This window comes from Streptomyces sp. ISL-10 (assembly GCF_018614575.1).
Taxonomy (GTDB): domain Bacteria; phylum Actinomycetota; class Actinomycetes; order Streptomycetales; family Streptomycetaceae; genus Streptomyces.
The window spans coordinates 1-224,114 of the sequence record NZ_JAGGOJ010000005.1 but is presented as its reverse complement, the minus strand read 5'-3'; the positions used below and the strand labels follow the sequence as shown (position 1 = coordinate 224,114).

The 224,114-nt window shown below is 72.1% G+C and carries 204 protein-coding genes, 1 tRNA gene, 5 pseudogenes and 1 riboswitch (1 of these 211 running past the window's edge); of the genes and pseudogenes, 115 read left to right on the top strand and 95 right to left on the bottom strand.

What is annotated here, in order from left to right; translation table 11 throughout:
• On the top strand, nt 1-517 hold the 3' portion of the coding sequence (locus J7E88_RS05915) for a folate-binding protein YgfZ (RefSeq protein WP_215178064.1). 449 nt of this gene lie to the left of the window's left edge; the window shows 517 of its 966 coding nt (coding positions 450-966); its start codon lies beyond the left edge, outside the window; its stop codon occupies nt 515-517.
• 21 nt (nt 518-538) lie between these two features.
• Here the strand turns inward: J7E88_RS05915 and dtd are convergent, their stop codons facing one another.
• Complete coding sequence (gene dtd, locus J7E88_RS05910; protein WP_215178062.1) at nt 539-976, bottom strand: D-aminoacyl-tRNA deacylase; 438 nt, start codon at nt 974-976, stop codon at nt 539-541.
• A 159-nt stretch (nt 977-1,135) separates the two neighbouring features.
• Here dtd and J7E88_RS35585 point away from each other — a divergent pair, with 159 nt between their 5' ends.
• The gene (locus J7E88_RS35585) at nt 1,136-1,774 is read left to right on the top strand and encodes an AmfC protein (protein ID WP_251022190.1); all 639 of its coding nucleotides are present in this window, start codon (nt 1,136-1,138) and stop codon (nt 1,772-1,774) included.
• A pseudogene (locus J7E88_RS35580) lies at nt 1,666-2,492 on the top strand (sterol carrier protein domain-containing protein); the annotation flags it as partial. The gene J7E88_RS35585 and the pseudogene J7E88_RS35580, both read left to right, overlap by 109 nt.
• A gap of 57 nt (nt 2,493-2,549) precedes the next feature.
• On the opposite strand, the gene J7E88_RS05900 reads toward J7E88_RS35580, so the two are convergent.
• Nucleotides 2,550-2,738, bottom strand: a complete 189-nt coding sequence (locus tag J7E88_RS05900) for a hypothetical protein (protein WP_215178054.1) — start codon at nt 2,736-2,738, stop codon at nt 2,550-2,552.
• Nucleotides 2,739-3,037: 299 nt separating this feature from the next.
• On the opposite strand from J7E88_RS05900, the gene J7E88_RS05895 reads away from it, so the two are divergent.
• From J7E88_RS05895 to J7E88_RS05875, 5 genes are all read left to right on the top strand, one after another.
• Entirely contained in the window at nt 3,038-3,934 is an 897-nt protein-coding gene (locus J7E88_RS05895; protein WP_215178052.1) for a winged helix-turn-helix domain-containing protein, read from the top strand.
• Between the two features lie 5 nt (nt 3,935-3,939).
• Entirely contained in the window at nt 3,940-4,674 is a 735-nt protein-coding gene (locus tag J7E88_RS05890; protein WP_215178050.1) for an HAD family hydrolase, read from the top strand.
• 153 nt (nt 4,675-4,827) lie between these two features.
• Nucleotides 4,828-5,928: an aminoglycoside phosphotransferase family protein gene (locus tag J7E88_RS05885; protein WP_215178048.1), complete on the top strand. Its 1,101-nt coding sequence runs from the start codon at nt 4,828-4,830 to the stop codon at nt 5,926-5,928.
• 110 nt (nt 5,929-6,038) lie between these two features.
• Nucleotides 6,039-6,665, top strand: a complete 627-nt coding sequence (locus tag J7E88_RS05880) for a TetR family transcriptional regulator (protein ID WP_215178047.1) — start codon at nt 6,039-6,041, stop codon at nt 6,663-6,665.
• A gap of 32 nt (nt 6,666-6,697) precedes the next feature.
• Nucleotides 6,698-8,767, top strand: coding sequence for an AAA family ATPase (locus J7E88_RS05875; protein ID WP_215178046.1), 2,070 nt, complete (start codon nt 6,698-6,700; stop codon nt 8,765-8,767).
• Nucleotides 8,768-8,833: 66 nt separating this feature from the next.
• On the opposite strand, the gene J7E88_RS05870 is transcribed toward J7E88_RS05875, so the two are convergent.
• Both J7E88_RS05870 and J7E88_RS05865 read right to left on the bottom strand, forming a co-directional pair.
• Complete coding sequence (locus J7E88_RS05870; RefSeq protein WP_215178045.1) at nt 8,834-9,256, bottom strand: hypothetical protein; 423 nt, start codon at nt 9,254-9,256, stop codon at nt 8,834-8,836.
• 102 nt (nt 9,257-9,358) lie between these two features.
• Nucleotides 9,359-9,799, bottom strand: a complete 441-nt coding sequence (locus tag J7E88_RS05865) for a GNAT family N-acetyltransferase (protein ID WP_215178043.1) — start codon at nt 9,797-9,799, stop codon at nt 9,359-9,361.
• Between the two features lie 533 nt (nt 9,800-10,332).
• On the opposite strand from J7E88_RS05865, the gene J7E88_RS05860 reads away from it, so the two are divergent.
• The 3 genes from J7E88_RS05860 (at nt 10,333) to J7E88_RS05850 (ending at nt 11,865) form a co-directional block, all read left to right on the top strand.
• Nucleotides 10,333-10,791: a helix-turn-helix domain-containing protein gene (locus J7E88_RS05860; RefSeq protein WP_215178041.1), complete on the top strand. Its 459-nt coding sequence runs from the start codon at nt 10,333-10,335 to the stop codon at nt 10,789-10,791.
• 35 nt (nt 10,792-10,826) lie between these two features.
• Nucleotides 10,827-11,399, top strand: coding sequence for a hypothetical protein (locus J7E88_RS05855; RefSeq protein ID WP_215178039.1), 573 nt, complete (start codon nt 10,827-10,829; stop codon nt 11,397-11,399).
• A 127-nt stretch (nt 11,400-11,526) separates the two neighbouring features.
• On the top strand, nt 11,527-11,865 hold the full coding sequence (locus tag J7E88_RS05850) for a DUF2516 family protein (RefSeq protein WP_215178037.1): 339 nt from the start codon (nt 11,527-11,529) through the stop codon (nt 11,863-11,865).
• Nucleotides 11,866-11,989: 124 nt separating this feature from the next.
• On the opposite strand, the gene J7E88_RS05845 is transcribed toward J7E88_RS05850, so the two are convergent.
• From J7E88_RS05845 to J7E88_RS05835, 3 genes are all read right to left on the bottom strand, one after another.
• Nucleotides 11,990-13,234 (bottom strand): PP2C family protein-serine/threonine phosphatase, encoded by a 1,245-nt coding sequence (locus J7E88_RS05845; RefSeq protein WP_215178031.1) that lies wholly within the window; start codon nt 13,232-13,234, stop codon nt 11,990-11,992.
• 461 nt (nt 13,235-13,695) lie between these two features.
• Nucleotides 13,696-14,787 (bottom strand): C40 family peptidase, encoded by a 1,092-nt coding sequence (locus tag J7E88_RS05840; protein ID WP_215178027.1) that lies wholly within the window; start codon nt 14,785-14,787, stop codon nt 13,696-13,698.
• Nucleotides 14,788-15,063: 276 nt separating this feature from the next.
• Nucleotides 15,064-15,849 (bottom strand): class I SAM-dependent methyltransferase, encoded by a 786-nt coding sequence (locus J7E88_RS05835; protein ID WP_215178018.1) that lies wholly within the window; start codon nt 15,847-15,849, stop codon nt 15,064-15,066.
• A gap of 547 nt (nt 15,850-16,396) precedes the next feature.
• Between J7E88_RS05835 and mshA the strand changes: the two genes are divergently transcribed.
• Together mshA and J7E88_RS05825 are read left to right on the top strand one after the other, a co-directional pair.
• Nucleotides 16,397-17,737 (top strand): D-inositol-3-phosphate glycosyltransferase, encoded by a 1,341-nt coding sequence (gene mshA, locus J7E88_RS05830; protein WP_215178016.1) that lies wholly within the window; start codon nt 16,397-16,399, stop codon nt 17,735-17,737.
• A 14-nt stretch (nt 17,738-17,751) separates the two neighbouring features.
• Nucleotides 17,752-18,252, top strand: coding sequence for a YbjN domain-containing protein (locus J7E88_RS05825; RefSeq protein ID WP_215178012.1), 501 nt, complete (start codon nt 17,752-17,754; stop codon nt 18,250-18,252).
• A 311-nt stretch (nt 18,253-18,563) separates the two neighbouring features.
• Here the strand turns inward: J7E88_RS05825 and J7E88_RS05820 are convergent, their stop codons facing one another.
• Complete coding sequence (locus tag J7E88_RS05820; RefSeq protein WP_215178010.1) at nt 18,564-19,913, bottom strand: MFS transporter; 1,350 nt, start codon at nt 19,911-19,913, stop codon at nt 18,564-18,566.
• 234 nt (nt 19,914-20,147) lie between these two features.
• Here J7E88_RS05820 and J7E88_RS05815 point away from each other — a divergent pair, with 234 nt between their 5' ends.
• Nucleotides 20,148-20,909, top strand: coding sequence for a phosphoglyceromutase (locus tag J7E88_RS05815; RefSeq protein WP_215178008.1), 762 nt, complete (start codon nt 20,148-20,150; stop codon nt 20,907-20,909).
• Nucleotides 20,910-21,678: 769 nt separating this feature from the next.
• Here J7E88_RS05815 and J7E88_RS05810 read toward each other — a convergent pair.
• Together J7E88_RS05810 and phoU are read right to left on the bottom strand one after the other, a co-directional pair.
• Nucleotides 21,679-21,831, bottom strand: a complete 153-nt coding sequence (locus J7E88_RS05810; protein ID WP_215178006.1) for a hypothetical protein — start codon at nt 21,829-21,831, stop codon at nt 21,679-21,681.
• Nucleotides 21,832-21,974: 143 nt separating this feature from the next.
• Nucleotides 21,975-22,652, bottom strand: coding sequence for a phosphate signaling complex protein PhoU (gene phoU, locus J7E88_RS05805; protein ID WP_215178004.1), 678 nt, complete (start codon nt 22,650-22,652; stop codon nt 21,975-21,977).
• A gap of 201 nt (nt 22,653-22,853) precedes the next feature.
• Between phoU and J7E88_RS05800 the strand changes: the two genes are divergently transcribed.
• Both J7E88_RS05800 and J7E88_RS05795 read left to right on the top strand, forming a co-directional pair.
• Nucleotides 22,854-24,110 carry a cell wall metabolism sensor histidine kinase WalK gene (locus J7E88_RS05800; protein ID WP_215178002.1) on the top strand — a complete coding sequence of 419 codons (1,257 nt, stop codon included), beginning with the start codon at nt 22,854-22,856 and terminating at the stop codon, nt 24,108-24,110.
• Nucleotides 24,107-24,787, top strand: coding sequence for a response regulator transcription factor (locus J7E88_RS05795; RefSeq protein WP_018847140.1), 681 nt, complete (start codon nt 24,107-24,109; stop codon nt 24,785-24,787). Before J7E88_RS05800 ends, J7E88_RS05795 begins: the two co-directional genes overlap by 4 nt.
• Before the next feature lie 142 nt (nt 24,788-24,929).
• Here J7E88_RS05795 and J7E88_RS05790 read toward each other — a convergent pair whose 3' ends face one another.
• Nucleotides 24,930-25,613 (bottom strand): DUF461 domain-containing protein, encoded by a 684-nt coding sequence (locus tag J7E88_RS05790; RefSeq protein ID WP_215178000.1) that lies wholly within the window; start codon nt 25,611-25,613, stop codon nt 24,930-24,932.
• Nucleotides 25,614-26,240: 627 nt separating this feature from the next.
• On the opposite strand from J7E88_RS05790, the gene J7E88_RS05785 reads away from it, so the two are divergent.
• From J7E88_RS05785 to J7E88_RS05760, 6 genes are all read left to right on the top strand, one after another.
• Nucleotides 26,241-26,723 carry a CarD family transcriptional regulator gene (locus tag J7E88_RS05785; protein WP_003953493.1) on the top strand — a complete coding sequence of 161 codons (483 nt, stop codon included), beginning with the start codon at nt 26,241-26,243 and terminating at the stop codon, nt 26,721-26,723.
• Between the two features lie 293 nt (nt 26,724-27,016).
• Nucleotides 27,017-27,754: a 2-C-methyl-D-erythritol 4-phosphate cytidylyltransferase gene (gene ispD / locus J7E88_RS05780; protein ID WP_215177998.1), complete on the top strand. Its 738-nt coding sequence runs from the start codon at nt 27,017-27,019 to the stop codon at nt 27,752-27,754.
• Nucleotides 27,744-28,241 carry a 2-C-methyl-D-erythritol 2,4-cyclodiphosphate synthase gene (gene ispF, locus J7E88_RS05775; protein ID WP_215177997.1) on the top strand — a complete coding sequence of 166 codons (498 nt, stop codon included), beginning with the start codon at nt 27,744-27,746 and terminating at the stop codon, nt 28,239-28,241. The genes ispD and ispF overlap by 11 nt, the downstream gene beginning before the upstream one ends.
• Before the next feature lie 105 nt (nt 28,242-28,346).
• Complete coding sequence (cysS, locus tag J7E88_RS05770; protein ID WP_215177996.1) at nt 28,347-29,747, top strand: cysteine--tRNA ligase; 1,401 nt, start codon at nt 28,347-28,349, stop codon at nt 29,745-29,747.
• Between the two features lie 94 nt (nt 29,748-29,841).
• Nucleotides 29,842-30,789 carry a 23S rRNA (guanosine(2251)-2'-O)-methyltransferase RlmB gene (gene rlmB, locus J7E88_RS05765; protein WP_215177995.1) on the top strand — a complete coding sequence of 316 codons (948 nt, stop codon included), beginning with the start codon at nt 29,842-29,844 and terminating at the stop codon, nt 30,787-30,789.
• A gap of 310 nt (nt 30,790-31,099) precedes the next feature.
• Nucleotides 31,100-32,716: a DoxX family membrane protein gene (locus tag J7E88_RS05760; protein WP_215177993.1), complete on the top strand. Its 1,617-nt coding sequence runs from the start codon at nt 31,100-31,102 to the stop codon at nt 32,714-32,716.
• Between the two features lie 98 nt (nt 32,717-32,814).
• On the opposite strand, the gene J7E88_RS05755 is transcribed toward J7E88_RS05760, so the two are convergent.
• From J7E88_RS05755 to J7E88_RS05745, 3 genes are all read right to left on the bottom strand, one after another.
• Nucleotides 32,815-33,537, bottom strand: coding sequence for a nucleotidyltransferase family protein (locus tag J7E88_RS05755; protein ID WP_215177990.1), 723 nt, complete (start codon nt 33,535-33,537; stop codon nt 32,815-32,817).
• A 157-nt stretch (nt 33,538-33,694) separates the two neighbouring features.
• Nucleotides 33,695-34,117, bottom strand: coding sequence for a hypothetical protein (locus J7E88_RS05750; RefSeq protein ID WP_215177988.1), 423 nt, complete (start codon nt 34,115-34,117; stop codon nt 33,695-33,697).
• Nucleotides 34,118-34,316: 199 nt separating this feature from the next.
• Nucleotides 34,317-35,444 (bottom strand): ABC transporter ATP-binding protein, encoded by a 1,128-nt coding sequence (locus J7E88_RS05745; protein ID WP_215177987.1) that lies wholly within the window; start codon nt 35,442-35,444, stop codon nt 34,317-34,319.
• A gap of 300 nt (nt 35,445-35,744) precedes the next feature.
• On the opposite strand from J7E88_RS05745, the gene J7E88_RS05740 reads away from it, so the two are divergent.
• Nucleotides 35,745-35,821, top strand: a tRNA-Thr gene (locus J7E88_RS05740).
• A 109-nt stretch (nt 35,822-35,930) separates the two neighbouring features.
• Here J7E88_RS05740 and J7E88_RS05735 read toward each other — a convergent pair.
• Nucleotides 35,931-37,322, bottom strand: a complete 1,392-nt coding sequence (locus tag J7E88_RS05735; RefSeq protein ID WP_215177985.1) for an FAD-binding oxidoreductase — start codon at nt 37,320-37,322, stop codon at nt 35,931-35,933.
• A gap of 225 nt (nt 37,323-37,547) precedes the next feature.
• Here J7E88_RS05735 and J7E88_RS05730 point away from each other — a divergent pair, with 225 nt between their 5' ends.
• Complete coding sequence (locus tag J7E88_RS05730; RefSeq protein ID WP_215177981.1) at nt 37,548-38,018, top strand: GNAT family N-acetyltransferase; 471 nt, start codon at nt 37,548-37,550, stop codon at nt 38,016-38,018.
• A gap of 42 nt (nt 38,019-38,060) precedes the next feature.
• On the opposite strand, the gene J7E88_RS05725 is transcribed toward J7E88_RS05730, so the two are convergent.
• The 5 genes from J7E88_RS05725 to J7E88_RS05705 form a co-directional block, all read right to left on the bottom strand.
• Nucleotides 38,061-39,053, bottom strand: coding sequence for a zinc-binding dehydrogenase (locus J7E88_RS05725; protein ID WP_215177980.1), 993 nt, complete (start codon nt 39,051-39,053; stop codon nt 38,061-38,063).
• Nucleotides 39,054-39,096: 43 nt separating this feature from the next.
• Nucleotides 39,097-40,281 carry an NAD(P)/FAD-dependent oxidoreductase gene (locus J7E88_RS05720; protein ID WP_215177979.1) on the bottom strand — a complete coding sequence of 395 codons (1,185 nt, stop codon included), beginning with the start codon at nt 40,279-40,281 and terminating at the stop codon, nt 39,097-39,099.
• 253 nt (nt 40,282-40,534) lie between these two features.
• Complete coding sequence (locus J7E88_RS05715) at nt 40,535-41,035, bottom strand: hypothetical protein (protein WP_215177977.1); 501 nt, start codon at nt 41,033-41,035, stop codon at nt 40,535-40,537.
• A 245-nt stretch (nt 41,036-41,280) separates the two neighbouring features.
• Complete coding sequence (locus J7E88_RS05710) at nt 41,281-41,901, bottom strand: response regulator transcription factor (protein ID WP_215177975.1); 621 nt, start codon at nt 41,899-41,901, stop codon at nt 41,281-41,283.
• Nucleotides 41,898-43,040, bottom strand: coding sequence for a sensor histidine kinase (locus J7E88_RS05705; protein ID WP_251022220.1), 1,143 nt, complete (start codon nt 43,038-43,040; stop codon nt 41,898-41,900). The genes J7E88_RS05710 and J7E88_RS05705 overlap by 4 nt, the downstream gene beginning before the upstream one ends.
• A gap of 321 nt (nt 43,041-43,361) precedes the next feature.
• On the opposite strand from J7E88_RS05705, the gene J7E88_RS05700 reads away from it, so the two are divergent.
• Nucleotides 43,362-43,901, top strand: a complete 540-nt coding sequence (locus J7E88_RS05700) for a heme-binding protein (protein ID WP_308307317.1) — start codon at nt 43,362-43,364, stop codon at nt 43,899-43,901.
• 189 nt (nt 43,902-44,090) lie between these two features.
• Complete coding sequence (locus J7E88_RS05695; RefSeq protein WP_215177964.1) at nt 44,091-45,476, top strand: M1 family metallopeptidase; 1,386 nt, start codon at nt 44,091-44,093, stop codon at nt 45,474-45,476.
• A 218-nt stretch (nt 45,477-45,694) separates the two neighbouring features.
• Here the strand turns inward: J7E88_RS05695 and J7E88_RS05690 are convergent, their stop codons facing one another.
• Nucleotides 45,695-46,270 carry a TerD family protein gene (locus tag J7E88_RS05690; protein WP_215177963.1) on the bottom strand — a complete coding sequence of 192 codons (576 nt, stop codon included), beginning with the start codon at nt 46,268-46,270 and terminating at the stop codon, nt 45,695-45,697.
• Between the two features lie 188 nt (nt 46,271-46,458).
• Between J7E88_RS05690 and arfB the strand changes: the two genes are divergently transcribed.
• Nucleotides 46,459-46,896 (top strand): alternative ribosome rescue aminoacyl-tRNA hydrolase ArfB, encoded by a 438-nt coding sequence (gene arfB, locus J7E88_RS05685; RefSeq protein ID WP_215177962.1) that lies wholly within the window; start codon nt 46,459-46,461, stop codon nt 46,894-46,896.
• Between the two features lie 165 nt (nt 46,897-47,061).
• On the opposite strand, the gene J7E88_RS05680 is transcribed toward arfB, so the two are convergent.
• Nucleotides 47,062-47,562, bottom strand: a complete 501-nt coding sequence (locus J7E88_RS05680) for a flavin reductase family protein (RefSeq protein ID WP_215177960.1) — start codon at nt 47,560-47,562, stop codon at nt 47,062-47,064.
• A 363-nt stretch (nt 47,563-47,925) separates the two neighbouring features.
• Here J7E88_RS05680 and cdgB point away from each other — a divergent pair, with 363 nt between their 5' ends.
• Both cdgB and J7E88_RS05670 read left to right on the top strand, forming a co-directional pair.
• Nucleotides 47,926-49,557, top strand: a complete 1,632-nt coding sequence (gene cdgB / locus J7E88_RS05675) for a diguanylate cyclase CdgB (RefSeq protein WP_215177952.1) — start codon at nt 47,926-47,928, stop codon at nt 49,555-49,557.
• 86 nt (nt 49,558-49,643) lie between these two features.
• Complete coding sequence (locus J7E88_RS05670) at nt 49,644-50,597, top strand: carbohydrate-binding protein (protein WP_215177949.1); 954 nt, start codon at nt 49,644-49,646, stop codon at nt 50,595-50,597.
• Nucleotides 50,598-50,786: 189 nt separating this feature from the next.
• Here the strand turns inward: J7E88_RS05670 and J7E88_RS05665 are convergent, their stop codons facing one another.
• The 3 genes from J7E88_RS05665 to J7E88_RS05655 form a co-directional block, all read right to left on the bottom strand.
• Nucleotides 50,787-51,707, bottom strand: coding sequence for a 1-phosphofructokinase family hexose kinase (locus J7E88_RS05665; protein ID WP_215177947.1), 921 nt, complete (start codon nt 51,705-51,707; stop codon nt 50,787-50,789).
• 170 nt (nt 51,708-51,877) lie between these two features.
• Nucleotides 51,878-53,059: an N-acetylglucosamine-6-phosphate deacetylase gene (nagA, locus tag J7E88_RS05660; RefSeq protein ID WP_215177946.1), complete on the bottom strand. Its 1,182-nt coding sequence runs from the start codon at nt 53,057-53,059 to the stop codon at nt 51,878-51,880.
• The gene (locus tag J7E88_RS05655) at nt 53,059-53,991 is read right to left on the bottom strand and encodes an ROK family protein (RefSeq protein WP_215177942.1); all 933 of its coding nucleotides are present in this window, start codon (nt 53,989-53,991) and stop codon (nt 53,059-53,061) included. Before J7E88_RS05655 ends, nagA begins: the two co-directional genes overlap by 1 nt.
• Before the next feature lie 287 nt (nt 53,992-54,278).
• Between J7E88_RS05655 and J7E88_RS05650 the strand changes: the two genes are divergently transcribed.
• From J7E88_RS05650 to otsB, 3 genes are all read left to right on the top strand, one after another.
• The gene (locus J7E88_RS05650; RefSeq protein ID WP_215178193.1) at nt 54,279-55,496 is read left to right on the top strand and encodes an extracellular solute-binding protein; all 1,218 of its coding nucleotides are present in this window, start codon (nt 54,279-54,281) and stop codon (nt 55,494-55,496) included.
• A 63-nt stretch (nt 55,497-55,559) separates the two neighbouring features.
• Nucleotides 55,560-55,796 carry a DUF3263 domain-containing protein gene (locus J7E88_RS05645; protein ID WP_215177941.1) on the top strand — a complete coding sequence of 79 codons (237 nt, stop codon included), beginning with the start codon at nt 55,560-55,562 and terminating at the stop codon, nt 55,794-55,796.
• 10 nt (nt 55,797-55,806) lie between these two features.
• Nucleotides 55,807-56,655 (top strand): trehalose-phosphatase, encoded by an 849-nt coding sequence (gene otsB, locus J7E88_RS05640; protein WP_215177937.1) that lies wholly within the window; start codon nt 55,807-55,809, stop codon nt 56,653-56,655.
• 801 nt (nt 56,656-57,456) lie between these two features.
• Here the strand turns inward: otsB and J7E88_RS05635 are convergent.
• Genes J7E88_RS05635 through J7E88_RS05625 form a run of 3 tightly spaced genes read right to left on the bottom strand, consistent with a single transcriptional unit; the run spans nt 57,457 to nt 60,146 of the window.
• Entirely contained in the window at nt 57,457-58,905 is a 1,449-nt protein-coding gene (locus tag J7E88_RS05635; protein WP_215177933.1) for a trehalose-6-phosphate synthase, read from the bottom strand.
• A gap of 57 nt (nt 58,906-58,962) precedes the next feature.
• Entirely contained in the window at nt 58,963-59,163 is a 201-nt protein-coding gene (locus tag J7E88_RS05630; RefSeq protein WP_215177924.1) for a hypothetical protein, read from the bottom strand.
• Nucleotides 59,164-59,201: 38 nt separating this feature from the next.
• Complete coding sequence (locus J7E88_RS05625; RefSeq protein ID WP_215177923.1) at nt 59,202-60,146, bottom strand: glucosyl-3-phosphoglycerate synthase; 945 nt, start codon at nt 60,144-60,146, stop codon at nt 59,202-59,204.
• Nucleotides 60,147-60,321: 175 nt separating this feature from the next.
• Nucleotides 60,322-60,449: riboswitch (SAM riboswitch) on the top strand.
• 17 nt (nt 60,450-60,466) lie between these two features.
• On the opposite strand from J7E88_RS05625, the gene thrC reads away from it, so the two are divergent.
• The 4 genes from thrC to groL all read left to right on the top strand — a co-directional run bounded on the left by thrC (nt 60,467) and on the right by groL (nt 64,696).
• Complete coding sequence (gene thrC / locus J7E88_RS05620; RefSeq protein WP_215177921.1) at nt 60,467-61,765, top strand: threonine synthase; 1,299 nt, start codon at nt 60,467-60,469, stop codon at nt 61,763-61,765.
• 51 nt (nt 61,766-61,816) lie between these two features.
• Nucleotides 61,817-62,092: a MoaD/ThiS family protein gene (locus J7E88_RS05615; RefSeq protein WP_215177920.1), complete on the top strand. Its 276-nt coding sequence runs from the start codon at nt 61,817-61,819 to the stop codon at nt 62,090-62,092.
• Nucleotides 62,093-62,500: 408 nt separating this feature from the next.
• Nucleotides 62,501-62,704, top strand: coding sequence for a cold-shock protein (locus J7E88_RS05610; protein ID WP_005315736.1), 204 nt, complete (start codon nt 62,501-62,503; stop codon nt 62,702-62,704).
• A gap of 369 nt (nt 62,705-63,073) precedes the next feature.
• Nucleotides 63,074-64,696 (top strand): chaperonin GroEL, encoded by a 1,623-nt coding sequence (groL, locus tag J7E88_RS05605; protein WP_215177918.1) that lies wholly within the window; start codon nt 63,074-63,076, stop codon nt 64,694-64,696.
• Nucleotides 64,697-64,726: 30 nt separating this feature from the next.
• On the opposite strand, the gene J7E88_RS05600 is transcribed toward groL, so the two are convergent.
• On the bottom strand, nt 64,727-65,473 hold the full coding sequence (locus J7E88_RS05600) for a 4'-phosphopantetheinyl transferase (RefSeq protein ID WP_215177916.1): 747 nt from the start codon (nt 65,471-65,473) through the stop codon (nt 64,727-64,729).
• Between the two features lie 135 nt (nt 65,474-65,608).
• Between J7E88_RS05600 and J7E88_RS05595 the strand changes: the two genes are divergently transcribed.
• Nucleotides 65,609-68,611, top strand: coding sequence for a BTAD domain-containing putative transcriptional regulator (locus J7E88_RS05595; protein ID WP_215177912.1), 3,003 nt, complete (start codon nt 65,609-65,611; stop codon nt 68,609-68,611).
• Between the two features lie 51 nt (nt 68,612-68,662).
• Here J7E88_RS05595 and J7E88_RS05590 read toward each other — a convergent pair whose 3' ends face one another.
• The gene (locus tag J7E88_RS05590; RefSeq protein WP_215177908.1) at nt 68,663-68,896 is read right to left on the bottom strand and encodes a hypothetical protein; all 234 of its coding nucleotides are present in this window, start codon (nt 68,894-68,896) and stop codon (nt 68,663-68,665) included.
• A gap of 205 nt (nt 68,897-69,101) precedes the next feature.
• Here J7E88_RS05590 and J7E88_RS05585 point away from each other — a divergent pair, with 205 nt between their 5' ends.
• The 17 genes from J7E88_RS05585 to J7E88_RS36965 all read left to right on the top strand — a co-directional run bounded on the left by J7E88_RS05585 (nt 69,102) and on the right by J7E88_RS36965 (nt 85,582).
• Nucleotides 69,102-70,139, top strand: coding sequence for a ParB/RepB/Spo0J family partition protein (locus J7E88_RS05585; protein WP_215177906.1), 1,038 nt, complete (start codon nt 69,102-69,104; stop codon nt 70,137-70,139).
• A gap of 90 nt (nt 70,140-70,229) precedes the next feature.
• On the top strand, nt 70,230-70,844 hold the full coding sequence (locus J7E88_RS05580; RefSeq protein WP_215177904.1) for a hypothetical protein: 615 nt from the start codon (nt 70,230-70,232) through the stop codon (nt 70,842-70,844).
• A 370-nt stretch (nt 70,845-71,214) separates the two neighbouring features.
• Nucleotides 71,215-72,231 carry a 3-oxoacyl-ACP synthase III family protein gene (locus tag J7E88_RS05575; protein WP_215177902.1) on the top strand — a complete coding sequence of 339 codons (1,017 nt, stop codon included), beginning with the start codon at nt 71,215-71,217 and terminating at the stop codon, nt 72,229-72,231.
• Nucleotides 72,232-72,236: 5 nt separating this feature from the next.
• Nucleotides 72,237-72,470: a hypothetical protein gene (locus tag J7E88_RS05570; protein WP_215177900.1), complete on the top strand. Its 234-nt coding sequence runs from the start codon at nt 72,237-72,239 to the stop codon at nt 72,468-72,470.
• 11 nt (nt 72,471-72,481) lie between these two features.
• Nucleotides 72,482-73,114, top strand: coding sequence for a GNAT family N-acetyltransferase (locus J7E88_RS05565; RefSeq protein WP_215177898.1), 633 nt, complete (start codon nt 72,482-72,484; stop codon nt 73,112-73,114).
• Nucleotides 73,111-73,872, top strand: a complete 762-nt coding sequence (locus J7E88_RS05560) for an SDR family NAD(P)-dependent oxidoreductase (RefSeq protein ID WP_215177896.1) — start codon at nt 73,111-73,113, stop codon at nt 73,870-73,872. The genes J7E88_RS05565 and J7E88_RS05560 overlap by 4 nt, the downstream gene beginning before the upstream one ends.
• Nucleotides 73,869-74,783, top strand: a complete 915-nt coding sequence (locus J7E88_RS05555; RefSeq protein ID WP_215177893.1) for a hypothetical protein — start codon at nt 73,869-73,871, stop codon at nt 74,781-74,783. Before J7E88_RS05560 ends, J7E88_RS05555 begins: the two co-directional genes overlap by 4 nt.
• Nucleotides 74,776-75,669 (top strand): hypothetical protein, encoded by an 894-nt coding sequence (locus J7E88_RS05550; protein WP_215177892.1) that lies wholly within the window; start codon nt 74,776-74,778, stop codon nt 75,667-75,669. Before J7E88_RS05555 ends, J7E88_RS05550 begins: the two co-directional genes overlap by 8 nt.
• Nucleotides 75,670-75,686: 17 nt before the next feature.
• Nucleotides 75,687-76,832: a glycine amidinotransferase gene (locus tag J7E88_RS05545; protein ID WP_215177890.1), complete on the top strand. Its 1,146-nt coding sequence runs from the start codon at nt 75,687-75,689 to the stop codon at nt 76,830-76,832.
• A 16-nt stretch (nt 76,833-76,848) separates the two neighbouring features.
• Entirely contained in the window at nt 76,849-78,729 is a 1,881-nt protein-coding gene (locus J7E88_RS05540; RefSeq protein WP_215177886.1) for an amino acid adenylation domain-containing protein, read from the top strand.
• Nucleotides 78,729-79,454, top strand: a complete 726-nt coding sequence (locus J7E88_RS05535; protein ID WP_215177885.1) for a thioesterase II family protein — start codon at nt 78,729-78,731, stop codon at nt 79,452-79,454. The genes J7E88_RS05540 and J7E88_RS05535 overlap by 1 nt, the downstream gene beginning before the upstream one ends.
• 45 nt (nt 79,455-79,499) lie before the next feature.
• On the top strand, nt 79,500-79,778 hold the full coding sequence (locus J7E88_RS05530) for a hypothetical protein (protein WP_215177884.1): 279 nt from the start codon (nt 79,500-79,502) through the stop codon (nt 79,776-79,778).
• Between the two features lie 8 nt (nt 79,779-79,786).
• Nucleotides 79,787-80,395, top strand: coding sequence for a flavoprotein (locus J7E88_RS05525; RefSeq protein WP_215177883.1), 609 nt, complete (start codon nt 79,787-79,789; stop codon nt 80,393-80,395).
• A gap of 10 nt (nt 80,396-80,405) precedes the next feature.
• Nucleotides 80,406-83,006 carry a class III lanthionine synthetase LanKC gene (gene lanKC / locus J7E88_RS05520; RefSeq protein WP_215177882.1) on the top strand — a complete coding sequence of 867 codons (2,601 nt, stop codon included), beginning with the start codon at nt 80,406-80,408 and terminating at the stop codon, nt 83,004-83,006.
• 37 nt (nt 83,007-83,043) lie between these two features.
• On the top strand, nt 83,044-83,754 hold the full coding sequence (locus tag J7E88_RS05515) for a GAP family protein (RefSeq protein ID WP_215177880.1): 711 nt from the start codon (nt 83,044-83,046) through the stop codon (nt 83,752-83,754).
• Nucleotides 83,755-83,787: 33 nt separating this feature from the next.
• Nucleotides 83,788-85,134 (top strand): MFS transporter, encoded by a 1,347-nt coding sequence (locus tag J7E88_RS05510; protein WP_215177873.1) that lies wholly within the window; start codon nt 83,788-83,790, stop codon nt 85,132-85,134.
• Nucleotides 85,103-85,582 carry an alpha/beta hydrolase gene (locus tag J7E88_RS36965; protein WP_215177871.1) on the top strand — a complete coding sequence of 160 codons (480 nt, stop codon included), beginning with the start codon at nt 85,103-85,105 and terminating at the stop codon, nt 85,580-85,582. The genes J7E88_RS05510 and J7E88_RS36965 overlap by 32 nt, the downstream gene beginning before the upstream one ends.
• Here J7E88_RS36965 and J7E88_RS05500 read toward each other — a convergent pair.
• The 5 genes from J7E88_RS05500 to J7E88_RS05480 form a co-directional block, all read right to left on the bottom strand.
• Nucleotides 85,526-86,986, bottom strand: a complete 1,461-nt coding sequence (locus tag J7E88_RS05500) for a glycosyltransferase family 39 protein (RefSeq protein WP_308307316.1) — start codon at nt 86,984-86,986, stop codon at nt 85,526-85,528. The two genes, J7E88_RS36965 and J7E88_RS05500, sit on opposite strands and share 57 nt — an antisense overlap.
• Before the next feature lie 229 nt (nt 86,987-87,215).
• Complete coding sequence (locus J7E88_RS05495) at nt 87,216-87,584, bottom strand: hypothetical protein (protein WP_215177867.1); 369 nt, start codon at nt 87,582-87,584, stop codon at nt 87,216-87,218.
• On the bottom strand, nt 87,581-88,441 hold the full coding sequence (locus J7E88_RS05490; protein ID WP_215177866.1) for a hypothetical protein: 861 nt from the start codon (nt 88,439-88,441) through the stop codon (nt 87,581-87,583). The genes J7E88_RS05495 and J7E88_RS05490 overlap by 4 nt, the downstream gene beginning before the upstream one ends.
• Before the next feature lie 224 nt (nt 88,442-88,665).
• Nucleotides 88,666-88,932, bottom strand: a complete 267-nt coding sequence (locus J7E88_RS05485) for a DUF397 domain-containing protein (RefSeq protein ID WP_215177865.1) — start codon at nt 88,930-88,932, stop codon at nt 88,666-88,668.
• A complete protein-coding gene (locus J7E88_RS05480; RefSeq protein ID WP_215178191.1) occupies nt 88,913-89,755 on the bottom strand; it encodes a helix-turn-helix transcriptional regulator in 843 nt (280 codons plus the stop codon). Before J7E88_RS05480 ends, J7E88_RS05485 begins: the two co-directional genes overlap by 20 nt.
• A 114-nt stretch (nt 89,756-89,869) precedes the next feature.
• Between J7E88_RS05480 and J7E88_RS05475 the strand changes: the two genes are divergently transcribed.
• Nucleotides 89,870-90,088 (top strand): hypothetical protein, encoded by a 219-nt coding sequence (locus tag J7E88_RS05475; RefSeq protein ID WP_215177864.1) that lies wholly within the window; start codon nt 89,870-89,872, stop codon nt 90,086-90,088.
• Nucleotides 90,089-90,314: 226 nt separating this feature from the next.
• On the opposite strand, the gene J7E88_RS05470 is transcribed toward J7E88_RS05475, so the two are convergent.
• Nucleotides 90,315-91,685: an MFS transporter gene (locus tag J7E88_RS05470; RefSeq protein WP_215177863.1), complete on the bottom strand. Its 1,371-nt coding sequence runs from the start codon at nt 91,683-91,685 to the stop codon at nt 90,315-90,317.
• Between the two features lie 294 nt (nt 91,686-91,979).
• On the opposite strand from J7E88_RS05470, the gene J7E88_RS05465 reads away from it, so the two are divergent.
• Nucleotides 91,980-92,948 carry a hypothetical protein gene (locus J7E88_RS05465; RefSeq protein WP_308307315.1) on the top strand — a complete coding sequence of 323 codons (969 nt, stop codon included), beginning with the start codon at nt 91,980-91,982 and terminating at the stop codon, nt 92,946-92,948.
• A 198-nt stretch (nt 92,949-93,146) separates the two neighbouring features.
• Here J7E88_RS05465 and J7E88_RS05460 read toward each other — a convergent pair whose 3' ends face one another.
• The 5 genes from J7E88_RS05460 to J7E88_RS05445 form a co-directional block, all read right to left on the bottom strand.
• Complete coding sequence (locus J7E88_RS05460) at nt 93,147-94,781, bottom strand: serine hydrolase (RefSeq protein WP_251022188.1); 1,635 nt, start codon at nt 94,779-94,781, stop codon at nt 93,147-93,149.
• Between the two features lie 9 nt (nt 94,782-94,790).
• Nucleotides 94,791-96,113 carry an MFS transporter gene (locus tag J7E88_RS05455; protein WP_215177860.1) on the bottom strand — a complete coding sequence of 441 codons (1,323 nt, stop codon included), beginning with the start codon at nt 96,111-96,113 and terminating at the stop codon, nt 94,791-94,793.
• Nucleotides 96,110-96,241 (bottom strand): hypothetical protein, encoded by a 132-nt coding sequence (locus tag J7E88_RS36715; RefSeq protein ID WP_285427514.1) that lies wholly within the window; start codon nt 96,239-96,241, stop codon nt 96,110-96,112. Before J7E88_RS36715 ends, J7E88_RS05455 begins: the two co-directional genes overlap by 4 nt.
• A gap of 237 nt (nt 96,242-96,478) precedes the next feature.
• Complete coding sequence (gene murQ / locus J7E88_RS05450) at nt 96,479-97,450, bottom strand: N-acetylmuramic acid 6-phosphate etherase (protein WP_215177857.1); 972 nt, start codon at nt 97,448-97,450, stop codon at nt 96,479-96,481.
• Between the two features lie 43 nt (nt 97,451-97,493).
• Complete coding sequence (locus tag J7E88_RS05445) at nt 97,494-98,444, bottom strand: MurR/RpiR family transcriptional regulator (protein WP_215177856.1); 951 nt, start codon at nt 98,442-98,444, stop codon at nt 97,494-97,496.
• A gap of 56 nt (nt 98,445-98,500) precedes the next feature.
• On the opposite strand from J7E88_RS05445, the gene J7E88_RS05440 reads away from it, so the two are divergent.
• The gene (locus tag J7E88_RS05440; protein WP_215177855.1) at nt 98,501-98,857 is read left to right on the top strand and encodes a hypothetical protein; all 357 of its coding nucleotides are present in this window, start codon (nt 98,501-98,503) and stop codon (nt 98,855-98,857) included.
• Nucleotides 98,854-99,123 carry a DUF4031 domain-containing protein gene (locus J7E88_RS05435; RefSeq protein WP_215177854.1) on the top strand — a complete coding sequence of 90 codons (270 nt, stop codon included), beginning with the start codon at nt 98,854-98,856 and terminating at the stop codon, nt 99,121-99,123. The genes J7E88_RS05440 and J7E88_RS05435 overlap by 4 nt, the downstream gene beginning before the upstream one ends.
• A gap of 42 nt (nt 99,124-99,165) precedes the next feature.
• Here J7E88_RS05435 and J7E88_RS05430 read toward each other — a convergent pair whose 3' ends face one another.
• The gene (locus tag J7E88_RS05430) at nt 99,166-99,816 is read right to left on the bottom strand and encodes an HD domain-containing protein (protein WP_215177850.1); all 651 of its coding nucleotides are present in this window, start codon (nt 99,814-99,816) and stop codon (nt 99,166-99,168) included.
• A 75-nt stretch (nt 99,817-99,891) separates the two neighbouring features.
• Nucleotides 99,892-102,162, bottom strand: coding sequence for a cation-translocating P-type ATPase (locus J7E88_RS05425; protein ID WP_215177843.1), 2,271 nt, complete (start codon nt 102,160-102,162; stop codon nt 99,892-99,894).
• Nucleotides 102,163-102,401: 239 nt separating this feature from the next.
• On the opposite strand from J7E88_RS05425, the gene J7E88_RS05420 reads away from it, so the two are divergent.
• On the top strand, nt 102,402-103,100 hold the full coding sequence (locus J7E88_RS05420) for a copper homeostasis protein CutC (protein ID WP_215177841.1): 699 nt from the start codon (nt 102,402-102,404) through the stop codon (nt 103,098-103,100).
• Nucleotides 103,101-103,557: 457 nt separating this feature from the next.
• On the opposite strand, the gene J7E88_RS05415 is transcribed toward J7E88_RS05420, so the two are convergent.
• The gene (locus tag J7E88_RS05415; RefSeq protein WP_308307314.1) at nt 103,558-105,630 is read right to left on the bottom strand and encodes a UvrD-helicase domain-containing protein; all 2,073 of its coding nucleotides are present in this window, start codon (nt 105,628-105,630) and stop codon (nt 103,558-103,560) included.
• Between the two features lie 272 nt (nt 105,631-105,902).
• On the opposite strand from J7E88_RS05415, the gene J7E88_RS05410 reads away from it, so the two are divergent.
• The gene (locus tag J7E88_RS05410) at nt 105,903-106,109 is read left to right on the top strand and encodes a hypothetical protein (protein WP_215177839.1); all 207 of its coding nucleotides are present in this window, start codon (nt 105,903-105,905) and stop codon (nt 106,107-106,109) included.
• Nucleotides 106,110-106,275: 166 nt separating this feature from the next.
• Here J7E88_RS05410 and J7E88_RS05405 read toward each other — a convergent pair whose 3' ends face one another.
• A complete protein-coding gene (locus J7E88_RS05405; RefSeq protein ID WP_215177835.1) occupies nt 106,276-107,946 on the bottom strand; it encodes a DNA repair helicase XPB in 1,671 nt (556 codons plus the stop codon).
• 246 nt (nt 107,947-108,192) lie between these two features.
• A complete protein-coding gene (locus tag J7E88_RS05400; RefSeq protein ID WP_215177834.1) occupies nt 108,193-110,847 on the bottom strand; it encodes a helicase C-terminal domain-containing protein in 2,655 nt (884 codons plus the stop codon).
• Nucleotides 110,848-110,949: 102 nt separating this feature from the next.
• Between J7E88_RS05400 and J7E88_RS05395 the strand changes: the two genes are divergently transcribed.
• Nucleotides 110,950-112,023 carry a hypothetical protein gene (locus J7E88_RS05395; protein WP_215177831.1) on the top strand — a complete coding sequence of 358 codons (1,074 nt, stop codon included), beginning with the start codon at nt 110,950-110,952 and terminating at the stop codon, nt 112,021-112,023.
• A gap of 62 nt (nt 112,024-112,085) precedes the next feature.
• On the opposite strand, the pseudogene J7E88_RS05390 reads toward J7E88_RS05395, so the two are convergent.
• From J7E88_RS05390 to J7E88_RS05375, 4 genes and pseudogenes are all read right to left on the bottom strand, one after another.
• Nucleotides 112,086-113,061: pseudogene (locus tag J7E88_RS05390) on the bottom strand (ABC transporter substrate-binding protein).
• Nucleotides 113,058-113,888: an ABC transporter ATP-binding protein gene (locus tag J7E88_RS05385; RefSeq protein WP_215177829.1), complete on the bottom strand. Its 831-nt coding sequence runs from the start codon at nt 113,886-113,888 to the stop codon at nt 113,058-113,060. The pseudogene J7E88_RS05390 and the gene J7E88_RS05385 overlap by 4 nt, the downstream one beginning before the upstream one ends.
• Nucleotides 113,885-114,955, bottom strand: a complete 1,071-nt coding sequence (locus J7E88_RS05380) for an iron chelate uptake ABC transporter family permease subunit (RefSeq protein WP_215177828.1) — start codon at nt 114,953-114,955, stop codon at nt 113,885-113,887. Before J7E88_RS05380 ends, J7E88_RS05385 begins: the two co-directional genes overlap by 4 nt.
• A gap of 51 nt (nt 114,956-115,006) precedes the next feature.
• Nucleotides 115,007-116,017: an iron ABC transporter permease gene (locus J7E88_RS05375; protein WP_215177827.1), complete on the bottom strand. Its 1,011-nt coding sequence runs from the start codon at nt 116,015-116,017 to the stop codon at nt 115,007-115,009.
• A gap of 578 nt (nt 116,018-116,595) precedes the next feature.
• Between J7E88_RS05375 and J7E88_RS05370 the strand changes: the two genes are divergently transcribed.
• The gene (locus J7E88_RS05370) at nt 116,596-117,225 is read left to right on the top strand and encodes an HAD family hydrolase (protein WP_215177824.1); all 630 of its coding nucleotides are present in this window, start codon (nt 116,596-116,598) and stop codon (nt 117,223-117,225) included.
• Nucleotides 117,226-117,274: 49 nt separating this feature from the next.
• On the opposite strand, the gene J7E88_RS05365 is transcribed toward J7E88_RS05370, so the two are convergent.
• Nucleotides 117,275-117,529: a hypothetical protein gene (locus J7E88_RS05365; RefSeq protein ID WP_215177822.1), complete on the bottom strand. Its 255-nt coding sequence runs from the start codon at nt 117,527-117,529 to the stop codon at nt 117,275-117,277.
• 181 nt (nt 117,530-117,710) lie between these two features.
• Here J7E88_RS05365 and J7E88_RS36710 point away from each other — a divergent pair, with 181 nt between their 5' ends.
• Nucleotides 117,711-118,094: a cold-shock protein gene (locus J7E88_RS36710; protein ID WP_215177820.1), complete on the top strand. Its 384-nt coding sequence runs from the start codon at nt 117,711-117,713 to the stop codon at nt 118,092-118,094.
• Nucleotides 118,095-118,189: 95 nt separating this feature from the next.
• On the opposite strand, the gene J7E88_RS05355 is transcribed toward J7E88_RS36710, so the two are convergent.
• The 4 genes from J7E88_RS05355 to J7E88_RS05340 all read right to left on the bottom strand — a co-directional run bounded on the left by J7E88_RS05355 (nt 118,190) and on the right by J7E88_RS05340 (nt 122,269).
• Nucleotides 118,190-119,056 (bottom strand): 1,4-dihydroxy-6-naphthoate synthase, encoded by an 867-nt coding sequence (locus J7E88_RS05355; protein ID WP_215177818.1) that lies wholly within the window; start codon nt 119,054-119,056, stop codon nt 118,190-118,192.
• Nucleotides 119,053-119,736, bottom strand: a complete 684-nt coding sequence (locus tag J7E88_RS05350) for a futalosine hydrolase (protein WP_215177816.1) — start codon at nt 119,734-119,736, stop codon at nt 119,053-119,055. Before J7E88_RS05350 ends, J7E88_RS05355 begins: the two co-directional genes overlap by 4 nt.
• A gap of 30 nt (nt 119,737-119,766) precedes the next feature.
• A complete protein-coding gene (locus J7E88_RS05345) occupies nt 119,767-120,249 on the bottom strand; it encodes a DUF2771 domain-containing protein (RefSeq protein WP_215177812.1) in 483 nt (160 codons plus the stop codon).
• A 670-nt stretch (nt 120,250-120,919) separates the two neighbouring features.
• Nucleotides 120,920-122,269 (bottom strand): MFS transporter, encoded by a 1,350-nt coding sequence (locus J7E88_RS05340; RefSeq protein ID WP_215177811.1) that lies wholly within the window; start codon nt 122,267-122,269, stop codon nt 120,920-120,922.
• Nucleotides 122,270-122,628: 359 nt separating this feature from the next.
• On the opposite strand from J7E88_RS05340, the gene J7E88_RS05335 reads away from it, so the two are divergent.
• From J7E88_RS05335 to J7E88_RS05325, 3 genes are all read left to right on the top strand, one after another.
• The gene (locus J7E88_RS05335) at nt 122,629-123,570 is read left to right on the top strand and encodes a DUF3027 domain-containing protein (RefSeq protein WP_308307313.1); all 942 of its coding nucleotides are present in this window, start codon (nt 122,629-122,631) and stop codon (nt 123,568-123,570) included.
• Between the two features lie 918 nt (nt 123,571-124,488).
• Nucleotides 124,489-127,632, top strand: coding sequence for a sacsin N-terminal ATP-binding-like domain-containing protein (locus tag J7E88_RS05330; protein ID WP_374196232.1), 3,144 nt, complete (start codon nt 124,489-124,491; stop codon nt 127,630-127,632).
• Nucleotides 127,633-127,699: 67 nt separating this feature from the next.
• On the top strand, nt 127,700-127,996 hold the full coding sequence (locus tag J7E88_RS05325) for a hypothetical protein (RefSeq protein WP_215177810.1): 297 nt from the start codon (nt 127,700-127,702) through the stop codon (nt 127,994-127,996).
• A gap of 421 nt (nt 127,997-128,417) precedes the next feature.
• On the opposite strand, the gene J7E88_RS05320 is transcribed toward J7E88_RS05325, so the two are convergent.
• Both J7E88_RS05320 and J7E88_RS05315 read right to left on the bottom strand, forming a co-directional pair.
• Complete coding sequence (locus tag J7E88_RS05320) at nt 128,418-128,546, bottom strand: DUF397 domain-containing protein (RefSeq protein WP_308307312.1); 129 nt, start codon at nt 128,544-128,546, stop codon at nt 128,418-128,420.
• A complete protein-coding gene (locus tag J7E88_RS05315; protein ID WP_215178185.1) occupies nt 128,509-129,423 on the bottom strand; it encodes a helix-turn-helix transcriptional regulator in 915 nt (304 codons plus the stop codon). Before J7E88_RS05315 ends, J7E88_RS05320 begins: the two co-directional genes overlap by 38 nt.
• Before the next feature lie 169 nt (nt 129,424-129,592).
• Between J7E88_RS05315 and J7E88_RS05310 the strand changes: the two genes are divergently transcribed.
• Nucleotides 129,593-130,090 carry an ATP-binding protein gene (locus J7E88_RS05310; protein ID WP_215177807.1) on the top strand — a complete coding sequence of 166 codons (498 nt, stop codon included), beginning with the start codon at nt 129,593-129,595 and terminating at the stop codon, nt 130,088-130,090.
• Nucleotides 130,091-130,172: 82 nt separating this feature from the next.
• On the opposite strand, the pseudogene J7E88_RS35565 reads toward J7E88_RS05310, so the two are convergent.
• Nucleotides 130,173-130,280, bottom strand: a pseudogene (locus J7E88_RS35565) (1,4-alpha-glucan branching protein); the annotation flags it as partial.
• 10 nt (nt 130,281-130,290) lie between these two features.
• Nucleotides 130,291-130,776: a hypothetical protein gene (locus J7E88_RS05305; RefSeq protein WP_215177805.1), complete on the bottom strand. Its 486-nt coding sequence runs from the start codon at nt 130,774-130,776 to the stop codon at nt 130,291-130,293.
• 882 nt (nt 130,777-131,658) lie between these two features.
• On the opposite strand from J7E88_RS05305, the gene J7E88_RS05300 reads away from it, so the two are divergent.
• Nucleotides 131,659-132,063, top strand: a complete 405-nt coding sequence (locus J7E88_RS05300; RefSeq protein ID WP_215178183.1) for a VOC family protein — start codon at nt 131,659-131,661, stop codon at nt 132,061-132,063.
• Nucleotides 132,064-132,121: 58 nt separating this feature from the next.
• On the opposite strand, the gene J7E88_RS05295 is transcribed toward J7E88_RS05300, so the two are convergent.
• Both J7E88_RS05295 and J7E88_RS05290 read right to left on the bottom strand, forming a co-directional pair.
• Entirely contained in the window at nt 132,122-134,575 is a 2,454-nt protein-coding gene (locus J7E88_RS05295) for an HAD-IC family P-type ATPase (protein ID WP_215177802.1), read from the bottom strand.
• Nucleotides 134,576-134,992: 417 nt separating this feature from the next.
• Nucleotides 134,993-135,280 carry a DUF2530 domain-containing protein gene (locus J7E88_RS05290; protein ID WP_215177800.1) on the bottom strand — a complete coding sequence of 96 codons (288 nt, stop codon included), beginning with the start codon at nt 135,278-135,280 and terminating at the stop codon, nt 134,993-134,995.
• Between the two features lie 190 nt (nt 135,281-135,470).
• Between J7E88_RS05290 and J7E88_RS05285 the strand changes: the two genes are divergently transcribed.
• Nucleotides 135,471-136,925: an NCS2 family permease gene (locus tag J7E88_RS05285; protein WP_215177797.1), complete on the top strand. Its 1,455-nt coding sequence runs from the start codon at nt 135,471-135,473 to the stop codon at nt 136,923-136,925.
• 10 nt (nt 136,926-136,935) lie between these two features.
• Here the strand turns inward: J7E88_RS05285 and J7E88_RS05280 are convergent, their stop codons facing one another.
• A complete protein-coding gene (locus tag J7E88_RS05280; protein WP_215177796.1) occupies nt 136,936-137,118 on the bottom strand; it encodes a BrnA antitoxin family protein in 183 nt (60 codons plus the stop codon).
• A gap of 168 nt (nt 137,119-137,286) precedes the next feature.
• On the opposite strand from J7E88_RS05280, the gene J7E88_RS05275 reads away from it, so the two are divergent.
• From J7E88_RS05275 to thpR, 3 genes are all read left to right on the top strand, one after another.
• Nucleotides 137,287-137,733, top strand: coding sequence for a MarR family winged helix-turn-helix transcriptional regulator (locus J7E88_RS05275; protein WP_215177792.1), 447 nt, complete (start codon nt 137,287-137,289; stop codon nt 137,731-137,733).
• A 27-nt stretch (nt 137,734-137,760) separates the two neighbouring features.
• On the top strand, nt 137,761-139,101 hold the full coding sequence (locus J7E88_RS05270; protein WP_215177791.1) for an MFS transporter: 1,341 nt from the start codon (nt 137,761-137,763) through the stop codon (nt 139,099-139,101).
• Between the two features lie 229 nt (nt 139,102-139,330).
• Nucleotides 139,331-139,900, top strand: coding sequence for an RNA 2',3'-cyclic phosphodiesterase (gene thpR, locus J7E88_RS05265; protein WP_215177790.1), 570 nt, complete (start codon nt 139,331-139,333; stop codon nt 139,898-139,900).
• A 131-nt stretch (nt 139,901-140,031) separates the two neighbouring features.
• Here thpR and J7E88_RS05260 read toward each other — a convergent pair whose 3' ends face one another.
• From J7E88_RS05260 to J7E88_RS05250, 4 genes and pseudogenes are all read right to left on the bottom strand, one after another.
• On the bottom strand, nt 140,032-141,021 hold the full coding sequence (locus tag J7E88_RS05260; protein ID WP_215177788.1) for an aldo/keto reductase: 990 nt from the start codon (nt 141,019-141,021) through the stop codon (nt 140,032-140,034).
• Nucleotides 141,022-141,076: 55 nt separating this feature from the next.
• Nucleotides 141,077-141,223, bottom strand: a complete 147-nt coding sequence (locus tag J7E88_RS05255) for a hypothetical protein (RefSeq protein ID WP_215177787.1) — start codon at nt 141,221-141,223, stop codon at nt 141,077-141,079.
• Between the two features lie 29 nt (nt 141,224-141,252).
• A pseudogene (locus J7E88_RS37320) lies at nt 141,253-141,452 on the bottom strand (Uma2 family endonuclease); the annotation flags it as partial.
• 89 nt (nt 141,453-141,541) lie between these two features.
• Nucleotides 141,542-142,066 (bottom strand): MarR family winged helix-turn-helix transcriptional regulator, encoded by a 525-nt coding sequence (locus J7E88_RS05250; protein WP_215177785.1) that lies wholly within the window; start codon nt 142,064-142,066, stop codon nt 141,542-141,544.
• A 23-nt stretch (nt 142,067-142,089) separates the two neighbouring features.
• Here J7E88_RS05250 and J7E88_RS05245 point away from each other — a divergent pair, with 23 nt between their 5' ends.
• The 3 genes from J7E88_RS05245 to J7E88_RS05235 all read left to right on the top strand — a co-directional run bounded on the left by J7E88_RS05245 (nt 142,090) and on the right by J7E88_RS05235 (nt 143,759).
• The gene (locus tag J7E88_RS05245; RefSeq protein WP_251022185.1) at nt 142,090-142,593 is read left to right on the top strand and encodes a carboxymuconolactone decarboxylase family protein; all 504 of its coding nucleotides are present in this window, start codon (nt 142,090-142,092) and stop codon (nt 142,591-142,593) included.
• Between the two features lie 147 nt (nt 142,594-142,740).
• Nucleotides 142,741-143,202: a hypothetical protein gene (locus J7E88_RS05240; RefSeq protein ID WP_215177784.1), complete on the top strand. Its 462-nt coding sequence runs from the start codon at nt 142,741-142,743 to the stop codon at nt 143,200-143,202.
• A 140-nt stretch (nt 143,203-143,342) separates the two neighbouring features.
• On the top strand, nt 143,343-143,759 hold the full coding sequence (locus tag J7E88_RS05235) for a thioesterase family protein (RefSeq protein WP_215177783.1): 417 nt from the start codon (nt 143,343-143,345) through the stop codon (nt 143,757-143,759).
• A 9-nt stretch (nt 143,760-143,768) separates the two neighbouring features.
• Here J7E88_RS05235 and J7E88_RS05230 read toward each other — a convergent pair whose 3' ends face one another.
• Together J7E88_RS05230 and J7E88_RS05225 are read right to left on the bottom strand one after the other, a co-directional pair.
• Nucleotides 143,769-144,452 carry a GDSL-type esterase/lipase family protein gene (locus J7E88_RS05230; protein WP_215177781.1) on the bottom strand — a complete coding sequence of 228 codons (684 nt, stop codon included), beginning with the start codon at nt 144,450-144,452 and terminating at the stop codon, nt 143,769-143,771.
• Between the two features lie 68 nt (nt 144,453-144,520).
• Nucleotides 144,521-145,108 carry a TetR/AcrR family transcriptional regulator gene (locus J7E88_RS05225; RefSeq protein WP_215177780.1) on the bottom strand — a complete coding sequence of 196 codons (588 nt, stop codon included), beginning with the start codon at nt 145,106-145,108 and terminating at the stop codon, nt 144,521-144,523.
• Between the two features lie 87 nt (nt 145,109-145,195).
• Here J7E88_RS05225 and J7E88_RS05220 point away from each other — a divergent pair, with 87 nt between their 5' ends.
• Entirely contained in the window at nt 145,196-146,038 is an 843-nt protein-coding gene (locus tag J7E88_RS05220; RefSeq protein ID WP_215177779.1) for a class I SAM-dependent methyltransferase, read from the top strand.
• 32 nt (nt 146,039-146,070) lie between these two features.
• Nucleotides 146,071-147,042 carry a WD40 repeat domain-containing protein gene (locus tag J7E88_RS05215; RefSeq protein WP_215177777.1) on the top strand — a complete coding sequence of 324 codons (972 nt, stop codon included), beginning with the start codon at nt 146,071-146,073 and terminating at the stop codon, nt 147,040-147,042.
• A 61-nt stretch (nt 147,043-147,103) separates the two neighbouring features.
• On the opposite strand, the gene J7E88_RS05210 is transcribed toward J7E88_RS05215, so the two are convergent.
• Complete coding sequence (locus J7E88_RS05210) at nt 147,104-147,868, bottom strand: TetR/AcrR family transcriptional regulator (RefSeq protein ID WP_215177775.1); 765 nt, start codon at nt 147,866-147,868, stop codon at nt 147,104-147,106.
• 94 nt (nt 147,869-147,962) lie between these two features.
• On the opposite strand from J7E88_RS05210, the gene J7E88_RS05205 reads away from it, so the two are divergent.
• From J7E88_RS05205 to J7E88_RS05195, 3 genes are all read left to right on the top strand, one after another.
• Complete coding sequence (locus tag J7E88_RS05205) at nt 147,963-148,931, top strand: ATP-binding cassette domain-containing protein (RefSeq protein WP_215177773.1); 969 nt, start codon at nt 147,963-147,965, stop codon at nt 148,929-148,931.
• Nucleotides 148,928-149,782 carry an ABC transporter permease gene (locus tag J7E88_RS05200; protein ID WP_251022184.1) on the top strand — a complete coding sequence of 285 codons (855 nt, stop codon included), beginning with the start codon at nt 148,928-148,930 and terminating at the stop codon, nt 149,780-149,782. Before J7E88_RS05205 ends, J7E88_RS05200 begins: the two co-directional genes overlap by 4 nt.
• Nucleotides 149,783-149,886: 104 nt before the next feature.
• Nucleotides 149,887-150,252 (top strand): hypothetical protein, encoded by a 366-nt coding sequence (locus tag J7E88_RS05195; protein ID WP_215177769.1) that lies wholly within the window; start codon nt 149,887-149,889, stop codon nt 150,250-150,252.
• A 265-nt stretch (nt 150,253-150,517) separates the two neighbouring features.
• Here J7E88_RS05195 and serC read toward each other — a convergent pair whose 3' ends face one another.
• A complete protein-coding gene (gene serC / locus J7E88_RS05190; RefSeq protein ID WP_215177768.1) occupies nt 150,518-151,636 on the bottom strand; it encodes a phosphoserine transaminase in 1,119 nt (372 codons plus the stop codon).
• Nucleotides 151,637-151,719: 83 nt separating this feature from the next.
• Nucleotides 151,720-152,256, bottom strand: a complete 537-nt coding sequence (locus J7E88_RS05185; RefSeq protein WP_251022183.1) for an ATP/GTP-binding protein — start codon at nt 152,254-152,256, stop codon at nt 151,720-151,722.
• A 255-nt stretch (nt 152,257-152,511) separates the two neighbouring features.
• Between J7E88_RS05185 and J7E88_RS05180 the strand changes: the two genes are divergently transcribed.
• Complete coding sequence (locus J7E88_RS05180) at nt 152,512-155,397, top strand: FAD-binding and (Fe-S)-binding domain-containing protein (RefSeq protein WP_215177763.1); 2,886 nt, start codon at nt 152,512-152,514, stop codon at nt 155,395-155,397.
• 233 nt (nt 155,398-155,630) lie between these two features.
• Here the strand turns inward: J7E88_RS05180 and J7E88_RS05175 are convergent, their stop codons facing one another.
• Nucleotides 155,631-156,491 (bottom strand): LysR family transcriptional regulator, encoded by an 861-nt coding sequence (locus J7E88_RS05175; protein ID WP_215177762.1) that lies wholly within the window; start codon nt 156,489-156,491, stop codon nt 155,631-155,633.
• Between the two features lie 188 nt (nt 156,492-156,679).
• Here J7E88_RS05175 and J7E88_RS05170 point away from each other — a divergent pair, with 188 nt between their 5' ends.
• The 9 genes from J7E88_RS05170 (at nt 156,680) to J7E88_RS05130 (ending at nt 168,159) form a co-directional block, all read left to right on the top strand.
• On the top strand, nt 156,680-157,624 hold the full coding sequence (locus J7E88_RS05170) for a DMT family transporter (RefSeq protein ID WP_215178179.1): 945 nt from the start codon (nt 156,680-156,682) through the stop codon (nt 157,622-157,624).
• Between the two features lie 85 nt (nt 157,625-157,709).
• Entirely contained in the window at nt 157,710-158,534 is an 825-nt protein-coding gene (locus tag J7E88_RS05165) for a TIGR03084 family metal-binding protein (RefSeq protein WP_215177759.1), read from the top strand.
• A 158-nt stretch (nt 158,535-158,692) separates the two neighbouring features.
• Nucleotides 158,693-160,495 carry an acyclic terpene utilization AtuA family protein gene (locus tag J7E88_RS05160; protein WP_251022203.1) on the top strand — a complete coding sequence of 601 codons (1,803 nt, stop codon included), beginning with the start codon at nt 158,693-158,695 and terminating at the stop codon, nt 160,493-160,495.
• Nucleotides 160,492-162,093, top strand: a complete 1,602-nt coding sequence (locus tag J7E88_RS05155) for an acyl-CoA carboxylase subunit beta (RefSeq protein ID WP_215177755.1) — start codon at nt 160,492-160,494, stop codon at nt 162,091-162,093. Before J7E88_RS05160 ends, J7E88_RS05155 begins: the two co-directional genes overlap by 4 nt.
• 10 nt (nt 162,094-162,103) lie before the next feature.
• Nucleotides 162,104-164,059, top strand: coding sequence for a biotin carboxylase N-terminal domain-containing protein (locus J7E88_RS05150; RefSeq protein ID WP_215177753.1), 1,956 nt, complete (start codon nt 162,104-162,106; stop codon nt 164,057-164,059).
• Complete coding sequence (locus J7E88_RS05145; protein WP_215177751.1) at nt 164,056-165,198, top strand: acyl-CoA dehydrogenase family protein; 1,143 nt, start codon at nt 164,056-164,058, stop codon at nt 165,196-165,198. Before J7E88_RS05150 ends, J7E88_RS05145 begins: the two co-directional genes overlap by 4 nt.
• 44 nt (nt 165,199-165,242) lie before the next feature.
• Nucleotides 165,243-166,835 (top strand): 4-coumarate--CoA ligase family protein, encoded by a 1,593-nt coding sequence (locus J7E88_RS05140; protein ID WP_215177750.1) that lies wholly within the window; start codon nt 165,243-165,245, stop codon nt 166,833-166,835.
• A gap of 5 nt (nt 166,836-166,840) precedes the next feature.
• A complete protein-coding gene (locus J7E88_RS05135; protein WP_215177747.1) occupies nt 166,841-167,572 on the top strand; it encodes an enoyl-CoA hydratase family protein in 732 nt (243 codons plus the stop codon).
• Nucleotides 167,560-168,159, top strand: coding sequence for a TetR/AcrR family transcriptional regulator (locus tag J7E88_RS05130; RefSeq protein WP_215177746.1), 600 nt, complete (start codon nt 167,560-167,562; stop codon nt 168,157-168,159). Before J7E88_RS05135 ends, J7E88_RS05130 begins: the two co-directional genes overlap by 13 nt.
• Before the next feature lie 197 nt (nt 168,160-168,356).
• Here J7E88_RS05130 and J7E88_RS05125 read toward each other — a convergent pair whose 3' ends face one another.
• Entirely contained in the window at nt 168,357-169,466 is a 1,110-nt protein-coding gene (locus tag J7E88_RS05125; protein ID WP_215177744.1) for a citrate synthase 2, read from the bottom strand.
• Nucleotides 169,467-169,896: 430 nt separating this feature from the next.
• Here J7E88_RS05125 and pdxH point away from each other — a divergent pair, with 430 nt between their 5' ends.
• Complete coding sequence (gene pdxH, locus J7E88_RS05120) at nt 169,897-170,520, top strand: pyridoxamine 5'-phosphate oxidase (protein WP_215178178.1); 624 nt, start codon at nt 169,897-169,899, stop codon at nt 170,518-170,520.
• 10 nt (nt 170,521-170,530) lie between these two features.
• Here pdxH and J7E88_RS05115 read toward each other — a convergent pair whose 3' ends face one another.
• Nucleotides 170,531-170,800, bottom strand: a complete 270-nt coding sequence (locus tag J7E88_RS05115) for a redoxin domain-containing protein (RefSeq protein WP_308307306.1) — start codon at nt 170,798-170,800, stop codon at nt 170,531-170,533.
• Nucleotides 170,801-171,415: 615 nt separating this feature from the next.
• On the opposite strand from J7E88_RS05115, the gene J7E88_RS05110 reads away from it, so the two are divergent.
• On the top strand, nt 171,416-172,807 hold the full coding sequence (locus J7E88_RS05110; protein WP_215177742.1) for a PAS domain-containing protein: 1,392 nt from the start codon (nt 171,416-171,418) through the stop codon (nt 172,805-172,807).
• A gap of 85 nt (nt 172,808-172,892) precedes the next feature.
• On the opposite strand, the gene J7E88_RS05105 is transcribed toward J7E88_RS05110, so the two are convergent.
• Nucleotides 172,893-173,648 carry an SIS domain-containing protein gene (locus J7E88_RS05105; RefSeq protein WP_215177741.1) on the bottom strand — a complete coding sequence of 252 codons (756 nt, stop codon included), beginning with the start codon at nt 173,646-173,648 and terminating at the stop codon, nt 172,893-172,895.
• Nucleotides 173,649-173,848: 200 nt separating this feature from the next.
• Between J7E88_RS05105 and J7E88_RS05100 the strand changes: the two genes are divergently transcribed.
• Nucleotides 173,849-174,541 (top strand): metal-dependent transcriptional regulator, encoded by a 693-nt coding sequence (locus tag J7E88_RS05100; protein ID WP_215177739.1) that lies wholly within the window; start codon nt 173,849-173,851, stop codon nt 174,539-174,541.
• 525 nt (nt 174,542-175,066) lie between these two features.
• A complete protein-coding gene (locus tag J7E88_RS05095; protein ID WP_215178175.1) occupies nt 175,067-175,930 on the top strand; it encodes an alpha/beta fold hydrolase in 864 nt (287 codons plus the stop codon).
• Nucleotides 175,931-176,267: 337 nt separating this feature from the next.
• On the opposite strand, the gene J7E88_RS05090 is transcribed toward J7E88_RS05095, so the two are convergent.
• From J7E88_RS05090 to J7E88_RS05075, 4 genes are all read right to left on the bottom strand, one after another.
• Entirely contained in the window at nt 176,268-178,673 is a 2,406-nt protein-coding gene (locus J7E88_RS05090) for a hypothetical protein (RefSeq protein WP_215177737.1), read from the bottom strand.
• A gap of 414 nt (nt 178,674-179,087) precedes the next feature.
• Nucleotides 179,088-180,704 carry a transporter gene (locus J7E88_RS05085; protein ID WP_215178174.1) on the bottom strand — a complete coding sequence of 539 codons (1,617 nt, stop codon included), beginning with the start codon at nt 180,702-180,704 and terminating at the stop codon, nt 179,088-179,090.
• Complete coding sequence (locus tag J7E88_RS05080; protein WP_215177735.1) at nt 180,680-181,492, bottom strand: ABC transporter ATP-binding protein; 813 nt, start codon at nt 181,490-181,492, stop codon at nt 180,680-180,682. Before J7E88_RS05080 ends, J7E88_RS05085 begins: the two co-directional genes overlap by 25 nt.
• Nucleotides 181,493-181,595: 103 nt before the next feature.
• Nucleotides 181,596-182,261 (bottom strand): bifunctional DNA primase/polymerase, encoded by a 666-nt coding sequence (locus J7E88_RS05075; protein ID WP_215177733.1) that lies wholly within the window; start codon nt 182,259-182,261, stop codon nt 181,596-181,598.
• 378 nt (nt 182,262-182,639) lie between these two features.
• On the opposite strand from J7E88_RS05075, the gene J7E88_RS05070 reads away from it, so the two are divergent.
• Nucleotides 182,640-184,022, top strand: a complete 1,383-nt coding sequence (locus J7E88_RS05070; RefSeq protein ID WP_215177732.1) for a transcriptional regulator — start codon at nt 182,640-182,642, stop codon at nt 184,020-184,022.
• Nucleotides 184,023-184,183: 161 nt separating this feature from the next.
• Entirely contained in the window at nt 184,184-186,082 is a 1,899-nt protein-coding gene (locus J7E88_RS05065; protein ID WP_215177731.1) for a hypothetical protein, read from the top strand.
• Nucleotides 186,083-186,203: 121 nt separating this feature from the next.
• On the opposite strand, the gene J7E88_RS05060 is transcribed toward J7E88_RS05065, so the two are convergent.
• Nucleotides 186,204-187,526, bottom strand: coding sequence for an ABC transporter substrate-binding protein (locus J7E88_RS05060; RefSeq protein ID WP_215177730.1), 1,323 nt, complete (start codon nt 187,524-187,526; stop codon nt 186,204-186,206).
• A 173-nt stretch (nt 187,527-187,699) separates the two neighbouring features.
• Between J7E88_RS05060 and J7E88_RS05055 the strand changes: the two genes are divergently transcribed.
• Together J7E88_RS05055 and purU are read left to right on the top strand one after the other, a co-directional pair.
• A complete protein-coding gene (locus tag J7E88_RS05055) occupies nt 187,700-188,146 on the top strand; it encodes a hypothetical protein (protein WP_215178173.1) in 447 nt (148 codons plus the stop codon).
• 94 nt (nt 188,147-188,240) lie between these two features.
• A complete protein-coding gene (gene purU, locus J7E88_RS05050) occupies nt 188,241-189,092 on the top strand; it encodes a formyltetrahydrofolate deformylase (RefSeq protein ID WP_215177729.1) in 852 nt (283 codons plus the stop codon).
• A gap of 58 nt (nt 189,093-189,150) precedes the next feature.
• Here the strand turns inward: purU and J7E88_RS05045 are convergent, their stop codons facing one another.
• The 3 genes from J7E88_RS05045 to J7E88_RS05035 are packed head-to-tail and all read right to left on the bottom strand — an operon-like array spanning nt 189,151 to nt 195,337.
• Nucleotides 189,151-190,461: an extracellular solute-binding protein gene (locus tag J7E88_RS05045; protein ID WP_215177724.1), complete on the bottom strand. Its 1,311-nt coding sequence runs from the start codon at nt 190,459-190,461 to the stop codon at nt 189,151-189,153.
• Complete coding sequence (locus J7E88_RS05040) at nt 190,458-191,609, bottom strand: hypothetical protein (protein ID WP_215177722.1); 1,152 nt, start codon at nt 191,607-191,609, stop codon at nt 190,458-190,460. The genes J7E88_RS05045 and J7E88_RS05040 overlap by 4 nt, the downstream gene beginning before the upstream one ends.
• A 56-nt stretch (nt 191,610-191,665) precedes the next feature.
• The gene (locus tag J7E88_RS05035) at nt 191,666-195,337 is read right to left on the bottom strand and encodes a tetratricopeptide repeat protein (RefSeq protein WP_215177720.1); all 3,672 of its coding nucleotides are present in this window, start codon (nt 195,335-195,337) and stop codon (nt 191,666-191,668) included.
• 36 nt (nt 195,338-195,373) lie between these two features.
• On the opposite strand from J7E88_RS05035, the gene J7E88_RS05030 reads away from it, so the two are divergent.
• Nucleotides 195,374-195,700, top strand: coding sequence for a trypco2 family protein (locus J7E88_RS05030; protein ID WP_215177719.1), 327 nt, complete (start codon nt 195,374-195,376; stop codon nt 195,698-195,700).
• Nucleotides 195,701-195,795: 95 nt separating this feature from the next.
• Here the strand turns inward: J7E88_RS05030 and J7E88_RS05025 are convergent, their stop codons facing one another.
• Entirely contained in the window at nt 195,796-197,403 is a 1,608-nt protein-coding gene (locus tag J7E88_RS05025) for a zf-HC2 domain-containing protein (RefSeq protein WP_215177718.1), read from the bottom strand.
• Nucleotides 197,400-197,981: a sigma-70 family RNA polymerase sigma factor gene (locus tag J7E88_RS05020; RefSeq protein ID WP_215177716.1), complete on the bottom strand. Its 582-nt coding sequence runs from the start codon at nt 197,979-197,981 to the stop codon at nt 197,400-197,402. The genes J7E88_RS05025 and J7E88_RS05020 overlap by 4 nt, the downstream gene beginning before the upstream one ends.
• Before the next feature lie 270 nt (nt 197,982-198,251).
• On the opposite strand from J7E88_RS05020, the gene J7E88_RS05015 reads away from it, so the two are divergent.
• Together J7E88_RS05015 and J7E88_RS05010 are read left to right on the top strand one after the other, a co-directional pair.
• Nucleotides 198,252-198,626: an STAS domain-containing protein gene (locus tag J7E88_RS05015; RefSeq protein WP_215178172.1), complete on the top strand. Its 375-nt coding sequence runs from the start codon at nt 198,252-198,254 to the stop codon at nt 198,624-198,626.
• A 116-nt stretch (nt 198,627-198,742) separates the two neighbouring features.
• On the top strand, nt 198,743-199,261 hold the full coding sequence (locus tag J7E88_RS05010) for an EF-hand domain-containing protein (RefSeq protein ID WP_215177714.1): 519 nt from the start codon (nt 198,743-198,745) through the stop codon (nt 199,259-199,261).
• Nucleotides 199,262-199,644: 383 nt separating this feature from the next.
• On the opposite strand, the gene J7E88_RS05005 is transcribed toward J7E88_RS05010, so the two are convergent.
• Complete coding sequence (locus tag J7E88_RS05005) at nt 199,645-201,135, bottom strand: class I adenylate-forming enzyme family protein (protein ID WP_215177712.1); 1,491 nt, start codon at nt 201,133-201,135, stop codon at nt 199,645-199,647.
• A gap of 141 nt (nt 201,136-201,276) precedes the next feature.
• Here J7E88_RS05005 and J7E88_RS05000 point away from each other — a divergent pair, with 141 nt between their 5' ends.
• The 4 genes from J7E88_RS05000 (at nt 201,277) to J7E88_RS04985 (ending at nt 205,362) form a co-directional block, all read left to right on the top strand.
• Nucleotides 201,277-202,470 (top strand): amidohydrolase family protein, encoded by a 1,194-nt coding sequence (locus tag J7E88_RS05000; RefSeq protein ID WP_215177710.1) that lies wholly within the window; start codon nt 201,277-201,279, stop codon nt 202,468-202,470.
• Nucleotides 202,470-203,603, top strand: a complete 1,134-nt coding sequence (locus tag J7E88_RS04995; protein WP_215177708.1) for an acyl-CoA dehydrogenase family protein — start codon at nt 202,470-202,472, stop codon at nt 203,601-203,603. Before J7E88_RS05000 ends, J7E88_RS04995 begins: the two co-directional genes overlap by 1 nt.
• Nucleotides 203,603-204,478, top strand: coding sequence for an acyl-CoA dehydrogenase family protein (locus J7E88_RS04990; RefSeq protein ID WP_215177706.1), 876 nt, complete (start codon nt 203,603-203,605; stop codon nt 204,476-204,478). The genes J7E88_RS04995 and J7E88_RS04990 overlap by 1 nt, the downstream gene beginning before the upstream one ends.
• 377 nt (nt 204,479-204,855) lie before the next feature.
• Nucleotides 204,856-205,362, top strand: coding sequence for an ATP-binding protein (locus J7E88_RS04985; RefSeq protein ID WP_308307299.1), 507 nt, complete (start codon nt 204,856-204,858; stop codon nt 205,360-205,362).
• 28 nt (nt 205,363-205,390) lie between these two features.
• Here J7E88_RS04985 and J7E88_RS04980 read toward each other — a convergent pair whose 3' ends face one another.
• Nucleotides 205,391-206,317 (bottom strand): cyclase family protein, encoded by a 927-nt coding sequence (locus tag J7E88_RS04980; RefSeq protein WP_215177704.1) that lies wholly within the window; start codon nt 206,315-206,317, stop codon nt 205,391-205,393.
• A gap of 82 nt (nt 206,318-206,399) precedes the next feature.
• Here J7E88_RS04980 and J7E88_RS04975 point away from each other — a divergent pair, with 82 nt between their 5' ends.
• Genes J7E88_RS04975 through J7E88_RS04965 form a run of 3 tightly spaced genes read left to right on the top strand, consistent with a single transcriptional unit; the run spans nt 206,400 to nt 209,574 of the window.
• The gene (locus tag J7E88_RS04975) at nt 206,400-207,314 is read left to right on the top strand and encodes an SDR family oxidoreductase (RefSeq protein ID WP_215177702.1); all 915 of its coding nucleotides are present in this window, start codon (nt 206,400-206,402) and stop codon (nt 207,312-207,314) included.
• 17 nt (nt 207,315-207,331) lie between these two features.
• Complete coding sequence (locus tag J7E88_RS04970; protein ID WP_215177700.1) at nt 207,332-208,528, top strand: acyl-CoA dehydrogenase family protein; 1,197 nt, start codon at nt 207,332-207,334, stop codon at nt 208,526-208,528.
• Complete coding sequence (locus tag J7E88_RS04965; RefSeq protein ID WP_215177698.1) at nt 208,525-209,574, top strand: Zn-dependent alcohol dehydrogenase; 1,050 nt, start codon at nt 208,525-208,527, stop codon at nt 209,572-209,574. The genes J7E88_RS04970 and J7E88_RS04965 overlap by 4 nt, the downstream gene beginning before the upstream one ends.
• Before the next feature lie 32 nt (nt 209,575-209,606).
• Here the strand turns inward: J7E88_RS04965 and J7E88_RS04960 are convergent, their stop codons facing one another.
• Nucleotides 209,607-210,605, bottom strand: coding sequence for a GlxA family transcriptional regulator (locus J7E88_RS04960; RefSeq protein WP_215177696.1), 999 nt, complete (start codon nt 210,603-210,605; stop codon nt 209,607-209,609).
• 62 nt (nt 210,606-210,667) lie between these two features.
• Here J7E88_RS04960 and J7E88_RS04955 point away from each other — a divergent pair, with 62 nt between their 5' ends.
• Nucleotides 210,668-211,984, top strand: coding sequence for an MFS transporter (locus tag J7E88_RS04955; protein WP_215178170.1), 1,317 nt, complete (start codon nt 210,668-210,670; stop codon nt 211,982-211,984).
• Between the two features lie 274 nt (nt 211,985-212,258).
• Nucleotides 212,259-212,729, top strand: a complete 471-nt coding sequence (locus tag J7E88_RS04950; protein WP_215177694.1) for a hypothetical protein — start codon at nt 212,259-212,261, stop codon at nt 212,727-212,729.
• 16 nt (nt 212,730-212,745) lie between these two features.
• Here the strand turns inward: J7E88_RS04950 and J7E88_RS04945 are convergent.
• The 5 genes and pseudogenes from J7E88_RS04945 to J7E88_RS04925 form a co-directional block, all read right to left on the bottom strand.
• Nucleotides 212,746-213,258, bottom strand: a pseudogene (locus tag J7E88_RS04945) (DUF1203 domain-containing protein); the annotation flags it as partial.
• A gap of 39 nt (nt 213,259-213,297) precedes the next feature.
• Complete coding sequence (locus tag J7E88_RS04940) at nt 213,298-213,906, bottom strand: flavin reductase family protein (protein WP_251022181.1); 609 nt, start codon at nt 213,904-213,906, stop codon at nt 213,298-213,300.
• Nucleotides 213,907-213,987: 81 nt separating this feature from the next.
• Entirely contained in the window at nt 213,988-214,779 is a 792-nt protein-coding gene (locus J7E88_RS04935) for an enoyl-CoA hydratase/isomerase family protein (protein ID WP_215177691.1), read from the bottom strand.
• On the bottom strand, nt 214,776-217,007 hold the full coding sequence (locus tag J7E88_RS04930; RefSeq protein WP_215177689.1) for an acetate--CoA ligase family protein: 2,232 nt from the start codon (nt 217,005-217,007) through the stop codon (nt 214,776-214,778). The genes J7E88_RS04935 and J7E88_RS04930 overlap by 4 nt, the downstream gene beginning before the upstream one ends.
• A gap of 320 nt (nt 217,008-217,327) precedes the next feature.
• Nucleotides 217,328-218,515: an NAD(P)/FAD-dependent oxidoreductase gene (locus J7E88_RS04925; protein ID WP_215177687.1), complete on the bottom strand. Its 1,188-nt coding sequence runs from the start codon at nt 218,513-218,515 to the stop codon at nt 217,328-217,330.
• Between the two features lie 152 nt (nt 218,516-218,667).
• Here J7E88_RS04925 and J7E88_RS04920 point away from each other — a divergent pair, with 152 nt between their 5' ends.
• Complete coding sequence (locus J7E88_RS04920; RefSeq protein ID WP_215177685.1) at nt 218,668-219,120, top strand: DoxX family protein; 453 nt, start codon at nt 218,668-218,670, stop codon at nt 219,118-219,120.
• Nucleotides 219,117-219,512, top strand: a complete 396-nt coding sequence (locus J7E88_RS04915; RefSeq protein WP_215177683.1) for a Zn-ribbon domain-containing OB-fold protein — start codon at nt 219,117-219,119, stop codon at nt 219,510-219,512. The genes J7E88_RS04920 and J7E88_RS04915 overlap by 4 nt, the downstream gene beginning before the upstream one ends.
• 111 nt (nt 219,513-219,623) lie before the next feature.
• Here the strand turns inward: J7E88_RS04915 and J7E88_RS04910 are convergent, their stop codons facing one another.
• Nucleotides 219,624-220,352 (bottom strand): pyridoxal 5'-phosphate synthase, encoded by a 729-nt coding sequence (locus J7E88_RS04910; protein WP_215177681.1) that lies wholly within the window; start codon nt 220,350-220,352, stop codon nt 219,624-219,626.
• A 73-nt stretch (nt 220,353-220,425) separates the two neighbouring features.
• Here J7E88_RS04910 and J7E88_RS04905 point away from each other — a divergent pair, with 73 nt between their 5' ends.
• A complete protein-coding gene (locus J7E88_RS04905; protein ID WP_215177679.1) occupies nt 220,426-221,007 on the top strand; it encodes a TetR/AcrR family transcriptional regulator in 582 nt (193 codons plus the stop codon).
• Between the two features lie 162 nt (nt 221,008-221,169).
• On the opposite strand, the gene J7E88_RS04900 is transcribed toward J7E88_RS04905, so the two are convergent.
• Nucleotides 221,170-222,378, bottom strand: a complete 1,209-nt coding sequence (locus tag J7E88_RS04900; RefSeq protein WP_215177677.1) for an acetyl-CoA acetyltransferase — start codon at nt 222,376-222,378, stop codon at nt 221,170-221,172.
• A 33-nt stretch (nt 222,379-222,411) separates the two neighbouring features.
• Here J7E88_RS04900 and J7E88_RS04895 point away from each other — a divergent pair, with 33 nt between their 5' ends.
• Together J7E88_RS04895 and J7E88_RS04890 are read left to right on the top strand one after the other, a co-directional pair.
• Nucleotides 222,412-222,783 carry an iron chaperone gene (locus tag J7E88_RS04895; protein WP_215177675.1) on the top strand — a complete coding sequence of 124 codons (372 nt, stop codon included), beginning with the start codon at nt 222,412-222,414 and terminating at the stop codon, nt 222,781-222,783.
• 87 nt (nt 222,784-222,870) lie between these two features.
• Nucleotides 222,871-224,085 carry an acyl-CoA dehydrogenase family protein gene (locus J7E88_RS04890; protein ID WP_215177672.1) on the top strand — a complete coding sequence of 405 codons (1,215 nt, stop codon included), beginning with the start codon at nt 222,871-222,873 and terminating at the stop codon, nt 224,083-224,085.
• Nucleotides 224,086-224,114 lie beyond the last annotated feature (29 nt).

Sequence of the window (224,114 nt, the reverse complement as noted above, 5' to 3'; positions counted from 1 at the left end):
GGACGGCGTGGTCGTGCGGGAGACGGCGTACGGCCGCGATCTGTTCCTGCCGCGCGCCGACCTGGAGGCGTACGCGGCGCAGAACGGCCCGCTCGCCGGGATCCTCGCCCACGAGGCGCTGCGGATCGAGCAGCACCGGCCGCGGGTCGGGTTCGAGACCGACCACCGCACCATCCCGCACGAGCTGGGCTGGATCGGCAGCGCGGTCCATCTGCAGAAGGGCTGCTACCGCGGCCAGGAGACCGTCGCGCGCGTCCACAACCTGGGGAAGCCGCCGCGCCGGCTGGTCTTCCTGCACCTGGACGGCAGCGAGGTGCACCTGCCCCCTCCCGGCACCCCGGTGCGGCTCGCCGCGGACGGAGCCGAGGGACGCCAGCTCGGCTTCGTCACCACGTCCGGTCGCCACCACGAGCTGGGGCCGATCGCGCTCGCGCTGGTGAAGCGGAACGTGCCGGTGGACGCGGAGCTGATGGCCGGCGACACGGCTGCCGCCCAGGAGACGGTCGTCGAGCCGTAGGCCGAGGTGCCGAGGGGCTGTTCAGATCTCGACGATGATCGTGAACGGGCCGTTGTTCGTCAGCGAGACCCGCATCTGCGCACCGAACCGGCCCGTCTCCACGTGCGCCCCCAGCTGCCGCAGCTGGGCGATCACCTCGTCCACCAGCGGCTCGGCGACGGGACCGGGCGCCGCCGCGTTCCAGGTGGGGCGGCGGCCCTTGCGGGCGTCCCCATAGAGGGTGAACTGTGAGATCACCAGGAGCGGCGCCCCCGTGTCCGAACAGGACTTCTCGCCCTCCAGCAGGCGTACGGACCAGAGCTTGCGGGCCAGTTGGGCCGCCTTCTCCCTCGTGTCCTCGTGGGTGACCCCCACCAGCACACACAGCCCCTCGCCGACGATCTCGCCGACCGTCTCCGGTCCCGACTCACCCGGCACGACGACGCTCGCGCCGTCCACCCTCTGCACCACTGCACGCATGCGGAGAAAACTACCTGGCCGCCATTCGGGGCCGAACAGGTGCAGACCGCCTGCGACCGGATGTATCGGAGTGGCACGATGCACCCAGGCGGTGCATCCCCAGGCCCTCCGGGCCCTGAAAGGCCGATGCACCGGTCGCGAGGGGACGGACAAACGCACATGAGCACATCTGGCGCCGGGCGGTCGCTCGGCCCCGTATCGGTTTCCGTGCCGGTCTCCGTGGCGGGTCCGCGGGCAGGGTCGGCCACGGATCCCGCCCCGGCCGCACGGCCACCCCAGCAACGATCCCGCGCCGAGGTGCCCGAGCTGCCCGACCATCCCCGGCACGATCTCGGCGCACTGCGGCTCCCCGAACTGCGCGCCCTGCGCAGGGACTCGCAGCGCGACGAGGCCGACCTGAGCTATGTGCGGCGGCTGGTGCAGGGCCGGATCGACATCCTGCGGGCCGAGCTGGAGCGCCGTGCCGACCCGGAGGCACCGGTGGTCGACCGGCTGTCGGAGATCCTTGCCGACGCCCCGTCGCGGCGCGGCTCGTCCGCCCGCCACCTGACGCTCTCGACGCCGCAAGGGGAGGAGTACCGCCGCCTGGCCTCCGACATGCTCGACGAGGTCGGCCTGTCCGACCTCGACGCCCGTACGGACGACGAACTGCATGCCGCGATGGGGCGGCTGCTCGCCTACGAACACCAGGTCTCGCGCCGCCGGCAGCAGCTCCAGCGGACCGCGGACGACTGCAGTGCAGAGATCACCCGCAGGTACCGGGAGGGCGAGGCGCAGGTCGACGATCTGCTCACCTGACGGGGAGGCAGCGGGGCCGGGGGCCGCCGGGCCGGCACGGCGTGGTCAGCCGCGACGAGCGGTGGTGGCAGGTCAATACGGGGCAGGCGGTGACCTCGGCGTTCCCGTGGACGGAGCCGTTCTATGTGGTGCACCGGTCGGCCTCGGGCGAGGTCGAGGGACTGCTATGTACGCGGCGGACGACAAGTGGGGCGACGGGAAGCAGCCGTTGAACACGGCCGCCGTGCGGGACCTGATCGCGGTGACGCCCGCCGCGGAGCGGGCGCTGTGGCACTTCCTGTGCTCGGCGGACTGCATCACCACCGTGCGGTCGGGGTATCGCGCTCCCGACGACCTGCTTCCTGATCTGCTGCCCGACCCGCGGGCGGCCCGGGTGGACTTCCTCCGGGTGCGGGTCCTGGACGTCGCCCGGGCGCTTCAGGTGCGGACGTACATGGTGTCGGCGTCCCTGATGCTGGAGGTCATCGACGCCGCCGGTCTCGCGGGCGGCCGTTTCGCCCTGAACGTGTCACCGGAGGGGGCGGCCTGTGCGCCGTCCGCGGCGGAGCCGGATCTGACGCTGGAGGTACGGGAGCTGGGTGCGCTGTACCTGGGGGACGCGTCGGCGGTGCGGCTGGCGGCGCTGGGCCGCGTGGAGGAGAACCGGCCGGGGGCGGTGGCGCTGGCGGAGTCGGTGTTCCGCACGGCGCGGCGGCCCTGGTGCCCGGACGTCTTCTGAGGGGTGGGCGGGGTCGGGGGCGCCGCGTGTGTCACCGGCGGGTCTCCGGCTCGGCGGTCACTGACCGGGGCCGGTCAGCAGCAGTACGAGGATGATCGAGCCGATGGCGGTGCAGGTCGCGTTCCTGGCCTTCACCCCGATGGTCAGCAGGGCCAGGCCCACCACGCCCATGGCGCCGAACTGCCATTGGATCAGCTGCTCGAAGCCGAGGGCGAAGACGGCGAGTACAAGGGCGAGCAGAGGCATGGGGGTCCCCTCCTTCACGATGGCGGGGAGCGCCGGTGCCCGCACGCCGTCGTACCTGCTGGGCGCCCCGTATGAGTCGGTCAAGAAGTCAAGTCGCAGACAAATCCGTCTGGTTGACCTGATTGTTGTCTTCCCTGTGTCGAGTGACCGGTAAACTTGTATGAGTATTTGATCGCCGACTTGACCGGAAAGGTGCGGTCAAGTGCAAGGTGGCCGGATGGTGTCGAACAGGGCGCTGTGATCTGTCCGATCTGACAAGGCAATTACGCACCGCGTTCGTCGGGTTGTACGGTGGTTGTGTGGCGGTACAGGGATCTGCAGGCGAAGACAGCACCAAGTACGAGTACGTCGCAGGCAAGTTGCGGGACGGCATCCTGGACGGTGTGTACGGAGTCGGAAAACTGCTGCCACCGCAGCGGGAGTTGATGGAGGAGTTCGACGTCTCCCGCGCGACCGTGACCAAGGCCCTGCATGTACTGCGCCAGGAAGGCCTGATCGCATCGCGGCAGGGGAGCGGGGCCCGCGTCCTGATCCCCGGCGGTCGGTTGCCGCGCACGTCGGAGCCCGCGTCGCCGCACATCGAGCCCCATCAGGCCCTGGAGACTCTTCAGCCCCACCTCCAGGCCGCCTTCGAGGCGGATGTCATCACCATGGATGTCTTCTCTCTGACGTCGGAGACGATGAACCGCCAGCTGGGCGCCCAGATCACCCGGATTCATGACGGCGAAATCCGGCCACAGAGCATCTCCCTGCGTCTGATGGTGCCGGACCCGGGCATCAAGCTCGCCTTCCCGGCGTCGCTGGACGACCCCGACGACGACCGGCCCCGCCGGCGTCACCGCGACACCCTGATCCGGTGCTCCGAGTCGCTGAAGGACGAATTGCGTACTCTCAGGCGACAGCGGCTGGTGCCCCAGGTCTCGGTCCGGATCAGGACCGTCGCCCTGACACCGATCAGCAAGATGTACCTGCTGAACAAGGACCTGCTCCTCGAGGGCTACTACACCCTGGAAGGAACGGATCCGCAGACCGCCGAGGGCGAGGAGCCGGAGGGCACAACCCTGAACTCGCTCGGCCTCGGTGCCACGCTCTTTCCGTACTCCAAGCCCGACCAGGCACTGAAGGTGGAGACAGCGCAAGCGTTCTTCGACTCCTACTGGGACCTCCTGGCCCGAGATGCGGACTTTGGCGACTGATCGTGTTGCTCACCTCCACCCCCTCCCCCGCCACGCGGCTGCGGGAGCTCTTCTCCCGTGCCCGGCTCGTCCTGCTGGACTTTGACGGACCGGTGTGCGACCTCTTCGCGGAGCGCAGCGCCGCCGAGATCGCCCGCCGGCTGTGCGAGCGCATCGGCCCCGACGGGCTGCGCCTTGCGGGCCTCGACCCGGGTGTCACCGACCCCCTCGAAGTGCTGCTGAGCACGCACCGCGCCGACCCCGGTGATGCGTCCGGCCTGGTCCTCGCCGTGCGCAAGCTGCTGGCCGAGGAGGAGACCCTGGCCGCCGCGACCGCCGTTCCCACGTCCGGGGCCGTGCCGCTCATGGAGAGCATGTCCAGGGGCGGCAAGCTGCTGGGCGTCGCGTCCAACAACTGCGCGCCCGCCATCCGTGCCCATCTCGGCCTGCACGGTCTGCTCGCGTACTTCACGGATCCGGCCCGTCCGGGCGACGGTCACCGTATCGTCGGCCGGCCCGAAGACCCCGACCTGATGAAGCCCCATCCGTACGCGCTGGAGCTGCTGCTCAAGGCGACTGGGACGGCCCCGGGTGACGGTGTGATGATCGGCGACTCGCCCAACGACGCGCTGGCGGCCGGCGAGGCGGGCGTGCGGTTCATCGGCGTCCACCCGGTCGCCGCCAAGCGCGACGCGCTGCGCGCCGCGGGTGCCGAGTACCTCGTCGCGTCCATGCACGAACTCGTGGCGGCCGCTGCCTGACGGCCGCCGCCGTCCGGCGGCCGACCTGACGAGCATTCAACTTTCCTCTTGCGCAGGTGGTTTGAGGCCACAGCTACTCTTGGGTATGAAGGTGATCGGCGGCCGGCGCGGCCCGCCCGTTGGTGCCTTCGGCCTCGAGAGCGCAGGACCCGCATGCCCGATGTAGCCCGTAGTGCCTCCGGACGTGTCGTGGACAGCTGGGAGTCGCTGTACCGAGCAGCCGGCGAGGGCACCCCTCTGGCCGGTTACTACCACCGCAACTACTGCGTGGAGCTGCCGTATCCCCTGGCGCGCTCTCTCGCGCTGCCCTCGGGCACGACCGTCAAGGTGCGGGCGCCGCTCACCGGCGCCGGGCAGTTCAACCTGCGGATCTGGCCCGAGGAGGAGCTGCTCGTGGCGATCGAGGGGTGGGTGCAGGGCAGCCCCCGCGTCCTCGCCGACCGGCCCGGTTTCACCGTGCACTCGTTCGCCGAGGGGGTGGCGCTGTCCGAGCGGCTGGCCCGGGGCGGGCGGCTGGACCGTGCGTACATCGACGCGCTCGGCGAGTTGTTCCGCCAGACGACCGCCGTGCCCGTACGGCTGCTGCCGCCCTGCCCCGAGGGCTGGCCGGCCGACGGCGACTGTCCCGGCTTCCTGCGGGCACTGATCGACTTCACCCGGAGCGAGGTGAAGGGGCGGCACGGCAGGGACTTCGGGCCGCTCTTCGACGAGCTGAAGGTGCCGGACGACGCTTTCGAGCGGCTCGCGCAGCGTGCCGACTCGCTCGGCAGTCGCCCCTTCGCGCTGCTCCACACCGACATCCACGGCGGAAACCTCATCGTCGGCGCGAACGGCGGCCTCTCGCTGATCGACTGGGAGCTCGCGCTGTTCGGGGACCCGGTGTACGAGATCGCCTCCCACCTGGCCCGTATGCGCTACGCCACGCGCGCGGAACGGAAGGCGGCGCTGCACGCCTGGGGCGCGGCCCTCGCCCGCAGCCGTCCCGACGCGCTGCCGGGGCATCGGCGGGCGCTGCGCATCTATCTGGACTTCGAACGGCTGCAGTCGGTCTACATCGACGTCATCCGGCTGACGCAGGGCTTCGCCCGCTGCCCGGACCGCGCCGGCCGGGAACGGGCCGCCGCGGGGATCGAGACGGTGCTGCGGGCGGCGCGCGGGCCGCTCGGGGCGCGCCGGACACCGCACCGGCGGCGTATAGAGGAGGCCCTGACACGCGCGGCGCCCCCGGTCCGGGGTGGCGGCCTCGGGGGGTGACGTGCCGGTCCGAGTGGCGCGGAGGCCCGCCCGTCAGGGGCGGGGTGATGTACTGGACGGGGCCCGCGGTGCCGGCCGGGGGCGCGCGGGTGTGAAGGAGAGGCGGCGGCATGAGCGGCGGGACGGGACTCCGCGAGCGCAAGAAGCGGCAGACGCACCGGGCGATCTCCGAGGCCGCCATCGCCCTCTTCCTGGAGAAGGGCTTCGACGCCGTGTCCGTGGCCGAGGTCGCGGCCGCCGCCGACGTGTCCAAGCCGACGCTGTTTCGCTACTTCCCCGCCAAGGAGGACCTTGCGCTGCACCGGTTCGCCGACCATGAGGACGAGGCCGCCCGGGTCGTCGTGGCCGCCCGCGCGGAAGGAGTTCCGCCGCTCGAGGCTCTGCACCGCCACTTCCTCGACGGCCTGGAGCGGCGCGACCCGGTGACGGGGCTGAACGGCGAGGCCGGCGTGCTCGCCTTCCACCGGCTGCTGTACGGGACGCCGAGTCTGGTGGCCCGGCTGTACGCGTACCAGGGCAGGTCGGAGCAGGCGCTCGCCGACGCACTGGGCGCGGCGGGTCCGGCCGGTCTCGCGGCACGGCTCGCGGCCGGGCAGGTCGTCGCCGTGCAGCGGATCCTGGCGGAGGAGAACTGGCGGCGGATCGCGGCGGGGGAGAGCGCGGACGAGGTCGCTCCGGATGCCGTGGCGGCCGCGGATCTGGCGTTCGCCCAGCTACGGAATGGCTTCCCGGGTTAAAAACGTTACCCAGTTGCGTTATTCTTACAGGAATGACGCCCCTCGACCCTGCCCGCGATCAGGAAGCCGCCCGCACCCCCGACCACGCCCGCACCTCTGCCCTGGCCCATGCCCTCGACCGTGAGCGGGCCTTCCACGACCGCTGCCGGGCCGCGATGGCCGCCATGGCCGACGACGCCGGCCACCGTGTCGCCATCGGCGCCGACGTATCGGCCTCCGGTGCGGACGCCGAAGCCCTCGGCTACGAACTGCGCAGCCATGCCAAGGAGTTGCGTGAGGAGCCTGCCGGCCCACTGTTCTTCGGGCGTATCGATCTCGAGGACGGCCGGCACCACCACATCGGGCGCCGCCGTATCAGCGAGCACCCCGCCGCCGCGCCCCTCGTCATCGACTGGCGCGCCCCCGTCGCGCGCACCTTCTACCAGGCGAGCGCCCGTGAGCCGCAGGGCGTCGCCGTACGCCGCCGCTTCGGCTGGGCGCCGTACAGCACGGGCGACGCGGTCGACCTGACGGGCCTGGAGGACGAGCACCTCGGCGACGGGGGCGGGCCGGCCGGGGCCGAGGTGCCCGGCGCGGGCAGCGCCATCGTCGCCGGCGAGATCGAACGGCCCCGCGTGGGGCCCATGCGCGACATCGCCGCCACCATCCAGCCCGAGCAGGACGACCTCGTGCGCGCGCCGCTCGCCGACACCGTGTGCGTGCAGGGCGCGCCCGGCACCGGCAAGACCGCCGTCGGGCTGCACCGGGCGGCGTACCTCCTCTACACCCACCCGCGGCGGATCAGCCGCGGCGGCCTGCTGATCCTCGGCCCCAACCGCACGTTCCTGTCCTACATCTCCGAGGTGCTGCCCGCTCTCGGCGAGATCGGCATCAGGCAGGCGACCGTCCAGGACGAGATCGCGCGCCACGAGGTGCGGGCCGAGGACACACCGGCCGCCGCGGCCGTCAAGCACGACATCCGCATGGCCGCCGTGCTGCACCGCGCCCTGTACGGGCGGGTCGGGCCGCCCGCCGAGCCGCTCGCCGTGCCCGACGGCTCCTACCGCTGGCGCGTGCCGCTCGACGAACTGGAGCGGATCGTCGCCGAGGTGCGCGAGGAGGCCGCGCCGTACGCCATCGGCCGCGAACGGGTGCGCAGCCGAGCCGTACGGGCCGTGCAGCTCCAGGCCGAGCGGCGGGCCGGGCCGATGACTGACACCTGGGTGCAGCGGCTCGGCAGATCCCGGGCCGTCACGGCGTTCTTGGACGGCGTCTGGCCGAAGGTGCGGCCGGAGGAGGTGCTTGCCGCGCTGTACACCGGTCCGTGCGACCCTCTGCTGACGCAGGCCGAGCAGGAGGCGATCCGGTGGGCGAGGCCGCCGCGTTCGTACCGCTCGGCGGCATGGTCGGCCGCCGATCTCGTCCTCCTCGACGAACTCGCCGGACTCCTCGAACGCCCCGACGGCTACGGGCACATCGTCATCGACGAGGCACAGGACCTGTCCCCCATGCAGTGCCGTGCCATCGCCCGCCGGGCCCGCTTCGGCTCGCTCACCGTGCTCGGCGACCTGGCTCAGGGCACGACGCCGTGGGCCGCCCGCGACTGGGCCGGCCAGCTCGCCCACCTGGGCAAGGAAGGCGCCTCGGTGGTCGCGCTCACCACCGGCTACCGTGTCCCGGCCGCCATTGTGGACCTCGCCAACCGGCTGGCCGGTGCGCTCGGCGTGGACGTGCCGGTGGCGCGTTCGCTGCGCCACGACGGCGAGCTGACGGTCCGCGCGGTCGACGACATCACGGCGGCGACCGTCGAGGCGGTGCGAGCGGCGCTCGAGTGCGAGGGGTCCGTCGGCGTCATCGCGGCGGAGGGCTTTCCGACCCGGTCCTTGCGCGCCGCGCTCCTTCCGTTGCTGGACGGCGAGGCCCGGGAGCGGGTGGCGGTGCTGCCCGCCACGCTCGCGAAGGGCCTTGAGTACGACCACGTGGTGGTCGCCGAACCGGCGGCGATCGCGGCCGCGGAGGAGCGTGGACTGCACCGGCTGTACGTGGTGCTCACACGGGCGGTCTCGCGGCTCGACATCCTGCACACGCGTCCGCTGCCGCCGCAGATGGCGGACGGCGCGTGAGCGTCACCGACTCCCGCGGACCCGCCCGGGTACCCTCGCGACCAGTCTGACCGGCATGAACTTCCTTCAGCTGAACGGCATGTCGACGGCTGCGACGACCAGGGCCCGCCGGACGGCCTGCCCGTCGTCCTCGTCCACTGCCCCCCGTTCAACCGCGGCATGCGTGACCTCCAGGCCGACGCGCTCGGCCGCGGGGGACCGGGCCGTCACCACGGACCTGCGCGGCCACGGCACGAGCGAGGTCGTGCCCGGCACGACGCCGTTCTCCGCCTTCGCGCAGGACACCGCCGCGCCGCTGCACCGGCTCGGCGTCGAGGGGGCGGTGATCGGCGGCCTGTCGATGGGCGGGCGACGCACGAGCTGCTGCCCAGCGCGACGCTCGCGGTCGTCGACCGGGCGGTCCACATGCCCGACCTGGTAGGTCCGGCGGACTTCAACGCCGCGGTGGGCGAGTTCCTCGGGCGCCTCGCACAATGAACGCGCGGGCACCCGCCCCTCGCGCCACCCGGTGGGGCCGGAGATTGAGCCGAGCAGCGGAACGGACCGGCAGGCGCATCAGGAGGGCCACGGGATTTCCGCGTACAGGAGGCGTCAGGCCAGGCTCAGGGTGATCCACGGCACGCTGTCGCCCGGCAGCAGGTACCGCTCGACCTCGACGAATCCGTGCTTCAGCGCGAACCGCAGCCCGTCGGCGTTGGACTCCAGGACGACGGTCTCGATCCTGTCCGCGCCGAGCTCCCGCGCCCGCGCACGCCCCCGCGCGTAGAGCTCCCCGCCGAATCCCTGCCTCCGGTGGTCGGCGAGCACCCGGGCGATGACGGTGGCCACCGGCGCGTCTCTGGTGGGCGGCCGCACCGTCGAGCAGCCCACGAGCATGTCCCCGAGGTACGCGACCTCCAGGTGGTAGCGCTCGGAGCGCTCGCGTATCTGGCCGAGTGACAGGACGGCGGTCGGGATGATCACGTTGTGGACGTACTGCCAGTCCCGCAGCCGGGCGTCGCCGTGCGCCTGCTCGACGCGGAGTTCAGTCATCGCAGCAGAAAATCGGGTGCATGACGGCGTGTCAACCGCGGCCCGGCGCGCTTTGCGCGGCTGCCCGCCTCGATCCTCAGCCGGCCGCAGGCCGCACCGTCGCTGATGCCGGTCCCTGCGCAGAACCGCCGGCCTCGACCCATCCCAGCTCGAACGACAGATGCGGGGACCGCGAGCGCAGGAACCCGGTCGCGTCGAAGGTCTCCCCCGCTGCAGCGACCTCTGGCCTCGTGACCTGTCCCGCGGGGATTTGTCGGACAACGATGCCCCGAGCGAAGGAGTTCGTCGGCGTCACGCCCGGAAAGGATCCGGGTCAACCTCCGCACCACGACCCTGCGCCGACACGTCGAACCACAGCGTGGGCGTGCCGCCGGATGCTTACCGGCGCACTTTCCGCCGCGCACGCTCCGCTGGCGTCGGCTGACGTGTCCTGCGGGAGGCTGTCCGGGCGCAGGAGGTCGGAGGCAGTGGCGCGGAACACTATTGCAAGCAGTTGCTTGCAATTGTTAGCACTCGTGGGGCACCATCGAGACATGGCATCGCTCAACGTCGGCAATCTCGGTGACTACCTGCGCGAGCAGCGGCGTAACGCGCAGCTCTCGTTGCGGCAGCTCGCCGACGCCGCCGGGGTGTCCAATCCGTATCTCAGCCAGATCGAGCGCGGCCTGCGCAAGCCGAGCGCGGAAGTGCTCCAGCAGGTCGCCAAGGCCCTGCGGATCTCCGCCGAGACCCTGTATGTCCGCGCGGGAATCCTCGACGAGCAGGAGCGGGACGAGCTGGAGACGCGTGCCGTCATCCTGGCCGACCCCTCGATCAACGAGCGGCAGAAGCAGGTGCTGCTGCAGATCTACGAGTCCTTCCGCAAGGAGAACGGGCTCGACAGCGTGAACGGATCCACCGGCGCCGACGGATCCGTGAGCACCTTCGAGGACACCACCGCTGACGGCCCCCGCACGGCCGGCGCGGGCGATGCCGATGAAAAGACCGAGTGAGACGTACCGATCTGCGTTCCGGGAGGACGACAGTCATGGCCATCACCGATGACCTGCGCAAGACCTTCAGCGACCCGACTCCCCTCTACTTCGCCGCCGGCACCGCGGATCTCGCCGTGCAGCAGGCCAAGAAGGTGCCGGCGCTGTTCGAGCAGCTCGCGGCCGAGGCGCCGGGCCGCATCGAGGCCGTGCGCAACACCGACCCCAAGGCCGTTCAGGAGAAGGTGACCGCGCAGGCCAAGGAGGCGCAGGCCACCGTGCAGGCCAAGGTCACCGAGGTGCTCGGCAGCATCGACACCGACCTGAAGAAGCTCGGCGAGAGCGCCCAGGACCTCGCGCTGCGCGGCGTGGGCGTCGCCGCCGAGTACGTCGTCAAGGCACGTGAGACGTACGAGAAGGTCGCCGAGCACGGCGAGCAGACCGTGAGGGCCTGGCGCGGCGAGGCGGCCGAGGAGATCACCGAGATCGCCGTGGCCGTCGAGCCGGAGCCGGCGAAGCCGGCCGCGAAGCCCGCCGAGGCCAAGACCGAGACGAAGAAGCCCGCCCCGGCCCGCAAGCCCGTCGCCCGCAAGCCAGCGGCCAAGAAGGCGACGCCGTCGGCCGAGTGACGACAAGAGCGCCGGGTGCCGCGGTGACGCGGCGCCCGGCGCCCCGGCACGCTCATCGCCTCAGGGGCGTCCTCGGAGGTACCTTGGCCGCGAGGCGACACAAACCACACACAAGGCGGTGTTGAGGATGTTGAGTGCCAACTTCGACTTCGGGCTCTGGATGATCGCCAGACTGCTCTTTCTTGTCACGTCCGTGACCGCCCTGGTCATGGCCGCCATCGCCCGCGAGGACGCTTACCGCGCAGCTGACAAGAAGACGAAGTCCTTCTGGTTGATCATCCTCGGCGTCGTGGTCGCGGTGAACCTCTTCATCCCGATGCTGTTCCTGTCCATCGCCGGGCTGATCGCATCGATCGTCTTCTTCGTCGACGTACGGCCCGCGCTCCAGCAGGTGTCGGGGGGTGGCCGCCGCCGCGGCGGGTCCAGCAGCGACGGACCGTACGGCCCCTACAACGGCGGCCGGTAGTCCGCACCGGGCGACGTCCCTCGGCCGGGCGCGCACCGGTCGGGCGGGGGACGCGTCGGGACGTGAGCCGTTCCGTCCCAGCGTTCGCGTCAGGACCGTGAGCCGTTCCGTCCCAGGGCCCGCGTCAGGACCGTGAGCCGTTCCGGCTCAGCAGCAGCACCGCCACGTCGTCCGTCAGCTCGCCGCCGTTCAGTTCCCGCACCTCGCCGACCGCCGCCTCCAGCAGCGACTCGCCGTCCAGGCCCGCCGCCAGCTGTCGATTGATCATCTCGACCATGCCGTCCTGGCCGAGGCGCTGCTTGGTGTCCGGGCCCTGGCGGCCCTCGATCAGCCCGTCCGTGTACATCATCAGGCTCCACGCGCCGCCGAGCTCCACCTGGCGGCGTGGCCAGCGGGCGCGCGGCAGCAGACCGAGCGCCGGGCCGCCGTCGTCGTACGGCAGCAACTGGGCGGCCCGGCCGTGCCGGGCGATCAGCGGGCTGGGGTGACCGGCCAGGCAGAGCCCGGCGCGCCGGCCGTCCGGTGCGATGTCCACCGTGCACAGTGTCGCGAAGATCTCGTCGCTCTCCCGCTCGTGCTCCAGGACCTGCTGGAGCGTGGACAGCAGCTCGTCGCCGCACAGCCCGGCGAACGTCAGGGCACGCCACGCGATACGCAGCTCCACACCGAGCGCCGCCTCGTCCGGACCGTGGCCGCAGACGTCGCCGATCATCGCGTGGACGGTGCCGTCCGGGGTGCGGACCGTGTCGTAGAAGTCGCCGCCGAGCAGCGCGCGTGAGCGCCCGGGGCGGTAGCGGGCCGCGAAACGCAGGTCCGAGCCCTCCAGCAGCGGGGTGGGCAGCAGACCGCGCTCCAGGCGGGCGTTCTCCTGGGCGCGCAGGCGGGACTCGGCGAGCTTCACCTGGGCGGTGTCGGCACGCTTGCGCTCCACGGCGTAGCGCACGGCGCGGCTCAGGAGCCGGCCGTCGAGCTCTTCGCGTACGAGGTGGTCCTGGGCACCTACGCGCACCGCCTCGGCGGCCAGCTCGCTGTCGCCCGACGCGGTCAGGGCCAGCACCGCGTGGCGGGGGGCCAGGCGCAGGACGTGCTTGAGGGGGCCCAGCTCGTCCTCCGGGGTGCGGCCGGGCAGCGCGAGGTCGACGAGGACACAGTGCACGTCGTCGGTGAGCAGTCGCTCCGCCTCGGTCAGGTTCCGGGCGGTGCGAATACGCACCCGGGTGCCGGCCGCGTCGCGCAGCTCCGGGACGCTGATGGTGCCCGCCGGGTCGTCCTCGATGATCAGGAGCGTGAGGTCGCCGCCGCTGGTCGTCCCGCCGGGGGCGGTCTCCGCGACGGGGACGTTCCTCTGTCGCGGTACGGGTACGGGCATCGGTTCTGTTTCCTTCCCTCCCCCCGAGGGCGGCAGGGCGACGATCGACGTCCCGCCAGACGGGGACCATAGCGGTAGGGGGTGGCCGAACGGAATGGCGATCAGCGAAGAGCCGTTGGCATATGCCGCGCATGGGGAGGTAGTTGCCCAGCGGGCCATGACGAACATCACGCCGCCATCGCCCGGTCGTCCCTTTCGCCCCATGTGCCGGGTGGCGCACGTCACTTGCGTCACAGAGCGCGCGCCCTGCACCCGGCGGAGCGGGCGCGGGCATGGGACGCACATCACTCGGCGGGCGGGCCCGGTGGGCAGGCCGGTGGGCAGGCCCGGTGGGCGGGCCTACCGGTCGGCCCACCGGGGAGGCGGTGGGCGGTGATGGCTCGGGGGCGGCCAGGCGTGGGGCCGCCGGTGCGCGGTGCCCCTCCCGACGGCCGGCCGGTGTGGCGCCCGACCGGCACGCCTCACTTGTCGGGGCGCACGACTCCCAGGATGCTCATCGACCCGGCGCCCGCGACAGTGACGTTCCTTCCCGGGCGCGGGGCGTGGATGATCGCGCCGTTGCCGACGTACATACCGACGTGGCTGGCGTCCGCGTGATAGATGATCAGGTCGCCGGGGCGCATGTCCTTGACGGCGATCCTGGGCAGCAGCCGCCACTGCTCCTGCGAGGTGCGCGGAATGCCGCGACCGGCGGCTGCCCAAGCCTGTGAGGTGAGCCCCGAGCAGTCGTACGAGCCCGGGCCCTCGGCACCCCACACGTACGGCTTGCCGAGCTGCGCGGTGGCGAACTCGACCGCCTTTCTGCCCTGTTCGCTCGCGCGGCCGTCGATCTCGTCGAGTATGCCCGAGTCGAGCCACTGGCTCTGGGCCCTGTACTGCGCCTGCTGCTCCAGCTGGAGAAGGTGCTGAAGCTCCTCCTTCTCCAGCTTGTCTTCGAGCTTCTTGGCCGCGGCGATCTTGGCCTTGATCTCCTTCTTGGCCTTCTCCTGTTTCAGCCGGCTCGCCTCCAGCCGCTCCCAGTGGGCGCTGGCGTCCTTGCTGTATGCGGCCAGGTCGGCCTGGGTCTGCGTCAGTTCGGCGATGAGGTCCTTGGTGGCCTTCTGGCCCTGCTGGATGCGGCCGACGCCGTCGAGGAACAACTGCGGGTCGTCGACGAGCGCCAGTTGCGCCTCGGGCGGCAGGCCGCCGGCGCGGTACTGGGCGCGGGCGGCGGCGCCCGCGCGGTTCTTCAGGTCCTCGATGCGGGCCTGGCCCTCGGCCATCTCCTGGGCCAGCTGCACGATTTCGGCGGACTGCTTCTCGGTCCGCTCCTTCGCCAGGTTGTATGCGTCCGTGGCGGACGCGGCCTGGCGGTAGAGGGCGTCTATCTGCTGACGCACCGCTTCGAGCGAACGGCTCGGCGGGGGAGGGGCCATCTCTCCGGGCACGGTGACCGAGGCGGGAGCCTGCGGGGGCGGCTCGGGGGCCGCGAGGGCTTGGCCCGCTACCGCCTGCACGGTCAGTGCGCAGACCAGGCTGATCGCTGCGGCAGTGGCACAGCGGCGTCGGTTCACGACTCCCCCTCCGGGCGAACGCCAGACGACAACAGGTGATTAACCGTCAGTAACTTACGGGTGACGTCGCAGATGGTGTCATGACGACCGCCAAAACGACAGGGTTGACCGGCAGTTCTCCCCCATGGATCCCCACCCCGGCGGTATCTGCTCCCTCGTCCCCACCGTCACTACGAGCGGCCGGGTCCCTGCGTTCCCCAGCCCGGGGCGCTTCACCCGTCACGGTGTCCCGTTCGGTGCAAACCGGGACGTCTTCACCCGTGTTGCTGGTTTGCCTCATGCCGTGGCGGGTGCGAGCGCCTCCCACACGACCGTGACCTCGCCCTGCCGCCACCGTCGACGGTCGTCCTTGACGGGCCATTCGCCCGCCAGGTCGCTCACCGCCCTGATCCAGCGCTGCCGCGCCCCGAGCGAGGCGTACGGCGCCGCCGCCGCCCAGGCGCGGTCGAAGTCGCGCAGGAACGCATGGACCGGCTCGCCCGGCACATTGCGGTGGATGAGTGCCTTCGGCAGCCGTTCCGCGAGGTCGGAGGGGCGCTCCAGTGAGCCGAGCCGGGTTGCGAACGTCACCGTCCGCGGCCCCTCGGGCCCGAGCGCCACCCATACGTGCCGCCGCCCGATCTCGTCGCAGGTGCCCTCGACGAGCAGGCCGCCGGGCGCCAGTCGGCCGCACAGCCGGGACCAGACCGCAGCGACCTCCTCCTCGTCGTACTGCCGCAGCACGTTGGCGGCCCTGATCAGTGCCGGCCGGTCCGCGGTCGGCACCTCGAACCCGCCGTGCCGGAAGGTGAGTCCGTCGCGCTCGTACGGCTTCGCGGCGGCGACGCGGGCGGGGTCGATCTCGATGCCGACGACCTCGCACCGCGGTGCGGCGGTGCGCAGCCGCTGCAGCAGTTCCACGGCGGTCCAGGGGGCCGCCCCGTACCCGAGGTCGACGGCGACGGGGGCCGTGGTGCCGCCGCGCAGGGCGGGGCCGTGTGTCGCGGCGATCCAGCGGTCCATGCGGCGCAGCCGGTTGGGGTTGGTCGTCCCGCGGGTCGCGGTCCCGACGGGGCGATTCATGTCACCGAGGGTAAGCGGTGTGGCCGTGTGGGCAGCCGGGGAGGCGGGCGCAGCGTGGCCCGGAAGGCACTGCCGGCGGCTGCACAGGGCGGATCCTCCTGTCGGGACGGCCGGCACGGCCGTGAAGGCCGGGTGAGGGCGGGAGGGCCGGGTGAGGGCGGCCACCGGTTGCGCACGGCGGAGCCGCCGCACCGAGGGCGCAGGGCCCCAGGAGGGCGGGCCCGGGGCTGAGCGGGTCGGCCTCGGGTTCCGAGGGTGGGCCCACGGGCTGAGCAGCCGCGTGCCTCGGGTTCCGAGAGTGCGCCCCACAAGCTGCGCGGGCTTCGGGTTCCGAGAGTGCGCCCCGCGGGCTGCGCACCCCGGGCCCTGAAGGGCGCGCAGGGGGCGCGGGCAACTGCGCCTCGCCGGTCGCCCGCCCCCGCCACAGGGTAATGATTTGGCAAAGTGCCAGGGGTGGGGAAATGGACGTGCCTGCTCCGCTGTTGTGCAGGCGTGCGGGAGCCCCGATCCCGCGTTTTGCCGTGCCCGCAGCGAGAGGACCGCCGACGTGAGCCAGTACGTCTCCCGCCTCGGCAGCAGCCGGATGGCGCCCCGCCTGCGGTTCCCCGGCGGTCACCGCAAGCCGCGCAGGGTCGCCATGCTCAGCGTCCACACCTCCCCGCTGCACCAGCCGGGCACGGGTGACGCGGGCGGTATGAACGTCTACATCGTCGAGCTCGCCAAGCGGCTCGCGGCCATCGGCGTCGAGATCGAGATCTTCACGCGTGCCACCGCCGGCGGCCTGCCGCCGGTCGTCGAGCTCGCCCCGGGTGTCACCGTCCGCCACATCGACGCCGGCCCTTACGAGGGCCTGGCCAAGGAGGACCTGCCGCCGCAGCTGTGCGCCTTCACGCACGGCGTGATGCAGGCGTGGGCGGGCCACCGGCCCGGGCACTACGACCTCGTCCACTCCCACTACTGGCTGTCGGGCCATGTCGGCTGGCTCGCCGCCGAACGCTGGGGCGTCCCCCTCGTCCACGCCATGCACACCATGGCCAAGGTCAAGAACGCCGCGCTCGCCGAGGGCGACACCCCCGAGCCGGCCTCCCGCGTCATCGGGGAGACCCAGATAGTCGACGCCGCCGACCGGCTGATCGCCAACACGGCGGAGGAGGCCGACGAACTCGCCCGCTTCTACGACGCCGACCCGGCGAAGGTCGCCGTCGTCCATCCCGGCGTCAACCTCGACGTCTTCCGTCCCGACGACGGACGCGGCGCGGCACGGGCCCGGCTCGGGCTGCCGCAGGACGCGTTCATCCCGCTCTTCGCGGGCCGCATCCAGCCGCTGAAGGCCCCCGACATCCTGCTGCGCGCCGTCGCGCTGCTGCTCGAACGCGATCCCTCGCTGCGTCACCGCATCCACGTGCCGGTCGTCGGCGGCCCCAGCGGCAGCGGGCTGGCCAAGCCCGAGGGCCTGCAGAAGCTCGCAGCCCGGCTCGGCATCGCGGACGTCGTCCACTTCCGGCCCCCGGTCGGGCAGGCGCAGCTCGCGGACTGGTTCAGGGCTGCGTCGGTACTGGTCATGCCCTCGTACAGCGAGTCGTTCGGGCTCGTGGCGATCGAGGCGCAGGCGGCCGGCACACCGGTGGTGGCCGCCGCGGTCGGCGGGCTCCCGGTGGCGGTGCGCGACGAGGAGACCGGCTTCCTCGTCCCCGGCCACGATCCGGCCCACTACGCGGACGTCCTGGCGAGCTTCGTACGCGACCCGTCGCTGACCGACCGCATGGGCGGGGCCGCCACCCGGCATGCCCAGTCCTTCGGATGGGGCACGGCGGCGTCGGCGACGGCTGACGTGTACACGGCCGCGATGTACGAGCACCGCCACCGCACGCGGGCCCACCACCTCTGACGTACGCTCCCTGCATGGTTGACGCAGAGCGCGTGAGGCAGGTCGTCGAGCAGACCCTGAAGGACGCCGAACTCGAATGGGAGAGGCCGGGCGACGGCAGTTATGTCGTCAAACTCCCCGGGACCCGCAAGCTGTCGACGACCTGTTCCCTCCTCGTCGGCAGGCACTCCCTCTCCGTCAACGCCTTCGTCATCCGCCACCCCGACGAGAACGACGCCGCGGTCCACCGCTGGCTGCTGGAGCGCAACCTCAAGCTGTACGGGGTCGGTTACGCGATCGACCGGCTCGGCGACATCTATCTCGTCGGCAAGCTCCCGCTGTCCGTGGTCACTCCCGAGGAACTGGACCGGCTGCTCGGCACGGTCCTGGAGGCGGCGGACGGCTCCTTCAACACGCTCCTCGAACTGGGCTTCGCGAGCGCGATCCGCCGGGAGTACGCGTGGCGAGTGTCGCGCGGTGAATCGACGCGCAACTTGGACGCGTTCACGAATCTGATCCAGCGCCCCGCGGACTGACCGCCGGGCGGGCCCTAGTCCCCTCGCAGTCCTACACGCACAGGCCCTTCGCTTCCTCGTGCACGGCTCTTCCGGTGCACCGGAGCGCCGTGGCATGTTCACCGCCGACGCGGACATGAACAGTGTTCAGGCGCGCGCGTCTTGTTCCACGGGAAGGCCGTCGCGCAGGGTGTCGCGTTCCTGTGCGCGCTGTGGCACCCGGGAACACGGGTCACCGCGGACGACACGGCTGCCGCGCACGGCGGGTCCACGGCGGCGAAAACCTGCTGACCGGCGACCCGCCTGCCCGGCGGGGCGCACGGAGGGGGACGTCAGCCGGAGAGGTGCGACGTGTTCGGCTTGCCCCGCGCGGCCTCCTCGGCGGCGGCCGCCACAGGCAGCACGGTGTCGTCCGCCGCCACCGCCACCGGCGCGATGCCCTTGTCGCCCGCCTCCGGTTCGCTGCCCTTCTCGGCCAGCGCCTGGCGCAGCAGGAGCGTGTAACCGGCCGCCGCGACGCAGCCCACGACCGCGCAGCCGATCCACAGGACGTCCGGGCCGGGCCCGTCGACCACCCAGCCGGCCAGGATCGGGGCGACGAAACCGGCAACCGCCCAGGACATGCCCATCACACCCTGGTACCGGCCGCGGGCGTGCTCGGGGGCCAGACGGGCCGTCGCGGCCGCGTTGGTCGGCACGTGGACCATCTCGCCGAGCGTCCACACCACCACGGTCGCCGCGAACAGCAAAGGCGTGCCGGCCAGCGCCGTGACTCCGGTACCGGCGGCGAAGAGCAGCGCGGACACGGTGAGCAGCGCGGCCGGGGAGCGCTTCTCGGTGATCCTGTTGACCAGCAGTTGCAGAGCGACGATCACCACACCGTTGACCGCGATGACCACGCCGTACGAATCGGCCGACAGGCCCTCGGCCGCCATGGTCAGCGGCAGGCCCACCCAGGGAGCGGTGAAGATCAGGCAGATGAGCAGGTTGAGCAGGACCAGCGTCCGGAAGGGGGCGTCCTTCAGCACGTCCAGGACGCTCAGCCGCTTCTCCTCGCTGGTTCCCGCGGCGGCGTCGGACCGCGATTCGGGGCGGGTCTCGGGCAGCCGCAGGAAGACGATCAGCGCACACAGGGCGGTGGCGACGGCGTCGGCCACGAACAGCGTGCGGTAGCCGAGAAAGATCGCGGCGCCGCCGCCCAGGGCGGCGATGGCGAAGCCGAGGTTGAGGGCCCAGTAGTTCAGCGCGAAGGCGCGGCGCAGTCCGGATTCGGGCACCAGGTCGGCGATGGTCGCGCTGATCGCGGGCCGTACGGCCTGCATCGCCACACCCATCAGCAGCACCACGACCGCGATGCCCAGGGCGCTGGTCACCACGGCCAGCGCGGCGGCGCACGCCCCTCCGGCCAGGTGCATCGAGATCATGGTGGGCCGCCGCCCCCACCGGTCGGTGAGCACGCCGCCCAGCGGCGACCCGGCCACTCCGCCCAGCCCGTGGAGCGCGACGACGAGGCCCGCGTACCAGGCGGAGTAGCCCAGTTCCTGGGTCAGATAGAGCGACAGGAACGTGAGGACGAAGGCGCCGGTGCGGTTCACCAGCGTCGAGGTCCACAGCCACCAGAAGCCCCCGGGCAGCCCCGAGACGGTCCCGCGCAGAGCGCGACTGAACGAGGCGATGGACATGCGAGCGACCCCCGGGGTATGTAAGCAGCTCAGGCTGCTTACGTAACTTACTGAGCCGCGTGTCCCGGCCGCCACCGAATTGACGGGGGCGGAGTCATTGCGCGCTGGGGCAGGGGCAGTTGACCCGTTGCTGTCCGGGGGTGGTTTCCACGGGCCCGGCGCGGCGATCGTCCATCGCGTCCGCTCTGCGGGCACCCGAGCCGGGTCGGCGCGGCGTCGATTAGGCTCGGGCCCATGGCCGACGCACCGTACAAGCTGATCCTCCTCCGCCACGGCGAGAGTGAATGGAACGCGAAGAACCTGTTCACCGGCTGGGTGGACGTCAACCTCACGGAGAAGGGCGAGAAGGAGGCAGTCCGCGGCGGTGAGCTGCTCAAGGACGCCGGCCTGCTCCCCGACGTGCTCCACACCTCGCTCCAGAAGCGCGCCATCCGCACCGCGCAGCTCGCGCTGGAGGCCGCGGACCGCCACTGGATCCCGGTCCACCGCACCTGGCGCCTGAACGAGCGCCACTACGGCGCCCTCCAGGGCAAGGACAAGGCCCAGACGCTGGCCGAGTTCGGCGAGGAGCAGTTCATGCTCTGGCGCCGCTCGTACGACACCCCGCCGCCGGTCCTCGCCGACGACAACGAGTTCTCCCAGGCCAACGACGCCCGCTACGCGACGATCCCGAGCGAGCTGCGCCCGCGCACCGAGTGCCTCAAGGACGTCGTCGAGCGCATGCTGCCGTACTGGTACGACGGCATCGTCCCCGACCTCCTGGCCGGCCGCACGGTCCTGATCGCGGCCCACGGCAACAGCCTGCGCGCCCTGGTCAAGCACCTGGACGGCATCTCCGACGCGGACATCGCGGGCCTGAACATCCCGACGGGCATCCCGCTGGTCTACGAGCTCGACGCCGACTTCAACCCGGTCATCCCGGGCGGCACCTACCTCGACCCGGACGCCGCGGCGGCGGCGATCGAGGCCGTGAAGAACCAGGGCAAGAAGAAGTAGGTTTCCTGATCATGCCCCTCGCCTGCGCATCCGGCGCAGGCGAGGGGCATTGTCATGTCCCGGGCCCTCTGGGCCCTCAGTGCGGCGGATCCTGCGGCCGGAGCGCCAGGCCGAGAGCCTTCCGAGCGCGGCCCCGACTGCTGGGTATCAGGTGCGCGTACATCCTCAGGGTCAGGCCGGGTCGCAGCAGTGTCGGTTTGAGAGGGCGTCCGCCCCAGCGGATGCCTTTCTCGCGTTGCTCGACCTTGCCCGCCGACCGCTGCGCGACTCACTCGCCCCGAAGGCACTCCGGCCCAAGGCAGCTCCGCCGACCTCAGCTACCCTCAGCAGGCTTGAGACTCCGACGCAGAGGCACGGGACACTGCCATGTCGATACGACAGACTTTCGCCAGGCTGTTCAAAGGCACGGCTGCGACGTCTGACGGCGACCCGTTCGCGGTTGAACGACTCTGCGCGTGCTCGCCGGAGTGGCCTGGCCTGGAGACGACGGCAAACGGACACGTGCTCCCGGCCGAGCCGGCCAGTCACTACAGCCTTCTCACCAACCCGGAGATCGGTCCATTCGTCGCGCGCTGCACTGGATGCGAGGCTCGCTATCCCCACCCATGGGTGATCCCACAGGGAGCACCCATGCCGTTCGACTGGGCTCGCGACTGACAGACGGACGGACCGGGGGACAGACCCGGGGGCTTCACCGGGTCTTCGTCGGGAAAGGCCCCGCCCCCCTCCCCCTGGGGACGGGGCCTGGTTCACGGGTGCCGGCGAGCCGCTAGCCGCAGCAGCCGCCGCACTGGCAGGGCGCCCCCGACTGGCAGCCGCAGCCGCAGCCCGAGCCGCAGCCGCAGGCGCCGAGGACGGGCAGGAAGACCACTTCGACGCCGGTCGCTTCCTGCGGGGAGTCGGTCATGGGGGACTCGGCCATGGGTGCCTCCTCAAGGGCGTGCACGGCACAGCGCACGCGTCACCGGCATACGGAAATGCCGCCTTCGCCCATTGCACGCCCGGCAGGCCCGGCGCATCAACGGCGCACGCGTGCAAGCGCCCCCAGTGCGCCGTCGTATGCCGCTACGCGCCCTCGACCGCCGTCGGCTGCTGGAGGTCGTCCGCGTACTCGCCCGTCACCAGGTACACCACCCGCTTGGCCACCGACACCGCGTGGTCGGCGAAACGCTCGTAGTAGCGGCCGAGCAGCGTCACGTCCACGGCCGTCTCGATGCCGTGCTTCCAGCGGTCGTCCATCAGGTGCTGGAAGAGCGTGCGGTGCAGCAGGTCCATCTCGTCGTCGTCCTGCTCCAGCTGGAGCGCCAGGTCGACGTCCTTCGTGATGATGACCTCCGCCGCCTTCGCCATCAGCCGCTGCGCCAGCTGACCCATCTGCAGAATCGTCGCGTGCAGGTCGTTGGGCACCGCACGGTCCGGGAAGCGCAGCCGCGCCAGCTTCGCGACATGCTGCGCGAGGTCGCCCGAGCGCTCCAGGTCCGCGCTCATCCGCAGCGAGGTCACCACGATCCGCAGATCCGTCGCGACCGGCTGCTGCCGGGCCAGCAGGGCGATCGCACGCGCCTCCAGGTCGTGCTGGAGGTCGTCGACCTTCTGGTCGGCGGCGATCACACTCTCGGCCAGCTTCAGGTCGGCGTCGAGCATGGCCGTCGTGGCGCGCCCGATCGCCGACCCGACCAGCCGGGCCATCTCGACCAGGCCCTCGCCGATCGAGTCCAGTTCCTCGTGGTACGCGTCCCGCATTGGGTGTCCCTCTCTTGATGCGACCGGGGTCCGGGTGGGGCCTTCGAACCCCCACGCTCCCACGTTCGGCCCCTTAGTGGTCCGAATGCTCCCCCGCAAATGAACCATCACTATCCCCTTGGTGAACTCTGAGCGACGACTGTTCGAGGCGCCACCCGTTTGGCTGGGAGAGTGTCCGGCACCCCGCATAACCTGGAGAGCATGGACGTGAACGCGGCGGTCGCCGCAGCAGCAGCGATCGCCGGTCTGTGCACCGGCGTCATCGCGGTGCTGGCGTTCCGCTGGAGCGAGCGGGAACAGAAGCGCCCCACCCGCACCTCGCTCCACACCGATGCCGTGCTCCCGCCCGGCGTCGACACCGTGCTGTCCGTGCTCCGCTCCTCCGCGGTCGTCCTCGACGAGTCCGACTCGGTCGTCAAGGCCAGCTCCGCGGCGTACGCGCTCGGCCTGGTCCGCGGCGGAAAGCTCGCCGTCGAACCGATGCTGCACATGGCCCGTGACACCCGGCGCGACGGCGAGATACGGCAGGTCGAGCTGGACCTGCCCCGGCGCGGCACCGGCCGCGGCGAAGCCCTGGCCGTCTCCGCCCGCGTCGCCCCGCTCGGCTCTCGCCTCGTCCTCCTCCTCGTCGAGGACCTCACCGAGGCCCGCCGCATAGAGGCGGTGCGGCGCGACTTCGTCGCCAATGTGAGCCATGAGCTCAAGACCCCGGTCGGCGCGCTCTCCCTGCTCTCCGAAGCGGTCATGGACGCCTCGGACGACCCCGAGGCGGTCATGCGCTTCGCCGGTCGTATGCAGATCGAGGCGACCCGGCTCACCAACCTCGTACAGGAGCTCATCGACCTCTCCCGGGTCCAGAACGACGACCCGCTCGAGGACTCCGAGCCTGTGCGCGTGGCCGAACTGGTCGCCGAGGCCATCGACCGCTCCCGGCACACCGCGTCCACCAAGCAGATCACCATGGCCTCGGGCGGCACCGCCGACCTCAGCATCTGGGGAAGCCGCGGCCAGCTCGCCGCCGCCCTCGGCAACCTCGTCGAGAACGCCGTCAACTATTCGCCGGCCCGTACGCGCGTCGGCATCTCCGCCCGCAGGGTCAGCGCACCCGGGGGCGACCTCATCGAGATCGCCGTCACCGACCAGGGCATCGGTATTTCCGAGAAGGACCGCGAGCGGATCTTCGAGCGGTTCTACCGTGTCGACCCCGCACGCTCCCGCGCCACCGGAGGCACCGGCCTCGGACTGGCCATCGTCAAGCACGTGGCCGCCTCGCACGGCGGGGAGGTCACGGTGTGGAGCTCCGAGGGACAGGGCTCCACGTTCACCCTGCGGCTGCCCGAGGCGGGCGCCGCACGGGACCGCTCCACCACCGGCCCGGATCGCGTCGACGAGGACGACGACCGGCCTTACGACACCGATCCGAACAGTGAAATTCCTGCCCCGGAGGTCCTTCCGTGACCCGAGTGCTCGTCGTCGAGGATGAGGAATCCTTCAGCGACGCCCTGTCCTACATGCTCCGCAAGGAGGGCTTCGAGGTCGCTGTGGCGACCACGGGTCCCGAGGGTCTCGACGAGTTCGAGCGCAACGGCGCCGACCTCGTCCTCCTCGACCTGATGCTGCCGGGCCTGCCCGGTACGGAGGTCTGCCGCCAACTGCGCGGCCGCTCGAACGTCCCGGTCATCATGGTGACCGCGAAGGACAGCGAGATCGACAAGGTCGTCGGGCTGGAAATAGGAGCCGACGACTACGTCACCAAGCCCTTCTCCTCGCGGGAGCTGGTCGCCCGCATCCGCGCGGTGCTGCGCCGCCGCGGCGAGCCGGAGGAGGTCACCCCCGCGGCCCTGGAGGCCGGCCCGGTCCGCATGGACGTGGACCGCCATGTCGTCACCGTCTCCGGCGGTAAGGTCGACCTCCCGCTGAAGGAGTTCGACCTGCTGGAGATGCTGCTGCGCAACGCGGGGCGAGTCCTGACCCGTATGCAGCTCATCGACCGGGTCTGGGGAGCGGACTACGTCGGCGACACCAAGACCCTCGACGTCCACGTCAAGCGCCTGCGAGCCAAGATCGAGCCGGACCCCGGCGCCCCGCGCTACCTGGTGACGGTCCGCGGTCTGGGCTACAAGTTCGAGCCGTAGGCCGCGTCGGCCCGGCGGGCGGCGTAGGACGCACAGGCCACGCGACACAGGCCGTACGACGCCGACACCCGCGCCACGCCCCGCATATACGACAAGGGCGCCCACCGGTCCCGGTGGGCGCCCTTGTCGTGAGTCCAGTGGGTCAGTGATCCGTGCCGTGCGACGCAGACGCCGACGCGGAGTCCGACGGGACCGCCGCCTCGCCGCCCGCGGCCTCCCGCCCGGCCTCGCCGGCCGGGGTGCCCGTCGGGGAACCGGAGGGCGAGCCCGACGGCGACTGGCCGGCCGGCTGCTCGGCCGTCGGCTTCGGCGACGAGCTCGGGCCGAAGCCCGCGTAGTAGCCGGTGGCCGGGACGACGAATGCCAGCATCTTCACGTTGCCGGTCTCGCTGAAGCGGAAGACGACCTCCTGTGTGCCGCCGTCGTTCACCGCCTCGCGGCCGCCCGCGATCACCGCCGACGCGTTGCCCTGGCCGCCGATGACGACCGAGCCGCCCGCGGGAACGGTGATCGGGCCCGAGCCCTGGGCCGGCTTGAGCTCGACCTTCGCGTCGGAGCCGGGCAGCGTGATGGAGTCGAGGGTCTGCTTCTGGGTGCCCTCGTTGAAGACCGTCACGGAGACGACCGCCGGGCCCTCGGCCTGGGCCTGGGCCTGCGTGATGACGGTCGCGTTCTGGAGCTTGAGGTTGTCGACGGCCGTCGCGGCATTGTCCGGCTTGACGCCGAGGGTCTGCGCGTCGTTGCCCGCACCGCAGGCGGAGAGCGAGGCGATCGAGAAGACGATGGCAGCGCCGGCGAGGGCACCGCGTCGAAGGCTGCTGCTCACGGCGGCGGCATCTCCTAGGACGTACGGACGGTTGGGCGGCTGTCACCGGCCAGTGGCGTCAGCTCGCGCTCAGGTTACCGAGCCGCCGCTCGCGCCCCGCACCCGACCCGCCCTTTGCCCGTACGGCAGGCGCACGGCACCCGTGACCGGCGACGGCGAGCGGTGCCCGTGCCGACAACCGTCACCGACAAGGCGGTGGGTTTTCGGACTTCGCACGGGCGTTCCGACCATGCGAAACGCGCGCCGTTCACATAACGCCGGTGATCAATTTTCTGCGCGGTCACGCTTTCCTTGCGAATAGCCCGGCGTGATCAATTCGGGAATCGCTGCCCCCGGGGGCCGTGTGAGTGACCGATCCTCGAACGGACTACAGGAACTCGGCCATCAGGAACCCGGCAAATCAGGACGTTCATCCCCTTGGAAGGGGGGTGCGCGATGTGTAACGTGTGCGTTTCTGTGTGCCCGCGCAGCGGCTCCGACCTGCGAATACCCCCCTCCGTCTGCCGTCCGCAGCACGATCGTGTCGCAGTTGTCAAGCCCCGAGATATGCCCTGACCTGCGAAAACGCCATTCAGAAGAAGCCGTATCCGTGTTACCCTGGATAGCCACGGAAGGGGTACCTGTCACATGACGTTCAAGGTTGGCGACACCGTGGTCTATCCCCATCACGGGGCCGCGCTGATCGAGGCCATCGAAACTCGCCAGATCAAAGGCGTGGACAAGACCTACTTGGTGCTCAAGGTCGCCCAGGGCGACCTGACGGTTCGCGTGCCGGCGGACAATGCGGAGTTCGTCGGTGTCCGCGATGTGGTCGGTCAGGACGGGCTCGACCGGGTCTTCGAGGTTCTTCGCGCACCCTACGCGGAGGAGCCGACGAACTGGTCCCGGCGCTACAAGGCAAATCTCGAGAAGCTCGCCTCCGGCGATGTCATCAAGGTCGCCGAAGTGGTGCGTGACCTGTGGCGTCGCGAGCGCGAGCGCGGGCTGTCCGCCGGTGAGAAGCGGATGCTCGCAAAGGCGCGCCAGATCCTGGTGAGCGAGCTCGCCCTCGCGGAGAACACCAACGAGGACAAGGCCGAGGCCCTGCTCGACGAGGTCCTCGCGTCCTGACGCACGGTTGATGCCGCGGTGCCCGCTGACATGCTGGGAGATCCAGCTGTCGCCGGGCGCTGCGGCATGTTCGTCCACGGAGTGTCCGTCGACTGCCCGCCGCGTCGCACATCGCCTCGCACACCGCACCGTGCGCTGTTGTGGTGTGCCGGGCCCGGGCGGCTGGCGCAGACCAGTGGTCACGGAAGGGTCCGGTCAAGGCGTCGCGCCCGGCACTCCCCCAACCTACGGCCGGGGGTATCCCAGGCCATACCCATGTCGGCCAAGGAAACAAACCTGCCGGAGTGCAACCGATGCCAGACCAACCGCGCCCCCACCGCACCGCAGCCGTGATCCCGGCCGCCGGCCGGGGCGTGCGCCTCGGACCGGGCGCCCCCAAGGCCCTGCGCGCGCTGAACGGCACGCCCATGCTGATCCACGCCGTCCGCGCCATGGCCGCATCCCGCTCGGTGTCCCTCGTCGTCGTCGTGGCGCCGCCCGACGGCGCACCCGAGGTCAAGCACCTCCTTGACGCCCACGCCCTGCCCGAGAGGACGGACTACCTCGTCGTCCCTGGTGGTGACACCCGCCAGGAATCCGTACGTCTCGGCCTCGCCGCGCTCCCTGAGGGCATCGACATCGTCCTCGTCCATGACGCCGCGCGCCCGCTCGTGCCCGTCGAGACCGTGGACGCCGTGATCGAGACCGTGCGCGACGGCGCGCCCGCCGTCGTACCGGCACTGCCGCTCGCCGACACCGTCAAGGAGGTCGAGCCGGTGCCGGAGGGCGAGCCCGAGCCGGTCGTCGCCACCCCCGACCGCGCCAGGCTGCGCGCCGTGCAGACCCCGCAGGGCTTCGACCACGACACGCTCGTGCGTGCGCACGCCACCATCACCGCCGACGTCACCGACGACGCCGGCATGGTCGAGCAGCTCGGCCTCAAGGTCGTCGTCGTCCCCGGCCACGAGGAGGCCTTCAAGGTGACCCGGCCGCTCGACCTCGTCCTCGCCGAAGCCGTACTCGCCCGCAGGAGGGTCAACGATGGCTTCTGAGCCGCTGAACCTTCCCCTCGTCGGCGTCGGTACCGATGTGCACGCCTTCGAGAAGGGCCGCGAACTGTGGTGCGCCGGGCTGCTCTGGGAGGACGCCGACGGATACGGACTCGCCGGCCACTCGGACGGCGACGTCGCCGCGCACGCGGCCTGCGACGCCCTGTTCTCCGCCGCCGGCATCGGCGACCTCGGCGCACACTTCGGCACCTCCCGGCCCGAGTGGTCCGGCGCCTCCGGCGTCAGCCTCCTCGCGGAGGCCGCGCGGATCGTGCGCGCCGAAGGGTTCGAGATCGGCAATGTCTCCGTTCAGGTGATCGGCGTACGGCCGAAGATCGGCAAGCGGCGCGACGAGGCACAGAAGGCGCTCTCGGCGGCCGCAGGGGCCCCCGTCTCCGTGTCCGGGACCACCACCGACGGGCTCGGCTTGACGGGACGGGCCGAAGGGCTGGCCGCCATCGCCACCGCGCTCATCGTGCGGACCTCCTGAATCCGCTTGTCCGGTGACCCCCGGTGACCCCCGGCGATATCACAAGTTGCCCCGCGAACCCCACAGGGGCGCGGGGCACTGCCATACGCCCACTACCCTTGATGCGTGACTATTCGCCTGTACGACACCAGCGCCCGGCAGATCCGTGACTTCACCCCCCTCGTACCGGGTTGTGTCTCGATCTACCTGTGTGGCGCCACCGTGCAGGCCGCACCGCACATCGGGCACATCCGGTCGGGCCTCAACTTCGACATCATGCGCCGCTGGTTCGAGTACCGCGGCTACGACGTGACGTTCATCCGCAACGTCACGGACATTGACGACAAGATCATCAACAAGTCGGCCGAGCAGAACCGGCCGTGGTGGTCGATCGGCTACGAGAACGAGCGCGCGTTCAACAACGGCTACGAGGCACTCGGCTGCCTCCCGCCCACCTACGAGCCGCGCGCCACCGGCCACGTCACCGAGATGGTCGAGATGATGCGCGGCCTCATCGAGCGCGGCCACGCGTACGAGGCCGACGGCAGCGTCTACTTCGACGTCCGCTCCTTCCCCGGCTACCTGGCGCTGTCCAACCAGGACATCGACGACCTGCGCCAGCCCACCGAGGAAGGCATCACCGGCAAGCGCGATCCGCGCGACTTCGCCATGTGGAAGGCGAGCAAGCCGGGCGAGCCCGACTGGGAGACGCCCTGGGGACGCGGCCGTCCCGGCTGGCACCTGGAGTGCTCGGCGATGGCCCACAAGTACCTGGGCTCCGCGTTCGACATCCACGGCGGCGGCCTCGACCTGATCTTCCCGCACCATGAGAACGAGATCGCCCAGGCCAAGGCCTTCGGCGACGACTTCGCCTCGTACTGGGTGCACAATGCCTGGGTCACCATGAGCGGCGAGAAGATGTCCAAGTCGCTCGGCAACTCGGTGCTGGTCAGCGAGATGGTCAAGCAGTGGCGCCCCATCGTCCTGCGCTACTACCTCGGCACCCCGCACTACCGCTCGACGATCGAGTACAGCGAGGAGGCGCTGCGCGAGGCCGAGTCCGCGTTCGCCCGCATCGAGGGCTTCGTGCAGCGCGTGGTCGAGAAGGCGGGGGGCGTCGTCGCGCCCGCCGTCGAGGTGCCGCTCGCGTTCGCCGAGGCCATGGACGACGACCTCGGGGTGCCGCAGGCGCTCGCGATCGTCCACACCACCGTCCGCCAGGGCAACTCCGCGCTGGCCGCCGACGACAAGGAAGCCGCAGTGGCCCGCCTCGCCGAGGTCCGTGCCATGCTCGGTGTCCTCGGCCTCGACCCGCTCGACGAACGCTGGGAGGGTGAGGGCGACCGCGGCGACGACCTCCATGGCGTGGTCGACTCCCTGGTGCGCCTCGTGCTCGAACAGCGCGAGGCCGCCCGGTCCCGCAAGGACTGGGCCACCGCAGACGCCATCCGCGACCAGCTCGGCCAGTCCGGGCTCGTCATCGAGGACAGCCCCGACGGCCCCCGATGGACCCTCGGTCCCCGCTGAGCCACCGGCGCGATGTGCCGCCCGGACCACCGGGCGGCACACTTCCTCACGTACACACTTTTGTTTGAGCGAGCTTTACAGAAACAGGTAGGTCATGGCCGGGAACAGCCAGCGCAGGAACCGCCGCACGTCCAACAAGAAGGGCGCGCAGGTCGGCAGCGGTGGCAAGCGGCGCCGCTCACTCGAGGGCAAGGGGCCGACGCCGCCCGCGTCCGCACGCAAGGGACACGTCAAGAACCGCCTCGCCAACGCCAAGGCCAAGCAGACACAGCGCCGTACCGTCGCGCGCCGCGGCGGCAAGGGCGCCTCGGAGATGGTCGTCGGCCGCAATCCGGTCTTCGAGGCGCTGCGTGACGGCGTGCCCGCCTCCACGCTCTACGTGCAGCAGTTCATCGACAACGACGAGCGCGTCCGCGAGGCCCTCCAGCTCGCGACCGGCCGCGGCAACATCAACATCATGGAGGCCCCGCGGCCCGAGCTCGACCGGATGACGAACGGGCTCAACCACCAGGGCCTGGTGCTCCAGGTCCCGCCGTACGAGTACGCGCACCCCGAGGACCTCGCGGCCGCCGCCTTCGACGACGGCGAGGACCCGCTGATCGTCGCCCTCGACGGCGTGACCGACCCGCGCAACCTGGGCGCGGTCGTCCGCTCCGTGTCCGCGTTCGGCGGCCACGGCGTCGTCGTGCCCGAGCGCCGGGCGGCCGGCATGACCGCGGGCGCCTGGAAGACCTCGGCCGGCACGGCCGCGCGCACGCCCGTCGCGCGCGCCACCAACCTGACCCGCGCCCTGGAGTCGTACCAGAAGGCCGGCCTCACCGTCGTCGGTCTCGCCGCCGACGGCGACACCGAAGTCGGCGACCTGGAGGCGCTCGGCGGCCCGGTCGTGATCGTGGTCGGCAGCGAGGGCAAGGGCCTGTCCCGCCTGGTCGGCGAGACCTGCGACTACCTGGTCCGCATCCCCATGCCGGGCGGCGCGGAGTCCCTGAACGCGGGCGTCGCGGCAGGTGTCGTGCTCTACGAGGCGGCCAAGCGCCGCTGAGGCGTATCGCCCGGCGGATCGGCACCGACCCGCCGGGCGCGGACTGACCAGGCGGGCGTGGACCGACCCGGCGGGGATGACCCCGGCCGGGCGTGGACGGACCCGGTGATCCCGGCCGGGCCCGACCGAGCCCGGCCGGGTGTGGATCGAACCACCGGGGAGTGCCGTAAGGGCAGCGAGCGCCAGAGTGTGCCGCGAGGTGGGCAGACCCGGTAGAGGACAGTCGAAAAGGCTCAAAAGGCGCTCTTGACGGGTCTCCGACAGATCGGGCGGGTCGGGGCCGTGCCCAAAACACACGTCACTCGGTTAGATGAGTGTGGACACCAGAACGCCCCGGTCCGGGTTCGATGATCAGCCTGCACTGAGCATGGTCAAGGTGAACTGCGATCCCTCGCAGGTCATCGTCAACCACGCCAGCTTCCGGGTGCAGCTCGCCCAGAGCCCGCGCCCCGCACGTGCCACGGCCGACACCGCACGGCTCGCCTTCGTCGGCGCGCAGGGCACCGCCGCGCGGCGCAGGGCACCCGTCGTATGGAGCGGCAGGTCCGCACCTGGGGACTCCGGCGCGACCGGACTCCTCCAGGCCGTGCGCAACACCACCCTGGAGCACGATCCGTACAACGCCGGCGCCACCCAGGTCATGCCGCGCGTCGACCTCGGCGACGACACCGTGCAGCACCCCGCGGTCACCGACGGCCGCCCCCTGCTGCCGCCCATGCGCCAGGCCGCCGGCGCCTACGACTCGTACGGCTCGTACGGCTCGCACGACTCCTACGGCTCGCACGACTCCTACGGCTCCTACGACTCCTACGGCCAGGACACCTACGCCCCCGAGCCGTACGCGGAGATCGCCCCGACCGCCGCCCAGGAGCACGTCGCCCGGCGGCCCGCCGGTGACCCCACACGGCACGCCTACTACCCCGGCCGCCGAATGAACCTCGGCGTGGTGCTCCTTCCGCTGCGCGTGCTCCTCGGCCTGATCTCCGTGTACGCCGGCATGGGCAAGCTCTGCGACCCCGTCTACTTCGACGGCGGCGACCGCGGTTCCCTGATCAAGTGGCTGGGCTCGCTCCACCCCTGGGCGCTGGCCGAGCCGATGCGCGACTTCGCGCTCGCGCACCCGATCGGCGCCGGACTCACCGTCGCCTTCCTCCAGGTCGTCGTCGGCGTCCTCACCGTCCTCGGCCTGTGGCAGCGCGTCGCCGCCGCCATCGGCGGCCTGCTGTCCGCCGCGCTGATCCTCACCGTCAGCTGGCGGACCGTTCCCGTCTACGACGCCCCCGACCTCATCTTCCTCGCCGCCTGGTCCCCGCTGATCATCGCCGGCGCCCCCGTCTACTCCATCGACGGCCACCTCGCCGGCGAGGCATGGCGCACCCTCGGCCCGCGCTCCGAGATCTGGGACCTGCGTCGCCGCGTACTGCGCCGCGGCGGGCTCGCCGCCGCCGTCGTCGTGGGTCTCACCATGCTCACCGGATCCATGCTCGGCGGCGCCGTCCGCTCCACCGAGGTCGTCACCGTGCCCGGCCCCGACCAGAACCCCAGCAACCACCTGCCCGGCGCCCCGATCCCGCTGGAACCCGGCATCGAACGCAGCCCGTCCGGCGCGCGCGAGGACCGGCCGTCCCCCTCGGCCAGCCGCTCCGGCACCCCCACGTCCAAGGCCTCCCCACCCGCCAAGGACAGCGTCCGCGAGACCGGCCAGGTGGGCGGCACCCCCAGCCACACCCAGGGCACCGGCCAGCAGGCCCCCACGGACTCGCAGCCGGCCCCGCCGCCGACCACGAGCTCCGGCCCCACCTCCAGCGGCGGCGCCGGCTCCGGGAGCACCTCCAGCGGCGGCGCCGGCTCGGGGGCCCCCAGTGGCGGCACGGGAGACTCCGGCGGCAGCTCCTCCGGGGGCGTCATCGGCGGCCTGCTGGGCTGAGCCGAGACCGTATACGCGTCAGGGCGGTCACCGCATACTTCCGGTGACCGCCCTGACGCGTGTCCACCACACCCGCGTCGGCTCAGCGGCTCAGCGGCTCAGCGCGTCTGCGCGGCGAGCTCCTTGGCGGCCTCGGTCAGATCCTTCGCCGTGTCGATCGCCCGCCAGTACGCCCCCTGCGGCAGGGGGAAACCCGCCAGGCGCCGCTCCCGGGCCAGCCGCGGGAACGTCGTGCGCTCATGGTCACCGACGTCCGGCAGCAGGCCCGTGAACGCGGCCGAGAACACATACACACCCGCGTTGATGAGATACGGCGACGGCGGCGACTCGATGAAGTCCGTGATGTGCCCGAACGTGTCCGTCTCCACCGCGCCCCACGGAATCCGGGGCCGGGCCAGTGCCAGCGTCGCCGTCGCGTCACGCTCCGAGTGGAACGCCGCCATCTCGCGCAGTGAGAAGCGCGTCCAGATGTCACCGTTCGTCGCGTACCACGGCCGGTCCGGATGCGGCAGACTCGCCGCCGCGTACTTCAGACCGCCGCCGCGGCCCAGCGGCTCCGTCTCCACCACCGTCGTGACCCGCAGCGGCAGTTCGGCGCTCTTCAGCCACTCCTGGAGCACCTCGGCGAGATGGCCGCACGAGACCACGGCATCGGTCACGCCTTCCGCCGCCAGCCAGGCCAGCTGATGTCCGATGATCGGCACCCCCGTGCCTGGGATCTCCACCATCGGCTTGGGGCGGTCGTCGGTGTACGGGCGCAGCCGCGAGCCCTGGCCACCCGCCAGGATCACGGCCTGCGTCGGATACGTAGGCGTCTGCATGCCGTGAACCCTATGCGCACCGCCGGACACGACACGGACCGGACCCGCGTCCGCGGGCCCGGTCCGTCAACCGGTCCATGAATCGGTGCTGCCGACCGCCTACGCGGCCGCGCCTGGCCCCTCAGGCGGTCCCTCCGGTCCGGCAGCAGGCGCGGCCTCAATGGCCGAGCACCTGCTGCTGGACGCCCGTGGCGAAGGAGGTGTCGCAGACGGGGCGCGAGAACCGCTGCGCGCGCGTCGGCCCGTAGCGGTCCACGGCGGCACGGCCCAGGGCGCGGGCGATCGACATGCAGTGCTGGGCGAGCGACGGACGCGCCTCCACCTCGCGCTGAAGATGCGTGAGCGCGACGCCCGGGTCCGTCGTCTGCAGCTGGGTGAGCAGCTTGTCGCGGAGAACGTCCTGCGGCGCACGGGACTTGGCGCGTACCGAGACGTGCTCGGAGGAGACGGTGAGCACGTGCGACTCGGTCGCCTGGCCCGCCCACGGGACGCTGGACACCGCGAGGGTTCCTGAGAGCACCAGGACGACAGGCAGAACGAGGGCGAGAGTGCGGCCGATTCGGCGGGCTGTGTGGGTCACGCGAGCGAGCGTAGCGGCCAGTGATGGTTTGGGGACATTCCGTCACTCGCTCGGGGGATGGTTCGAGGCTGCTTTTCGAATCGGGTGTTGACGCACCGGGGTGAAATGCCGATGTACAGCCTGGACTTGGTCGCCTGCATGAAAAAGCCGGGCTCCGCACGTCCCGTGCGGAGCCCGGCTCTGTGCCACCGAGAGCGCGTCAGTCGCTCAGACGCTCGCCCGTCGACGTCGAGAAGACGTGGATCTCGCCCGTACGCGGCACGACGTGCAGCTCGCTGCCCTTGTCCGGCACGCTGCGGCCGCCGACCCGGACGACCAGGTCCTTGTGCTCGCCGCCGACGTGGGCGGAGCCGTACACATAGCCGTCGGCGCCGAGCTCCTCGACGACGTTCACCGACACGGCGAGGCCGGCCGGCGCGTCCTTGGAGAGCGTCGCGGTCTGCGCACCGCCGTGCTCGACGACGTCGAAGTGCTCCGGGCGGACACCGACCGTCACGGTCGTGTCGCCCTTGCCGGCGGCGGCCGACAGGGCCTCGCGGGACACCGGGACGACGCTGTTGCCGAACTTCACACCGCCGTCGGTGATCGGGACCTCGACCAGGTTCATGGCCGGGGAGCCGATGAAGCCGGCGACGAAGAGGTTGGCCGGGCGGTCGTACATGTTGCGCGGCGAGTCCACCTGCTGGAGCAGACCGTCCTTGAGCACCGCCACACGGTCGCCCATGGTCATGGCCTCGACCTGGTCGTGCGTGACGTACACCGTGGTGATGCCGAGACGGCGCTGCAGCGACGCGATCTGCGTACGCGTGGAGACACGGAGCTTGGCGTCGAGGTTCGACAGCGGCTCGTCCATGAGGAAGACCTGCGGCTCGCGCACGATGGCCCGGCCCATGGCGACACGCTGACGCTGACCACCGGAGAGCGCCTTCGGCTTGCGGTCCAGGTACTCGGTGAGGTCGAGGATCTTCGCGGCCTCTTCGACCTTCTTGCGGATCTCGCTCTTGTTCACGCCCGCGATCTTGAGCGCGAAGCCCATGTTGTCGGCGACGCTCATGTGCGGGTAGAGCGCGTAGTTCTGGAACACCATGGCGATGTCCCGGTCCTTGGGCGGCAGGTGAGTGACGTCGCGCTCACCGATCCGGATGGACCCGCCGTTGACGTCTTCGAGCCCGGCGAGCATGCGCAGGGAGGTGGACTTGCCGCAGCCGGAGGGGCCGACGAGGACGAGGAACTCGCCGTCCTCGGTCTGGATGTCGAGCTGGTCGACGGCGGGCTTGTCGGAACCCGGATAGATCCGGGTCGCCTTGTCGAACGTGACAGTAGCCATGGTGAATGGCTCCCTTCACCGGCAGGAACGTGCCGGACGATCCGTTGTAGAGGGAGTGGTCCAGTCCACCCATGGGTGGACTTGCGGTGACGCTACCTGGCGATGTCGGATCTGTCAGCAGTCGGTGGCCGACGAAATTTTCAAAGGACCCCTCCCTGCTGTCCGGTCGGAACAGCACTTGAGCCCGTTCAGCGACCGTGTGACTGGTCGGTTACGCGAGGGGCAAACCTCTTGGCCGGTGATTCACGGCTCTGTGTAGAGTGGTGACGCCTTCACGCGCGGGTGACCCTGCGTGACGCTGCCTCCTTAGCTCAGTTGGCCAGAGCAACGCACTTGTAATGCGTAGGTCGTCGGTTCGAATCCGACAGGGGGCTCCACCGAACACGTGTCCCGGGCTTCTCAGGTCCGGGACACGTTCGTTTTGCGGGTGCGTATCGGCGGCAGCGGGAGCAGGGGGGCGGCCGGGGGCCGCCCGGTCCGGGGGCGTCAATGGCGGCCCGAGATCTTGTCCGCCAGTGCCGCCAGGCGATGCGTCGTAGCCGTGTGGGTGGTGGATTCGCGGCGGTCTGCCGCGCGGTAGGCCGCGTAGAGGGTGTGGACGCCCAGCCAGCGCAGGGGTTCGGGTTCCCAGTTGCGGACCTTGTGGTTCACCCAGGGAAGGGTCGTCAGGCCGGTCGGGCCGGACTGGCCGGAGTCCTGTTGGATCAGGTCACGCAGGGTACGGGCGGCGAGGTTGGCGGTGGCGACGCCGGAGCCGACGTAGCCGCCGGCCCAGCCGAGGCCGGTGGAGCGGTCGAGGGTGACGGTGGCGCACCAGTTGCGGGGGACACCGAGGACGCCGGACCAGGCGTGGGCGATGCCGGTGCCGGCGAGTTGGGGGAAGAAGCGGATGAGGATCTCGCGGAGGGCTTCGATGGTGGCGGGCTGGGTGCGGCCGTCATGGTCGGTGCGGGAGCCGTAGCGGTAGGGGACGCCCCGGCCGCCGATGGCGATGCGGTCGTCGGCGGTGCGCTGGGCGTACATGTAGGCGTGGGCCATGTCGCCGAGGGTTTCGCGTCCTGACCAGCCGATCTGGGACCAGAGGTGCTCGGGGAGGGGGTCCGTGACGATCATGGAGGAGTTCATGGGGAGCCAGGTGCGGCGGCGGCCCTTGAGCGAGGCGGTGAAGCCTTCGGTGCAGCGCAGGATGTAGGGGGCGCGGACCGTGCCGTAGGGGGTGACGGCGTGCTTGGGTCTGATCTCGGTGACCGGGGTGGACTCGTGGATGGTGACGCCGAGCGCCTCGACGGCGGCGGCGAGGCCCTTGACCAGCTTGCCGGGGTGGAGGCGGGCGCCGTGGGGAGTCCAGCTGGAGGCGACGGCGCCGGTGACGTGGATGCGTTCGGCGGTCTCGCGGGCGCCGAGGAGGAGGCGGTCCTTCTCGCCGAAGGCGATGTCGACGGAGTGGAAGGCTTTGAGCCGGGCGAGTTGGGCCGGGGTGTGGGCGATTTCGAGGACGCCGCCCTTGTGGATGTCGGCGTCGATGGCCTCCGCGTCGGCGGTGCGGATGACTTCGTCGACGGTCTCGTTCATGGCCTGTTGGAGGCGGACGGCGGCGTCGTGGCCGTGGAGGCGGGCGTAGCGGTCGCGTCCGGCGATGCCGTTGTAGAGCCAGCCGCCGTTGCGTCCGGAGGCGCCGTAGCCGCAGAACGCGGCTTCCAGGACGGTGATGTTGAGGAAGGGGACGGCCTTTTTGAGGTAGTACGCGGTCCACAGGCCGGTGTATCCGCCGCCGACGATGCAGATGTCGGCCGTGGTGTCGCCGGGCAGGGGTTCGCGAGGGGTGGGGATGCCGTCCTGTGCGTACCAGAACGATATGCCGCCGTTGACGGTGCTCATGTCGATTGCTGCTTCCCTGCCGGTGGACGCGTTCGTGTGGCGGAATTTACTGCTCCGGGCAGGGATTCGCGACGTACGGTCGCGGCCTGATCGACATTCCGATGAGCTGGTCGCCTCGCTGCTGCCGTACGGGGAGGAGTCGGGGCGGCGCTGGTGGAGGTGTTTGCGTGCCCATCGCTCGGACGCCGCCGGCACGGCAGGCGGGCGTCGGGGCAGGCTGTGCGCATGATTCGTACTGCTACGCCTGATGACGTGCCCGTGATCCACGAGATGGTGCGGGAACTCGCCCAATACGAGAAGGCTCTGCACGAGGCGAACGCGACCGAGGGGCAGTTGCGTGAGGCTCTGTTCGGGGAGCGGCCGGCCGCGTTCGCGCACATAGCGCAGACGGATGCCGGTGAGGTGGCCGGGTTCGCGTTGTGGTTCTTGAACTTCTCGACGTGGCGCGGGGTGCACGGGATCTATCTGGAGGATCTGTATGTGCGGCCGCAGTTGCGTGGTGGGGGCCATGGGAAGGCGTTGCTGACGGAGTTGGCGCGGATCTGTGTGGCGCGTGGCTACGAGCGTCTCGAGTGGTCGGTGCTGAATTGGAACGAGCCGTCGATCCGGTTCTACGAGTCGCTGGGTGCGAAGCCGCAGGACGAGTGGACGGTGTACCGGCTGACGGACGGGGCGCTGGCGACGCTGGGGTCGTAGGGCCCGGGGCCGGTGCGGGGGCGGTCTCCGGGCCCGTGGGGGTCAGGGGACGAGGACGACCTTGCCGATGGTGCCGCGGGTTTCGAGCGCGCGGTGGGCGGCGGCGGCCCGGTCGAGGGGGAAGCGGGTGACGGCGGGTCGCAGTCGGCCGGCGGCGGCTTCGGCGAGGGCGCGGGTCTCGAGTGCGCGCAGACCGCCGGCCCTGCCGAGCATGGCGGGGCCGAGGACGCTTTCCGAGGTGATGCCGCGTGCGGTGAGTTCGTCGTCGGTGAAGACGGGCGTGGCGTCCCCGAGGCCCTGGCTGGACCAGCCGAAGACGATGTGCCGTCCGCCCTTGCCGAGGAATGCGGCGGCGGTGCGGGCGGTGTCTCCGCCGACGGAGTCGTAGAGGACGGTGGCGCGGGCGTCGCCGAGGTGGGCACGGACGGTTTCGGGCCAGTCGGTGCGCAGGTAGTCGACGGCGAGGTCGGCGCCGTTCGCGAGGACGCGTGCGGTTTTGTCGGGGCCGCCGGCGAGGCCGATGACGGCGGCGCCGGCGTTCTTGGCGTATTGGACGATCAGGGTGCCGATGCCGCCGGCGGCGGCGGGGACGATGACGGTGTCGTGGGGGCCGAGGTCGGTGAACTGGAGGATGCCGAGGGCGGTGCGGCCGGTGCCGATCATGGCGACGGCCTCGGGCTCACCCAGGTCGTCGGGGATCGCGTGGAGGCGGTCGGCGTCGGTGACGGCGAGTTCGGCGTAGCCCCCGGGGTTCATGCCGAGGTGGGCGACGACGCGCTTGCCGAGCCAGGTGGCGTCGGTGCCTTCGCCGATCCGGTCGACGGTTCCGGCGACCTCGCGACCGGGCACGGTGGGCAGTTCGACGGGGGCGGTGTAGGGGCCCGGCATGCCCTGGCGCAGGGCCGCGTCGAGGAGGTGCACGCCGGCGGCGGCGACGGCGATCCGTACCTGGCCGGGACCGGGTACGGGGTCGGCGACGCTCTCGTGGGTGAGGTTCTCGGCGGGGCCGAAGGCGTGGAGGCGTACGGCGTGCATGGTGGGCTCCCTCGTTGTCGGTTTCGGGGCCCACTCTTCAACCTCAATTTTGCTTGAGGTCAAGAGGCGTCCGGGTGTCTGCGCACCGGCCGGCGCGCAGGGCGAGGGAGGCGGCTTCGAGGCCGCTGTTGAATGACACCTCGCTCAGGAGTCCGGGGGCGGCCACCTGGTCGCCGGCGAGGTAGACGCCGTCGCCCCGGTCGATGGCGGGCCGGTCGCGCCAGCTGGTGCCGGGCAGGTCGACGGCGCCGGTACGGCCGCCTGCCAGCGCCTCGCGGCGCCAGGTGGTGCGGTCGCGCCAGCCGGGGAAGCCGAGGTCGAGGAGGGCGTCGGCGTGGGCGGCGCCGTCGGCCTTGGACGCCTCGGGGCCGATGGGCAGTTGGGCCTGGATGAGCGACTGCCCCTCGGGGGCGAGGGAGGGGTCCTGGGCGGTGAAGCGCTCCAGCCAACCGGGGGCGTCGAGGTCGGAGACGACGAACGGGTCGCGGCGGCAGGTGCGCAGCGCCACGTCGACGAGCGTGGTGCGGCCGCTGGTCCAGCGCAGCGTGTCGTCGCCGAGGAGCCGTCGCGCGGCGTCGAGGGAGGTGGCGACGATGACGGGGCCGTGGCGCTCGGGCAGCTCGTCGACGCGGGAGGTGGTCTCGATGCGTACACCGAGGTCCCAGGCGCGGGCGGCCATGCGGTCGATGACCTGGCCCCAGCCGCCGCGCGGGTAGTGGGCCTCCGGTGGCAGGGCGGTGGCGCGGCGGAGCCGTTCCTGGACGAAGGCGGCGGAGAGCGAGCCGGGGTCGTGGTGGAAGAGGGCGACGCCCATGAAGTGGGCGGCGGCGCGCGCTCCGGTCTCGCCGGCGACACCGGTGGCCCAGGTCAGGAAGTCGGTGTCGACGGGCGCCTCTTCGGCGGGGCGGCGGGCGATCTTCAGCAGGGCGAGCGGGGGCATCCTGCGCAGTTCGCCGCCGCTGCGGAAGCGGAAGCGGGTGCCTTCGCGGGGCGGGAGGGCGGCCATGGGACCGAGCAGGCCGCGCTGCTTCAGCCAGGTCCGGTGGGGGCCGCGGTGGTAGAGGGCGTGCGGGCCGTCGTTGGTCCGGTAGGGGCCTTCCGCGGTGCGGGCCCGGCCGCCGAGCGTGTGGTGCGCCTCGTACAGGAGCACGCGGGCACCGGACTCGGCGGCGGTGATGGCAGCGGTGAGGCCGGCGAATCCGCCGCCGACGACCGTGATCTCCTGCATTGCTGTCTCTCCCTCGGTGGCTGGGTGCCTTCTCACCGATAGGACAGATCAGGTGCGGCGATGTGTGACATCGGGCGGGCCCGAGGGGCGCTGTCAGTGGCGCACATCACCATGAAGACCATGGCGAAGGCGCGTGGGGGCGTGGCGCGGCTCACGGGTGCGGTGATCGACGCGGCGCAACCGCTGGATCCGGCACCGGCGTTCGCGGTGCGGATCGGCGTGCGGTGGCGGAGCAGGGGGCTGTACCCCGGGGCTACTGGGCGCGGGGGAAGCGGGACTGGAGGTCCCAGATCGCGGGATTGTCGGCGAGACCCTCGTGCATGTCGGTCAGGTCGGCGATCAGGTCGTGGAGGAAGTCGCGGGCCTCGCGGCGCAGTTCGGCGTGGCTGAAGGTGAGGGGCGGCTCGTCGCCCGGCATCCAGTCCGCCTCGACGTCGACCCAGCCGAAGCGCCGCTCGAAGAGCATGCGGTCGCTGGACTCGGTGAAGTCGAGCTCGGCGTGCTGGGGCCGTGCGGCGCGGCTGCCGAGCGGGTCGCGGTCGAGCTGCTCGACGATGTCGCACAGTGCCCACGCGAAATCGAGGACCGGCACCCATCCCCAGGCTGTGGACACTTCCCGGTCCGCCTTGGTGTCGGCGAGGTACACGTCGCCGCAGAACAGGTCGTGGCGCAGCGCGTGGACGTCCGCGTGCCGGTAGTCGGTCTGCGGGGGGTCGGGGAAGCGGCGCGAGAGGGAGTAGCCGATGTCGAGCACGTAAGTGATGGTGTCATGCCTGGGAGCCCGCCTCAGCCGGTGCGGGAACGGGTCCCCGGCGGGCGCGGATCGGTTCAGGGGAAACGGATCGGTTCAGGGGAAACGGTTCCGGTGGGCGGGGATCGGTCCCTGGGGAATGGGTCTCCGGTGGGCGGGGACCGTCCGCGGGGGAACGGTTCCGGTGGGCGGGAGGATCCCCACCGAGGGCCGTGCACCCTCCGCGCCGTACGGAAAGAGGCCGGCGCTCACGGCAGAAGCCGCTGCTCCTTCGCCACCGCGACCGCGCCCGCCCGCGTGTCCACGCCGAGTTTGGCGTAGATACGGCCCAGGTGCGTCTTCACCGTCGCCTCGCTGATGAACAGCGCGCGGGCGATCTCGCGGTTGCCGAGGCCGCGGGCGAGCTGGCCCAGGATGTCCCGTTCCCGTTCGGTCAGGGTCGGCCCGGCCGCGCCCCGCATCCGGTCCATGACGCGGCCCGCGACCGGTGCGGACAGCGCGGTGCGGCCCTCGGCCGCCGCCCGGATCGCGGCGAACAGCTCCTCGGGCCGTTCCGCCTTGAGGAGGTAGCCGGTCGCTCCGGCCTCGATGGCGCGGGTGATGTCCGCGTCCGTGTCGTACGTCGTCAGCACGAGCACATGCACGTCCGGCGACGCGATGCGCCGCGTCGCCTCCACCCCGTCGATGCCCGCACCGAGCTGGAGGTCCATCAGAACCACGTCCGGTGTCAGCTTGGCGGCCATGGCCACCGCCTCCTCGCCGCTGCCCGCCTCGCCGACGACCTCGATGTCGCTCTCGCTCCCGAGCAGGGCGAGCAGCCCCGCCCGTACGACCGCGTGGTCGTCGCAGAGCAGGATCCGTACGGTCATGACACCTCCAGGGGGATCGCCGCCGAGAGCACCGTGCCCTCGTCCGGCGCCGACTCGACGGTCAGGGTGCCGCCGAGCTGCCGCACCCGCGCCCGCATCGCGGGCAGGCCGTGGCCGCGTACGCCGGGTTCGGTGTCGTACGGTGCCGAGCCGGGCGGGCTCTGGCCGGGGTCGAAGCCGCGGCCGTCGTCGGCGACGTCGAGCACGACCTGGTCGTCCAGGTACGTCAGGGTCACCGCGGCGGTGGTGGCGCCGGCGTGCTCCCGCACGTTCGCCAGTGCGCCCTGGGCGATGCGTACGAGCGCGGACTGGACGCGGTCCGGCAGTGCGACCGGTGTGCCGTCGACCCGGAAGCCCGCGGACTCGCGGGCCGCGACGGTGCGCAGCGCCTCCTCCAGGCTGCCGCCCTCGGCGAGGTCGGCGGGCGCCAGGTCGTGCACGAAGCGGCGGGCCTCGGCGAGGTTGTGCTCGGCGATCGACCCGGCGGTACGGACATGGCGGCGTGCGGCCTGCGGGTCGGTGTCCCAGGTGCGGTCGGCGGCCTGGAGGAGCATCTGCTGACTGGAGAGGCCCTGGGCGAGGGTGTCGTGGATCTCCATGGCGAGGCGCTGGCGTTCGGCGAGGGTGCCCTCCCGGCGTTCGGTGGCGGCCAGTTCGCGGCGGGTCCTGATCAGGTCCTCGATGAGGGCGCGCTGGCGGGTCACGAGGCGTTCGGCGTGGACGAACACGGCGGTGGCGATCGCGGCGACGGCGGGCGGGGCGATGACCAGGTTGGGGTCGAACCCCCCGTGCGAGAGCTGGACCTGCGCCGTGACGACGAAGACGGTGAGCAGGACGACGAGCCCGATCGCGGCCCGCATCGGCAGCGTGCGCAGGCCGGTGTAGAACAGCGGCACCGCGCACCAGGCGAAGCTGGGCGCGAGGACGACGAGCACCGTCCACACGGTGACGACGGTGAACAGCCACGGCCGCACGAACCGGCGGGGAGTGGCGCGCGGCCCGAAGACCGGCCCGAGGACGTAGAGCAGGGTCAGCGCGGCCGACAGGCCGATGATCCACGGGGAGCGGATCTCCCAGGGGTGGCGCAGCAGGTAGCGGGCGAGTGACGCGCCGAGCAGCAGGAAGAACGCGGCGTGCATGACCCGCGCCAGCCATCGGGCATCGGGGTCCTGCTCGTGCACGGCTCGCTCCTCGCGGGGTCTCACCAGGGCCGGGGCCTGGCTGTGGGCATGGGCACAGGCATCCATCGTGACCCGGGCGGACCAGGGTGGCATCAGCCGATCGGTCGACACGCCCGTCGTCCGTCGGGGGTCACAGGCGCAGCCGGACCGCGGACCGTCCGGGGCGGGTGGCGGCCGGAGGATCGATGGCAGAGCGCAATGCCGCCCCAGGGCCTCCCGGCCCCGGGGCCCCTCGAACCCCGCAACCTCTCACCCCCGGACCTCTCAAGGAGCCATCCCGTGAAGAAGACTCTCATCGGTGCCGCCACCGCCGCCGTCGTCGCCGCCGGTACGTTCGGCGCGGTCTCCGCCGGCGCGTCCACCCCGGCCGCCGAGGCGAGGGCCGCCGTCGCCGCCGACGCCTCGGACCGCAACCTGCAGCAGTCCACGCACCTGACCGTCGAGGCCGCCACGAAGGCGGCGCAGGCGACGCTGAAGGCCGCCGAGAAGGAGAACCAGCGCGTCACGGTCGCCGTCGTCGACCGCAACGGCAACACGATCGTCACCCTGCGCGGCGACGGCGCGGGCCCGCAGTCGTACGAGTCCGCCGAGAAGAAGGCGTACACCGCCGTGTCCTGGAACGCGCCGACCTCCGAGCTGGTCAAGCGCCTGGAACAGGCCCCGAACCTGAAGGACATCCCGGGCACGCTGTTCCTCGCGGGCGGTGCCCCCGTCACCGCGGGCGGCGCCCCGATCGCGGGCATCGGGGTGGCGGGTGCGCCGAGCGGCGCCCTGGACGAGAAGTTCGCGCAGGCGGGCGTCGCGGCACTGGGCAACTGACGCGAGGGCGGCGGCGACCGTGGCCGCCATCGCTACCGTCCCCGTCCCCGTCCCCGTCCCCGTCCCCGTCCCCGTCCCCGTCACCGTCACCGCGACCGCGACCGTGGCCGGGCGGCGGTCGCTGACGGAGCACCGATGGTGCCGGATACCGGCACCGTCGGCGTCGCGGACACGACCTAGGATCATGGAGTGGACGCGCGCGCACACCTCCGCCCCCTTGCCGCCCTCGTCGCTCTGGTCCTCACGGGCTGCACGGCCGGTGGCGCGGGGGTGCACGGCGAGCCCGGAGCGGCAGGGCTGCGCGACCCGTACTTCCCCAAGCTCGGCAACGGCGGCTACGACGTCCAGCACTACGACCTGACCCTTGACTACGACCCGGCCACCGGCCGCCTCGCCGGCACGGCCGAGCTCACCGCCCGTGCCACGCAGGACCTGAGCGCCTTCCACCTCGACCTGCGCGGCCTGACGGTCGAGAGCGCCACGGTGGACGGGCAGCGGGCGGCGGCGAACCGGGCCGGGGACGAACTGACCGTGCGGCCGCGCCGGGACATCGACGACGGCTCCCGCTTCGTCACGGTCATCCGCTACTCCGGCGTCCCCCAGGCCGTCAGCGACTCCGACGACGCGCGCGAGGGCTGGCTGAGGACATCGGCCGGCGCGCTCGCCGTGGGCGAGCCGTCCGGCTCCATGGCGTGGTTCCCCGGCAACCACCACCCGGCCGACAAGGCCACCTACGACATCGCGATCACCGTGCCCGAGGGTGTCGCGGCGGTCGCCAACGGCGCACGGACCGGCGAACGGACCAGCGACGGGCGCACCACCCACTCCTGGCGCTCGGCCGAGCCGATGGCGAGCTATCTGGCGACCCTCGCCGTGGGCGACCTGCGCGTGACGACGTCGCGCACGGCCGCCGGGCTGCCGGTCGTCACTGCCGTCGACCCGAAGGCGGCCGAGGCGAGCGCGGACCTTCTCGGCGAACTCCCCGACTACCTGGACTGGTGCATCGGGTACTTCGGTCCGTACCCGTTCGCCTCGGCCGGTGCGATCGTCGTGCCGAGCGAGCGGATCGGCTACGCGCTGGAGACCCAGACCAGGCCGGTCTTCCCGCTGGACCAGTTCGACGAGTTGACCCTGGTGCACGAGCTGGCGCACCAGTGGTTCGGCAACTCCGTCTCGCCCGAGTCGTGGCAGGACGTCTGGCTCAACGAGAGCTTCGCGACGTACGCGGAGTGGATGTGGCAGGAGGACTTCGAGGACGTCCCGGTCGAGGACAGCTTCGAGAAGGCGTACGAGAACGATGAGAACTGGACCTTCCCGCCCGCCGAACCGCCCGGCCCGGCGGACCTGTTCGCGTCGCCGGTGTACCAGCGCGGCGCGATGGTCCTGCACCAGGTGCGCACGGCGGTCGGTGACGACGCGTTCTTCCGGATCGTGCGCGGCTGGGCGTCGGAGCACCGCCACGGCAACGCCTCCACCGCCGACTTCACCGCGTACGCGGAGGAGGAGTCGGGCAAGGACCTCACCGGGGTGTGGGACGTATGGCTGTACGGGGACGGGCGGCCGGTCAGGCCCTGAAGGACGGACCCGGTGTACGGCGGATCGGCTGCGCGGAAGTCCGGCTGCGGGGAGGACCGGGTGTACGGCGGATCGGCTGCGGGGAGGACCGGGTGTACGGCGGACCGGTTGCGCGGAGGACGGCGTGTACGGCGGACCGCGTGTACGGAGTCCCGGGGAACGGAAAGGCCCCGGCGCCGAAGCGGCCGGGGGCCTCGTCGTTCAGGCGGTCGGATCGGTCAGAGGTTGACGCCGAAGTCGCGGGCGATGCCCTCGAGGCCCGAGGCGTAACCCTGGCCGACCGCGCGGAACTTCCACTCCGCGCCGTTGCGGTACAGCTCGCCGAAGACCATGGCGGTCTCGACGGCGGCGTCCTCGCTCAGGTCGTAGCGGGCGATCTCGGCGCCGCCGGCCTGGTTGATGATGCGGATGTACGCGTTGCGCACCTGGCCGAAGTTCTGCGCGCGCGAGACCGCGTCGTAGATGGAGACCGGGAAGACGATCTTGTCGACGTCGGCCGGCAGGCCCGCCAGGTTGACGTTGATCTGCTCGTCGTCGCCGCCGCCCTCGCCGGTGCGGTTGTCACCGGTGTGGACGATGGTCTGGTCCGGCGTCGACTTGTTGTTGAAGAAGACGAAGTGGGCGTCGGAGGCGACCTTCCCCGCGGCGTCGACCCCGATGGCGGAGGCGTCGAGGTCGAAGTCCGTGCCGGTGGTGGTGCGGACGTCCCAGCCGAGGCCGACCGTGACGGCGGTCAGGCCCGGTGCCTCCTTGGTGAGCGAGACGTTGCCGCCCTTGGACAGGCTTACTGCCATTGGGAAGTCCCCTTCGTTTCGAGTGTGCGGGCTTCGAGTCCTTGCGAAGCTACCGTCATCGGTCATAACGCGGGCAGGGGACCTGCAGGTTCCACCCACGGAAGAAAAGCCGGGAACGCCGCGAAAGCCGGGGGAACGCCGAGAGCGCGGGGAAAAGCGGATGACGGATTCCGCCGGGACGCGGGACCATGGGTGTCATGTCCGGGCCCTACATCATCCGTGGTTCGGTCTCCCTGCCGGAGGCCGAGCTCCTGTGGCGTTTCTCGCGGTCCTCGGGGCCTGGCGGCCAGCACGTCAACACCAGTGACTCGCAGGTCGAGTTGCGGTTCGACCTGGCGAAGACCGAGGCGCTGCCGCCGGTGTGGAAGGAGCGCGCACTGGAGCGACTCGCGGGCCGTCTGGTGGGCGGTGTGATCGCCGTACGCGCTTCGGAGCACCGCTCTCAGTGGCGTAACCGCGAGACGGCGGCGGTGCGGCTGGCCGCGCTGCTGGCGGAGGCGACGGCGCCTCCGCCGAGGCCGCGACGTGCGACGAAGATTCCGCGGGGCCTCAACGAGCGACGGCTGCGCCAGAAGAAGCAGCGCGCGGAGACGAAGCGGGGGCGCTCGGGCCGCGACTGGTCCTGACGGGGCGCCGCGCCTTCTCGGGGACTCGCCCTTGGGCTCCGCGCCTCAAGGTCCCCCTATGGCCTGGCGGCCGTCGGAGGTGCCCCCAGCGGGGCCCCGCGCCGGGCGTCCCCACGGCCACCCGTCCCCACGGCCACCCGCCCCCACGGCCACCCGCCCCCGCCGTCAGCTCAAGTGCCGGTAGCGTCCCTTGAAGTACGTCAGGGGTCCCGTCTCGGTGCTCGGCAGGCTCACCTTCAGGACGCGGCCGATCACCAGCGTGTGGTCGCCCGCCTCGACCCGCTGTTCCGTGCGGCACTCCAGCGTCGCGAGCGCTCCCGTGATCAGCGGTGCCCCGCACACCTCGCCCCGTTCGTACGGCAGGTCCTCGAACAGCAGCCGGTCGCTGACCCGGCCCTTCATCGCGAAGCGGCCCGCCACCTGGCGCTGGGTCTCGGAGAGCAGAGAGACGCCCCACACGGGCTGTTCCGCCAGCAGGTCGTCCATGCGGGAGTCCGTGCGCAGACTCACCATCACCAGCGGCGGGTCCAGCGAGACCGACATGAACGCCGTCGCGGTCATGCCGACGTCCTCGCCGCGCGGGCCGTCGTCGGGGTCATGGGCGGTGACCAGCACCACGCCCGCCGCCAGGCGGGACATGGCGGCGCGGAACTCCTCGTTGCTCACCCCCTCAGCATGGGGGATGGCAGGGGCCGTGGTTGCGGGGGTCGTCCGGAGCACACCCGGAACGCTAGTCTCGGCCGTCCCGCGCCCGCATCGGGCCAGGGAACCAGCCGGGGCCTAGGTCCATGGGCGGTCCCCGGGGGCGGAGCCCCGAAATGGTTTTGTGTTCAAGAAAGCGACGGTGTTTCGGTGGCGGACCCATTCGACCCTTCATCACCTGATGTGACTTGAGTCACAGAGCGCGGTATTTGTTGACCCTGTGTACCGGCGGGGCAGCTCGCTGTGATTCAGTGGCCGGGATACCGCAACAAGTACGCCGAATCAGAAGCCTGGAGTTTGCTGTCGAAGTCTCGGGGAGAGCGAGCAATGGAGACCGAGTCGGAGCCCTACGTCCGTCTTGCGACCCTGCGGCAGCTGCACCGGGTGGTCGCGGACCTCAACACGGCCCGCAGCCTGGCCGACACCCTGCAGACCGTTGCGGACGGCGTCGTGGCCGGACTCGGATACGAGCTGGCATGCGTCAATCTCGTTCGCCCCGACGGTGACCTGGTCGTCGCCGCGTTCGCCGGCAGTGCCGCCGCCGAGGCCCTGATCACCGGCCGCGTCGGCTCCCGCGAGTCCTGGGAGCGGCGGCTGTCGATGGGCGAGGCGTGGGGCGAGCTCCGTTTCATCCCGCACACCGAGGGCTGGGTCCTGATCGAGGACGACGTCCCCCAGTGGCACACCGAGGGCCCGGATCCCCGCTTCGAGGACGAGTGGCACCCCCAGGACCGGCTCTACGCGCCCATGTACGCGTCGGGCGGCGGGCGCGAGCTGCTCGGCGTGATCTCCGTGGACCGGCCGCGCAACGGGCGAAAGCCTGGCCCCTGGGGCCAGGAGGCCCTCCAGATGTACGCGTCGCAGGCCGCGATCGCGATCAGCAACGCCCGGCTGCGCGCCAACATGCAGCGCGCCCTGGTGCGCCTCGAACGCGAGCAGCAGGCACTGCGCGCCAGTGAGGAATCCTTCCGCCAGGCGTTCGAGTACGCGCCGAGCGGGATGGCCATCGCCGAGATGGGCGGCGACCAGCACGGGCGGCTGCTGCGGACGAACGACGCCCTGTGCCGGCTGCTCGGCCGGCCCGCCTCCGCGATGCGGCGCTACTCCTTCGCCGACCTCGTCCACCCCGAGGACGTCGGCACCCTGCTGCGGACGTCCGCCGAGGGCGGCCGCGCCGAGCTGAGACTGGGCCGCAGGGACGGCACGTATGTATGGGTGTCGCTGCGCAACTCGGTGGTCGCCGACACCGCCGACGGGCCGCGCTTCCTGCTCACCCATGTCGAGGACATCGAGGACCGCAAGCGCCACGAGCTCCAGCTCGCGCACCGCGCCTCGCACGACGCGCTCACCGGACTGCCGAACAGCGCCGAACTGCGGGCGCGTCTGAGCGCCCGGCTGTGCGAGCGGCCGCACGCGGCGTACGCGAGTGACATCGAGTCGCTGGACGCGGCGTACGACGGCGGCTTCGGTACGGACGGCTTCGCCTTCGGCGCGGTCGGCGGTCGGCCGTACGACCACCATGTGCACACGATCGCCCCGGACGACGAGATAGACGACGGCACCAAGGGACTCGCGGTGCTCTTCTGCGACCTGGACGGCTTCAAGTCGATCAACGACCGGTTCGGGCACCAGACCGGCGACGCGGTGCTGGTCGAGGTCGCGCGCCGGCTCACCACCGGCGTACGGGACGGGGACACGGTGGCGCGGCTCGGCGGCGACGAGTTCGTGGTGCTCGCCGACGGCCTCGGCGCGGCGGACGCCGCGGACCTGGCCGTACGTCTGCGGAACGCGATCATCCTGCCGATCCGGGTCGGCGGTCGCGGGGTCCGGGTGGGTGCGAGCTTCGGAATCGGCTGGGCGAGCTGCGGGATGTCCGTGGAGGAGGTTCTGCAATCCGCCGACCAGCGCATGTACGTGGAGAAGCGCTCCCGGGCCAAAGTGCACCGCCGGGCCGGATGAGGCGCAGACCACCCTTTGGGGTCACCGCGACCGGGTAGGCTCGCCGCGTCGGCGATGTGCTGACGAGATGGTGAGGAGTGACCGGTATGACGGCCGCGAACAACGGCGCGAGCACGCCCGAGGACGACGACCCGTTCGGCTACCTGTACGAGGACGGGCAGGCCGCGGGCGCCACCCCGCCCGGGCAGGGTCGCGGCTACGGCTACCCCGGTCCGGCCCCACAGCCGGGTGTCCCCCGGACCTCGTACAACCAGGTTCGCACGGTCGGCGAGCGCCGCCAGTACGCCCAGCCTCCCCAGCCGTTCCCGCAGCAGCAGGGGTACGGCCAGCAGCCGACCGCCGCGTACGCGGCACCGGAGACGTATCCCGGTGGCGCGCAGACCCGGCAGGGCCCGGTGGTGCCCGCGCAGGGCCGCGGCCGGGGCCCCAACACCAGGGGACTGCTCATCGGCGCGATCGCGGTCGTCGCGGTCGTCGTGATCGGCATCGGTGCGGCGCTGATGACGAGCGGCGACGACAAGAACGAGGCGGGCGGCTCCGGCGCGAGCTCGGGCCCGACGGCGGCCGACTCGGTGAAGCCGAGCGAGGAGCCGACGGAGAAGCCCGAGGAGCCGGTCGAGCTCCCGAAGCAGGACGCGGCGACGCTGAAGCTGGGCGGCCCCGCGAGCGCGGCCAACACCGTGCCGGGGGCCAAGGGCACCAACGGCGGCTATGTGATGTTCAACGGCGAGGGCGGCTCGGCGAGCTGGTCCGTCGAGGTGCCCGAGGCGGGCCCCTACACGATGTACATCACCTACAGCGTGCCGGGGAAGGACGCCAAGACCACGCTGACGATCAACAGCGGTCAGCCGCGCGAGATCAACATGGCGAACTTCGCGCACGCCGAGGAGGGCAACTGGGAGAAGGGCTGGACCAACACCTACTCCTACGTGAACCTCGAAAAGGGCAAGAACGACCTGAAGATCTCCTGCGAGCCGGGCAACCAGTGCGAGGCGTACCTCGACCAGGTCTGGCTGGAGGCCGGCCAGAAGCAGGGCTGATTCCCCGGGATCCGCACCGCGTCCCGGTCACCGCGTCACGGTGACCGGGACGCGGTGCGTTCCCGGGCGACGCGGGCGACGGGGGGTGCGTTCCCGGGCGACGCAAGCGGCTCACGGGGTCGACGCGGGCGGCTCACGGGGTGGCGGCGGTTCACCGGGCCGCGGCGATGTCCGTCGGATGCGAGCTCGTCAGGGCGAGATGTCCGACACCGCGATCTGCGGCAGGAGCTTGTCGTACGCGACGGCGTCGTACTCGCCCGCCGTCGGGGCCAGCACCGTCGCCGCCGACAGTGCGACGGCACGGGCCAGGCGCTCCGGCCAGCGGAGCCCTTCGACCAGGCCCGACAGCAGGCCGGCCACCGCCGAGTCGCCCGCGCCGGTCGGATTGCCCCTGACGGCCGTGGGTGGCGACGCCTGCCAGGTGCCGTCGGGCGTCGCCGCGACCAGCCCGTCGGGACCGAGCGAGCCGACGACCGCGTGGGCGCCGCGGCGGCGGGCGTCGCGGGTGGCGCGCAGCGGCTCGCGAGAGCCGGTGAGCTGGGCGAGCTCGTCGGCGTTGGGCTTGATCAGGTCGGGGCGGGCGGCGATGCCCCGGCGCAGGGGTTCGCCGCTGGTGTCGAGAAGGACGGGCACGCCGGCGGCCCGGGTGCGGCGGACCAGGTCGGCGTAGGCGCCGACATGGATGCCGGGCGGAAGGCTGCCGCAGAGCGCGACCGCTTCGGCGCCGGTGAGGAGGGAGTCGTAGGCGGTGAGGAACGCGGTCCATTCCTCGGGCGTGACGGTGGGGCCCGGCTCGTTGAGCTGGGTGGTGTCGCCGCTGGTGCCGTCGACCACGGCGATGGTGCGGCGGGTGGTCCCGGCGATGGTGACGAGCGCGTCACGCGGGGCGAGTGGGGCGAGCATCTCACGCAGCACGGCCCCGGTGTGCCCGCCGGCGAAGCCGGTGACGACGGTCTCGTGGCCGAGGGCGCACAGCACGCGGGCGACGTTGATCCCCTTGCCGCCGGGGCGTTCGCGCACCTCACCGACCCGGTGGGTGGCGTGCGGGGTCAGCTCGGGCACCTGGTAGGTGATGTCGACGGCGGCGTTGAGCGTGACCGTGAGGATCACTCGTCTACACCCCCGAGAGAACGCGTGTGCTGCTCGTACGGGTCCTGATCATGCCAAACAGAAGGCGGTTGGCCCAAGGCCCGGGGCCAACCGCCTGAGGCCGAGGGCGTCCCTGGTCAGCCACGACCGGCCGGGATCAGCCCCATGGGAACCACCCCCGGCCGCAACCGTCAACGGCCCCTGCCGTGGTCGGCCACGACCGGGCTGCGCACCCATTTGCCATGCCGCATCACACCCTTGAGCGCGAACTCCTCGTCCAGGACGACCAGGTCCGCGTACTTGCCCGGCTCCAGCGAGCCGACCTCGTCGTCCATGCCGAGCAGCTTCGCCGGGTTGGCCGAGATGGCGGTCACGACGTCCGCGACCGGGATGCGGTCGACGGTGACGGCCCGCCTGAACGCGGTGTCCAGGGTGAGCGTGGACCCCGCGATCGAGTCGCCGTCCACGAGCCGCGCGACCCCTTCCCTGACCTCGACCTCCAGCGGGCCGAGCTGGTAGCGGCCGTCGCCGAAGCCCGCCGCGTCCATGGCGTCGGTGATGAACGCGACGCGGCCCGCGCCGGCGCTGCGGAAGGCGAGCTCCAGGGCCGCGGGATGCAGATGGGTGCCGTCGTTGATCAGCTCGACGGTGACCCGCTCGTCCTCCAGGAGCGCGGCGATCGGGCCGGGCGCGCGGTGGCCGAGCGGGGGCATGGCGTTGAACAGGTGCGTGGCGACGGTGGCGCCGGCGTCGATGGCCTCGCGGGTCTGCTCGTACGTCGCGTCCGTGTGCCCGACGGCGGCGATGACACCGTGCTCGGCCAGCAGCCGTACGGAGTCGATGCCACCTGGCAGTTCCGTGGCGAGCGTCATCATCTTCGCGGTGCCGCGCGCGGCGTCGATCAGCTTGCGGACCTCGGCCGGGTCGGGATCGCGCAGCAGCGCCTCGCTGTGGGCGCCCTTGCGGCAGGGTGAGATGAAGGGGCCCTCGAAGTGGATGCCCGCGAGGTCGCCCTGCTCGACGAGCTCGGACAGGAAGCCGGCACGGCGCGCGAGGAAGTCCATGTCGCCGGTGACGGTGGAGGCCACGAGGGTGGTCGTGCCGTGCTGCCGGTGGGTCCTCACGCCCCGGAGCACCTCGTCGGCGGTGCCGGAGGTGAAGGAGGCGCCGCCGCCGCCGTGGTTGTGGAGGTCGACGAAGCCGGGGACGATCCAGTGCCCGGACAGGTCGAGCGCGGGGGTGTCGCCGGGCGCGGACGCGGCGATCCTCGTGCCCTCCACGGCGATCCGGCCGTTGTCCACGGTCCCGGTCGGCAGCACCACACAGGCTCCGGCGAGAACGGTGCTCGTGGTGCTTCCGGTGCTGGCGGCCATCAGGCGGTTACCTCCGTGGCGAGTAGATCCCAGGCGAGCAGTCCTGCGCCCAGGCATCCGGCGGTGTCCCCGAGGGCCGCCGGGACGATGTCGGGCAGCTGCTGGAACGTGACGCGTTCCTCCACCGCCGCCCGCAGCGGTGTGAACAACGTTTCCCCGGCCTCGGCCAGGCCGCCACCGATGATCAGTGTGCGCGGGTCCAGCAGGGTGAGCGCGGTGACGAGGCCGTCGGCGAGCGCGTCCACGGCGTCCTGCCAGACCCGCCTGGCGGCCGGGTCGCCGGAGTCGACGGCCTTGGCGCAGTCGGCGGCGTCGGCGTCCGGGTCGCCGGCGGCGTCGGCCCAGGCGCGGGAGACGGCGGAGGCCGAGGCGAGGGTCTCCAGGCAGCCGCGGCGGCCACAGCCGCACTCGGGGCCGCCGGGACGTACGACGACATGGCCGATCTCGCCCGCGCAGCCGTGCGCGCCGGCCTCGATGGTGCCGTCGATGCCGATGGCGCCGGCGATGCCCGTGCCGAGCGGGACGAACAGGAACCGGTCGGCGCCGCGGCCCGCCCCTATACGGCCCTCGGCCAAGCCGCCCGCCCGGACGTCGTGGCCGAGGGCGACGGGTACGCCGCCGAGGCGCTCGGCGAGCAGGGCGCGGAGGGGGACGTCGCGCCAGCCGAGATTGGCCGCGTAGACGGCGATGCCGTTCTCGGCGTCGACGATGCCGGGCACGGCTACTCCGGCGGCCTCGGCGGGTCGGCCGAGGTGCGCCTGTCCGTGGGCGCGGAGCTCGTCGGCGAAGTCGACGATGGACGCCACGACGGCGTCGGCCCCCCGGTCACGCCCGGTGGCGCGCCGCGCCCCGTACAGCAATGCCCCGTCCGCCCCGACCAGGGCAGCCTTCATGCCGGTGCCGCCCACATCGAGGGCGATGACGTGTCTCACCCGGACAGTGTGGCGCGTAGACCTGAAATAGGTCTAGTCCACTAGGCGGGATTGTTGCCGCGCCATACAAATCGGCTCCCCGGTCGGGCCCGCCGCACCGTCCGAGCGTTGCGAAAGCGAGACCCCAGTGGTGTAGACCTCATGGCGGTGCGTGAAAGAATCGGCGCTCATCTCGCAGGACGTCACGGGGGACCGACTGGGACGAATCGACAACGAACGACAGAGGGTGGGGGAGAGCTGTGAAGCGGCCCTTCATAGGTCTGACCGCGGCGGTGGCCGCACTCGCCATGACAGCCGCACTGAGCGGCTGCGGCACCGGTTCCGATGAGGTCACCCTCAAGCTGGTGGCCGCCGACTACGACGTCGCCGGCGGCGAGAGCAGCAAGAACTACTGGGCCGACCTCACGGCCGCCTTCGAGGCCGACAACCCCGGCATCAAGGTCGAGGTCCGGATCGAGTCCTGGAACGACGTCGACCGCAAGGTCGCCGAGATGGTCGAGGCCGGCGAGGCCCCCGACATCGCACAGATCGGCGCCTACGCCGACTACGCCGCCGCCGACAAGCTCTACTCCGCCGACCAACTGCTCTCCATCCCCGTGCAGTCCAACTTCCTCGGCCCGCTCACCGAGGCCGGCGAGCAGAAGCGCACCCAGTACGGACTGCCCTTCGTCGCCTCCACCCGGCTGCTCTTCTACAACAAGAAGCTGTTCGCCGAGGCCGGCATCGACGACGAGCCGAAGACCTGGGCCGACCTCCAGGAGGACGCCCGGAAGCTCAAGGCGGCCACCGACGTCACGTACCCCTTCGCCCTGCCGTTCGGGCCCGAGGAGGCGCAGGCGGAGACGATGATGTGGCTGCTCAGCGGCGGTGACGGCTACACCGACACGGTCGACAAGTACACGATCGACTCGCCGCAGAACGTCGAGACCCTCACGTGGCTGAAGAACAACCTCGTCGAGGAGGGCCTGACCGGTCCGGTCCCGCCCGGCAAGCTCAACCGCAAGGACGCCTTCGCCGCGTTCACCCGCGGTGAGGTCGGCATGCTCAACGGCCACCCCTCCCTGATGCAGGCCGCCGAGAAGAAGGGCATCGACGTCGGCAAGGTCGCCCTCCCGGGCCGCGACGGCGAGGCCAAGGCGTCGATGGGCGTCGCGGACTGGATCATGGGCTTCAAGGAGAACGGGCACCGCAAGGAGATCGGCAGGTTCCTCGACTTCGTCTTCACCGACAAGAACGTCCTGGACTTCGCCGACCAGAACGACCTGCTCCCCGTGACCGTCTCCGCCTCCGAGACGATGGAACTGGACCCGGCGCACAAGAACCTCAAGGCGTTCCTCCAGGAACTCCCCGGCTCGGTGCTCCCGCCGGTCGGCAAGACGTCGTGGGCAGCGGTCAGCGAGAGCATCAAGAAGAACATCGGCAAGGCCGTCGCACCGGGCGGCAGCCCCTCGACCACGCTCGGCAGGATCGCGCGCGAGGCCGAGGCGGCGGAAGCGGCGGAGTAGGGCCGCGCCGTTCGCCGGGCGGTGGGGTCCCGGGTGTCGCTGCACGGCGATAGGTTGGATCGTATGACCGACGAGCACACGCTGTCCGAGCGTGAGCGCGCCGTCCTAGGGGTGGAGCGGATGTCCTGGGCGGGTCCCGGGGCCAAGGAGCGGGCGATCAGGGAGCGGCTGGGGATGTCCCCGGTGCGCTACTACCAGCTCCTCAACGCCCTCCTCGACGACCCGCGCGCCCTCGCCCACGACCCCGTCACCGTCAACCGGCTTCGCCGTGTGAGGGACGCCAGGAGAAGTCGCCGATAAGGTCGAAGACATGGGCAGCTCCCCGTACGCACACACCCTGCCGACGCCGTCCACCCCCGCCGGCCGCGACGGTCTCGCCGCGATTCTCGATCGGCCTTCCGGTGCCGTCGTGGCCCTCGACTTCGACGGCACCCTCGCCGAGATCGTGCCCGACCCGGAGCAGGCCCGGGCCCATCCCGGTGCCGTTCCCGCGCTCGCCGCACTCGCCCCCAAGATCGCGTCCGTCGCCGTGATCACCGGCCGGCCCGCCGCGGTCGCCGTGCGCTACGGCGGGTTCGCGGGCGCCGGGGGCCTGGACCACCTCGTCGTCCTCGGCCACTACGGCGCGGAGCGCTGGGACGCCGTCAGCGGGGACGTGAGCGCCCCCGCGCTGCATCCCGGGGTCGCCGCCGCCCGCGCAGAGCTGGCCGGCTTCCTCGACGGCCGGGGCGCCGCGCGCGGTACCTGGATCGAGGAGAAGGGCGGCCGGGCCGTCGCCGTGCACACGCGCCGCGCCGAGGACCCCCAGGGTGCCTTCGACGCCCTGCGCGAGCCGCTCGCGGCGCTCGCCTCGCGCCACGGTCTGATCCTGGAGCCCGGCCGCATGGTCCTGGAGCTGCGCCCGCCGGGGGTGGACAAGGGCGTGGCGCTCGCCGAGTACGTGCGCGAGGTGGGCGCGACGGCCGTGCTCTACGCCGGGGACGACCTGGGCGACCTGCCAGCGTACGGCGCGGTGGACAAGCTGCGCTCGGACGGAGTGCCGGGGCTGCTGGTGTGCAGCGGGACCGAGGTGCCGGAGCTGGCGGGTCGCGCGGATGTGGTGGTGGCGGGTCCGGGGGCGGTGGTCGGGCTGCTGGCGGCGCTGGCGGAGCGGGTGTAGCACCCGCGGCGGGCTTTCCGCCACTCCGCCCCTTCCCGTAACCCGGGGGCTTCTCATGGGGAGGCCCACCGGACCCGTGTGCCTCAACCGCCGGCGAGGCCGCGTTTCGCTGCGCACATCAGCCGTCCGGCGCTTGAGCGCACGGCGGCCCGCCGCCCGGCCCGCGCCGCTTGAGCCCTGCCCGCCGCAGGCGCTCCGCGCCGAAGGCCGTACGGAGTCAGGGGCGAGTCCCCGAACCCCGCGTCGGCCAGGGTGAAGCCCCGGGTCCCGGGGCGAGTCCCCGAAGTCCGCGGTCGGCAGGGCGCGGGGCAGCGGGTCCGGTGGGGCCCCCGTGCCCGCGGGGCGTAGGGGCGAAGCCCGTACGGTCCCCAGGCGGTCTCCGGCACCCGTGCCTGCTGGGGCGAGAGGCCGTACAGGGTCCGGGGCGAGGCCCGAAGTCCGCGGTCGACACGGCGTGGGAGGGCGGGTCCGGGTGAAGCCCGTACGGTCCCCAGGCGGTCTCCGGCGCCCGTGCCTGCTGGGGCGAGAGGCCGTACAGGGCCCGGGGCGAGTCCGCGAAGTCCGCGGTCGGCAGGGCGTGGGGCAGCGGGTCCGGTGGGGCCCCCGTGCCCGCGGGGCGTAGGGGCGAAGCCCGTACGGTCCCCAGGCGGGCTCCGACGCCCGTGCCTGCCGGGGCGACCCGCGCCCGCCAGGGCGCAGGGCAGCTGGTTCGGTGGGCGTCCCCCCACGCCCGCAGGCACCGGGGTCCGGGGAGAAACCCCGGTTCGGGAAGGGGCGGGGTGGGGAAACGCCCCCGCATGGTCACCCCCGCAGCGCCTCCAGCTGGTCCAGGAACCAGCGGCGTGGGGGGAGCGCCGTCGCCGCCGCGGCCAGGCGCTTCGTGCGGTCCGCGCGTTCCGCCGCCGGCATGGAGAGGGCCTCGTGCAGGGCCGCGGCCGTGCCCGTCACGTCGTAGGGGTTCACCGTCAGGGCGTCCTCGCGGAGCTCCGCGTACGCTCCCGCCTCGCGTGAGAGAACCAGCGCGCAGCCCGCGTCGGAGACGACCGGAACCTCCTTGGCGACCAGGTTCATGCCGTCGCGGATCGGGTTGACCAGCGCCACGTCGGCCAGGCGGTAGGCGGCCAGGGAGCGGGCGAAGTCGTCCTTCACATGGAGCAGGACCGGCGTCCAGTCCTCCGTGCCGAACCGGGCGTTGATCGCGTCGGCGACCCGCGCCACCTCGGTGGTGTACTCCCGGTAGACGGCGAGGTCCTGCCGCGAGGGGTAGGCGAACGCGACGTGGACCACCCGCTCGCGCCACTCCGGCCGCTCCTCCAGCAGCGTCTCGTACGCGAGCAGACCGCGCACGATGTTCTTCGACAGCTCCGTACGGTCAACCCGGATGATCGTCTTCCGGTCGCCGATCTGCTCCCGCAGCGCCGCCATCCGGTCGTCGACGTCCGGCTGCCGCGACCGCTCGCGCAAGAAGTCGCCGTCCGCGCCCAGCCCGTGCACGCCGAGCCGGATCCGTCGGCGGCGCCGGCCGGGCAGCGCGTACTCGAACGCCGGCTCCTGGTCCTTGGGCCAGCTCCCGCGCCCGTCGTACGCGGCCAGCACCACTCCGCAGCACCGCTGGAACGCCCCCAGCCAGCGCTGGCTCAGAAACCCGAGCCGGTCCGCGCCCAGCATGCCGAGCAGCAGCTCCTCGGCGATGTCGTCGGGCAGCATCCCGAAGTACTCCGAGGGCGCCCACGGCGTGTGCGAGAAGTGCCCGATGCGCAGGTCGGGGCGCAGCTCCCGCAGCATTCCCGGCACCAGCGCGAGGTGGTAGTCCTGCACCAGCACCGCCGCGTCCTCCGCGGCCTCGTCGGCCAGCGCCTCGGCGAACGCCCGGTTGTACATCCGGTACGCGGCCCACTGGCGCCGGAACTCCGTACCGAAGACCGGTTCCAGCGGCGTCTGGTACAGCATGTGGTGCACAAACCACAGCACCGAGTTCGCGATGCCGTTGTACGCGTCGGCGTGGACGGCCGGGGGGATGTCGAGCATCCGGACGCCCGGCTCGCTCAGCCCGCGCCGGACGGCCTCGCGGTCGCCGTCGTCGAGAGCGGCGCACACCCACAGTGACTGGGCGTCGGAGCCGATCGCGGAGAGGCCGGAGACGAGGCCGCCCCCACCGCGGCGGGCGGCGAGCCCGCCGTGCCCGTCCGGTGAGTAGGAGACCGGGCCGCGGTTGGAGGCGACGAGGATCTGGGCAGCGTCGGTGACCATGTGGCGAACCTAGCCCGTCCCGCATCCCCTCAAACGTGCGTACGGCTTCGCCGCAGGTCAGTGGTCGCGTTTCCGGCCACGGACCGCCGCGACGGCGACCACGCCCGCCGCCGTGAGGCTGAGCGCGACGCCGCCGAGCAGCCACAGCTGCTCGGCGGTGGAGCCGGTGCGGGCCGGCTCACCGGTGTGCCGGGGCGCCTCGGCGGTCAGGGCCAGCGTCGTGCCCTGGATCGTGTGCATGACGTCCATGAGGTCCATACATACGAAAGTTAGACAAAATGAATGACGGTTCCGGTTTATGCCGCGCGACGCGCCGCGTACTCACCGATCTCGCTCATCGGCGGCCGCTCCTCGGTGTCCACCGCGTGGACGACGGGCACGAATCCGTTCTCGAACCGCTCGAACTGGGTGAGCACCGGGCGTACCAAGTGGCCGCGGGCGAGCCGCATTTGTGCGGTTCGGTAGATCGCCGCCGCCATGCGGCCCAGCGCCTGTCCGTCCTGGTGGCGGTGCTTGCGCGTGCCCACGTCGACCTGTGCCAACGCGTCGAGCCCCACCCGGTTGAGGGCGTCCACCAGCAGGCCGAGTTCCACTCCGTAACCGACCGGGAACGGCAGTTGCTCCAGGAGGGAGCGCCGGGCCGCGTACTCGCCGCCCAGTGGCTGCACGAAACCGGCCAGTTGCGGCCAGTGCAGATTCAGCAGCGGCCGCGCCACCAGCTCGGTAACCCGGCCGCCCTGACCAGGGGCGTCGCCGAGCGGGCGGTCGTACATCGCCTTGACGAACTGCACCTCGGGGTCCGTCAGCAGCGGCCCCACGATCCCGGAGACGAAATCGGCCGAGAAGTCGCGCAGATCGGAGTCGATGAAGCACACGATGTCACCGCTGGTCACCATCAGTGACCGCCACAGCACCTCGCCCTTGCCCGCCGCTGCCGGGATCCGCGGCAGGACGGCGTCCCGGTGCACCACCCGCGCGCCCGCCGCCTCGGCCACCTCGGCCGTACGGTCGCTCGACGCCGAGTCGATCACCACCAGCTCGTCGACCAGCGGGATCCGCTCCATCAGCTCGTGCCGGATCACCGTCACGATGTCGCCGACCGTCTGCTCTTCGTTCAGGGCGGGGAGCACCACACTCACCGACGATCCGCGCCGGGCCTTGGCGGCGAGGATCTGGTTCGGTGTGCGGTCGGCGGCGGACCAGGTACGTATGCCCAGCCAGCGCTCCACCTCATCGAGCACGGCACGTCTCCTTGACATCAGGGGTTCGGATCGGGGGAATGGACCGGCCGGAGGCCGTGCGTGTGATCCATCTCGCGGTTCGGACGACTATCTCAACTGTCCGGGCCTTCGGTTACAGTCTTGAACAACGCAGGTGACCACCGCATCTCGGGGTCGCCTGCCGACAATCGAATACCGCTCATCCAGAGGGGCAGAGGGAACGGCCCGTTGAAGCCCCGGCAACCCTCCCGCCGACCGCGAGGTCACGGTGGGGAAGGTGCCAATTCCGTCTTGTGGCGAAATGCGTCACGAGGAAGATGAGGAGAAAGGGCCTCGCCATAATGGCTGCGCAGACCATCGCCAGCACCACCGCCACCGCTTCCGCCTCTGTGGATCTCGGACCCGCCGCCGCACTGTCGTGCCGCGAGTGCGGGGAGCGTTTCGAGCTCGGCCCCATCTTCGCCTGCGCCTCGTGTTTCGGGCCGCTCGAAGTCGCGTACGACCTGCCGAGCGGCGACCCGGAGGCCCTGCGGAAGCAGATCGAGGCCGGCCCGAACAACATCTGGCGCTACGCCCCGCTCCTGCCCGTCCCCGCCGACGTGGCCGGCAAGCCGAACATCAACCCCGGCTTCACCAAGCTCGTCAAGGCCGACAACCTCGCCCGTGAACTCGGCGTCACCGGCGGGCTGTTCATCAAGGACGACTCCGGCAACCCGACGCACTCCTTCAAGGACCGTGTCGTCGCGATCGCCGTCGAGGCGGCCCGCGCCTTCGGCTTCACCACCCTGTCCTGCTCCTCCACCGGCAACCTCGCCGGCGCGGTCGGCGCCGCCGCCGCGCGGGCCGGCTTCCGCTCCTGCGTCTTCATCCCGCATGACCTGGAGCAGGGCAAGGTCGTCATGGCCGCGGTCTACGGCGGCGAGCTGGTCGGCATCGAGGGCAACTACGACGACGTCAACCGCTTCTGCTCCGAGCTCATCGGCGACCCGCTCGGCGAGGGCTGGGGCTTTGTGAACGTCAACCTCCGCCCGTACTACGGCGAGGGCTCCAAGACGCTCGCGTACGAGATCTGCGAGCAGCTCGGCTGGCAGCTGCCCGACCAGATCGTCATTCCGATCGCTTCCGGTTCCCAGCTCACCAAGATCGACAAGGGCCTTCAGGAGCTGATCAGGCTCGGCCTCGTCGAGGACAAGCCGTACAAGATCTTCGGCGCCCAGGCAGAGGGCTGTTCCCCGGTGTCCACCGCCTTCAAGGCCGGTCACGACGTCGTGCGCCCCCAGAAGCCGAACACCATCGCCAAGTCGCTCGCCATCGGCAACCCGGCCGACGGCCCTTACGTGCTGGACATCGCCCGCCGCACGGGCGGCGCGGTGGAGGACGTGAACGACGAGCAGGTCGTCGACGCGATCAAGCTGCTGGCCCGCACCGAGGGCATCTTCGCCGAGACGGCGGGCGGCGTGACCGTGGGTGTGACGAAGAAGCTGATCGAGCAGGGCGTGCTCGACCCGGCGCTCACCACCGTCGTGCTGAACACCGGCGACGGCCTCAAGACGCTGGACGCGGTCGCCCCGACCACCGGCCCGACCGCGACGATCCGCCCGAGCCTGGACGCGTTCCGCGACGCCGGCCTGGCAGGCTGAGACCGAAACGGGTCCCGCCGACCACCTCAGATTGAAGAAAGGCTGCACCCCATGAGCGTCAACGTCCGCATCCCCACCATCCTCCGTACGTACACGGGCGGCCAGGCCGAGGTCCCCGCCGAGGGCGCGACCCTGGCCGAGGTCATCGCGGACCTGGAGAAGAACCACACGGGCATCGCGGCCCGCGTCCTGGACGACCAGGGCAAGCTGCGCCGCTTCGTCAACGTGTACGTGAACGACGACGACGTCCGCTTCGAGCAGGGCCTGCAGACGGTGACGCCGGACGGTGCGGGCGTCTCGATCATCCCCGCCGTCGCCGGCGGCTGATTCCGCTCCGCGTTACCCAGCGTTACGGAAATTGCCCCCTCCGCCAGAGAAGCGGAGGGGGCAATTCTGCATGGTTGAGCGCGGTAGAGTCTGGGAAGCCCCCTCCGCCGGCCGCCCGGTAATGCGTTCCCGCTCCGTAAGAATGCGGCCAAAGTGAGCGATCGAATTGCGCCGAAAGTGCCGCTTTGTCGGGCCCGACTTGCCCCGGAATTCATTCAATTCGCATGAATCGGCCGATCGGTCCTGCCCAGATTTCTCGTCCGATTGACCTGTTGCAGAGGGCAGTTGGGCAGATACATTCAGCCGCGGTCGACGCGTTCCGGCGCACACCCCTCCTGCTGGGGTGAGGTCTGACCCGGGTCCGCGAAGTGCGGTCCTGTGCAAGGGCCAGTAATAGGGGAGTTAGGCATGGCTCAGGGCACCGTCAAGTGGTTCAACGCGGAGAAGGGGTACGGCTTCATCGCGGTCGACGGTGGTGCGGATGTTTTCGTCCACTACAGCGCGATCCAGATGGACGGATACCGCACCCTTGAAGAGGGTCAGCGAGTCGAGTTCGAGATCTCGCAGGGCCAGAAGGGTCCGCAGGCGGACATGGTCAAGCTCGCCGTCTGATCCAACTGATCCAGGCGCGATCGGCCACCGACGCACTCACGCGCGAGGGGTCCGTATCCCGGTAGACCGGGATGCGGGCCCCTCGTGCTTCGCCGTGAGGTGCGCCGTGGCCCTCGCCGTGAGGGCTCCGTGATGACCGCCGTGAGGGCCGTCCACGGTGCGCCGTGAGCGTGAGGCGCTTGCACTCTCCGGGGGCGAGTGCTAATCATTGGCGTTAGCACTCTCCCAGTGAGAGTGACAGAACTTGGATCGGGTCGGTGAGGTCCGCAGGCCGGGTGGGGCAAGGAACCACACGGCGCGCAGGCCGTCCGTCGCGGGCGCCGGATGCGATCCGAAGCAATCCACCCCAGTCCGGGAGGACCACTTCACATGGCCAAGATCATCGCGTTCGACGAGGAGGCACGGCGCGGTCTCGAGCGCGGGATGAACCAGCTCGCCGACGCCGTCAAGGTCACCCTTGGCCCCAAGGGTCGCAACGTCGTCCTCGAGAAGAAGTGGGGCGCCCCCACGATCACCAACGATGGTGTGTCCATCGCCAAGGAGATCGAGCTCGAGGACCCGTACGAGAAGATCGGCGCCGAGCTGGTCAAGGAAGTCGCCAAGAAGACGGACGACGTCGCCGGTGACGGTACGACCACCGCGACCGTCCTCGCCCAGGCGCTCGTCCGCGAGGGTCTGCGCAACGTGGCCGCCGGCGCCAACCCGATGGCCCTCAAGCGCGGCATCGAGAAGGCCGTCGAGGCCGTCTCCGGCGCCCTGCTCGAGCAGGCCAAGGACGTGGAGACCAAGGAGCAGATCGCTTCGACCGCCTCCATCTCCGCCGCCGACACCCAGATCGGCGAGCTCATCGCCGAGGCCATGGACAAGGTCGGCAAGGAAGGCGTCATCACGGTCGAGGAGTCCCAGACCTTCGGTCTGGAGCTCGAGCTCACCGAGGGCATGCGCTTCGACAAGGGCTACATCTCGGCGTACTTCGCCACCGACATGGAGCGTATGGAGGCGTCCCTGGACGACCCGTACATCCTGATCGTCAACTCCAAGGTCGGCAACGTGAAGGACCTCCTTCCGCTGCTGGAGAAGGTCATGCAGTCCGGCAAGCCGCTGCTGATCATCGCCGAGGACGTCGAGGGCGAGGCCCTGTCCACGCTCGTCGTGAACAAGATCCGCGGCACCTTCAAGTCCGTCGCCGTCAAGGCCCCGGGCTTCGGCGACCGCCGCAAGGCCATGCTCAACGACATCGCCATCCTCACGGGCGGCACGGTCATCTCCGAGGAGGTCGGCCTCAAGCTCGAGAACGCGGGCCTGGACCTGCTGGGCCGCGCCCGCAAGGTCGTCATCACCAAGGACGAGACCACGATCGTCGACGGTGCCGGTGAGAGCGACCAGGTGGCCGGCCGCGTCAACCAGATCCGTGCCGAGATCGAGAACAGCGACTCGGACTACGACCGCGAGAAGCTCCAGGAGCGCCTCGCGAAGCTGGCCGGCGGCGTGGCCGTCATCAAGGCCGGCGCCGCGACCGAGGTCGAGCTCAAGGAGCGCAAGCACCGCATCGAGGACGCCGTTCGCAACGCGAAGGCGGCCGTCGAGGAGGGCATCGTCGCCGGTGGTGGCGTGGCGCTGCTCCAGGCCTCCTCGGTCTTCGAGAAGCTCGAGCTCCAGGGTGACGAGGCGACCGGCGCCAACGCCGTGAAGCTCGCGCTGGAGGCCCCGCTGAAGCAGATCGCCGTCAACGGTGGTCTCGAGGGCGGCGTCGTCGTCGAGAAGGTGCGCAACCTGGCCGTCGGCCACGGTCTGAACGCCGCGACCGGCGAGTACGTCGACATGATCGCCGAGGGCATCATCGACCCCGCGAAGGTGACCCGCTCTGCCCTGCAGAACGCGGCCTCCATCGCGGCGCTGTTCCTCACCACCGAGGCCGTCATCGCCGACAAGCCGGAGAAGGCCGGCGCGCCTGCCGGTGGCGGCATGCCGGGCGGTGACATGGACTTCTGATCGCCGTGAAGGCTTCGGCCTGATGGTTGATCAACCGTCCTGACCGAGGGCGGCACCCCACTCCCAGGGGTGCCGCCCTTCGGCGTTCGCGGCGTGCCGTCCGGTTCCGGCCGCCGGTAGGGACCGGGCGGGGACGGCGACCGAGGTGAGGACGAGACCGTGGGCGACGGTCCAGCGGCCGTGCATCGCGGCCGAGAGCTCCGGAGCGCCGTGGACGCGCACCACGAAGCGGTCGCTGCCGGGGAGGAACGACAGTTGTGCGTCGCGGAATTCGAGTCCGCGTCCGGTCAGGGGAAACCATGCCTTGTACACCGCCTCCTTGGCGCTGAAGAGCATCCGGTCCCAGGGGACCGCGGGCTCCGACCGGGCGAGAGCTGCCAGGTGCCGGAGCTCGGCGGTGGTGCAGATCAGACCGAGGACGCCGTCGTCCAGCGGGGTGGCCGGCTCGGCGTCGATACCCAAGGCGGCCGTACCGGTGGAACGGGCGACTGCTGCCGCCCGATAGCCGCGGCAGTGGGTCATGCTGCCCACGATCCCGGTGGGCCAGACGGGGGCGCCGCGTTCTCCCGCGGGCAGCGGCACCGGGGGGTGACCCAGTCGGGCCAGCGCCCGCCGTGCGCAGTGTCGTACGGCGGCGAATTCGTGAACCCGCTCCGGGACGACGCCCGCCGGGGGAGCTTCCCCCGCCAGCGGGACGCCGGGCGGGACGGGGCCGAACTCCGCCTCGCCCGCAGCGCCCTGGGGAAGCAGAAGCTCAATGTGACGTCTGGCCCTCATGGCGAGGAGAATCGGTCTGGTGTTTCGATACTCTTGACTGAATGATCTTGCCATCGATTCACGTTCGGATCATGGCACCGGGCGGGCGATTTGACCACGGCCGCCGGCCGCGCGCGCATTGCCGGGGGGTGGGCTGTGGGTTTGTTGTCCTTCAAGATGCTGGGACCGCTTGCTGTGGAGGCGGACGGCGTCCCCATACCCCTCGGCGGTCTGCGACAGCGCACGGTCCTGGCCGTTCTTCTGCTCTCGCCGGGACGGCCCGTGCCCGTGGACGCCCTGATCGAAGCCGTGTGGCAGGGCGCCCCGCCGGCCACCGCCCGCAACCAGATAGCCATCTGCATCACCACCCTGCGCCGCATCTTCCGCGACGCGGCCGGTGACGACCGCCTCATCACGACGGGTCATCGGAGCTACGTCCTGAACCAGGGCGAGCACGACATCGACGTCCGGACAATGGACCGACTGGTCGCCGAAGCCCGGGCGCTGGCGCGCGACGGACACAGCGCACAGGCCATGGAGATTTTCCGGCAGGCGCTGGCACTGTGGAACGGCACGGCCCTGGAGGGGCTGTCGGGGGGCCGCATCGACGCCGCCGCCGCCCGCCTCTCGGACCTGTGGCTCGATGTGAGCGAGGAGTACGCGGGACTCCAACTGCAGCTCGGCGACTACCGTTCGGTGGTGGCCCACATGACCGGGGTGGTGGACAATCATCCCCTGCGGGAGCAGGCGCGGTTCCACCTGATGCTGGCGTTACGCCGGTCCGGTCGGCGGGCCAGTGCCCTGGAGACCTACCGCGCCGGCCGCAAGATCTTCATCGAACAGCTGGGGACCGAGCCCGGCCCGGCGTTGCAGGAGCTGCACCAGCGCATCCTGCAGGACCTCGTCGCGGCCGAGATGGCCGAACGATACGTGCCGCCGACGTCGCCGGTCACCGGAATACCCGCCCAGCTCCCGGCTCCCTCCGCGGCCTTCACCGGCCGGACGCACGAGCTCGCCGAGCTCGACCAGATGCTCGACGTCTCCAGGAGCGAGGCGCCGCTGACCATCGCAGCGCTCTCCGGAACCAGCGGAGTCGGCAAGACCGCGCTGGCAGTCCACTGGGCCAATAGCGTCGCCGAGCGCTTTGCGGACGGGCAGCTCTTCGTCGACATGCGCGGCTACGACGATCACGAGCCGCCGCTCACCGCCATGCAGGCCCTGGACCGGTGCCTGCGTGCGCTCGGGGTGCCCAGCTCGCACATCCCCGACGAACTGGAGGAACGCGCCGCACTGTACCGAGGGGTGCTGGACGGCAAGCGGGTGCTGATCCTGCTGGACAACGTACGGTCCCTGCGGCAGGCACTGCCGCTGTTCCCCGGCCGGGGCACCTCCTGCGTGGTGGTCACCGGACGCGACTCCTTCGACTACATGACGGGGGACTACGCGGTGGTGAGGATCGCCCTCAAGTCGCTGGAGGCAGAACAGTCGAGCCGGCTGCTGGCCACCATCGCCGGGTCCACGTACACCGAGGCGGCACCGGAGCAGGCGGCCCGGTTGGTCGAGTTGTGCGACGGGCTGCCGCTGGCCCTGCGCATCGCCGGTGCCTACCTGGTCGCCAGACCCCACCGGTCCGTGGCGCAGCTGGTCGACCGACTGGAGGACCGATGCCGTCGGCTGGACATCCTCAGCCCCCGCGAAGGCGGGGTGCGCGCCGGGATCTGGCTGAGTTACCGGGAGCTGCCGGCCGAGGCGGCGCGTCTGTACCGGCTCCTGGGTCTGCTGCCCGTGCGGGACTTCGCCGCCTGGTCCGGCGCGGCCGTACTGGACACCAGCACCGAACGGGCCGAGGACCTGCTGGAGCAGCTTGTCGAGGCACAGCTGCTGAACGTGCGCCCGGGCGCGTCAGGGTCGGCTCCACGGTTCGAATTCCACAGCCTGCTGCGCCTGTTCGCCTGGGAGCGGGCCGAGAAGGAGGAGAGCCCGGAGGAGCGCGAGGCCGCGCTGGGGAGGGCCTTCGGGGCCTGGCTCTCCCTTGCCGACCGGGCGAACGAGCTGCTCCGGGGGCCCGGGCACGTCACTCCGCTCCGGGGCCACTCTGCGGTGCTGTCCCACTGGTCCGTGACCGAGGAGCCGCTGACCGACCCGATCGCCTGGTTCGAATCCGAACGGCATGCGATCACGGACCTGGTCAGGCACTGGGGCGAGACGGACAACCGGGGCCGCCCCTGGGAGCTCGTGGCGCGCACCGTCCCGCTCTTCGAGACGTACAACTACCTGGAGGACTGGCGCACCACGGCTGACATCGCACTGCGGGCCGCCCGCAGGACCGGCGACGAGGAGGGCATCGGGACGATGCTGAGCTCTCTCGGGACGCTGGAGATCTACCGGCGGAACTACCAGGAAGCCCGGTCGGTGCTCATGGACGCAAAGGCCGTGATGGAGCAGGGGGACGACGCCCACGGCTATGCCATGGTCCTGCGCAACCTCGCCCTGTGCACCCGGTTCGCGGGCGATCTCGACGAGGCGGCCGGCCTGTGCCGGCAGGCCGTCGACTTCTTCAAGCGGACCGAGGACGTCGCCGGCCGCTCCCACGCCGTCGGCCTGCTCGCCCAGATCGAAATCGAGCGGGGCGAGCGCGAGTTGGGATTCGCCCTCATCCGCGAGGCCTTCACCATCAATCGGGACAACGGCTCCCTCCGCGGCGAGACGCAGAACCTCTACCGGCTGGCCGAGGCCCTGTTGCAGGTGGGAGAGGTACAGGAGGCGGAGCAGGCCGGGCACGAGGTCGTCGTCCTGTCCAGGGCGCAGGGCGACCGCCTCGGTGAGGCGCACGGGCTGCGGGTGCGCGGTGAGGCACAGTGGCGGCAGCGGATGACCGACGAGGCCGAGGCGTCGTTGCGCCAGGCGCACCTGGCTGCTTCGGAGGTGGGCGACAGCTTCCTCCGGGCCCGTGTCGAACTGGATCTCGCCTGCACCAAGGCAGTGGAGAGCGCCGCAGAGCAGGCCCGCGCGTACGCGGAAGCCGCTCTGGCGACGCTTCGGGGGCTGGCGAACCCCCACTGGGAACGGCGGGCGGAACGGCTGCACCGCTTCCTGACGCGGGCGCTGCCGGGAACCTCTGTCGCCCCGGCCCGGTTGGTCCGGGCTTTCGATGCGTGACCGTTGCCGTCCGGGACCGTTCGCGCCCTAGGTCCAGGGCTAGGTCCAGGGCTAGGTCCAGGGCAGGTCGCCGAACCGGGCCCGCGGGTCCGCCACGTGTCCGTCTGGCGAGGGGCCGGCGGGATCCGCCCCGTGCCCGTCTGCCGAGAGGCCGGCGGGTTGCGCCGACACCGTCCACGGAAGGTCGGGCCCGGCCTCCGTCCGGGCGGCCGCGGACGGGCCGGCCAGGGTCAACAGCAGGCCCGTGGCGGCGACGGTCAGCCAGACGGGACCTGTCTTGCGCATGTACACGTTGCTCCCCCTTGAGTGCGTGTGGTCACCGATGATCTTAAGCGGAGGACCTTTCGATGAGATTTTCCCGTTGTTTCGATGCGCTCCCGGAGCAAAAGATCAGGAAAACGGAGGCTCGTTAGGCTACCTGTCGGTATATCCGTATCGGATGCCTTCACGGGGTGACCTCCCGCCGGTGTCCGTGTCACATGGGGGATCAATGTCCGGCGAACTGCCCGGCCTTGAAAGTCAGCTCCAGGACTGTCCGACAGAAATGGTGTCGATCGCGGTTCTGAGGCTCGGTAATTCACTGCGGATCAAGGGCGAGGACCACGCCCATGTCCGCGTACTGGCGGAATCACAGGCGGAGTTGCCTCCGATCCTTGTGCACGCCGACACGATGGAAGTCATCGACGGCGCCCACCGCGTACGGGCCGCCGTCCTGCGCGGGGACGAGGAGATCCGGGCCCGCCTGTACACGGGGGATGCGGACGACGCGTTCGTCCTGGCCGTCCTGCTGAACTCGCGCCACGGTCTGCCGCTCACGGCGGCGGACCGCACGGCTGCCGCGGAGCGCATCATGAAGGTCCACCCTCAGTGGTCCGACCGCCGGGTCGCACGTCTGGCCGGCCTGTCGCCCACCACCGTCGCGGGCCTGCGGAGGCGTTCGACCGACCAGAGTGGTCACTCGCACACCCGCCTCGGAAGCGACGGTCGCGCGCGGCCGGTCAGTGGCGCCGGCGGCCGGCTCCAGGCCCGCGAACTCCTGCTCAGCAGCCCCGAACTGTCCCTGCGGCAGGTCGCGAAGGTCGTGGGCATCGCGCCGTCGACCGTGCGCGACGTGAGGGACCGCATAGCCGCCGGCCAGGACCCGTTGCCCCCGCGGCAGCGCAGGTCCGCGGCCTCGGCGAGCCGGGAGATGACGAGCCGGGAGAAGCGGACGGGCACGGGGCTCGGCCACCAGGCGCCTGCTGCGTCCCGGCCGCAGGCCCCGGACCGGGGGGTCCTGCTCCAGCGCCTGCGCAACGATCCGTCGCTCCGTTTCAGCGAGGCCGGACGCAACCTGCTCCGCTGGCTGGGCCAGCACGCCCACGAGTCGGCCGAGCTGGGCAACGTCGTGGAACGCGTCCCCCCGCACTGCGCCGCCACGGTCGCGGAGCTGATCCGCGCAAACCTCGAGGCGTGGGCGGAGTGCGTCTCGGCGCTCGAGCAGCGTGCCGACGTGCCTTACGAAGCCGAACAGCGATGTGCGAGTTGAATTCGCCGCCCGTTGACCGCATTTGAAGGCCCGCATAGATTTCTCGATGTCAGCGACCGAGCGGAAAACAAGGGGAAAGGGGGGTCGGTGGTGATGGTCGAAGAAACGGGTGTCGAGTTCATTCCCGTGACCACTGTCGCGGATGAAGAAATCCTGGACACCATTCTTTCCCAGCCGTTCTCCTATGTTTCGACCGAAGGAGCCGTCTGGCGTTCCGCCGCGGAGCGGATGCGTCGGGTGAAGGACGAGCGGAAATCCCATCTGCTCGTCATCTCCTGCGGGAATCCCGTCGGGGCGGTCGGCTGGTCACCGGGCCAGACTCCCGGATTCTTCCGGCTCGACCTCGTCTCGTGCAGGGACGAGGCATGGACAGCCGACCTGGTGGACCGGGCGCTGCGCCGGGCGATGGCGCTGCTGACCCGGGCCCGCGAGGTCCAGCGCGTCGAACTGCTGACACCCGCATACAACGATGTCTTCCTCGAATACCTCACCGCCTGCGCGGGCTTCGAGGTGGAAGGCATCCTGCGCGACCGGTTCTTCCTCGACGGCCGGTACTGGCCCGGCGTCGTGTGCTGCGCCGACCTGCGGGAGTTCGCCCCGCAGGGAGCGGCGGAGCCGGCCGGGCGGCAGGAACTCCTCGACCGCCTGCACAAGAAGGCACTCGAGGACCTGACCGAGGCCCACCGCGCCATGTGGAATGCCTGACCCGAGGCCTCCGCGCCCCTCAGACCACCGCTGTCACCAGCGGTCTGTCAACCCACCCACGAAGAAGGAAAGGAGGAGAGAGACATGGACCTCACCAACGTGATGGAGCTGCAGGGCACCGAGATCACCGCCGACGGCGTCGAGCTGCCGGCGAGCACGGCCAGCGACGGCTGCTGATCCGGCGTGGTCCGGCCGGCAAGGCTTTCCCTGCCGGCCGGACCACCCCCATTCCCACCCAGCACGACGCCTGGCAGATCCCGACGGCACGGGACAGCGCCGGAGGCCGCCGACTGCGGGGCCCGCACCACCACGGCAGACCCCTTGCGGAACCGTCGTCGTGGAATCGCCGACACACGAAGGAGGAACCGCTGTGCCCACGTGGGGCATGACACCGACCAGTCCACGGAGCGTCAGTGTGGCGCTGCCCGAGCGCGTAGTCACCAACGCCGAGTTGTGCAGGACGCTGGACAGCACTCCGGAGTGGATCGAGGAGAAGACCGGCATCAAGGAGCGTCGGTTCCTCTCCGCAGACGAGAACATCACCGATCTGGCGACGGAGGCGGCCGCGAAGGCCCTCGCAGCAGCACGGATCTCGGCCCGCGACGTGGACGTACTCGTTGTGGCCTGCACCAGCCCGGACTGGATGATGCCGTCACTCGGCGTCATCATCGCCGACCGGCTGGGCATCGAGACCCCCCGCATCGTGGACATCACCCAGCACGCCTGTGCCTCCTCCGTCTACGCGACCTACACCGCCTCGTGCATGCTGCAGGAGCCGGGCCTGCAGAACGCGTTGGTGGTGTGCGCCGAGTGCGTCTCCCGCAACACCGAGCCCCTCGACCGGACCACGCGCATCTTCTTCGGGGACGCCGCCGCAGCCATGGTCCTCACGAGGACCGAGGCGCCTCACGGGCTGCTCTCCTATGACCTGGGCAATGCCTACTCGGAGGCCGTCACGCTGGCCTCGCCCTCCCAGTTGCGCCATGAACTGGACACCCTGGGGCGCGAAGTGCACAGCCCCTACCTCCAGATGGACGGAAAGGTGGTCTGGCAGGAGGCCAGCACCCGTCTTCCCAAGTCCCTGGAGGAGACGCTCGCCGGCGCCGCTGTCGACATCGCGGATGTCAGTGGATTCGCGATGCACCAGGCCAACGTACGGCTCGTGCACTACATCGCCCGCACCGTGGGCGCCGACCTCGACCGCGTGGCCATCACCGCCGACACCCTCGGCAACACGGGAGCGGCGTCACCGCTGACCTCTTTGTGGAGCCTGGCCCGCGACGGACTGGCCAAGCGCGGCGACGTGATCGTGCTCGGGGCCATCGGGGCCGGCTTCCTGTGGGGCTCGCTGTGCTTCAGACTGCCCGCCGACATCGACGTGGAGTAACCACCATGGACGTTTTGCGCAAGACCTTCCTGGACCTTTTCTCGGAGCGCTCGGGTGGCGCGGTCCCGGACGACGACAGCGTCGTCTTCGGCAGCGACAGCACATACGGCCTGGAGTCGATGGACACCCTGCGGTTCGTGTCGGCTCTGCTGCCGCTGTACGGGGACAAGGTGTACGACCTCAAGGTCGAGGGGATCACCAGCCTCCGCAGCGTCCATGACCAGCTCGCCGGCGTCTGACGGACCTGCACGTGAAAGGCCTGCTGTGCCGGCTCGTACCGCTGACCGAGGCCGAACTGGGGACCGTGGCGAAGTGGCTCAGTCCCTCGGAATGCGAGGCCCTGGTCCGCGGCACATCGAGCACACTCCTGCGTGAGTCGCAGTACGCATCTCTGGAGGCCGAAGGACGCCGGGCAGCGATCGTCACGGACGTGCGGGGCACCACGGTGGGGATCGTGCACTGGTGGAGGCTGGACGACGGGGTGTACGAGGTCGGCGGCGCCACCGGTGACGAACGACTGTGGAACACAGGTATCGGCATCGAGGCCGCCCTGCTGGTGATCGACTATCTCTTCGAGGTCGAGAACTGCAGGCGGATCGAGTTCACCACCGGTCTGCACAACAACGCGGTCATCAACATCGGCCTGGGCGACGGCATGACGGTCGAAGCGATCTGCAGGAACTACTTCGCGACCACCCAGGGAAACGTGCCGGCGGTGAAGTCCGGGATGACCCGTGAGGAATACCAACGGCCCTACCCCCACTACCAGCCCCGTGTGGGCCGACACCTCGACGCCCCCCGGCACGAGGCCCGCACAAGAGCTCTGTCCCGGCGCATCGACGTCCACGGGATCGCGAACCGTCTGAGGAGTCAACAGCCATGAGCGACACGAAGCCACCCGTCCACCGCAATGTGCTGGTGGTCGGCGGAACGAGCGGCCTGGGACAGGCAGTGGCCCGGGAGTTCGCCCCCATCGCGGAAGCCGTCCACCTCACGTATCACGGCCGCCGTGACGACGCCGAGAAGACCGCCGCCATGGTCGCAGAGAACGGCGGCAACCCGGTCGTCCATCAGCTGAGCCTGCCCGACCCCGACCCCAAAGGTGCGGCCGTGCGCCGGCTGCTGCGTGAGGCCACCCCCTGCGACGTCGTGGTCAACTGCGCCGTGGCCAACCAGGCCGCACTGGCCACCGTGTCGAACGCCGAGCACTTCAAGGCGGTGATCGACGCCAACGTCTTCGGCGTCTACCAGGTCAACGCCGTCGCCGCGCAGGCCATGGCGGCAACGGGCGGCGGCACCGTCATCAACGTGTCGTCGATCCTCACCCGCCACTACATCGTCGGCGCCATGCCCTACATCACCAGCAAGGCGGCGATCGAGGCCCAGACCCGCGGCTTCGCCCGGGAATGGGGAAGGCTCGGCCTCCGCTTCAACACCGTCTCGCCGGGCCCCATCCGCGACACCCGACTCCTCAGCACCGTCCCCCGCGAAGCCATCGAGGAGATCATGGGCGGCCCCGACTACGAAGACCGGCTCCTCGCCCCGCGCCAGGTCGCCGCGGTGATCCGCCAGGTGGCCGGAGCGGACTTCGCCGCCATGAACGGTGAAGTCGTCACCGTCGACGACGGGTTCTCGCTGTGACCGCCGCCGGCACGTACATCTTCCCCTCCCAGGTCTTCCTCGACCTCGATCTGCGCAAGCGCGCCCTGGAGTCCCAGGCGATGCAGATCATGCTCGACCTCGGGAGCGACACCCTGTCGATGGACTTCCGGGCCATCCTCCGCGACGGCACCGAGGAGGAGGCGAACGATCCCCGCTTCCGCCGTCCCCTGATCAATCTGATGGGCGTCGCCGGCTACCGCGAGGAGCTGCGCCGCCGTGACATGCAGCCCGTCTGCGTCACCGGCATCAGCCTGGGCTTCCTCAGCGCGGCGACAGCGGTGGGCTGGGTCTCGCTGGAGGACATGGTGCGCATGTCGAACACCATGGCGGCCATCGAGACGGACGTCTTCGGGAGCACTGACTACGCCAGTGTCTTCTTCTACCACTGCGACCACACCCGGGTCTTCGAGGAGCTCCGGAACCAGGGGGTCGACTCGCTCCTGCACCTGTCGGCCGTCGTCTCCGGCAACCAGTTCATCGCGGCCTGCCGACGTTCGGACATCGACGTCATCAAACCTGCGGTGATGAAGGCCGGCACCCTGTTCAAGGTGATCCCCTACAGCTATCCGGGCCACTGCGGCCTGATGGACGAGGTGAAGAAGATCTTCGCCCGGGAGTGGCGCTTCGGCGACCCGCAGGCCAACCCCTCCATTCCGCTCGTCAGCATCAACGACTGCCGTCCCCACACCAGCGCGGCCTCGATCTGGACGCTGGCGGTGGAGCAGTACACCACGGTCCTCGACTGGCGAGGTGTGCTCGGCTATCTGGAGGGGCTGGGACTCGACACCCACGTCGTCCTGGAGCCGTCGGAATTCGTCGTCAAGTCCATGCAGCTGGACCCCGGCTGCACGATCCGACCCGAGGCCGGCGGAGTGGTCGCAGGTGTGTGACCGGGCGCTGGTCCTCCCGGGCCTGGTCCCCCTGACCGCCTCGAACGTGGACGCCGTGCTCGGCGTCCACGACGAGCACCTCGCACTGGCCGCGCACGTCTGCGGCTTCGAGCCCGGCGGGACGGGCGGGCAGCAGGACAGCAGCACGCTGACGACCACCGTGCACGAAGCGCTGCTCGCCGTGGCGGTCATCCGCCGCCTCGAACAGGAGCCGCAGCGCCGCCCCGCCTACGGAGGGCTGAGCGCGGGCTGCGTGACGGCGCTCCTGGCGGCCGGGGTACTCGACGAGGCGGACTGCTTCCGTATCATCCGGGAGGTCAACTCCCGCCAGATCGAGGCTCACCGCACAGGCCGCAGCGGAACGACGCTGGCCGTCCTCGCCCCCTCTGAGGACGACGCCCGGCGGCTGGTCGAGGAAATGCGGTCGGCGTCGGTCCCGTCGTGGCTGTCGGTGGACCTCGGCGGCGGTCTGGTCGCGATCAGCGTCGGCGACTGCGACATCGACGCGGTCAGGGCACGGCTCGGCCGGCTCGGCGTCGTGGTCCTGGACCAGGCCGACCGGGCCGAGCACAGCCCCTGCACCGTCCCCGGCCCCGACGAGCTCGCCGGCATCCTGGCGGGCGTCGAGTTCCGCACGGCGTCGGCCGTCGTGATCAGCCCGCTCACCGGCAAGCCGGTCGACAACTCTCCCGAGGCCTTCCGCCGCATGCTCGTGGACCAGTCGTTCGACACCGTAAGCCTCCCCAGGCTGGTCGACGGTCTGTGCGCGGTGGACGGGGTCGCCGCCGTGGACCTGATCGCCCCCGCGAAGTCCGTGTACGTAACCCGCACGCGCAGCCTGCTGCAGGGCCGGGCGGAGCATCGCCTCCTCACGCTGGCGGGCTGATGAACAGGAGAACGCAGATGAGCACGACCACCGAGACGGCCGTCGTGAATTCGTGGAACGAGTGGGACACTCTGCGCGAAGTCGTCGTCGGATCCGCAGCCGGCGCGAACTTCGAGCCGACGGAACCGGGCAACCGGCCGCAGATGCGCGGCAGGGAAGCCGTGCCCTTCCCCAGCGGGCCCAAGCCCGCCGAAGCCGTCGCCCGGGCCGAGGAGGAACTCGCCGCCCTCGTCTCCCTGCTGACGTCGCAGGGCGTGGTGGTGCGCCGCCCCTCCGCGCACGACTTCGGCCGTTCCGTGCGCACGCCGCACTTCGACGTCGAGAACCAGTACTGCGCCGTGTGCCCGCGCGACGTGATGATCACCATCGGCAACGAGATCATCGAGGCGACGATGTCCCGCCGCGGCCGCTACTTCGAGTACGAGCCCTACCGCAGGCTCGTCTACGAGTACTGGGAGGCCGATCCCCGCGTCACCTGGACCGTCGCCCCCAAACCGACCATGGCCGACGCCATGTACCGGCAGGAGTTCTGGGAGTGGCCGCTGGAGAAGCGGCACGCGCAGATGCATTCCTCGGAGTTCTGTGTCACCCAGGACGAAGTCGTCTTCGACGCCGCCGACATGAGCCGGTTCGGCCGCGACATCCTCGTCCAGGAGTCCATGACCACCAACCGGGCCGGCATCCGCTGGCTGAAGCGGCATCTGGAGCCCAAGGGATTCCGGGTCCATCCGGTGCACTTCCCGCTGGACTACTTCCCCTCCCACATCGACTGCACCTTCGTCCCGCTGCGCCCCGGGCTGATCCTGACCAACCCCGACCGGCCCCTGCGCGAGGACGAGACGGCGATGTTCCGGCAGAACGACTGGAAGTTCGTCGAGGCCCCGGAGCCGGTGCTGACGAACGACCAGATGCCGGCCTACTGCCAGTCGTCGAAATGGCTGTCGATGAACGTGCTGAGCCTCTCTCCCACCAAGGTCGTCTGCGAGGAGCAGGAGAAGCCCCTCCAGGACCTGCTGTCGAGCCTCGGCTTCGAGGTACTGACCGTGCCGTTCCGCAACGTCTTCGAGTACGGCGGCTCCCTGCACTGCGCCACCTGGGACATCCGCCGGGACGGCACCGAAGAAGACTTTTTCCCCTCCCTGTCGTACGACCCGGCGGGCTGAGGACGAAGCGAAGACCATGCCGAACCGTCCTTCCGCAGACTTCCGGGGCACCGTGCACGCCCTGGTGGAACGGCACGGCCGTGGCACGCGCGCGGAGTTCCCCGCGATGGTCCACGGAACACGTCGGGTGAGCTACCGCGAACTCGACGAGATGGCCGTGCGTGTGGCCGCCGGGCTCCGCCGATCCGGAGTCCGTGACGGCGGTTTCGTCGGAGTGCTCATGCCGCGCTCCCCCGAAGCCGTCGCGGCCATGCTGGGAGTCATGAGCACGGGTGCCGCCTATGTGCCGATGGACCCGGCCGATCCGCGGGAACGGATCGCGCACGTCATCGGCACAGCGGGCATCGAGGTGGTCGTCACGGCGGAGACCCCGCCGCCGGCCGCCTCCGCGGCGTCCGTGCTCATGCTGTCCGAGGGATGCCGTCCGGTGACCGACGGGCGGCCCGTGGAGCACGCCCCGAGGCCCGCGTACGCGAGCGCCCCCTCCGCGCCCGCGTACGCGATCTTCACCTCCGGGTCCACGGGGGTGCCGAAGGGCGCGGTCATGACCCACGCGGCGCTAGTGAACCTGCTGACCTGGCACGAACGCGCCCGTCCGCACAGCGGTCGGCAGCGCACTGCCCAACTGTGCGCGCTCAGTTTCGACTTCTCCTTCCACGAGATCTTCTCGACCCTGTGCTCCGGCGGCACCCTTGTCTTCGCGGACGAGGAGAGCCGGCGCAATCCCTTCGCGCTCGCCCGCTTCCTCCGAGACGAGCGGATCGAGCGGATCTTCGCGCCGGTGCCCATGCTGGAGCAGCTCGCCCGTGCGACGGAGGAGTCCCCCGTCGAACTGCGGCTTCGTGACGTCGTCACCACGGGCGAGCAGCTGCGCATCACCGGCCCTGTGCGGCAGTTCTTCCGCGACGTCCCTGCCCGGCTCCACAACCACTACGGCGCCACGGAGTTCCAGGACGCCACGACCTGGACTGCGACGGGAGATCCGGAACAGTGGCCGGCCATCGCCCCGATCGGCCGCCCGATCGACGGCGTCCGGGTCCACGTCGTGGATCAAGGCCTCCGCGAACTGCCCCCGGGCGACGACGGCGAGCTGTGCATCGCCGGGGCCGGGCTCTCGCAGGGCTACCTCCGGCAGCCGGAACTGACGGCACAGCGGTTCGTGCCCAATCCGTTCGGGCCCGGCCTGCTCTACCGCACCGGTGACCTGGCCCGGCGCCGACCCGACGGTGTCCTGGAGCACCTGGGCCGCATGGACACCCAGATCAAGGCACACGGCGTGAGGATCGAGGCGGGGGAGATCGAGACCCTCCTCCTGCAGCATCCGCAGGTCGCCGACGCAGCCGTCCTCGCCCACGAGATCGACGGACGCCGGCTCCTGGTCGCCCATGTCGTCCCCTGTGCCGGGCTGGACACGGGCGAAGCGCCGCATCTGCTGGACGCGTTCCTCGCACCCAGGCTGCCGCGCCGGATGCGCCCGGAGGCGTATGCCTTCCTGTCCGCCATGCCGCTGACCGCCAGCGGGAAGACGGACCGGTGCCGGCTGCGGCCCGTCGACGGAGCTCTCCACGCACCACTCGCCCCGGAACTCGACGACGGCAGCTTCCTCATCGCTTTCGCGCAGGCCCGGGCGGACCGGCGCTGTGACCTGGTCACCGCTTTGATACGCCGGAACACGATGCGGGTTCTCGGGCAGACGCCCGAGCCGGACAGCGATCTCTTCTCGCTCGGCCTCGACTCGCTCTCGGCAATCCTGCTGAGACAGGCGCTGCAGGACGCACTGCAATGCGAGCTGGACCAGGCGGTTGTTTTCCGGTATCCGACGGTGAATGCGCTGGCCGGTCATGTGGTGAGCCTGCTCGTAAATGAGAGCGGGAGTGACGGGGAGGATGAAGGGTGATGGAGAATCGGCGGACAAAGCTGATCTGCCTGCACCACGCCGGAGGAAGCCCCTCGGTATTCGAGCCGTGGGTCCGTGCCGCGCCCGAGGAATTGGACGTCATCGCCCTGGAGCTTCCCAGAAGCCAGGACAGCGCCACCCGGCGGCTGTATGGAACAACCGAAGAGCTGGTTCCCGTACTGGCGGAAGACGTGGCTGAAAAAGCAGCCTGCGACGACTACGTACTGTTCGGTCAGAGTATGGGAGGATTGCTCGCCTATCTCGTGACGCGTCACTTTCACGAGCGCATGGGACCGCTGCCCGAAGCGCTTGTGGTGGCGGCCTATGCCGCTCCTCATATTCCCTGGCGGGATCCCACCGATCCTGACGCCCCGGACGGCGAGCTGGTCCGGCGGCTGCATGACATCGGTGGTGTTCCGGACTGGTTGGCCGCCCACCCGGAGTGGCTGTCCCCCTTCCTCGGCCTGGTGCGTGACGACGCCAGACTGTGCGGCTCATACCGCCATGTACCGCAGTCGAGCAGGCTTCCCGTGCCGGTGCGCGTGTTCGGCGGAAATCGAGACATCCTCGTTCCCGAACAGGCGCTCCGGGCCTGGGCGGAAATCTCCGACGATGTCACCGTGGACGTCCTCGACGGTGGCCATTTTCTCGTCTCGGAAGATTTCGGCCACCTCCGGAAGTATGTTTTCGGTCTGGCGATGAACGGTCGGACCGGTGTCGGCTAGGATGTCGCGCACTGTCATGGCTCGTGCAAGCGAACAGGAGTGCACATGAATTCCAAGAATTCCCTCGGGAGCTTCAAGAAGATTCTCGGCATTGTCTTCATCGCGGCCGGTGCCGTCCTCGCAGTTTTCTTCTGGGACGTCCACGTCAAATGGTTCCAGGGCGGGCACGTCGGGCTGCTGCTCATTCTTCTGGGAGTCATGGATCTGTGGGAGGACTACAGGTCGTCCAAAGGGAAGAAGAGCAAGAGCATCATGGACGAACTGCGGGAGGAAATCGGCAGTCTCGACCCGAACCGGAAGCGACACGACGATGAACGACACTAGGGAGTGCCATGGCTGAATTCGACCGGAGCGAGGCAGGCAAGGCGCGCCGGGCCAAGCTCTTCGTCATCGCGACGGGGACGCTCTCCACCGCCCACTTACCGTTCTGGCTCAACTGGTTGTCGGCCAACCGCCCCCACTTCGCAGTGACCGTGGGGCTCACCGAATCCGCCAGGAACTTCGTCAGCCCGACGGCGCTGGCCGCGCTGACGAAGTCGCCCGTCGCCGCCAACTCGTGGAACGCCCCCTCAGGCGAACTCCGGCCGGTCCACACGGAGATCGCCACCGCCTACGACGGGATCCTCGTCTATCCCGCCTCGGTGTCCTTCCTCTCCGGCCTCGCCTCCGGCTCGGGAGCATCGCCGTTCCTCCTGGCCGCGCTCGGCACCAAGGGGCCCGTGGTCATCGCCCCGTCCTTCCCGCCCGGTGTCGCCGACAACCCGATCATCGGCGACGCCCTCGCCCGGATCAGGAGCGTGCCCAACTACCACATCGTCACGCCCCGCAAGGGCAAGAGCCGCAGCCTGGACACCGAAACCGACGTCGCCGCCCCCCTCTGGGACGCGATCGGAATCTACGAGTCGGCTGTCGACGCGGCCACCCAGAGCGCGAGCGCCTGAGGAGGCCGCAATGGAGCACTTCTTCTACACCTTCGCCGACCCCCGCGCCTACGACGACATCGCCCGGTGGCACGCCCGCCCCGACGACCCGCGCTTCCGCCGGACCCGCAAGGGTCCCGTGCCCCTGCCGGAAGGCGCAGGCCGGCACCACTCCCGGCACGGCATATGGACCGTCTGCAAGCCGGACGGCGAGCCCGTGCGCGGACAGGGCTGGAAGATCCACGTGGCCGTCACCCCGGACACGTTCCCCGCCCTGCTCGACACCGTCGCGCAGTACTGCGTCCCGCGCGGCATGCCCTTCAAATACCTCGCCCGCCACGAGTACGCCTGGCTGGTCAACGCCAAGTACGCGCCGCGTCAGGTCAGCGGAAAGGGCATCGTCCTCTACCCGGCGGACGAGCAGCAGTCGCTGGCCACCGCCGAGGAACTGTCCACCCTGCTGGAAGGCGTGCCCGGGCCACGGATCCTGTCGGACCTGAGGATCGGCGAGAGCGTGGTGCACGTCCGCTACGGCGCGTACTCGCGACGCTTCTGCCGCACTGCCCAGGGCAGGATCTCCCTGGCTCTGGAAGACCCCGACGGCCGGCTCGTGCCGGACGCGCGGTCGGTTCCCTTCCGGGCCCCCTCGTTCGTCACCGTGCCCGACGCGTTCATGCCGCCCCCGCCGGACGGAAGCGGCCCGGTCCCCCCGTACCGCATCGACAAGACCCTGCACTTCTCCAACAGCGGCGGCGTCTATCTCGCCACCCACCTGACCAGCGGCCGCGAGGTCGTTCTCAAGGAGGCCCGGCCGCACGCCGGGTACGACATGGTGGGCGGCGACGCGGTCGCACGGGCCGAGGCCGAGTACCAGGCGATGCTCCGCTTCTCCGGCCTGCCGGAGATCCCGGAGGCCTATGAGCAGTTCACCTGGCAGTCCCACGTCTTCACCGCGATCGAGTACATCCGGGGCACCACGCTGCAGGAGTGGGTTGCCGCGAACCAGCCGTTCCTGCTGCGGGAGAACCCCTTGGAGCCCGCGCACCCCGAGGTGGTCCGCGCCTACCGCGAGAACGTCGAAGTCATCATGGGCCGGGTACGCGCCGCGATCACCGCCATCTGGGAGCGGGGCCACATCTTCGGGGACATCCATCCCGGCAATGTGATGGTCACCCCCGACCTCGACGTCAAGCTGCTCGATCTGGAAGCCTGCGTTCCTGAAGGCGCCGACCGGCGTTTTCCCGGCGCCCCGGGGTTCAACGACCCGGCGAAGACGGGTCGCGCCTCCGACGAGCACGCACTGCGCCTCCTGGAACTCTCCTGCTATCTGCCGCTCACCCACCTCGTCCCCATGGACGACACCAAGCTGTGGCAGCTGCTCGACGTGTGCCGGGCCCGGTTCGACCTGCCGCAGAGCTGGGCCGATCGCATCGCGCGGACCTGCGCGCCGCCGATCGCCGCACGGCCTGCGGCCGCCGTGCTCACCACCGAATCCGGCCACCTCGACCACCACTTGGGCTTCACGGCCTGGTCGTCTCAGATCGTGGCCGGGCTCCGGGCAACGATGAGCGTCGACCGCGTCGACCGCCTCTTCCCCGGGGACCACACCGGATTCTCGCTGTCGCCCGTGGCCCTGGCCACCGGCTCCGCCGGCGTGCTGTGGTCCCTCCTCGACACCGAGGGAGTCGAGGACGACGGTCTCGTGGACCGGATCGCCGACTGGACCGTCACCCACGGACACGCTTCGGCGGACCGGCTCGAATGCGGGCTCTACGACAGTGAGTTGGGCGCCGGATACGCCCTGTGGCACGCCGGCCGCCGCCAGCAGGCCGCGGAACTCGTGGACACCGCGCTGGCCAAGGACCGCAGCCGCACCGGCCTGAGCCTCTTCAGCGGCCTCGCCGGCATCTACCTGGCCGCCGCCGAACTGGCCCGCGCGGACGCCTCGCCGGTCACGGCCTCACAGGCCGAGGAGATCGGCGCGGAGCTCACTCACCGCGCCACGGGCCTGCAGGCACGCCTGCAGGCCGCGGAGAGCACCGACGCCTCGCAGTACGGACTGATGCACGGCGTCGCGGGAACCGCCCTGGCCGTGCATCGCCACGGCCTCGCTGTGGGTGATGCGGACGCGGTCCGGCTCGCCCGGAAGCTGATGGAGTTCGAGTTCGCCGCGTATGTCCGGTGCAAGGACGGCTCGTTGCAGTTCAACGAGGCGGACCGGCGCACTCTCGGATACCTCGAAGTGGGGTCGTGCGGCAGCGCGCTGGTGCTGGCGGAGATGGCACGCCACGAGGCATGGGCCCCGGCCGGCGCCTCCATACCGGACCTGGTGCGGGCGATGGGCCCTGAGTTCATGGTCCAGTGCGGCTTGTTCCGGGGCAGGGCCGGCTTCATGGCCACGCTCACCTCCCTGGCGCAGGCGGGACACGAGGAGCATGTCGTCCCCCTCGTCGACCGCCACGCGGGCCAGCTCGGCCTGCACGAGATCCGGTACCGCGACGGTGAGCTGCACTACCCCGGCTCCGGCAACTTCAAGCTCTCGGGCGACCTGCGGACCGGAGCCGCGGGCGTGCTCACCGGCGTCGCCTTCGCCACGGGCCGCCGCGACAGCTGGCTGCCCGGCGTGCTGTGAGCTGCTGCCCCCTCTCGTTCCCCACCGGAAGGCACCCGTGGACGTACTCGGCCGGATTCTGCCGCTCGCCCTGCTCGACACCGTCAGCGTGTCGACCCTGGCGATCCCGGTCTGGTTCCTTCTGACACCCCGCGACCTGCGCATCGGCAACGTCTGCCGGTATCTGCTGCTCGTCGGGGCCGGATACCTGGCACTGGGGCTGCTCCTGCTCGGCGGGCTCGCCGCGGTCAGGGACCCGCTCGTCGACGCCGTCCGCTCACCCGCAGGCGACGCCGCGGTGGCGGCGGTCGGCGTGGTGCTCGTGCTCATCGGGCTCTGGTACGGCTTCGTCAAGCGCACCACGGCCGATTCCGGTCGGCTGACCCGGTGGCGCGAGGCGGCGGTCGGCCGGGAGGCGACGGCACGCGGCGTCGTGACCGTCGCTCTCGTCGCCGTCGCCCTGGAGATCGCGACGATGTTCCCCTACCTCGCCGCCGTCGACGTGCTCGACCGCAGTCGCCTCCCCTGGGCGGAACAAGCCGCGCTGCTGGCTCTCTACTGCCTGGTGATGGTCGCCCCCGCGCTGCTGGCGACCCTCGCACGGCTGGTCGCTGGGCAGGCCGTGCTCCCGGCCCTGACCTGGCTCGACTCCTGGATCAGGAAGAACGCGCGGGAGAACACCGCATGGCTCTTCGGCATCGTCGGCGTCCTGCTGCTGTCCACCACGACGCTCTACGAGCGAGGCATGCACCACCTGTCCGGAAACTGAATCTCCGTGGCCAGAGCCAGGAAGGCGGACGTCATGGCCGCAGACATCCCGGGATCCGGCGGGATGCCCGGCAAGCGCACCTCCCGGCCGCTCGGCGGGCTGCTGGCGGCCATGGCGGTGTCGCTCTCCGGCACGGGCGTCGCGGCGATCGCCCTGCCCTGGTTCGTGCTCGTCACCACCGGCAGCGCGGCACAGACCGGACTGGTCGCCTTTTGCGAGATGACCCCGTACGTGCTGGTCAAGACGCTCACCGGGCCCCTGGTCGACCGGGCCGGACCGCGCACCGTCTCCTGGACGACGGATCTGGTCAGCGCGACCGCCGCTGCGGCCGTCCCCCTGCTCCACGCCCTGGATCTGCTCTCCTTCCCGGTGCTGCTGGTCCTGGTGGCGCTGATCGGCGCGGCCCGCGGCCCCGGCGACCTCGCCAAGGAGGTCATGGTTCCCGAGGCGGCCGAGCGCAGCCGGGTGCCGCTGGAGCGGGCCGCAGGCCTCTCCGGCGTGATCGACCGGCTCGCCGCCACCGTCGCCCCGGCGGTCGGCGGCTCCCTGGTGGCGCTGCTCGGCCCGCTGACCAGTCTCGCGGTCAACGCGGGCTGCTTCGTGCTCGGATCGGTGATCATCGGCCTGACGTTGCCCCGTGGCATGGGGCGGGCGACCGAGCCGGACCGGCTCTCGGACAGAGCTGCGGAGCCGGGCTACTGGCGGCGGTTCGGCGAGAGCTTCACCTTCCTGCGCGGCCAGCCGCTGCTGCTCACCATCGGCGTCATGGTCGCGATCACCAACCTGCTGGACGCCGCGTTCACCACCGTCCTCATCCCTGTCTGGGCCGAACAGTCCGGCAGCGGACCGGCGGCGATCGGCCTGCTGGGCAGCACGATGGGAGCCGCGGCGGTCGCCGGGAGCCTGATCGCCGCGGCGGCCGCCCACCGGCTGCCGCGCCGAGCGGTGTTCTTCACCGGCTTCCTCCTCGCCGGTGCGCCGCGCTTCCTGGCCCTCGCCTTCGACGCGCCACTGGGAGCGGTGCTGGCCGTCTTCGTGGTCAGCGGCCTCGGGGCGGGCTTCCTCACCCCGGTGCTGGGAGCGGTCCTCTTCGAACGAATACCGCGCCGGATGCTGGGGCGGGTCAACGCGCTGGGTGACTCGCTGGCCCGGGTCGGCATCCCTCTGGGCGGCCTGATCGCCGGAGCCGCCGTGACCTCCGTCGGTCTCGTGCCGGTGCTGCTGACCGGCGCAGTCGCGTACTTCCTGACCACGACCCTGACCGGGCTGCGGAAGGAATGGCGCGAGATGGACCGCACACGCGGACGGGGTGGCGCGGCGGACACCGCGGCCACGACGAACGCCCCGGATGCGACATACGCCCCGGTCACCAGGGCGTGACGGGTGGGGCACACGCTCCTGCCCGTCCAACGTCCTGCTGATCCAGAACGAGCGGGACGTCTCCGCCCCGCTCGCCGGGGACGGGAAGATGCGGGCTGCCTTCGGCGAACGGGCCCGGATGGTGGTGGTCGACGCGGTGGGCCACGCGTCGTACGTCGACAACGGCACTGCGTGCGGGGACGAGAGGGTGACCCGTTCTCTGCTCAGGGGAGAGCGGCCGGCGGGGGGCGTCCCTGCGCGTCCTGACCGGGCTCCCGCTCGTTCGGGCCCCTGTGCGAAGGCCGGCCGGCTGGGCTCGGCGCATGCGGCGAAGAGCGTGGCCGGGCGGCCGAGGACTCGTCAGACGTCCGGGCCGCTCCCCGCCGCCCGGCGGGTCGAGCGGAGCTGCCTGTCAGTCGGTGGCAGCCGGACTGGGCGTGTTCCCAAGGTCCGGCATGGCGTCGGGTAGGACGGGTGGGCAGGCCGAGCGAGCGTAGAGCGTGACCTGCCCGCCTTTGAGCTCGACCCGTTGGCACTCGGCGAAGTCACGCTCCAGGACCTCTCGCTTGACTGCTTCCCCGGCGTTCGAGTCGAGCGGTTGGCCTTCGGGGTCGCTCAGGACGATGATCCCGTCGGCGTGTGCCAGGCGCTCTCGGATGTCGCCCGGGGGGAGCTCGACACCTTGCAGGGTCCCTGAGGTGCTGGGCCCGTCTTTGAGGGCGACGTCGGTCAGGCCCTTGAACTGGTGGGGGTAGGAGAGCATCCACTCCCGGCGCCGGGCGGGGGCGAAGAGAACGGCGTCCCCGGCTTCGGACAGCCTCTCGACCTCTTTGGAGATGGCGGTGACGTCATCCTTCCTGCTGTCGGGCGTCCTCATCTGGAGAGTGACCGGCAGCATCGCTGTGACGAATGCGGCGACCACGCCGACAGCGCACAAGATGCGGACCTTCCGGTTCTGGAGAAGGGCCGTCTTTCTGGCGTCGTCTGTCAGGCAGGCGACGGTGGTACCGACGAGGAGGGCCCATCCGATGTTGGTGTACAGGACGTACCGGTCCACGTACATGGGCTCGTGGACGGCTGCCAGCAGCAACGTCGCGGTGGGCACGATCGCGAGGGGAAACGCCGGCCCGGTGACATCGGCGTGTCGTCCCGGCCGGGACAGGTAGGCCGCGCAGGCCGAGGCGGCGAGGGCGACGCCCGCGATCTCGAACCACTCGCGCGGTTCGGGGCCGCCGATCCAGGAGACCTGGCCCGACTGACTCATGCTGAGGACGGCGAGCGGCAGCAGGCCGATGAGCACGCCGGTGGCGCTGACGGCGAAGTGCCGCCGGATCCTGGCCGGCGGTCGGGAGCGATACAGGGTGATGCCGTGTGCCAGGAGGGTGAGCGCGGCGAATTCATGCAGCAGCGAGGCCGTCAGCACCGCGAGCGCGTAACAGAACCAACGAGCCTTTGAGGTGCTCTGCATGAGCGTGACGAAGAGGTACGTGGCGACGGCGACGAGCGCGCAGACCATCGCGTACGAGCGCCCTTCTTGCGCATACATCTGCACTTCGGGGGTCACCGCGAAGGCCAGCCCGCTCAGCAGGCCCGCGACCGGACGGGCGGTCAGCCGGAGTGCGGTGACTGCCACCAGTCCTGCCGTGAGGGCCGTGGCGAGCACAGAAGGCAGCCGCATGGTGACCAGGCCGCCCTCCCATACGGCGAAGAGGCCGTGCATGAAGAGGTAGTAGAGGCCGTGCACCGCGTCGGCGTGCTGAAGGAGAGCAGCCGTCTCGGACAGGCTCCGATGGGAAACCTGGTACGTGACGGACTCGTCTCTCCACATGGTGCCTTCGCGGGTGATTCCCCACAGTCCCAGGGCGAGGGACACAGCGGCAGGAGTGAGGCAGGAGACGAGTCTTCCGGTGCGCGGGCCCCGGCCCAGGGCTGTGCGCGGTTCCGTCCGACTCGCCGTCGCCGTCGCCGCGGCCATGGGGTTCCTCTCGCAGTTCGGTGATTCTTCCGTGTGACCTCGCGTACCGGCACCTTCCAGCATGGGCAAGTCAGATTACGTCAGCAGGAGTTGACGTCGACGTGGTCCCGAAGATCCGCATCCCGGCTCAGCGCTCGTCGACGACGCCGGGCGGCATGAACTGTGACATGTGGGCGTGCGCCGCCTCGCGGGTCAGCCCGACGAACGCGACCTCCTCACCCAGGACCTCGGCGAGGACGGCGGCCTGCTCGCGCGGGGTGACCGCGGTGGGCCCGGTGAGTTCGCAGACCTGCCCGCCGTGGTCGTTCTCGCGGAGTGCCACGGCGGGGACCTCCGCGATGTCCGCCGGGTCGACGACGGGGAGGGCGACGTCGCCGAACGGGTCGAAGGCCGTGCGGTCTCCTCGGACCGACTCGGCCCGGGCGAAGGCGTTGGAGGCGAAGCCGCCGGGGCGCAGGATCGTCCACTCGCCTCCCCTCCATGGTGCCCTGTTCATAGGGCGGGCGAGCTGCACTGCCAGGCCTGTGGCCTTTCCGGGGTGCGGGTGGCCGCCGCGCGGGCCTCGGTGGCCAGGGCGTGGACGCGGGCCGGTGGGAGCGTCGGCGGTGGGGCCGTACGGCCGCCCCGGCAGCGGCCGCACTTGCCCGCCACGAGGTCGTCGGCCCGTGCCGGGCCGCCGCATTCGCCGCATTCGAGGATGCGTACGGGCCGGGGCCTGGGCGGCGGTGCGGGCGGGAGCTTGTCGATCAGGCGGCGGCGGGCGAGCGCGGCCGGGTGGTGGACGGGGACCGGGAGCCCTTCCGTGAGGGCGTGCAGCACCTGGCGTTCGGTGGCATCCCGCGCGAACCACTCGTCCACCAGCGGCGCGAGCACCGTGCAGTCGGTGTGCGACAGGGACATCACCGGGTTCTCGCGGCCCAGCGCGGCCAGCAGGACGTACGCCCGCGAGCGCGTGGGCCTGTGCGTCTCCACCGGTACGTCACCCCGCTGGTACGCCGCCCACCACGCGTCGTCCCGGGCCGTACGGCTCCACCAGGTGCGGGTCACCCACCGCGAGCTGCCCGAGGGGTCCTGGACCGACTCCAGGCCGCGGCGCAGATGACCGGCCGTGATGAGGAAGTTGAGCGCCTTCCCGACCGCCCACTGACCGTACGGCGTGTGCTTGGCGAGCGTCTTCACCGAGATGTCGCTCTGGTCCGGCAGCCGGTCGATGTACGTCGCCACGGCCGCCTCGCGGGGACGAAGATGCGTGAAATCGTCCTCGCGGCGAGGGCGTTGGCCGGGGACGGATCGCTTGCCGTAGCCGGGGTTGGCGAGCGGATGCAGGGCAGCACTAAAGTGGCTGTCAGCCATGGATCGAGTCTCTTTCGATCTCGTTGGTGAGACCCCCGCAGGTGTTGGTAGCACCTGACGGGGGTCGTTTCGTTCGGTTATCGGAACGGTAGAGCGCGATGACGCTCCGTGGCAAGTCGGTCGCCCGATGTCAACTCGCCGGGGCGGGTGGGTGGGTTGTGGCCCGTCCACCCATTCCTTTCAAGGGCGCTCGAATCTCGGCACTTGAGCTCCGGGACGCCCGGTCACGCGTCCTTGAGGTCCGTGACGAAGGCCGACCAGGCGGCGGTGGGGAACGTGAGATGGGGGCCGTCGGGGTTCTTGGAGTCGCGGACGGGGACGACGCCGGGGTGGCCGTCAGCGACTTCGAGGCAGTTGCCACCGCTGCCGTCGCTGTACGTGGACTTGCGCCAGGTGGCGACCTCCACGCAGTCCCCGCCGCTGCCGCCGCTGTAGCTGGACTTCTGCCAGACGGCCGCTGTCAGGTCGTACTCAGGGCTGCTCGTCTTCATATGCGTAATCCTCCGCCACTGACTCGAGCAGGGCCAAGGATCTTTCCGGCGACAGTGCGCTGGCCCCGATGAGATCGTAGGTCAGTTGATGGCGCGTGACGGTGGCCGGATCGTCCTCCAACTGGCCTGCCCCCGGGCCTTGTAGGTAGACCAATGGGGGCGCGTCAGGGAAGGTCATCAGCTTGAGAGCGCCTTCCTGCGCCGCATGCGCTCCCGCGTCGAACGGCAGCACCTGCACGATGACCCGGTGCCGCCGGGCCAGGTCGGCCACATGTCGCAGCGCCTCCGCCATCACGCCAGGGCCGCCGACCTGCCTGCGTAACATCGCCTCGTCCAGTACCGCCCACAACAACGGCTTTGTTGGATCGGTCAGCAGTCGCGAGCGATCCAGCCTCGCCTCGACGAGTTCGTCGATGACCCCTTCCGCGGCCGTGGGTCGATACGCCCGGAACACCGCCCGCGCGTACGCCTCCGTCTGCAAAAGGCCCGGGATCAGCTGTGGCGCGTACTCCTTGATGGTCTCCGCGACCGCTTCCGCTTCCGCCGCCTCCGCGAAGTGGTCCGGATAGCGGGACTTGTTGGACGCCTTGCAGTTGCGCGTGAAGAAGTCGTCCGTGCCCAACACCTCGTCCAGTCGGACCGCGTGCTCCGGGAGGATCCGGCGCGTACCCGACTCCATCTGGCCGATGTAGGAGCCGCTCACGAACAGCGGCTCGCCCAGTTCGTCCTGGGTGAGGCCGGCCTTTATCCGTGCGTGGCGCAGCTCCGCGCCGAGCAGCGCCCTGGGAGACGTTGACGGGTCGAGGTCCTTGGGTCCGGGCATAGGCATCTCCCTGATCGACAGGTCGCGTTGTTGGGCCGCCGTCTCTTCCCAGGCTAGCGGCGGACGGACACGCTGGGTGAGGAAAGTGAACACTCAGTGGTGGAGGTGCCGGTCATGGGGCTTGTGCGTTCGGCGGAGCGGCTGCGGGCCGCCGAGGAGGTGATCGACCAGCTGAGGCACGGGCTCGACGTGGTGTCGGTGACGCTTCCGTCCCTGCGGGTCGACGTCGTCTCGCTCGCGAGCGAGATGCCGTATCCACTGGTGGACCTGGGGCGTTGCAACCTGGACACCGCACTGCGGCTCGCGGCCGTGCTGCAAGGGCTGGAGAGGTGACCGTTCCACGGGGTGCGTACGCCGTCGACATCCGGGACGGGCGGGTGGGGGTCGTCATGGGGCGGGTCGGCCCGTACGTACAGTTACGGCCGCCGGGCGGGGGCCGGGAGTGGGACTGCCCGCCCGGGGACCTACGCCCGGCCCCGCCCGGGGAGGTCCTGCGCGCCCGGGTGCGGCAGCGGAACGCGGAAGGGCGGCTGCCGTAGCGGCCGGGCGGCGGAAGCGGTCAGGAGTCGCGCCAGAGATGTGCCGGTTCCGAGGACGGTCGCGAACTGCTCTGCCGCGTTTTGGCGTTGGCCCCGGGTTCCGGGCGGGCAGACGCGACGGCGACCAGCACGTAGGGCAGGGCCAGCAGGGCGAAGACCACGCCGTGCGAGACGTGCGGGGACAGCGCCGCGTAGGCCCCGAACGCGGCCAGGGACGCCAGGTTCGTGCCGAGACCGGTCAGCGAGGTGACCGTCGCCCGGCTCGGGCCGGTGATCGCGGCCTGGAGGCGTACGTCGGCGAGCACGTCCGCCAGTTGGAACACGAGGAACGCGGCGCCGATCAACACGAAGCCGGCGGGCGCGCCCGACAGTGCGCCCGCCGCGAGCGCGGCCGCCGCGGCGGCGACCAGCGCGCCGAGAGCACGCGCGGAGAGCCGTTCGCCCGCCGTCACCAGCAGCGAGCCCAGCGTCACGCCGACCCACACCACGAGCACCAACAGCGGGACGGTCTCGGCCGCAACGCCCGTGGAGGCGGCCAGCAGTGGCACGTACTCGTCCAGCGCACCCCACACCGAGGTGATCACGACGGCCGGCACCATGGCGCGCCGGACCGGCCGGCTGCCGCGCACCTCGTTCAGGCCCGCGCGCAGCGTCGCCAGGTAGCCGGGCCGGCCGGCTCCTTCGGGGCCTTCAGGGACTTCGGGGGCTTCCGCTCCTTCGGGGGCTTGAGGTTCTGCGGCTCCTTCGGGGGCTTCGGGGGCTTCGGGGCCTTGAGGTTCTGCGGGGTGCGAGGCGTCGCGGTGCTCGGGCAGCGTCGCGCCGACCGTCGCGCACAGCAGGCAGGAGCCGATGCTCACGGCCCACAGCAGGGTGTGCCCGCCGACGGCGAGGGCGGGGGCCGCGGCGGCGGTGGCGGCGGCCGTCGCGCCCATGCTCACCGCCGCCGCCCTGCCCATGACGCGGCCGTAGCGGGAGCCCGAACCGAGCCGGGCGAGTTCGTCGTGGACCAAGGCCTCCATGGCGCCCGAGCGCAGGGCACCGCCCACCGCCCACAGCGTGAAACCGGCGGCGTAGGCGGCGTACGACGGCGTCACGGCCCACAACGCGAACCCGGTGGCGGACAGCAGCGGGCCGACGACCATCATGGCCCGGCGCGAGACGGCGTCGGCCCACACGCCCGAGGGCACCTCCACCAGCAGGCCGACGACGCACCAGATGGCGAAGAGGGACGAGATCTCGGCCGTGGTCAGGCCGTTCTCGGCGAAAAGCAGCGCGTACACCGGGTAGAGCAGGACGAAGTCCTCAAGTCCCGCGTAGGCGTAGAGCTTTCGCGTCAGGGCGCGGACATGCGGGTCGGACGGGCCGGGCGGGCAGGGCACAGCGATGAGCATGGTGTGTGGTCCTTCTGGAGAGCGGACGGGGACGCCGGGTGCTCACCCGCGCGGCGGCCCTCGACAGTCCGCTCCTGGACCTGCTGCCGTGGATCAATGTCGTCGTCGGCTCATACGGTCGAGGGTACGCCGATGGGGCGCGAGGGCCCAGCGCTTTCCGTTGCTCCTGCCATGTCCGGAGCCTCGTTCTCATGTGCGGTCGGCCCGTGGGGAGTTGACTCTGTCCCGAGATGCAGAAAGATCGTCCCGCAGCATCACTCACGGCAGCGTCACTCACCGAAGGAAGGACACGGCGTGACTTTCGGGGGACAGGGCCCGCACCCGACGTGGCAGCCGAACGGGGGGCAGCCTCCGCCGCCGCACCCCTATATGCCGCCGCCGTACGTCCCGCCGCCGTACCGGCCGCCCGCCACCTCGCTGTGGCAGCGGTTCCGCGAGGACGAGTGGCCGCCGCTGCGGGAGGTGATGCGGCGGATTCCGCTGCCGGGCTGCGTCTGGGTCGCGATCCTCTTCTGCGTCTGGCCGGCGCTGTTCCTGTTCATCTGCTACCCGCTCGCACGCTCGGCCCGGAAGAAGGCCCGGAGGGTCTTCCCCGCGAACGCCCACCGCCGCATCCAGGACCCGGACGTCATGCGCGTGCAGAAGTTCCGCGCCTGGATCGCGCTCGCCGCGTCCTTCGCGATCCTGGTGGCGTACGGCACGGAGGCGGACTGGTCCGAGGTCCAGGACCAGGCGCTTTTCCGGCTGGCCGTCACCCCGTGGCTGCTGCTGCTCACGGCCCCCGTCGTGATCGCGGTCCTCTTCCGTCTCGCGCCCGCGCACGCGCGGGCGGGGATGCGCGCGCGAGTGCGCCCCGCGGTCCGCTTGGCGCTGCGGTACTTCGGCGCCTTCACGGCGGTGCCGATCCTGTTCGCCGGGGTGATGTTCCTCAGCCAGGCGCTGCCGGACGGCGCGCTCAGCACGCTGCTGTCCTTCGCCCTGCTCCTGCCGGTCCTGTGGGTGCTCTTCTTCGTCGCCTTCGCCTCGTCGACGGTCGTGCGGGGCGCGTTCAACACCGCCGAGATCCACGCCGCGCTCCCCGCCCTGCTGACGGGTGTGCTGGTGTGGGAGCTCGCGGCGATCAACCTGGCGACGGCCGGCATGCCGCCGGGGCCGCCGCTCCTTCAGATCTGCGCCGTGATCGGCGGGCCGGCGTCGGTGTCGGCGGTGGCGAGGTGGGAGGTCGTCCGCCTGCGCAGGCGGTACGGCGTGACTCTGCGGTGACGACTCGGTCCACTTCCGCGCAGGACACCCCCTGGCCCCGCACCGCAGTCACCGCAGCTCGTCTCCACGGTCGCCGGCGGCACGGGCGTGAACATGCGCACCCACCGGCCGGTCGCCAAGCCGTGGGTCGGGCCGGGGGCGTTGGCGTCCGGAGCCGTTCGCGACGGGGGAGCTGTTCGCGACGGGGGCGTTCGTGGGTCATCCGCGGGTGAAGGTGCCCAGGCCGTTCTCGTCGAGGCGCTCCACCCGCACCTCCGACGCCTTGTCGCCGTCGCCGACGGTGAACGTGACTCCCGTGCGGCCGACCGCGTTCTCGCCCACCGTCTCGAAGCTGAACGTGTCCCCGTCGTAGTGGGTGAGGACGAACCGCATCGGCTTCGGGCCCAGGTTCAGCGACAGCTCGCCGTTGTCGGCGGTGACCGTCAGCGGGCCGTAGTAGTCGTTGCGGTACGTGCCGGTGTACGCGTCGTCGGCCTTGGCGGCGGACGCGTCGCCGGGCGGCTTCGTGTAGTCGGTGGGGGAGCGGCCCTCCGCCTCCTCCTTCTCGTAGACACCGCCGATCAGGGGCAGCCAGTCCTGGGTGGGCCTGCCGTGCTGCGCGGTGTCGAAGAAATTGAGGGCGACGGAGTCGGCGAGACCGACCGGCTTGCCGTTGGTGAGGACGACGATGCCCAGTTCCTCGGCGGGCAGCATCGTCACATTGGTGTTCGCGCCCAGGCCGAAGGCGCCGGAGTGGCTCAGCCGCAGGCGGCCCTGGTTGTCGTAGCCGACGTTCCAGCCCAGGCCGTAGAAGCCGGTGCGGGCCGCGGGGCCGTCGGGAGGCTGGGAGACGATCTCGGGCACGTGGGTGCGCTGGAGCTGCTCCGCGGGGACGATCTGCTGGTCGCCGAGCTTGCCGTCCGCGAGCTGGAGACGCAGCCACGTCGCCATGTCGCGGGCGGTGGAGCTGACCCCGCCCGCCGGGGACTGGGCGTCGGCGTCGCGTACGAACTTCGCCTCCCAGGTGCCGTCCGCGTTCTCCACGTGGGTGGCGGCCCTGTTCGCCGCCTTCTCGTAGTCGGCGAAGGAGGAACTGGTCGAGTTCATCCCGGCCGGTCCGTACAGCGATTCCTCCGCCAGCTTCTCCCAGGTCGTGCCCTTCGCGTCGGCAACCGCCTCGGCGGCGGCCGTGACACCGAAGTTGGTGTACGCGTAGCTCGCGCGGAACGGCGACAGGGGCTCGAACCGCAGATGCCCCAGGATGTACTGCCGGTCGTAGCCGAGGTCTTCGAGCAGGTCGCCCGCGTGGTCGGGCAGGCCGCTGCGGTGCGACAGCAGATCGGCGACCGTCACATGGTCGGTCACCCACGGGTCCTCGAGCGCGAAGTCGGGCAGATGCCGGGTGACGGGCGTGTCCCAGGCGATCGCCTTGTCGCCCACCGCGTCGGCGACGACGGTCGACGCGAGGGGCTTCGACAGGCTCGCGATCTGGAACACCGTGTCCGGCGAAACCGCGCCCGGCTTTCCGACCTCGCGGTCGCCGAAGCCCTTCATGTACACGACCCGGTCCTCGTGGACGACGGCCACGGCGACGCCCGGGACACCGGTCCTCTCCATGCCCGCCCGGATCTGCCCGTCGAGCTTCGCGACCGCGTCGGCCACCTGCTGGTCGGTGAGCAGCGGGGCGGTGCGGGACGCGGGGTACGACGTGAGCCCTGTGGACGCGGTGGACCGGGGTCGAGGTTCTGCCGCCGCCGTCGCCGCGTACGTCACCACCAGCACAGAGGCCAGACCCGCCGCGGCATACGCGCGGGCCCTGCCTCTGCGGTGCCTTCCGACTCGTCGGACACCCATGCGTTCCATTCAACGTCCGGCGGCGGCCTCTGTCGCGGGGAGGCACGCGCCGGGCAGCGGGCCGCCCGGCTCCGACCGGCGGACCCACAGCAGCGCGGCCGCGCCCACTGCCGCCGCGCCGACCAGCCACGGCGGCGGGCCCGACGGCAGGGCGCCCGCGAGCACGCCCGCCAGCGCGCCGACCGACTGGAGCGCGAGGGACTGCACGGACAGGGCGGTGGCGCGGACGGTGCCGTCGACGCGGCGGTGCAGCAGGTCGTTCTCGTTCGGACCGGCCGCACCGAGACCGAGGTAGACCAGGCCGTAGCCGAGGGCGGCGAGGGCGAGTGCGGCCGGGCCGTCGGACGCCGCCGTCCCGAGCAGCATCAGTCCCGCGGCGCTCACGCCGATGCTCGCCAGCACCGCGTGCTCACCGCTGCCCGTCAACCGGGCGGCCGACGGCGAGATGTGGCTGCCGATCGCGGTGCAGACGAACCCCGTGCAGGCGAGCGCGGCGAACAGCACGGCGCCGGACTCGGACGCGCCCGTCAGGTCCGCGGCCCGGCCGGGAGTGAGCAGTTCGACGGTGGCCAGCCCGGCGCCGGCCGCACCCGCCGTCAGCAGGACCCGCCGGATCAGCGCGTCCCCGGTGCCCAGGCGCAGTCCGCCGAGCACGGTGGCGGGCACACCGCGGAGCACCGCGCGCAGGGTGGTGCGCGGCCGGGGCGGCTCGGGCAGGGCGGTCAGCACGTACGCGGTGTAGCCGACGCCGACGGCCGTGCCGAGCAGGGCCGGAACGGACAGCGGCAGCACCAGGCCGGCGGTGGCCTCACGCAGCCGGGCCCCGGGATCCGGGCCGAGGCCGAGCAGCAGCGGCAGCGCGCCACCGAGGAGCGTCCCGGCGGCCAGCGCGGCGGCTGATGCGGTCCCCGCGCGGGCGAGCCCGGTGCGCAGCTCGGCATCCGGACCCGAGTGGGCCTGGACCGTGTCGACGTACCAGGCCTCCGCGGGGCCACTGGACAGGGCGCGGCCCGCCCCCATCAGGAACATGGCGGCGACCAGCGCCCAGACGGTGGTGCCGAGGGCCAGCGCGGTGAGGGCGGCGAGATTGAGCACTCCGGCGGCGGCGAGGACGGGCCGCCGTCCGACGACGTCGGACAGGCCGCCGGTGGGCAGCTCCAGGGCGGAGACGGTGAGGGAGTGGACGGCGAAGAGGCCGGCGACGACGGCGAGACCCATGCCGCGCTCGGTCAGGAGCAGGACCTGGGAGGGGATGTAGAGGCCGACGGGCAGCCAGAACAGGAAGGTGACGGCGGTGAAGCGGCGGCGGGCGGAGCGGGGGTCGAGCGTCATGCCCCGCCCGCCCCGAGGCGTTCCTGCTCGCCTCCGTGGCCGGCCATGCGCGGCGGGTGCGTGAGCGCCCTGAGGGCGGCGGCGTCGTGCGCCGGGTCGAGGACGCGGTCGCGGCGTGAGGTGGGCATGGCGAGAGCGTATGCGCCCGCGGGGTGGACCGGGCGTCGTGCTCTTGGCGATGTCGGCCGCGTTGCGGGGCCCTGCCCCGGGCCCCGCTCCTCAATCGCCGGAGGGGCTGGATATGGCCCGTGCTCGGCCCCGGCCGGGTGGACCCCTGTGTCCTCCGCGAGGTCGGCCGGGTTGCGGGGCTCTGCCCCGGGGCCCCGCTCCTCAAAGCGCCGGAGGGGCTTGATCGGGCCCGATCCTCAAGCGCCGGAAGGGCTGAACTCGTCTCCCTGCTCGGGCCCCCGCGGGGGGCAGTGGGACAGGGCCGCGCGGAGGTGGCCTGCCGAGGACATCAGCAGCGACGCCGCCCGGGGCGCGTCAACGCCACCCAGAATCATCAGGATCGCGTTCTTCACCTCGCCGTCCGTCGCCTCCAGTGCCGCCTCGATCTCCTCCTCCCGTGCTCCCGTCGCCAGCGACACGATCCGCCGCGACCTCGCCCGCAGCTTGTCGTTCGACGCGCGCACGTCCACCATCAGGTTCCCGTACGTCTTGCCGAGGCGGATCATCGTGATCGTCGAGATCATGTTGAGCACCAGCTTCTGTGCCGTGCCCGCCTTCAACCTCGTCGATCCGGTGAGCAGTTCGGGGCCCACCACGACCTCGATGCCGTGCTCCGCCGCGGCGCCCAGCGCGCTCGCGGCGTTGGAGGAGAGGCCGATCGTCAGCGCGCCCAGCGACCTCGCGTGCTCCACCGCACCGATCGCGTAGGGCGTGCGGCCCGACGCCGAGATGCCGACCACCGTGTCGTCCCCGGTCACCTTCAGCGCGTCCAGGTCCGCCGCGGCCAGCTCCTTGCTGTCCTCCGCGCCCTCGACCGCCGTGAACATCGCCGCCGGGCCGCCCGCGATCAGGCCCGTGACCTCCGACGGGTCCGTATTGAACGTCGGCGGGCACTCGCTGGCGTCCAGGACCCCCAGGCGGCCCGCCGTGCCCGCGCCCGCGTAGATCAGGCGGCCGCCGCGGGCCATGCGCTCGGCCGTGGCGTCGATCGCGTCGGCGATGACGGGCAGTTGGGCGGCCACCGCGGCGGGGACCGTCTCGTCCTCGCCGTTCATGATGCGTGCGATCTCCAGCGTGGGCAGCCGGTCGATGTCGGCGAGCTCGGGGCGGAACGCCTCCGTCGTGAGCGTGGCGAGCTGGGCGCGGAGTTCACCGTAGGTGGAGGTCATGAGGAGCGGCTCTGCTTTCTCGGGACGTACGGCGTGTGGGGGGTCAGCGCGTGCGCGGGCTGTGGCGGTGCGCGAGTGCTTCGTACGAGGCGGCGAGGGCAGGGGCCGCCGACTCGTACGTCCGCTGTGCCACACCGATGAACAGGCAGTCGATGACGAGCAGCTGACTGGTGCGCGAGGACATGGCGGCCGGGCGCAGCTCGCTCTCGCGCGCGGTGGACGTCGTCAGGATGTGGTCCGCGTACTGCGAGACGGGCCCGTCGGGGCGTCCGGTGATCGCGATCGTCGTCGCGCCCCGGTCGAACGCCACCCGCAGCGGCTCGATCACGTCCCCCGTCGATCCGGAGTGTGTGATGGCGATGGCCACGTCGCCGGAGCGCAGCTGCACCGCATTGGTCACGGCGAGGTGCGGGTCGGCGTGCGCGTGCGCGATCAGGCCGATGCGCAGCAGCTTCTGGGCGAGGTCCATGCCGACGAGGGAGGACGCGCCGACGCCGTAGATGTCGATGCGGCGGGCCGTGGACGCGGCGGCCACCGCGGCGCCGAGCTGCACGGTGTCGAGACCGGCGGCGGTGTCGGCGAGCGTCTGCTGTTCGTCGTACGCGAGCTTGGCGACGACGTCCCCGATCGGGTCGTCGACGGCGATGTCGGTGGTGATGGCGGGCGCGCGGCCGGATTCCTGGTGGGCGGCGAGACCGGCGAGCGCCAGGCGCAGGTCGCGGTAGCCCGGATAACCGAGGAGGCGGGCGGTGCGGACCACGGTCGCCTCGCTCGTGCCCGTGAGCTCGGCGAGTCCGGTGACCGTGAGGGCGGCGCAGCCGGCCGGATCGTCGGCGACGGCTTCGGCGACCCGCTGCATGGAGCGGGTCATGGACGGCGAGAGTGTGCGCACCTTCGCCGCGAGTGCGGCGGGCGGCGGGACCTCCCGGGCGCCGGGCGCGGTGGGGGAGGGCGGCCTCGCACTGTTGAAACTTTCCTTCACTGTATTGGTCACATCTGAAAGATATTTTCGAATTTCGGGTGTCGTCAAGACCCGGCGACAATGGGGGCATGGACGAGACGAACCCGCTGGAGCAAGCCCTGCATGCTGCTCGCGCGCTGGTGCTCGCCGACCTGGCCGCCCGTGACGTGGCGGATGCCGGCGTCGTCTCGCTGGTCGAGGAGGCGGTGGCGCACCGCCGTTGGTGGGCAGAGCAGTGGCCCGAGGGCATCACGTACGTCGCGGGGCTCGTCGCCCAGGACGTCCAGGACGCGCTGCTGGAACGGCACGGCCGCTGGCCGCTGTGCCCGGTCTGCGACGCGGGCGATCCGCACGCGCTGGAGATCGAGCCCGAGCTCGGGCCGGATCCGCACTGGGTCTGCGGCAAGGCCGGGGTCGTGGTGGCGCCGGTGGGCGGGCTGTGGTGACGGTCTACATCGACCCGCCGAGCTGGCCCGGCCACGGCCGGATGTGGTCGCACATGGTCAGCGACGTGTCGTTCGAGGAGCTGCACGCCTTCGCCGAGTCGATCGGCTGCCCGCGCCGCGCGTTCGAACGCGACCACTACGACGTGCCTTCGCACCGGTACGCGGACGCGGTGGCGGCGGGCGCGGTCGAGATCGGTTCCAAGGAGCTCGTCCGCCGCCTCACGGATGCGGGCCTGCGCAGGCCCAAGAACCGCCCGTCCGCATAGGGCCCCGCCCGGTCGGGCGTGACCGTGCCGACGCCCGTCGGCTCACGATGCGGCCAGCAGCTCCAGCTCCACCGTGAGGTTGTGGCGGGCGGGCTCCTCCCACTCACGGACGCCGTACGGGGTGTGGAACAGGCGCGGCAGCCGCAGCAACTGGCGCAGCACCGCGGCCCGCCCGTCGCGGAACGCCTCCTCGGGCACGAACCCGTACTCCTCGCGCACCGCCGCCGCATAGGCCGCGTATGCCTGCGGGGGCGCGGCCAGGATGGCCAGGTCCGCGTCGCACAGGACCTGGCCGTTGCTGTCGTCGGCGGCCGGGTCGTGGGTGACGGTGAGGCGTACGAGGCGGGCGACCTCGGCGGTGGCCTCGGTGCTCAGTCCGGCTTCGGGCAGGGCGCGTTCGGCGATCCGGGCGGAGCGCTCCTCGTTCTCCGAACGGTCCGGCAGATACACCGCGTCGTGGAACCAGGCGGCCAGCCGCACGAGTTCGGGATCGGCGGCGTAAGCAGCCAGGGTGTCGACATGGCCGAGCACCGCGATCAGATGCTCCGTGGTGTGGTAGCGCCGCTGCGGCTCGGCCCAGCGTGCGAGGAGGTTGTCGGCGTACGGCACGGGGTCGGGCCCGTCCGCTCCCTGCCGGGCGGCGACGAGGGTCCGGGTCCAGCGGGTGCGGAGATCCGCGGCGGCGTCGGTCATGTGCCGACTCTAGAACCGTCGGCGCGGGCCCGGCGCCCGCCGGTACGACGGGCCGGGCCCGGCTCGGGCCGGGCGTCACCCGGCGGCCTTGAAGCCGCGCAGGCGCAGGGAGTTGCCGACGACGAAGACGGAGGAGAAGGCCATCGCGGCTCCGGCGATCATCGGGTTGAGGAGTCCGGCGGCGGCGAGGGGGAGGGCGGCGACGTTGTAGGCGAAGGCCCAGAACAGGTTGGACCGGATGGCGCCGAGGGTCCTGCGGGACAGGCGGATGGCGTCGGCAGCGGCGTTGAGGTCGCCGCGGACGAGGGTGAGGTCGCCGGCCTCGATCGCGGCGTCGGTGCCGGTGCCCATGGCGAGCCCGAGGTCGGCCTGGGCGAGGGCGGCGGCGTCGTTGACACCGTCACCGACCATGGCGACGCTGCGGCCCTCGGCCTGGAGGCGCTTGACCACGTTCACCTTGTCCTCGGGCAGGACCTCCGCGACGACGTTCTCGGGGGAGATGCCGACCTCGGCGGCGACGGTTTCGGCGACCGCCCTGTTGTCGCCGGTGAGCAGGATCGGGGTGAGGCCGAGGGCGCGGAGTCGGCTGATCGCCTCCGGGCTGGTCTCCTTGACGGCGTCGGCGACCTCCAGGACGGCGCGGGCCTCGCCGTCCCAGGCGACCGCGATCGCCGTGCGGCCGGCGACCTCGGCCTCGTGCTGGGCGCGGGCGAGGTGGGCGGGCAGCTCCATCGCCCACTGGGTGAGGAGCTTGGTCCGGCCGACGAGGACGGCGTGGCCGTCGACGATGCCCTGGACGCCGAGGCCGGGGATGTTGGCGAAGTCCTCGGGCGTGGGCAGGGCTCCGACGCGTTCGGCGGCGCCCGCGGCGACGGCCCGGGCGATGGGGTGCTCGGAGGCGTGCTCCAGGGCGCCCACCAGCCGCAGCACCTCGTCCTCGGTGGCGTTGTCCGCGGTGTGGACGGTGAACAGGGTCATGCGGCCGGTGGTGACGGTGCCGGTCTTGTCCAGGACGATGGTGTCGACCCTGCGGGTGGTCTCCAGGACCTCGGGGCCCTTGATGAGGATGCCGAGCTGGGCGCCGCGGCCGGTGCCGACCATGAGCGCGGTCGGCGTGGCGAGACCGAGGGCGCAGGGGCAGGCGATGATCAGAACGGCGACGGCGGCGGTGAACGCGGCGGTCAGTCCGGAGCCGTTGCCGAGCCAGAACCCGAGCGTGCCCAGCGCGAGCGCGATGACGACGGGCACGAAGACGGCGGAGATCCGGTCCGCGAGCCGCTGGGCGGCGGCCTTGCCGTTCTGCGCGTCCTCCACCAGCTTCGCCATGCGGGCCAGCTGGGTGTCCGTGCCGACACGGGTGGCCTCGACGACCAGACGGCCCCCGGCGTTCAGGGTGGCGCCGGTGACACTGTCGCCGACCGCCACCTCCACCGGCACGGACTCGCCGGTGAGCATCGAGGCGTCGACGGCGGAGGCGCCCTCGACGACGGTGCCGTCAGTGGCGATCTTCTCGCCCGGGCGGACCAGGAACCGGTCACCGACCCGGAGTTCGGCGGTCGGGACGGTGACCTCCTGCTTGTTGCGCAGGACGGTGACCTCCTTGGCCCCCAGCTCCAGCAGTGCCTTCAGCGCCGCCCCCGCCTTCCCCTTGGAGCGGGCCTCGAAGTACCGGCCCGCCAGGATGAAGGCGGTGACGCCGGCGGCGGCCTCCAGGTAGATGTTCCCGGAGCCGTCGCTGCGGGCGATCGTGAACTCGAAGGGGTGCGTCATCCCGGGCGTACCGGCGGTCCCGAAGAACAGCGCCCACAGCGACCACAGGAACGCGGCCGACGTGCCGACGGAGATCAGAGTGTCCATCGTCGCCGCGCCGTGCCGGGCGTTGGTGAACGCGGCGCGGTGGAAGGGCCAGGCGGCGTAGGTGACCACGGGGGCGGCGAGGGTCAGGCTGAGCCACTGCCAGTACTCGATCTGCAGGGCCGGCGCCATGGCCATCGCGATCACGGGGACGGACAGGACCACGGCCGTGACGAGCCGCTGCCGCAGCGGCGTGAGCTCGTCGCTCTCGGGTGGTTCGTCCACCGGGTCGGTGCTGCGGGCAGGTGCGGGCTCCTGGGCGGTGTAGCCGGTGGCCTCCACGGTGGCGATCAGGTCCGTGACCTCGGTCCCCTGGGCGAAGGTGATCTTCGCCTTCTCGGTCGCGTAGTTCACGGTCGCCTCGACGCCGTCCATGCGGTTCAGCTTCTTCTGGATGCGGGCGGCGCAGGAGGCGCAGGTCATGCCGCCGATGGCGAGCTCGACCTCGCGTGTGTCGGTGGTGGCCGGGCGGGCGGCGGCTGCGGTCGGCATTCCTGCTCCTCATGGCGGCATGTCATACCCCCCGGGGGTACATTTACGGTTTTATGTATACCCCTTCCCTGTATCGAGTGCAAGGTGTTGTCCGGGCCTGCCGGGGGACCCGTGCGCGGCGCGTGCCGCTCGTGGCTGCCGTCGGGGCCGCTTGCGCATTAGGCTGGATATTGGACTAGACCTCTCGGCCCGCAGGGGGCCGAGTGCCGCCGCAGCCGCTTTCCTGGAGGAATGGGCCCATGAGCAACCGTGCACTCCTGGAGGTGATCGCTCTCGACGCCGAGGACGCGATCGCCGCCCGGTCCGGAGGTGCTGACCGGCTGGAGCTGGTCACCGACATGGCGGCCGACGGCCTGTCCCCGTCGCCAGAGACCTTCGCCCGCGTCCGGGCGGCCGTGGACATTCCGGTGCGCGTCATGCTGCGCCTCACCGACGGTTTCTCGGCGGGCGGCCCGGAGGAGGTGGCCGCATTGGTGCGGACGGCCGAGCGGCTGCGGGCGGAGGGCGCGGACGAGTTCGTGTTCGGCTTCCTGGACGACCACGGCCACCCGGACCTCGTGACCGTGGAACGGCTGATGGCGGTCCTGGACGGCTGCCGGTGGACGTTCCACCGGGCGATCGACCGCGCGGCTGACCGCGACGGGCTGCGCAAGCAACTGGCGGACGTACCGGGCCTGGACACGTACCTGACGGCCGGGGCGGCGGAGGGCGTCGACGCGGGGCTGCCGACGCTGCTCGCGGAGGCGTCCCGCAGCGGCGAACCGGGCTACGACCCGGCGCTGCTCGTGGGCGGCGGCCTGCGCCTCGAACACGTCCCCCCGCTGCGGGCCGCGGGGGTGCAGGGCTTCCACATCGGCGGCGCGTCCCGCCCGTCGGGCTGGTCGCACCCGGTGTCGCCGTCGGCGGTCTCGGCGTGGCGGGAGGCACTGGACGCGTAGGGGTGTACCCGGCGGGGGCGCCGCGCCGCCGGGGTGGTCGCTGCTCGGGGTGTGGGGCTGCTGCGGCCCGGGGTGGTCGCTGGTCGGGGTGTGGGGCTGCCGCCGCCCAGGGTGGTCGCTGCCGGGGGGTGGTGCGGAGGTGCTACGCCGCCGGGGTGGTGCCCCCCGGGGGCTGCTCCGCGCCGGGCGGCCGCTGCCCGGAGGTTGCTGCTCCGGCCCCCGGGCGGCCGCTGCTCTCGGGGGACGGGTGCGGGGGGCCGGCCTCGGCCCCGGGGTGGTCGCTGCTCGCGGGGCGGTGCGGGGTGCCGCGCCGCCGGGTGGCCCCAGCCGGGGGGTGTGGGGCTGCTGCTCCGGGGCTGGGGGCGGCGGTACCGGCTGCGTCGTCCCCCAGGCTCGGTGGCCGCTGCACGGACCGTCGCCGGTGGCGGACGCTGCTGACGGGAGCGTCACCCCGCCGTCACGTCAACTGCGGCGGCAGCGGCTGCGCGTGCAGAATCGTCAGGCCCGAGACCGCGCGGGTCAGTGCCACGTACAGGCGGCGCAGGCCCGTGCGTTCGTCCGGCTCGGCCGTCACCACCGCCGCGGGCTCGTCCAGCACCACGTAGTCGTACTCCAGGCCCTTCGCCAGCGACGCGGGCACCAGCGTCAGGCGGGACGCCGCCGTCGTCTCCTCGCCGGGGGAGAGGTGGGGCAGGCCGGCCGAGGCCAGCGCCGCCGCCAGTGCCGGGACGCGGGCGTCCGCGGCGATCAGGCCGATCGAACCCTCCCGGCCCAGCGATTCCACGCATGCGGCGACGACCGCCGCGTCCAGGTCGCCGGTGACCGGCCGGACCGACAGCGAGCCCGGATTCTCGCGGACGGAGGAGACCGGGGCCAGCCCCGGTGACATGTGCGGCAGCAGCCGGGAGGCGTATGCGATCACCTCGCGCGGCACGCGGAAGCCCGCCGTGAGTTCTTCGACCGCCGCGTCCGCCTTGCCGAGGTGGGACAGCGCCTCCGCCCACGACGACGTCGCCCACGGCGTCGTGCCCTGGGCCAGGTCGCCCAGCACGGTCGCCGAGCCCGTCGAGCAGCGTCGGCCCACCGCGCGGTACTGCATCGGCGACAGGTCCTGCGCCTCGTCGAGCACGACATGGCCGAGGGAGTGGGTGCGCTGCACGAGATCCGTCGCCTCGTCGATCAGCACCGCGTCCGCCGCCGACCACTTGGCCGACTTCACGCTGCGGGCGGGCCTGTCCCACCGGACGGTGTCCTGTTCCTCGGGGGTGAGGACGCCCTCGGCGTGCGCGGCGAGGAACTCCGCGTCGGACAGGAGGCGCAGAACGAGCTTCGCCGGGTCCACCGGCGGCCAGATCGCCTTGACCGCCGCCTTGACCGCGGCGTTCCGCGCAACGGCGTCCTGGACGCGGTCGTCCGGAGCCTCGCCCGCCTGCTCCATGCGGACCAGCACCGTGTGGGCGATCCGCTGGGGGAGGGCGTCGCGCGCGGAGCCGTACCGGACGTCCCGGTCGAGCAACTCGCGGACGATCTCCTCCAGTTCGTACGCGGGAATCCGCCAGCGCCGCGAGCCGCGCACGACCATGAGCGGCTCCGTCGGCAGCGTGACGTGCGAGCGGACCGCGCGGCGCAGCACCTCGGCCATCCTCGCGTCACCCTTGACGACGGCCGCCGTCGGCGTGTCCGTGCCGCGCACCTCCACATGGGCGACGAGGTCGTCGACGGTGGACTGCCGGACCTCCAACTCGCCCAGCGCGGGGAGCACTTGCTCGATGTAGTGGAGGAAGGAGCGGTTCGGTCCGATGACGAGGGTGCCGGTGCGGGCCAGCCGTTCCCGGTGGGCGTACAGCAGATACGCGACACGGTGCAGTCCGACCGCCGTCTTTCCGGTGCCCGGCCCGCCCTGCACGCACACCGTGCCGGACAGACCGCTGCGGACGATCTCGTCCTGCTCGGGCTGGATCGTCGCCACGATGTCCCGCATGGGGCCCACGCGCGGCCGTTCGATCTCCGCCTGGAGGAGCCTGGAGGTCTGCTCCGCCTCCGAAGGGTCGGTGAGGTGCTCGTCCTCGTACGCGGTGAGCTCGCCGCCCGTGTAACCGAAGCGCCGCCGCAGGCCCACGTCCTTCGGGTCCTTGCGCGAGGCGCGGTAGAACGGCTGGGAGACAGGGGCGCGCCAGTCGACGACCATCGGGTCGCCCCCGGCGTCGTGCACGTGCCGGCGGCCGATGTAGAAGCGCTGCCCTTCCTGCGCGGTGTGCAGATAGTCGAGGCGGCCGAAGAACAGTGGGGTGTGCGCGAGGTCGGCGAGCGCCTTGATACGGTCCTCGATCTGCGACCGCAGGACGGCCGCGTTGACCCAGTTCGCGGTGACGTCCTTGATGTCGAGTGACTCGACGTCCTTGCGCATCGCGCGCAACGCGGCCCGCGAGGCGGCGAGGTGCGCGCGCTCCCGTGCGAGTGGATCACCGCCGTCGACGGTGGGTGCTGCCGTGGCGGGAGAGACGTCGGGTACAGGGGCGCGCGCGGGCACGGGTTGCCTCCGGGCTGATGCTTCGTGATCACGACATGGCAGACCGGCCGGTTTCCGTCCGGGCGGTGGCACTCCTCGAAGGAGGCGGGAGGGCCCCGACCGTGTCGGGGGCAAGCCCGCGATTTTAGTCAGCGCCTTGGCGGGGGGCGAACGGTTTTTCCCGGCCGTCCTTCCCGTAGGGGACGCCGTCTGTCTGGAGGAGGATGCGTGCCGGTGCGCGGCTCAGCCCGCAGAGCGATGCTCCGGACGGGTGAAAGGACCACCATGGAGACATGAGTACAGCGACCTTCGCCCCAGGCACCACGCCCCATGGCGGCGCGACCGCCACGGGCGCCGTCCACCACTCCCCGCACCGCGTCGGCAACGCGCTGCGCGCCATCAAGGTCTTCGCCGAGGCCGTGTTCTCGGTGGCCGTCCTCGGCGAGTACGCCGAGGAGGCGGGTGTCCGCCGCCACCCCGCCCAGCCCGGTCGTAGCTGACCACCGGAGGCAGCCCGGTCGTGGTTGACCACGGCGGGGGCCGTTGGTGGTCGCGGTTCGGGGGTGGTTTCCTCGGGTTTGGCCGGGGGCAGCCCGGTCGTGGTCGACCACGGCGGGGGCCGTTGGTGGTCGCGGTTCGGGGGGCGGCGGCGGGACACCCAGCCGGTCAGTGGACCGGGTCCACGGGGCCCTCCGCGTCGCCCGCCAGCAGCTCGTCCGCGTCCACGATCCGGTACGCGTAGCCCTGCTCGGCCAGGAACCGCTGGCGGTGCGCCGCGAAGTCCTGGTCGATCGTGTCCCTCGCCACCACCGAGTAGAAATGCGCCTTGTGGCCGTCCGCCTTCGGGCGCAGAACGCGGCCGAGGCGCTGTGCCTCCTCCTGGCGCGAACCGAAGGTGCCGGAGACCTGGATCGCGATCGTCGCCTCAGGCAGGTCGATCGAGAAGTTCGCGACCTTCGAGACGACGAGCACGCTGATCTCGCCGTTGCGGAAGGCGTCGAAGAGCTTCTCGCGCTGCGCGTTCGACGTCTCGCCCTTGATCACCGGGGCGTCCAGGTGCTCGCCCAGCTCGTCGAGCTGGTCGATGTACTGGCCGATGACCAGGATCTGCTGCCCCGCATGCTTGCGGACCAGCCGCTCGGCCACCTTCCGCTTCGTCGCCGTCGTCGCGCAGAAGCGGTACTTCTCCTCCGTCTCGGCGGTCGCGTAGGCGAGCCGCTCGGAGTCGGTGAGATTGACCCGTACCTCCACGCAGTCGGCGGGCGCGATGTAGCCCTGCGCCTCGATCTCCTTCCAGGGCGCGTCGAACCGCTTCGGCCCGATCAACGAGAAGACGTCCGACTCCCGGCCGTCCTCGCGCACGAGGGTCGCGGTCAGGCCGAGGCGGCGGCGGGCCTGGAGGTCGGCGGTGAACTTGAAGACCGGCGCGGGCAGCAGGTGCACCTCGTCGTAGAGGATCAGGCCCCAGTCGCGGGAGTCGAACAGCTCCAGGTGCGGGTAGATGCCCTTCCGCTTGGTCGTCAGCACCTGGTAGGTGGCGATGGTGACCGGGCGGATCTCCTTCTTCGTGCCGCTGTACTCGCCGATCTCGTCCTCGGTCAGCGACGTCCGCCGCACCAGCTCGTGCTTCCACTGCCGGGCGGAGACGGTGTTGGTGACGAGGATCAGCGTGGTGGCCTTCGCCTGCGCCATCGCCCCCGCCCCGACCAGCGTCTTGCCTGCTCCGCAGGGCAGGACGACGACGCCCGAGCCGCCGTGCCAGAAGCCCTCGACGGCCTGCTTCTGGTACGGGCGCAGCGCCCAGTCCGTCTCGTCGAGGTCGATGCGGTGCGCCTCGCCGTCGACGTAACCCGCGAGGTCCTCCGCCGGCCAGCCCAGCTTCAGCAGCGTCTGCTTGATCTGCCCGCGCTCGGAGGGATGGACGGCGACCGTGTCCGCGTCGAGCCGGGGACCGACCAGCGGCTGGACCTTCTTGGAGCGCAGGATCTCCTCCAGCACCGGCCGATCGGTGCTGGTCAGGACGAGCCCGTGGGTGGGGTGCTTGCTGAGGGTGAGCCGGCCGTAGCGGGCCATCGTCTCGGCGACGTCCACGAGCAGGGCGTGCGGAACGGGGTAGCGGGAGAACTCGACCAGCGCGTCGACGACCTGCTCGGCGTCGTGCCCGGCGGCGCGCGCGTTCCACAGGCCGAGCGGGGTGACCCGGTAGGTGTGGATGTGCTCGGGTGCGCGCTCCAGCTCCGCGAACGGCGCGATGGCACGACGGCAGGCGTCCGCCAGCTCGTGATCGACTTCGAGAAGGAGGGTCTTGTCGCTCTGGACGATGAGTGGACCGTTCACACCTGCGCCCTTTCGATGAGGCTGAAGGCCGGTGAGGCCAAACCTCAAGTGTGCCGCATGGCGGGAGATGGGAGCTCAGGCCGCGTCACCGGCCGGTGACGCGGGGCTGAACGACAGGCGTGGGCCGGTACGCGCGGGAGGCTCAGCCTGTGTCGTGGGCCGGTACGCGCGGGAGGCTCAGCCTGTGTCGTGGGCCGGTACGCGCGGGAGGCTCAGCCTGTGTCGTCGGCCGGTGACCACGGGAGCTCAGGCCGAGTCGTCGGCCAGCTCCGCCACACCCGTGATGCGGTGCAGCGGATACGTGCGCACCTCGTCCGCCGTGTGGTCGTACGCCGTCACGAAGCCGCCCTCCACCCGGACCGGGGCGATCACCCGCTGGCTGGCCGCGCCGTCCGCGTTGACGTAGCCGATCCAGACGGCTGAGCCGGTCATCGCCGCTGCCTGGACGGTGGCCAGGGTCTCGGCCGGGGTGGTGCGCGGGAGTTCGCCGTTGACGGCCGGACGGGCCGCCGCCTCGGTGACCGGCTTGCGCTCCACCGTGGCCGCCAGGTCACCGGCCCGGATCGCCTTCACGGCCGCGCCGAGGAGCGTGACGTCGGGCACGGGCGGCCCGTCCGGGACCGGTGCCGGCGGAGTGCGCGGCGGGGTGCGACGGGCGTGGGCGCGGGTGATCAGCACGTCGCCCTGGGCCGACTCGGCGGCCGGCGCGTACCCCATCGTCCGCAGTCCTTCGAGCAGCGCCGCCGGGTCGGCCTGGGCGGCCAGGACCGTGGGCGCGAGGCGGCGCAGCCCGAGGCTCTGGGAGCGCCTGTCCGCCAGGATCTCGCCGAGCAGCGCGTCGTCGTCGCAGCGCACGTACGCGGAGGCCGCCCCGACGCGCAGATGGCCGTGGCGGCGGGCGACGTCGTCGATGAGGTACGTCAGCGGCTGCGGCACGGGTGTGCGCGAGTGCGTGGCCAGAAAGGTGTGCAGGTCGGCGGCGGCCCGTCCGGCGTCGAGCGCGCGGCGTACGGAGCCGGGCGTGAAGCGGTAGACGGTGGCGCCGCCCTTGGACTCGACGTCGGCCAGGACGGCGAGCGTCTCGGCCAGCGGGCGCTCCAGCGGCCCCGGCGCGACGGCGGTCAGGTCGGCCTGGAGCAGGACGTGGTCCAGCGGCGCGGGCAGCAGCGGGGCGAGGAGCGAAACGGCACGGGCGCGGCGGTCGGCGGCGGAGCCACCAAAGTCACCGGATCCGGGGGGCGCGGCGCGGTAGGCGACGGGCCCCGGCCGTGGCACCGCGGCCGCGGCCGCGACCGGGGCGCCGGCCTCGGGCCGGGCAGAGGCACCGGCGGAGGCGTCGGCGGCGAACCGGGCGGAGGCACCGGCGGCGGCATCTGTCTCGGGCCGTGCCGGGGCCGGCAGGCTCAGCAGCGCCCGGGTATGGGTGGCGAGCGCGCCGCGCCCGGTCACGCCCAGCAGCTCCGTCTCCGCGAGCGTCCAGTTCGCCAGGCGCGTCCGCAGGTCGTGTCCGGCGCCCGGGGAGTCGGCCCGCTCGCCCCGCAACGGCCGCTCCCACTGCAACCGGTCGAGCAGCGTCTTCGGTTCCGGGACGGCACCCGCGGGGAGGGACGCCATCAGCTCCAGCACCCGCAACCGCACCTCCGGCGCGGCCGAACGGTCCAGGTCCGGGCCGAGCGCGGCGAGCGTGCGGCCCTTGGAGTCCTGGGTGCCGACGAGGCCGGGCACACGGGTCGCCGTCAACCATGCGACGGCCAGGTCCGCCCACCGCTCCGCCGTGGGCAGCTCCAGCCACTCGTCGTACGCGGGCGTGGGTGCGTACCGCTCGTCGGCCTCGCCGTCCGTGGCCACCAGCCCTGCCGCGTAGGCGAGTTCGAGCCAGAAGGCGGCGAGCTGCTCGGTCGTGTCCAGGGCGGCGGCCGTCCGCTTGAGGTCGCGTACGGACAGACCGCCCGCACGCAGCACCGGCGGCCCTCCCTCGTGCCAGTCCTTCAGCAGATCCTCCACCGTCGTCAACGCGGTGTACGCCTGACCGGCCGCCGCGCTGTCCACAGCCTGTGGACGACGTTCGGTCGCCTGCCCCACCGCCGGCGGCAGCGGCTCCGGCACCCGGTGGGCCCGGCCCGCCCGCAGATGCAGTGCCGCCTCCCTCGGCAGCACCACCGTCCGCGGCGACGCGGGCAGCAGCAGCCCGCGGTCCCGCAGCCACTGCACGTGCGGCGCGGGAGAGGATGTGACCTCCCCGTACGGCGGCCCCCACACCAGCCGGTCGAGCACCGCCAGCGCCTGCGGCGGCGCGGTGTCCAGCAGCAGTGCCATCCGCCGACTGTCCGTGAACAGCGCCGTCAACGCCTCGACCGCCGACACCGGGTCGTGCGTGGGCGGCAGCCCGGCCACCGAGAGGATCTCCTGCAACCTGCCCGGCGACATGCCCGCCGTCGCCTCGGCGACCGACGGGCCGAGCCCGGTGGGCGAGGGACGCGTGGGGGAAGGCGCCAGCAGTTCACGCGCGGTGCGCACCAGCCGCAGCCGGTCGTCGCCGCCCCACACCAGGGCCTGCCCGCGCAGCACCTCCAGCGCGCCCGGCAGCGCCGCCTCGACCTCCGCCGCGCCCTCGTCACCGGCCATCAGCGCGAGCAGGGCCTCGTACGGGGCCGGGTCCGGAGCCACCGCCAGCGCCTCGGCGGCCTGCAGCGTGAACCGGTCGAGCCGCTCCAGCGCACGGACGACGGAGGCACGGGTGCCGGCACGCGTGGCGAGCTGGCTGACATCGGTCGGCACCGGGCTCAGCAGATCGGGACGGGCACGCAGCAGCGCGGCCAGGTCCTCGTCGGTGCGGGCGCGCAACGCTTCCGCGAGCGTGCGCGGGGCGGCGGCGCCGCTTGCTTCGGGCTTGGTCCCCATCCGCCCCACGTTAGCCCCTGGAGCGCTACCGTCGTGGACAGGGCGGGCCCGGTGAAGGGGCCGTGATGTTGTGGGACACGCCGGGAGCACAGGGGAACGTCCGTGGGGATCGAGAGCGATCAGCTCGTCTACGACTATCTGAGCCGGGTCGGAGACCTGGCCCAGCAGGCACAGCTCCCGTCGTCGGCCCGGATGCGGCTCGTGACGTCGCTGCGGGGCGAGATCGACAGGCAGCGGGGCCGGTTCGGCGGGGAGAGCCCGGCCGCGGTGCGCCGGATCCTCGGGCGGCTCGGCGCGCCGGAGGCGGTGGTCGCCGCGGCGGCGGAGGGTTCGGACGCGCCCTCCGGTCCCGCGCCGTCCGTCACCTCGCCGCCCCCGCCGTCCGTAACCTCGCGGCCCTCGCCGCTCTCGACGCCGAACACCGAGGGAGCGGGGGCCGGGCCCGGGGCCGCTGGGCGGCGGCCGACGATGCCGCGGCAGCGCGGATGGCGGCGCATCCCGCGCCCGCGGACGACGGAGGCCGCCCCGGCCCCCGCGCCGCAGGAGGCGTCGCCGCCGCACCTGGCCGGGATGGACGAGCTCGGGCCGTCGGGTTCCGAGCCCGACTGGTGGCGGATCGAACCGGGGCCGTTCGGGGCGGGGGAGCGGGTGGCGGGGTTCGTTGGGGGTGTGGAGGTCCCCGAGATACTGAAGCCGCCGCCCGTGGAGGACGCCGAGTCCGATCCCGAGTCCGACCCGGAGGTCGATCCCGACGAGGTGGAGGCGGAGGAGGAGGCCGTGCCTGCCCGGCGGCGGTGGCTCCCGCGTCTGCGCCGGCGCCGCGACGGGGAGAGAGGCCCTGCCGATCCGTTCCTGCTGCTGGCCGCCGCCCTGCTGCTCGTCGGTGCGGTCCTCGGCTCGCTGCTGCCCCTGGCGGGCGGCTGGCTCCTCGCGTACGGCTCGCGCCGTCTGTCGGCCACTCAGTCGAAACTGGCGGTCGTCGGCCTTCCGGGCGCGGCCGCGGCCGCCGGAGTCGTCTGGCTGTGGGGCCGCGTCAACGGCCGCTGGGGCACGCCGATCTCCGACGACGGGATGCGGGAGGCGCTGACCGGGACGTGGCCGTGGATGCTGAAGGGGGCCGCCGTGGCCTCCGCGCTGTATCTGCTGTGGCGGGGCACGAGGGGCCGACGCGGTTGAGGGGGTGACCGGCTCCTGATCGGCCGGACACCCCCAGGGGGCGTCTCGCCCCCGCGGTCAGCTCACTTGGTCAGATCCGCCTGGAGCTCGTCCAGGATCTTCGCCGCCGCCGTGTAGCCGATGCCCTGGATCCACAGCTGGTCCTCGACGGCGAAGACCTTGTCGTTCTTCACCGCGGCCATGCCCTTCCACAGCGCGCTGTCCAGCGTCTGCGTCTGCTTCGCCTTCTTCGGGTCGCCGTACGTCGAGTGGAACACCACGTCCGCGTCCGCCAGGTCGATCTTCTCCGGGCTCACGTCGTACGAGAAGCCGTCCTTGGCCTTGTCCGTGACGGCCGGGCGGCCCAGGCCGACGTCCGCGAGGATCGTGGAGATGTAGTTCTGCTTGCCGTAGATGCGGATGTCCGCGCCCTCGACGAAGCGCACCACGTTCACCTCGGTCGCGGCCGCCTTCTCCTTGCCGCCGAGCGCCTCGGTGACCTTCTTCGTGTGCGTCTCGTAGTCCGCGACGGCCTTCTGCGCCTCGGCCTTCTTGCCGAGGGCGTCCGCGTGGAGCTGGAAGTTCTCCTTCCAGGGGTAGCCGGTCGTCTCCGTCATCACGGTCGGCGCGATCTTCTTCAGCTCCGCGTACTGCGTGCCGCCGGACCTTGGACGTCAGGATCAGGTCGGGCTTCAGCGCGATGATCGCCTCCAGGTTCGGCGTCATCATCTCGCCGACGTCCTTGATGCCGGCGACCTTGTCCTTCGGCAGGTAGGGCAGGAAGCCGGACCCGGCGTCGGCGTGCGTCGCGCCGACCGGCTTGACGCCCAGGGTGATCGCGGAGTCCAGCTCGGCGGTGTCGAGCACGACGACGCGCTTGGGGGCGTCGGGGACCTCGACGTCGCCCATGGCGGTCTTGACCGTGTGCGTGCCGCCCTTGGATCCGGATCCCTTGCTCTTCGAGGAGGACTCCGACGACCCGCACGCGGTGAGCGTCAGCGCGGCGGCCAGCGCGAGGGAACCGGCGACGAGGCCGTGGCGGCGAAGAGAGGTTGTCATGGGGAGGGGACCCTTTCGGTCGGGGGAGCGGGGGACGATGCCGGCGTGTACGGCGCGGCGGGCACGACGAGCGGCGAGCCGGTCACCGGGTCGGGGATGACCACGGATTCCAGACCGAAGACCTCGTGTACGAGTTCGGCGGTGACGATGTCCGCGGGCCGGCCCTCGGCGACGATCCGCCCCGCCTTCATGGCGACGAGATGGCCGGCGTAACGGGCGGCCTGGTTGAGGTCGTGCAGGACGGCGACGACGGTACGGCCGCGTTCGTGGTTCAACTGGCGTACGAGATCGAGCACCTCGACCTGGTGCGAGATGTCGAGGTACGTCGTCGGCTCGTCCAGCAGCAGCAGATCCGTCTCCTGCGCGAGCGCCATCGCGATCCACACGCGCTGGCGCTGGCCGCCGGAGAGCTCGTCGACCGGGCGGTCGGCCAGGGCGGTGACGTCCGTGCGCTCCATCGCGTCGGTGACCGCGCGCTCGTCCTCGTCCGACCACTGCTTCCACCACGCCTGGTGCGGCTGGCGGCCGCGCGCGACGAGGTCGGCGACGGTGATGGCCTCCGGGGCGACCGGGGACTGCGGCAGCAGGCCGATCGACTGCGCGATCCGCTTCGTCGGGATCTTCGCGAGCTCCTGGCCGTCGAGCAGCACCGCCCCGCCCTTCGGCTTCAGCAGCCGTCCCAGGGCCCGCAGGGTCGTCGACTTGCCGCAGGCGTTGGGGCCGACGATGACGGTCACCTGCCCGTCGGGCACGGCGAGATCGAGGTCGTGCACGACCGTGCGGTCCTCGTAGGCGAGCGTCAGCTCGCGGGCCGTCAGCCTGCTCACGAAGTGCCTCCAGCGGTACGACCGGTGTGGCTGCGGACGATCAGCCAGATCAGGTAGGGAGCGCCGACGGCGGCCGTGAGCACGCCCACGGGCAGCTCGGTCGGCGAGAACAGCCGCCGGGCCAGCAGATCGGCGAGTACGACGATCACGGCGCCCATCAGGGCGGAGCTCAGCAGCGGGATCTGCGCGGTGCGGGTCATACGGCGGGCGATCTGCGGCGCGAGCAGCGCGACGAAGTCGACGGGCCCGGCGGCGCCGGTCGCGACGGACGCGAGGACGACGCCGAGGAGCACCAGCCCCAGCCGTATGTGCCCCAGCCGTACGCCGAGCGCGGTCGCGGTGTCGTCGTCCATCGAGACGGTGCGCTGGGCGCGCGCCGCCCACAGCGCCGCCGGCAGCAGGACGAGCAGCGTCCAGCCCAGCGGGGCGGCCTCCTCCCAGCCGCGGCCGTTGAGCGATCCGGTCATCCAGATCTGGGCCTGCTGGGCGACGAGATAGTCGCCCTTGGTCATGACCAGGGTGGTGACGGAACGGAGCGCGATCGCGAAGCCGATGCCGATGAGGACGAAGCGGGTGGCGTGCAGGCCGCCGCGCCAGGCGAAGACGTACACGAGCGCGGCGGCGACGACGCCGCCGGTGACGGAGAGGTACGGCAGGGCGGTGTACGAGGTGATGCCGAAGGTCATCGCGGTGACGGTCAGCGCGCTCGCGCCCTGGCTGATGCCGATGATGTCGGGGCTGGCCAGCGGATTGCGCGCGACCGTCTGGATGAGCGCGCCCGCGACACCGAACGCGACGCCGACGAGCAGCCCGACGACGAGCCGGGGCAGGCGGAGCGTGCCGACGACGAGCTCGTCGGCAGACGGCTGCCCGAGGACCACCTTCAGGACCTCGGCGGGCGCGACGAAGCTCTCGCCGACGGAGAGGTAGGCGACGCAGGCCACGGCGAGCAGGGCGGTGAGCGCGGCCGCGACGAGCGCGGCACGCCGGTGCAGCAGGAAGCTGGCGCGTCCGACGCGGGCCAGGGAGTACCCGGCGGGCCGGACGGTCACGGTGTCAGCCGTCATGCGAGGCCCCTCCGGTGTGTGCCACGGCCGCTGGGCGGGACGGGGAAGAGGTCACGCCGGCACCGACTTCCTGCGCACCAGCACCACCAGGAACGGCACTCCGATCAGCGCGGTCATCACGCCCGCCGGGACCTCGCCCGGCGGGAAGACGACGCGGCCCAGCACATCGGAGACCAGCAGCATCACGGGTCCGATCAGCGCTGCCATCGGCAGTACCCAGCGGTGGTCGCTGCCCACGATCGCGCGGGCGACGTGCGGGACGGCCAGGCCGATGAACGCGATCGGGCCCGCCGCCGCAACGCCCACGCCCGTCAGGACCGTCGCGCCGACGCCGCCCACCACCCGTACCGTCGCCACGTTCTGGCCGAGGCCCTTCGCGACGTCCTCGCCCAGCGCCAGCGCGTCGAGTCCGCGGGCGACCGCGACCACCAGCACCGCACCCACCAGCAGGAACGGCCAGACCTGGCCCACGAGTTGTGCGTCGCGGCCGGCGACCGAGCCGACCTGCCAGAAGCGGAACTCGTCCAGCGCCGCCGCCTTCGTCGTCAGCACGCCCATGGTCACCGACACCAGCAGCGCGTTGATCGCCGCGCCGCCCAGCGCCAGTTTCACCGGCGTCGCACCGCCCCGGCCGCTGGAGGCGATCGCGTACACCGCGACCGAGGCGACGGCCGCGCCCGCGAACGCGAACCAGACGTACCCCGTCAGCGTGTGGACGCCGGCGAACGCGATCGCCAGCACCACACCCACCGACGCGCCCTGGCTGATGCCGAGGATGCCCGGATCGGCGATCGGGTTGCGGGTGATGCCCTGAAGGACCGTGCCCGCGAGCGCCAGTGCCGCGCCGACCATCAGCCCGATCAGCGTGCGCGGAACCCGCAGCTCGCGGACGACCTCGGCGTCGGCGCCGCCCCCGCCGTGCAGCAGGGCGTCGAGCACGGCCGAGGGCGCGACGGCACGCGCCCCGACGGCGAGGCTGAGCAGCACTGCCAGCAGCAGGGCCGCCGAGGCCGCCGCCGTCCACCCGATACGGCGGACGGCCTGAGCGCGTCTGGCTGACATGGAGACCTAACGAAGCAGAGGTTGGTAAGGCTTGGCTAAGTCTAGGTGGCCGGATTGTGCGCCTTACAGGGGGCATGCCCCTGGTGCGCCGGGCCGGCCCCCCGACCGCACCGCGCCTCACCGCACGGCGGCCGCGGGCAGCCGGGCAGATCTGCTCCACGACGGTCCCATGGGGAACGAAATCGTCGTACGCCACGTCGAGTTACGGTCCGTCTGACAGGGCGGCACGGACGTTTCGTACCTCCCCGGCGTCGGCCCAGGACGTACCCGGTCCCTGCGGTGTGGCCGAGCAGTGCCGCGGCGGGCGCGGGCGCGGCCTGAACAAATCCGCCGGTGCGGGTCGCGAGACCGGCCGGATCCAGCGCCCGGGCGACGGCGGCCCGCAGGCCCGGTGCGCCACGGAGGCCGCGGGCAGTGGTTGTCGGCACTCCGCGCCGGCGAACAGCCCGATCGGGCCCGGCATCAGGTCGGGGTCGTCGCAGGAGTTGTGCGTCGGGAACCCATGCGCCGCCGTCGCCTGCCGCAGCCGCAGGGGTTCGCCGGACGGGCGGGGTGCGCCGCTGGGCACAATGGCCGGCATGGCCACCCAGACCGCACCGCAGCCGCCCACTGTCGGGTTCGACCTCGACATGACCCTCATCGACTCGCGCCCCGGCATCAACGCCGCCTACCGGGCGCTGTCCGCAGAGACCGGGGTGTGGATCGACGCCGACCTGGCGGTCACCCGTCTCGGGCCGCCGCTGGAGCAGGAACTGGCCCACTGGTTCCCGGACGAGCTGATCCAGGAGATGGGCGACCGGTACCGGGAGATCTATCCCGAGCACGCGATCGCGCCGACGGTCGCGATGCCCGGTGCCCGTGAGGCCGTCGAGGCGGTCCGCGCGCTCGGCGGACGCGCGATCGTCGTCACCGCCAAGCACGAGCCCAACGCCAAGCTGCACCTCGCCCACCTCGGCATCGACCCGGACGAGGTCGTCGGCTGGCTGTGGGCGGAGGCCAAGGCGGAGGCACTGCGCGAACACGGCGCGAGCGTGTACGTCGGTGACCACATCGGCGACGTACGCGGCGCCCGCGTCGCCGGCACCCTCTCCGTGGCCGTGCCGACCGGCCCCTGCGACGCGGACGAACTGCGCGAGGCGGGGGCGGACGTGATCCTGGACGACCTCACCGCGTTCCCGGACTGGCTGCGGACCCACGGCAGGTCCTGACCCCGCCCCGGCCGGCACGCCGCCCGGAATCCGAATCCGGGTACGGGCGTTACCGCGACCGAGCGGATTCGGCCTGACGTCGCTGTGCCGCGACCGACCGCATCACCCCGGCCGCGGCGATCAGGAATCCGACGCCCATCAGCATGCTCACGGCGTACGCGACCGTCGGGAACGGCTCGGTTCCGAGGAACAGTGGGGCGACGGTGACCAGCGTGGCGACGGCGCCGATGACGAACACGATGCCGCCGACGCGGACCAGCCCGTCACCCGGGGCGGGCGCGGCGGCCGGAGGAGTAGCAGTCATTCGGCCAGGGTAGTTCCCTTGCGCATAGGAACCGATCGGGGACGTCTTGTCACCAGCCTCTGGGCCATTAGCCTTGGGGGTGGCGGGTCAGGCGACCCGCTGTAGTGCTATCAAGAGCCGTTTTTCGGCGCCCGACATGCGGTGCCTCCAGCGCCCGACGAGTACGAGGACGAGGACAGACGTGCCCACCGGCAAAGTCAAGTGGTTCAACAGCGAGAAGGGCTTCGGCTTTCTCTCACGCGATGACGGCGGCGACGTCTTCGTGCACTCCTCAGTGCTCCCCTCCGGGGTGGATGTTCTCAAGCCGGGCCAGCGCGTCGAGTTCGGCGTGGTGGCGGGACAGCGCGGCGACCAGGCGTTGTCGGTGACGCTGCTCGATCCGACCCCCTCGGTCGCGGCGGCCCAGCGCCGCAAGCCCGACGAGTTGGCGTCGATCGTGCAGGATCTGACGACGCTGCTGGAGAACATCACGCCGATGCTGGAGCGCGGCCGCTACCCCGACAAGGTGCACGGCAAGAAGATCGCCGGCCTGCTGCGCGCGGTGGCCGACCAACTGGACGTCTAGCCCGGCCCGGCTGGGACGAACGCGCAGGCCGGGCCCGGCTCGGACGAACGCGCAGGCCGGGCCCGGGGTGGGACGACGCGCAGACTGGACCCGGCTCAGACGAACGACAGCGCATTCCGGCCGAGGGGCGGTACAAGCCCCTCGGCCGCCGCGCGTGTCAGCAGTCCGCGCACGGCCGCGTAGCCGTCGTCGCCGAGGTTGTGGGTGAACTCGTTCACGTACAACCCGATGTGCTGGTCGGCGACCGCCGGGTCCATCTCCTGGGCGTGTTCCAGCACATACGGCCGCGAGGCGTCGGGGTCGTCCCAGGCCATGCGTACGGAGGTGCGCACCGCCTCGGCGAGCCGGCGCAGCATCTCCGGGCCCAGCGAGCGCTTGGCGATGATCGCGCCGAGCGGGATCGCCAGCCCGGTCGTCCGCTCCCAGTGCTCACCCAGGTCGGCGAGCGAGTGGAGCCCGTACCGCTGGTAGGTGAAACGGGCCTCGTGGATGACGAGCCCCGCGTCGACCTTGCCGTCGCGCACGGCGGGCATGATCTCGTGGAACGGCATCACGACCACCTCGCCGACCCCGCCGGGGACGACATCGGCGGCCCACAGCCGGAACAGCAGATACGCGGTGGAGCGCTCGCTCGGCACCGCGACCGTCCTCCCCGTCAGCTCCACCCCCGGCTCGCGGGTGAGGACCAGCGGCCCGCAGCCCCGGCCGAGCGCGCCGCCGCACGGCAGCAGCGCGTACTCGTCGAGAGCCCACGGCAGCACCGCGTACGACACCTTCAGCACGTCGAACGCTTCCCCTCCGTTCGCTGGGGAGGTCCCACCGCGCTCGGCCCATGCGTTGGTGACGTCGATGTCCGCGAACGTCACATCCAGCTCGGGGGCGCCCGGAACGCGGCCGTGCGCCCAGGCATCGAAGACGAAGGTGTCGTTCGGGCAGGGCGAGTAGGCGATCTTCAGGGTCACGGTTGCTCCTGGAGGACGGGGGCGAGCTGTTGGAACGCCTGCCGCAGCGTGCCGAGCGCGTCGCCGATGCGCCAGGCGGCGCGGTCGCGGGGCCCCACGGCGTTGGAGACCGCACGGATCTCGACCACCGGCACGCCGTGCGCGACGGCGGCCTCGGCGACCCCGAAGCCCTCCATGGCCTCGGCGGCGGCGCGGGGGTGACGAGCGGTCAGCTCCTCGGCACGGGCGGCGGTGCCGGTGACCGTGGAGACGGTGAGCACCGGCGCGTGCACCGCGCCGACCGCCTTCGCGATGCGCGCGGAGAGCCCGGCCGGCGGCAGGTGCACGGTGCGGCCGAAGCCGAGCTCGTCTACGGGGAGGAAGCCGCCCGGGGTGCCGGGGCCGAGGTCCACGCCGAGGTCGGCCGCGACGATCGCGTCGGAGACCACGAGGGAGCCGACCGGGCAGTGGGCGGCGAAGCCGCCGCCGATGCCGGCGGACACGACGAGCCCGTACCGCTCCGGGGAGGCCATCAGCGCGGTCGCGGTTGCCGCGGCCGCGGCGGCCGGGCCGACCCCGGCGACGAGAACGTCGAGCGACGGCGTACGGGTCAGCGCGTAACCGCCGGGGAGGACGACGGCGTCACCCGTGGCGACGGCTTCGGCCTCCGCCGCCACGGCGGTCACGACAAGGACGCGCACGAGGGTGCCCTCCGGGTCAGGAGCCCTTCCTCAGGACTCCTTCTCGAACTGGAAGCGGTAGATGCCGATGACCTTCTTGCCCTTCGTCTCCATGATGTTGACGTCGGCCTTGGTGGTCGGCTCACCGGTCTGCGAGGAGAAGAAGGCGTTGCCCGGAATGGTCCGGTACGACTTCTTGTACGGCTCCTGCTCGACGGGCTGGACGCCGAAGAGCAGCGTCCAGCCGTTCTCGGCGATCTCCGGGTCGACGCCCATGCGGACCTTGTCGTCGACGCCGAACTCGATCTTGGTGGGGGTGCCCTTGGTGAGGCACTTCTGCACCTCGGACTCCTTGAGCGGCTCGCCGTCGTTGTAGCAGGTCGCTTCGGTGTGGACCGAGTCCGAGCCGACCGTCACGGTCGCGAGCGGGGTCGGCTTGTCGCCGCAGGCGGCGAGGACGAGAAGCCCGGCGGAGACAGCGCCGAGGGCGGCAGCGGTCCGGCGGCGCTTGCCGGAGAAGAACGCAACGGTCATGGTCCGAAGGCTATCGGGCGTGGCGGGCGCGGCGGCGCGGGGGTGGGGCGCGCGTGTCTCGGAGCCCGGCGCGCGGCGCTTGCGTGGGCTCCGCCCCGTGCCCCCGCGCTTCAATCGCCGACGGGGCTGGGGTTGCCCGGCGGGGCGTCGTCAGCGCGTCCGGCGTTTGAGGACACCCCCGTAGGGCGTGCCGGTGCCGGGTCGCGAGGCGCGGTGCGGTTGCGGGGCTCTGCCCCTGCGCCTCCAACGCCGACGGGGCCGGGGTTGCCCGGCGGGGCGTCGTCAGCGCGTCCGGCGTTTGAGGACACGCCTGTAGGGCGTGCCGGTGCCGGGTCGCGAGGCGCGGTGCGGTGCGGCGGGCTGGGCCCCGATCCCGCGCCTGAATCGCCAACGTGGCTCCGGAAACGCCCTCGTCGCCGCGTGTCGGTGGGGCGGGGCCGATGGCTTGGCGCGCTTGCCGGGCTCCTTCGGGCGCGTTCAGCCCGTTCGGCGTTTGCGGCCACGCCTGTATGGCGTGCCTGTGGCACCGGGAGGTGGCCGGGTCGCGAGGCGCGGCATGCTCGCGGGGCGCGCCTCAGCCGGCGGTGGCGCTCGAGACCTGGTGGCCCGGGCCCCGCGGAGCCGGATGTCTCCCCGGGCGGCGAAATGCCCCCGGGCCGCGTGGGCCCCGTCACGCCACCCGAGGCCTTGGGGCGTCGCCTTGGCGGGAGGAGGAGAGCAGGCCGCGGCCCGCCGACAGCGCTCCCACCGCCACGATGGCCGCCGCCACCGACATCCCCAGCGAACCGTTCAGCGGCAGCGAGATACCGATCGCCCCGCCCAGCACCCACGACATCTGCAGCAGCGTCTCCGAGCGCGCGAACGCCGACGTACGGACCTGTTCCGGCACGTCCCGCTGGATCAGTGCGTCCAGCGACAGCTTCGACAGCGCCTGAGTGAAGCCCGCCGCCGCGCCCAGCAACGCCACCAGGCCCGCGACGAAGAAGACCGCCGCCAGGATCGCCGCCGTCAGCACCAGCGCCAGCATCGTGGCGATGATCAGCTCCGGGCCGCGCGCCTTCAGCCACGCGCCCACCGCCGTACCCAGCGCGTTGCCCACGCCCGCCGCCACGCCGACCATCGCCAGCGACACCGCCGCCGACTGGCCGCCCAGCGGATGCTCGCGCAGCAGGAACGCCAGGAAGAAGATGAGGAACCCGGACAGCGCGCGGTGCGCCGCGTTCGCCTGGAGGCCGTGCAGCACCGAGGGACCCACCGTCCGCAGGCTCGGTCTCTTCTCGCCGTGCGTCAGCATGTGCGCCTTGCGCTCACCCTTGGCCGAGTCCACCTTGTGAGGCATCGTGAAGGCCCAGTACGTGCCCAGCAGGAACAGCGCACACGCCCCGTACAGCGGCCACTGCGGCCCGATCCGCTGGAGCCCTACCCCCACGGGCGCGGCGATGCCCGTGGCGAGCAGACCGGCGAGCGTGACCCGCGAGTTCGCCTTCACCAGCGAGAACCTCGGTGGCAGCAGGCGGGGCACCACCGCGCTGCGCACCACGCCGTACGCCTTGGACGACACCAGCACGCCCAGCGCCGCCGGGTACAGCTCCAGGCTGCCCGACGCCACCGCGCCCGACAGCAGCACCGCCAGCAGCGCGCGGGCGAACATCGCGCTCGCCATCGCCGCGCGCCGCCCGTGCGGGATGTGGTCGAGCAGGGGGCCGATGACGGGTGCCAGCAGCGTGAAGGGCGCCATCGTGACGGCGAGGTAGAGCGCGACCCGGCCGCGCGCCTCGTCCGTCGGGACGGAGAAGAACACCGTGGACGCCAGCGCCACGGTGATCATGACATCGCCCGCGCCGTTGACCGCGTGCAGTTCGATCAGTTTTCCGAGGCCCGATTCGCCCGCGCCGTGCGCGTGCGTCGCCTTGCGGATGCCGCGCGCCGTGCCGGTGAAGGGCAGGTGCAGGGCACGCCCGACCTTCCGGCCCGCTCGTCGGAGCGGCCCGGACGCCTCGGACGACCTCGCGGTTGCCACCTCGTCATAGTGCCCCAAGCGCCCTTCGCACGAACCGTGATCCGCGTCGGTCCACGGCGTGTTGAAACCCGAACCCGTCCGCGATGCGGACACCGCGGCCCGTCGGTTCGTCCCGTGTTGGGACGGGCAGGTGGGCGGGGAGCTGTGAAGGGGGTAGCGTGCGTAGCGCGCCACCGGCGGTTGTTCTCGGCCGCGCGCCTCTTCGGCATCCCGCAGAATGGATGACGTCAGGTGTGCCCGGAAACAGATCGGTCCGGGCGTGGACGTCGATGCGGCCCTCAGGTCCGCTCCGCCCACAGCCCGGTACCTGTCGGCCCGGCAGCGCACCCGTGAGACGGCGTAGGAGAGAAGCGAGACCTGTGAGTGCGACGACGCGAAGCCGTACCCCCGACCGTCTGTGCGCCGAGGCGGTAGACCTCGCCCGGGAGGCGGCCGAGGAGGCCGCGGCCCCGGGAGTGGTCGGCGAGCATGTGTCCCTCGTCTCCGAGGGAGACCGGGTCGTCACCCACTTCTTCGAGTGCCAGGAACCGGGCTACCGGGGCTGGCGGTGGGCCGTCACGGTCGCACGGGCCTCCCGGGCCAAGGTCGTCACACTCGACGAAACCGTCCTGCTGCCCGGCCCGGAGGCCGTTCTCGCTCCCGAATGGGTGCCGTGGAGCGAGCGGCTGCGTCCGGGCGACATGGGGCCCGGGGACCTGCTGCCCACCGAGGCGGACGACCTGCGTCTGGAGCCCGGCTACACCGGCGAGGACGAGCCCCCGCCGAGCTCGGTGCTCGCCGAGCACCCGCCCTCGCACGACCTGGTGGAGCGGGTCGACGCCGAGGACGCCGAGCTCACCGACCGCAGGCCGGCGATCGAGGCGACCGACAGCAGCGGGCGCGGCCAGATCGCGGCGCTCGCCGAGGAACTCGGCATGCGCCGGGCCCGGGTGCTGTCCCGGTACGGGCTGCACACCGCGGCGGACCGCTGGGAGGAGTCCCACGGCCCGAAGACGGCGATGGCGCAGGCGGCCCCGGCGGCCTGCGTGACGTGCGGCTTCCTGGTGCCGATCGCGGGGTCGTTGCGGCAGGCGTTCGGCATCTGCGCGAACGAGTTCTCGCCGGCGGACGGGCACGTGGTGTCGCTGGCGTACGGCTGCGGCGGACACTCGGAGGCGGCCGTGATGCCGAAGCCGCCGGTGCCGACGCCGCCGGTGTTCGACTCGATGGCGGCGGACGAGTTCCCGCTGCGGCCGGCGCGCGACAGTGGCTCGGTGTCGCCGGAGACGGACGCGGAGTCGGAGGACCTGGGCCACTCGTAGCCTCTCCGGCCGGCAGGTCCGCCCTTACGGGACCATGTCCGAGCCGTGGCCCTGTCCCCGGACCCGGGGCGCATCGCTGTCGGATGCCCGGTGCCGGTGCCGGTGCCGGTGCCGGTGCCCGGTGCCCGGATGCGTTGGGGCGCTTTCAGCCTCGCTGTGGGCACGCCCCGTGGCCGCGCCGGTGGACCTCCGCCCATGGGCCGCCAGGCCGTACGGGAGTCCGAGGCACGGAGTCCGCAGCCCCGGGGGGCGCTGCGCGCGGGGACCCTTCTGCCCCGGCTGCTGCCCGGTGCATGGCATGCCCTGCGGGCATGTCCTCAAGCGCCGGGCGGGCTGGGTTTCCCGGTTTCGGCGTGCATCGCGCGGCGGGCGTGGCGTCCGGCGGGTGGGTTTCCCGCAGTGCGGGGCGGGGGTGGTGCCGGGCGGGCTGGGTTTCCCGGTTTCGGCGTGCATCGCGCGGCGGGCGTGGCATTCGACGGGGTGGGTTTCCCGCAGTGCGCGGCGGGGGTGGTGCCGGGCGGGCTGGGTTTCCCGGTCTCGGCGTGCGGTGGGCGGCGGGCGTGGCGTCGGATGGCGCGGGGTTTCCCGGTCTCGGCGTGCGGTGCGGAACGGGCTGGGTAGTGCGGTCGTTGCGCGGTGGCGGACGGGCTGGGCAGCCCGGGCTTGCGCGGCGAGCAACGAACGGACGGGGTGGGGTTTCCCGCAGTGCGCGGCGGGCGCGGTGGCCGACGGGCTCGGCAGCCCGGTCGTTGCGCGGGGAGCAACGCCGGGCGGGCTGGAAATGCACGCCCCCGCAGCAAATGCACGCCCCCCGTCGCCGCCTCCCGCGTTGTCGCCCTTCCGTACGCGGTACCTTCGGCCCCAGCAGCAACACACAGGCAGCCGCGGGCAGCGGCACCGGCAGGGCGGAGTCACAGCGTGAGCATCAGGACGACCGAGTGGGCCGACCCGTTCGGGACGGCGCGGCTGCGGCGCGGTGTGCTCGACGCGTGGGGTGCGAGCCCGGCCCGCTTCCGTGAGGACGCCAACGCCGAAGAGGACCTCGCGCTCGGCGGCTACCGGGACCGGCTCGTCGTCGAGCTGGCGCAGAACGCCGCCGACGCCGCAGCCCGCGCCCAGGCGCCCGGGCGGCTGCGCCTGACGCTGCGGCCGGGCACGGGCGGCGAGCCCACCGTGCTGGCCGCCGCGAACACCGGCGCGCCGCTCGACGCGACCGGTGTCGAGTCCCTGAGCACCCTGCGCGCCTCCGCCAAGCGCGAGGGCCACGGGACGTCCGTCGGCCGCTTCGGCGTCGGCTTCGCCGCCGTCCTCGCGGTCAGCGACGAGCCCGCCGTCCTCGGACGGCACGGGGGCGTGCGCTGGTCGCTGCCCGAGGCGCGGGAGCTCGCCTGGCAGGCGGCTCAGGCCAGCCCGGGGCTCGGCGACGAGTTGCGCCGCCGGGACGGCCACGTACCGCTGCTGCGGCTGCCGCTACCCGCTGAGGGCCGCGCGCCCGAAGGGTACGACACGGTCGTGATGCTGCCGCTGCGCGACGGTGCCGCGGTCGACCTGGTCGAGCGGCTGCTCGCCGGGATCGACGACGCGCTGCTGCTCACCCTCCCGGGCCTCGCCGAGATCGTGGTCGAAACGCCCGACGGCGTACGGGAGTTGCGGCGCGCCGAGGACGGTGCGTACGTACGTGTCGACGACAGCGAGCGCGGCGGGCGGCGCTGGCGCGTGGTCAGCCACGCGGGCGCGATCGAGCCCGCGCTGCTCGCGGACCGGCCCGTGGAGGAGCGGCTGCGCCCGCACTGGGCCGTGACCTGGGCCGTGCCCGTCGACGCGGAGGGTGCGCCCACCGGCCCCGGCACCGCGCCCGTCGTCCACGCCCCGACCCCTACCGACGAACCCCTCGGTGTGCCCGCGCTGCTGATCGCCTCTCTGCCGCTGGACACCACGCGCCGGCACCCGGCGCCCGGTCCGCTGACCGACTTCCTCGTGGAGCGTGCCGCCGACGCGTACGCCGAACTGCTCGGCGACTGGCAGCCGGTGAGCACCGGCACGATCGACCTGGTGCCCGGCCCGCTCGGCAAGGGCGTGCTGGACGGTGCGCTGCGGGCGGCGATCCTTGCGCGGCTGCCGCGTACGGCGTTCCTTGAGGCCGCCGTGCCGCCGGAGGGGGCGGACGACGACTCCGGCCTGCCCGGCCGCGAGGCGCCCCGCGGCCTGCGGCCGGTGGAGGCGGAGGTCCTGGAGGGCGCGGGCGCGGAGACGGTGACGGTCCTGGCCGAGGTGCTGCCGAGCCTGCTGCCGGCCGGGCTGGAGCGCCGGGTCGAGCTGCGTACGCTCGGCGTCGCGCGGGTGCCGCTGACCGAGGCGATCGACCGGCTGGCCGGTCTGGAACGCGAACCGGGCTGGTGGCGGCGGCTCTACGACAGCCTCGCGGGCCTCGACCCGGACCGGCTCTCGGGCCTGCCCGTGCCTCTCGCGGACAACCGGACGACCATCGGCCCCCGCCAGACGCTGCTCCCTCTCACGGACACCCCGCCCCACCTGGCCCGGCTCGGGCTGAAGGTCGTCCACCCCGACGCCGCGCACCCGCTGCTGGAGAAACTGGGCGCGCTGCCCGCCACACCGCGCGCCGTGCTGACGACACCGCAGGTGCGGGCGGCCGTCGCGGCGTCGCTGGACGAGGGTGAGGTCTGGGACGAGGAGGCCGAGAGCCTCGACGCCGAGGAATTGGCGGAGACGGTCCTCGCGCTCGTGCGGGACGCGGAGTTGGAGCCCGGTGACGAGCCGTGGCTGGGTGCGCTGGCGCTGACGGACGAGGACGGCGAGCTGGCGCCCGCGGGCGAACTCGTCCTGCCCGGCAGCCCGTTCGCCTCGGTCATGCGTGGGGGCGAACTCGCCCTGTGCGACGCGGAGCTGGCCGAGCGCTGGGGCGAGCAGCCGCTCGCGGCCTGTGGGGTCCTCGCCAACTTCGCCCTGGTCCGCGCCACCGACGTGGTCCTCGACCCGGACGAACTGGAGCCCCGCGAGGGTGACTTCGCCGAGCCCGACGACGCCGGACTGCTGGACGCGGTCGACGTGTGGTGCGAGGACGTGCTCGACCGGCTCCCCGAGACCCCGGTGCCGCCGGTGGCCACGGAGATCGTCGCGGTGCGCGACCTGGACCTCGTGGACGACGACTGCTGGCCGCAGGCCCTGGCCCTGCTTGCGCAGCCGCCGCTGCGGGACGCGTTGACCCAGCCCGTACGCGTCCTGCTGCCGGACGGGACCACGGAGACGGTGCGGCCGTACACGGCGTGGTGGCTGCGCGACCACCCCGTGCTCGACGGCCGCCGCCCGGCCGGCCTGCGCGCGGCGGGTGCGGACCCGCTGCTGGACGGGCTGTACGAGTCGGCCGACACGACGGGGTTCGAGGACACCCAGGTGCTGCATGCCCTCGGCGTGCGGACGTCCGTCGCGGCGCTGCTCGACGAGCCGGGCGGCGCGGCCGAGCTCCTGGCCCGCCTCGCCGATCCCGACCGCCGGGTGCGCGCGGACCGGTTGCACGCCCTGTACACGGCCCTGGCCGACCTCGACCCCGAGGACGTCACGCTCCCCGACGAGCTGCGGGCCGTGGTGGACGGCGAGGTGGTGGTCGTGGACGCGGCGGACGCGGTGGTCGCGGACACCCCGGACCTGCTGCCGCTCACCTCCGGCCTCCCCCTGCTGCCGGTGGCGCCCTCGCGCGCGGCGGACCTGGCCGAGCTGTTCCAGGTACGCCGCCTGAGCGAGGCGGTCACGGCGGAGGTCACGACCGAGGGCGAGGAGCACGAGGTCCCCGAATCCGTACGGACCCTGCTGGGCCCCTCCACGCCCGCGACGTACGTCGAGCACGAGGAGCTGATGGCGGGAGGCGTCGAACTGGACTGGCGCCGCACCCCGGACGGCGTGCTGCACGCCGCGACGCTGGAGGGTGTGGCGGCGGCACTCGCCTGGGCGGCCGGCCAGTGGCCCCGCCGCTTCGAGGTGGCGGCGCTGCTGGAGGACGCGTCCCGGACGGCGGAGCTGGAGAGGGCGCGCTGGTTCGACGCGTAGCGGCCCACGGGCAGGCGACAAGCGGTGTCCCACGTCTCATGGCGGCTATGCGCCAGGAGATGCGCTGATGGACGACCTCCTACGCGCCTGGGAACGCATCGAGACCTGGCTTCGGGAGCACCAGTGCACTCGTGCTCTCTCCGAGCTGCACCCGCCGGCCTCCGAACAGGCCGTCCGGTCCCTCCAGGACGCCAACCCGTACCCGCTCCATCGGCATCTCGTGCAGTGGCTCGGAATCCACGGCGGCGCCCCCTGTACGACGCCCCCGTCTGGTCCGGCGGCTACGTCCCGTACGGCAGGGTTGTTTCTCAGCGCCCTGCCGGTGGCGGATTCACGGGCGATCAGTGAGCGCCCCGAGAACTGACCGTGGGTGCCGGACGAATCGATGTAAAAGCTTCAGATGTCGCCAAGTCGTCGTGCGTGTGGGGAATTCCGACTCGAAATAGGCATCCGGGCTCAGTGCCCGCCGCGCGGCTCCATGCAGCCGCCCTCCACGGAGTGGCCGTGCCTCTCGACGGTCACCGGGTCGCGCCGACGCGGCGAGGCGGGGACGGCGATGGCGTCGGGGTCCGCGGCCTGCGGAGCTACGGCCCCGGGGCGGGGCCGGCGGCACGGCGCGTATGGGGCCGGGAGCGCCGCCGCCGCGGCCTTCGCCGGTGCCGGGGCCTGAGGTCGTGAGTTCTTTTCCCCCAGGTTCTTCAGGGGAGTTCGTGGCTCACCGGCCCCTCGCGGGCGAGGTCCCGGCGGCATGGGAAGACCGGTGTGCCGACCGGGTCCCGCTCCGCTCAGGCCCGGTCGGCGGCCTTCAACTCACCTATGAACGCCGCCCAGGACGCGGTCGCGAAGGTGATCGCCGGGCCGTGCGGGGCCTTGCTGTCACGTACCGGAACCACGCCGGGGATTCCGTCCGCCACCTCGACGCAGTCGCCGCCCTCCTGATTGCTGTAGCTGCTCTTTCGCCAGGCGGCGTCGTGCGGACCGGGAAGGGAGATTCGCGCCACGGTAGTCGTCCTCCATCGCGGATCGGATCATGTCGAGCGACATGAACGGGGGCAGCGCCGCGGCCCCCAGCCGATCGTAGGCCAACGCGAGATGCTCGACCTCGGCCGGATCCTCGAAGAGCTGACCGTGGTGCGCGCCTTCCGTGTAGGCCACTTCGGTGCCGTTCGGCAGGGTCAGCACCGTGAGGGAGCCACCGAGCATGTCGTGCGCGCCCGCTGCGAACGGAAGGACCTGCACGGTGACGTTCGGCTTGGTGGCCGCCCTCGCCAGATGGGCGAGCTGGCGTCGCATGACGTCGTCGCCGCCGACGGGCCGCCGCAGCACCGACTCGTCGAGGATCACCAGGAGGTCCGGCCGTTTTGGAGACAGGAGCCGCTTCTGCCGCTCGAGGCGGGCGGACAGCCTCTCCTCCAACTGCTCCTCGCTCTTGAGGGAGAGGCCGACGCTCAGGACGGCGCGCGCGTACTCCTCGGTCTGCAACAGGCCGGGCACGACGTGCGCCGTGTACTGACGAATAGCGGCGGCCTGCGCCGAGTACGCCATGAACGTCCGCGACCAGTCCGGGAAGGACTCCCGGTAGACGTGCGGCCACAGGTCCACCAGTAACCCGTCCGCACCGAGAGCGGCATCGAGCGCCCGCGCGAGCTCCAGCGTCGGCTTGGCGCCGGACGACCGCTCGACCTGCGTGATCCGGGTGCTGACCACGTGGGTCTTCGCACCGAGTTGGGCCTGCGTCAGGCCGGCGGCCGTGCGCAGTCTGCGGACCTGTGAGCCGAAGAGGGCGGCCATCGAGGCCTCGGGCTCAATTGCTTTGGCCATGGGCTTACTTCCGTTCATTACGGCCTGTGGTGTAAGGCTGCATGCCCTTCCGAGCGTAGGTCCGCCCGACGACTCTTGAACACGGAACGTCACCATCCGTACACGACGGATGGTGCCCCGAGACAAGAGACCGAACGGGATGGGCGACGCGGTGCTGAAGACCACGACCACATCGGGCGAGAGTCCCGACCAGAAGGCGGCGGCAGAGGAAGGGCTCGGCGAGAGCGCCGAGTTCGCGGCGCTGTTCGCCCCGACACCCCGGGGTGCGCGGCTCGCCCGTCGGGTCGCCGTGCGGCACTTGGCCGAATGGGGTCATCCCTGCGACTCGGACCTCTCGTGCACCGTCGCCCTGCTGGTGGCCGAACTGGCCGGCAACGCCGTACGTCACGGGCGTGTGCCCGGCCGGGACTTCAAGCTCCGGTTGACCCTGGACGCACGGCGGGTGCGTGTCGAGGTCTCGGACGCGTCCTTTGTGCGTCCGCCGACCGTCGTGCACGCTCCCGCTGCCGACGACGTGTCGGGCCGCGGCCTGGTTCTCGTGGACGTCCTGGCGGACCGCTGGGGTGTGGAGCCCCGTCCTGCCGTCGGGAAAACCGTCTGGGCGGAAGTGGCGGCCGAGGCGACCCGAGGGCGCTGAGCCGGCGATGGGCCCCACGCCCGCGCCGCCGGGATCGATGGCACGGGCGTGCCCCGCCTCGGCGCGAAGCGTCGCGGAGGTGGTACGCGACCGGCTCGTCGCCCGACGTGTCCGTGACCACCATGAACTCGATTCCCGCCTCGCCCTGCGGGTCGTCGAGCCGGAAGCCGCCGGCCTTGGTCAGTTCCGGCTGTCACCGTTCAGGGGCTGGCGAAGAGCGAGGACAGGTCGCGGTTGCGGGTCATGTCGAGGACCAGGCGGGGGCTCTTTTGGGAGGTGGCGGTCAGACGCACGGCGTGCGTCGATCCCGAGCCGGTGACCACGTCGACCTTCGTCTGTGTGAGCAGGTCGCTCCACGGGACGGCGGTCGCGGTACGGCCGGTCCTGAGCCGGTCCCGCACGGCCTTGGCGAGGTCCTCCGCTGCCGTCTTCGACCCGGCGGTGCGGCAGGCGGTCTGGGTGAGGTGGGCGGCGTCGGGGCCCGCGACACCGGCGGCCAGGACGTACGTAGCCTTCTCGCCGCTCGCGGTCGGGTCGGTGAGAAGGAGCGCGGCCAGCGGCTTGCCCAGACACTCCGTGCTCGCCCGGAACTCCGGTTCCGCAGCGAGGGTTCCGCCCTTGCCGTCGGCGGTGATGGCGTCGGCGAGGGCGGCGTCCGGCGCGTGGACCACGGTGTCGCCGCCCACGCCGAGGACGTTGAAGTCGCCGGTGGGGGAGAGCGCGGCGAGCGGTCCGGTCGGGTCGATCCTGTCGTCGGCGGCCGGCCGCCCCCGCGGTCCAGCGGTCCCGTCGTGCCGTCCTTCTTGCCGCCGAGTTTCCCGGCTCCCGCGACGACCGCGGCCGTGTCGACGCCTCCGTCGAAGCGTCCTCCGGTGGGACCGTGCCCGATCTGCAGGGCGCGGTCCGCCTTGCCGCCGTCGAGTCCGAGGCTCTGCTCGACGACGTCCTGGCGCATGGCCGTCGCCGACCAGCCGTAGCCGTACAGGGCCGACCTCGGGTCGTCCGGGGCCATCCCGGCGGCTCGCTGCGCGGCCAGGTCCCCGTACTCCACGAGACCACGGGCGGCGGTGTCGCCGCGGACCTGGGACAGGGCCGTCAGCAAGGGGCTTGCGCCCTTCGCGGCCGGCTTCGTCTGCGGGTCGTCGCCGGCCGGCTGATCGTTGCCGCAGCCGGCCGCCGCGAGCACCGAGACGACCGCTCCGGCCGTCAGCAGACCGCGTCCTGTACCTCTGAGTCGCCTCATGTCCCGTTCTCCCCCTCCTGTCGTGCTTCATCGCGATGGCGGGACATGCAAGCACGGGCACCGAGGCCAGGGCGCCGTCGTGCGGCGACCGTGACGAATCCGGTACGGCGCGCGGACCCAACGCGCGCCCAGGCGACCGGAAGTCGATTGCCGAGCACGAGGCGGGCGGCTAGCGTCGGGGACGTGACTGCCGGGTCGGCCATGGGCCACGCACGAGTGAGGCGCCCGGCCTCGGCGTGAGCACGGGGCGGGCCAGAGCCCCGCCGTTGTCTCTCCGTCTCTGACCTGTCCCTTGAGGAACCCAGACCTGGAGAGTCACCACACCATGCCGCACCAGCAGTCCGTTACTACCGTCCAGCTCAACCACACCGCCGTGTACGCCGAGGACCGGCGGCTTTCCGCCGAATTCATCGCCGTGATCCTCGGCCTCGAAGTCGGCGCGCCCTTCGGGCCGTTCCTGCCCGTCGACCTCGGCAACGGCGTGACGCTCGACTACTACGAGTGGGCCGACGAGCCGATCCAGTCGCAGCACTACGCGTTCCAGGTGCCCGACGACCAGTTCGACGCCATGATCGGCCGTCTGGAGGCGGTAGGGGTCACGTACTACGCCGATCCCGACCACACCGAACCCGGCGCGATCAACCGGCTCTTCGGCGGCCGGGGCGCGTACTTCGACGACCCGTCCGGCCACAACATGGAGATCATGACCCGGCCCTACGCCCGGCCGTAGCGGGCGAAGCGGAAGGCCCCCCGGTTCGCCGGATCCGAGGCGGATCGCGGGGCCTTCGTCACGCCGGGAAGCGCCGCCCCACCACACGCCACGCGAACTCCAGCAGCGCCGCGCCGCCCGCCGCGATCGCCACCGCCGTCCACGGCATCGTCACGCCGACCAGCTTCAGCGCGAAGAAGTCCTGGAGCCACGGGACGACCAGCACCAGCAGGAAGCCCGCGCCCATCGCCGCCACCAGGCCGATCCGCCACCATGTGTAGGGCCGGGCGATGATCGCCAGAACCCACATCGCGACGAGGAACAGCGTCAGCGTCGCCGCGCTCGTCTCCGCGTCCAGCGCGGCCGGGCCGCCGTAGTGCGAGCGCGCCAGCAGATACGTGCAGAACGTCGCCGTCGCCGCGATCAAGCCCGCCGGGATCGCGTACCGCATCACCCTGCGGACGAAGTGGGGCTGTGCGCGCTCCTTGTTGGGCGCCAGGGCGAGGAAGAAGGCCGGGACGCCGATGGTGAGGGTGGACAGCAGGGTCAGATGGCGGGGCAGGAAGGGGTACTCGACCTGCGAGCACACCACCAGGATCGCGAGCAGTACCGAGTAGACCGTCTTCGTCAGGAACAGGGTCGCCACGCGCGTGATGTTGCCGATCACCCGGCGGCCCTCCGCCACCACCGACGGCAGTGTCGCGAAGCTGTTGTTCAGCAGGACGATCTGGGCCACGGCCTTGGTGGCCTCCGAGCCCGAGCCCATGCTCACGCCGATGTCCGCGTCCTTGAGGGCGAGGACGTCGTTGACGCCGTCGCCCGTCATCGCGACCGTGTGGCCGCGGGTCTGGAGCACGCCCACCATGTCCCGCTTCTGCTGCGGGCTGACCCGGCCGAAGACCGCGTTCTCGTCGATCTCCACGCCCATGGCGGACTTCTCGGCGGGCAGCCGGCGGGCGTCCACCGTACGGTCGGCGCCCGGCATGCCCAGTTTGCCCGCGACCGCGCCGACCGCGACCGCGTTGTCCCCGGAGATGACCTTCGCGGCGACGTTCTGGTCCGCGAAGTAGCGCAGGGTATCGGCCGCGTCCGGGCGCAGCCGCTGTTCGAGGACGACGAGGGCCGCCGGCTTGGCGCCCTCGGCCGGTGACGACGCGCCCAGGTCCTCGGCCGCCTCGGCGAGCAGCAGCACCCGCAGGCCCTGCCGGTCGAGGACGGCGATCTCGGCGAGGGCCGGGTCGCCGTCCGGCAGCAGGACGTCGGGCGCGCCCAGCAGCCAGGTGGACGTCTGCCCGTTGCCCTCGCTGAAGCTCGCCCCGCTGTACTTGCGCGCCGACGAGAACGGCAGCGACTGCGTGCAGCGCCACTCCTCGCTGTCCGGGTACGCCTCGATGATCGCCCGCATCGAGGCGTTCGGCCGGGGGTCGGACTCGCCGAGCGCGCCGAGCACCTGCCGTACGTGCGCCTGGTCCGTCCCGCCCAGCGGCCGCAGCTCCGTGACGTCCATCCCGCCCTCGGTGAGCGTGCCCGTCTTGTCCAGGCAGACGACATCGACGCGGGCCAGGCCCTCGATCGCGGGAAGCTCCTGCACGAGGCACTGCTTGCGGCCGAGGCGGATCACACCGATCGCGAACGCGACGGACGTCAGCAGGACGAGCCCTTCGGGGATCATCGGCACGATGCCGCCGACGGTGCGGGCGACCGAGTCCTTGAGGTTGGTGTCCTTGGCGACGAGCTGGCTGATGATCAGGCCGATCGAGGTCGGAACCATCATCCACGTCACGTACTTGAGGATCGTGGAGATGCCGGAGCGCAGCTCGGAGTGGACGAGCGTGAACCGCGAGGCCTCTTCAGCGAGCTGCGCGGCGTACGCCTCCCGTCCCACCTTCGTCGCTGTGAAGGCGCCGCCGCCCGCGACGACGAAGCTCCCCGACATCACCTGGTCGCCGGGCTGCTTGAGCACCGGGTCGGCCTCGCCGGTCAGCAGCGACTCGTCGATCTCCAGGTTGTCGGCCTCCGCGATCTCGCCGTCGACGACGACCTTGTCGCCGGGCCCGAGTTCGACGAGGTCGTCGAGGACGATCTCGGACGTGGAGACCGCGGCGGCCACCCCGTCGCGCCGTACGCGCGGTCTCGCCTCACCGATGACGGCGAGGGCGTCGAGGGTCTTCTTGGCGCGCAGCTCCTGGACGATGCCGATCCCGGTGTTCGCGAGGATCACGAAGCCGAAGAGGCTGTCCTGGATCGGCGCGACGAAGAGCATGATCACCCACAGGACGCCGATGATCGCGTTGAAGCGGGTGAGGACGTTGGCCCGGACGATGTCGACGGCCGAGCGCGAGCTGCGCACCGGTACGTCGTTCACCGCGCCGCGGGCCACCCGTTCGGCCACCTGGTCCGCGGTCAGCCCGGTCGCGGGCGTCCGGGGGCGGGGCGGCTGCCGGGGGTGTACGGGGTCGAGTTCGGCACCCGCGTCGATGACGGGTCCGCGGGGCTCCTCGCCGTCCATGTCGATCTCCGCCCGCTGCGTCATGGTTCCGACGGTACGGCGGGCGAGCCCGGTTCACCCCCGGGCGGGCGGAAGATCGGACCGGTGGAGGAGACAAATGGTCCTGGGGGACTACGGGGTTGCCCCGGCTACGGCGCCGGGTTCGGTCGGCGTCCGGGCGGGACGCGGTCGGCTCTGCGGCTGCGGGTCCGGGTGCGGGGCGTCCGGGTGCGGGTCCCGGTTCACATGGCGGGGCCGCGGGCCTGGGTGCGCTGCGGGCTTGCCCGGCCGCGCGGGAGGGGCCGGCTCCGCCGGGTGCGGTGGGGGTCCGGGCGGGACGCGGTCGGCTCCGCCGGGTGCGGGTGCGCGGGCCCCGGTTCGGGTGCGGGTCCCGGTTCACATGCGGGGCGCGTGTCGGCTACGCCGGATTCGCGCCGACCGTGACGGCGGGGCCCCCACGCGTCAGGCCCGTGGACCGGTGTCCGGCGTCCCGGCCGCTTCAGCGGCCTCCCGCGCCCGCTTGAGGGCCGCGTCGCGGCCGCGTACGTACCAGATGCCGATCAGGCCGAGGCCGCCGCCGGCCAGGCAGGTCCACACCCACCAGGTCAGGTCGTGGTCGTCGAACCAGCCGTAGAAGGGGACCTGGACCAGGAACATGACGAACCACAGGATCGTGCCGCCGGTGATGGTGGCGACGATCGGCCCCTCAAGGGGCTCGGGTGCCTCGTGCCTGGGGGTCCATTTCGCCATGCGCACAGTGTAGAACCGGGCCCCAGGGCCGCTGCTGCGGTGTCGGCCGGGCAGGCAGGACAAGGGTCTACGCGCGAAGATACCGATCTTCAACTTTATACGTTCATACTGAACAAGTTTGCGTCCGACCGGTTTCGTTCGTATGAACCTCCCGTGCGAGCCCCAGGAAACCGGGTGAGAAAGGTCCCGCATGTCCCCCACGGCCACCGCCCGGGTCGATTCTCCCGGCCTGCCGCCCGCCCCCCAGCAGCCCGTCGGCGGCCTGGACCGCTTCTTCAAGATCTCGGAGCGCGGCTCCACGGTCGCACGCGAGGTTCGGGGTGGATTCGCCACCTTCTTCGCGATGGCCTACATCCTCGTGCTGAACCCGATCATCCTCGGCAGCGCCAAGGACATGTACGGGCACCAGCTCGACGGCGGTCAGCTGGTCACGGCCACCGTCGTCACGGCGGCGTTCTCCACGCTCCTCATGGGCGTCATCGGCAACGTCCCGATCGCGCTGGCCGCGGGCCTCGGCGTGAACACCGTCGTCGCCCTCCAGCTCGCGCCCCAGATGGCCTGGGCGGACGCGATGGGCATGGTGGTGCTCGCCGGCTTCGTGGTGATGCTGCTGGTGGCCACCGGTCTGCGCGAGCGCGTGATGAACGCGGTGCCGCTCGGGCTCCGCAAGGCGATCGCCATCGGCATCGGCCTGTTCATCATGCTCATCGGCCTGGTCGACTCCGGCTTCGTCACCCGCATCCCCGACGCCGCCCACACCACCGTGCCGCTGCAGCTGGGCACCGGAGGCCACCTGCTCGGCTGGCCGGTCCTGGTCTTCGCCCTCGGCACCCTCCTCACGCTCGCGCTGATCATCCGCAAGGTGCCGGGCGCGATCCTCATCTCGATCGTCGTGATGACGGTCCTCGCTTTGATCGTCAATGCCGTGGCGGACGTCGCCTCATGGGGTCTGACCACGCCCGAGTGGCCCGGCAATCCGGTCTCGACGCCCGACTTCGGCCTGATCGGCGAGGTCAGCCTGTTCGGCGGCTTCGAGAAGGTCGGTCTGCTGACCGGTGTCCTGTTCGTCTTCACCGTGCTGCTGTCGTGCTTCTTCGACGCTATGGGCACGATCCTCGCCGTCGGCGACGAGGCCGGGCTCATGGACAAGGACGGCAACTACCCCGGCATCAACAAGGTGCTGGTCGTCGACGGTCTCGCCGTCGCCGCGGGCGGCGCCACGTCCTGCTCCGCCAACACCTGCTTCGTGGAGTCCACGGCCGGTGTCGGCGAGGGCGCCCGCACGGGTCTCGCGTCCGTCGTGTCCGGTCTGCTGTTCTCGCTGGCGCTGTTCCTCACGCCGCTCGCGACCATGGTCCCCTCCCAGGCGGCGACGCCCGCGCTGGTGGCGGTCGGCTTCCTGATCCTGGCCGGTTCGGTCAAGGACATCGACTGGAGCGACTTCACGATCGCCGCGCCCGCGTTCCTGGCGATGGTGATGATGCCGTTCACCTACTCGATCACGCACGGCATCGGCATCGGCTTCATCGCGTTCAGCGCGCTGCGGCTGGCGACGGGGCGCGGGCGCGAGGTGCCCGTCGCGATGTACGCGGTGTCGGCCGTCTTCGTCTTCTTCTACGCGATGCCGGCGCTGGGTCTGACCTGATTCAGGGGCGTCAGGCCATCCCGTAGAACTCCTCCGTCTCGTCGACGGCCGCCTTGAAGCGTTCGTCGAAGTCGTCGCGAATGAGCGTCCGGACCACATAGTCCTGGACGCTCATCTGCCTTTTTGCGGCGTGCTGCCGAAGCCGGTCGAGCAGCTCACCGTCCATCCGAAGGCTGAGCACTGTCGATCCCATGCGAGTCAGGGTCGCCGGACCGCCGCCACCCGTGTGTCACTTTCGGACTTTCTCTCACTCATATGGGTGATGCCTATGGGTGCCGCATTGATCGAACCCTTGACTCTTCTGCCCATGGCTCGCCCGAGGGCTGGTCTTTAGCGAGGGTAATGAGTTATGCTAACGAACATGTCTGACCTGTCCCACGGTACTGACGCAGACGTCGCCGCCGTGAACTCCCTGCGCTCCGCCGTCATGCGGCTGGGCCGGCGCCTGAAGCACCAGCGCGTCGACGAATCGCTGAGTCCGACCGAGATGTCGGTGCTCGGCACCCTGGCCCGCTGCGGCTCGGCCACCCCCGGTGAGCTGGCGCGCAAGGAATACGTCCAGCCGCCGTCGATGACCCGCATCGTCGCGCTCCTGGAGGCCAAGGGGCTGGTCCGGCTGGAGCCGCACCCCGAGGACCGCCGGCAGAAGGTGGTCACTCCAACCGAGCAGGCCGAGGTCATGCTCGAAGAGAGCCGCCGCAAGCGGAACGCCTGGCTGGCCTCCCTCGCCGAGGGCCTCGACGAGGACGAGTGGGTCAAGCTCCGCGCCGCCGCACCCGTCCTGGAGAAGCTCGCACATCTGCAATGACCGCCGACGCCAAGGAGGCGAACCCCTTTGAGTACGGGATCCGGAGCAGACTCCGCCCCCGCACCGACCGCCTACGACACCACGCCTGACCGCAAGCAGACCATGTTCAGCTCGCTGAAGATCCGTAACTACCGGCTCTTCGCGACCGGACAGGTGGTCTCCAACACCGGCACCTGGATGCAGCGCATCGCCCAGGACTGGCTGGTGCTGACCCTCACCGGATCCGCCTCGGCCGTCGGCATCACCATCGCGCTGCAGTTCCTCCCCATGCTTCTGTTCGGCCTGTACGGCGGCGTGATCGCGGACCGGATGCCCAAGCGGCGGCTGCTCCTCGTCACACAGGCCGCCATGGGCCTCACCGGCCTCGCGCTCGCCGCACTCACGCTCAGCGGCCACGTGCAGGTCTGGCACGTCTACCTCACGGCGTTCCTGCTCGGCCTCGTCACCGTCGTCGACAACCCGGCACGGCAGTCCTTCGTCGCCGAGATGGTCGGCCCCGACCAGCTGCGCAACGCCGTCTCGCTGAACTCCGCGAACTTCCAGTCCGCGCGGCTGGTGGGCCCCGCCGTCGCCGGTGTGCTGATCACAGCTGTCGGCAGCGGCTACGCCTTCCTGCTCAACGGCCTGTCCTTCCTCGCGCCCGTCGCCGGCCTGATGATGATGCGGACCTCCGAGCTCCACAAGGTGGAACGCGCCCCGCGCGGCAAGGGCCAGCTGCGGGAGGGCCTGCGCTACGTCGCGGGCCGGCCCGAACTGATCTGGCCGATCGTGCTCGTCGGCTTCATCGGCACGTTCGGCTTCAACTTCCCGATCTGGCTCTCGGCCTTCGTCGACGACGTCTACCACTCGGGCGCCGGCACCTACGGCCTGCTCAACACCCTGATGGCGGCCGGCTCCCTCGCGGGCGCCCTGCTCGCCGCGCGCCGCGGCACGTCCCGGCTGCGGATCCTGGTGGGTGCGGCCGTGCTGTTCGGCCTGCTGGAGGTCGTGACGGCCTTCGCCCCGGAGTTCTGGATCTTCGCGGCGCTGATGGTCCCGATCGGCATGTGCGGCCTCACGGTCAACGTCACGGCGAACTCCAGCGTCCAGATGGCGACGGATCCGCTGATGCGGGGCCGGGTGATGAGCCTGTTCATGATGGTCTTCACCGGCGGCACCCCGCTGGGCGCACCGCTGGTGGGCTGGATCACCGACGCGTACGGTCCGCGCGTCGGCTTCGCGGCCGGCGGCGCGGTGGCGACGCTCGCGGCGGTGGCCGTCGGCGTGATGCTGGCGCGGGTCGGCGGCCTGCGGCTGTCCGTGGGCTGGCACCGGGGACACCCGTCGGTGCGGTTCGTGGAGCGGGAGCGGTTGACCACTGTGGCGTAGCCCGCGCGGAGCGCGAGCGGGGGCGCGCGCTGCCGGTGGGGCAGCTGCGCGGGGGCCGTTCCCCACGGCCGCCCCTTCCCGAACCGGGGGCAAGCCCCCAGACCCCGTATCGCCCTCCGGGCGGTGTCCTCAATCGCCGGCGCGGCTGGAGAATCCAGCCCCGCCGGCGTTCGAGGCGCGGGGCAGGGGAGGTGGAGCCCCCGACAAGGGAACGCGGCACACTGGCCGCATGAGACTCTTCGCCGCCGTCCTCCCGCCCGCCCCCGCCGTCGATGAACTCGGCCTCGCCGTCGACCGGTTGAGGGGCATGCCCGGGGCCGAGCGGCTGCGGTGGACCGGACGGGACGGGTGGCACTTCACGCTCGCCTTCATGGGGGAGGTCGACGAGGACCTCGTGCCCGAGCTGCGGGTGCGCCTCGCGCGCGCCGCGCACCGGACAGAGCAGTTCACGCTGCGGTTGCACCAGGGCGGGCGGTTCGGGCGCCGGGCCCTGTGGGCCGGGGCCGCCGGCGGGCTGGACGGCATGCGGCTGCTCGCCGAGCGCGCCGACGCGGCCGCCCGCCGCTCCGGGGTCGACATGGACGAGCACCGCGGCTACCACGCGCACCTGACGATCGCCCGCGCCCGCGAGGACACGGACCTGCGTCCGTACGTCGAGGCGCTCGACGACTTCGAGGGCGCCCCCTGGCCCGTGGCGGACCTCGCACTGGTCCGAAGCAACCTCCCGGGCGGCGGGGTGCCCGGTGCGCAGCCCCGCTACGAGGTGGTCGAATCCTGGCCACTGCATCCCACGGGTTAACCTCGACGGGTGAATCCCAAGACCCGTAACCAGATCATGGCCGCCGCTCTGGTGCTGATGTTCGTGATCATCGCCGTGGCGGCCGTGGCAGGCCAGTAGCCCGCACGGCCGCCGTCAGTGCTGCGACCGCGTCACCAGGCGAACGCCTCCGGCGACGGCCCCGGGCCCGGGAAGATCTCCTCCAGGGACGTGAGCACGTCCTCGGACAGCTCCAGCTCCAGCGCCCGCAGCGCGGACTGAAGCTGCCCGGCCGTGCGCGGACCGACGATCGGGCCGGTCACGCCGGGCCGGGTCAGCAGCCACGCCAGTGCCGCCTCGCCCGGCTCCAGGCCGTGCTTGTCGAGCAGGTCCTCGTACGCCTGCACCTTCTCCCGTACGGCCGTGTTCGCGAGCGCGTCCGCCGAGCGGCCGGTGGTGCGCCGGGAACCCTCGGTCTCCTTCTTGATCACGCCGCCGAGCAGCCCGCCGTGCAGCGGCGACCAGGGGATGATCCCGAGGCCGTACTCCTGCGCGGCGGGGATGACCTCCATCTCGGCGCGGCGCTCCGCCAGGTTGTACAGGCACTGCTCGCTGACCAGTCCGTAGGAGCCGAGCCTGCGGGCGGTCTCGTTGGTCTGGGCGATCTTCCAGCCGGGGAAGTTGGACGAGCCGGCGTAGAGGATCTTGCCCTGCTGGATCAGGACGTCGATCGCCTGCCAGATCTCCTCGACCGGGGTGCGCCGGTCGATGTGGTGGAACTGGTAGAGATCGATGTGGTCGGTCCGCAGCCGCTTCAGCGAAGCGTCCACGGCGCGGCGGATGTTGAGGGCGGAGAGCCGGTCGTGGTTGGGCCACGGGTCGCCGTCCCCGGCCATGTTCCCGTAGACCTTGGTCGCGAGGACGACCTTGTCGCGACGGTCGCCGCCCTTGGCGAACCAGTTGCCGATGATCTCCTCGGTACGGCCCTTGTTCTCGCCCCAGCCGTAGACATTGGCGGTGTCGAAGAAATTCAGACCCGCGTCGAGGGCGGCGTCCATGATGGTGTGACTGGTGGGCTCGTCTGTCTGGGGCCCGAAGTTCATCGTCCCCAGGACGAGTCGGCTGACCTTGACTCCGGTGCGTCCGAGCTGCGTGTACTTCATGACGTCCTAGCCAACGCCCTGGAGCGCGCTCCAGGCAAGCCCGCCGAGCCCCCGGTCATCCGTGCCGACGGCCGGTGTCCGCGTCCGAGCAGTGGAGTTCGGCCCACCTCGTGTCATCGGTCCGCGACCGGAACAGCACCCGGTCCGTGCCCAGCGGGACCGGGCCGTTGCCCAGGAGGTTCTTGGTGCCCTTGGAGATCACCTCCGCGACGGACTTGACGTCCCTGGGGGGTATTCCGTTCGCAGTTGCTCGACGATGTCAGGATGATTTCCCAGTGGTCGTCCCGCTGTGGCGACATGAAGACGGCCCCCTGGACGATCTCGACCTTGAATCCCTCGGGGGCGGATTCGAGCCACTGGAACATGTCGTCCAGGGTGCGTTCGTCGCTGTTCTCGGCCATTTCGATCCTGCGCTCGTCCAAGGCGTGCATCGTGGCGCTCCTCCGCGGCTGCCGTCCGAACACATGCAGCCGCGCGGTACAACGATACGCACGGTGACCGGGTCAGGTCCTCGATCGCGTCACACGCCGCCCATCCACCCCGCCGCGTCCAGGCGGAAGCTCTCCGGGCCGGTCACCGTCCGCAGGGCGTCCTCCAGATCGCGCAGGCGGTCGGCCCCCATCGACGCCGCCCATTCCGCCCGCAGTTCGTCGAAGATCACGGCCGAGCGAGCGAGGGCGTCCAGTCCGTGCGGGGTGAGGCGGATCAGTTTGCGGCGGGCGTCGGCGGGGTCGTCGGCGCGTTCCGCGTAGCCGAGGGCGACGAGTCGGTCGACGGTCTTGCCGGCCGCCTGCTTGGTCACGCCGAGCCGCCGCCCGATCTCGCTCGCGCTCGCGCCCGCGGGGCCGATCGCCTGCATGGCGAAGCCGTACGCGGGCCGCACATCGGGGTGGCCCTGGCCGGCCAGCTCGGCATGCAGCGTGTCGATCAGTGAACGGAAACCGGCGAAGAGGAGCAGGGGGAGCTCGTAGCCGGCTCGGTCGGAATCTGCCTTGCGCACTTCGACAACCTGGTTTACGTTTTCGGCCTCAGGATCGTCAACCATGTTGTCCATTGTAGGAGCCGGTCATGTTCACCGAGCACACCTTCGACACCGCACCGCCCGAGTCCCGCCCGGCCATGCGGGCCACCGCCGAGCGCCTCGGCCATCTGCCGCCCGTCGTCGCCAGACTCGCCACGTCACCCCACCTGCTCGACGGCTTCCTGACGCTCAGCGCCGCGTTCGAGCGGACCACCCTCGATCCGCTCGCCCGCGAGACCGTCGTCATGACCGTCGCCGTACGCAACGAATGCCATGTCTGCATCGCGATGCACACCGGCAAGCTGCGGGCGCTCGGTGCGGACCAGGACCTGATCGCGGCGCTGCGGGAGGCGCGGGCCCTTCCCGACGAACGACTGGAGGGAGTACGGCAGTTCACGCAGGAGGTGCTGCGCACGGCGGGCGCGGTCGACGACGCCGGGCTGCGGGCCTTCCTCGCGCACGGGTTCACGCCGCAGAACGCCCTGGAGGTCGTGATGGGCATCGGCACGTACACGATGTCGACGCTCGCCAACCGGCTGGTGGGTGTCTAGACCGCCGCCACGCCGGCACCGCGGCGACCGGGTCGGATTTCGGCCGTTGTCGACGGGGCCGGATGGGTGCCCCTTCCTTTCTGCGGGTCCGCGTGCCGCAATGACCTCCGCCAGCCCGTGACCCCCACACGAAGGCAGGATCCCCCCATGAGACACAGCACCCTGCTCCTCGCCGCGGCCCTCGCCGCAGGCACTCTCGCCATGGCGCCCGCGGCCCAGGCGGCACCCCAGGTGACGCCGGAGAAGGCAACGTTGTCGTTCGACTGCGGTTCGTACGGCTCCGGCACGGCGACGCTCAAGGCCGCGCAGGACGGCACGGCCGCGACGATCGAGCTCTCGACGGAGGCCATCAAGGCTCCCGTTCCCATCTCGGCCGGCGCGGCCGCGTCCACCCTCACGCTCACCAAGAACGGCTCCGGGACGACGACGTTCACCGGCAACTCCAACCCGGCGATCCCGGCCGGCGGCGCGGTCTCGACCGGCCCGCTGGACGGTACGGTCGCGTCGGGCGACAGCCTGGAGGCGAAGTCCCTGACGGTCGTCGTCTTCGGCGTCACGGCGGAGTGCACGGCGACGTCCCCGCAGGACCCGGGGCCGTTCGTCTTCTGACCACCGGCGGACGTACGCCGACGGGGCCGGCCCCTCGGAGGGGGGACCGGCCCCGTGTTCGAGCCGCCGGGCAACTCCCCGACGTGCCCTCCCCAGGCGGCCCGGGAATGCCGGAACCCCGCTCTGCTGTTGCCGCGGGCATGACCTTCGCCGTGGATGTGACCGTGCGTGGCTACGAGCTCGACACGCAGGGGCACCTGAACCAGGCCGTCTATCTGCAGTACGCCGAGCACGCGCGGTGGGAGCTGTTGCGGGCCGCCGGGCTGTCGCAGGAGAAGCTGCTCGCGAGCGGCGTGGGGCCGGTCGCGCTCGAGGTGACCGTGAGGTTCGCGCGTGAGCTGCGCGGCGGCGACCAGGTGCGGGTGACCTGCCGGTTCGTGTATGGGCAGGGGAAGACCTTCCAGGTCGTCCAGCAGATCCTCAAGGACGACGGCACGCTCGCCGCCGAGATCTCCGGCGTGGCGGGCATGCTGGATCTGTCGACCCGGCGGCTGATCGCCGACCCGCGGGCGCATCTCGCCGCGCTGGCCGACGATCCGGACCTGCTCAGCGGCTGACCGTACGCCTCAGACCGCGGCCCGGTACGCCCGGCCCAGTCCCCATGCCTGGTGCATCGCGTCGGCGAACGCGCCCGCCAGTTTGTGTTCGCCGGTCGGGCCCGGGTGGGTGCCGTCGTAGGTGTCCTGGTGGATGTCGTACGACGGCGGCCGCGAGGCCAACAGGATCGGGGACGTCGGGGTGTCGAGGTCCGCGACCGCCTTCGCGAGGAGCACGTTGAAGCGGTCGCACTCGGCGGCGAACGGGGCGTCGGACGCGGCACGGACGTTGGGGATGACCGGGAGCAGGACCATGCGGATGTGCGGCTCGGCCTCGCGGGCTCGGGCGACGAACTCCCGGGTGTTGGCGGCCGTCTGGTCGCTGTCCGTGTAGAAGCCGAGGTCGATGAGGCCGAGGGAGACCAGGAGGATGTCCGCCCTCTCGGCGGCGACCGTCTCCCCGATCACGGGGGCCATGTGGAGCCAGCCCTCGCCCCAGCCGGCCAGGTGGCGGCGGGCGTCGGCCGGGAAGGCGGGATCGGCGTACGCGTTGGAGACGGGGGCGTTCGCCTCGGTGTCGTACAGCGTGGTGCGCGGGCCGACGATCTCGTACGGCTCGCCGAGGGACGCGAGGTGCTGCCACATCCGGTAGCGCCAGCTGTAGTCGCCGGCGCGTCCGATGGTCATGGAGTCGCCGACGAACAGGAAACGCATGGGCGACATCATGGCCGAACTCACCGGTAACGCGGCAGCTGATGGGATGTGAGGCTGGACACGACCGGTCAGCCACGGGTGAGCAGCAGCACCAGCCGGTCGATCTGCTCGGCCGGGTCCGGCGCGCCGGGCCAGGTGGTCATCAGCAGGTGGTGGACGGTGCCGACCAGGGCCAGGGCCGCCGTGGCCGTGTCCAGGGCTGCCGGGACGCGGCCGAGGGAGCGTTCGGCGTCGAGGTAGCGGGTGACGGACTCCTGGACGGCGGCGAAGCCCGGCGCGCCGGACGCCATCGCGTCGCGGAAGCGTTCGGCGGCGCCCGGCCGGGTGAGGGCGAGGCCGGAGAGCTCCGGGCCGGTGGCGGTGAGCAGGGCGGACGCGACGCCGGTGAGGTTCGCGACGACCGTCTCCTCGCCCGCCCGGTCGGGCAGCGCGGAGGCGAGGGCGGCCGTGCGGGCGAAGCGGTCCAGGACCAGTTCCGCGACGAACTCGTCCAGCCCGCCCGCGAAGTGCGCGTGCAGCAGGCCCTTCGCGCAGCCGGCCTCGTCCGTGATCGCCCTGCTGGTCAGGGCCCCGGGGCCGCCTGCGGCGACGACTCGTTCGGCGGCGGCGAACAGCCGCTCGCGGGCGTTGGGTACGGCCACTCCGCGCGGTGACATCCAGATCTCTTCCGGTGAGGGATGGACAGTATGGGCGTCCGCCCATACTGTTTGGGCATACGCCCATACTAATCGGGAGGCACTGTCGTGCAGCACGTCGTCAACACCGAGCAGGACCAGGCGTGGAACGGTTACGAAGGCAGCCACTGGGCCCGCCACCAGGACCGCTGGGACGCGGTGAACGAGGGCTTCGACGAGCCGCTGCTCACCGCCGCCGCGATCCGCGTCCAGGACGCCGTCCTCGACGTCGGCTGCGGTGCGGGGGCCACCACCCGGCTCGCCGCACGGCGTGCGGCCCGCGGCCGGGCCACGGGGCTGGACCTGTCCGCTCCGATGCTGGAGCGCGCCCGGGCCACCGCCCGCGCAGAGAACCTCGCCAACGTGGACTTCGAGCGCGGCGACGCCCAGGTGCACCCGCTCGAAGGCCGCGCCTTCGATGTGGTCATCAGCCGCTACGGCGTCCTGTTCTTCGCCGACCCCGTCGCCGCCTTCGCCAACATCCGCAGCGCCCTGCGCCCCGGCGGCCGTGCCGCCTTCGTCATCGCCGCGGAGGCCGGGGCCAACGAGTGGCTCCAGGCTCTCGCCGGGCTGCGCGACCTGCTGCCCATGGGCGGCTTCGGCGCGACCGGCGGGCCCGGCATGTTCTCGCTCGCCGACCCCGACCGCATCCACGAGGTCCTGAACGGGGCCGGGTTCGCCGGGATCGCGGCCGAGCGGGTGGAGGCGTACGGGAGGTGGGGGAGCGACGCGGAGGACGCCACCGCGTTCCTGCTCGGCTCCGGGCCCGGACGGCATCTGCTCGGCCAGGTCGACGAGGCCACGGGGGAGCGGGCCCGGCGGGAGCTGGCGGGCATCCTGCGCCCGCATGAGAGGGACGGGGCGGTCCGGCTGCGCAGCACGGCCTGGCTGGTCACCGCCATACGGCCGTAACGATCGCGGGCGGAGGTGGCAGGCTGGGGGGCATGCGTTCGCTTCCGTGCGTCACCGGCCTCGCCGCCGCGCTCGTCCTCGCCGCCGCCGTGCCCGCGGCGGCGGACGACGACTCCGGGTTCACCATCAAGGACCCGAGGATCACCGAGTCCAGTGGCCTCGCGGCCAGCCGCGCGCACCCCGGCGTCTACTGGACGCACAACGACCAGGACGAGCCCCGCGTCTTCGCCGTCGACTCCGCGACCGGCGAGACGGTGGCGACCGTCACCCTCCAAGGGGTCGGCACACCGCGGGACATAGAGGCGATCTCCGTCGGCGCGGACGGGGACGTCTACGTGGGCGACATCGGCGACAACCTCGACGGCAGCTGGGACCACGTGTGGATCTACCGCTTCCGCGAGCCGGCCCGGCTGGTCGACCAGACCGTGCGCGCCACACAGTTCGACGTGAAGTACGCCGACGGGCCGCGCAACGCCGAGGCGCTGATGGTGCATCCGAAGACCGGCCGGGTCTACATCGCCTCCAAGAACGAGGAGGGCGGCGGCCTGTACGAGGGGCCCGCGACGCTCAGCGCGTCGGCGACCAACACCTTCCGGCGGATCGGCGAGGTGCCGTGGGTGACCGACGGCGCGTTCTCCCCGGACGGCGAGGAGCTCGTCCTGCGCTCATACTTCAGCGCCCGGGGCTACGAGTGGAAGAACGGCAGCCTCGGCGCGGACCACCGGGTGCGCGCTCCGATCCAGGGGCAGGCGGAGTCGGTGACGTACACGCTCGACGGCAAGGCGCTGATGTTCGGCACGGAGGGCGAACAGAGCACCGTGGAGCGGGTGGAGGTCTCCTCGAAGGGGGAGGACTCCGGCGGTGACGACCGCCCCGGGGGCGGTGGTGACCAGGCGGCCGCCGAGGACGACGAAGGCGGGGAGCCCGGCGTGACGACGTACGGCCTGCTCGTGCTCGCCGGCGGGGCGGTGCTGGTGTTCGCTCTGCGCCGTCGGCGGTCCTGAGGGCTCTTCGCCTTGTGCCGTCGGCGGTCCTGAGGGCTCTCCGCCCTGCGCCGCCGCTGTCCTAAGGGGTCTCCGCCCGCTCCCGCACCAGCGCCTCGAAGCCGGCGACCAGTCGCTCCAGACCGAAGGCGAAGTGGTCGAACTCCGGGGAGAAGGCGTCCTCGGAGAGGTTCGCCAGGGCCGGGTAGTCGCCGCTGAGCATGGCCTTGGCGAGGAACGGCTCCTGGCTCTTCCAGAAGTCCTCCTCGCTCTGGCCGGTCTGCTGCGCGGCCTCCACGGTCTCCACCTCGATGCGGACGATGCCGCTGACGAAGCACTGCACGGCGATGATCACGGAGATCAGCTCGGGGTCGCGCAGGCCCATGTCCCGCAGCGCGGCCAGTGAGGTGTCCAGGCCGCGGACGGCGCTCGGGCCGAGGACCGTGCGGGACTGGTTGACCTTCAGCAGCCAGGGGTGCGCGCGGTAGAGGTCCCGGTAGGCGCGGGCCATCGCGCGTACGGCGTCCTGCCAGGCGGGGGACTCGGGGGCGTAGGCGTCGTTCTCCAGGGGCTCGCCGGTGACGCGGTCGAGCATCAGGTCGAGCAGCTCGGCCTTGCCGGGGACGTACCGGTAGAGCGACATGGTGCCGGTGCCGAGCTCCGTGGACAGCCGGCGCATCGAGACGGCGGCCATCCCCTCCGCGTCGGCGAGCCGGACGGCGGCCGTGACGATGCGGTCGAGGGTGAGGCCCGGTTTGGGGCCGCGCGTGGGGCGCTCGCCGGTGCCCCAGAGGAGTTCGAGGCTGCGCGAGACGTCGCCGCTGCCGCTCGTTTCGGTCGTCGTCATGGCTTCACCCTAATCCCGTGGAGAAAAACTGAGTACGGTGTACTCTGATATGGGTACGCCGTACTCAGTTGTTGTGCCGAGGGGTGGAGGGGCCATGGACGACCATGCGGTGATCGCCGAAGGCGTCGAGAAGAGATACGGGGACAAGAAGGCACTCGCGGGCTTCGACCTCGCCGTGCGCACGGGCACGGTGCACGGGCTGCTCGGGCCCAACGGCGCGGGCAAGACCACTGCCGTCCGCGTCCTCGCGACCCTGCTGCGGTTCGACGGCGGGCGGGCCGAGGTCGCCGGCGTGGACGTCGCCCGCGATCCGCGCCGGGTGCGCCGCCGGATCGGACTCACCGGGCAGTACGCCGCTGTCGACGAGGTCCTGACGGGCCGCCAGAACCTGGAGATGTTCGGGCGCCTCTTCCACCTCGGCGGCCGGCGCGCCGCGCTGCGGGCGGGCGAACTGCTGGAGCAGTTCGACCTGGTGCAGGCCGGGGACAAGGGCGTCGGCACATACAGCGGCGGCATGCGGCGCCGGCTCGACCTCGCCGCCTCGATGATCCTCGCGCCGCGCGTCCTGTTCCTCGACGAGCCGACCACCGGACTCGACCCACGTTCGCGCGGCGAGGTCTGGGAGGCGGTGCGGCGGTTGGTCGCGGGCGGCACCACGGTCCTGCTCACCACGCAGTACCTGGAGGAGGCGGACAGACTCGCCTCCCGGATCACCGTCATCGACCACGGCCGCGCCATCGCCGACGACACCCCCGACGGGCTGAAGAACCGCGTCGGCGGCGACCGCATCGAGGTGGTCGTGCGGGACGCGGCCGACATCCCCACCGTCGCCAAGACCGTCGCACGGGTCTCGGACACCGAGCCGGTGACGGACCGTCCGGAACGACGCGTGCACGCCACGGTGACCGACCGGGTCGCGGCCCTGACCGAGGTGGCGCGCACCTTGCAGGACGAAGGCATCGGGGTGGAGGACATCGGACTGCGCAGGCCGAGCCTCGACGACGTGTTCCTGCGCCTGACCGGCCACGGCACGGACGAGACGACCAAGGAGACGGCGGCATGAGCGCGCTCGACACGGTGGACCTGGACCAGCGGGACACGCGCCTGGACCAGCAGGACACGCACGGCCGCGCCTACTGGGCGGTCGCCGACTGCTTCAACGTCGTACGCAGAGGGCTGACCCACTATCAGCGCCAGCCCGTCCTCATCGCCTGGCAGCTCGGCTTTCCGATCATCTCCGTGCTGCTCTACGGGTACGTCTTCGGCGGCGCGATGAAGTCACCCGACGGCGGCAGCGTCCGCGACTTCCTGATGCCCGGCATGTTTGCCATGACCATGGCGTTCGGCTTCATGAACACCGCGATCGCCGTCGTCACCGACGCCTCCAAGGGCGTCATCGACCGCTTCCGCTCCATGCCGATGGCTCCCTCCGCCGTGGTCACCGGACGCGGCGTCAACGACCTGATCACCGCCTGCGCCGAGCTGACCATCCTCGCGGCGACCGCCTTCGCGATGGGCTGGCGCTCCGACGCGGGTGCGGGCGCGGTGCTCGCGGCGTTCGGGCTGCTGCTGCTCCTGCGGTTCTGCCTGATCTGGGTCGGCATCCTGCTCGGACTCGTGGTGCCGACACCGGAGGCGGCCGGCGGGCTCTACGCCGTGGCGTTCCCGCTCACCATGATCTCCAGTGTCTTCGTCCCGCCGTCGACGATGCCGGACTGGCTCGGCGCGATCGCCGCGTGGAACCCGATCTCGTCCACCGCGGCCGCGGCGCGCGAACTGTTCGGCAACCCGGTCGCCAGCGACGGCAGCTGGATCCAGGAGCACGCCCTGCTGATGGCGGTGGTGTGGCCGCTGGCGATCACCGCGGTCTTCCTGCCGCTCGCGGTCCGGCGATTCCAGCGGCTGAGTCGCTGACCTGCGGTTCCCATCCCGTCTCGCACCCTGCGCACCGCCGGGTCGAGACTGGAGGGAGGCCGAAGGACCGCGACCTCGACCCGGCCCCGGCCGTGGAGGCAATCATGACGGCGACCACACGTGACGACACCCCTGTCGCCATCGAAGGCGGCGGCGTGGAACTGCGCATGACGGAGGTCGGCGGCGACATGACCGCCGCGTTCGTCCGCTTCCCCAAGGGCACGGACATGTCCGATGCGGTCAAGGGCCTGCCCGACGACATGTGCCAGTGCCCGCACTGGGGATACCTGTTCTCGGGGCGGCTGAAGATGCGGACGCCTTCCGGCGACGAGATCTACGAGGCGGGCCAGGCCTTCTACTGGCCGGCGGGCCACGTTCCGGAGGCGCTGGAGGACTGCGAGTACCTGGACTTCTCGCCGACCAAGGAGTTCACCGAGGTGATCGACCACGTCAAGGCGGCAATGGGCTGAGCCCCACCGGCGGCTCAGGAGCTGCGCTCGCCGGCCTTCAGCAGCTCGGCCGCATCGAGCTCGACCGCGGCGCCGATCGAGTCGGGAAGGGTCAGCCGCCGGCCGTGGGCGTAGACCTCGTGGCTGTCGTACTCGTTGGCGAACGGGGCGGTGAGGACCGGCCGGGGCCGGTGGACGGATCGTCACACCAATGGGCGATGGAGGGCCCGGGACGCTGACCGGTGGTCGCGTCCCGGGCCCTCGAAAAGGCTCGTACAGCTCGCCGCTACAGCTTCTCGATCACGTAGTCGATGCACGCCGTCAGCGCCTCGACGTCCGCCGGGTCGACCGCCGGGAACATCGCGATGCGCAGCTGGTTGCGGCCCAGCTTGCGGTACGGCTCGGTGTCGACGATGCCGTTCGCGCGCAGCGCCTTCGCGACCGCCGACGCGTCGATCTCGTCCGCGAAGTCGATCGTGCCGATGACCTGCGAGCGCTTCGCCGGGTCCACCACGAACGGGGTCGCGTGCTTCGACGCCTCGGCCCAGCCGTAGAGCGTGCTCGAGGACGTGGCGGTGCGGCGCACCGACCAGTCCAGGCCGCCCTGGCCGTTGATCCACTTCAGCTGCTCGTTCAGCAGGAAGAGCGTGGCCAGCGCCGGGGTGTTGTACGTCTGGTTCTTGCGGGAGTTGTCGATCGCCGTTGGCAGGCTGAAGAACTCAGGGACGTGGCGGCCGGAGGCATGGACGCGCTCGGCGCGCTCGATCGCGGCCGGGGAGAACACGGCCAGCCACAGTCCGCCGTCGGCGGCGAAGGACTTCTGCGGGGCGAAGTAGTACACGTCCGACTCGGTGATGTCGACCGGCAGGCCGCCCGCGCCCGAGGTGGCGTCCACCAGGACGAGCGCGCCCTCGTCGGCGCCCGCGACCCGCTTGATCGGGGCCGCGACACCGGTCGAGGTCTCGTTGTGGGTGAGGGCGTAGACGTCGACGCCCTCCTCGGCCCGCGGGTCCGGGTGCGTACCGGGGTCGGAGGAGACCACCGTCGGGTCGGCCAGCCACGGCGCCAGCTTCGCGGCCTTGGCGAACTTGGAGGAGAACTCGCCGAAGGACAGGTGCTGGGACTTGTTCTCGATCAGCCCGTGCGTCGCGATGTCCCAGAAGGCGGTGGAGCCGCCGTTGCCCAGGATCACCTCGTACCCCTCGGGCAGGGAGAACAGCTCGCGCACACCGTCGCGGACCTCGCCGACCAGGTTCTTGACCGGGGCCTGGCGGTGGGAGGTGCCGAGCAGGGAGCTGCCGGTGGCGGCCAGGGCGTCCAGCGCCTCCGTACGCACCTTGGAGGGGCCCGCGCCGAAACGGCCGTCGGCGGGCTTGATGTCAGCGGGAATCTGGATATCAGCCACGAGCCGGAGCGTATCCCCTCCGGCCACCGGACGCCGAGCCGGTCCGGACCATGAGACGCCCGCACAGCCCTTGAGCTGCGAGATCACAGGGCGCGGCCCTCCAGGTGCTTGATCAGGGCGATGAGGACGAACTTGCTGGACGAGTGGTCGCGGGCGTCGAACTCGACCATCGGCACACCCGGCCCGAGCGTCAACTCGCCGCGGATCTCGTCCTCCGATCGCAACGGGCCGCCGAAGTCGTTGACGGCGACGATGAATGGCGTGTCGTGACCCTGCAGGCAGTCGATCGCGAACCGGGCGGCGTCGAGCGCACGCGTGTCGACGAGGACGACCGCGCCCGTCGCGCCGTCGAGGAGCGGGTCCCACAGGAAGCGGAACCGGTCCTGCCCGGGCATGCCGAACAGATGCAGCACCATGCGCTCGTCGAGGGTGATGCGCCCGAAGTCCAGGGCGACCGTCGTCACCGTCCGGCCGGGCACGGCGGCGGGGGCGCTGATCGGCTCCTCCGTGTGCAGCGGGCGGATCTCGCTGACGGACCGCACCATCGTCGTGCTCCCCGTGCCGGATCCACCGGCCACGACGATCTTCATCGCGCTGAGGTGTGCCCCGGCGCGGTTCATCGTTTCTCGTCGGTGCCGGTCATCGAGCGGTGCCTTCCGGGGATGCGGTAGGGGACGTCGGAGCCGCTGCGTTCTGATCAAGTCGAGGTCACTATAGGAGAGTTGGCGATCACTTGGACAAGGCCCTGGAGTGTCTCCTTTCGTTCTCATCTGCGCACCGTGCGCAAGTGGCGCGGACCTCCCGGGGGCGACGCACGCGCACTCCCCGGGAGTGACACAGGTGTGAGAGGCGGCGTGGGGGTCATCCTGGGGGGCATGGCGCACCACAGGGACCGGCAGGGCGGCAGGCGTTTCGGACACACATTCGGACACACAACAGATACGCACGACGTGGCGCGGGCGCTCACCGCCGCCGTGCGCGGCGACGTCGACTTCGGCGTCGCGGCACGGGCCCTGACGACCATGGACGCCTCCAACTACCGGCGCGTCCCGGACGGTGTCGTGGCTCCGCGCGACGCGGACGACGTGGCGGCGGCGCTGGCGGTGTGCCGGGAGCACGGGGTGCCCGTGGTGCCGCGCGGCGGCGGCACGTCGATCGCCGGCCAGGCCACGGGCGTCGGCGTCGTCCTGGACTTCACCCGGCACATGAACGCGATCCTCTCCGTCGACCCCGACGCCCGCACGGCCGTCGTACAGCCGGGAGTGGTGCTGGACACGCTGCAGGCGGCGGTACGGGGGCACGGCCTGGCCTTCGGCCCGGACCCCTCGACGCACAGCAGGTGCACGATCGGGGGAATGGTGGGGAACAACTCGTGCGGTGCGCACTCCGTGCGCTGGGGCACGACCGCCGACAACGTCCGCCGTCTCGCGGCCGTCACCTCCTCGGGCCGCTCCGTCACCCTCGACCGGGGCACCCGCTCCACCGGCGTCCCGCCCGGCCTTGACGACCTGGTCCGCGCGAACCTGGCGCTCCTGCGCACCGGATACCCCGAAGGGCTGCCGCGCCGGATCTCCGGCTACGCCCTCGACGCCCTGCTTCCCGAGAAGGGCGTCGACCTCGCCCGTGCCTTCTGCGGCAGCGAGGGCACCCTCGCCGTCCTGACCGAGGCGACCGTCGGCCTGGTTCGGACCCCGGCCGCCCGCGCCCTCGCCGTCCTCGGCTACCGCGACGAGAGCGCCGCCGCCGAGGCTGCCTGCGGCCTCCTGCCGTACGGGCCCCTGACCGTCGAGGGCATGGCCGACGACCTCGTGCCCGACGCGCACGGGCTGCCGCACGGCGGGGCCTGGCTGTTCGTCGAGACCGGCGGCGACAGCGCCGCCGAGGCGCGCTCGCGCGCGGCGGAGATCGTCCGGGCCGCCGACGCGCTCGACGGCACGGTCGTCCACGACCCGGCCGGCATGCGGGCGCTGTGGCGGGTACGGGAGGACGCGGCCGGCACCGCGACCCGGACGCCCGAAGGCGGCGAGGCCTGGCCGGGCTGGGAGGACTGCGCCGTCCCGCCCGCCCGACTCGGTCCCTACCTGCGCGACTTCCGCGCCCTGCTCGCCGAGCACGGCCTGCGGGGCACTCCTTACGGCCACTTCGGCGACGGCTGCATCCATGTCCGTATCGACTTCGACCTGCTGAGCCCGCCGGGTGTCGCCCGGTTCCGTACGTTCTCCGAGCAGGTGGCGGATCTCGTCGTCGCGTACGGCGGCTCGCTGTCCGGCGAGCACGGCGACGGCCTGGCGCGCGCCGAGCTGCTGCCGAAGATGTACGGGTCCGAACTCGTCGATGTCTTCGGCGCGTTCAAGGACCTGTGGGACCCCGACGGGCTGCTGAACCCGGGCGTCCTCGTCCGCCCGGCGCCGCTCGACACCGACCTCCGCTTCGACGTGCTGCCCAGGCGGCCCGTCGACGTCGCCTTCGGTTACCCGCAGGACGGCGGCGACTTCACGGGCGCGGTACGGCGCTGCGTCGGCGTCGCCAAGTGCCGTACGGAACGGGTCGCCGGGGGCGCGGACGTGATGTGCCCCTCGTACCGGGCGACCGGCGAGGAGCGGCACTCCACCCGGGGGCGGGCCCGGCTGCTGCACGAGATGCTGGCCGGCGAGATCGTCACGGACGGCTGGCGTTCGACGGAGGTGCTTGACGCCCTCGATCTGTGCCTGTCGTGCAAGGGCTGCCGCACCGACTGCCCGGTGGGCGTCGACATGGCCACGTACAAGGCCGAGTTCCTGCACCACCACTACGCGGGACGGCGCAGGCCCGCCGCCCACTACGCGATGGGCCGCCTCCCGCAGTGGCTACGGCTCGCCACGCCGTTCGCGCCCCTGGTCAACGTGCTCGCCCGCTCCGGCCCGGCGGCGGCACTGGCCAAGAAGGTGTGCGGGATCGCGCCCGAGCGGCAGCTGCCGCTTCTGGCTCCCCGGTCGCTGAGCCGCCTGCTCCGCGAGCATCTGCGCGACCGCACCGGGGTGTTCGCGAAGGGCCGTACGGCGGTGCTGTGGCCGGACACGTTCACCGACCGGCTGTCGCCCTTTGTGGGCATGGCCGCGGTACGGGTCATGGAGGCGGCGGGCATCGGGATCGTGCTGCCGCCCGGCCAAGTCTGCTGCGGGCTGACGTACGTCTCCACGGGCCAGCTCGACCGGGCCCGCTCGGTCATGCGGCGCACCCTCGACACGGTGGAGCCGCTGCTCGAACTGGGCGTGCCCGTCACCGTGCTGGAGCCCAGCTGCGCCGCGACGCTGAAGACGGACCTGCCGGAGCTGATGGGCGGCGATCCACGGGCCGCCCGGCTCGCGGCCTCGGTGCGGACGTTCGCGCAGACCCTCGGGCAGTGCGCCCCCGACTGGAGCCCGCCGCGCGTGGACCGCCCGGCGGCGGGTCAGACACACTGTCACCAGCATGCGGTACTCGGTGATGCGGCGGAGCGGGCGCTGCGGGAGAGGGCCGGTCTGCGCGGCGGGCTGAGCGGCGGGTGCTGCGGCCTGGCGGGCAACTTCGGCTTCGAGGCGGGCCATTACGAGGTGTCGGTGGCGTGCGCGGAGGAGCAGCTGCTCCCCGCGGTACGGGCGGCGTCGGCCGACACGGTGCTGCTGGCGGACGGCTTCTCCTGCCGCACGCAGCTGGACCAGCTGACGGGCCGCCGGGCGAGGCATCTGGCGGAGGTACTGGCGGAGGCGCTCACGGAAGGACGGCCGGGCGGGGCCGGCTGAGGGGGCGTGCGGGCGCGTTGGTGGGGCCGGTCGTCGGGGCTCGGGGCGCAGGCTGGTGCGGGCCGGGGCTGGTGCGGGCGGGGCCGTTGAGGGCGGGCGTCCGGCGTGGAGCGGGCCCGTGCGGGCCGGGCAGCGGGCTCGTTGCGCGGGCTCGTGCGGGCGGACCGACGCGGGCGCGACGCGGCCGGCTTCGGGCGCGTGCGTTGAGCGCAGTCGCGGGCCCTCGGGCCCGGTCAGCGCGGCTCCGCCGCGACCCGCCTCGCCAGGGCCACCAGGTCGGCGATCGCCGGGTGCGGTGCCGTCGCGCGCCAGGCGAGCAGGACCGGGACCGGCGGGGCGTCCGTCAGGGGGCGGTAGGTGACGCCCGGGTGGGTGTGCAGCTCCGCGGTGGAGGCGGTCGAGACACCGACGCCGCGGCCCGCGGCGATCGCCGTCAGCCAGTCGTCGGTGTTGCCCACGGTCAGCGTGTGCGTGGGCCGGCCGCCGTGCGGCCACAGGTCCGGGGTCGTCATACCGGAGACGGTGTTCAGGACGACGGGTTCGGCGGCCAGGTCGGCGAGGGGGAGCGCGGGGCGCGCCGCGAGCGGCCCGTCGGCCGTGACCGCGGCGACGCGTGTCTCGGTGAACAGCAGGGCCGTGACCAGCCCCGGGGTGTCCACGGGGCCGCGCAGTACGGCCGCGTCGACCCGGCCCCGGGTGAGCCCGGCGGTGCGGTCGTCGATCCGCAGCAGTTCCAGCGGCGTTCGCGGGTGCTCGTGGCCCCAGCGGCGCAGCAGCGGTGTGGTGTACGGGCCGAGTGCGGCCCAGGCGTGGCCGAGACGCAGTGGCGCACGCAGCAGCCGGCCCGCGTCGAGGGCCTCGTCGAACGCGGCGACGGCGGCGGCCGCCTTGTCGCGAAACGCCCGCCCCTCGGCGGTGAGCGCCAGGTGGTGCGTGGAGCGGTCGACGAGCAGCGTGCCGAGGTGTTTCTCCAGGGCGGCGAGGGAGCGGGAGACGCTGGGCTGGGTGACGTTCAGCCGGGCTGCCGCCCGGGTCACGCTGAGCTCCTCGGCGACGGCGAGGAAAAAGCGGAGATGACGCAGCTCGATGCTCATACGTGTCGAGCATAACCACAGCGAGAACGGCATTTCACGGGCAGCGCACCCGGTCCGTAGCGTGGAGGGATGGATCGGCGCGACAAGAGCAGGGGAGGCCGGCGGTGAACGGTGGTGCGCAGACGGGGCCGGGCACGGGTGGGCGCGCGGGCACGGGCGACCCGTCCGGTGCCGGGGCCGTCGTCGTCCTGCCGGAAGGCGCCGGTCCGGCGGCCGACGCCGCCGCGGGGCGGGGAACGCGGGCGACGAGGGCCGGGGGTGAGGCGCCCAGGGCGGGCGACCGGTCGCTGGGACCCGTGACGCTCGTCGTGGCGGGGGCGCTGTCGGTGCAGTTCGGTGCGGCGATCGCCGTGATGCTGATGCCGCGTACAGGCCCGCTGGGCGTGGTCACCCTGCGACTCGTGCTCGCCGCGCTCGTGCTGCTCGTCGTGTGCCGGCCGCGGTTGCGCGGGCATTCGCGCGCCGACTGGGGCACCGTCGTCATCTTCGGCTTCGCGATGGCCGCGATGAACGTGCTCTTCTACCAGGCCGCCCACCGCATCCCGCTGGGCGCGGCCGTCACGCTGGAGGTGCTCGGCCCGCTCGTGATGTCCGTGATCGCCTCGCGCAGGCCGGTCAACCTGCTGTGGGCGGGGCTGGCGCTGGGCGGTGTGTTCCTGCTGAGCGGCGGCGGTTTCGACCGGCTCGATCCGGTGGGCGCGCTGTTCGCGCTCGGCGCGGGCGCGATGTGGGCGGCGTACATCGTCTTCAGCGCCCGCACCGGGCGGCGCTTCCCACAGGCGGACGGGCTGGCGCTGGCGATGGGGGTGGGCGCGCTGCTGAGTCTGCCGCTGGGTCTGGTGGAGGCCGGGTCGCGGTTGCTGGTGCCGTCCACTCTGGGGCTCGGTCTCGCGGTGGCGCTGATGTCGTCGGTGCTGCCGTACACGCTCGAACTGCTGGCGCTGCGCAGGCTGCCCGCGGCCACGTTCGCCGTGCTGATGAGTCTGGAGCCGGCGATCGCGGCGACAGCCGGATTCCTCGTCCTGGATCAAGCCCTTTCTCCGGCCGAGGCGTTGGCGATCGGGCTGGTCGTCGCGGCGAGCATGGGGGCGGTGCGGACGCAGGTGGCCGGAAAGGCTCCTGCGGCGGGCTGAATATCAAAGCAAGCACGCTTGCTTGTTTTCTGGAGTGCTGCCATGCTCCGGGGCACGAACCGTCGTGCCCACAGGGGAGCGTCACGTGTCCGATCCGACAGCCGTGCTCGACGACCTGCGCGGTGAAAGCGATGAACTCGACCGGCTCGTCGCCGGCCGGACGCCCGGAGCGTGGGCCGCTCCGACACCCGCCGAAGGGTGGAGCGTCGCCCACCAGATCGCCCATCTCGCCTGGACGGACCGGGCGGCGCTCGTCGCCGTCACCGATCCCGACGGCTTCGCCGCCGAGATCGCCAGGGCACTCGCCGCGCCCGGCTCGTTCGTCGACGACGGCGCGGCCGAGGGCGCGGCCCTGCCGCCCGCCGACCTGCTGGCCCACTGGCGCGAGGGCCGCGACCGGCTGCTGACCGCTCTGCGCGAGGCCCCGCGCGGTGTGCGGTTCCCCTGGTACGGGCCCCCGATGAGCGCCGCTTCGATGGCGACCGCGCGGCTGATGGAGACGTGGGCGCACGGCCAGGACGTGGCCGACGCGCTCGGCGTCGAACGCCCACCGACGGCGCGGCTCGCGCAGATCGCGCGCATCGGGGTGCGGACGCGGGACTTCGCGTACGGGGTGCACGGGCTGACCCCGCCCGCCGAGCCGTTCCGCGTCGAGCTGACGGGACCCGGCGGCGAGATGTGGACCTACGGTCCCGAGGACGCGGCGCAACGGGTCGCCGGCCCGGCGCTGGACTTCTGCCTCCTGGTCACCCAGCGGGCGCACCGCGCCGATCTGTCGCTTCGCGCGACGGGAGCGGACGCCGACCACTGGCTCGACATCGCCCAGGCCTTCGCGGGTCCACCGGGCAGGGGCCGTGCCCCACGCGGGGCAGCGGGCGCGGGCACCGCCGACGGCGGTGACCGTCGATGACCGGGGTCCGGGACGGCGGTCGGGTCCCGTTGGGCGGCCGCGCCGATGTGCCGCGTGTCGGGAGCGGCCGGGACGGCGACCGGGTCCCGTTGGGCCGCCGCGCCGATGTGCTGCGCGTCGGGAACGCCTCGGGGTTCTACGGCGACCGGTTCGACGCCATGCGCGAGATGCTCACCGGCGGGCCGCTCGATGTGCTCACCGGGGACTACCTCGCCGAGCTGACCATGCTCATCCTCGGGCGCGACCGCCTGAAGGACCCGCGCCTCGGCTACGCCAAGACGTTCCTCAGGCAGCTGGAGGACACCCTTGGGACCGCCCACGAGCGCGGTGTCCGCATCGTCACCAACGCGGGCGGGCTCAACCCCGCCGGCCTCGCCGAGGCCGTCCGCGCACTCGCCGGACGCCTGGGCATCCCCGTACGGGTCGCCCACGTCGAGGGCGACGACGTCTCCGCCCGCTTCCCCGACGCCCTGACCGCCCACGCCTACCTCGGCGGCGCCGGGATCGCCGCGTGCCTGCGCGCCGGCGCGGACATCGTCGTCACCGGCCGCGTCACCGACGCCGCTCTCGTCACCGGGCCCGCCGCCGCGCACTTCGGCTGGGGGCCGAAGGAGTACGACAGGCTCGCGGGCGCGGTCGTCGCCGGACATGTCCTCGAATGCGGCACCCAGGCCACCGGCGGCAACTACGCGTTCTTCTCCGGCCACGACGTGCGCCGCCCCGGCTTCCCCCTCGCCGAGATCCACGCCGACGGCACCGCGGTCGTCACCAAGCACGACGGCACCGGCGGGTTCGTCGACATCGGCACCGTCACCGCGCAACTGCTCTACGAGACGGGGGGAGCCCGGTACGCGGGCCCCGACGTGACCGCCCGGCTCGACACCGTACGGCTGGCAGAGGACGGGCCGGACCGGGTGCGCGTCTCCGGTGTGCGCGGCGAGGCCCCGCCGCCGACCCTCAAGGTCGGGCTCAACCGCATCGGCGGCTGGCGCAACGAGGTCGTCTTCGTGCTGACCGGCCTCGACGTCGAGGCCAAGGCGCGGCTCGTCCGCGAGCAGCTTCAGGACGCGCTCGGCAAGCAGCGGCCCGCCGAGGTGCGCTGGGAGCTGGCCCGCACCGACAGCACCGACGCCGACACCGAGGAGCGGGCCAGCGCCTACCTCCGGCTCGTCGTGCGCGACCCCGACGCCGAACGCGTGGGGCGTGCGGTGAGCGGCGCCGCGATCGAGCTCGCCCTCGGCAGCTACCCCGGCTTCCATGTGACGGCCCCGCCCGGCAAGGGCGCACCGTACGGGGTGTTCGACGCGGTGTACGTGCGCGCGGACACCGTCCCGCACACCGCGGTGCTGCCGGACGGCGAGCGCGTCCACGTGTCCACCGCCGACGACGCCCGTCCGCCCGTGCCCGCCCGCGATGCGCCCGGCGGCCACGGCCGGCCGGGCGGGGACCCGAAGTGCGCGAGCGCCCCTGCGGCCGTGGCCGCCGGCGACGCGACCGGAGGCGGTCCAGGGGACACCGACACCGACACCGAGGACGGCGGCACACCGGCCCGCGCCCCGGAGACCGCCGACGGCTTCGTGGACCCCGCCGACGGCGGGCCCGCACTGCCCGAGCCCCTGCCTCCCGGGCCGACCCGCCGCGCACCGCTCGGACTCGTCATGGGCGCCCGCAGCGGCGACAAGGGCGGCGACGCCAACATCGGCGTCTGGGCGCGCACCGACGACGCCTGGCGCTGGCTCGCCCACGAACTGACCGTCGAGCGGCTGCGCGTCCTCCTCCCGGAGACCGACGGACTCCCGGTCGTCCGGCATGTGCTGCCCAACCTGCGTGCCCTGAACTTCGTCGTCGGCTCGATCCTCGGCGAAGGCGTCGCCGCGCAGGCCCGTTTCGACCCGCAGGCCAAGGCGCTGGGCGAGTGGCTGCGCGCCCGCTACGCCGACATCCCGGAGGCTTTGTTGTGACCGTTCTCGGCTCGGCCGTCGATGTGACGGGCCCCGCATACGCCGCCCACCGCGAGGCGATGCTCGCCCGTCTCGCCGACCTGGACGCGGAGCACGCCAAGGCACTCGCCGGCGGCGGCGAGAAGTACGTCGCCCGGCACCGGGGGCGCGGCAAGCTGCTCGCGCGGGAGCGGATCGAGCTGCTGCTCGACCCCGACACCCCGTTCCTGGAGCTGTCGCCGCTCGCCGCCTGGGGCAGTGACCACCCGGTGGGCGCGTCCATCGTCACGGGCATCGGCGTCGTCGAGGGCGTCGAGTGCCTGATCACCGCCAACGACCCGACCGTGCGCGGCGGCGCGTCGAACCCGTGGACCCTCAAGAAGGCGCTGCGGGCCAACGAGATCGCGTACGCCAACCGGCTGCCGTGCATCGCGCTCGTCGAGTCCGGCGGGGCCGATCTGCCGTCCCAGAAGGAGATCTTCATCCCGGGGGGCGGGCTGTTCCGCGACATCACCCGGCTGTCGGCGGCCGGGATCCCGACGATCGCGGTCGTGTTCGGGAACTCGACGGCCGGCGGCGCGTACGTACCCGGCATGTCCGACCACACCGTCATGATCAAGGAACGGTCGAAGGTCTTCCTCGGCGGTCCGCCGCTGGTGAAGATGGCGACGGGCGAGGAGAGCGACGACGAGTCGCTGGGCGGCGCCGAGATGCACGCGCGCGCCTCCGGCCTCGCGGACCACTTCGCGCTCGACGAGCAGGACGCCCTGCGGCAGGCGCGCCGGATCGTCGCCCGCCTCAACCACCGCAAGGCGCACCCCGATCCGGCCGGTCCCGTGGAGGAGCCGAAGTACGCGGCCGAGGAGCTGCTCGGCATCGTGCCGGAGGACCTGAAGACCCCGTTCGACCCGCGCGAGGTGATCGCGCGGATCGTGGACGGCTCCGACTTCGACGAGTTCAAGCCGCTGTACGGGCCGAGCCTGGTGACCGGATGGGCGCGGCTGCACGGCTACCCGGTGGGCGTGCTGGCGAACGCGCAGGGCGTGCTGTTCTCGGCCGAGTCGCAGAAGGCGGCCCAGTTCATCCAGCTCGCCAACCAGCGCGACATCCCGCTCGTGTTCCTGCACAACACCACCGGCTACATGGTGGGCAAGGAGTACGAGCAGGGCGGCATCATCAAGCACGGCGCGATGATGATCAACGCCGTGTCCAACTCCCGCGTCCCGCACCTGTCGGTGCTGATGGGCGCCTCGTACGGAGCCGGGCACTACGGCATGTGCGGGCGGGCGTACGACCCGCGATTCCTGTTCGCCTGGCCGAGCGCCAAGTCGGCGGTGATGGGCCCGCAGCAGCTCGCGGGCGTGCTGTCGATCGTCGCCCGCGCGTCGGCGGCGGCGAAGGGGCAGCCCTACGACGACGAGGCCGACGCGGGGCTGCGCGCAATGGTCGAGCAGCAGATCGAGGCCGAGTCGCTGCCCGCTTTCCTGTCCGGGCGGCTCTACGACGACGGGGTCATCGACCCCCGCGACACGCGGACGGTGCTCGGTCTGTGCCTGTCCGCGATCCACACGGCACCGGTCGAAGGCGCCCGCGGCGGCTTCGGCGTCTTCCGGATGTGAGGGCCCTTCCGTGATTGCTTCTGTCCTTGTCGCGAACCGCGGGGAGATCGCCTGCCGCGTCTTCCGCACCTGCCGTGACCTCGGGGTCGCGACGGTCGCGGTCCACTCCGACGCCGACGCCTCGGCCCTGCACGTCCGCGAGGCGGACGCGGCGGTGCGCCTGCCGGGCGCGGCGCCCGCGGAGACGTACCTGCGCGGCGACCTGATCGTGAAGGCGGCACTCGCGGCGGGCGCGGACGCGGTGCACCCGGGCTACGGGTTCCTGTCCGAGAACGCGGACTTCGCACGCGCCGTGCTGGACGCGGGCCTGATCTGGATCGGCCCCCCTCCCGAGGCCATCGAGGCGATGGCGTCGAAGACACGGGCCAAGGAGCTGATGGGCCTTCGGCCTCTGACCGACGTCACCGAGTCGGACCTGCCGGTCCTGGTGAAGGCGGCGGCGGGCGGCGGCGGCCGGGGGATGCGGGTGGTCCGGTCCCTGGCCGCGCTGCCCGGGGAACTGGCGGCGGCGAGTTCGGAGGCGGCGTCGGCGTTCGGCGACGGCGAGGTGTTCGTCGAGCCCTACGTGGAGGACAGCCGCCATGTGGAGGTGCAGATCCTCGCCGACACGCACGGGACGGTGTGGGCGCTGGGCACCCGGGACTGCTCGCTCCAGCGTCGCCACCAGAAGGTCATCGAGGAGTCCCCCGCGCCGGGGCTGCCGGCGGAGCTCGTCGAATCCCTGCACACCCAGGCCGTACGGGCCGCCCGGGCCGTGGGCTACACCGGTGCGGGCACGGTGGAGTTCCTGGTGGGCAGGGACGGGCGGACCCACTTCCTGGAGATGAACACCCGCCTCCAGGTGGAACACCCCGTCACCGAGGCCGTGTTCGGCATCGACCTGGTGGCGCTGCAACTGAGCGTGGCAGAGGGCGCCGCGCTGCCGCCGGCCCCGCCCGAGCCCGCGGGCCACGCCGTTGAGGCACGCCTGTACGCGGAGGACCCGTCCTCCGGATGGACCCCGCAGACAGGTGTGCTGCACACCCTTGACGTGCCGGGCGACGCTCCGGCCGTCCGCGTCGACACCGGGTACGCCGCCGGCGACACCATCGGCGTCCACTACGACCCCATGATCGCGAAAATCGTCGCCTGGGCGCCGACGCGCGACGGGGCCGTCCGCCGGCTCGCCCACGCCCTGCGGCGGGCACGGGTGCACGGGCCCGTCACCAACCGGGACCTGCTCGTACGCTCGTTGGAGCACCCGGACTTCGCCGCGGCACGGCTCGACACCGGCTTCTACGAGCGACACCTCGACGAGCTCACCGCCCCCGCACCCGGTGAGCCGCACGCCGCCGTCGCGGCCGCCCTCGCTGAGGCCGCCGCACGCGGCGGACGGTTCGGCGGGGCATGGCGCAACCTCGCCTCCCAGGACCAGGTCAGGACCTACAACGGCCATGAGGTCCGCTACCGACCCGCCCGCGGCGGCGGTTACGAGCTGCCCGCCGCCCCCGGCGTGCGCGCCGTCCAGGTGAGCGCGTCCCGGGTCCGGCTGGAGGCCGACGGGGTCGTACGGGCCCACGACGTGGCCGTGCACGGCGCCACCGTGTACGTCGACACCCCCGTCGGCGCCCATGCCCTCACCGCCCGCCCCCGGTTCACCGACCCCACCGACCGGGCCGAGCCCGGATCGCTGCTCGCGCCCATGCCCGGGACGGTCGTGCGCGTAGGGGACGGCGTCCACGAGGGCGCCCGGGTCGTCCGGGGACAGCCGCTCGTCTGGCTGGAGGCCATGAAGATGGAGCACAGGATCGTCTCACCCGCCTCCGGCACGCTCACCGCGCTCCACGCCCACCCCGGCCGCCAGGTCGAGGTCGGCGCCCTGCTCGCCGTCGTGGCGGACGTCGTAGCGGACGCGGTATCGGGCGCCGTATCGGAAACCGTTCAGGACTCGGACGTACCGGAAGCCCAGGAGGACACAGCGCCATGACCCTCATCGAGAGCCAGGAGCACCAGGACCTGCGCGCCGCCGTCGCCGCGCTCGGCAGGCGGCACGGCCAAAACTACGACCGCGCCACCCTCTGGGCCGAGGCCGGCAAACTCGGCTACCTCGGCGTGAACCTCCCCGAGCAGTACGGAGGCGGAGGCGGCGGCATCAGTGAACTGTCCATCGTGCTGGAGGAGTCCGGCGCGGCCGGCTGCCCCCTGCTGATGATGATCGTGTCGCCCGCGATCTGCGCCACCGTCATCGCCCGCTTCGGCACCGAGGAGCAGAAGCGCACCTGGCTGCCGGGCCTCGCGGACGGCAGCCTGACCATGGCGTTCGGCATCACGGAACCCGACGCGGGGTCCAACTCGCACCGGATCACGACCACGGCCCGCAAGGTGGGCGACGGCTGGTCGCTCACCGGCCGCAAGGTCTTCGTCTCCGGTGTCGACATCGCGGACGCCACCCTGATCGTCGGACGGACCGAAGACGCCCGTTCGGGAAAGCTGAAGCCCTGCCTGTTCATCGTTCCGCGTGACGCCGAAGGCTTCCACCGTTCGGCGATCGACATGGAACTGCAGGCGCAGGAGAAGCAGTTCGAGCTGGTGCTCGACGATGTGCGCCTGTCCGCCGAGGCGCTGGTGGGTGGGGACTGTGCAGGAGAGGACGCCGGTCTGCTCCAGCTGTTCGCCGGGCTCAACCCCGAGCGCATCATGACCGCCGCGTTCGCCATCGGGATGGGCCGCCACGCCCTCGCCAAGGCCGTCGCGTACGCCAAGGAGCGCCAGGTCTTCCAGACCCCCATCGGCGCCCACCAGGCCATCGCCCACCCCCTCGCCCAGGCCCACGTGGAGCTGGAGCTCGCGCGGCTGATGATGCAGAAGGCCGCGGCCCTGTACGACGCCGGTGACGACGTCGCCGCGGGAGAGGCCGCGAACATGGCCAAGTACGCGGCGGGCGAGGCGTGCGTGAAGGCCGTCGACCAGGCCGTGCACACCCTCGGCGGCAACGGGCTGACCCGCGAGTACGGTCTCGCCAAGCTGATCACCGCGGCCCGGGTGGCCCGAATCGCCCCGGTCAGCCGCGAGATGATCCTGAACTACGTGTCCCACCAGTCCCTGGGGCTCCCCAAGTCCTACTGACAGGCGACATCCTGGCCGTCCGTACCCACGCCGAGGGGGCCGCAATGGTGTTCCGCGTCTTTCGCAGCAGTTACGCAGATGTCCCGGCCGTCGTCGCACCCATCCACGAGGCCGTGCTGGGACGCGCCGCCGAGTACGGCGACACGGTCGCCCTCGTCGACGGCGCGAACGGCGCCACCGTCACCTACCGGCAGCTCGACGCCTTCCACCGCCGCATCGCCGCCGCGCTCGCCGACGCCGGGCTCGTCAAGGGGGACGTGCTCGCCCTGCACAGCCCGAACACGGTCGCCTACCCGGCCGTGTTCTACGGGGCGACACGGGCAGGCGCGGCGGTGACCACCGTCCATCCGCTCGTCACCGCGGAGGAGTTCGCGAAGCAGCTGCGCGACTCCTCCGCCCGCTGGATCGTCACCGTCTCGCCGCTGCTGGAGGTCGCACGCCGGGCCGCCGAACTCGCCGCCGGGATCGAGGAGATCTTCGTCTGCGACCGCGCCGACGGGCACGTCGGTGTCGTCGACATGCTGGCCTCGACCGCGCCCGAACCGCAGGTCTCCATCGACCCGTCCGAGGACCTGGCGGCCCTGCCGTACTCGTCGGGCACGACCGGCGTCCCCAAGGGCGTGATGCTCACCCACCGGTCCATCGCCACCAACCTGGAGCAGCTGGCCCCGTTCATCCCCATGGGCCCCGGCGACCGCATCCTGGCCGTATTGCCCTTCTTTCACATCTACGGGTTGACCGCCCTGATGAACGCTCCGCTGCGACAGGGCGCGACCGTCGTCGTCCTGCCCCGCTTCGAGCTCGACACGTTCCTCTCGGCGATCCAGGAGCACCGCATCAGCGGTCTGTACGTCGCCCCGCCGATCGTTCTCGCGCTCGCCAAGCACCCGGCGGTCGCGAAGTACGACCTGTCGTCCCTGGAGTACATCGTCAGCGCGGCCGCCCCGCTGGACGCCCGCCTCGCCGAGGCGTGCTCGCGCCGGCTCGGCCTGCCGCCGGTACGGCAGGCGTACGGGATGACCGAGCTGTCCCCGGGCACGCATGTGGTGCCGCTCTCGGCGCAGAACCCTCCACCGGGGGCCGTGGGCCTGCTCCTGCCGGGCACCGAGATGCGCATTCTCGCCCTCGACGGCTCCGGCGAGGACGCGGGCCCCGGCGAGGACGGTGAGATCGCCATCCGCGGCCCGCAGGTGATGAAGGGCTACCTCGGCCGGCCCGACGCGACCGCCGCGGTGATCGACGCGGACAGGTGGGTCCACACCGGGGACGTCGGACGCGTCGACGAGGACGGCTGGCTGTTCGTCGTCGACCGCGTCAAGGAGCTCATCAAGTACAAGGGCTTCCAGGTCGCCCCGGCCGAACTGGAGGCGCTGCTGCTCACCCACGAGGCCGTCGCGGACGCGGCCGTGATCGGCGTCGTCGACGAGGACGGCAACGAGATGCCGAAGGCGTACGTCGTACGGCAGCCGGGCGCCGAGACCCTGACCGAGGACGACGTCACGGCGTTCGTCGCCGAACGCGTCGCGCCGTACAAGAAGGTCCGCCGCGTCGAGTTCACCGGCGGCATCCCGCGCGCCGCGTCGGGGAAGATCCTCCGGCGCGAGCTCAGGGACCGCGAGAACCGCTCCGAGGAGTAGACCCCATGCCGATCCGCACCGACCACGACCGTGGCATCACCACCCTGACGCTGGACAGCCCGGACACGCGCAACGCGCTGTCCGCGCGGCTCGTCGACGAGCTGGCCGAGGCGCTCGCCGGGTGCGGCGACGACGAGGCCGTAAGGGCCGTGGTGCTCACGCACACCGGCACCACGTTCAGCGCGGGCGCCGACCTGAAGGCGCCGCCGAGCCCGTACACGTTCGTCGCCCTGCTGCGGCGGATCGTGACGCTGCCCAAACCCGTCGTGGCGCGGGTCGCGGGCCATGTGCGGGCCGGCGGGCTCGGCCTGGTCGGGGCGTGCGACATCGCGGTGGCGACGTCGGCATCGGACTTCGCGTTCACCGAGGTGCGGATCGGGGTGGCTCCCGCGGTGATCTCGCTGCCGCTGCTGCCGCGGATGGACCCCCGGGCCGCCGAGCGGTACTACCTCACCGGGGAACGGTTCGACGCCGCCGAGGCGGCACGCAGCGGATTGCTCACGCTCGCCGCGGCCGATGTGGACCAGGCGCTGGCGCCGCTGGTCGAGGGGCTGCGCAGAGCGTCGCCGCAGGGCCTGGCGGCGTCCAAGCGGCTGGTCACGGCTAGGGTGCTGGCAACCTTCGACCGGGACGCGGAAGACCTGGTGCAGCGTTCGGCGTCGCTCTTCGCGACGCCCGAGGCGCGGGAGGGGATGACGGCCTTTCTGGAACGACGGGATCCCGCATGGGTGTTGTGACGCCGCCGTCGGCGGCGAAGGCGCCGAAGCAGGACCGCAGCCGGGCGACCCGGCAGCGGCTGCTGGAGGCCGCCGTGGCGTGCCTTGCCGAGGTCGGCTGGGCGGGCTCGACCGTGTCGGTGGTCGCCGAGCGCGCCGGCGTCTCCCGCGGCGCGGCGCAGCACCACTTCCCGACCCGGGAGGACCTGTTCACGGCCGCCGTCGAGTATGTGGCGGAAGAGCGCTCGCAGGCGCTCAGGTCACTGCCGACCGAGGACCGCGGGCAGGTCGTCGCCGCCCTCGTCGACCTCTACACCGGCCCCCTGTTCCGGGCGGCGCTGCACCTGTGGGTGGCGGCGTCGAACGAGGAGCAGCTACGGCCCCGGGTGACGGAACTGGAGGCGCGCGTCGGCCGGGAGACCCACCGCATCGCGGTCCGGCTGCTGGACGCCGACGAGTCCCGTCCCGGCGTACGCGAGACCGTCCAGGGCCTGCTGGACATGGCCCGCGGCCTGGGCCTGGCCAACCTCCTCACGGACGACGCGGCCCGGCGGGAGCGGGTGGTGGCCCAGTGGGCGGCGCTGGTGGACGAGGCGCTGGGCGGGTAGCGGGGCGTGGTCGCCGGGGCCGGGCCTCGGCCCGCGACGCATCTGCACCCGCCGGGCCCGCGACGCATCTGCACCCGCTGGGCCCGCGACGCATCTGCACCCGCTGGGCCCGCGACGCATCTGCACACGCCCGGGTATGCAGTTCGGCGGCACCGCCGGGGTGCGCGCCCCTCCGGCACGCGCACCCCGGGCCGGCGTCAGCCCGCGAGGTCCGCCAGGGCCTCGTAGCCCGAGATCTCGCGCGGGCTGCGCGCGCCCGGGCCCACGTAACGCGCCGACGGGCGCACCAGGCGGCCCGTGCGCTTCTGCTCCAGGATGTGCGCCGACCAGCCCGCCGTACGGGCACAGGTGAACATCGACGTGAACATGTGCGCCGGGACCTCGGCGAAGTCCAGCATGATCGCGGCCCAGAACTCCACGTTCGTCGCCAGCACCCGGTCCGGACGGCGGTTGTGCAGCTCCTCCAGCGCGGCCTTCTCCAGCGCCTCCGCCACCTCGAAGCGCGGCGCGCCCAGCTCCTTCGCCGTACGGCGCAGCACGCGCGCCCGCGGATCCTCGGCGCGGTAGACACGGTGGCCGAAGCCCATCAGACGCTCGCCCTTGTCGAGGGCCTGCCGGACGTACGCCGCCGCATCGCCGGTGCGCTCGATCTCCTCGATCATGCCCAGCACGCGCGAGGGCGCGCCGCCGTGCAGCGGGCCCGACATCGCGCCCACGGCACCGGACAGGGCCGCGGCCACGTCGGCGCCGGTGGAGGCGATGACGCGGGCGGTGAACGTCGAGGCGTTCATGCCGTGCTCGGCAGCCGAGGTCCAGTACGCGTCGACGGCCTTCACATGCTTGGGGTCCGGCTCGCCGCGCCAGCGGATCATGAAGCGCTCGACGACCGACTGGGCCTTGTCGATCTCGCTCTGCGGGACCATCGGCAGGCCTTGTCCGCGCGCCGACTGGGCGACGTACGACAGCGCCATGACGGCCGCGCGGGCCAGGTCGTCACGGGCCTGCGCCTCGTCGATGTCCAGGAGCGGTTTGAGGCCCCACACCGGGGCGAGCATGGCGAGCGCGGACTGGACGTCGACGCGGATGTCGCCGGAGTGGACCGGGATCGGGAAGGGCTCGGCGGGCGGCAGGCCGGGGTCGAAGGCGCCGTCGACGAGCAGTCCCCACACATTGCCGAAGGAGACGTGCCCGACCAGGTCTTCGATGTCGACGCCCCGGTAGCGGAGCGAGCCGCCCTCCTTGTCCGGTTCGGCGATCTCCGTCTCGAACGCGATGACTCCTTCGAGTCCAGGTACGAAGTCGGACATCAGGCGGCTCCTCGAGATGTGTACGACAAGGTGTGCACGGGTGTGCGGGTGCCGTGTGCACGGCGGGGGCGGTCACCCCGGTGATGCCCCGTGCGGTCGGTGGTCACCCAACCGCCGGGAAGGCAGGCACGATATCCCCTGCTGTATGAAGGCCACAGTGGCCCGACCCAAGATTTTGGCGGGTCTCCCCGATGCGGGGAAGCGTGACATCCGGCACACTGCCGCAATTCGGTTCGGAAGGATTGGCGGCACTCCGTGCCGGGCAAACTGCGGCCTGCGGCAGGATGTCACCGTGACCGACCATGCCGCCCACGATCCCGCAGGCCCGCGCCGCTCCGAGCCGGACCACCCCGCCCCGGGCGTGACCGTCTCCGGGCTTCCCGCGCCGGACCCGGCCGCGACCGACCTCGTCGTGCCCGACCCCGCCGTCATGCGCGAGCAGTACCGCTCCACCCCGCTGGACGAGTCCGCGCTGGCCGACGGGCCCATGGAGCAGTTCTCCCGCTGGTTCGCCGAGGCCGCGGCCGCGGCGCTGCACGAGCCCAACGCCATGATCGTCTCCACGGCGACGCCCGCCGGCCGGCCCTCCTCGCGGACGGTGCTGCTCAAGCAGTACGACGAACGCGGCTTCGTGTTCTTCACGAACTACGGCTCGCGCAAGGGGCGGGAGATCGACGCCAACCCGCATGTCTCCCTGCTCTTCCCCTGGCACCCGCTCGAACGCCAGGTGGTCGTCATCGGCACCGCGTCCCGTATCGGCCGCGAGGAGACCGTCGCGTACTTCCGCACCCGCCCGTACGGCTCCCAGCTCGGCGCCTGGGCCAGCGAGCAGTCGTCGGTGATCGGCTCGCGCGCCGAACTGTTGCGCCGCTACGAGGAACTGTCGGCCCGCTACCCGGTGGACGCACAGATCCCGGCGCCCGAGAACTGGGGCGGCATCAGGGTCGTGCCGGACGAGGTCGAGTTCTGGCAGGGCCACGAGAACCGGCTCCACGACCGCCTGCGCTACGTGCGCACGGACGGCGGCTGGCGCGTGGAACGCCTCGCGCCCTAGGCGTACGGCCCTACAGCCCCTTCGCGACGTCGAGTGACGTCTCCACCGCCGCCGGGGTGTCCGCCACCGGGAAGTGCACATGCCGCACGGCGCGCTCCCGGTCGACCATCGGCACCGCGCGCTTGAGCCGCAGGGCCTGGCGGGCCCGGAAGGTCGGCAGCCGCAGCGCCGCCGCGAGCGCGGCGTCCATGTCGGACAGCAGCGGAAAGGGGATGTCCTCCTCGTCGGCGAACCGGCGCTGCTCGTCCGGGCGCTGGGTGCTGACGCCGCGCACGACCACGCCCGCCGCGGTGAAGTCGCCGTACGCGTCCCGGAAGAGGCGGTTCTCCAGGGCTCAGCCCACCGTGCCGGGGATCTCCGCCCAGCCGTCGGCCAGGGGGCGGCCGCCCGGTGGCCGGGTAGCAGAACAGGACGGTCCTTCTTCAGGGCCGCACGGTCACCGCACGGGCAGGCTGAGCCTGGCCTGAGACCTCTTGTGCACGCCCGGGACGCAGACGACCCGTGGGCCTTGGTCCCTCCGTCCGGACGGAGGGAGCCGGCCGGACTCACCGGCGGCCCACGGGTCGGGTGACTGCTTGGGTTTCGGCAGGTGGCCTGCCGAGGTGCACAGAGTGCGACGGCAGGCCGTTAGCCCGCAGTCACCTCACGAGTCCGAAAAGAAACCATTTTTTCGGATCACCTCCTTTCGCGTGTGCCCACACTTTAAGAACTGCCGCCGAGCGGTTCAAGGGAATAAGACAACTCGTTGGTGCGAGCCGTTCCTGGCCGGAAATGGTGGGGCCGCGGCCTCCGGGACGGGCGTTTTCGGGGAACGGTGTGTGTTCTGTGTCACGTTGAAGTTGAATGGGCTGAGGTGCATCAGCACACATGGACACGTCCTGCAGGGGGTGCCGGGATGAGTGCTTCCAGGAGTGAGATCACCGACGCGGTCGGGTCCGGGGAGCCCGAGCCCGGGTCGGGGACCGCCGGGCCGCCCGGTGCGGACCTGCTCGCGGCGCTGCTCGACGGCATGGACGCCGCCCTGTGCGCGTTCGACGCCGAAGGGACCGTCACGCACTGGAACCGCGAGGCGGAGCGCATTCTGGGCTGGACCGCCGAGGAGGCCGTGGGGCGGCGCGGATTCGCCGGCTGGGCGGTGCGCCGTGCCGACGCGGACGAGGTGCAGGAGCGGCTGATGGCCGCGATGGCCGCGCCGGGCCGCCAGGTGCACGAGTTCGCGCTGCTGCGCAAGGACGGGGGCCGGGTCCTGGTGCGCACCCAGTCGGCGCGGGTGCTCGGCGCCGACGGGAAGGCGGCAGGGGTGTACTGCGCGTTCAGCGAGGTGCACGCCCAGATCGATCTGGAGCGGTCCATCGCGCTGAGCGAGGCGCTGTTCGACGACGCGTCCTGGGGTGTCGTGCTCGTCGATGTGGACCTGCGTCCGGCCGTGGTCAACGCCGAGGCGGCGCGGGTCCTCGGCGCCGGCCGGGCGACCGTGCTGGGCCGGCCGCTGGGCGAGCTCGTCTCGCATGGTGTCGAGGAGCTTGAAGGCGCGCTGCACCATGTGCTGGCGGAGGGCGCGCCGCGCGGGCTGGTGGATCTGTGGGTGGGTGTCACGACACCGGAGGGTGAGCGCCGGCGCTGTTGGCGCAGCGGGTTCCTGCGGCTGGCCTCGCCGCTCGCCGAGGAGCCGGTGCCGCTCGGGGTGGGCTGGCTGTTCCACGATGTGACGGACGTGAAGCTGGCGGAGCAGGAGGCGGACCGGCTGCGGTTCCGGTCGGGCCAGCTGCACCGGGCGGGCCGGGCGGCCGCCGAGTGCGAGGACCCGCTGGAGGCGGCGGCCGTGCAGTTGGACTTCGCGCTCGCCGGGTTCGCCGATCATGCGCTGCTGGACCTGGCGGAGGACGACGGGCGGCGGCTGGTGCGTGCGGCGGCCTCGCCGGCGGGCGCGTCGGGTCCGTCGGCGGCCGCGGGCGGCGGGCTCCCGGTGCGGTACGAGCCGGGGCATCCGGCGTTCCAGGCGGTCGAGCGCATGGGGTCGTTGCGGGCGAGCGCCGGTGCCGAGGCGACGGCGGGGGACTGGGCGGAGCGCCGTCAGTGGCCGAGGGATGTGGCGCACGCGCTGTGCACGGCGCTGCGCAGCCGGGGCCGGACGGTGGGTGTGCTGACGTTTCTGCGGACCGTGAACCGCCCGGCGTTCGAGCGGCCGGACGCGGTCTACGCGGAGAGCGTGGCGGCCCTGGTGGCGACCTCGCTGGATCTGGCGCAGGCGACGGAGCAGGGAGAGCAGGGGGAGCCGCCGCGGTAGTGCGGCGTGCGGCGAGGGGTGTGTACCCGACCGCGCCGCGGTAGTGGGCGACGGCCGCAGTCGCGTACGACTGCTCAGCGCCGCCTCAGTGGCGGTAGAAGATCCGGTCGCGGTACCGGTCCATCACCCGGCCGTTCCACTCGTGCCCGCCGTCCACGTTCCCCGAGCGCAGCAGCGGGGGTTCGATGCCGCGCTCGGTGAGCTGCTCGGCGGCGGCGGCCGTCATGGCCTGCATCAGCGCGCTGGTGACGACGGTCGACGCGGGCGCGAAGGGTGCCTCGATGCCCTCGTGCGTCAGCTCCGCGTCCCCGATCGCGATCTTGGAGTCGACGACGATGTCGCAGTGGTCCTTGAGGAAGGTGCCGGAGGCGTGGCGCGAGGTGGTCTCCCGCGTGTACGCGACGGAGGTCACCCCGATGACGGTCAGGCCCAGCGCGCGGGCGTTCATCGCCATGTCGACGGGCAGGGCGTTGCGGCCGGACAGGGAGATGATCACGAGGACGTCGCCCGCCGTGGCGGGGCTGGAGTCCAGGACGGCCGCTGCGAGGCCGTCGACGCGCTCCAGGGCGGAGCCGAGCGTGGCGGGCATGACGTCGATGCCGACGGTGCCGGGCACGGCCAGCAGGTTCATCAGGGCCAGGCCGCCGGCCCGGTAGACGACGTCCTGTGCGGCGAGGGAGGAGTGTCCCGCGCCGAACGCGAACAGCCGGCCGCCTGTGGCGACGGCGTCCGCGAGGGCGGACCCGGCGGCCGCGATGTTCGCGGACTCCTCGTCCCGTACGCGCTGCAGCAGACCGATCGCGGCGTCGAAGAACTGACCGGCCAGCTTGCTCTCGCTCATCGCCGGGCCCTTTCCGAAGGGTGGGAGGTGGGTGGAAAAGTACGAGTGCGTGACGGCCCGGGAACATCCGTGCCGTCGATCACGTTGCGGTCTGGACCATTGTGCTGTCAATACGGGCTCCGCCCGCGCGGCACGGTTGTCCACGGGATGCGCAAGAATTGAGCCGGGGCCGCAGCGCACGAATTCTTCGAGGGGCACGTATGTCCGGACTGATCGACACGACGGAGATGTATCTCCGCACCATCCTCGAGCTCGAAGAGGAAGGTGTGGTGCCCATGCGGGCCCGTATCGCGGAACGGCTGGACCAGAGCGGTCCGACGGTCAGCCAGACGGTGGCCCGGATGGAGCGGGACGGCCTGGTGACGGTGGCGGGCGACCGTCATCTGGAGCTGACCGGCGAGGGCCGCCAACTCGCGACGCGCGTGATGCGCAAGCACCGGCTCGCCGAGTGTCTGCTCGTCGACGTGATCGGCCTGGAGTGGGAGCAGGTCCACGCCGAGGCGTGCCGCTGGGAGCACGTGATGAGCGAGGCGGTGGAGCGCCGCGTGCTGGAGCTGCTGCGCCACCCCACGGAGTCGCCGTACGGGAATCCGATCCCGGGCCTGGAGGAGTTGGGCGAGAAGGCGGAGGCCGACCCGTTCCTGGACGACAGCATGGTGTCGCTGGCCGAGCTCGACCCGGGCACGGACGGCAAGACGGTGGTCGTGCGGCGGATCGGCGAGCCGATCCAGACCGACGCCCAGCTGATGTACACGTTGCGCAGGGCGGGCGTGCAGCCCGGCTCGGTGGTGAGCGTGACGGAGTCGCCGGGCGGTGTGCTGGTGGGCAGCAGCGGGGAGGCGGCGGAGCTGGCGGCGGAGATCGCCTCGCACGTCTTCGTGGCGAAGCGCTGAGGCGCGCGCCCGGGTGACCGGGTGGCAGACCGTGTCGGGCGGTCCTGGAGCTGTGTGCTCCGGGGCCGCCCGCGGTGCGTCCAGGACTTGCGCCGGTGCTGAATCCGTTTTTCGTCCGGAATGGCAGCGGCCGGGCGAATCGCGTGCCACTCTGAAGCCGAGGCATATGACCACGGCCCGGGGAGGGGAGCCAGGGTGATGCGCCGCCTGCCGTACGTCCCGCATGTCCTGACGCATGTCCTGACGTGGAGGGGTCCCGACGCCCAAGGGCGCCGGGACCTGTCCTCCCCGGTGCTGACCCGGAGCCCCGAGCTCCCAGGGTCATTCCCCTCGGACCGTTTTCCCCGAGCGGCCCGCCTCCCGCAGGAAATCTCCCCTCGGCAGCGCCGTCCAATCCCTTGGTCCGGTCACTCGAACGAGGGGTGTTGCGCGCCAGAACCGCGTCTTCGAATACAAGTTCGATAGTCTGGCGTCGTCTCGACAGAGCCATTCGATCCCGGGGGAGAAAAGGGGGTGCCAGGCCAGATGGTGCGGCGCATCGATGTGACCGGAGCCGGCGGCGTGCGCCTGGCTGCCTGGGAGTTCGCGGACTCGCCCAAGGGGCGCGGGGAGCACGAGAGCGCGCCCGGGGTCTTACTGCTCCACGGCCTCATGGGCCGCGCCTCGCACTGGGCGCCCACGGCGCGGTGGCTCGCCGAGCGGCATCGCGCGTTCGCCCTGGACCAGCGCGGCCACGGCCGCAGCGAGAAGCCGGCCGACGGGCCGTTCACCCGCGAGGCGTATGTGGCGGATGCGGAGGCTGCCGTGGAGCAGCTGGGGCTGGCTCCGGTGACCCTGATCGGCCACTCCATGGGAGCGCTGACGGCCTGGCAGCTGGCGGCCAGGCGCCCCGATCTCGTCCGCGCGCTGATCATCTGCGACATGCGCGCGTCGGCGCTGGGCGTGGCGTCCCAGCGCGAATGGGAGGACTGGTTCCGCTCCTGGCCGGTGCCGTTCGCGACGCTGGCCGATGTGCGCAAGTGGTTCGGCGAGGACGACCCCTGGGTGGAGCGCCCGAACCCGGCGCGCGGCGAGTTCTTCGCCGAGGTGATGGCCGAGCGGGCGGACGGCTGGCGTCCGGTGTTCTCTCGCCGCCAGATGCTCACGTCCCGCGAGACCTGGGTCTTCCACGCCCACTGGGAGGAGCTGGCGCAGGTCCGCTGCCCGACGCTGGTGGTGCGCGGCCTCGACGGCGAACTGGGCCGCGCGGAGGCGCAGGAGATGGTCCGCGTGCTCCCTTTCGGGCAGTACGGGGAGGTCCCCGACGCGGGCCATCTCGTCCACTACGACCACCCGGAGGGCTGGCGCGCGACCATCGAGCCGTTTCTGGAGGGGGTCCTGACGGCGTGACATGCGCCGCGGCCGGCGCACCGGGCGCGGCACTGTCGCGCCGTATGGCAGGCCCGACGGCGTGAGCAGCTGCATGTGGTCCGGGGCAGGGTGACCTCGGCAGATGCCCACGTCCGCGCCGGACCTGGCGGTGCCGTGTCCGCCGCGGACGGCGAGCGCCCGGCTCCGGCGGCCGGTGCGGCACTCGGGGCGAGTCGGCCCTGGCTGTCAGGGCGCACGGTGCGACTTGGCATTTGCTCCGACTGCCTGCCCCAAGCGCTGCTGCGCGCCCGCAGGAGCAGGCGGCGGGTATGCGGAAGGCCCCGATCCTGCGATCGGGGCCTTCAGGGCGCCGGGATCAGCGCACGTCCACGTAGTCGCCCGCGGCCGTGGCCGCCGGGGTCGTTGTGGTGCCTGCGAAGGCGTAGCGCCAGTACCCGTCGGCCGATGCGGTCACGGTGGCCTTGAGGTTGCCGGTGCTGTCCGTCGTCACCGTTTTCACCGTGGTGTACACCGTCGCCCCGTACTTGCGGAACTGGAGATTCACCGGCTGCCCGGTATACCCGTGGTAGCTGCCGGTCTCCCAGTTGGCCCGCGCGAGCTTGCCCGTGACGGTGAGTGTGCTGCCCTTGATCACGGGTTCGGGGGAGGCGTTGACCGTCTGGGTCGAGTCGCGCTGGATGAACGCCGAGGCGGCGGCGTGCAGATCGGTGTGACTCCTGCCGTCCGCCGACTCCGCCCAGGCCGCGACCTTCCAGGTGCCCGCGAGTGCGTTGCGGCCGAGCGTCCAGCGGGGGGCGATGTACGCGAAGTGGGCCTCACACGTGGCCGTTGTCGCGTCGACCTTGGTACAGGTCGCGGGCCATGTGCCGTAGAGGATGCCGTCCGGGGAGTCGTACGAGCCGTGGTAGAGGTACATGTCACCGCCCGCGATGCCGGCCGGGTCGGTTGCGGTGAACTTCGCCTTGAACTCCTGGAGCGGCTCGTTCGTCAGCGCGACCCCCTTGCCGCCGTTGACGGAGACGTTGGAGATCCGGGTGGAGCCGGCCGTCTCGTCGCCCTGCGGACGCGGTCCGGCGAAGGCGCGCTCGACAGTGCGACGCACACTGCCGCCTTGGTCGTCGGTGGCGGTCGCGCGCAGTGAGACGAAGGAGGCTGTGGCCGGAACCGTGAGGGCCGCCGTGTTGCCCGCGAGCGGCAGGCCGGTCCACGTGGCGCCGTCGTCGACCGAGTACTCGATGCCGGTGACGGTCTCCTCCGCGGGGGAGTTGCGGGTGGTGGCGGTGGCGGTGATCTGCACCGGGGCAGCGGTGCCCGCGCGGTTGGACGCATCGAGCCCCGTGACCTTCATCCCGGCGTCGATCAGCGGCAGTTCGGCCGCGGCCGAGGCCGAGGCGGAGGCGAAGGTCCACTCGTTGCGTACCGTCGTGGACAGTCGCCGGTAGGGCACGCGGTGGCTGATGGTCTGGTCGAGCGCGTACGTCCCGGTACCGCTCGGCACGGTGGCCGACAGCTGCTCATAGGGCGTCATGCCAGTGCCCTGGGCATAGGTGACGCCGCTGCGCGTCAGGCGGTACGACATGACGGACCGGCCATCCGTGCCCGAGTGCCCAGCCGCGTCGCTGACCCCGTGCGGCTCGTACAGCCACATCTTGTCGCCTTGCCGCTGAGACCCTCCCCCCGCGCGACGGGTCGGCTGCAGCGGGGCCTCGCCGACCGTCTCGGCGGCCGCCGGACCGGTGGCCAGGGAACGGTCGGGCAGGCTGAGGGTGAACTCCCCGGTCCCGTAGGCAAGGAGCCTGCTGTAGGAGATGCCGGGGGTGACGTACTCGGTGACCGAACCGGCCACCGGCACGGCCGAGCCCACGTAGACACCGGTCCACTCCCCGAAATCCGGGACCGTCTGCAGCAGGGCGGTGGTCCTCGTGCCCGGAGCGCGCACGTGAGTGACCGTCGTCGCGAGCGCGGCCCGTGTCACCGACGCGATCGGCGCGGCGGGCACAGAGTCCCGGAACGTGTGCGTGAGGTCGTACCGGATGGGGCTGGGCGTGCTCGCCGTGGTGCCCCGTTGGTTGAGGACGTCGTGGATCCGCAGTGCCGCACCCGGCTGGGAGAACGGCGTGACGTAGACCTTGTCCGCACCCGAGCCCGCGAATCCCGCGAGGTCGCCGCCGGGCACGGCGATCCACACGGCGGAACCGCCTCGGGTGGCCGTCGTGTCGTCGACCCGGATCCCCGTCTCCTTGGCGGCCCGTTCGTCGAACGTCACGGTGGCGGCAGCCGTGCCGACCTTGAAGGTGCGGGTGAGGATGTAGCCGGGCCGCTGCCAGTCGCTGTGGAGCGCCACCGAGAAGTAGTCGCCCGGCGGCAGCTGCACGGTCGAGGACGGGCCGAGGGCGTCGCTGTCGACGCTGTATCCCGTCCAGGTCTTCCGGTCCCAGACGTGGAAGTGCTTGCTCGTGACGTCGGCGTTGGTGATGGTCAGCTTCACGGGGTACGTGGCCGCGGCCGTCATCGTCGGCGCCGTCGTCCCGGTCGCTGTCGGCCGGGTGACCGTCGTGGCCGGCACCGCCTGCGGCAGCGCGGTCGGGCGTACGGCCAGCGCGCCGTTCGTGGAGCCGATGGCGTACCGCTTCCCGGGCACTGCGCCGTCGTCGGTGATGCGGACGTCGCCGTCCACGATCTCAAGGCGCTCGCCGTTCCCCAGACCGGCCGCCTGCGACACGCCCTGCGGCGTGCCCTTCGCTGCGGAGATGCGCCCCACAGTCCCGGGGGTCGCGTCCGAGGCAGTGGCTGTCGGCGCGATCAGCGCCCCCGCCAGCACTGCCGCGCACAAGCCCGCCCCGACGGATCTTCGTGTGTTCCATTTCCAGGTCCCAGGCATCAGCCCGCCCTCCCCATGTTCGACTGAACGACAACTCCCGGCCCCCGACCGAGGAGTCGATCAGCGACACCCTAGAGCTGCGGGACCGAGCCGCAGATGGCGGGTGACGACCGCAGCGGACGGCCGCCCCGGGGCCAGGCCCCCGGGGCGGCGCCGCCGCGCCCCCGGCGCAAGGCCCACGGGGTGGCGACACCCCGGCCTGGCACGCGGCACCCGGCCCGGCGCGCGCCGCCGGTTGGCAGCCCCGTCTCCGGGGCCCGGCACCAGAGGGCCGCCCCCCGTCGGGCCGACCTCTCAGCCCTTGCTCACCGCCGTCAGGATCTCCGGCAGGCGGGCCGCCGTCTGCGGTGCCGCCAGGCGCACCCCCGACCAGGTGAGCAGCGCTCCATAGGCCGTGCCCGCCGGCAGCAGGAGCCACAGTGCTGCCGCGTCCGAGACGTGCAGCCAGATCGTCAGCGCCAGCAGCGGGGAGCACAGCAGCACCGAGAAGAGCATGCCGCCGAAGATCGAGATCCAGGCGAGACCGCCCTGCCCCGGCGCCACGTTCTTGTACGCGCTGTCCTGCGGGATCGAGTACGGGAAGCGCGCCGACGCCACCGCGCCCGTCGCCAGCATCGCGCCCAGCAGCGCGAAGGACAGGCCCAGCGTCTCCGGCAGGTCCTCCCACCGGCCGAGGACGCCCGTCGTGACGACCGCCACCAGCGTCATGTACGGCATGGTGACCAGCAGCAACGCCAGTGCCCTGGCGCGTAGTTCGGCGTAGGCGTCCCGCGGGGACGAGATCGTCAGCGCGACCATCCAGAAGGCCGACGTGTCCTGGCCGAACTGGTTGTACATCAGCAACCCCAGCATGCTCGCCGCGAAGCACACCAGGTAGATGGAGCCGGTGCCCTGCACCGCGTTGAAGACGGGCACGATCATGCCGACCGCCAGCGACGTCACCCACGCCGCCTTCGTCTTCGGGTCCCGCCACACATAGCGCAGGCTGCGCTGCATGACCGTGCCCGTACGGCCCTTCGGCAGCAGCCGGTGCAGACCGGTCGACGACCGCGGGCGGCGCGACGGCTCCGAGGCCGCCGCCAGGGTCGAGCCGTCCGGAGTCGTCATCAGCTTCGTCAGGCTGCGCTGCCACCACCACAGCAGGGCGACCAACGCCACGGCCGACAGGGCGAGTTGGGCGAGGGCGGTCCCGTACGCGCCGTCGCCCGCCGAGCCGACCGCGCCGAGAGCGGAGGCGGGCGGCACCCACCGCACGACGTCGGCCGCCGGGTCCAGCGCGGCCAGTCCGCCCGCCTTGCCGATGCGCTGCGCGCCGAAGTTGACGAACTGGAAGCCCACCGCGACCACCAGCCCGCTGAGCACCGCCAGATCGCGGCCCTTGCGGGAGGTGAGCAGCCTGATGTTGGCGGCGGCGACCGCCCGCGCCAGCGCCACGCACACGAGCAGCGTCAGCGGCACGGCGAGCACCGATACGACGACCGCGCCCGCCCCGTGCGCCAGGGCGACCGCGGAACCGACCGCCAGGCACAGCGTGAACAGCGGCCCGATGCCCACCACGGATGTCGCCAGCAGGGCCCTCACCAGCGGCGCCGGCCGCAGTGGCAGCATCACCAGCCGGGTCGGGTCCAGTGTCTCGTCACCGCTTGGGAAGAACAGCGGCATCACGGCCCAGCCGAGCGCGAGCACACCCGTGAGCAGGACGACGACCGAGGCGGCGTGCGCCTCGTCACGGAGCAGGATCAGCCCGGCGAGCTGTGCGGCCGCGAACAGCAGGGCGCAGACGATCGAGATGATGTACGCGGCCTTGCGGCCGGACGACTGGCGCAGCCCGTTGCGCAGCAGCGACAGCTTCAGGGTGACGAAGACCCGGGTCAGCGACGCGGTGCTCAACGCGCACCGCCGCCGAGCCAGTCCAGCGACTCCCCGGTGTCCCGGCCCTGCGCGCCCACGAGCTCCAGGAAGGCGCTCTGCAGCGTCGGCGCACCGCCCCGTACCTCCGCGAGCGGCCCCTGCGCGCGGATGCGGCCCGCGGCCATCACCGCGACCCAGTCGCACAGCGATTCCACGAGTTCCATCACATGACTGGAGAAGACGACGGTCGCGCCCGACGCGGTGTAGCGCTCCAGCACGCCGCGGATCGTCTGCGCGGACACCGGGTCGACGCCCTCGAAGGGCTCGTCGAGAAAGAGGACTTCCGGGTTGTGCAGCAACGCGGCCGCGAGCCCGATCTTCTTGCGCATGCCGGTCGAGTAGTCGACGACGAGCTTGTGCTGCGAGCCGGCGAGGTCCAGGACGTCCAGCAGCTGGGCCGCCCGCTTGTCCACCTCGTCACCGGGAAGGCCGCGCAGCCGGCCGTTGTACGCGAGCAGTTCGCGGCCCGACAGGCGCTCGAACAGCCGCAGCCCCTCGGGCAGAACGCCGATACGGGACTTCACCTCGACGGGGTCGCGCCACACGTCGTGACCGCCGACCAGCACCCTGCCCCGGTCGGGCCTGAGCAGTCCGGTGACCATGGAGAGCGTGGTCGTCTTGCCCGCTCCGTTGGGGCCGACCAGGCCGATGAACCTGCCCGCCGGAAGCGTCAGATCGATCCCCTGGACGGCGACCTGGTCGCCGAACCGCTTCCACAGACCTTCCACCTGGACGGCGGGCGGCGCCGTCCGCGTCCCGCCGCCTTCGTCAACTACCTGCTCCGGCATGGTCACTGCCTCTCGCTGTCCCCGTGGGTCCCCGTTGGTACGGGCACCAGCCTACGGACGACAACGCCTTGGGCGCAGGTGTGATCCAGGCAGTGGCCACTGGTCAGCGTTGCCGGGATCGTGCCGCGGCCGCCTCCCTGCCGCAGGCGTAGGCGAGCGGGCTGATCAGCTCTTCGGCGTCCGGCAGCCACCGGTTCGCAGGAGTGGGCCGGCGCGCCCACTGCACCGCGCCCCGTCCGCCGATGCGTGTCGGCGGGGCCGCCACCCAGTGGCCCTCCCCGCGCGCGACGAGGTCGAGGGAAGAGGGCGCCCAGCCGAGGTTCCGGATCAGCTCGGCGACCTTCACGGAGGCGCCGGGGAGCACGAAGAAGAGCATCCGGCGATCGGGGGTGCAGGTCACCGGGCCGAGGGGGAGATCCATCCGCTCCAGCCGGGCCAGAGCCAGGAATCCGGCCGACTCCGGAACGTTGAGCGCGTCGAAGGTGCGGCCCGTCGGCAGAAGGATCGACGCCTTGGGGTGCTTGCCCCACAACCGCCTGACCGCCGTGGCGCTTCCCGTCGCCTGGTTCGCCCAGTCCGGCCTGGCCGGATGAGCGCCGGGCAGCGGGCAGCCGGCGTCGCCGCAGGAACAGCGCTCCGCTCCGTCGGCGGCCTCCAGCCAGGTGCCGGGGAACACGTCCCAGTGCCGCTCTTCCGCGTACCGCACGGCGTTGTCCAGCAGCTGCTCACCTCGCTGGTGGGGGATCTGTGCGGCTTGGCTGACTGACATGGTCTCTTCCACGACACACTCAACTACCGCCGCAACCTCGGGTTACGGGGCCCCTCACGGCGGGCCGTGGAGCATCGATCCTGCATACGGGGCGCACGGTTGCACGGCCGGGGGCGCGCAGGGGGCCGTGGCCGCAGGGGCGGGTAGCCAGAGCGGGGAACCGCGTACGGAAGACGGGAAGGAGCCCCGCTCGACGCCGTGACGAGCGCAGTACGGCCACGGACACGGCACAGCACGACGGCGAACACGGCGCAGCACGACGGCGAACACGGCGCAGCACGACGGCAAAAAGGAACCAACCCGACCAACTCTGCATTCTCCATATATCAGCCGGGCAGTGATCAACTCATTGATCACCGCGGCATCAGGGGGTAGTTCATGGCAGCCAGGCCTCTCGTCGCCCGACAGCCGAACGAACGGTTGCAGGCACTCATCCAGGAAGCCGGGTGCTCGAACGCCGGCCTCGCGCGGCGCGTCAACATGGTCGGCACCGAACGGGGCCTCGACCTGCGCTACGACAAGACGTCGGTGGCCCGCTGGCTGCGCGGCCAGCAGCCGCGCGGCAGGGCGCCGGGGATCATCGCCGAGGCCCTGGGCCGCAAGCTCGGGCGCACGGTCACGATCGACGAGATCGGCATGGCGAACGGCAAGAACCTCGCGACCGGGGTCGGCCTGCAGTTCTCGCCGACCGTCGTGGGGGCCATCGAGCAGGTCTGCGAGCTGTGGCGGTCCGACGTGGGCCGCCGCGATTTCCTCTCCGGCTCGGCCGTAGCCGCCTCCGCCCTCGTGGAACCGAGCCGCGACTGGCTGATCACGGGCGCGGACACCCAGGTGGCGCGCACCGCCGGGGCCCGTGTCGGCGCCTCGGACGTCGAGGCGGTACGAGCCATGACCGCGGCCCTGACCGAGCTGGACCACCGCTTCGGCAGCGGACATGTGCGGCCCGTCCTCGTGCACTACCTGAACAGCGTGGTCTCCGGCCTGCTGTCCGGGTCGTACCGGGAAGCGGTCGGCCGCGAACTGTTCGCGGCCGTCGCCCGGCTGACCGAGCTCGCCGGGTACATGGCCGTGGACACGGGCCAGCCGGGGCTCGCCCAGCGGTACTACATCCAGGCGCTGCGGCTCGCGCAGGCAGCAGGGGACCGGGGCTACGGTGGCTATGTGCTGGCCGCGTCCATGAGCCACCTCGCCGCCGAGCTCGGCAACCCGCGCGAGATCGCGCAGCTCGCCAGGGCCGCGCAGGAAGGGGCGCGCGGGCGCGTCACGCCACGGGTCGAGGCCATGTTCCACGCGGCCGAGGCTCGCGGTCACGCCGTGCTCGGCGACTCCCGCACCTGCCACGAGGCCGCGGCGAGGGCGGTGGCGGCGCTGGAGCGGGCCGAGCCGGACACGGGCGACGACCCGGCGTGGATCGCCCACTTCGACGAGGCGTACCTCGCGGACGAGCTGGCGCACTGCCACCGCGACCTGGGCGAGGCGGGGGCGGCCGCCCAGCAGGCGGAGGCCGCGCTCGCCGGCCATCCCGCCGCCCGCGCACGGCGGCGCGCGATCGGGCTGGTGCTGCTGGCCTCGGCCCAGATCCAGCAACGGGAGGTCGAGCAGGCCTGCCACACGGCCACGCGCGCGGTCGAGCTGCTGGACACGCTGCGCTCCAGCCGGGGGACGGAGTATCTGGACGACCTCCAGCTGCGCCTGGATCCGTACGCGGGCGAGCCCGTGGTCCGGGAGCTCGCGGCGCGCCTGGAGCTGCGGGCCGCGTGACGGTGCCCCGCAAGGCTGCGGGGCCCTCTGGCCTGTCCGCGCGGGCAAGAACAGCGCCCAGTGTCCGCATATTGTCACTGCTCCGGCACGTGTGTGCGGAGCGCTCCGGGCACCCGGTAGCGTGAACCGACGATTCCGTAGGTCCACATGTAGGAGTCCCGGTGACGCACAGCGGACAGGGTGACGAGCAGCGGCTGCCGGCCGCGCGGCCCGCGCACGAAGGCGTCGTGCTGCCCGCCGACGGCAGTGAGCCCCTCATACCCGGCGCCCCGGGTGCTCAGGCGACCCCTGCGGGCGGCCAGCCGTGGGGCGCGCCGTGGGGGCCGCCGCAGCACCAGGCACCCGGGTCGCCCGGCGTCCCGCCGACGGGCCACGGGTATCCGGTCCCGGGCGCGCCCGGGGGCCACGGCTACCCGGCAGCGCAGGCCGACCCTGCCGGGCCCGGCACTTCCGCACCCCAGGCGGGCGGTCCGACGAACGCCTACGGCGCCCCCGGCGCGCCTGCGCCGCAGGGCCCGACCGGCTACGGGACGCCGTCGAACGGCCCTGGTGCGCCGGGCTACGGGTACCCCGGTGCGCAGGACGGGCCGGCCGGTTACGGCTACCCGGCCGTGCCGCAGGGCCCGACCGCCTACGGGACGCCCCCCGACGGCCCCGGTGCCCCCAGTTCACCGCAGCCGGGCTATGGGTACCCCGGTTCGCCGGCCGGCTTCCCGCCCGCACCGCAGGCCGGCCACCCGGGAGCCCCCGCGCACGCCCAGCCGGGCTACGGGTACCCCGGTGCACAGGCCCAGCCGGGCGGTCCGGGTCACCCCGAAGCCCCCGGGCAGGGTCAGCCGGGCGGCTACGGAGCCCCGGCCCCGCAGGCCCAGCCGGGCGGCTACGGCACCCCCGCCCCGCAGGGCGGTGTCCCCGTGCCGGCGGCGCAGCATGGTGTGACCTCGCAGCCGCTGCCGCCGCACGACGGCTCCGGGCAGACGGGGGCCGGTGCGGCCGACGAGCGCACCCAGATGCTGCCGCCCCAGGGCGGCACGGGCGGTGCCGGCGTGTCCGACGCCACGCAGTACATCGCGCCCGTCACCGGCGCAGCCGCCACGCCGCCCGGAGCCCTGCCGCCCGAGATGCCCGCCGAGTCGACGACCTTCCTCGGGACGGGCCGTGCGGCCGAGGGCGACGCCGAGGCCACGCAGTACATCGCGCCCGTGCCCCCGGCTCCCGCAGGGGCGCCGTTCGGCATCCGGCCCGGTGCGCCGGGGGACCGGCAGCCGCCGGCCGAGTTCGACAGCCTGTTCCGTTCGGACGCCCCCCAGGCGCAGCCCGCCGACCCCACTCAGCAGTTGCCCCGCTTCGACGCCCGGCAGGGCGCCCGGCCGTCGGCGTACCAGGAGCCGGGGTACCCGTCCCGTTACGACGACGAGCCCGCATCGCGCCGGCGGTCCATCGTGCCCGTCGTGGCCGCGCTCGTGATCGGCTGCGCGGTGCTCGGCCTCGGTGTCGGGGCCGTGATGTCCGGCGGTGATGAGGACAAGGATCCCGAGCCGGACAAGAACGTCGCCGCCACGTCCCCGGCGCCGAGCCTGAGCGCGTCCACGCAGGCGGCCGATCCCGACGAGCCGCAGGCCAAGGAGCTCGACAAGCTGCTCGCGGACAGCAACAACAGCCGTGCCGCGGTGATCCGTTCGGTGGAGAACATCAAGGTCTGCAAGAACCTCGACCAGGCCGTGACGGATCTGAAGGGCGCGGCGACCCAGCGGCGCAGCCTGGTGACCCGGCTCGACGGACTGACCGTCGACAAGCTCCCCGACAACGCCGCGCTGACCGCCGCGCTGACCAAGGCGTGGCAGGCGTCGGCGTCGGCCGACGACCACTACGCGGCGTGGGCGCAGCAGGTGAAGGGCAAGAAGGGCTGCAAGGGCGGCAAGGCCCGGGTCACTTCGCAGACCGCGCAGGGCAACCGGGCCAGCGGTGAGGCGACGAAGGCAAAGAACGAGGCCGCGCCGCTGTGGAACGTGATCGCCCGCAAGCACGGCCTGACCGAGCGCCGCAGCGACCAGCTCTGAGGTCCGGGTCGTGGGCGTCCGGTGCCGGACGCCCACGACCGGACCGGTCAGGACAGTCGGCACGGGACAGTCGGCACGGGATGGTCACGACGGGACGGTCAGGACGGGACGGTCAGGACGGTCAGGACGCGGCCATCAGCGTGTCGCCCACGTCCACGAAGTCCTTGGCCTGGGCCACCAGCCGTCCGTCCCGCACCACCTGGAACGTCACGCTGCGGTTGACGATCCGCGGGTAGCCCGGTGCGCCGAGCATGTCCTCGTACCCCCACCGCAGGGGCGGTGTCAGACCGTCCGTCGTCACCTCGAGGCCCTGGTCGAGGGCGTGGGAGATCCGGCCGGGGGTGATCTCGTCGCTGTCGAGCGCGCGGATCACCCGCTCCAGCACGGTGTAGGCGATCCAGGTGGTCTGCACGCCCGCGTCGGCCGGGTCGATGCGGTCGTCCCCGAAAGCGTGCTCCGTGACGACCTTGTGCATCCCGTCCCAGCGTTCGTCGTTCGCATCCGGGTACCAGCTGGTGATGTAGGCGCCTTCGAAGGGGCCCTTGCGGCCGCCGGTGCGGTCGACGAGGGGCTGGCCGACGCTGCCGATGACGGACGAGATGCGGATGTGCCGGCCGTCCTCGGGCAGCCGCCGGAAGGAGTCGAAGAAGGTCTCGGTGCGGTCCCCGAGCGCTGCGGTGACACAGCCGGGCCGCGCGCCGGAGGCGAGAGCCGCTGTCCAGGTCGGTTCCGCGGCCCGCCTGCGGGCCTGCTCGGCCTGCGAGGTGTACTCGGTGGCGTCGTCGGCCGCGAGCACGTCGGCGGAGGGGATGCGCTGACCGCCCTCCTTCAGGCCGGAGTTGAGCAGCTGTACGAGATCGTCGCCGTTGATGCTGTCGGGGCGTACGAGGGAGACGCCGGCGCAGGAGTCGGCGAGCTGCCTGCCGTTGCCGGCGACCAGGGCGGGCTGGCCGCCGTTGACGGGGTAGGACAGGTAGCTGGTGAACTCCTCGGCGGACAGGCCGTATCCGCCGATGAAGGGGATGCCGGCGGCCTCCAGGGGCGCCATGAAGGAGCCGTACTGGCTGTAGGAGCCGACGACCGCCACCGCGCCCTCCTTGACGGCCCGCCGGGCGCAAAGGGCCGCCCCCTGAGGGGTGTTCTTCTCGTTGCAGGTGATGACGCGCAGGTCGTGGCCGTCTATGCCGCCGCGTGCGTCGGTCCAGCGCTCATAGGCCTTGGCCATCGCCATCATGCCGGGCATGTTGGTGGCCTTGGTCTCCTCGGGGGCGAACGTCATGACGGTGACGGGTTCCCTGGAGCCCCCCGGATCTCCAGGGAGGACACCGCAGCCGGCGACGAGGCATGCACCTGACGCCACCGTCGCCACCGCGGTGATGCATGCGGCACGTACGCGACGGGTCTTGGAGGGGCGGGGGGTGAAGGAGCGACGCCGACCGGTCATGACTCCGCACGCTTCCTCCTCCGAGGTAACAGAACGGTGAGCGGTCTTCAACGCAAGGTGACCAGAAGGTGAATTACAGGGGCGGGTCCGGGTGATCGAAAAGGGAACGTACGATCGAAGGCGTGCAGCAAGGTTCGGTCAACCCTTCCCGTCGCGGCCGTCGCTCCTCCACCATGGGCGGCATGCCGCTCAACGACATGCCCTGGTGGCGCTGGCGCAGCAACGTGCGCTCGGCGCTGCACATGCTTTCCGACCCCGTCTTCCACCAGGAGTGCTGGCTGGCGGGACTCGAGGGGTACGGCGACGTCACGGACGCCGTCTACCGCCTGGTCGAGGACACCTGGCTGGACAACTGGTCGGCCGAGAAATACGTCGGCACGATCTTCCGCGACTCGGAGGAGGCCGCGCTCGTGGACGTCGCCGTGCTGCGGGTGCTGCGCATCATGCACCAGGTCGGCGCGGACGCCCCGGTCTCGGCGTACATGGAGCACCAAGGCTGGCCCGAGGCCGTACGCGCGGCCCGCGACGCGCATGTGCTCCTCGCGTCGAACGACGGCGAGGACCCGGAGACACCGCCGCGCTCGCTCGACGTGCTGCGGATCATGACCCGGTCGGTGTGAGCGGACCGTCCCGGGCGTGCCCGGACTGTCCAGGGCAGCGTCCGCTTGACGGACGCCGTCCGAGCCCGCGCGCCTTTTGTGGCAGGCTACAAGGATGACTGACGAGTACGTCCTCACACTCTCCTGCCCGGACAAACAGGGCATCGTGCACGCCGTGTCGAGCTACCTCTTCATCACCGGCTGCAACATCGAGGACAGTCAGCAGTTCGGAGACCGGGACACCGGCCTGTTCTTCATGCGGGTGCACTTCTCCGCCGAGGCCCCGGTGACCGTGGACAAGTTGCGCGCCAGCTTCGCCGCCGTCGGCGACGCCTTCGACATGGAGTGGCAGATCCACCTGGCCGACGAGCGCATGCGGATCATCCTGATGGTCAGCAAGTTCGGCCACTGCCTCAACGACCTCCTCTTCCGTTCCCGCACCGGCGCCCTGCCGGTCGAGATCGCCGCGGTCGTCTCCAACCACACGGACTTCGCCGAACTGGTCGGCTCGTACGGCATCCCCTTCCACCACATCCCGGTGACGAAGGACACCAAGGCCGAGGCCGAGGCGCGGCTGCTGGACCTGGTGCACGACGAGAACGTCGAGCTGGTCGTCCTCGCCCGCTACATGCAGGTGCTCTCCGACGATCTGTGCAAGCAGCTCAGCGGCCGGATCATCAACATCCACCACTCCTTCCTGCCGAGCTTCAAGGGCGCCAAGCCCTACCACCAGGCGCACGCCCGCGGTGTGAAGCTGATCGGCGCGACCGCGCACTATGTGACAGCCGACCTCGACGAGGGCCCGATCATCGAGCAGGAGGTCGAACGCGTCGGCCACGAGGTCACGCCGGAGCAGCTGGTGGCGGTGGGCCGGGACGTGGAGTGCCAGGCGCTGGCACGCGCGGTGAAGTGGCACGCGGAGCACCGCATCCTGCTCAACGGACGCCGCACGGTCGTCTTCGCCTGAGCGGCCTGAGCGGCCTGGCCCGGCGGCCAGGTCGTGTCCGCAATGTCCCGCCTGGCGTCTAGGACGCGCCCGCGGCCCCCGACACCGGGTTGTCGCAGAGGTCGTCCAGGACGAACGCGCCCTCCTCCTCTTCCTCCTTCTCCCGCTGGAGCGCGGTCTCCGCGTCCAGCCGTTCGAGCAGGCGGGTCAGGAGCGCCGGGTCCTTCGGGTCGCCGACGAACTCCAGCACGGCGCGGTAGAACGCGTCGCGCAGCGTCGGCGGCATCGCGTCCGAGGCGTCGAGGCAGATCTGGTGCGCCGAGTCGAACAACTCCTGCACGGCCCGTGTGCCCTGTGACGGCGGCTTGGAGGCGAACGTGCCGCCGGGGAAGAACGGCCGCTCACCGGGTTTCGCGGCGTCCGCCCAGTCCTTGCGGGCCGGCGCGGAGGTGAGCCTGTCCAGCAGGTCCCAGGCGGCGGCGCTCGGCCGGAACACCGCGGCCATGTCGCCGGACACCTCGAAGTTCCGGCCGCCGCCGTCCTCGGCGGAGACGACCGGGTCGAGATGGCGGGCGGTCGGGCTCGGCCGCACGTCGTCGCCGTAGTGCCTGCGGATGAACGAACCCTGGTGCTCGTGCGTGCAGTCGCCGCGGTTCAGCAGCCCGTAGCGGCCGTCGTCGAGCAGTTCGAAGGAGTCGGTCAGCGCATCCGGAGCCGGGGAGCGGCCGCTCCCGGAGAGCGTCCGCGCCCACTCCTCCCACACCGGCCGCGTGCTCTTCCAGGAGGTCTTGCCGGTCGCCCAGTTCTCGTACTCGACGGGCCCCCCGCGCTGCAGCATCAAGTCCTCGATCCAGTCCGTGCCCGGCCAGCCGGAGGTGGCGCCCGAGTTCAGCCCGAGGCACCACTCCGGGTCGGCGTCCTCCGGGACGTCCGTACGGCTCCACACCAGCGACTTCAGGTCCACGCGCACCGGTGCCCAGAAGACGTGCGTCCGCGCCGCGCCCCCCTTGCCCGCGACGGTGACCGGCGGCGCCCACGGCGGGATGGCGGCCCCGGCCACCCGCTCCGGCAGCGGATGGGCGTCGCCCGAGCGCGCGTACTGGGCCAGTTCACCGGGGCTGTTGAGAATCGCCAGATCCGGCGGCGCACCGGCCTGGAGCTGGGCGACGAGGGTCTCGCGCAGCGAACGCGTCCCCTTGTAGACGTACCGGTGACCCGTCTTCCTGCCGATGCTCTTCAGCGCCTGAACGAACGGCGTCTCCTCGCCGTCCGTCCACGGGCCGAGGACGACGAGCGTCCGCTCGTCCGGGGCGGCGCTCGTACAACCGCCCGCCGAGACGGCGGAGACGGCCAGCAGACAACCCGCCAGAGCGAGTCTCAGACGCTTCATGCGTCGCTGTCCTTTCGCCGGGCGAAGTGCGGCGGATACGGCCGGGCGTAGAGGTAGAGCGTGACGCCGCAGGCCAGCGCGCCGAGGCCGGTCACCGGCACGGCGATCCCCGCGGTCAGCGCCCAGCCGTCCGGATGCGCAGACGCCATCCGGTCCGCCGCGTCGTCCGCCACGCCCTCGATCGTGCGCCCCACGCCGGGCACCGCGGTCTCGTACTTCAGCTGGGCGACCATGTGGTGCACGCCCGCCTGCGCGGAATGCTCCTGGGCCCCTCCGGCGGTGAGCAGCACGGGCGTCAGCAGGACCGGCACCGACGCCGCGACGAGCTGGACGCTGACCAGGCGCAGCCGGTCGCGCAGGAACACCGAGGTGCCCACGACCGTGAAACCGAACACGGCCGCGACCCCTGCCGCGGCGCCCGACGCCGTCAGAGTGAGCGGGCTCCAGGCTGCCAGGTCGCCGCTCTCGGCGAGCAACTGCTTCTCCAGGACCTCGATGCGGTCCAGCACGGTGGTGGGCTCCTGCGCGCCGTTCGCCGGCTGCGCGCCGCGCAGCATCCCCGCCGCGTACGCGACCCCCGCCTCGCGCAGCACCCGGCTCGAACGGTTGCGGTCCGCCCACGCGATCTTGTCGCCGTAGGCGACGACGAGCCCGGACACCACCCGCAGCTCCTGCTCCTGTCCCTTGCTCAGGGCCCCGGACTGCGCGACCAGGTTCAGGCTCTGGCCGGCCTCGGTCAGATGCGAGCGGTACGTCTCGCCGAGCTCGACGAGCCCGGCGTGCTCCGGGTTCAGCAGCCGTAACTCGGCCTGGGCCTGCGCGAGTCCGAGCGAGGTACGCGCCTGGGCGAGCCCCACCAGCGCCGGTACGGCCCGGTCCCGCAGATGCTCGGAGCGCCGGTGCACGTCGTTGTAGGCGGCGGCGCAGAGCGCCAGGGCGACCAGCGCGAGCGCGGGCAGCACCAGCATCCTGCGCCGCAGGAACGCGGCGGTCGGCCGCCCGGTGCCGGGCGATCGCCCGGTGGCGCGTTTCCACAGGGCAGGCGGGACGCGCTTCGCCTGCCGCCAGGCGCGGCCGCCGTCCCGCCGGACACGACCGCCGAGCCGCAGCAGCGGCGTGCCGCGCGACGGGTCCGTACCGCCTGTCATGCGTGGTCCTCGGCGGCGGGCGGCGTTGCGCTCACGCGACGGGTCCGTGACGCTCGTCATGCGTGGTCCTCCCCGCCCGGCAGGAGCACGTGCCGGGCCCGTCGCACCCAGGCCGGGGAACGGCCCCGGACGTGCCTGACGCCCAGCGGCCGGGTGCCGAACGCCCGGTCCAGCAGCGCCTCCGCCAGCGCCGCGTCCTCCGGCCGGTCGCTGCGCGGCACCTGCTTGGCCAGCCGGCGGTAGCTCGCCGACAGCTCGTCCCGCAACTGCCGTTCCGTCCTTGGGACCTCGACCCCTGCCGGCCCGGCCGCGGCGAGTTCCGCCAGCGGGGCGCTGGCGCCGGCCTCCGTGTGCGCTTCCTCGACCAGTCCGAGCAGCATCGCCAGCAGCTCCGTCCTGATCCGGTCCTGGGCCTGGCCGTCCGTGAGGCCCTCGTCGTTGGTCAGCCGGTGCAGCGCGGCGTAGGCGTCCACGGGCGAGCGCCGGTTCACCTGGATGCGCACGACGGCTGTGCGCGCGGCCGTGCGGTGCCGGGAGTCCGGCGGCACGCTCTCCAGGTAGTCGCACGCCTTCTCCCACTCGTCGTCCGCCAGATGGATACGGGCGAGTCCGAACGCCGCCGCGCCCATCGCGTGGTTGCGCTGGAGCACCGCCTCGTAGAACTTCTTGGCCTGTGCCACGTTCCCCTCCCGGTCCGCCGGGGGCGGCGGCAGCTCAACGTCCCAGCTCCCGGCGGACGGTGTGACGGCCAGCTTCTCGTGGCAGTAGCCGAGCGCGAGCTTGGGCGCGTACTCGCCGGGGATCGCCCGGTACACCGCGTCGAAGCTGCGCCAGGCGTCCGCCGTGCTGCCGGACGCGAGGTCGACAAGGCCCTGGTGCCAGTCGAGCCGCCAGTCGTACCGGGACCGGTCGCCCAGGCGATCCTCGGCCAGGCGCAGTTCCAGCCCCGCCGACGCCAGGTCGCCGAGCTGGAGATGGAGCCGGCAGCGCAGCAGGTGCAGTTCGGGTGAGCGCTCCCACTCGCGGCTGAGCTGCAGCAGACCGGCAGGGTCGTCGTACGACGTGCGCTGCAGCTCCTTCCAGTTGACGTCCTGCACATCAGGCTTGGGCCTGGGCAGCGCCACCGCGGCCTCCACCGGGTCCGGGATCCGCGCGCCGAGGCGGTCCGGCGCGCGGTCGGTCCGCCAGCGCTCCAGCGGCGGCGCCTTGCCGAGCTGGCCGTCGAGTGCGGCGGCCGGCGGGTCGAACAGCGTCGAGGGCTGGTAGGTCTCCTCACCCAGCCGCAGCGACCTCAGTTCGCGCAGCACACCGCGCAGCTGGACGGCCATCTCGTCGGCGGAGGCGTACCGCAGCTCCGGCTTCTCGGCCATCGCCCGCTCCAGCGCCCGGTTCAGCGACTCCTCGCCGATGTCGGCGGACGGCTCGGGGTCCCGGGACAGCAGCTCGCGCAGCACCGCACCGACCGTGTACAGGTCGCCCGCGGTGGTCATCTCGCCCATCGGGCCCGACTTCGGCGGCTTGTGGGTGACCGGCCCCGGCTCGCCCGGCTTGCGCACACCGGCCACGTCGATCAGTTTGATGCCGTCGCGGCAGTGCAGGACGTTCGTCAGCGAAAGGTCGCCGTAGACGAGGCCCTCCTTGTGCAGATGACCGAGCGCGTCCAGGATCAGCAGCCCGTACGCGACGACGAACTCGCGGACGCGCGGCCCGGCGAACGGCGGCCTGCGCTCGGCGATACGGTCCGCGACCCACGACAGCGGCGCCCCGTCGGCGAACTCCATCACGATGAACTCATGCGGCGCCGACGGATGCCGCGCGTAGTTGACCACCCGGATGATGGACGGGTGGTTGAGCCGCACCAGCCTCAGCCGCTCCTGGTGCGCCTGGCGGACGGCGGCCGGATTGTCGGGATCGAGGACGCCCTTGAGCGCGACCGGCCGCTTCTCCAGCAGCAGGTCACGGGCCAGATACACCTGGCCGTGGCTGCCGCGGCCGATCGGCCCCACCACCTCGTACTGCTGGTGCAGCAGGTCGCCCGCCGTGAGCTTGGCGCCGGAGCGGGCGGTCACCAGTGCGTCCGGGGCGCCCACGGTGACGACCGGCAGATCGGTCAGCCCGTCGCCCGGCGGCTCGGCCACGAACTCGGGCGGGCCCGCCGTCCGGCGCAGGATCTCCTCCCTGTTCTCCGCCTCCAGCAGCGCCGCCTCGATGTCGATGGTGATGCGGAACAGGGCGTGCGGCAGGGCGCGGTCGTCGTACGACAGGCCTCCCGGGAGCAGCTGTGCGAGCTTCGTCCGCATCCGGTCGGCCTGCGCGGAGCGGGCTCCGGCGTGCTCGGCCGGCCGGGCGGGGTGCTCGCGTATGCGGCGCTCGCACTCGGCGAGACAGTCCAGCCGGGCCCGCAGCCGGGCGGCGCGGCGGTCCGGCCAGTCGGGCTCCATCACCTCGGCGCGCACCTGGTCGAGCAGGGGCGAGCGACGGTCGCTGAAGACGAGCAGGAGACGGGTCTCCCCGCCGGCGCGGAGGGCCCGTAACAGGTCCATGATCTCGCCGTCGGACGAGGCGCACCGATCGACGGCGAGGAACGCGATGTTCAGCGGCGGGCTCTCGACCGCGATGCGCCGCAGCAGGGACTCGTGCGCGCCCACGCCGGTTCCCTCGGCCTCGGGAACGTCGAGTCCGATACGGTCCGCGGTCTGGCGCGCCAGTTCCTCCACCGTGCGGTTCGTCGCGTCCACCGCGATGTCGATGCTGCCCAGTTGGGGCTCACCGGCCGAGGCGGGCAGCGCCGACGGCGTCGGCGGGCTCTGCTCGCGGTCCGCCAGCGTCAGCACGGACCGGATGGTGTACCGCAGGTCGTGCTCGCCCACCCCGGCGAAAACCGGCTCCACCGGGTCGGTGTCCTGCTCACCGTCCAGCCAGCGCGTCAGCCGTCGCTGCAGTCCCGGCACCCGCCCCGACACCGTCCGGTCCGGCGCGACCGCGACGTCCCGGGACACGGCACGCAGCCCGGTGATCTTCAGCCCGAGCCGTTCCAGCCGCTCCCGCCGCAGATGCCGCAGCACCGTCTCCGTCGGGATCATGTACGCGTGGTCCCGGCGCACTCGCGCCTCCGGCGTGCCGAACTGGTGCACAAGGATGCCGATGACCCGGCGGGAGCGGCTGTGCACGACTCCGCATCCGCTGTAGCCGTGCCGCACCACGTACGGCGAGTCCTGGGTGTCGAGCTGCACCCACTCCGGTGCCGGTGCGGGACCACCGCGCCCCATCAGCCGGGCGTCCAGGTGCTCGCCGCCCGGCAGGTCCTGCGGGTAGCCCGTGAAGTGGACCGGTTCGCCGGGGGCGGGGATCTGCCGGTGCAGCACCGCGACCGGCACCTCGTGCGGAAGCCCGGGACGGTCGTCCAGTTCGAGCAGGGCCACGTCGCCGCCGAAGTCGGGCGTGGGCTCGACGAAGAACTTCGGCACCACCCGGGCACGCACCGGCCCCTCCGCCCCGCCGGACGAAGCGGCGCGCAGCACGTCGACGTACACCGTGTCCAGCCTGGCGCGGACCCCGGCCCGGTCCGGCGGCGAGAGGACCGTGTGCGCACACGTGAGCACCCAGGTACGGGACAGGAGCACTCCCGCGCCGAGCGGGATGCCGTTGCGATCAGGTGTGCGAAGCAGTCGTACCCGCCAACTCTCCTCGTATTCCAATGAGTTGGATGTGCGATACGGATCGCTCATACTGGCCAACGATAACTACGGGAAGCGGGGGGCGCGATGGCTGAGCGTGACGAAACCGCGGTGGCCGGGCTGGCCGAGGTGATCGGCCAGGTCCGCGACGAACTGGAGCGGGCACAGCGCGCCGGGGCCGGCCGCGATCTGCGCTTCAGTGTGGAGAGCGTGCAGCTGGAGTTCGCCGTGCAGGTCAGGCGGGAGGCCACGGGCAGCGGCGGGCTGCGGATCGGCGTGCTGACGGCGGGCGGTGGCGGGACGAAGGGCCACGACCGGACGCACACCATCCAGATCCAGCTCAAACCGCACGGCCCCGACGGCAACCCGAACATCAGCGTGGGCGGCCCCGGGCCGCACGGCGGCATGGGCTAGTCCTGTCCGGCGGCGGTCATGCCGCGGGCGGGTGGCAGGCGGGGAAGGGCGGCACGGCATGGTCCGGGCGGGGGCCGGCGGCTCGGAGCCGTTGCTCACAGGCGGCTCAGCGAGGCCGCCGCGAACAGCACGTCCCGGATCGCGTCCCGGTCCCCGTCCTGGCCCGCCGCAGCCTCTTCCGGCGAGATGTGCCCGGCGGCGAGTCGGCAGAACTCGACGCCGTCCAGCGCCACTTGGGCCACCACCTGGTCGGCGGCGCCGATGGCCGCCGGTGAGTCCAGGGCGATGTACCAGTTGCCCCCGCCCGCCCCCTCGACCTCCAGATGCAGCGAACGCCCCGGCGCTCCGGCCGGCACCGGATGGCGTGGGGGTCCGGCGAGACCCGCGGCGCGCCGTTCGGCGAGCGCGGCGGGCAGCAGGCGTGCGGCCAGGTCGATCATCCTGTTGAGATGCGCGTCGCTCGGCGGTGCATAGGGATAGTCGACCGCGTCGGCGATGTCGTCGGCGTGGAGCCAGCACTCGAATGCCCGGTCGAGGAGCGCGTCGGGCAGGGGCAGGGCGAACGCCCCGTACGAGACGGACAGTTCGGCGACGCCGCGGCCGGCGAACGACACGGTGCGGATGAGGGTGTGGCTCTGGTCGCGCCAGGGCGCGCGGACCGTACGGGTGGGCGGCAGGTCGGCGGTGCTCCAGAACGCCTCGGTCCGCTCCGTCGGCGGGATCGGCGCGCCCTTGCCCAGCGGGTCGTCGAGCCCGAGCGCGCCGGAAACCAGGCCGTCCACGCTCATCAGATGCCCGATGACCCCCGCGACGGTCGTACGGCGGTCGACCTGCCGGCCGCCCTCGAACCACTTCAGGCGCACGGGCGCGTGCCACTCGGACTCGCCGATGTCGCCCAGCAGCGCGTCGAGCCGGGCGGTCTCGGCGTCGTACGGGTCGGCCCAGTCGGGCACGGGGATGCGGGCGGGCCTGCGGCCGAGGCAGCTCTCCAGCACCCGGAAGCGCAGCATCGGATCGAGGTCGAGATCCCGGTCGGAGTGCAGCAGGCCGACGGCGTCGCGCAGCCGAAGGGCCTCCTCGGCACAGGGGGCGCACTCGCCGAGATGCTCCTCGACGGCGGCGGTCTCCTCCGCGGAGCAGGCGGACAGGGCCCAGGCGCCGAGCAAGGACTTGAGCACGCAGTGAGACACCCGCCCCAGCAGCTCACCCCCGTCGGCGGCTGGGGGTCCCGCGTTTCGCGCCTGCGTTTCCGGGCGGTCGCCTCGGTCCTCGCGGTCGTCGCCGTGGATGCCGCGTCCGTCACCGGGGCGCACCACCGGGGCGTCGCCCGCGATGTCCGGGATGTCCGGGCCTCCCCGGCCTTCGGGACCTCCCCGGCCTTCCGGGCCGTCCGCGCCGGTCGTCTCGCCCGTCCCAGCAGTTTCCGGCCGCGTCCCGGCGGGAGCGGGGTCGTCCGGTCCGGCTCCCGAAGGGGCCGCAGGATCGGCGGGCCGTGGCGTGCCCGTGCCGTCGAAGGGCTCCGGGCGGCGCGTCCCGGGCGCGGGCGGGCGGTACGCGTCCGGCGACAGGTCGTCCGCGGCAGGCCTCGGGGACGGTATGCGCAAAACGCCCGGCACCTCGTCCCCTCCCCGGCCCCGCTCGCGTCCGTCGTCGCCGTCGTCGCCGTCGTCGCCGTGATCGCCGTCATCGAGGGGGCGGTTCACAGTGCGCGTCCGTATCCAGGCGGCAAGGACCCCTCCAGCGGGCGCGTGTGCGCCGTGGACAGCAGTTGCAGGCCCAGTCGCAGCCTGCGCCGTGCCTCGTCCGCCGTCACCCCGAGGTCGGCCGCGGTCTGCCGGTAGTCCCGGCGCTGGAAATACGCAAGTTCCAGCGCAGCCCGCAGCGGCGCGGGCATCGACGTCACGATGTAGTCGGCGCGGGCCGCGACCGCCGCGCGCCGCACCTTCTGCTCAAGCTCCTCCGCGGTGCCCTCGCGGCCCCGGGCCAGGGCCGCGGCCTCGCTCTGGCGCAGCCGGTGCACGGCCTGGCTGTTGGTGAGCCGCGCCACCCAGGAACGCATCGAGCCCTGCTTGGGGTCGTAGGCGTCCGGATTCTCCCAGATGTAACCGAAGACCTCACGGGTGACCTGGTCGGCCGCTTCCTCGTCGTCCAGCACCCGGTGCGCCTGGCTGTGCACGAGCGCGGCGAAGCGGTCGTACAGCTCACCGAGCGCCGCGGCCTCGCCCCGCGCCAGCCGCTGCTGCATCTTGCGGTCCCAGCGCGGTGGTGCGTCCTTCGCCATGCGGCCCCCAGCCCTGTCGCCCTCACAGTCCCCGTGCCTCATCCGAATGTAGTGCGCCGAATGACGTATGCACTCCCCTTTGCGGTAAGTACGCCACCCGGCGTGGCCCGGGATGGTAGGAGCCCGGCGGCACGGACAGGGAACACCGGGCGGAGTGCGGAACTCCGCGTGACGTCCGTCGCGTTTCAGGGAGGGACGGTAGGGCAGTGGCCAGTGGAAGGACGGCTTCCGGTCTCCGGGCCGGCCGGTTCGAGGAGAGGTCCGTACGTGATGATGCTCAAGGTGGCCGAGACCCGGCAGGGCGCGTGGACCGTGCTGCACGTGTGCGGCGAGCTCGATCTGGTGTCCTCGCCGGTGGTCCGCCAGCGGGTGCACGACGCGGTCGCGGCGGGGGACCGGGATGTGGTGCTCGACCTCTCCGAGGTGTTCTTCTGCGACTCTAGCGGCGTGGGCGTGCTCGTCGCCGCGCGCCGGCTGATGCGTTCCTGCCAGGGCAGGCTGCGCCTGATACTGCCCGCGCGCGGGGCGGAGGAGGGCTCGCACGTCAACAGGGTGCTGAGTGCGCTCGGCGTGCGCCGCCTCTTCGCGGTGTACGCGGACGCGGTCTCGGCGACGGACGACGATGCCCAGCCGCTCTCCGCCTGACGCGGCGCAACCCGCCCCGGCCCCGTCGCGTCACCGGGACGTCTTCTGCATGTCGCCGCCGGGCAATTCACCGGGTGCGTACACGCGTCACCGCCTGTGGCCTTACGCTCCCTCGCATGGACAGCGCAGAGTACGAGCGGAAGATCGCTTCCCGCTTCGCCGCTTTCGATCAGGACGGCAACGGCTCCATCGACCGCGAGGACTTCAGCAAGGCCGCGGCGTCGGTCCTCGCCGAGTTCTCCGTGGCGGCCCGGTCGGACAGAGGCCAGGCTCTCTACCACGGCGCCGAGGCGTTCTGGCAGGGCATGGCGGGGATCGCCGACGTGGACGGCGACCAGCGGGTCAGCCGCGAGGAGTTCGTGACCGGCGCGGCGAAGAGGCTGCGCGACAACCCCCAGCGATTCGGTGAGATCGCCCGCCCCTTCCTGCACGCCGTCGTGGCGGTCGCCGACGAGGACGGCGCGGGCGTCACGCCGGCGGCGGCCGAGCGCGTGCTGCGCGCCCTCGGTGCGGACGCGCAGGCGGCGGCGCAGGCAGCGGCGGCGCTGGACACGGACGGCGACGGCAGGATCTCCGAGGAGGAGATCCTGACGGCGTTCGCCGCGTACTGCGTCACGCCCGAGCAGCCCGAGTAGATGACCGATTCCAAGGGGATCAGTTGGGCCCCGTCCCGGCGGATCATGTGACCCCTGCCGTGGTGGCGGACCCGTGCCGAGCATCAGCACGGGCCCGCCACACGCTGCTGCGGGGGCGATGCGGCTGTCTCTCGTCGCCGGGCCGCCGCGGCTCCTCTACGGCGACTTCCCCGACCGCGATGCCATGATGGGGATCGCCGGGCAGAAACTCCAACGGCCCTCGCCTTCCTGCCCGTAGGCGACGGCTGAATCCGTCCCGCCGGACCGAGGACGCCGACGATGTCCTCCGGCTGGAGGAGGCGTTGCGCATCCAACACGGCACCGGCGCTCCCGCACCCGGACCGCCCCCTCACCCGTACCGCCCCCTCACCCGTACCGCTCCCTCAGCCGTACCGCTCCCTCAGCCGGTACTTGAGCACCTTCCGCAGTGCCTCATTCCTCGGCAGCGCGTCCACCACCTCCAGTTGTTCGGGCAGTTTGTGCACCGCCAGGCCCGCCGTGCGCAGGTGCGCGCACACGTCCTCCAGCGTGGGGTCCTCCGTGCCGGGCGACCGTTCGACCACCGCGCAGACGCGCTCGCCGCGTTCGGTGTCCGGCAGTCCGATCACCGCTGCGTCACCGACAGCCGGATGCGTGTGCAGCAGGTTCTCGATCTCCTTGGCCGAGATGTTCTCGCCCTTGCGGATGATCACGTCCTTGAGCCGGCCCGTGAGGACCAGGTGGCCGCTGTCGGTGACGTGGCCGAGGTCTCCCGTCCGCAGGAAGCCCTCGGCGTCGAACGGGCTCTCCGAGGCGCCCAGGTAGCCCTGGCAGACGGCCTCGCCGCGCAGCCGGATCTCGCCGTCGACGATGCGTATCTCCATGCCGGCGGGCGGCCGGCCCTCGGTGCCGGCGAGGTTCTCCGGGGTGTCGTCGGGCGAGCCCATGGTGATCATCGGGACCTCGGTCATGCCGTAGCCGTGGGTGAGGGTGCAGCCCATCTCGCGGACGACCGCGTGGTGGAGTTCGGGCGGTTTGGGCGCGCCGCCGCCGGCGAGCAGCCGCAGTGTCGGGATCAGCTTCTCGCCGGGCCGCTTGCGCTGTTCGGCGAGGAACATCGCGTAGAAGGCCGTGGAGCCGCCGGCCGTCGTGACGCCGTGCCTGCGGTACTCCGCCAGCGCGCCCGGCAGCGCGAACTGCTCGAAGAGGACCGCCGGGAACCCGTACAGCAGCAGCATCACCAGGTAGTCGGGGCCGCCGATGTGCGCGAAGGGGAAGGCGATCGAGCCGACGTCGTCGGCCGTCAGGTGCAGCGCGTGGGCGAGGCAGGAGCCGCCCGCGATCAGGGAGCGGTCCGTGTGCAGGACGCCCTTGGGGTCGGACGTGGTGCCGGAGGTCCAGTAGATCCAGCGCACCTCCGTGCCGGAGGAGGGCGGTGCGGGCAGTACGGCCGGGTCGCCGTCGGGAAGTGACGCGTACGCCTCGAAGACGCCGCGCGCCCCGAGCCGCCGCGCCATCGCGGTGTGGTCGAAGCCCCGCCACTCGCCTGGCACGCCGAAGAACGCGGCCTTCGACTCGCGCAGCGCGAAGCCGGTCTCGCGGTCCCGGTAGAAGGGGATCACGGGGGACTGCACGGCGCCGAGCCGGGCCAGGGCGACAGTGAGCAGGACGGTCTCGATGCGGGTGGGCAGCTGCCAGGCGACGACCGTGCCGGGCCGCACGCCCATGGCGTACAGCCCGGCCGCGACCCGTTCGGCCCGGTCCCTCAGCCCGCCGAAGGTGAGGATGCGGTCCTCCTGGAGGAGGACGGGGCGGCCCGGGGTGAGCGTGGCGCGCCGGTCGACGAGCTCCCACAGGGCGCGCGACGCGCCGAGTGCGTATGCGGTCTCGTCCATCACCGGACCTCCGTAGCTGACGGCTAGTCAGATCCCGCGGAGAGCGTAGGGCCACGCGCCTTGTCGGTCCAGGGGTGCGGGTCTAGCCTGATAGCTGATGAACCGTCAGAAACGCGAAGCCCGTCCGCAGCGGAGGCCTCGATGGAACAGGAACTGCCCCGGATCGTGAGCGTCGACGACCATGTGATCGAGCCCGCGCACCTCTTCGAGACCTGGCTGCCGGCGACGTACCGCGACCGCGGTCCCAAGCCGCTGACCGCGGGCATCGGCGAGCTCGCCTACGTCGGCGGCAAGTACCGCATCACGATGGACCCGGACGGGCCGCCGGCCGACTGGTGGATCTACGAGGACCTGAAGTTCCCGTACAAGCGCAACATCGCCGCCGTCGGCTTCGACCGCGACGACATGACGCTGGAGGGGATCACGCGCGAGGAGATGCGCCCCGGCTGCTGGGACCCCAGGGAACGGCTCAAGGACATGGACCTCAACCATGTCGAGGCGTCCCTGTGCTTTCCCACCTTCCCCCGCTTCTGCGGGCAGACCTTCGCCGAGGCCCACGACAAGGAGGTCGCCCTCGCCTGCGTGCGCGCCTACAACGACTGGATGGTCGAGGAGTGGTGCGGCGACAGCGGCGGCCGGCTCGTCCCGCTGTGCATCGTCCCGCTGTGGGACATCGGCCTCGCGGTGGCGGAGATCGAGCGGAACGCCGCCCGGGGCGTGAAGGCCGTGACCTTCTCCGAGATCCCGAGCCACCTCGGTCTCCCGTCCATCCACTCCGGGTACTGGGATCCCTTCTTCGCGGTCTGCCAGGAGACCGGCACGGTCGTCAACATGCACATCGGGTCCAGCTCCCAGATGCCGGCCGCGTCCCCGGACGCCCCACCCGCCGTCCAGGCGGCCCTGAGCTTCAACAACGCCATGGCCTCGATGACGGACTTCCTCTTCAGCGGGGTGCTGGTGAAGTTCCCGGCACTGAAGCTCGCCTACAGCGAGGGCCAGATGGGCTGGATCCCGTACGCCCTCGAACGCGCCGACGACGTGTGGGAGGAGCACCGGGCCTGGGGCGGCGTACGCGACCTGATCCCCGAGCCGCCCTCCACCTACTACTACCGGCAGATCTTCTGCTGCTTCTTCCGCGACAAGCACGGCATCGCCTCACTCGATGTCGTCGGCCGCGACAACGCCACCTTCGAGACCGACTACCCGCACGTCGACTCGACCTTTCCGCACACCAAGGAGGTCGCGCTCGACCATGTGAAGGACCTCGACGACGAGACCGTGTACAAGCTCATGCGCGGCAACGCGATCCGCATGCTCGGGCTGGACCTTCTCTGATGGACCTGACCTGCACGCCCGAGGAGGAGGACTTCCGGGCCCGGCTGCGCGCCTGGCTCGCCGTGGCCCTCCCCAAGCTGCCGACGAAGCCGCCGCCGGACGACTGGCCCGCCCGGCGCGCGTACGACACCGCCTGGCAGCGGGCGCTGTACGACGCCGGATACGGCGGCGTGCACATGGACGCCCCACCGGCCCTGCGCCTGGCCTTCCTCGAAGAGACGGAGATCGCCGGCGCCCCCTACGTCGGCGCGAACTTCGTCGGACTGCTGCACGCCGGGCCCACGATCGCCGCCGAGGGCAACCCCGAGCAGCGGGAGCGCTGGCTGACGCCCATCCTGCGCGGCGACGAGATCTGGTGCCAGGGCTTCAGCGAACCCGACGCCGGCTCCGACCTCGCCGGCCTGCGCACCCGCGCCGTCCGCGACGGCGACCACTACGTCGTGACCGGCTCCAAGGTCTGGACCTCGCACGCGGAGGTCGCCGACTGGTGCGAACTCCTCGTCCGCACCCGCCCCGACGCCCCGGGACACCGGGGGATCACCTGGCTCGCGATGCCCATGGACGCCCCCGGCGTCACCGTGCGGCCGCTGCGCACCCTGGCGGGATCGGCCGAGTTCGCCGAGGTCTTCCTCGACGAGGTACGGGTGCCGGCCGCCAACCGGGTGGGCGAGGAGAACGACGGCTGGCGCGTCACCATGGTCACGCTCTCCTTCGAGCGCGGCACCGCCTTCGCCGGGGAGGTCGTCGCCTGCCGCCGCACCCTGGCCGAACTGGCCCGCGCCGCCCGGGACACCGGCCGCTGGAACGACGCCGTGCTGCGGCGCAGGCTCGGCAGGCTGCACGCCGAGTTCGCCGCGCTGTGGCGGCTCGTCCAGTGGAACGTGAGCGAGGCGTCCGCCACCGGCGGCGTCCCCGGAACCGGCGGCTCGGTCTTCAAACTCCGCTACTCGCACGCCCGTCAGGAGCTGTACGACACCGCCGCCGACGTCCTCGGCCCCGATGCGCTCGACCTCGGCAGCGACTGGACGCCGGACCGGCTCTCCTCGCTCGCGTACACGATCGCCGCCGGCACCTCCCAGATCCAGCGGAACATCGTCGCCGAGCGGATACTCGGCCTGCCGAAGGGGCGTTGATGGACTTCCGGCTCACCGACGACCAGCGCGCCCTGCGGGCGGGCGTGCGCGCCCTGCTCACGGCCCGGTTCGGACGCGAGGCGCTGCGCGCCGCCGTGGCCGAGCCCCGGCTCGACCGGGCGCTGTGGCGGGAGCTGGGCGCGGCCGGGTTCTTCTCACTCCGGCTGCCGGAGGACGAGGGAGGGGCCGGACTCGGCCTGCCCGAGGCTGTCCTCGTCTTCGAGGAGGCCGGACGTGTGCTGCTGCCGGGGCCGCTGGTCGCCACCCATCTCGCGGCGGGCACGGTCCCCGGCGCCGCCACCGGCGAGAGCGTCGTCACCGCGTCCGACGGCGCGCTCGTGCCCTGGATGGACGCCGCCGACGCCGTACTCGGCGGGCTCACCGACCCCGTGCCCGTACGGTCCCTCGACCCGCTGACCCCGCTGCACCGGGACACCGGCGGGAGCGCCGGAACGCCCGACCCCGTCGCCGTGCTGCTCACCGCGGCCGAACAACTCGGCACGGCGGCCCGGACGACGGACATGGCCGTGCGGTACGCCCGCGAGCGCCTCCAGTTCGGGCGGCCCATCGGCTCCTTCCAGGCCGTGGCGCACCTGTGCGCCGACATGCTCGTGCGCACCGAACCGGCGCGCGCGGCCGTCTACGCCGCAGCTGTCACCGCAGACCCCGCCGAGATCGCCGGAGCCAAACTCCTCGCCGACGAGGCGGCCGTGCGAGGGGCCCGGGACTGCCTCCAGGTGTTCGGCGGAACCGGGTTCACCTGGGAGGCGGACGTCCATCTCCACCTCAAACGAGCCTGGTTGCGGGCCGCGATGTGGCTGACGGCGGCGGATGCGGAGGAGCTCCAGGCCCAGGCGTTGGCCTCAGCACGATGAAGCGTCACCGAGCGTTGATACCGGGTTGTGTCCTTGGGCCGACTCGTCACGGCCCGGAGTCGCCATGTCGCTCCGGTACGCTCCGTGAGATGCAAGTCGCTGCGAGGACGAGGCGTCACGGCGCGGCCGGTACGGCTGGGCCGGGCCTGTCGATGCGCGCTGATCGGCCGGTGCGGGCCCGCTCTGCGAGCCTGTGTTCGACTCCCCGCGAGGTGCGTCGCACAGTATGCACCATGGGTACTCCGTCACGCTGGAATATGCCCGAAGCGCTTGTTGCGGTGACTGTACGTCAACCATGCTGTCCTGCAAGGAAATCACGTTCCGTGATGACTGTGAGGCGCAAGGCGATGTGTCCGCCGGTTCGGATGGTGTGAGCGGTGCAGGTGCTTCAGGTGCAGTTGGAGGTCGGACCCGACCCCGCGGAGGTGGGGCGGGCGCGCAGATGGGCGCGCTCGCGCCTGACGGGATCAGGGCTCGGTGACGACGAGCCGTTGGCCGAGACGCTGATCCTGCTGATCTCGGAGCTCGTCACCAATGCCGTGGTGCACACCGGGTGTCCGGCGGTGCTGCGGATGCTCTTCGGCGCGGGTCCGGCGGAGTCCGGGACCGTGCGGGTCGAGGTCGCGGATGCCAGCGCCTGCCCGCCCCGCCCCCGGCGCGCGGAGGGCGACGACACAGGCGGCCGCGGGCTCGAACTGGTCGACGGGCTCGCGGACCGCTGGGGCTGGACGCCGGAAGGGGCGGGCAAGTCCATCTGGTGCGAGGTGGACCGCTGCTCCGGTCCCGTAACGTCGGCTCCGCACGCGGGCCCGCCGGTGTGCGAGGCGGGGGCGTACGTGATCGATGCGTGCGGCACCCTGCGCGCGACGGCGCGCGGGGCCTGACGCCCGGCGCCTCAAGGACGCCCGGCGCCTACAGGACCGCCACCGGAGCGACGGGCGTGCCAGTGCCGCCGACGAACGGCTCCGGCATGGCGCACAGCAGGAAGGCGTACCGCCCCTCCTCGCCGCAGGCCGTGGACAGCTCCTCCAGGTTCCAGTTCTGGCCCTGGAGCATGCCCATCTCCACGAGGTCCAGCGCGTGCACGGGCAGCCAGAGGTTCTCGGTCTCCGGCGGGAAGATCTCGAAGGTGAGGGTGTCGTTCGCGACGGCCGCGACGTCGCGTGCGTGGAACCACTCGGGCGTGCGGACGGACAGGCCGGGTGAGGGATAGCCGTAGCCGTGCCGGTCCCCGCCCAGGAGGAGCCGCATCTGCCCCGTCCGTACGAGGACGATGTCACCGGCCCGGACGGTGACCGCGCCGAACTCGGCCGCCTCGTCCAGGTCCTCGGGGGTGACGGTGTGGTCCCCGGGCAGCCGGTCCACGCCCTTCGCGCGGGCCACGTCCAGCAGGACGCCGCGCGAGACGACGGGCGGGAGCGTGTCGATGCCGCTGAAGCGGGCGCGGCCGTGCGGGGTGATCGAGTCGGCGGGGCGGCCGTTGTAGAGCAGGCCCGAGTGCGAGGCGTGGCTGAGCGCGTCCCAGTGCGTCGCGGCCTGGAGCCCCATCGTCACGATGTCGTCGCTGGTGGCGACGGTGCCGGGGCCGAAGAGCTCCTGGTTGATCTGCACCATGGTGTGCAGGGGGTTGACGCGGCCCGGGATGACGCCGGTCTGGACGCCGTCCTGGTGGAGCGGGAGTGCGAGAGGGATGCGCAGGCCGCGTGTGACCGTGGCGGCGGCGTCCCGCACGGCCTCGTGCGTGACGAGGTTCAGGGTCCCGATCTCGTCGTCCGCGCCCCAGCGCCCCCAGTTGTTGACGCGTGCGGCGATGGCCTGGAACTCGGCCGGCAGGGACATGGTGCCTCCTGGGGCTTGTGCTCGGCGGTCCGGCGGGCCCTAAAATCTAACGGTCCGTCAGAAACCGCGGGAAGGGGCCGGCGTGGGGAACTTCTTGGCAGGCAAGGTGGTCGCGGTCACCGGCGCGGGACGTGGCATAGGCCGGGCCGTCGCGCTCGCCGCCGCGGCCGAGGGCGCGAGCGTGGTCGTCAACGACTACGGAGTCTCCGTCGCGGGCGGCGAGCCGACGAGCGAGATCGCGGCGGGCGTCGCCAAGGAGATCGCGGCGGCGGGCGGCGACGCGGTCGCCGTCGCCGACGACATCTCCACGATGGCGGGCGGCCGGCGCGTCGTCGACGTCGCGCTCGACCGGTACGGGCGGCTCGACGGGGCCGTGTGCGTGGCCGGGATCCTGCGCGAGCGGATGCTGTTCAACATGACCGAGGAGGAGTGGGATCCGGTCGTCGCCACCCATCTCAAGGGCACCTTCACCGTCTTCCGGGCGGCGTCCGCCGTGATGCGTGGGCAGGGCACGGGCGCTCTGATCGGTTTCACCAGCGGCAACCACCAGGGGTCGGTGTCGCAGGCCAATTACGCGGCGGCCAAGGGCGGTGTCATCTCCCTGGTCCGCAGCGCGGCGCTCGGCCTCCACAAGTACGGCGTCACGGCGAACGCGGTCGCCCCCGTCGCCCGCACCCGCATGTCGGCGAACGTCCCCATGGAACTCTCCGAGATCGGCGAGCCGGAGGACGTGGCCGCCCTGGTGGTCTACCTGCTCTCGGACGCGGCGCGCGAGGAGGGCATCACGGGCCAGGTGTACACGGTGGCCGGTCCCAAGATCGCGGTCTGGGCCCAGCCGCGGGAACTCCGCGCGGCCTACGCCGAGGGCGGCGCCTGGACCCCCTCCCGTATCGCGGCGGCCCTCCCGGGAACGGTGGGCACGGACCCGATGCCGATGCTGTCGCGTCTCCAGGACATGTCCGCAGCGGCGGCGCGCGGCGCCCGCCCGAACGCGTGAGACGCAAAGGAGCCGGCATGGACGACGTCTCGGCCGAGTCCTTCGGGGAGTCCTTCGGTGAGTGCTTCGGGGAGCGTGACGCCGCTTTCCGGGACGAGGCCCGGGCCTGGCTGCGGGCCCATCCGCCCGGCGGGCACACGCCCCGGTCGTGGGAGCGCGAACTCGGACGCGGCGGGTGGATCGGGATCGGGTGGAGGACCACCGAGTACGGGAGCCGTACCGCCGCCACACTCGACCAGCAGGTCGTCTGGGCGGAGGAGTACGCCCGCGCCCATGCACCGGCCCGGCTGGGCCACATCGGCGAGCACCTGCTCGCCCCCACCCTCCTCGCCCACGGCAGCCGGACCCAGCAGGACCGCTACCTGCCGGGGATCGCCCGCGGCGAGGAGGTGTGGTGCCAGGGCTACAGCGAGCCCGGCGCCGGCTCTGACCTCGCCGGGGTCAGGACCGCCGCCGTACGCGAGAGCGACGGCTCCTACCGCGTCACCGGGCAGAAGATCTGGACCTCGCACGCCCGCGACGCCGACCACTGCTTCGTCCTCGCCCGCACCGACCCCGGCTCGCGCCGCCACCACGGACTGTCCTTCCTGCTCGTCCCCATGGACCAGCCCGGGCGCATCGAGGTCAGGCCCATCCGGCAGCTGACCGGGACCGCGGAGTTCAACGAGGTCTTCTTCGACGGTGCCCACGCCCGGGAGACCGTCGGCGGGGAAGGCGCCGGCTGGCGCGTCGCCATGGGCCTGCTCGCCCTGGAGCGCGGCGCGTCCACCCTCGCCCAGCAGATCGGCTTCGCCCAGGAGTTGCGGGACGTCGTGCGCGACGCCGTGGACAGCGGGGCCGTCGACCGCGACCCGGTCCTCAGGCACCGTCTCGTACGGCAGTGGGCCGAGCTGCACACCCTGCGCTGGAACGCCCTGCGCACCCTCGGCGGGGCGTCGCACAACGCCGCCTGTGACGCCGCCGGTGACGCGAGCGTAGCCAAGCTCCTGTGGGCCCGCTGGCACCAGCGACTCGGTGAACTCGCCCTCGCCGTGCGCGGGGCGGCCGCCACCGCCGGGCCGGGGCCGTGGACCCCGGAGGCATACGGCATCGACGACACCCAGCGGCTGTTCCTCTTCACCCGCGCCGACACCGTCTACGGCGGCTCGGACGAGATCCAGCGCACCGTCATCGCCGAGCGCGTGCTCGGCCTGCCCAAGGAGCCGAGGCCATGAGAGGCGTCGTGTTCGACGGAGCCCGGGCCCAGGTCGTCGACGACCTGGAGATCCGCGCTCCCGGCCCCGGCGAGGTGCTGGTCGCGATCGCCGCCGCCGGGCTGTGCCACAGCGATCTGTCGGTGATCGACGGAACGATCCCCTTCCCGCCCCCGGTCGTCCTCGGCCACGAAGGCGCGGGCGTCGTCGAGGCGGTCGGCCCCGGCGTCGGACACGTCGCGCCCGGCGACCACGTCTGCCTGTCCACCCTGGCGAACTGCGGGGCGTGCGCCGACTGCGACCGGGGACGCCCGACCATGTGCCGCCGCGCGATAGGCCGCCCTGGGCGGCCCTTCTCGCGTGGCGGCTCACCCGTGTTCCAGTTCGCCGCCAACTCCGCCTTCGCCGAGCGCACGATCGTCAAGGCCGTCCAGGCCGTGCGGATTCCCGCCGACATCCCCCTCACCTCCGCCGCGCTCATCGGCTGTGCGGTGCTCACGGGCGTCGGCGCCGTGGTGAACCGGGCGCGGACCGGGTGCGGGGACACCGTCGTCGTGATCGGCACCGGCGGCGTCGGGCTCAACGTCGTCCAGGGCGCCCGGATCGCGGGCGCGTCCGCGATCGTCGCCGTCGACGCGAACCCGGCGAAGGAGGCCATGGCACGGCGGTTCGGCGCGACGGACTTCCTCACCTCGGCGGCACCCGTACGGGACATCCTGCCGACCGGGGCCGACCACGTCTTCGAGTGCGTCGGGCGCCCGGCGCTGATCCGGCAGGCGATCGAGCTCCTCGACCGGCGCGGTCAGGCGGTCCTGCTGGGCATGACCTCACCCGCGGCGGAGGCCACGTTCCTGCCCGCGTCGCTGTTCCTGGACAAGTCCGTCCTCGGCTGCCGGTACGGATCGTCCCGGCCGCAGCACGACATCGCGCTCTACGCCGAGCTGTACCGCCGGGGCGAGCTGCTCCTCGACGAACTCGTCACCGAGACCTACCCGATCGAGGACTTCGCGAAGGCGGCGGACGACGCGCACCACGGGCGGGTGGCCCGGGGGGTGCTCACCTTCTGAGCCGGGGCGTACCTCCGGCGGCGCGTCGCCGGTCAGCCGCCGTCCCCCGTCCTCGCGCGGAACGTGCGGCGGTAGACCGTCGGGGGCACCCCCAGCGCCGACTGCAGATGCTGGCGCATCGACTGGGCCGTGCCGAAACCCGCGTCCTTCGCCACCTGGTCGACCGTCAGCTCGGTGGACTCCAGCAGGTGCCGGGCCCGTTCCACGCGCTGCTGGGTGAGCCACTGGCCGGGGCTGACGCCGACCTCCTCCCGGAAGCGCCGGGTGAAGGTCCGTACGGACATTGATTCCTGCTCCGCCATGTCGCGCAGCTGGATCGGCTCGTGCAGGCGGCCGAGCGCCCAGGCCCGGGCCGAGGTCGTGGTCGCCAGCTGCGGTTCGGGGATGGGGCGGTGGATGTACTGGGCCTGGCCGCCGTCCCGGTGCGGCGGGACCACCGTGCGGCGCGCGACCTCGTTGGCGACGGCCGTGCCGTGGTCGCGGCGCACGATGTGCAGGCACAGGTCGATACCGGCCGCGACACCCGCCGATGTGAGCACGTCCCCGTCGTCGATGAACAGGACGTCCGCGTCGACCCGTACGGACGGGAACAGACGCTGGAAGTGCTCGGCCGACGACCAGTGCGTGGTGGCGGTCCGGCCGTCGAGGTAGCCGGCGGCGGCCAGGACGTAGCCGCCGGTGCAGATGGAGACCATGCGGGTGCCGGGCCGGATGTGGGCCAGGGCAGCGGCCAGGTCCTCGGTGAGGCGGCCCTCCTCGTAGACGGGGCCGAGCTCGTACGACGCCGGGACGACGACCGTGTCGGCGGTGGCCAGCGCCTCGGGGCCGTGCTCGACGTCGACGGCGAAGTCGGCGTCCGTCCTGACCGGGCCCGGCGCGAGGGCACAGGTGACGATCTCGTACAGGTGGCGGCCCTCGGCGTCCTTGGCGCGGCCGAAGATGCGGTGCGGGATGCCCAGCTCGAAGGGAAGCAGCCCGGTGAGCGCCAGGACCACCACCCGATGCCTTGTCGGCTCACGCGTCATGGTCATGGCCCGATCCTAGCGAATGCTGTCCCTCGGGCCACTCGTTGCGGTGGGAACGAACGTCCAGGCTGGGTGACGTGACCCAGACAACCGCGCCGCACACCGGTTCCCGGCAGCCCCTTCGCCGTCCTCCCCGTATCCACCGTGCGTGGTTCGTCGCCGCCGTCACCTTTGTGACGATCATCGGCGCCGCCGCCTTCGCCTCCCTGCCGGGCCTGCTGATCGAGCCGTTGCACAAGGGGTTCGACTGGTCGCGCGGCACGATCGGGTTCGCCGTCTCGGTGAACCTCGCGCTGTACGGGCTCACCGCGCCGTTCGCCGCGGCGCTGATGGACCGGTTCGGCATCCGCCGGGTCGTCGCGGTCGCCCTCTCCGTGATCGCGGTCGGCTCCGTCCTCACGGTGTGGATGACCCAGCCGTGGCAACTGGTCCTGTACTGGGGCGTCCTCGTCGGCCTCGGCTCCGGCTCGATGGCGCTCGCCTTCGCCGCGACGGTCACCAACCGCTGGTTCGTCCGGCGCCGGGGGCTGGTCACCGGCATCCTCACGGCGGCCGGCGCGTCCGGACAGCTGGTCTTCCTGCCCCTGCTGTCCTGGCTGGTGGAGCACCACGGCTGGCGCCCCGCCGCGGTCACCGTCGCTCTCGCGGCGCTCGCCGTCGTCCCCTTCGTATGGCTGCTGCTGCGCGACCACCCGGCGGACGTGGGTCTCGCTGCGTACGGCGCGGAGGGCTTCACGCCCAAGCCCGACCCGGTGCCGGGCGCGGCCCGCCGCGCGCTCACCGTCCTGTTCAAGGCGGCCAGGACCGGCCCGTTCTGGCTGCTCGCCGGAACCTTCGCGATCTGCGGGGCCTCGACGAACGGCCTGGTCAAGACCCACTTCGTACCCGCGGCGCACGACCACGGCATGCCGATCACGGCGGCCGCGTCGCTCCTCGCCGTCATCGGCGTCTTCGACGTCGTCGGCACGATCGCGTCCGGCTGGTTCACTGACCGCTTCGAGGCGCGCCGGCTGCTCGCCGTCTACTACACGCTGCGCGGGGTCTCGCTGCTGTTCCTGCCGATGCTGCTGGCGCCTTCCGTCCACCCGCCGATGATCTTCTTCATCGTCTTCTACGGCCTGGACTGGGTGGCCACGGTCCCGCCGACGATCGCGCTGTGCCGCGAGCACTACGGCGAGGACAGTGCGATCGTCTTCGGCTGGGTCCTCGCCTCCCACCAGGTGGGCGCCGCGGTGGTGGCGTTCGCCGGGGGTGTGGCACGCGACGTGTTCGGCTCGTACAACGTGGTCTGGTACGCCTCGGGGGCGCTGTGCGCGGCGGCGGCGCTGATGGCCCTCGTCATCCGCCGGAAGCCGCTGCCGAAGGTCGCGCCGGCGGTGGGGTAGGAATCCTGTTGCCGCGGGCCCGGTGCCCGCGGCGATACCGCATGTCTCGTTGCCGCGGGCATGATCGCGCTCGCGGTGATCGCGCAACGGCGGGTCAGGGCCCGTGCCGGGGTGCCATACGGCCCCGAGGCGAGCGGCCCGGTGCCACGTGTCCGCGAAGCGGGCGGCTCGCTCCTGCGGCCCAATGCCACCGCTGTCGTGGCCGTGTTGCTGTGCGCCGCCGCCGGGGCCGCCTCCGCTGGGCTGCACAGCGCTGATCTGCGGCGGGGCACCCGTGAGCAGATACGCGGAGGTCCTCGTGCCGGCGCTGAACGCGGACGAGGTGATGGAGCCGCTGACCCGCGACGACGACGGCTCGGACCCGGCACGCACCTGGCGCGGCCGCTTCACCGAGGTCCGCCTCGACTCGGGCCGTCCGCTGCTCGGCCACGCCTGGGCCATGGAGTTCGAGAGGGTGCGGCCCCGCTCCGGGCTGCTGAGGCACCTGGAGTCGCTGCCCTGGCCTTTCCCGGAGAGCGTCCAGGTGCTGATCCACGACGAGGACGACGAGTGCTTCGGCCTGTGGATGATGCACGACGGCAAGCTGGCGGAGATCTCCCTGCCGCGCACGCGTCGCATCCACCAACCGGCACCGCCGACCGACGAGTTCCCGCCGGCCCCCGGGTACCTGCTGCGCACGGACACGGGCCGCCCCCTGCCGGAGCAGACCCGGCCGGAACGACGGGACCCGCGCCCGGCCTGGTGACGGCGTCCGCTCGGCGGCGTCGGACCTCGACCGTGAAACAGCCGAACTCGACGGCGCGTACGTGGACGAGCGCTACGGCAGGGTCGGCGAAGACCTCCTGGAGAGCGCCGTCCACCTCGGCCGCCCGCTCCTTCGGGACCTCCACGAGCGTGCCGCCGAGGATGCGGCCGTCGGCACCGTAGGCGCGCAACACCCGGCGGGTGCCGTGCAGTTCGGCCGGATGGCGGGGGGACGGCGGCGCGTGACCGCCGCACTCCTCGGCGTGCACGAAGACGGGCCCGACCTCGTCGTACGGACCCGGTTCGGCGCCGGTCCCGGCCGCCCAGCGGCGCAGCGGCGCGTACGAGACGAGGGCGATGCGCTCCCCGGCCTCGCTGTGCCGCAGGCAACAGCGCAGCGGAGCGCCGCCCTCGGGGTCGGTGTACGGACGCGGAACGAGCCCGGCGTCGTCACGTTCGCGCAGCTGCTTCAGGACGACGGGTGCGATGGGAGGGCCGCGTAGTCGGTGTCCGTGCTGGTGTCCATGCATCCCAGCATCGGGCGCGGCCCGCCACTGCGCTGGCGGGATTCAGACGTCGAGCCGCCCGAACCGCCCCCGGTGGAACAACAGCGGCATGGCCTCGTCCCGGGCGTCCAGCGCATCGACCCGGCCCACCACGATGAGGTGGTCGCCGCCGGTGTGGACGGCCCGCACCGTGCAGTCGATCCACGCCGCCACGCCGTCGAGCATCGGCGACCCGGTGACCGGCGCCGGACTGTGGCCGACGCCCGCGAACTTGTCGCCGCCGCTCACCGCGAAGCCCCGGCACAGCGCGCCCTGGTCCTCGGCGAGGACGTTGACGCAGAAGGCTCCTGCACGGGCGATGCGCGGCCAGGTCATGGAGGTGCGCCCGACCATGAAGACGACGAGCGGCGGGTCGAGCGAGAGCGAGGAGAAGGACTGGCAGGCGAACCCGGCGGGCCCCTCCGCGTCGTGCGTGGTGACGACGGTCACCCCGGTCGCGAAGTGCCCGAGCACCCGCCGGATGTCCCCGCCGCCGAAGGCCACCCGCTCGTCCGCCCCGACGGCCCGCAGACGGGGCCGCGGGGCGTCGCAGGGCTGCGGGGCTGCGGTGGGCGCCCCGGCCGACCGGAGATGACGAACGGCAGTGGCGGCCATGGCGGCGTGTCCCATCATGCCGTCCATTGAACCTGACGGATCGTCAGAAGAGAATGCCCGGTGCGTGGTCGAGGCCGGCACCTACCGCCCCTCCCACCCCTACCGCCCCTCGAACCCCGCCGCCCGGCGTTCGACGAAGCTCGTCACGCCCTCCGCCGCGTCCCGCGTCGTCATGGTGATCTCCTGGGCCCAGGCCTCCGCCGCGAACGACGTCGAACGGTCCGTGTCCAGGGAGGCGTTCACCAACTGCTTCGTCAGCGCCAGGGCCCGCGTCGGGCCCGACGCCAGGCGTTCGGCCCACGCGCGGGCCGTCTTCTCCAGGGCGTCCGGCGGGACCACCCGGTTCACCAGGCCCAGGCGTTCCGCTTCGGAGGCCGGGAGTGCGTCGCCGAAGAACATCAGCTCCTTGGTGCGCTGCGGGCCGATCAGGCGCGGCAGCAGATACGCCCCGCCCCCGTCCGGGACCAGCCCCCGCCGTACGAACACCTCGATGAAGCGTGCCTCCTGCGATGCCAGCACCAGGTCGCAGGCGAAGGCGAGATGGGCGCCGATGCCCGCCGCCGTACCGTTCACCGCCGCCAGCACCGGCTTCTCGCAGTCCAGTACGGCCCCGATCAGGCGCTGCGCCCCGAGCCGGATCATCCGGGCGACGTCACCGGACAGCCGCTCGTCCGCGGGCGGGGAGCCGCGCAGGTCCGCCCCCGCGCAGAAGCCCTTCCCCGTGGCCGTCAGGACCACCGCGCGCACCGCCGGGTCCTTTGACGCCGCGCCCAGCAGGCCGATGATCCGCTCCCGCTGCTCCCACGTCACCGCGTTCATCGCGTCCGGGCGGTTCAGCGTGATCCAGGAGACGCCGCCGGCGGCCGCGTGCAGGACGTCGGACGTCGTCATCGGCACACCGCCAGCGCGTCCAGCGCCACCGCGCCCTGCCCCCGCGGCAGCACCATCAGCGGATTGATGTCCAGCTCGCCGAGCACATCGCCCAGTTCCAGCGCCATCCGCTGCACCCGCAGCACCACCTCCACCAGCGCGTCCACATCGACGGGCGGCGCGCCCCGCACCCCTTCCAGCAGTGCACGGCCGCGCAGTTCGGCGAGCATCGCGCGGGCCTGGTCCTCGCCGAACGGGGGCACACGCACCGCCACGTCGTTCAGCACCTCCACCAGCACACCCCCCAGCCCCGCCGTCACCGTGGGCCCGAACAGCGGGTCCTGGGCGACGCCCACGACCATCTCCACGCCCGGCTCGACCATCTGGCACACCAGGACGCCGTCGAGTTCGACGTCCTCGTAGCGTGCGATGTCGGTCAGTTCCCGATAGGCGTCACGGACCTGGCTCGCCGAGGTCAGACCGATCCTGACCAGGCCCAGCTCGGTCTTGTGCGCCAGGCGCGGTGCCGACGCCTTCATCACCACCGGGTAGCCGACCAGTCCCGCCGCCCGCACCGCCGCGGCCGCGCTCGTCACCAGCTGCTCCCGCGGCACCCGGATCCCGTACGCCCGCAGCAGCTGCTTCGCCGCGTGCTCGCTCAGCTGCTCGCCCGGCCGCATCAGCGCCTGCGCCTTGCGGAAGGACGGGGACGGGGTGCGCGGCGCCGTGTCGAAGGGCGAGACGTAGCCGACGGTGAAGCGGTGGTGCGCCAGGTGGGCCCGTACCGCGGTGATGCAGTTGGCGAACGTACGGAACGTCGCCACCCGAGAGGATCCGAGCAGCGTCTCGCGGTACGCGGGTTCCGTGCCCACCGGCGACCCCCAGACCACGCACACGAGTTTGTCGGTGTGCTCGGCCGCGTCCACCAGGTCCCGCGCGAGCCGGTCGCTCATCGGCGGGAACGGACCGGTGATCGGGCAGATCAACACCCCGATCGAGGGGTCCGCGAGGATCGCGTCGATGATCTGGCGGCCGCGCGCGTCCCCGACCGGGTGGCCGCCGTTGTCGATCGGGTTCGCCACGTTCAGATACGGCGGTATCCACTGGTGCAGCTCGGCCTGCCGGGCCTCGGACAGCCGCGGGACGTGCAGGCCCGCGGCGGTCGCCAGGTCCGCGAAGTGCGCGCCCGTGCCGCCGGAGATCGCGTACACGGCGACCCCGTCGGCGACCGGGGGCCGGGCGCGCGCCAGCAGGGCGGCGGTGTCCTGGAGTTCGTCGAGGCCGTCGACGCGGATCACGCCGTACTGGCGCATCGCCGCGTCCACCACCGTGTCCGTCCCGGTGAGTTTGCCGGTGTGGGAGGCGGCCGTGCGCGCCCCGGTCTCGGTCCGGCCGACCTTGACCGCGACGACCGGGACCTTGCGGCGCGCCGCGCGGTCGGCGGCGAGCAGGAAGGAGCGACCGTCCTTCAGTCCCTCCAGGTAGCACGCGACGGCCCCGGTCTCGGGCCGCTCGGCGAAGTACGAGATGAAGTCCGCGCTCTCCAGATCCGCCTCGTTCCCCGTCGGCGCCCAGTGCGAGAGGCGCACGCCCAGCTCCTGCAGGGCGAACACCGGCCGGCCCTGGTGCCCGGACTGGGTGACCAGCGCGATCGCCGGCCCCTGGAGGTCGTCGCGGAAGTGCTCGAAGGCGTTGAGGTTGGTGTTGGGGCCGAGCAGCCGGATGCCGGCGCGCTCGACGGCCGCCGCGAGCCGCGCCTGTGCGGCCGCGCCCTCGGGGCCGGTCTCCGCGTAGCCGGACGCGAAGGCCACCGCGAACCGCACCTTGGCCTCGGCCAGCTCCCCGATCACGGGGAGCGGGTCGGAGACCAGCAGGACGGCCAGGTCGATTGGTCCGGCCAGGTCGCGCACGGAGCGCACACAGTCCCGCCCGAAGACGGAGGCGCGGGACGGGTGCACGGGGTGCAGCCGCGCCCCGACGCGCTCGGACCAGGCGACGAGCTGCCGGGTGATGCCGGCGCCCGGCCGGCCCTCGGTGTCGGACGCGCCGACCACGGCGACGGAGGAGGGCCGGAAGAACCGGTCGAGATCCGGCACGGGCGCGTACAACGGCCGCCCGCTGACGTCCAGTTCCCCGGCCGACGCGGTGACGGAAGCCGTCTCGTGGACCGCCTCCGACGTGTGCTCGCCGCAGGCGACGACGCGTGCCCGGAGGTCGGAGGTGAGGGTGCCGTGAGTTGATCCGAGCATCGCTGGTCCCCGCTCCCGCTCGACGGACCGGGCCGGGTCGGCCCGTTAACTGACGCAGAGTCAGATTAGCGAACTGACATAGCGTCAGGAACCCGTCCCGCAGGCAAAGTGTGCGGCGGGCGGCACATGGGGCGTACGGCGGTGGAGAGCGTGCGGCGTACGGCACGGCACCTGCGGCGTACGGCGGACGGGCAGGAGTCGTGGCACCGGATGCGCGTCCGCGGCAGGCGCGTTCAGTGCTGTCGGCATAGGCGTCGGCATAGGCGTCGGCGTCGCTTCGCGCGGGCGACGGTGAGCGCCGGGCGTCCACCGCCCGGGCGTCACCCGGCCCGTGACGCCCGAGCCCGGGCTCGGGCAATCGATCGCGCGATCCGGGCCGCGTCCTTCGACAGCTCCCGCAGCATCCCGCCTATCGGGTTCGTGAAGCCCGTGAAGTACAGGCCCGGCGCACCCGCCGGGCACCGTCCGCCCCGCACCAGTGGGCGGCCGGTGACGTCCAGCACGCCGAGGTGGCCGACCAGGTCCTCCAGGCCGCGGCGGTAGCCAGTCGCGGCGATCACCGCGTCCGGTGCCAACCGGGTGCCGTCCGCGAGGACCACCTTCGGGCCGTCGAACGACTCCACCGCCGCGACCACCTCGACCCGGCCGGAGCGGACCGCGTCGATCAGGCCCATGTCCTGGACCGGGACCGCGCCGTCCCGCGCCCGCGCGTACAAGCCCGTGTCCGGGCGCGGCAGCCCCTTCTCGGAGAGGTCGGGCACGGTCAGCCGGCACAGCAGCCCGGCCCCCAGGTCCACCAGTCGTACGGGCAGGCGGCGTACGAGGATGCCCGAACGCTGCGCCGGCCAGCCCGCCGTGGAGCGGCGCACGATGTGCGGGACCGTACGGATCGCGAGGCGGACCCGGGCCGCGCCGCCCTCCGCCAGGTCGACCGCGATCTCCGCCCCGGTGTTGCCCGCGCCCACGACCAGGACGTCCTGGCCCGTGTAGGGCGCGGCGTTGCGGTACCGCGAGGCGTGCACCAGCCCGTCGCCGTATCCGTCCGCGCCTGGCCACTCGGGTATGTGCGGCGTGTGGTTGTACCCGGTGGCGACCACGACCGCGCGGCCCGTGAGCTCTCGGCCCCCGCTCGCCCGCAGCAACCAGTGCGCACCCGCCCGCTCGATCCGGGACACCTCGACGCCCGTGACGATCTCGAGCTCGTGGTGCTCGGCGTACGTGTCCAGATAGCGGATCAGGTCGTCGCGCGCGACCCAGCGCCCGAACGAGCGCGGTATCGCGAGGCCCGGCAGCCCGGACAGGGTGCGCGTGGTGTTCAGGTGCAGGCGGTCGTAGTGCCCGCGCCAGGACGCGCCGACGGAACCGGACTTCTCCAGTATCACGGCCCGTACGCCCCGTCCGCGCAGCGCCGCCGCCGCTGCGAGACCGCCCGGGCCGCCGCCGACGATGTAGACGGGCCGATCGTCCGTGCGGTCGATGCCCTTGATCCTGCCTGTTTCGTCGGCCATGAACGGTGAGCGTAGAACCTCCGCTTTCTTGATGGGTCTCAGTCAAGAGCTCGTTCGGTTGCGAATGGGTCACGCCTGTGAACCTCTTGCGCAGACGGGTTTCCTCCGCTGAACTGACATAGCGTCAGATTGTCTGGGAGAGGGGGACGGCCATGCGGACCGTCTGGCTCACGGGCGCCGAATGGGTCGCCGTCCTGCGCATCGGCCTCGGTCTGTGGTGGCTGGAGAGCTGGCGCCACAAGGACAGGAAGGGCTGGTTCGAGCGCGGCACCGGAATCGCATGGGCCGCCGGGGTCGCGCGGGAGCACCGCTGGCAGGTGGTGCGCACCGGCTTCGAGCGGGTCGTCGCCCCCCGCCACAGGCTGATGGCGTACCTCGTGGTGTACGCCGAACTCGCCCTCGGCCTCGGCCTGATCGCCGGCTTCCTCACCCCTGTCGCCCTCGTCGGCGGGCTTCTGCTCAATCTGCTGTATCTCGTGCTGATGATCCACGACTGGGCGGAACAGGGGCAGAACGCCATGATGGCGCTCATCTCCGTCGTCGCCCTCTTCGCCATGTCCTGGCAGACCTGGTCCCTCGACCACGCCATCGGACTCCTCCCGTGACCGCCACTCCCGCCGTCGACGACTTCACCCGTCCCTTCTGGGAGGCGGCCGCGGGCGGCGGCCTGCTGATCCGCCGCTGCCACGACTGCGGCAGGGCGCACCACTACCCGCGCGAGTTCTGCCCGTACTGCTGGAGCGAGGACGTCGGCTGGCAGCGGGCCGGCGGGCGAGCCACGCTCTACACGTGGTCCGTCGTCCATCGCAACGACCTGCCGCCGTTCGGCGACCGCGTCCCGTACACGGCCGCCCTCGTGGAACTGGCCGAAGGGCCGCGGATGATGACCGAGGTCGTCGACTGCGCGGCGGCGGACCTCGCCGTCGGAATGCGTCTGGTCGTCGCGTTCCGCACAGGGGAGGACGGCGTCACGGTGCCGGTCTTCCGCCCGGCCTGACGCTCACTGGTTTCGGCACCGCCTGACGCTCACGGCCTCCCGCCCGGCCCCTGACGCTCACGGCCTCCCGCCCGGCCCCTGACGCTCACGGTCTTCTGCCCGGCCTGACGCTCACGGCCAGAGCAGCTGTCGCTGCCAGCCGCCCGCCGTGTGCCGGTACCGCAGCCGTACGTGCCTGCGCCGGACGTCCCCCTGGAAGAACTCGACCTCCAGCGGCCGCAGTACGTACAGCGTCCACGTCGGCGCGGGTGCTTCCGGCTCCGCCTGGGCCCGCTCCCAGGCCGCCTGCGACGCCTCGGCCAATGCGGCCTGCGAGGGCAGCGGTTCGCTCTGGCGCCCGGTCAGCGCCGCCGCGAGCGCCCCCGTCGAACGCGCATGGAGGTCCGCCAGGCCCTCCGTGGCGGAACCGGTGACGACCGGGCCACGCACCCTGATCTGGCGCGCCTGCGTGGGCCAGTAGAACCCGAGCGCGGCCTCCGGGCGGGCGGCCAGCTGGCGGCCCTTCGCGCTGGTGGAGTGCGAGGCGAAGTGCCAGCCGCGCTCGTCGGCGTCGTGCAGCATCAGCGTCCGCAGATCCGGGCGCCCCTCCTCGTCCACGGTCGCCAGCGTCATGGTGTGCGGTTCGCACTGCCCGGCCTCGACGGCCTCCGCGAACCACCGGTGGAACAGCTCCAGCGGCGTCGCCGGCGCCGCGTCCGGGTCGAACGAGGGCAGGGACGGCACGTCCCACACCCGCTGCGCACGCAGAAGCGCCCGGAACGCCTCCTGTCCGGCGGCCCGGTCGGTCGCCTGGTCCGTGGCTTTGTCGGTGGTGCCGGCGGTGGCGTGGTCGTCGCTCATGGGCTCATTCAACAGGCAAGGGGAAGTCTCACTACGCTTGGAGTGGTTCGGTGTCGGTGACCGAGGAGTACGGATGAGGCAGAACCTGGCCCGGCGCGCGGCGCTCGTCGACGCCGCGATCGAGGTCCTGGCCCGCGAGGGGGCGCGCGGCCTGACGTTCCGTGCCGTCGACGCGGAAGCGGAGGTCCCCAAGGGGACGGCCTCCAACTACTTCGCCAACCGCGACGACCTGCTCAACCAGGCCGGAGCCCGTATCTACGAACGGTTGCGCCCGGACGAGGACACGATGCGGGCCATGGCCACGGGCCCGGCGACCCGCGCGCGCACGGCGCAACTGGTGCGCGAGGTGGTCGAACGCGTCACGGCCTTCCGCACGGGCTACCTGGCCCTGCTCGAACTGCGCCTGGAGGCGACCCGCCGGCCCGAACTGCGCGCGGTGCTCACGGCGCGGGTGGGCGAGGACGTCGCGCACAACGTCGAGGCCCACCTGGCGGCGGGCCTGCCGGGCGATGCGGCCGCCGTGAAGATGATCTACCTCGCGGCGAACTGGCTGGTGGTGGAGCGCCTCACCCTGCCGGACGTCTTCCCGGAGCAGGAGGCGGGGGATCTGGTGGAGGAGCTGGTGCGGCGGGTGGTGCCGGAGGACGGGGCGTAGCCCCTGCGGCCGGACGGCCCGGCGGCCTGGCATTCCGCGACGGCGGCCTGGCATTCCGCGACGGCCGGGGGCATCCCGCTAGGTCGTGCGGCCCGGCGGCCGGGCGGGACCTGCGGCCCGGGAGTCCGAGACGGCCGTCCTGCGGCCCCCGTCCGGGTGCCGTCAGCCCCGCCCCAGCACCACCGTCCCCGACGAGCAGAACCACCCGCCCGTCCCCGACGCCACCGCCAGGCTCGGCAGGCGGCCGTCCGCGCGGCGCACCTGGTGCGCGCCCGCCTCGCCGCGCAGTTGGCGGGCCGCCTCCACCAGCAGGAACAGGCCGCGCATCCCCGGGTGGCACGCCGAGAGACCGCCGCCGTCCGTGTTCACCGGCAGTTCCCCGTCCCGCAGCAGCCGGCCCTTCCCGACGAACGCGCCACCCTCGCCCTTCGCGCAGAAGCCCAGGTCCTCCAGGGTCACCAGCGTCATGTACGTGAAGGCGTCGTAGATCTCGGCGATGTCGATCTCGTCGGGCCGCACCCCGGCCCGCTCGAAGGCGAGCCGGCCGCTGACGGCCGCGGGCGAGACGGTGAAGTCGTCCCATTCCGACATCGTGGTGTGCGAGACGTGCTCACCGGTGCCGAGGATCCACACGGGCTCCTTCGCGGTGTCCGGTACGTACTCCTCCGCGGCCAGCAGGACCGCGCAGCCTCCGTCGCTGCGGATGCAGCAGTGCAGCTTGGTGAACGGGTCCGCGATCACCGGCCCGCCCAGTACGTCGTCCACCGTGATCGGCTCGCGGAACATGGCGTCGGGGTTCGCGGCAGCGTTCGCCCGGGCCTGGACGGCGACCTCCGCGAGCTGTTCCAGGGTCGTGCCGTACTGGTGCATATGGCGGCGGGCGGCCATCGCGTACTTGGCGATCAGCGTGTGCCCGTACGGCACCTCGAACTGCATCGGGCCGCGTGCGCCGAAGGAGAGGTCGGAGGTGCGGCGCCCGGCCCTGATGTCGGCGCGGGCGGTGGATCCGTACACGAGGAGGACCGCGTTCGCGTGCCCCGCGGCGATCGCGTCGGCCGCGTGCGCGGCCATGACCTCCCAGGTGGCGCCGCCGACGGCCGTGGAGTCCACCCAGGTGGGGCGCAGGCCCAGGTACTCCGCGACGTCGATCGGGGCGAGCGCGCCCAGGCCGGCCGAGCACAGGCCGTCGACGACGGACCGGTCGAGGCCGGAGTCGGCGAGCGCGCGCCGGGCGGCCTGTGCGTGCAGGGTGTAAGGAGTGGGGCCGTCGACACGGCCGCAGTCCGAGAGTGCTGTGCCGACGACGGCGACCTTGCGCGGCGTGCGGATGCGCGCGGGTGCGCTGCGTACCGTGCTCGGAGTGGAAGGCATGTATCTGACGGTACATCAGAAAGGGTGACCCGTATGGTCTCGAGCAGTTCCGCGGCCGTCGACGCCTACCTGGAGGAGGTGGCGGACCCCGACCGGCTCACCGCACTCGTCCGCATCCGGGAGCTGTGCCGGCTGGAGCTGACGGGCTACGAGGAGGTCATGGCGTACGGCATGCCCGCCTATCGCCGACCGGGCGCGGAGCCGGAGATCGCCTTCGCCGTGCAGAAGCAGTACGTGTCCTTCTGTCCGATGCGCCCCGACGTGCGCGAGGCCTTCGACACCCGGCTGACCGGGCAGGACATGGGCGAGGGCTGCCTGCGCTTCAGGCGTATGGAGCGGATCGACTTCGGCCTCGTGCGGGACCTGCTGCGGGCCACCGCCGCGGCGCCCGGCACGGCCTGCTGACCGCACCGCTCCCGCCCCTGGGAATCTCGCGGCGGCCGACCTAACATGACGCCTCGTCAGATCAGGTCCGTGGGAGGAGCCCGCCGGATGGACGCCGCCTTCACCGCCGAGCAGGACGACATCCGCCGCACCCTGCGCGACCTGCTCGCCAAACGCTGCGCCCCCGGGGACGTCCGGTCCGCCGTCCTCACCGGGGCTGGATACGACACAGAGCTGTGGGCGCGGCTCGCCGGCGGCATCGGCCTGCCGGGCCTCGCGCTGCCCACCGCGTACGGCGGCACGGGCTGCACGCTCACCGAACTCGCCCTCGCCTGCGAGGAGACGGGCCGGGTGCTGCTTCCGTCCCCGCTGCTGGCCACCGCCGGGCTCGCGGCGCCGCTGATCACCGCCCTCGGCACCCCCGGCCAGCGTCAACGGCTCCTGCCGCGCATCGCCGACGGCTCGCTGACCTGTGCCTTCGCCGTACCGGGCACTGCCCTCGCCACCGCGCTCGCCCTGACCTGCGGCGTGACTCCGGGCGGTGCCTCAGGCGGCGCATGGGCCGGGGGAGGGCGTGCGGGAGGCGTCCAGGCCCGGCCCGCGGGCGACGGAGGCTGGCTGCTGTACGGGGAGGCCGACCAGGTCCTGGACGGCCACAGCGCCGGCCTGCTCCTGGTCGGCGCGCACACGGGCGGCTTCCCCCGGAGCCGTACGCTGCTGTTCCTGGTGCATCCGGAGGCGGCCGGTGCGACCCGGACCCGGCAGGCGACGCTCGACGAGACCAGGCCCCAGGCGCGTATCGAACTGCGCGACTGCGCGGCCGAGCTGCTCGGCGAGGACGAAGCCACCGCAGTGGCGGACGCGCTTGCGGCGGTCGGCAGGCAGGCGGCCGTGCTGCTGGCGGCCGAGGCGGCGGGCGCTGCCGCGAGCGCGCTGGAGCGGACCGTCGCCCACGTCACGACACGCGAGCAGTTCGGGAGGCCGATCGGCTCGTTCCAGGCGGTCAAGCACCGATTGGCCGATGCGTATGTGCACGTCCGGGCGGCCCGTTCGGCGGCGTACCACGCGGCCCGCGAACCGGCGGCGGGTCCGCTCGCGCTCGCTCAGTGCCTCCGGTCGCTGCGCGCGGTGGCGGGCGAGGCCGTGCAGCTGCACGGCGGTATCGGCTTCACGTGGGAGCACGAGGCCCATCTGTACCTCAAGCGGGCCGCGGCCGACGAGCTGCTGTTCGGCCCGGTCCACCGGCTGCGCGAGGCCGCCGCCGAACGGGCCGGACTCTTCGCGCCGTCCGCGCGGCAGTCCGCCGCTGAGCCCGTCGCCTGACTTCCGGTGTGCGGGAGGCGGGGGCGGGG

What these genes read in the sequence shown, in the direction of transcription:
- dtd (WP_215178062.1), bottom strand. Translation starts at nt 976, where the DNA reads ATGCGTGCAGTGGTGCAGAGGGTGGACGGCGCGAGCGTCGTCGTGCCG.
- J7E88_RS35585 (WP_251022190.1), top strand. Translation starts at nt 1,136, where the DNA reads ATGAGCACATCTGGCGCCGGGCGGTCGCTCGGCCCCGTATCGGTTTCC.
- J7E88_RS05900 (WP_215178054.1), bottom strand. Translation starts at nt 2,738, where the DNA reads ATGCCTCTGCTCGCCCTTGTACTCGCCGTCTTCGCCCTCGGCTTCGAG.
- J7E88_RS05885 (WP_215178048.1), top strand. Translation starts at nt 4,828, where the DNA reads ATGCCCGATGTAGCCCGTAGTGCCTCCGGACGTGTCGTGGACAGCTGG.
- J7E88_RS05880 (WP_215178047.1), top strand. Translation starts at nt 6,039, where the DNA reads ATGAGCGGCGGGACGGGACTCCGCGAGCGCAAGAAGCGGCAGACGCAC.
- J7E88_RS05875 (WP_215178046.1), top strand. Translation starts at nt 6,698, where the DNA reads ATGACGCCCCTCGACCCTGCCCGCGATCAGGAAGCCGCCCGCACCCCC.
- J7E88_RS05865 (WP_215178043.1), bottom strand. Translation starts at nt 9,799, where the DNA reads ATGACTGAACTCCGCGTCGAGCAGGCGCACGGCGACGCCCGGCTGCGG.
- J7E88_RS05860 (WP_215178041.1), top strand. Translation starts at nt 10,333, where the DNA reads ATGGCATCGCTCAACGTCGGCAATCTCGGTGACTACCTGCGCGAGCAG.
- J7E88_RS05855 (WP_215178039.1), top strand. Translation starts at nt 10,827, where the DNA reads ATGGCCATCACCGATGACCTGCGCAAGACCTTCAGCGACCCGACTCCC.
- J7E88_RS05850 (WP_215178037.1), top strand. Translation starts at nt 11,527, where the DNA reads ATGTTGAGTGCCAACTTCGACTTCGGGCTCTGGATGATCGCCAGACTG.
- J7E88_RS05845 (WP_215178031.1), bottom strand. Translation starts at nt 13,234, where the DNA reads ATGCCCGTACCCGTACCGCGACAGAGGAACGTCCCCGTCGCGGAGACC.
- J7E88_RS05835 (WP_215178018.1), bottom strand. Translation starts at nt 15,849, where the DNA reads ATGAATCGCCCCGTCGGGACCGCGACCCGCGGGACGACCAACCCCAAC.
- J7E88_RS05825 (WP_215178012.1), top strand. Translation starts at nt 17,752, where the DNA reads ATGGTTGACGCAGAGCGCGTGAGGCAGGTCGTCGAGCAGACCCTGAAG.
- J7E88_RS05820 (WP_215178010.1), bottom strand. Translation starts at nt 19,913, where the DNA reads ATGTCCATCGCCTCGTTCAGTCGCGCTCTGCGCGGGACCGTCTCGGGG.
- J7E88_RS05815 (WP_215178008.1), top strand. Translation starts at nt 20,148, where the DNA reads ATGGCCGACGCACCGTACAAGCTGATCCTCCTCCGCCACGGCGAGAGT.
- J7E88_RS05810 (WP_215178006.1), bottom strand. Translation starts at nt 21,831, where the DNA reads ATGGCCGAGTCCCCCATGACCGACTCCCCGCAGGAAGCGACCGGCGTC.
- phoU (WP_215178004.1), bottom strand. Translation starts at nt 22,652, where the DNA reads ATGCGGGACGCGTACCACGAGGAACTGGACTCGATCGGCGAGGGCCTG.
- J7E88_RS05800 (WP_215178002.1), top strand. Translation starts at nt 22,854, where the DNA reads ATGGACGTGAACGCGGCGGTCGCCGCAGCAGCAGCGATCGCCGGTCTG.
- J7E88_RS05785 (WP_003953493.1), top strand. Translation starts at nt 26,241, where the DNA reads ATGACGTTCAAGGTTGGCGACACCGTGGTCTATCCCCATCACGGGGCC.
- ispD (WP_215177998.1), top strand. Translation starts at nt 27,017, where the DNA reads ATGCCAGACCAACCGCGCCCCCACCGCACCGCAGCCGTGATCCCGGCC.
- ispF (WP_215177997.1), top strand. Translation starts at nt 27,744, where the DNA reads ATGGCTTCTGAGCCGCTGAACCTTCCCCTCGTCGGCGTCGGTACCGAT.
- rlmB (WP_215177995.1), top strand. Translation starts at nt 29,842, where the DNA reads ATGGCCGGGAACAGCCAGCGCAGGAACCGCCGCACGTCCAACAAGAAG.
- J7E88_RS05760 (WP_215177993.1), top strand. Translation starts at nt 31,100, where the DNA reads ATGAGTGTGGACACCAGAACGCCCCGGTCCGGGTTCGATGATCAGCCT.
- J7E88_RS05755 (WP_215177990.1), bottom strand. Translation starts at nt 33,537, where the DNA reads ATGCAGACGCCTACGTATCCGACGCAGGCCGTGATCCTGGCGGGTGGC.
- J7E88_RS05745 (WP_215177987.1), bottom strand. Translation starts at nt 35,444, where the DNA reads ATGGCTACTGTCACGTTCGACAAGGCGACCCGGATCTATCCGGGTTCC.
- J7E88_RS05735 (WP_215177985.1), bottom strand. Translation starts at nt 37,322, where the DNA reads ATGAGCACCGTCAACGGCGGCATATCGTTCTGGTACGCACAGGACGGC.
- J7E88_RS05730 (WP_215177981.1), top strand. Translation starts at nt 37,548, where the DNA reads ATGATTCGTACTGCTACGCCTGATGACGTGCCCGTGATCCACGAGATG.
- J7E88_RS05725 (WP_215177980.1), bottom strand. Translation starts at nt 39,053, where the DNA reads ATGCACGCCGTACGCCTCCACGCCTTCGGCCCCGCCGAGAACCTCACC.
- J7E88_RS05720 (WP_215177979.1), bottom strand. Translation starts at nt 40,281, where the DNA reads ATGCAGGAGATCACGGTCGTCGGCGGCGGATTCGCCGGCCTCACCGCT.
- J7E88_RS05710 (WP_215177975.1), bottom strand. Translation starts at nt 41,901, where the DNA reads ATGACCGTACGGATCCTGCTCTGCGACGACCACGCGGTCGTACGGGCG.
- J7E88_RS05705 (WP_251022220.1), bottom strand. Translation starts at nt 43,040, where the DNA reads ATGCACGCCGCGTTCTTCCTGCTGCTCGGCGCGTCACTCGCCCGCTAC.
- J7E88_RS05690 (WP_215177963.1), bottom strand. Translation starts at nt 46,270, where the DNA reads ATGGCAGTAAGCCTGTCCAAGGGCGGCAACGTCTCGCTCACCAAGGAG.
- arfB (WP_215177962.1), top strand. Translation starts at nt 46,459, where the DNA reads ATGGGTGTCATGTCCGGGCCCTACATCATCCGTGGTTCGGTCTCCCTG.
- cdgB (WP_215177952.1), top strand. Translation starts at nt 47,926, where the DNA reads ATGGAGACCGAGTCGGAGCCCTACGTCCGTCTTGCGACCCTGCGGCAG.
- J7E88_RS05670 (WP_215177949.1), top strand. Translation starts at nt 49,644, where the DNA reads ATGACGGCCGCGAACAACGGCGCGAGCACGCCCGAGGACGACGACCCG.
- nagA (WP_215177946.1), bottom strand. Translation starts at nt 53,059, where the DNA reads ATGGCCGCCAGCACCGGAAGCACCACGAGCACCGTTCTCGCCGGAGCC.
- J7E88_RS05650 (WP_215178193.1), top strand. Translation starts at nt 54,279, where the DNA reads ATGACAGCCGCACTGAGCGGCTGCGGCACCGGTTCCGATGAGGTCACC.
- J7E88_RS05645 (WP_215177941.1), top strand. Translation starts at nt 55,560, where the DNA reads ATGACCGACGAGCACACGCTGTCCGAGCGTGAGCGCGCCGTCCTAGGG.
- otsB (WP_215177937.1), top strand. Translation starts at nt 55,807, where the DNA reads ATGGGCAGCTCCCCGTACGCACACACCCTGCCGACGCCGTCCACCCCC.
- J7E88_RS05635 (WP_215177933.1), bottom strand. Translation starts at nt 58,905, where the DNA reads ATGGTCACCGACGCTGCCCAGATCCTCGTCGCCTCCAACCGCGGCCCG.
- J7E88_RS05630 (WP_215177924.1), bottom strand. Translation starts at nt 59,163, where the DNA reads ATGGACCTCATGGACGTCATGCACACGATCCAGGGCACGACGCTGGCC.
- thrC (WP_215177921.1), top strand. Translation starts at nt 60,467, where the DNA reads ATGGCTGCGCAGACCATCGCCAGCACCACCGCCACCGCTTCCGCCTCT.
- J7E88_RS05615 (WP_215177920.1), top strand. Translation starts at nt 61,817, where the DNA reads ATGAGCGTCAACGTCCGCATCCCCACCATCCTCCGTACGTACACGGGC.
- J7E88_RS05610 (WP_005315736.1), top strand. Translation starts at nt 62,501, where the DNA reads ATGGCTCAGGGCACCGTCAAGTGGTTCAACGCGGAGAAGGGGTACGGC.
- groL (WP_215177918.1), top strand. Translation starts at nt 63,074, where the DNA reads ATGGCCAAGATCATCGCGTTCGACGAGGAGGCACGGCGCGGTCTCGAG.
- J7E88_RS05600 (WP_215177916.1), bottom strand. Translation starts at nt 65,473, where the DNA reads ATGAGGGCCAGACGTCACATTGAGCTTCTGCTTCCCCAGGGCGCTGCG.
- J7E88_RS05590 (WP_215177908.1), bottom strand. Translation starts at nt 68,896, where the DNA reads ATGCGCAAGACAGGTCCCGTCTGGCTGACCGTCGCCGCCACGGGCCTG.
- J7E88_RS05585 (WP_215177906.1), top strand. Translation starts at nt 69,102, where the DNA reads ATGTCCGGCGAACTGCCCGGCCTTGAAAGTCAGCTCCAGGACTGTCCG.
- J7E88_RS05570 (WP_215177900.1), top strand. Translation starts at nt 72,237, where the DNA reads ATGGACGTTTTGCGCAAGACCTTCCTGGACCTTTTCTCGGAGCGCTCG.
- J7E88_RS05560 (WP_215177896.1), top strand. Translation starts at nt 73,111, where the DNA reads ATGAGCGACACGAAGCCACCCGTCCACCGCAATGTGCTGGTGGTCGGC.
- J7E88_RS05545 (WP_215177890.1), top strand. Translation starts at nt 75,687, where the DNA reads ATGAGCACGACCACCGAGACGGCCGTCGTGAATTCGTGGAACGAGTGG.
- J7E88_RS05540 (WP_215177886.1), top strand. Translation starts at nt 76,849, where the DNA reads ATGCCGAACCGTCCTTCCGCAGACTTCCGGGGCACCGTGCACGCCCTG.
- J7E88_RS05535 (WP_215177885.1), top strand. Translation starts at nt 78,729, where the DNA reads ATGGAGAATCGGCGGACAAAGCTGATCTGCCTGCACCACGCCGGAGGA.
- J7E88_RS05530 (WP_215177884.1), top strand. Translation starts at nt 79,500, where the DNA reads ATGAATTCCAAGAATTCCCTCGGGAGCTTCAAGAAGATTCTCGGCATT.
- J7E88_RS05525 (WP_215177883.1), top strand. Translation starts at nt 79,787, where the DNA reads ATGGCTGAATTCGACCGGAGCGAGGCAGGCAAGGCGCGCCGGGCCAAG.
- lanKC (WP_215177882.1), top strand. Translation starts at nt 80,406, where the DNA reads ATGGAGCACTTCTTCTACACCTTCGCCGACCCCCGCGCCTACGACGAC.
- J7E88_RS05510 (WP_215177873.1), top strand. Translation starts at nt 83,788, where the DNA reads ATGGCCGCAGACATCCCGGGATCCGGCGGGATGCCCGGCAAGCGCACC.
- J7E88_RS36965 (WP_215177871.1), top strand. Translation starts at nt 85,103, where the DNA reads ATGCGACATACGCCCCGGTCACCAGGGCGTGACGGGTGGGGCACACGC.
- J7E88_RS05495 (WP_215177867.1), bottom strand. Translation starts at nt 87,584, where the DNA reads ATGAACAGGGCACCATGGAGGGGAGGCGAGTGGACGATCCTGCGCCCC.
- J7E88_RS05490 (WP_215177866.1), bottom strand. Translation starts at nt 88,441, where the DNA reads ATGGCTGACAGCCACTTTAGTGCTGCCCTGCATCCGCTCGCCAACCCC.
- J7E88_RS05485 (WP_215177865.1), bottom strand. Translation starts at nt 88,932, where the DNA reads ATGAAGACGAGCAGCCCTGAGTACGACCTGACAGCGGCCGTCTGGCAG.
- J7E88_RS05480 (WP_215178191.1), bottom strand. Translation starts at nt 89,755, where the DNA reads ATGCCCGGACCCAAGGACCTCGACCCGTCAACGTCTCCCAGGGCGCTG.
- J7E88_RS05475 (WP_215177864.1), top strand. Translation starts at nt 89,870, where the DNA reads ATGGGGCTTGTGCGTTCGGCGGAGCGGCTGCGGGCCGCCGAGGAGGTG.
- J7E88_RS05470 (WP_215177863.1), bottom strand. Translation starts at nt 91,685, where the DNA reads ATGCTCATCGCTGTGCCCTGCCCGCCCGGCCCGTCCGACCCGCATGTC.
- J7E88_RS05460 (WP_251022188.1), bottom strand. Translation starts at nt 94,781, where the DNA reads ATGGGTGTCCGACGAGTCGGAAGGCACCGCAGAGGCAGGGCCCGCGCG.
- J7E88_RS05455 (WP_215177860.1), bottom strand. Translation starts at nt 96,113, where the DNA reads ATGACGCTCGACCCCCGCTCCGCCCGCCGCCGCTTCACCGCCGTCACC.
- J7E88_RS36715 (WP_285427514.1), bottom strand. Translation starts at nt 96,241, where the DNA reads ATGCCCACCTCACGCCGCGACCGCGTCCTCGACCCGGCGCACGACGCC.
- murQ (WP_215177857.1), bottom strand. Translation starts at nt 97,450, where the DNA reads ATGACCTCCACCTACGGTGAACTCCGCGCCCAGCTCGCCACGCTCACG.
- J7E88_RS05440 (WP_215177855.1), top strand. Translation starts at nt 98,501, where the DNA reads ATGGACGAGACGAACCCGCTGGAGCAAGCCCTGCATGCTGCTCGCGCG.
- J7E88_RS05430 (WP_215177850.1), bottom strand. Translation starts at nt 99,816, where the DNA reads ATGACCGACGCCGCCGCGGATCTCCGCACCCGCTGGACCCGGACCCTC.
- J7E88_RS05425 (WP_215177843.1), bottom strand. Translation starts at nt 102,162, where the DNA reads ATGCCGACCGCAGCCGCCGCCCGCCCGGCCACCACCGACACACGCGAG.
- J7E88_RS05420 (WP_215177841.1), top strand. Translation starts at nt 102,402, where the DNA reads ATGAGCAACCGTGCACTCCTGGAGGTGATCGCTCTCGACGCCGAGGAC.
- J7E88_RS05410 (WP_215177839.1), top strand. Translation starts at nt 105,903, where the DNA reads ATGAGTACAGCGACCTTCGCCCCAGGCACCACGCCCCATGGCGGCGCG.
- J7E88_RS05400 (WP_215177834.1), bottom strand. Translation starts at nt 110,847, where the DNA reads ATGGGGACCAAGCCCGAAGCAAGCGGCGCCGCCGCCCCGCGCACGCTC.
- J7E88_RS05380 (WP_215177828.1), bottom strand. Translation starts at nt 114,955, where the DNA reads ATGACGGCTGACACCGTGACCGTCCGGCCCGCCGGGTACTCCCTGGCC.
- J7E88_RS05375 (WP_215177827.1), bottom strand. Translation starts at nt 116,017, where the DNA reads ATGTCAGCCAGACGCGCTCAGGCCGTCCGCCGTATCGGGTGGACGGCG.
- J7E88_RS05370 (WP_215177824.1), top strand. Translation starts at nt 116,596, where the DNA reads ATGGCCACCCAGACCGCACCGCAGCCGCCCACTGTCGGGTTCGACCTC.
- J7E88_RS05365 (WP_215177822.1), bottom strand. Translation starts at nt 117,529, where the DNA reads ATGACTGCTACTCCTCCGGCCGCCGCGCCCGCCCCGGGTGACGGGCTG.
- J7E88_RS05345 (WP_215177812.1), bottom strand. Translation starts at nt 120,249, where the DNA reads ATGACCGTTGCGTTCTTCTCCGGCAAGCGCCGCCGGACCGCTGCCGCC.
- J7E88_RS05325 (WP_215177810.1), top strand. Translation starts at nt 127,700, where the DNA reads ATGGACGACCTCCTACGCGCCTGGGAACGCATCGAGACCTGGCTTCGG.
- J7E88_RS05315 (WP_215178185.1), bottom strand. Translation starts at nt 129,423, where the DNA reads ATGGCCGCCCTCTTCGGCTCACAGGTCCGCAGACTGCGCACGGCCGCC.
- J7E88_RS05310 (WP_215177807.1), top strand. Translation starts at nt 129,593, where the DNA reads ATGGGCGACGCGGTGCTGAAGACCACGACCACATCGGGCGAGAGTCCC.
- J7E88_RS05300 (WP_215178183.1), top strand. Translation starts at nt 131,659, where the DNA reads ATGCCGCACCAGCAGTCCGTTACTACCGTCCAGCTCAACCACACCGCC.
- J7E88_RS05295 (WP_215177802.1), bottom strand. Translation starts at nt 134,575, where the DNA reads ATGACGCAGCGGGCGGAGATCGACATGGACGGCGAGGAGCCCCGCGGA.
- J7E88_RS05290 (WP_215177800.1), bottom strand. Translation starts at nt 135,280, where the DNA reads ATGGCGAAATGGACCCCCAGGCACGAGGCACCCGAGCCCCTTGAGGGG.
- J7E88_RS05285 (WP_215177797.1), top strand. Translation starts at nt 135,471, where the DNA reads ATGTCCCCCACGGCCACCGCCCGGGTCGATTCTCCCGGCCTGCCGCCC.
- J7E88_RS05280 (WP_215177796.1), bottom strand. Translation starts at nt 137,118, where the DNA reads ATGGGATCGACAGTGCTCAGCCTTCGGATGGACGGTGAGCTGCTCGAC.
- J7E88_RS05275 (WP_215177792.1), top strand. Translation starts at nt 137,287, where the DNA reads ATGTCTGACCTGTCCCACGGTACTGACGCAGACGTCGCCGCCGTGAAC.
- thpR (WP_215177790.1), top strand. Translation starts at nt 139,331, where the DNA reads ATGAGACTCTTCGCCGCCGTCCTCCCGCCCGCCCCCGCCGTCGATGAA.
- J7E88_RS05260 (WP_215177788.1), bottom strand. Translation starts at nt 141,021, where the DNA reads ATGAAGTACACGCAGCTCGGACGCACCGGAGTCAAGGTCAGCCGACTC.
- J7E88_RS05250 (WP_215177785.1), bottom strand. Translation starts at nt 142,066, where the DNA reads ATGGTTGACGATCCTGAGGCCGAAAACGTAAACCAGGTTGTCGAAGTG.
- J7E88_RS05245 (WP_251022185.1), top strand. Translation starts at nt 142,090, where the DNA reads ATGTTCACCGAGCACACCTTCGACACCGCACCGCCCGAGTCCCGCCCG.
- J7E88_RS05240 (WP_215177784.1), top strand. Translation starts at nt 142,741, where the DNA reads ATGAGACACAGCACCCTGCTCCTCGCCGCGGCCCTCGCCGCAGGCACT.
- J7E88_RS05235 (WP_215177783.1), top strand. Translation starts at nt 143,343, where the DNA reads ATGACCTTCGCCGTGGATGTGACCGTGCGTGGCTACGAGCTCGACACG.
- J7E88_RS05230 (WP_215177781.1), bottom strand. Translation starts at nt 144,452, where the DNA reads ATGCGTTTCCTGTTCGTCGGCGACTCCATGACCATCGGACGCGCCGGC.
- J7E88_RS05225 (WP_215177780.1), bottom strand. Translation starts at nt 145,108, where the DNA reads ATGTCACCGCGCGGAGTGGCCGTACCCAACGCCCGCGAGCGGCTGTTC.
- J7E88_RS05215 (WP_215177777.1), top strand. Translation starts at nt 146,071, where the DNA reads ATGCGTTCGCTTCCGTGCGTCACCGGCCTCGCCGCCGCGCTCGTCCTC.
- J7E88_RS05210 (WP_215177775.1), bottom strand. Translation starts at nt 147,868, where the DNA reads ATGACGACGACCGAAACGAGCGGCAGCGGCGACGTCTCGCGCAGCCTC.
- J7E88_RS05205 (WP_215177773.1), top strand. Translation starts at nt 147,963, where the DNA reads ATGGACGACCATGCGGTGATCGCCGAAGGCGTCGAGAAGAGATACGGG.
- J7E88_RS05200 (WP_251022184.1), top strand. Translation starts at nt 148,928, where the DNA reads ATGAGCGCGCTCGACACGGTGGACCTGGACCAGCGGGACACGCGCCTG.
- J7E88_RS05195 (WP_215177769.1), top strand. Translation starts at nt 149,887, where the DNA reads ATGACGGCGACCACACGTGACGACACCCCTGTCGCCATCGAAGGCGGC.
- J7E88_RS05185 (WP_251022183.1), bottom strand. Translation starts at nt 152,256, where the DNA reads ATGAACCGCGCCGGGGCACACCTCAGCGCGATGAAGATCGTCGTGGCC.
- J7E88_RS05180 (WP_215177763.1), top strand. Translation starts at nt 152,512, where the DNA reads ATGGCGCACCACAGGGACCGGCAGGGCGGCAGGCGTTTCGGACACACA.
- J7E88_RS05175 (WP_215177762.1), bottom strand. Translation starts at nt 156,491, where the DNA reads ATGAGCATCGAGCTGCGTCATCTCCGCTTTTTCCTCGCCGTCGCCGAG.
- J7E88_RS05160 (WP_251022203.1), top strand. Translation starts at nt 158,693, where the DNA reads ATGCGCGAGATGCTCACCGGCGGGCCGCTCGATGTGCTCACCGGGGAC.
- J7E88_RS05145 (WP_215177751.1), top strand. Translation starts at nt 164,056, where the DNA reads ATGACCCTCATCGAGAGCCAGGAGCACCAGGACCTGCGCGCCGCCGTC.
- J7E88_RS05140 (WP_215177750.1), top strand. Translation starts at nt 165,243, where the DNA reads ATGGTGTTCCGCGTCTTTCGCAGCAGTTACGCAGATGTCCCGGCCGTC.
- J7E88_RS05135 (WP_215177747.1), top strand. Translation starts at nt 166,841, where the DNA reads ATGCCGATCCGCACCGACCACGACCGTGGCATCACCACCCTGACGCTG.
- J7E88_RS05130 (WP_215177746.1), top strand. Translation starts at nt 167,560, where the DNA reads ATGGGTGTTGTGACGCCGCCGTCGGCGGCGAAGGCGCCGAAGCAGGAC.
- J7E88_RS05125 (WP_215177744.1), bottom strand. Translation starts at nt 169,466, where the DNA reads ATGTCCGACTTCGTACCTGGACTCGAAGGAGTCATCGCGTTCGAGACG.
- pdxH (WP_215178178.1), top strand. Translation starts at nt 169,897, where the DNA reads ATGCGCGAGCAGTACCGCTCCACCCCGCTGGACGAGTCCGCGCTGGCC.
- J7E88_RS05110 (WP_215177742.1), top strand. Translation starts at nt 171,416, where the DNA reads ATGAGTGCTTCCAGGAGTGAGATCACCGACGCGGTCGGGTCCGGGGAG.
- J7E88_RS05105 (WP_215177741.1), bottom strand. Translation starts at nt 173,648, where the DNA reads ATGAGCGAGAGCAAGCTGGCCGGTCAGTTCTTCGACGCCGCGATCGGT.
- J7E88_RS05100 (WP_215177739.1), top strand. Translation starts at nt 173,849, where the DNA reads ATGTCCGGACTGATCGACACGACGGAGATGTATCTCCGCACCATCCTC.
- J7E88_RS05095 (WP_215178175.1), top strand. Translation starts at nt 175,067, where the DNA reads ATGGTGCGGCGCATCGATGTGACCGGAGCCGGCGGCGTGCGCCTGGCT.
- J7E88_RS05080 (WP_215177735.1), bottom strand. Translation starts at nt 181,492, where the DNA reads ATGCCGGAGCAGGTAGTTGACGAAGGCGGCGGGACGCGGACGGCGCCG.
- J7E88_RS05075 (WP_215177733.1), bottom strand. Translation starts at nt 182,261, where the DNA reads ATGTCAGTCAGCCAAGCCGCACAGATCCCCCACCAGCGAGGTGAGCAG.
- J7E88_RS05070 (WP_215177732.1), top strand. Translation starts at nt 182,640, where the DNA reads ATGGCAGCCAGGCCTCTCGTCGCCCGACAGCCGAACGAACGGTTGCAG.
- J7E88_RS05060 (WP_215177730.1), bottom strand. Translation starts at nt 187,526, where the DNA reads ATGACCGGTCGGCGTCGCTCCTTCACCCCCCGCCCCTCCAAGACCCGT.
- J7E88_RS05055 (WP_215178173.1), top strand. Translation starts at nt 187,700, where the DNA reads ATGGGCGGCATGCCGCTCAACGACATGCCCTGGTGGCGCTGGCGCAGC.
- purU (WP_215177729.1), top strand. Translation starts at nt 188,241, where the DNA reads ATGACTGACGAGTACGTCCTCACACTCTCCTGCCCGGACAAACAGGGC.
- J7E88_RS05045 (WP_215177724.1), bottom strand. Translation starts at nt 190,461, where the DNA reads ATGAAGCGTCTGAGACTCGCTCTGGCGGGTTGTCTGCTGGCCGTCTCC.
- J7E88_RS05040 (WP_215177722.1), bottom strand. Translation starts at nt 191,609, where the DNA reads ATGACAGGCGGTACGGACCCGTCGCGCGGCACGCCGCTGCTGCGGCTC.
- J7E88_RS05035 (WP_215177720.1), bottom strand. Translation starts at nt 195,337, where the DNA reads ATGAGCGATCCGTATCGCACATCCAACTCATTGGAATACGAGGAGAGT.
- J7E88_RS05030 (WP_215177719.1), top strand. Translation starts at nt 195,374, where the DNA reads ATGGCTGAGCGTGACGAAACCGCGGTGGCCGGGCTGGCCGAGGTGATC.
- J7E88_RS05020 (WP_215177716.1), bottom strand. Translation starts at nt 197,981, where the DNA reads ATGGCGAAGGACGCACCACCGCGCTGGGACCGCAAGATGCAGCAGCGG.
- J7E88_RS05015 (WP_215178172.1), top strand. Translation starts at nt 198,252, where the DNA reads ATGATGCTCAAGGTGGCCGAGACCCGGCAGGGCGCGTGGACCGTGCTG.
- J7E88_RS05010 (WP_215177714.1), top strand. Translation starts at nt 198,743, where the DNA reads ATGGACAGCGCAGAGTACGAGCGGAAGATCGCTTCCCGCTTCGCCGCT.
- J7E88_RS05005 (WP_215177712.1), bottom strand. Translation starts at nt 201,135, where the DNA reads ATGGACGAGACCGCATACGCACTCGGCGCGTCGCGCGCCCTGTGGGAG.
- J7E88_RS05000 (WP_215177710.1), top strand. Translation starts at nt 201,277, where the DNA reads ATGGAACAGGAACTGCCCCGGATCGTGAGCGTCGACGACCATGTGATC.
- J7E88_RS04995 (WP_215177708.1), top strand. Translation starts at nt 202,470, where the DNA reads ATGGACCTGACCTGCACGCCCGAGGAGGAGGACTTCCGGGCCCGGCTG.
- J7E88_RS04990 (WP_215177706.1), top strand. Translation starts at nt 203,603, where the DNA reads ATGGACTTCCGGCTCACCGACGACCAGCGCGCCCTGCGGGCGGGCGTG.
- J7E88_RS04980 (WP_215177704.1), bottom strand. Translation starts at nt 206,317, where the DNA reads ATGTCCCTGCCGGCCGAGTTCCAGGCCATCGCCGCACGCGTCAACAAC.
- J7E88_RS04970 (WP_215177700.1), top strand. Translation starts at nt 207,332, where the DNA reads ATGGACGACGTCTCGGCCGAGTCCTTCGGGGAGTCCTTCGGTGAGTGC.
- J7E88_RS04965 (WP_215177698.1), top strand. Translation starts at nt 208,525, where the DNA reads ATGAGAGGCGTCGTGTTCGACGGAGCCCGGGCCCAGGTCGTCGACGAC.
- J7E88_RS04960 (WP_215177696.1), bottom strand. Translation starts at nt 210,605, where the DNA reads ATGACCATGACGCGTGAGCCGACAAGGCATCGGGTGGTGGTCCTGGCG.
- J7E88_RS04940 (WP_251022181.1), bottom strand. Translation starts at nt 213,906, where the DNA reads ATGATGGGACACGCCGCCATGGCCGCCACTGCCGTTCGTCATCTCCGG.
- J7E88_RS04935 (WP_215177691.1), bottom strand. Translation starts at nt 214,779, where the DNA reads ATGACGACGTCCGACGTCCTGCACGCGGCCGCCGGCGGCGTCTCCTGG.
- J7E88_RS04930 (WP_215177689.1), bottom strand. Translation starts at nt 217,007, where the DNA reads ATGCTCGGATCAACTCACGGCACCCTCACCTCCGACCTCCGGGCACGC.
- J7E88_RS04925 (WP_215177687.1), bottom strand. Translation starts at nt 218,515, where the DNA reads ATGGCCGACGAAACAGGCAGGATCAAGGGCATCGACCGCACGGACGAT.
- J7E88_RS04920 (WP_215177685.1), top strand. Translation starts at nt 218,668, where the DNA reads ATGCGGACCGTCTGGCTCACGGGCGCCGAATGGGTCGCCGTCCTGCGC.
- J7E88_RS04910 (WP_215177681.1), bottom strand. Translation starts at nt 220,352, where the DNA reads ATGAGCGACGACCACGCCACCGCCGGCACCACCGACAAAGCCACGGAC.
- J7E88_RS04905 (WP_215177679.1), top strand. Translation starts at nt 220,426, where the DNA reads ATGAGGCAGAACCTGGCCCGGCGCGCGGCGCTCGTCGACGCCGCGATC.
- J7E88_RS04900 (WP_215177677.1), bottom strand. Translation starts at nt 222,378, where the DNA reads ATGCCTTCCACTCCGAGCACGGTACGCAGCGCACCCGCGCGCATCCGC.
- J7E88_RS04895 (WP_215177675.1), top strand. Translation starts at nt 222,412, where the DNA reads ATGGTCTCGAGCAGTTCCGCGGCCGTCGACGCCTACCTGGAGGAGGTG.
- J7E88_RS04890 (WP_215177672.1), top strand. Translation starts at nt 222,871, where the DNA reads ATGGACGCCGCCTTCACCGCCGAGCAGGACGACATCCGCCGCACCCTG.